Source organism: Achromobacter sp. HZ34, assembly GCF_002209485.1.
In the GTDB taxonomy this organism is placed as follows: Bacteria; Pseudomonadota; Gammaproteobacteria; order Burkholderiales; family Burkholderiaceae_B; genus Bordetella_C.
This window is the reverse complement of the sequence record NZ_NJIX01000003.1, coordinates 1-226,387: the sequence shown is the minus strand read 5'-3', so window position 1 is coordinate 226,387 and position 226,387 is coordinate 1. Positions and strand designations below refer to the sequence as shown.

201 protein-coding genes and 3 tRNA genes (1 of these 204 cut by a window edge) are annotated in these 226,387 nt (G+C 65.2%); 103 read left to right on the top strand and 101 right to left on the bottom strand.

Annotated elements, in window-relative coordinates:
- Together CEY05_RS13175 and nadC are read right to left on the bottom strand one after the other, a co-directional pair.
- On the bottom strand, positions 1-9 hold the 5' portion of the coding sequence (locus CEY05_RS13175) for a tripartite tricarboxylate transporter substrate binding protein (protein WP_088598788.1). 1,146 nt of this gene lie to the left of the window's left edge; the window shows 9 of its 1,155 coding nt (coding positions 1-9); the start codon lies at positions 7-9; the stop codon falls past the left edge of the window.
- Between the two features lie 10 nt (positions 10-19).
- Positions 20-904, bottom strand: coding sequence for a carboxylating nicotinate-nucleotide diphosphorylase (nadC, locus tag CEY05_RS13170; protein WP_088598787.1), 885 nt, complete (start codon positions 902-904; stop codon positions 20-22).
- A gap of 463 nt (positions 905-1,367) precedes the next feature.
- Between nadC and CEY05_RS13165 the strand changes: the two genes are divergently transcribed.
- Positions 1,368-2,111 carry a hypothetical protein gene (locus tag CEY05_RS13165; protein ID WP_088598786.1) on the top strand — a complete coding sequence of 248 codons (744 nt, stop codon included), beginning with the start codon at positions 1,368-1,370 and terminating at the stop codon, positions 2,109-2,111.
- 45 nt (positions 2,112-2,156) lie between these two features.
- Here the strand turns inward: CEY05_RS13165 and CEY05_RS31720 are convergent, their stop codons facing one another.
- Complete coding sequence (locus tag CEY05_RS31720) at positions 2,157-2,408, bottom strand: hypothetical protein (protein WP_088598785.1); 252 nt, start codon at positions 2,406-2,408, stop codon at positions 2,157-2,159.
- A 156-nt stretch (positions 2,409-2,564) separates the two neighbouring features.
- On the opposite strand from CEY05_RS31720, the gene CEY05_RS13155 reads away from it, so the two are divergent.
- A complete protein-coding gene (locus CEY05_RS13155; RefSeq protein ID WP_088598784.1) occupies positions 2,565-3,587 on the top strand; it encodes an LLM class flavin-dependent oxidoreductase in 1,023 nt (340 codons plus the stop codon).
- A 47-nt stretch (positions 3,588-3,634) separates the two neighbouring features.
- On the opposite strand, the gene CEY05_RS13150 is transcribed toward CEY05_RS13155, so the two are convergent.
- Together CEY05_RS13150 and CEY05_RS13145 are read right to left on the bottom strand one after the other, a co-directional pair.
- Positions 3,635-5,017, bottom strand: a complete 1,383-nt coding sequence (locus CEY05_RS13150; RefSeq protein ID WP_088598783.1) for an MmgE/PrpD family protein — start codon at positions 5,015-5,017, stop codon at positions 3,635-3,637.
- A gap of 22 nt (positions 5,018-5,039) precedes the next feature.
- Positions 5,040-6,059 carry a tripartite tricarboxylate transporter substrate binding protein gene (locus CEY05_RS13145; RefSeq protein ID WP_158219332.1) on the bottom strand — a complete coding sequence of 340 codons (1,020 nt, stop codon included), beginning with the start codon at positions 6,057-6,059 and terminating at the stop codon, positions 5,040-5,042.
- Positions 6,060-6,312: 253 nt separating this feature from the next.
- On the opposite strand from CEY05_RS13145, the gene CEY05_RS13140 reads away from it, so the two are divergent.
- From CEY05_RS13140 to CEY05_RS13125, 4 genes are all read left to right on the top strand, one after another.
- Positions 6,313-6,828, top strand: a complete 516-nt coding sequence (locus tag CEY05_RS13140; protein WP_198952773.1) for a nucleotidyltransferase family protein — start codon at positions 6,313-6,315, stop codon at positions 6,826-6,828.
- A 302-nt stretch (positions 6,829-7,130) separates the two neighbouring features.
- Positions 7,131-7,364, top strand: a complete 234-nt coding sequence (locus CEY05_RS13135; RefSeq protein ID WP_088599202.1) for a DNA-binding protein — start codon at positions 7,131-7,133, stop codon at positions 7,362-7,364.
- The gene (locus CEY05_RS13130; protein WP_088598781.1) at positions 7,351-7,770 is read left to right on the top strand and encodes a type II toxin-antitoxin system VapC family toxin; all 420 of its coding nucleotides are present in this window, start codon (positions 7,351-7,353) and stop codon (positions 7,768-7,770) included. The genes CEY05_RS13135 and CEY05_RS13130 overlap by 14 nt, the downstream gene beginning before the upstream one ends.
- Positions 7,771-7,873: 103 nt before the next feature.
- Positions 7,874-8,566 carry a DUF1345 domain-containing protein gene (locus tag CEY05_RS13125; RefSeq protein ID WP_088598780.1) on the top strand — a complete coding sequence of 231 codons (693 nt, stop codon included), beginning with the start codon at positions 7,874-7,876 and terminating at the stop codon, positions 8,564-8,566.
- Positions 8,567-8,589: 23 nt separating this feature from the next.
- Here the strand turns inward: CEY05_RS13125 and CEY05_RS13120 are convergent, their stop codons facing one another.
- Positions 8,590-9,585, bottom strand: a complete 996-nt coding sequence (locus CEY05_RS13120) for a tripartite tricarboxylate transporter substrate binding protein (RefSeq protein WP_088598779.1) — start codon at positions 9,583-9,585, stop codon at positions 8,590-8,592.
- Between the two features lie 133 nt (positions 9,586-9,718).
- Between CEY05_RS13120 and CEY05_RS13115 the strand changes: the two genes are divergently transcribed.
- Together CEY05_RS13115 and CEY05_RS13110 are read left to right on the top strand one after the other, a co-directional pair.
- A complete protein-coding gene (locus CEY05_RS13115) occupies positions 9,719-10,531 on the top strand; it encodes a hypothetical protein (RefSeq protein ID WP_233161507.1) in 813 nt (270 codons plus the stop codon).
- A 250-nt stretch (positions 10,532-10,781) separates the two neighbouring features.
- Entirely contained in the window at positions 10,782-11,540 is a 759-nt protein-coding gene (locus tag CEY05_RS13110; protein ID WP_088598778.1) for an SDR family oxidoreductase, read from the top strand.
- Positions 11,541-11,644: 104 nt separating this feature from the next.
- Here the strand turns inward: CEY05_RS13110 and CEY05_RS13105 are convergent, their stop codons facing one another.
- The 4 genes from CEY05_RS13105 to CEY05_RS13090 form a co-directional block, all read right to left on the bottom strand.
- The gene (locus tag CEY05_RS13105) at positions 11,645-12,556 is read right to left on the bottom strand and encodes an amidohydrolase (RefSeq protein ID WP_088598777.1); all 912 of its coding nucleotides are present in this window, start codon (positions 12,554-12,556) and stop codon (positions 11,645-11,647) included.
- 97 nt (positions 12,557-12,653) lie between these two features.
- Entirely contained in the window at positions 12,654-13,445 is a 792-nt protein-coding gene (locus tag CEY05_RS13100; RefSeq protein WP_088598776.1) for a hydroxypyruvate isomerase family protein, read from the bottom strand.
- A gap of 16 nt (positions 13,446-13,461) precedes the next feature.
- Entirely contained in the window at positions 13,462-14,421 is a 960-nt protein-coding gene (locus CEY05_RS13095; RefSeq protein ID WP_088598775.1) for a tripartite tricarboxylate transporter substrate binding protein, read from the bottom strand.
- Between the two features lie 142 nt (positions 14,422-14,563).
- Complete coding sequence (locus tag CEY05_RS13090; RefSeq protein WP_088598774.1) at positions 14,564-15,400, bottom strand: alpha/beta fold hydrolase; 837 nt, start codon at positions 15,398-15,400, stop codon at positions 14,564-14,566.
- A gap of 113 nt (positions 15,401-15,513) precedes the next feature.
- Between CEY05_RS13090 and CEY05_RS13085 the strand changes: the two genes are divergently transcribed.
- On the top strand, positions 15,514-16,434 hold the full coding sequence (locus CEY05_RS13085) for a LysR family transcriptional regulator (RefSeq protein ID WP_088598773.1): 921 nt from the start codon (positions 15,514-15,516) through the stop codon (positions 16,432-16,434).
- Here CEY05_RS13085 and CEY05_RS13080 read toward each other — a convergent pair.
- From CEY05_RS13080 to CEY05_RS13070, 3 genes are all read right to left on the bottom strand, one after another.
- Entirely contained in the window at positions 16,418-18,841 is a 2,424-nt protein-coding gene (locus CEY05_RS13080; RefSeq protein ID WP_088598772.1) for a TonB-dependent receptor, read from the bottom strand. The two genes, CEY05_RS13085 and CEY05_RS13080, sit on opposite strands and share 17 nt — an antisense overlap.
- Before the next feature lie 233 nt (positions 18,842-19,074).
- Positions 19,075-20,082, bottom strand: coding sequence for a FecR domain-containing protein (locus tag CEY05_RS13075; protein WP_088598771.1), 1,008 nt, complete (start codon positions 20,080-20,082; stop codon positions 19,075-19,077).
- A 6-nt stretch (positions 20,083-20,088) separates the two neighbouring features.
- Complete coding sequence (locus CEY05_RS13070) at positions 20,089-20,622, bottom strand: sigma-70 family RNA polymerase sigma factor (protein WP_088599200.1); 534 nt, start codon at positions 20,620-20,622, stop codon at positions 20,089-20,091.
- Between the two features lie 410 nt (positions 20,623-21,032).
- Between CEY05_RS13070 and CEY05_RS13065 the strand changes: the two genes are divergently transcribed.
- Positions 21,033-23,264: an NADP-dependent isocitrate dehydrogenase gene (locus CEY05_RS13065; RefSeq protein WP_088598770.1), complete on the top strand. Its 2,232-nt coding sequence runs from the start codon at positions 21,033-21,035 to the stop codon at positions 23,262-23,264.
- A gap of 119 nt (positions 23,265-23,383) precedes the next feature.
- Here CEY05_RS13065 and CEY05_RS13060 read toward each other — a convergent pair whose 3' ends face one another.
- From CEY05_RS13060 to CEY05_RS13050, 3 genes are all read right to left on the bottom strand, one after another.
- Entirely contained in the window at positions 23,384-25,018 is a 1,635-nt protein-coding gene (locus tag CEY05_RS13060) for a hypothetical protein (protein ID WP_143220425.1), read from the bottom strand.
- 365 nt (positions 25,019-25,383) lie between these two features.
- Complete coding sequence (locus tag CEY05_RS13055) at positions 25,384-26,844, bottom strand: amidohydrolase family protein (protein ID WP_088598768.1); 1,461 nt, start codon at positions 26,842-26,844, stop codon at positions 25,384-25,386.
- Between the two features lie 66 nt (positions 26,845-26,910).
- Positions 26,911-28,635, bottom strand: coding sequence for a hypothetical protein (locus CEY05_RS13050; RefSeq protein ID WP_143220422.1), 1,725 nt, complete (start codon positions 28,633-28,635; stop codon positions 26,911-26,913).
- A gap of 342 nt (positions 28,636-28,977) precedes the next feature.
- Between CEY05_RS13050 and CEY05_RS13045 the strand changes: the two genes are divergently transcribed.
- The 8 genes from CEY05_RS13045 (at position 28,978) to CEY05_RS13010 (ending at position 38,497) form a co-directional block, all read left to right on the top strand.
- A complete protein-coding gene (locus CEY05_RS13045; protein WP_088598766.1) occupies positions 28,978-30,417 on the top strand; it encodes a M81 family metallopeptidase in 1,440 nt (479 codons plus the stop codon).
- 114 nt (positions 30,418-30,531) lie between these two features.
- Positions 30,532-32,109 carry an ABC transporter substrate-binding protein gene (locus CEY05_RS13040; RefSeq protein ID WP_088598765.1) on the top strand — a complete coding sequence of 526 codons (1,578 nt, stop codon included), beginning with the start codon at positions 30,532-30,534 and terminating at the stop codon, positions 32,107-32,109.
- Between the two features lie 13 nt (positions 32,110-32,122).
- The gene (locus CEY05_RS13035) at positions 32,123-33,058 is read left to right on the top strand and encodes an ABC transporter permease (RefSeq protein ID WP_088598764.1); all 936 of its coding nucleotides are present in this window, start codon (positions 32,123-32,125) and stop codon (positions 33,056-33,058) included.
- A gap of 23 nt (positions 33,059-33,081) precedes the next feature.
- Positions 33,082-33,990, top strand: a complete 909-nt coding sequence (locus CEY05_RS13030) for an ABC transporter permease (protein WP_088598763.1) — start codon at positions 33,082-33,084, stop codon at positions 33,988-33,990.
- A 9-nt stretch (positions 33,991-33,999) separates the two neighbouring features.
- Positions 34,000-35,019, top strand: coding sequence for an ABC transporter ATP-binding protein (locus tag CEY05_RS13025; protein ID WP_088598762.1), 1,020 nt, complete (start codon positions 34,000-34,002; stop codon positions 35,017-35,019).
- Complete coding sequence (locus CEY05_RS13020; protein ID WP_088598761.1) at positions 35,016-36,032, top strand: ABC transporter ATP-binding protein; 1,017 nt, start codon at positions 35,016-35,018, stop codon at positions 36,030-36,032. Before CEY05_RS13025 ends, CEY05_RS13020 begins: the two co-directional genes overlap by 4 nt.
- A 195-nt stretch (positions 36,033-36,227) precedes the next feature.
- Complete coding sequence (locus CEY05_RS13015) at positions 36,228-37,784, top strand: amidase (protein ID WP_233161506.1); 1,557 nt, start codon at positions 36,228-36,230, stop codon at positions 37,782-37,784.
- A gap of 44 nt (positions 37,785-37,828) precedes the next feature.
- Complete coding sequence (locus CEY05_RS13010; RefSeq protein ID WP_088598760.1) at positions 37,829-38,497, top strand: GntR family transcriptional regulator; 669 nt, start codon at positions 37,829-37,831, stop codon at positions 38,495-38,497.
- A gap of 262 nt (positions 38,498-38,759) precedes the next feature.
- Here CEY05_RS13010 and CEY05_RS13005 read toward each other — a convergent pair whose 3' ends face one another.
- The 10 genes from CEY05_RS13005 to CEY05_RS12960 form a co-directional block, all read right to left on the bottom strand.
- On the bottom strand, positions 38,760-39,431 hold the full coding sequence (locus CEY05_RS13005; protein WP_088598759.1) for an RraA family protein: 672 nt from the start codon (positions 39,429-39,431) through the stop codon (positions 38,760-38,762).
- Between the two features lie 116 nt (positions 39,432-39,547).
- The gene (locus CEY05_RS13000; RefSeq protein ID WP_088598758.1) at positions 39,548-40,525 is read right to left on the bottom strand and encodes a tripartite tricarboxylate transporter substrate binding protein; all 978 of its coding nucleotides are present in this window, start codon (positions 40,523-40,525) and stop codon (positions 39,548-39,550) included.
- A 198-nt stretch (positions 40,526-40,723) separates the two neighbouring features.
- Positions 40,724-41,623 (bottom strand): NAD(P)-dependent oxidoreductase, encoded by a 900-nt coding sequence (locus CEY05_RS12995; protein ID WP_088598757.1) that lies wholly within the window; start codon positions 41,621-41,623, stop codon positions 40,724-40,726.
- A gap of 271 nt (positions 41,624-41,894) precedes the next feature.
- Positions 41,895-42,725, bottom strand: a complete 831-nt coding sequence (locus tag CEY05_RS12990) for an amidohydrolase family protein (protein WP_088598756.1) — start codon at positions 42,723-42,725, stop codon at positions 41,895-41,897.
- A 24-nt stretch (positions 42,726-42,749) separates the two neighbouring features.
- Positions 42,750-43,745, bottom strand: a complete 996-nt coding sequence (locus tag CEY05_RS12985; RefSeq protein ID WP_088598755.1) for an NAD(P)-dependent oxidoreductase — start codon at positions 43,743-43,745, stop codon at positions 42,750-42,752.
- On the bottom strand, positions 43,742-44,827 hold the full coding sequence (locus CEY05_RS12980; protein WP_088598754.1) for a LacI family DNA-binding transcriptional regulator: 1,086 nt from the start codon (positions 44,825-44,827) through the stop codon (positions 43,742-43,744). The genes CEY05_RS12985 and CEY05_RS12980 overlap by 4 nt, the downstream gene beginning before the upstream one ends.
- Positions 44,828-44,899: 72 nt before the next feature.
- A complete protein-coding gene (locus CEY05_RS12975) occupies positions 44,900-46,738 on the bottom strand; it encodes a TRAP transporter large permease subunit (protein ID WP_088599198.1) in 1,839 nt (612 codons plus the stop codon).
- A gap of 133 nt (positions 46,739-46,871) precedes the next feature.
- Entirely contained in the window at positions 46,872-47,912 is a 1,041-nt protein-coding gene (locus CEY05_RS12970; RefSeq protein WP_088598753.1) for a TRAP transporter substrate-binding protein, read from the bottom strand.
- A 202-nt stretch (positions 47,913-48,114) separates the two neighbouring features.
- Positions 48,115-49,362 (bottom strand): O-antigen ligase, encoded by a 1,248-nt coding sequence (locus CEY05_RS12965; protein WP_088599197.1) that lies wholly within the window; start codon positions 49,360-49,362, stop codon positions 48,115-48,117.
- Positions 49,363-49,368: 6 nt separating this feature from the next.
- On the bottom strand, positions 49,369-50,394 hold the full coding sequence (locus tag CEY05_RS12960) for a glycosyltransferase family 9 protein (protein WP_088598752.1): 1,026 nt from the start codon (positions 50,392-50,394) through the stop codon (positions 49,369-49,371).
- Between the two features lie 381 nt (positions 50,395-50,775).
- On the opposite strand from CEY05_RS12960, the gene CEY05_RS12955 reads away from it, so the two are divergent.
- On the top strand, positions 50,776-51,765 hold the full coding sequence (locus tag CEY05_RS12955; protein ID WP_233161551.1) for a glycosyltransferase family 2 protein: 990 nt from the start codon (positions 50,776-50,778) through the stop codon (positions 51,763-51,765).
- Positions 51,762-53,417, top strand: coding sequence for a glycosyltransferase family 39 protein (locus CEY05_RS12950; protein ID WP_088598750.1), 1,656 nt, complete (start codon positions 51,762-51,764; stop codon positions 53,415-53,417). The genes CEY05_RS12955 and CEY05_RS12950 overlap by 4 nt, the downstream gene beginning before the upstream one ends.
- On the opposite strand, the gene CEY05_RS12945 is transcribed toward CEY05_RS12950, so the two are convergent.
- Positions 53,377-53,772: a GtrA family protein gene (locus tag CEY05_RS12945; RefSeq protein WP_088599196.1), complete on the bottom strand. Its 396-nt coding sequence runs from the start codon at positions 53,770-53,772 to the stop codon at positions 53,377-53,379. The two genes, CEY05_RS12950 and CEY05_RS12945, sit on opposite strands and share 41 nt — an antisense overlap.
- Before the next feature lie 90 nt (positions 53,773-53,862).
- On the opposite strand from CEY05_RS12945, the gene CEY05_RS12940 reads away from it, so the two are divergent.
- Positions 53,863-54,672 carry a ChbG/HpnK family deacetylase gene (locus tag CEY05_RS12940; RefSeq protein WP_233161505.1) on the top strand — a complete coding sequence of 270 codons (810 nt, stop codon included), beginning with the start codon at positions 53,863-53,865 and terminating at the stop codon, positions 54,670-54,672.
- On the opposite strand, the gene CEY05_RS12935 is transcribed toward CEY05_RS12940, so the two are convergent.
- The 4 genes from CEY05_RS12935 to CEY05_RS12920 form a co-directional block, all read right to left on the bottom strand.
- Positions 54,633-55,280, bottom strand: a complete 648-nt coding sequence (locus CEY05_RS12935) for a GntR family transcriptional regulator (RefSeq protein WP_088598749.1) — start codon at positions 55,278-55,280, stop codon at positions 54,633-54,635. The genes CEY05_RS12940 and CEY05_RS12935 overlap by 40 nt on opposite strands.
- Positions 55,277-56,293 (bottom strand): alpha/beta hydrolase, encoded by a 1,017-nt coding sequence (locus tag CEY05_RS12930; RefSeq protein WP_088598748.1) that lies wholly within the window; start codon positions 56,291-56,293, stop codon positions 55,277-55,279. The genes CEY05_RS12935 and CEY05_RS12930 overlap by 4 nt, the downstream gene beginning before the upstream one ends.
- Before the next feature lie 186 nt (positions 56,294-56,479).
- Complete coding sequence (locus tag CEY05_RS12925) at positions 56,480-57,133, bottom strand: LysE family translocator (RefSeq protein WP_088598747.1); 654 nt, start codon at positions 57,131-57,133, stop codon at positions 56,480-56,482.
- Positions 57,130-57,939, bottom strand: coding sequence for a DMT family transporter (locus CEY05_RS12920; protein ID WP_233161550.1), 810 nt, complete (start codon positions 57,937-57,939; stop codon positions 57,130-57,132). Before CEY05_RS12920 ends, CEY05_RS12925 begins: the two co-directional genes overlap by 4 nt.
- Positions 57,940-58,350: 411 nt before the next feature.
- Between CEY05_RS12920 and CEY05_RS12915 the strand changes: the two genes are divergently transcribed.
- Positions 58,351-59,757, top strand: coding sequence for a PLP-dependent aminotransferase family protein (locus CEY05_RS12915; RefSeq protein ID WP_198952798.1), 1,407 nt, complete (start codon positions 58,351-58,353; stop codon positions 59,755-59,757).
- Positions 59,758-59,848: 91 nt separating this feature from the next.
- Here the strand turns inward: CEY05_RS12915 and CEY05_RS12910 are convergent, their stop codons facing one another.
- The gene (locus CEY05_RS12910; RefSeq protein ID WP_088598744.1) at positions 59,849-60,874 is read right to left on the bottom strand and encodes a GlxA family transcriptional regulator; all 1,026 of its coding nucleotides are present in this window, start codon (positions 60,872-60,874) and stop codon (positions 59,849-59,851) included.
- A gap of 116 nt (positions 60,875-60,990) precedes the next feature.
- Here CEY05_RS12910 and CEY05_RS12905 point away from each other — a divergent pair, with 116 nt between their 5' ends.
- From CEY05_RS12905 to CEY05_RS12875, 7 genes are all read left to right on the top strand, one after another.
- On the top strand, positions 60,991-62,037 hold the full coding sequence (locus CEY05_RS12905; protein WP_088598743.1) for an ABC transporter substrate-binding protein: 1,047 nt from the start codon (positions 60,991-60,993) through the stop codon (positions 62,035-62,037).
- Positions 62,038-62,079: 42 nt separating this feature from the next.
- Positions 62,080-63,150 (top strand): ABC transporter ATP-binding protein, encoded by a 1,071-nt coding sequence (locus CEY05_RS12900; RefSeq protein ID WP_088598742.1) that lies wholly within the window; start codon positions 62,080-62,082, stop codon positions 63,148-63,150.
- On the top strand, positions 63,147-63,992 hold the full coding sequence (locus CEY05_RS12895; RefSeq protein ID WP_088598741.1) for an ABC transporter permease: 846 nt from the start codon (positions 63,147-63,149) through the stop codon (positions 63,990-63,992). Before CEY05_RS12900 ends, CEY05_RS12895 begins: the two co-directional genes overlap by 4 nt.
- On the top strand, positions 63,989-64,777 hold the full coding sequence (locus tag CEY05_RS12890) for an ABC transporter permease (protein WP_088598740.1): 789 nt from the start codon (positions 63,989-63,991) through the stop codon (positions 64,775-64,777). The genes CEY05_RS12895 and CEY05_RS12890 overlap by 4 nt, the downstream gene beginning before the upstream one ends.
- A 93-nt stretch (positions 64,778-64,870) precedes the next feature.
- On the top strand, positions 64,871-65,884 hold the full coding sequence (locus tag CEY05_RS12885) for a proline racemase family protein (protein ID WP_088598739.1): 1,014 nt from the start codon (positions 64,871-64,873) through the stop codon (positions 65,882-65,884).
- A 207-nt stretch (positions 65,885-66,091) separates the two neighbouring features.
- The gene (locus tag CEY05_RS12880; RefSeq protein WP_088599194.1) at positions 66,092-66,430 is read left to right on the top strand and encodes a TIGR01244 family sulfur transferase; all 339 of its coding nucleotides are present in this window, start codon (positions 66,092-66,094) and stop codon (positions 66,428-66,430) included.
- 200 nt (positions 66,431-66,630) lie between these two features.
- The gene (locus tag CEY05_RS12875; protein ID WP_088598738.1) at positions 66,631-67,098 is read left to right on the top strand and encodes a universal stress protein; all 468 of its coding nucleotides are present in this window, start codon (positions 66,631-66,633) and stop codon (positions 67,096-67,098) included.
- 225 nt (positions 67,099-67,323) lie between these two features.
- Here CEY05_RS12875 and CEY05_RS12870 read toward each other — a convergent pair whose 3' ends face one another.
- Positions 67,324-68,526 (bottom strand): MFS transporter, encoded by a 1,203-nt coding sequence (locus tag CEY05_RS12870; RefSeq protein ID WP_088598737.1) that lies wholly within the window; start codon positions 68,524-68,526, stop codon positions 67,324-67,326.
- A gap of 124 nt (positions 68,527-68,650) precedes the next feature.
- Between CEY05_RS12870 and CEY05_RS12865 the strand changes: the two genes are divergently transcribed.
- Positions 68,651-69,487 carry a helix-turn-helix transcriptional regulator gene (locus tag CEY05_RS12865; RefSeq protein ID WP_369825938.1) on the top strand — a complete coding sequence of 279 codons (837 nt, stop codon included), beginning with the start codon at positions 68,651-68,653 and terminating at the stop codon, positions 69,485-69,487.
- A gap of 15 nt (positions 69,488-69,502) precedes the next feature.
- Here the strand turns inward: CEY05_RS12865 and fdhD are convergent, their stop codons facing one another.
- Entirely contained in the window at positions 69,503-70,333 is an 831-nt protein-coding gene (fdhD, locus tag CEY05_RS12860) for a formate dehydrogenase accessory sulfurtransferase FdhD (protein WP_088598735.1), read from the bottom strand.
- A gap of 171 nt (positions 70,334-70,504) precedes the next feature.
- Positions 70,505-70,831 carry an NAD(P)H-dependent oxidoreductase subunit E gene (locus CEY05_RS12855; RefSeq protein ID WP_088598734.1) on the bottom strand — a complete coding sequence of 109 codons (327 nt, stop codon included), beginning with the start codon at positions 70,829-70,831 and terminating at the stop codon, positions 70,505-70,507.
- A gap of 121 nt (positions 70,832-70,952) precedes the next feature.
- On the opposite strand from CEY05_RS12855, the gene moaA reads away from it, so the two are divergent.
- Together moaA and mobA are read left to right on the top strand one after the other, a co-directional pair.
- Positions 70,953-72,068 (top strand): GTP 3',8-cyclase MoaA, encoded by a 1,116-nt coding sequence (gene moaA, locus CEY05_RS12850; protein WP_088598733.1) that lies wholly within the window; start codon positions 70,953-70,955, stop codon positions 72,066-72,068.
- Positions 72,069-72,261: 193 nt separating this feature from the next.
- Positions 72,262-72,909, top strand: a complete 648-nt coding sequence (gene mobA, locus CEY05_RS12845; protein ID WP_088599193.1) for a molybdenum cofactor guanylyltransferase MobA — start codon at positions 72,262-72,264, stop codon at positions 72,907-72,909.
- A gap of 119 nt (positions 72,910-73,028) precedes the next feature.
- Here mobA and glp read toward each other — a convergent pair whose 3' ends face one another.
- The 5 genes from glp to moaC all read right to left on the bottom strand — a co-directional run bounded on the left by glp (position 73,029) and on the right by moaC (position 76,164).
- Positions 73,029-74,267, bottom strand: a complete 1,239-nt coding sequence (gene glp, locus CEY05_RS12840; RefSeq protein ID WP_088598732.1) for a gephyrin-like molybdotransferase Glp — start codon at positions 74,265-74,267, stop codon at positions 73,029-73,031.
- 75 nt (positions 74,268-74,342) lie between these two features.
- A complete protein-coding gene (gene moaB / locus CEY05_RS12835; RefSeq protein WP_088598731.1) occupies positions 74,343-74,861 on the bottom strand; it encodes a molybdenum cofactor biosynthesis protein B in 519 nt (172 codons plus the stop codon).
- Entirely contained in the window at positions 74,858-75,334 is a 477-nt protein-coding gene (locus tag CEY05_RS12830) for a molybdenum cofactor biosynthesis protein MoaE (RefSeq protein ID WP_088598730.1), read from the bottom strand. The genes moaB and CEY05_RS12830 overlap by 4 nt, the downstream gene beginning before the upstream one ends.
- A 4-nt stretch (positions 75,335-75,338) precedes the next feature.
- A complete protein-coding gene (locus tag CEY05_RS12825; protein ID WP_088598729.1) occupies positions 75,339-75,614 on the bottom strand; it encodes a MoaD/ThiS family protein in 276 nt (91 codons plus the stop codon).
- Between the two features lie 55 nt (positions 75,615-75,669).
- Positions 75,670-76,164: a cyclic pyranopterin monophosphate synthase MoaC gene (gene moaC, locus CEY05_RS12820; protein WP_088598728.1), complete on the bottom strand. Its 495-nt coding sequence runs from the start codon at positions 76,162-76,164 to the stop codon at positions 75,670-75,672.
- A 243-nt stretch (positions 76,165-76,407) separates the two neighbouring features.
- Here moaC and CEY05_RS12815 point away from each other — a divergent pair, with 243 nt between their 5' ends.
- The 4 genes from CEY05_RS12815 to CEY05_RS12800 all read left to right on the top strand — a co-directional run bounded on the left by CEY05_RS12815 (position 76,408) and on the right by CEY05_RS12800 (position 83,085).
- Positions 76,408-79,935, top strand: coding sequence for a DUF748 domain-containing protein (locus CEY05_RS12815; RefSeq protein WP_088598727.1), 3,528 nt, complete (start codon positions 76,408-76,410; stop codon positions 79,933-79,935).
- A 156-nt stretch (positions 79,936-80,091) separates the two neighbouring features.
- Entirely contained in the window at positions 80,092-80,910 is an 819-nt protein-coding gene (locus tag CEY05_RS12810; protein WP_088599192.1) for a dienelactone hydrolase family protein, read from the top strand.
- A 111-nt stretch (positions 80,911-81,021) separates the two neighbouring features.
- The gene (locus tag CEY05_RS12805; protein WP_088598726.1) at positions 81,022-81,525 is read left to right on the top strand and encodes a peroxiredoxin; all 504 of its coding nucleotides are present in this window, start codon (positions 81,022-81,024) and stop codon (positions 81,523-81,525) included.
- 87 nt (positions 81,526-81,612) lie between these two features.
- The gene (locus CEY05_RS12800; protein ID WP_088598725.1) at positions 81,613-83,085 is read left to right on the top strand and encodes an MFS transporter; all 1,473 of its coding nucleotides are present in this window, start codon (positions 81,613-81,615) and stop codon (positions 83,083-83,085) included.
- A 21-nt stretch (positions 83,086-83,106) separates the two neighbouring features.
- On the opposite strand, the gene bioB is transcribed toward CEY05_RS12800, so the two are convergent.
- Positions 83,107-84,177 carry a biotin synthase BioB gene (bioB, locus tag CEY05_RS12795; protein WP_088598724.1) on the bottom strand — a complete coding sequence of 357 codons (1,071 nt, stop codon included), beginning with the start codon at positions 84,175-84,177 and terminating at the stop codon, positions 83,107-83,109.
- A gap of 509 nt (positions 84,178-84,686) precedes the next feature.
- Between bioB and CEY05_RS12790 the strand changes: the two genes are divergently transcribed.
- The 3 genes from CEY05_RS12790 (at position 84,687) to CEY05_RS12780 (ending at position 88,741) form a co-directional block, all read left to right on the top strand.
- Positions 84,687-85,718, top strand: coding sequence for a tripartite tricarboxylate transporter substrate binding protein (locus CEY05_RS12790; protein ID WP_088598723.1), 1,032 nt, complete (start codon positions 84,687-84,689; stop codon positions 85,716-85,718).
- A gap of 125 nt (positions 85,719-85,843) precedes the next feature.
- Positions 85,844-87,202: an MmgE/PrpD family protein gene (locus CEY05_RS12785; RefSeq protein ID WP_088598722.1), complete on the top strand. Its 1,359-nt coding sequence runs from the start codon at positions 85,844-85,846 to the stop codon at positions 87,200-87,202.
- 135 nt (positions 87,203-87,337) lie between these two features.
- Positions 87,338-88,741 (top strand): MmgE/PrpD family protein, encoded by a 1,404-nt coding sequence (locus CEY05_RS12780; RefSeq protein ID WP_158219331.1) that lies wholly within the window; start codon positions 87,338-87,340, stop codon positions 88,739-88,741.
- A 145-nt stretch (positions 88,742-88,886) separates the two neighbouring features.
- Here the strand turns inward: CEY05_RS12780 and CEY05_RS12775 are convergent, their stop codons facing one another.
- Positions 88,887-89,783, bottom strand: a complete 897-nt coding sequence (locus CEY05_RS12775; RefSeq protein WP_088598720.1) for a nickel/cobalt efflux protein RcnA — start codon at positions 89,781-89,783, stop codon at positions 88,887-88,889.
- A 209-nt stretch (positions 89,784-89,992) separates the two neighbouring features.
- On the opposite strand from CEY05_RS12775, the gene CEY05_RS12770 reads away from it, so the two are divergent.
- The 3 genes from CEY05_RS12770 (at position 89,993) to CEY05_RS12760 (ending at position 91,050) form a co-directional block, all read left to right on the top strand.
- Complete coding sequence (locus tag CEY05_RS12770; RefSeq protein WP_088598719.1) at positions 89,993-90,262, top strand: metal/formaldehyde-sensitive transcriptional repressor; 270 nt, start codon at positions 89,993-89,995, stop codon at positions 90,260-90,262.
- Positions 90,263-90,518: 256 nt separating this feature from the next.
- Positions 90,519-90,800, top strand: coding sequence for a BrnT family toxin (locus tag CEY05_RS12765; protein ID WP_088598718.1), 282 nt, complete (start codon positions 90,519-90,521; stop codon positions 90,798-90,800).
- A complete protein-coding gene (locus CEY05_RS12760) occupies positions 90,772-91,050 on the top strand; it encodes a BrnA antitoxin family protein (RefSeq protein WP_088598717.1) in 279 nt (92 codons plus the stop codon). Before CEY05_RS12765 ends, CEY05_RS12760 begins: the two co-directional genes overlap by 29 nt.
- A gap of 975 nt (positions 91,051-92,025) precedes the next feature.
- On the opposite strand, the gene CEY05_RS12755 is transcribed toward CEY05_RS12760, so the two are convergent.
- The 3 genes from CEY05_RS12755 to CEY05_RS12745 form a co-directional block, all read right to left on the bottom strand.
- A tRNA-Asp gene (locus CEY05_RS12755) sits at positions 92,026-92,102 on the bottom strand.
- 38 nt (positions 92,103-92,140) lie between these two features.
- Positions 92,141-92,216: transfer RNA gene (locus CEY05_RS12750), tRNA-Glu, on the bottom strand.
- A gap of 55 nt (positions 92,217-92,271) precedes the next feature.
- Positions 92,272-92,347, bottom strand: a tRNA-Ala gene (locus CEY05_RS12745).
- Between the two features lie 367 nt (positions 92,348-92,714).
- On the opposite strand from CEY05_RS12745, the gene CEY05_RS12740 reads away from it, so the two are divergent.
- A complete protein-coding gene (locus CEY05_RS12740) occupies positions 92,715-93,755 on the top strand; it encodes an aldo/keto reductase (protein WP_198952797.1) in 1,041 nt (346 codons plus the stop codon).
- A gap of 115 nt (positions 93,756-93,870) precedes the next feature.
- Here the strand turns inward: CEY05_RS12740 and lnt are convergent, their stop codons facing one another.
- The 5 genes from lnt to miaB form a co-directional block, all read right to left on the bottom strand.
- Entirely contained in the window at positions 93,871-95,505 is a 1,635-nt protein-coding gene (lnt, locus tag CEY05_RS12735; protein WP_233161504.1) for an apolipoprotein N-acyltransferase, read from the bottom strand.
- Positions 95,502-96,377, bottom strand: coding sequence for an HlyC/CorC family transporter (locus CEY05_RS12730; RefSeq protein ID WP_088598714.1), 876 nt, complete (start codon positions 96,375-96,377; stop codon positions 95,502-95,504). Before CEY05_RS12730 ends, lnt begins: the two co-directional genes overlap by 4 nt.
- Positions 96,378-96,462: 85 nt before the next feature.
- Positions 96,463-96,960 (bottom strand): rRNA maturation RNase YbeY, encoded by a 498-nt coding sequence (gene ybeY, locus CEY05_RS12725; protein ID WP_088598713.1) that lies wholly within the window; start codon positions 96,958-96,960, stop codon positions 96,463-96,465.
- 43 nt (positions 96,961-97,003) lie between these two features.
- The gene (locus tag CEY05_RS12720; protein ID WP_088598712.1) at positions 97,004-98,050 is read right to left on the bottom strand and encodes a PhoH family protein; all 1,047 of its coding nucleotides are present in this window, start codon (positions 98,048-98,050) and stop codon (positions 97,004-97,006) included.
- A complete protein-coding gene (miaB, locus tag CEY05_RS12715) occupies positions 98,047-99,522 on the bottom strand; it encodes a tRNA (N6-isopentenyl adenosine(37)-C2)-methylthiotransferase MiaB (protein ID WP_088598711.1) in 1,476 nt (491 codons plus the stop codon). Before miaB ends, CEY05_RS12720 begins: the two co-directional genes overlap by 4 nt.
- Positions 99,523-99,725: 203 nt before the next feature.
- Here miaB and CEY05_RS12710 point away from each other — a divergent pair, with 203 nt between their 5' ends.
- Positions 99,726-100,469: a phosphatase PAP2 family protein gene (locus CEY05_RS12710; protein ID WP_088598710.1), complete on the top strand. Its 744-nt coding sequence runs from the start codon at positions 99,726-99,728 to the stop codon at positions 100,467-100,469.
- A 27-nt stretch (positions 100,470-100,496) separates the two neighbouring features.
- Here CEY05_RS12710 and CEY05_RS12705 read toward each other — a convergent pair whose 3' ends face one another.
- The 6 genes from CEY05_RS12705 to queA all read right to left on the bottom strand — a co-directional run bounded on the left by CEY05_RS12705 (position 100,497) and on the right by queA (position 106,866).
- The gene (locus CEY05_RS12705; protein ID WP_088598709.1) at positions 100,497-100,760 is read right to left on the bottom strand and encodes a hypothetical protein; all 264 of its coding nucleotides are present in this window, start codon (positions 100,758-100,760) and stop codon (positions 100,497-100,499) included.
- 284 nt (positions 100,761-101,044) lie between these two features.
- The gene (secF, locus tag CEY05_RS12700; protein WP_088598708.1) at positions 101,045-101,977 is read right to left on the bottom strand and encodes a protein translocase subunit SecF; all 933 of its coding nucleotides are present in this window, start codon (positions 101,975-101,977) and stop codon (positions 101,045-101,047) included.
- A gap of 69 nt (positions 101,978-102,046) precedes the next feature.
- A complete protein-coding gene (secD, locus tag CEY05_RS12695) occupies positions 102,047-103,927 on the bottom strand; it encodes a protein translocase subunit SecD (protein ID WP_088598707.1) in 1,881 nt (626 codons plus the stop codon).
- 129 nt (positions 103,928-104,056) lie between these two features.
- Positions 104,057-104,401 carry a preprotein translocase subunit YajC gene (yajC, locus tag CEY05_RS12690; protein WP_088598706.1) on the bottom strand — a complete coding sequence of 115 codons (345 nt, stop codon included), beginning with the start codon at positions 104,399-104,401 and terminating at the stop codon, positions 104,057-104,059.
- A gap of 207 nt (positions 104,402-104,608) precedes the next feature.
- Positions 104,609-105,745: a tRNA guanosine(34) transglycosylase Tgt gene (tgt, locus tag CEY05_RS12685; protein WP_088598705.1), complete on the bottom strand. Its 1,137-nt coding sequence runs from the start codon at positions 105,743-105,745 to the stop codon at positions 104,609-104,611.
- The gene (gene queA, locus CEY05_RS12680) at positions 105,742-106,866 is read right to left on the bottom strand and encodes a tRNA preQ1(34) S-adenosylmethionine ribosyltransferase-isomerase QueA (protein ID WP_088598704.1); all 1,125 of its coding nucleotides are present in this window, start codon (positions 106,864-106,866) and stop codon (positions 105,742-105,744) included. Before queA ends, tgt begins: the two co-directional genes overlap by 4 nt.
- A gap of 189 nt (positions 106,867-107,055) precedes the next feature.
- Between queA and dacB the strand changes: the two genes are divergently transcribed.
- Together dacB and upp are read left to right on the top strand one after the other, a co-directional pair.
- Positions 107,056-108,591 carry a D-alanyl-D-alanine carboxypeptidase/D-alanyl-D-alanine-endopeptidase gene (gene dacB / locus CEY05_RS12675; protein WP_233161503.1) on the top strand — a complete coding sequence of 512 codons (1,536 nt, stop codon included), beginning with the start codon at positions 107,056-107,058 and terminating at the stop codon, positions 108,589-108,591.
- A 45-nt stretch (positions 108,592-108,636) separates the two neighbouring features.
- The gene (gene upp / locus CEY05_RS12670; protein WP_088598703.1) at positions 108,637-109,275 is read left to right on the top strand and encodes a uracil phosphoribosyltransferase; all 639 of its coding nucleotides are present in this window, start codon (positions 108,637-108,639) and stop codon (positions 109,273-109,275) included.
- A 240-nt stretch (positions 109,276-109,515) separates the two neighbouring features.
- On the opposite strand, the gene cysG is transcribed toward upp, so the two are convergent.
- The gene (cysG, locus tag CEY05_RS12665; protein WP_088598702.1) at positions 109,516-110,928 is read right to left on the bottom strand and encodes a siroheme synthase CysG; all 1,413 of its coding nucleotides are present in this window, start codon (positions 110,926-110,928) and stop codon (positions 109,516-109,518) included.
- A 312-nt stretch (positions 110,929-111,240) separates the two neighbouring features.
- Here cysG and CEY05_RS12660 point away from each other — a divergent pair, with 312 nt between their 5' ends.
- The 4 genes from CEY05_RS12660 to CEY05_RS12645 all read left to right on the top strand — a co-directional run bounded on the left by CEY05_RS12660 (position 111,241) and on the right by CEY05_RS12645 (position 113,321).
- Complete coding sequence (locus CEY05_RS12660; protein WP_088599190.1) at positions 111,241-111,927, top strand: hypothetical protein; 687 nt, start codon at positions 111,241-111,243, stop codon at positions 111,925-111,927.
- A gap of 131 nt (positions 111,928-112,058) precedes the next feature.
- Positions 112,059-112,376: a YqjD family protein gene (locus tag CEY05_RS12655; RefSeq protein WP_088598701.1), complete on the top strand. Its 318-nt coding sequence runs from the start codon at positions 112,059-112,061 to the stop codon at positions 112,374-112,376.
- 95 nt (positions 112,377-112,471) lie between these two features.
- Positions 112,472-112,912: a phage holin family protein gene (locus CEY05_RS12650; protein ID WP_088598700.1), complete on the top strand. Its 441-nt coding sequence runs from the start codon at positions 112,472-112,474 to the stop codon at positions 112,910-112,912.
- A gap of 13 nt (positions 112,913-112,925) precedes the next feature.
- Complete coding sequence (locus CEY05_RS12645; RefSeq protein WP_088598699.1) at positions 112,926-113,321, top strand: hypothetical protein; 396 nt, start codon at positions 112,926-112,928, stop codon at positions 113,319-113,321.
- Positions 113,322-113,502: 181 nt separating this feature from the next.
- Here CEY05_RS12645 and ubiD read toward each other — a convergent pair whose 3' ends face one another.
- The gene (gene ubiD / locus CEY05_RS12640; RefSeq protein ID WP_088598698.1) at positions 113,503-115,047 is read right to left on the bottom strand and encodes a 4-hydroxy-3-polyprenylbenzoate decarboxylase; all 1,545 of its coding nucleotides are present in this window, start codon (positions 115,045-115,047) and stop codon (positions 113,503-113,505) included.
- A 132-nt stretch (positions 115,048-115,179) separates the two neighbouring features.
- Here ubiD and CEY05_RS12635 point away from each other — a divergent pair, with 132 nt between their 5' ends.
- Positions 115,180-116,022 carry a lytic transglycosylase domain-containing protein gene (locus tag CEY05_RS12635; RefSeq protein ID WP_088598697.1) on the top strand — a complete coding sequence of 281 codons (843 nt, stop codon included), beginning with the start codon at positions 115,180-115,182 and terminating at the stop codon, positions 116,020-116,022.
- 65 nt (positions 116,023-116,087) lie between these two features.
- On the opposite strand, the gene CEY05_RS12630 is transcribed toward CEY05_RS12635, so the two are convergent.
- Together CEY05_RS12630 and CEY05_RS31715 are read right to left on the bottom strand one after the other, a co-directional pair.
- Complete coding sequence (locus CEY05_RS12630; RefSeq protein WP_088598696.1) at positions 116,088-117,266, bottom strand: pyridoxal phosphate-dependent aminotransferase; 1,179 nt, start codon at positions 117,264-117,266, stop codon at positions 116,088-116,090.
- A 304-nt stretch (positions 117,267-117,570) separates the two neighbouring features.
- Positions 117,571-117,978 (bottom strand): hypothetical protein, encoded by a 408-nt coding sequence (locus CEY05_RS31715; protein ID WP_233161502.1) that lies wholly within the window; start codon positions 117,976-117,978, stop codon positions 117,571-117,573.
- Between the two features lies 1 nt (position 117,979).
- Here CEY05_RS31715 and CEY05_RS12620 point away from each other — a divergent pair, with 1 nt between their 5' ends.
- The 3 genes from CEY05_RS12620 (at position 117,980) to CEY05_RS12610 (ending at position 121,773) form a co-directional block, all read left to right on the top strand.
- Entirely contained in the window at positions 117,980-118,543 is a 564-nt protein-coding gene (locus tag CEY05_RS12620) for a hypothetical protein (protein WP_233161501.1), read from the top strand.
- A 159-nt stretch (positions 118,544-118,702) separates the two neighbouring features.
- On the top strand, positions 118,703-121,003 hold the full coding sequence (locus CEY05_RS12615) for an NADP-dependent malic enzyme (protein ID WP_088598695.1): 2,301 nt from the start codon (positions 118,703-118,705) through the stop codon (positions 121,001-121,003).
- Between the two features lie 302 nt (positions 121,004-121,305).
- Positions 121,306-121,773: a barstar family protein gene (locus CEY05_RS12610; protein ID WP_088598694.1), complete on the top strand. Its 468-nt coding sequence runs from the start codon at positions 121,306-121,308 to the stop codon at positions 121,771-121,773.
- Between the two features lie 110 nt (positions 121,774-121,883).
- Here CEY05_RS12610 and CEY05_RS12605 read toward each other — a convergent pair whose 3' ends face one another.
- The gene (locus CEY05_RS12605) at positions 121,884-122,732 is read right to left on the bottom strand and encodes a 16S rRNA (uracil(1498)-N(3))-methyltransferase (RefSeq protein WP_088598693.1); all 849 of its coding nucleotides are present in this window, start codon (positions 122,730-122,732) and stop codon (positions 121,884-121,886) included.
- 210 nt (positions 122,733-122,942) lie between these two features.
- Here CEY05_RS12605 and tkt point away from each other — a divergent pair, with 210 nt between their 5' ends.
- The 3 genes from tkt (at position 122,943) to CEY05_RS12590 (ending at position 127,323) form a co-directional block, all read left to right on the top strand.
- The gene (gene tkt, locus CEY05_RS12600; RefSeq protein WP_088598692.1) at positions 122,943-124,988 is read left to right on the top strand and encodes a transketolase; all 2,046 of its coding nucleotides are present in this window, start codon (positions 122,943-122,945) and stop codon (positions 124,986-124,988) included.
- A 14-nt stretch (positions 124,989-125,002) separates the two neighbouring features.
- Complete coding sequence (gene gap, locus CEY05_RS12595; RefSeq protein WP_088598691.1) at positions 125,003-126,013, top strand: type I glyceraldehyde-3-phosphate dehydrogenase; 1,011 nt, start codon at positions 125,003-125,005, stop codon at positions 126,011-126,013.
- Positions 126,014-126,126: 113 nt separating this feature from the next.
- Positions 126,127-127,323 (top strand): phosphoglycerate kinase, encoded by a 1,197-nt coding sequence (locus CEY05_RS12590; RefSeq protein ID WP_088598690.1) that lies wholly within the window; start codon positions 126,127-126,129, stop codon positions 127,321-127,323.
- Here CEY05_RS12590 and yfcF read toward each other — a convergent pair.
- Both yfcF and CEY05_RS12580 read right to left on the bottom strand, forming a co-directional pair.
- Positions 127,320-127,952: a glutathione transferase gene (gene yfcF / locus CEY05_RS12585; protein WP_088598689.1), complete on the bottom strand. Its 633-nt coding sequence runs from the start codon at positions 127,950-127,952 to the stop codon at positions 127,320-127,322. The two genes, CEY05_RS12590 and yfcF, sit on opposite strands and share 4 nt — an antisense overlap.
- A 71-nt stretch (positions 127,953-128,023) precedes the next feature.
- Entirely contained in the window at positions 128,024-129,688 is a 1,665-nt protein-coding gene (locus CEY05_RS12580) for a sensor domain-containing diguanylate cyclase (RefSeq protein WP_143220420.1), read from the bottom strand.
- 280 nt (positions 129,689-129,968) lie between these two features.
- Between CEY05_RS12580 and CEY05_RS12575 the strand changes: the two genes are divergently transcribed.
- The 3 genes from CEY05_RS12575 (at position 129,969) to CEY05_RS12565 (ending at position 132,139) form a co-directional block, all read left to right on the top strand.
- The gene (locus CEY05_RS12575; RefSeq protein WP_088598687.1) at positions 129,969-130,952 is read left to right on the top strand and encodes a DnaJ C-terminal domain-containing protein; all 984 of its coding nucleotides are present in this window, start codon (positions 129,969-129,971) and stop codon (positions 130,950-130,952) included.
- Between the two features lie 78 nt (positions 130,953-131,030).
- Positions 131,031-131,699 carry a molybdopterin adenylyltransferase gene (gene mog / locus CEY05_RS12570; protein ID WP_088598686.1) on the top strand — a complete coding sequence of 223 codons (669 nt, stop codon included), beginning with the start codon at positions 131,031-131,033 and terminating at the stop codon, positions 131,697-131,699.
- Between the two features lie 101 nt (positions 131,700-131,800).
- Positions 131,801-132,139 carry a hypothetical protein gene (locus CEY05_RS12565; RefSeq protein ID WP_088598685.1) on the top strand — a complete coding sequence of 113 codons (339 nt, stop codon included), beginning with the start codon at positions 131,801-131,803 and terminating at the stop codon, positions 132,137-132,139.
- A gap of 217 nt (positions 132,140-132,356) precedes the next feature.
- Here CEY05_RS12565 and CEY05_RS12560 read toward each other — a convergent pair whose 3' ends face one another.
- Both CEY05_RS12560 and infA read right to left on the bottom strand, forming a co-directional pair.
- The gene (locus CEY05_RS12560) at positions 132,357-132,677 is read right to left on the bottom strand and encodes a hypothetical protein (protein WP_088598684.1); all 321 of its coding nucleotides are present in this window, start codon (positions 132,675-132,677) and stop codon (positions 132,357-132,359) included.
- 137 nt (positions 132,678-132,814) lie between these two features.
- The gene (gene infA / locus CEY05_RS12555; protein WP_088598683.1) at positions 132,815-133,087 is read right to left on the bottom strand and encodes a translation initiation factor IF-1; all 273 of its coding nucleotides are present in this window, start codon (positions 133,085-133,087) and stop codon (positions 132,815-132,817) included.
- Between the two features lie 622 nt (positions 133,088-133,709).
- On the opposite strand from infA, the gene CEY05_RS12550 reads away from it, so the two are divergent.
- Positions 133,710-133,889 carry a DUF3311 domain-containing protein gene (locus CEY05_RS12550; RefSeq protein WP_088598682.1) on the top strand — a complete coding sequence of 60 codons (180 nt, stop codon included), beginning with the start codon at positions 133,710-133,712 and terminating at the stop codon, positions 133,887-133,889.
- Positions 133,889-135,397 carry a monocarboxylate uptake permease MctP gene (gene mctP, locus CEY05_RS12545; RefSeq protein ID WP_088598681.1) on the top strand — a complete coding sequence of 503 codons (1,509 nt, stop codon included), beginning with the start codon at positions 133,889-133,891 and terminating at the stop codon, positions 135,395-135,397. The genes CEY05_RS12550 and mctP overlap by 1 nt, the downstream gene beginning before the upstream one ends.
- Here the strand turns inward: mctP and CEY05_RS12540 are convergent.
- Positions 135,365-136,465 (bottom strand): acyltransferase, encoded by a 1,101-nt coding sequence (locus CEY05_RS12540; protein ID WP_088598680.1) that lies wholly within the window; start codon positions 136,463-136,465, stop codon positions 135,365-135,367. The genes mctP and CEY05_RS12540 overlap by 33 nt on opposite strands.
- Positions 136,466-136,819: 354 nt before the next feature.
- Here CEY05_RS12540 and phnC point away from each other — a divergent pair, with 354 nt between their 5' ends.
- From phnC to CEY05_RS12520, 4 genes are all read left to right on the top strand, one after another.
- Complete coding sequence (gene phnC, locus CEY05_RS12535; protein ID WP_088598679.1) at positions 136,820-137,668, top strand: phosphonate ABC transporter ATP-binding protein; 849 nt, start codon at positions 136,820-136,822, stop codon at positions 137,666-137,668.
- A gap of 43 nt (positions 137,669-137,711) precedes the next feature.
- Positions 137,712-138,686: a phosphonate ABC transporter substrate-binding protein gene (gene phnD, locus CEY05_RS12530; RefSeq protein ID WP_088598678.1), complete on the top strand. Its 975-nt coding sequence runs from the start codon at positions 137,712-137,714 to the stop codon at positions 138,684-138,686.
- Between the two features lie 13 nt (positions 138,687-138,699).
- Positions 138,700-139,497 carry a phosphonate ABC transporter, permease protein PhnE gene (phnE, locus tag CEY05_RS12525; RefSeq protein ID WP_088598677.1) on the top strand — a complete coding sequence of 266 codons (798 nt, stop codon included), beginning with the start codon at positions 138,700-138,702 and terminating at the stop codon, positions 139,495-139,497.
- Between the two features lie 99 nt (positions 139,498-139,596).
- Positions 139,597-140,166 (top strand): phosphonate degradation HD-domain oxygenase, encoded by a 570-nt coding sequence (locus tag CEY05_RS12520; RefSeq protein ID WP_088598676.1) that lies wholly within the window; start codon positions 139,597-139,599, stop codon positions 140,164-140,166.
- A 91-nt stretch (positions 140,167-140,257) separates the two neighbouring features.
- Here the strand turns inward: CEY05_RS12520 and phnN are convergent, their stop codons facing one another.
- From phnN to phnF, 4 genes are all read right to left on the bottom strand, one after another.
- On the bottom strand, positions 140,258-140,941 hold the full coding sequence (gene phnN / locus CEY05_RS12515) for a phosphonate metabolism protein/1,5-bisphosphokinase (PRPP-forming) PhnN (RefSeq protein WP_088598675.1): 684 nt from the start codon (positions 140,939-140,941) through the stop codon (positions 140,258-140,260).
- Positions 140,938-141,798 carry a DUF1045 domain-containing protein gene (locus CEY05_RS12510; protein ID WP_088599188.1) on the bottom strand — a complete coding sequence of 287 codons (861 nt, stop codon included), beginning with the start codon at positions 141,796-141,798 and terminating at the stop codon, positions 140,938-140,940. Before CEY05_RS12510 ends, phnN begins: the two co-directional genes overlap by 4 nt.
- Before the next feature lie 58 nt (positions 141,799-141,856).
- Positions 141,857-143,047 carry an alpha-D-ribose 1-methylphosphonate 5-triphosphate diphosphatase gene (locus tag CEY05_RS12505; protein WP_088598674.1) on the bottom strand — a complete coding sequence of 397 codons (1,191 nt, stop codon included), beginning with the start codon at positions 143,045-143,047 and terminating at the stop codon, positions 141,857-141,859.
- Positions 143,048-143,269: 222 nt separating this feature from the next.
- The gene (gene phnF, locus CEY05_RS12500; RefSeq protein WP_088598673.1) at positions 143,270-143,992 is read right to left on the bottom strand and encodes a phosphonate metabolism transcriptional regulator PhnF; all 723 of its coding nucleotides are present in this window, start codon (positions 143,990-143,992) and stop codon (positions 143,270-143,272) included.
- Between the two features lie 192 nt (positions 143,993-144,184).
- Here phnF and phnG point away from each other — a divergent pair, with 192 nt between their 5' ends.
- From phnG to CEY05_RS12465, 7 genes are read left to right on the top strand one after another with little or no spacing between them, the layout of a single operon-like run.
- Complete coding sequence (phnG, locus tag CEY05_RS12495; protein ID WP_088598672.1) at positions 144,185-144,652, top strand: phosphonate C-P lyase system protein PhnG; 468 nt, start codon at positions 144,185-144,187, stop codon at positions 144,650-144,652.
- Between the two features lies 1 nt (position 144,653).
- Positions 144,654-145,304 (top strand): phosphonate C-P lyase system protein PhnH, encoded by a 651-nt coding sequence (gene phnH, locus CEY05_RS12490; RefSeq protein ID WP_088598671.1) that lies wholly within the window; start codon positions 144,654-144,656, stop codon positions 145,302-145,304.
- A 1-nt stretch (position 145,305) separates the two neighbouring features.
- The gene (locus tag CEY05_RS12485; RefSeq protein WP_088598670.1) at positions 145,306-146,475 is read left to right on the top strand and encodes a carbon-phosphorus lyase complex subunit PhnI; all 1,170 of its coding nucleotides are present in this window, start codon (positions 145,306-145,308) and stop codon (positions 146,473-146,475) included.
- Positions 146,476-146,507: 32 nt separating this feature from the next.
- A complete protein-coding gene (locus CEY05_RS12480) occupies positions 146,508-147,383 on the top strand; it encodes an alpha-D-ribose 1-methylphosphonate 5-phosphate C-P-lyase PhnJ (protein WP_088599187.1) in 876 nt (291 codons plus the stop codon).
- Positions 147,380-148,183, top strand: coding sequence for a phosphonate C-P lyase system protein PhnK (phnK, locus tag CEY05_RS12475; RefSeq protein WP_088598669.1), 804 nt, complete (start codon positions 147,380-147,382; stop codon positions 148,181-148,183). The genes CEY05_RS12480 and phnK overlap by 4 nt, the downstream gene beginning before the upstream one ends.
- Positions 148,184-148,185: 2 nt before the next feature.
- A complete protein-coding gene (phnL, locus tag CEY05_RS12470; RefSeq protein WP_088598668.1) occupies positions 148,186-148,935 on the top strand; it encodes a phosphonate C-P lyase system protein PhnL in 750 nt (249 codons plus the stop codon).
- 3 nt (positions 148,936-148,938) lie between these two features.
- On the top strand, positions 148,939-150,141 hold the full coding sequence (locus CEY05_RS12465; RefSeq protein ID WP_088598667.1) for an alpha-D-ribose 1-methylphosphonate 5-triphosphate diphosphatase: 1,203 nt from the start codon (positions 148,939-148,941) through the stop codon (positions 150,139-150,141).
- 127 nt (positions 150,142-150,268) lie between these two features.
- Here the strand turns inward: CEY05_RS12465 and CEY05_RS12460 are convergent, their stop codons facing one another.
- From CEY05_RS12460 to CEY05_RS12450, 3 genes are read right to left on the bottom strand one after another with little or no spacing between them, the layout of a single operon-like run.
- Positions 150,269-150,772: an OmpA family protein gene (locus tag CEY05_RS12460; RefSeq protein WP_233161500.1), complete on the bottom strand. Its 504-nt coding sequence runs from the start codon at positions 150,770-150,772 to the stop codon at positions 150,269-150,271.
- The gene (locus tag CEY05_RS12455) at positions 150,769-152,049 is read right to left on the bottom strand and encodes a diguanylate cyclase domain-containing protein (RefSeq protein WP_088598666.1); all 1,281 of its coding nucleotides are present in this window, start codon (positions 152,047-152,049) and stop codon (positions 150,769-150,771) included. The genes CEY05_RS12460 and CEY05_RS12455 overlap by 4 nt, the downstream gene beginning before the upstream one ends.
- Positions 152,046-152,504 (bottom strand): YfiR family protein, encoded by a 459-nt coding sequence (locus CEY05_RS12450; protein ID WP_198952771.1) that lies wholly within the window; start codon positions 152,502-152,504, stop codon positions 152,046-152,048. Before CEY05_RS12450 ends, CEY05_RS12455 begins: the two co-directional genes overlap by 4 nt.
- A gap of 380 nt (positions 152,505-152,884) precedes the next feature.
- On the opposite strand from CEY05_RS12450, the gene CEY05_RS12445 reads away from it, so the two are divergent.
- On the top strand, positions 152,885-153,319 hold the full coding sequence (locus CEY05_RS12445; RefSeq protein WP_088598665.1) for a hypothetical protein: 435 nt from the start codon (positions 152,885-152,887) through the stop codon (positions 153,317-153,319).
- Here the strand turns inward: CEY05_RS12445 and CEY05_RS12440 are convergent, their stop codons facing one another.
- Positions 153,320-153,850, bottom strand: a complete 531-nt coding sequence (locus CEY05_RS12440; protein ID WP_088598664.1) for a hypothetical protein — start codon at positions 153,848-153,850, stop codon at positions 153,320-153,322.
- 73 nt (positions 153,851-153,923) lie between these two features.
- Positions 153,924-154,289, bottom strand: coding sequence for a hypothetical protein (locus tag CEY05_RS12435; RefSeq protein WP_088598663.1), 366 nt, complete (start codon positions 154,287-154,289; stop codon positions 153,924-153,926).
- Between the two features lie 260 nt (positions 154,290-154,549).
- Here CEY05_RS12435 and fba point away from each other — a divergent pair, with 260 nt between their 5' ends.
- From fba to CEY05_RS12390, 10 genes are all read left to right on the top strand, one after another.
- The gene (gene fba, locus CEY05_RS12430; RefSeq protein ID WP_088598662.1) at positions 154,550-155,614 is read left to right on the top strand and encodes a class II fructose-bisphosphate aldolase; all 1,065 of its coding nucleotides are present in this window, start codon (positions 154,550-154,552) and stop codon (positions 155,612-155,614) included.
- Between the two features lie 13 nt (positions 155,615-155,627).
- Positions 155,628-156,509, top strand: a complete 882-nt coding sequence (locus CEY05_RS12425; protein ID WP_088598661.1) for a phosphoribosylaminoimidazolesuccinocarboxamide synthase — start codon at positions 155,628-155,630, stop codon at positions 156,507-156,509.
- Between the two features lie 245 nt (positions 156,510-156,754).
- The gene (locus CEY05_RS31430; RefSeq protein ID WP_198952770.1) at positions 156,755-156,919 is read left to right on the top strand and encodes a DUF5993 family protein; all 165 of its coding nucleotides are present in this window, start codon (positions 156,755-156,757) and stop codon (positions 156,917-156,919) included.
- 67 nt (positions 156,920-156,986) lie between these two features.
- Positions 156,987-157,658, top strand: a complete 672-nt coding sequence (locus CEY05_RS12420) for a disulfide bond formation protein DsbB (RefSeq protein ID WP_088598660.1) — start codon at positions 156,987-156,989, stop codon at positions 157,656-157,658.
- Positions 157,659-157,921: 263 nt separating this feature from the next.
- Positions 157,922-158,452 carry a 5-(carboxyamino)imidazole ribonucleotide mutase gene (purE, locus tag CEY05_RS12415; RefSeq protein WP_088598659.1) on the top strand — a complete coding sequence of 177 codons (531 nt, stop codon included), beginning with the start codon at positions 157,922-157,924 and terminating at the stop codon, positions 158,450-158,452.
- On the top strand, positions 158,449-159,711 hold the full coding sequence (locus CEY05_RS12410) for a 5-(carboxyamino)imidazole ribonucleotide synthase (protein ID WP_088598658.1): 1,263 nt from the start codon (positions 158,449-158,451) through the stop codon (positions 159,709-159,711). The genes purE and CEY05_RS12410 overlap by 4 nt, the downstream gene beginning before the upstream one ends.
- A gap of 18 nt (positions 159,712-159,729) precedes the next feature.
- On the top strand, positions 159,730-160,845 hold the full coding sequence (locus tag CEY05_RS12405) for an L-threonylcarbamoyladenylate synthase (protein ID WP_088598657.1): 1,116 nt from the start codon (positions 159,730-159,732) through the stop codon (positions 160,843-160,845).
- A 185-nt stretch (positions 160,846-161,030) separates the two neighbouring features.
- Positions 161,031-162,053 (top strand): amino acid ABC transporter substrate-binding protein, encoded by a 1,023-nt coding sequence (locus CEY05_RS12400; RefSeq protein ID WP_088598656.1) that lies wholly within the window; start codon positions 161,031-161,033, stop codon positions 162,051-162,053.
- A gap of 290 nt (positions 162,054-162,343) precedes the next feature.
- The gene (locus CEY05_RS12395) at positions 162,344-162,793 is read left to right on the top strand and encodes a MaoC family dehydratase (RefSeq protein ID WP_088598655.1); all 450 of its coding nucleotides are present in this window, start codon (positions 162,344-162,346) and stop codon (positions 162,791-162,793) included.
- A 41-nt stretch (positions 162,794-162,834) separates the two neighbouring features.
- Positions 162,835-163,752, top strand: coding sequence for a hypothetical protein (locus CEY05_RS12390; protein ID WP_143220418.1), 918 nt, complete (start codon positions 162,835-162,837; stop codon positions 163,750-163,752).
- A 12-nt stretch (positions 163,753-163,764) separates the two neighbouring features.
- On the opposite strand, the gene CEY05_RS12385 is transcribed toward CEY05_RS12390, so the two are convergent.
- The 8 genes from CEY05_RS12385 to CEY05_RS12350 all read right to left on the bottom strand — a co-directional run bounded on the left by CEY05_RS12385 (position 163,765) and on the right by CEY05_RS12350 (position 183,441).
- Complete coding sequence (locus tag CEY05_RS12385; protein WP_088598653.1) at positions 163,765-167,175, bottom strand: autotransporter outer membrane beta-barrel domain-containing protein; 3,411 nt, start codon at positions 167,173-167,175, stop codon at positions 163,765-163,767.
- A 158-nt stretch (positions 167,176-167,333) separates the two neighbouring features.
- Positions 167,334-170,675 (bottom strand): autotransporter outer membrane beta-barrel domain-containing protein, encoded by a 3,342-nt coding sequence (locus CEY05_RS12380; RefSeq protein WP_143220416.1) that lies wholly within the window; start codon positions 170,673-170,675, stop codon positions 167,334-167,336.
- Between the two features lie 164 nt (positions 170,676-170,839).
- Positions 170,840-173,857 (bottom strand): autotransporter outer membrane beta-barrel domain-containing protein, encoded by a 3,018-nt coding sequence (locus tag CEY05_RS12375; RefSeq protein WP_158219330.1) that lies wholly within the window; start codon positions 173,855-173,857, stop codon positions 170,840-170,842.
- Positions 173,858-174,331: 474 nt separating this feature from the next.
- Positions 174,332-177,439 carry an autotransporter outer membrane beta-barrel domain-containing protein gene (locus CEY05_RS12370; RefSeq protein WP_143220414.1) on the bottom strand — a complete coding sequence of 1,036 codons (3,108 nt, stop codon included), beginning with the start codon at positions 177,437-177,439 and terminating at the stop codon, positions 174,332-174,334.
- A gap of 222 nt (positions 177,440-177,661) precedes the next feature.
- Positions 177,662-178,438, bottom strand: a complete 777-nt coding sequence (locus tag CEY05_RS12365) for a hypothetical protein (protein WP_088598649.1) — start codon at positions 178,436-178,438, stop codon at positions 177,662-177,664.
- Between the two features lie 64 nt (positions 178,439-178,502).
- Positions 178,503-180,065 carry a hypothetical protein gene (locus CEY05_RS12360; RefSeq protein WP_088598648.1) on the bottom strand — a complete coding sequence of 521 codons (1,563 nt, stop codon included), beginning with the start codon at positions 180,063-180,065 and terminating at the stop codon, positions 178,503-178,505.
- 266 nt (positions 180,066-180,331) lie between these two features.
- A complete protein-coding gene (locus tag CEY05_RS12355; RefSeq protein ID WP_088598647.1) occupies positions 180,332-181,525 on the bottom strand; it encodes an acyl-CoA dehydrogenase in 1,194 nt (397 codons plus the stop codon).
- Between the two features lie 230 nt (positions 181,526-181,755).
- Positions 181,756-183,441: a thiamine pyrophosphate-binding protein gene (locus CEY05_RS12350; RefSeq protein WP_088598646.1), complete on the bottom strand. Its 1,686-nt coding sequence runs from the start codon at positions 183,439-183,441 to the stop codon at positions 181,756-181,758.
- Positions 183,442-183,597: 156 nt separating this feature from the next.
- Here CEY05_RS12350 and CEY05_RS12345 point away from each other — a divergent pair, with 156 nt between their 5' ends.
- From CEY05_RS12345 to CEY05_RS12320, 6 genes are all read left to right on the top strand, one after another.
- Complete coding sequence (locus CEY05_RS12345) at positions 183,598-184,500, top strand: LysR substrate-binding domain-containing protein (protein ID WP_088598645.1); 903 nt, start codon at positions 183,598-183,600, stop codon at positions 184,498-184,500.
- 286 nt (positions 184,501-184,786) lie between these two features.
- Positions 184,787-185,686: an amino acid ABC transporter substrate-binding protein gene (locus CEY05_RS12340; protein ID WP_088598644.1), complete on the top strand. Its 900-nt coding sequence runs from the start codon at positions 184,787-184,789 to the stop codon at positions 185,684-185,686.
- A 108-nt stretch (positions 185,687-185,794) separates the two neighbouring features.
- Positions 185,795-186,550: an amino acid ABC transporter permease gene (locus CEY05_RS12335; protein WP_088598643.1), complete on the top strand. Its 756-nt coding sequence runs from the start codon at positions 185,795-185,797 to the stop codon at positions 186,548-186,550.
- Between the two features lie 9 nt (positions 186,551-186,559).
- Positions 186,560-187,252 carry an amino acid ABC transporter permease gene (locus CEY05_RS12330; RefSeq protein ID WP_088598642.1) on the top strand — a complete coding sequence of 231 codons (693 nt, stop codon included), beginning with the start codon at positions 186,560-186,562 and terminating at the stop codon, positions 187,250-187,252.
- 26 nt (positions 187,253-187,278) lie between these two features.
- Positions 187,279-188,016 carry an amino acid ABC transporter ATP-binding protein gene (locus tag CEY05_RS12325; protein ID WP_088598641.1) on the top strand — a complete coding sequence of 246 codons (738 nt, stop codon included), beginning with the start codon at positions 187,279-187,281 and terminating at the stop codon, positions 188,014-188,016.
- 270 nt (positions 188,017-188,286) lie between these two features.
- Positions 188,287-188,613, top strand: a complete 327-nt coding sequence (locus tag CEY05_RS12320; protein ID WP_088598640.1) for a DUF4148 domain-containing protein — start codon at positions 188,287-188,289, stop codon at positions 188,611-188,613.
- A gap of 224 nt (positions 188,614-188,837) precedes the next feature.
- Here CEY05_RS12320 and purU read toward each other — a convergent pair whose 3' ends face one another.
- The 5 genes from purU to CEY05_RS12295 all read right to left on the bottom strand — a co-directional run bounded on the left by purU (position 188,838) and on the right by CEY05_RS12295 (position 192,955).
- Positions 188,838-189,692 (bottom strand): formyltetrahydrofolate deformylase, encoded by an 855-nt coding sequence (gene purU, locus CEY05_RS12315; RefSeq protein ID WP_088598639.1) that lies wholly within the window; start codon positions 189,690-189,692, stop codon positions 188,838-188,840.
- Between the two features lie 17 nt (positions 189,693-189,709).
- A complete protein-coding gene (locus tag CEY05_RS12310) occupies positions 189,710-190,222 on the bottom strand; it encodes a flavin reductase family protein (RefSeq protein ID WP_088598638.1) in 513 nt (170 codons plus the stop codon).
- 37 nt (positions 190,223-190,259) lie between these two features.
- Complete coding sequence (pdxH, locus tag CEY05_RS12305; protein ID WP_088599184.1) at positions 190,260-190,889, bottom strand: pyridoxamine 5'-phosphate oxidase; 630 nt, start codon at positions 190,887-190,889, stop codon at positions 190,260-190,262.
- 96 nt (positions 190,890-190,985) lie between these two features.
- On the bottom strand, positions 190,986-191,630 hold the full coding sequence (locus tag CEY05_RS12300; RefSeq protein ID WP_088598637.1) for a gamma-glutamylcyclotransferase: 645 nt from the start codon (positions 191,628-191,630) through the stop codon (positions 190,986-190,988).
- 128 nt (positions 191,631-191,758) lie between these two features.
- Entirely contained in the window at positions 191,759-192,955 is a 1,197-nt protein-coding gene (locus tag CEY05_RS12295) for an MFS transporter (RefSeq protein ID WP_369825937.1), read from the bottom strand.
- Positions 192,956-193,267: 312 nt separating this feature from the next.
- On the opposite strand from CEY05_RS12295, the gene CEY05_RS12290 reads away from it, so the two are divergent.
- From CEY05_RS12290 to CEY05_RS12270, 5 genes are all read left to right on the top strand, one after another.
- Complete coding sequence (locus CEY05_RS12290) at positions 193,268-194,863, top strand: ATP-binding protein (RefSeq protein WP_088598635.1); 1,596 nt, start codon at positions 193,268-193,270, stop codon at positions 194,861-194,863.
- On the top strand, positions 194,860-195,528 hold the full coding sequence (locus CEY05_RS12285) for a response regulator (protein ID WP_088598634.1): 669 nt from the start codon (positions 194,860-194,862) through the stop codon (positions 195,526-195,528). Before CEY05_RS12290 ends, CEY05_RS12285 begins: the two co-directional genes overlap by 4 nt.
- Before the next feature lie 30 nt (positions 195,529-195,558).
- Entirely contained in the window at positions 195,559-196,404 is an 846-nt protein-coding gene (locus CEY05_RS12280; protein WP_088598633.1) for a ThiF family adenylyltransferase, read from the top strand.
- A gap of 136 nt (positions 196,405-196,540) precedes the next feature.
- On the top strand, positions 196,541-197,845 hold the full coding sequence (locus tag CEY05_RS12275; protein WP_088598632.1) for a UDP-N-acetylglucosamine 1-carboxyvinyltransferase: 1,305 nt from the start codon (positions 196,541-196,543) through the stop codon (positions 197,843-197,845).
- A gap of 56 nt (positions 197,846-197,901) precedes the next feature.
- On the top strand, positions 197,902-198,558 hold the full coding sequence (locus CEY05_RS12270; RefSeq protein ID WP_088598631.1) for a thiopurine S-methyltransferase: 657 nt from the start codon (positions 197,902-197,904) through the stop codon (positions 198,556-198,558).
- Here CEY05_RS12270 and CEY05_RS12265 read toward each other — a convergent pair.
- From CEY05_RS12265 to uvrA, 3 genes are all read right to left on the bottom strand, one after another.
- Positions 198,555-199,256, bottom strand: a complete 702-nt coding sequence (locus CEY05_RS12265; RefSeq protein WP_088598630.1) for an aminotransferase class IV family protein — start codon at positions 199,254-199,256, stop codon at positions 198,555-198,557. The two genes, CEY05_RS12270 and CEY05_RS12265, sit on opposite strands and share 4 nt — an antisense overlap.
- Positions 199,257-199,326: 70 nt before the next feature.
- Complete coding sequence (gene pabB / locus CEY05_RS12260; RefSeq protein ID WP_233161499.1) at positions 199,327-200,607, bottom strand: aminodeoxychorismate synthase component I; 1,281 nt, start codon at positions 200,605-200,607, stop codon at positions 199,327-199,329.
- 82 nt (positions 200,608-200,689) lie between these two features.
- Positions 200,690-206,422: an excinuclease ABC subunit UvrA gene (gene uvrA, locus CEY05_RS12255; protein ID WP_088598629.1), complete on the bottom strand. Its 5,733-nt coding sequence runs from the start codon at positions 206,420-206,422 to the stop codon at positions 200,690-200,692.
- Positions 206,423-206,669: 247 nt separating this feature from the next.
- Between uvrA and CEY05_RS12250 the strand changes: the two genes are divergently transcribed.
- The 4 genes from CEY05_RS12250 to CEY05_RS31920 all read left to right on the top strand — a co-directional run bounded on the left by CEY05_RS12250 (position 206,670) and on the right by CEY05_RS31920 (position 209,376).
- Entirely contained in the window at positions 206,670-207,422 is a 753-nt protein-coding gene (locus CEY05_RS12250; protein WP_088599182.1) for an IclR family transcriptional regulator, read from the top strand.
- An 81-nt stretch (positions 207,423-207,503) separates the two neighbouring features.
- The gene (locus CEY05_RS12245) at positions 207,504-208,157 is read left to right on the top strand and encodes a bifunctional 4-hydroxy-2-oxoglutarate aldolase/2-dehydro-3-deoxy-phosphogluconate aldolase (RefSeq protein WP_088598628.1); all 654 of its coding nucleotides are present in this window, start codon (positions 207,504-207,506) and stop codon (positions 208,155-208,157) included.
- Positions 208,150-209,076, top strand: coding sequence for a sugar kinase (locus CEY05_RS12240; protein ID WP_088598627.1), 927 nt, complete (start codon positions 208,150-208,152; stop codon positions 209,074-209,076). The genes CEY05_RS12245 and CEY05_RS12240 overlap by 8 nt, the downstream gene beginning before the upstream one ends.
- Before the next feature lie 171 nt (positions 209,077-209,247).
- Entirely contained in the window at positions 209,248-209,376 is a 129-nt protein-coding gene (locus tag CEY05_RS31920; protein ID WP_255361982.1) for a hypothetical protein, read from the top strand.
- Positions 209,377-209,583: 207 nt separating this feature from the next.
- Here the strand turns inward: CEY05_RS31920 and CEY05_RS12235 are convergent, their stop codons facing one another.
- From CEY05_RS12235 to CEY05_RS12220, 4 genes are all read right to left on the bottom strand, one after another.
- On the bottom strand, positions 209,584-210,516 hold the full coding sequence (locus CEY05_RS12235; protein WP_088598626.1) for a LysR family transcriptional regulator: 933 nt from the start codon (positions 210,514-210,516) through the stop codon (positions 209,584-209,586).
- A gap of 216 nt (positions 210,517-210,732) precedes the next feature.
- Positions 210,733-212,595, bottom strand: coding sequence for an ATP-binding cassette domain-containing protein (locus tag CEY05_RS12230; RefSeq protein WP_233161498.1), 1,863 nt, complete (start codon positions 212,593-212,595; stop codon positions 210,733-210,735).
- The gene (locus CEY05_RS12225; RefSeq protein ID WP_088598625.1) at positions 212,592-213,737 is read right to left on the bottom strand and encodes an ABC transporter substrate-binding protein; all 1,146 of its coding nucleotides are present in this window, start codon (positions 213,735-213,737) and stop codon (positions 212,592-212,594) included. Before CEY05_RS12225 ends, CEY05_RS12230 begins: the two co-directional genes overlap by 4 nt.
- A gap of 66 nt (positions 213,738-213,803) precedes the next feature.
- Positions 213,804-214,322 (bottom strand): hypothetical protein, encoded by a 519-nt coding sequence (locus CEY05_RS12220; protein WP_088598624.1) that lies wholly within the window; start codon positions 214,320-214,322, stop codon positions 213,804-213,806.
- A gap of 196 nt (positions 214,323-214,518) precedes the next feature.
- Here CEY05_RS12220 and ettA point away from each other — a divergent pair, with 196 nt between their 5' ends.
- A complete protein-coding gene (gene ettA / locus CEY05_RS12215; RefSeq protein ID WP_088598623.1) occupies positions 214,519-216,192 on the top strand; it encodes an energy-dependent translational throttle protein EttA in 1,674 nt (557 codons plus the stop codon).
- 54 nt (positions 216,193-216,246) lie between these two features.
- Here ettA and minE read toward each other — a convergent pair whose 3' ends face one another.
- The 3 genes from minE to minC form a co-directional block, all read right to left on the bottom strand.
- A complete protein-coding gene (minE, locus tag CEY05_RS12210; protein WP_088598622.1) occupies positions 216,247-216,504 on the bottom strand; it encodes a cell division topological specificity factor MinE in 258 nt (85 codons plus the stop codon).
- A gap of 3 nt (positions 216,505-216,507) precedes the next feature.
- On the bottom strand, positions 216,508-217,323 hold the full coding sequence (gene minD, locus CEY05_RS12205) for a septum site-determining protein MinD (RefSeq protein ID WP_088598621.1): 816 nt from the start codon (positions 217,321-217,323) through the stop codon (positions 216,508-216,510).
- A 145-nt stretch (positions 217,324-217,468) separates the two neighbouring features.
- Complete coding sequence (minC, locus tag CEY05_RS12200) at positions 217,469-218,572, bottom strand: septum site-determining protein MinC (RefSeq protein WP_088598620.1); 1,104 nt, start codon at positions 218,570-218,572, stop codon at positions 217,469-217,471.
- Positions 218,573-218,793: 221 nt separating this feature from the next.
- Here minC and CEY05_RS12195 point away from each other — a divergent pair, with 221 nt between their 5' ends.
- Entirely contained in the window at positions 218,794-219,060 is a 267-nt protein-coding gene (locus CEY05_RS12195) for a hypothetical protein (protein WP_088598619.1), read from the top strand.
- A gap of 134 nt (positions 219,061-219,194) precedes the next feature.
- Here CEY05_RS12195 and CEY05_RS12190 read toward each other — a convergent pair whose 3' ends face one another.
- Positions 219,195-220,961, bottom strand: coding sequence for a glutamine--tRNA ligase/YqeY domain fusion protein (locus CEY05_RS12190; protein WP_088598618.1), 1,767 nt, complete (start codon positions 220,959-220,961; stop codon positions 219,195-219,197).
- Positions 220,962-221,088: 127 nt separating this feature from the next.
- Here CEY05_RS12190 and CEY05_RS12185 point away from each other — a divergent pair, with 127 nt between their 5' ends.
- Both CEY05_RS12185 and CEY05_RS12180 read left to right on the top strand, forming a co-directional pair.
- Positions 221,089-222,432: a cytochrome ubiquinol oxidase subunit I gene (locus CEY05_RS12185; protein ID WP_088598617.1), complete on the top strand. Its 1,344-nt coding sequence runs from the start codon at positions 221,089-221,091 to the stop codon at positions 222,430-222,432.
- Positions 222,429-223,493, top strand: a complete 1,065-nt coding sequence (locus tag CEY05_RS12180; RefSeq protein ID WP_088598616.1) for a cytochrome d ubiquinol oxidase subunit II — start codon at positions 222,429-222,431, stop codon at positions 223,491-223,493. Before CEY05_RS12185 ends, CEY05_RS12180 begins: the two co-directional genes overlap by 4 nt.
- A 73-nt stretch (positions 223,494-223,566) precedes the next feature.
- On the opposite strand, the gene CEY05_RS12175 is transcribed toward CEY05_RS12180, so the two are convergent.
- Positions 223,567-225,306 (bottom strand): HAMP domain-containing sensor histidine kinase, encoded by a 1,740-nt coding sequence (locus tag CEY05_RS12175; protein ID WP_233161497.1) that lies wholly within the window; start codon positions 225,304-225,306, stop codon positions 223,567-223,569.
- 93 nt (positions 225,307-225,399) lie between these two features.
- Positions 225,400-226,107, bottom strand: coding sequence for a response regulator (locus tag CEY05_RS12170; RefSeq protein ID WP_057656245.1), 708 nt, complete (start codon positions 226,105-226,107; stop codon positions 225,400-225,402).
- Positions 226,108-226,387: the final 280 nt, after the last annotated feature.

The window sequence follows — 226,387 nt, the reverse complement described above, 5'->3', positions numbered from 1 at the left end:
GACGGACATGATGTTCCCCTCAGGCGTCCAGGCCGATATCCAGCACGCGGGCGCTGTGCGTGATCCAGCCCACGGCGATCAGGTCTACACCGGTGGCGGCGACGTCCCGCGCGGTCTCCGGCGTGATGCGGCCGGATGCCTCGGTTACCGCGCGGCCACGGCACATCTCGCTGGCCTGGCGCAATTGGTCCAGGCTCATGTTGTCCAGCAACACCACTTCCACGCCCAGCGCCAGGGCTTCTTCCAGCTGTGCCAGGGTGTCCACCTCCAGTTCGATGCGCACCATGTGGCCGACCGCGGCGCGGGCACGCTCGATGGCATTGCGGACACCACCGGCCAGGGCGACGTGGTTGTCCTTGATCAGGACGGCGTCATCCAGGCCATGGCGATGATTGCTGCCGCCGCCCACCCGCACGGCATACTTCTGCACCGCACGCAGGCCGGGCATGGTCTTGCGGGTGCAGGTCACGCGCGTGCCGTACGCACGGATGGCGTCGGCGATGCCGGCGGTCGCCGTGGCCACGCCGCTCAGGTGGCACAGGAAGTTCAAGGCGGTGCGCTCGGCGGTGAGGATGCCACGCGCGGGTCCTCGCAGCGTAGCGATATGGCTGCCGGCCCGCAGGCGCGCGCCGTCGTGCAGGACGGGTTGGAAGTCGATGCGGGCGTCGGTCAGGCGCAGGGCCAGGCGCACCAGGTCCAGCCCGGCCAGCACGCCTTCCTGGCGCGCCATCAAGCGCAGGCTGGCCTGGGCGTCGGGCGGCACGATGGCGTCGGTAGTGATGTCGCCGGCGCGACCCAGGTCTTCCAGCAAGGTGGCGCGGACCAGGGGTTCCAGCATGACGTCGGGCAAGGGCGGGACAGTGCGCGGGAAAGCAGCGGTATCCAGGACGGAGGCAGCGGTCATGATATTTATGCTCTTAATGAGTATTAATAAACCGAAAAAATCACGTGACGGTGTCTTCAACCAGGATCACGGATTTATGCTGGCTTTGAGCATAAGTCTGGCGGAATCGTTTTGTCAACGACGATCTGGGAGCCACCGCGTGAATTTCCTGTAATCGGGGCGCGCGGCGGGGAGGGTGCCGGGGGGCGCCGCCCGCCTCCTGCAAGTAGTGGCTGCCGCTGGCTCCTCGCGCCGTTTTTTCCCTTCTGGCGATGTCGAGGGTTGCGCATCGGGCAGATTTAAGCCAAAGTCCTTTGGGCGCAATAGCTGGTGAGCCTCAGGGCAGAAGCGCTGACTGCCGTGTGAGCGGTTCCGCCAAAAGCGGAGGCAACGGACTTCCAGACTACGGGGCCCCCTTCGGGGCCCTTCGCTTTGAGTCGTCATGTTCCCATCGAACCCCCCCACGCCGTGCCGACCTTGATCCATGAGCTACAAACCGAGTTTTCGTGATTGGGTATTCGCCGGGATCTCGCTGGCATTCGTCCTTATCGGACTCATCATCCTGCCCTCGAATCGCAATGTCGGGATCACCACCCTCGCGTTCTTCGGCGCTTGTGCGGTCGTTGCCGTAGCCCAGCTACGGCGCAAGCTGCGACATGGGCGCATGAATATCGTGTCGGTCGACGTCGTCGAAGGCTTTCGCCTTGAGCGATCGAAACGCAAGATCGCGGTATTGGGTGCCGGCCTTGCGGCACTTGGCGTGGTCCTGCTGGTCTTCTCGCCAGACGCCCCGCTGTACGTGGGCGTGTGCTATTGGGTGATCGCCGTTGCGGGCGCGCTGGTCCTGGCGATGCTGGTGTCGGGAAGACTCCCTGCTCAAGCCCTTGAGTTCCAGTCCGAAGGATTGATCTTCGAAAATGGGAAGTGGTCGGTTCTACTCCCCTGGAATCAGATAACGGAAGTCGCGGCAGGTGAAATGCAAAGCAACCCCGCCCTGCTGATGTCGTTCGATTTCGCGGAGGTGCCGCGCGTCTCCCCTCCGGAGATGCAGGAAAAATTCCTGAAGTACATGGCGCAATGCCAGAAATGGGCCGGTGCCGATTTCTCCATGCTTACCACCCACTACCACGTGGATCTACCCGTTCTCGTTGCCGCGATAAACCAATTCCGAATGAATCAGGGATCGCCTGGCGGGAATGATCGCGTCTCGATCGGCGCGAAGCTGTAGCGATACCAGACGTGCCCATCTTGAACGCGTTGCAGCACCCCGGCCTCATTTATTGTTGATCGAATCCTGGACGTCCCGGACGAACCAGGGAACATTCAGCTTTTCACCCTCGCCGGACTGGATGCTCAAGCCTTCACCCGAGTAACCCGGGGGGCTGGTCGCGCTTTGAGTCGCGGGAATCGGCCGGCTTCGATAATCCATTTCGGTTTGCCGGGGCGCACTGTCCGCGCAGGCGGCAATCGACGCGCAAGCAAGCGTGGCAAGGACTGGCCGGAGTACAAATCGAAGGGTCGTCATGATCTTCTGGTTCCCGCTGGTGGCAATCAGGCGGAGTGCTGAACAAGGCCTGTATTTGCTACGTTACTCGCAATCCATCGTTGCCGTCAGCGGTGTATCAGGGAAACCGCGAATCGGGCAAGATACTGTCATCTCCCCCGTGCACGCAAGATAGACATGAAAAAGATTGGTTTTCTCTCGTTTGGCCATTGGAACGCTTCGCGCGATTCGCAGGCGCGTTCGGCGTCCGACGTTCTGCTGCAATCCATTGAACTCGCCGTCGCGGCCGAAGAAATTGGCGCGGATGGCGCCTATTTTCGCGTGCATCATTTCGCGCGCCAGCTGGCGTCGCCGTTTCCTCTGCTGGCCGCTGTCGGCGCCAAAACCAGCCGCATTGAAATCGGCACCGCTGTTATCGACATGCGTTATGAAAACCCGCTCTACATGGCGGAGGACGCCGGTGCGGCCGACCTCATCGCGGGTGGACGCCTGCAACTGGGCATCAGCCGGGGTTCAGGCGAACAGGTGATCGATGGGTGGCGTTACTTCGGCTATGCACCTGGCGAAGGCGAGACGCATGCCGATCTGGCGCGGCACCACACCGAGGTTTTCTACGAGGTGCTGCGTGGCGAAGGCTTCGCGCAACCCAATCCGCGGCCGATGTTCAGCAACCCGCCCGGACTGCTGCGAGTCGAGCCGCATTCCGCGGGGCTGCGTGACCGGATCTGGTGGGGGTCGGGCTCGGATGCGACGGCGGTATGGGCGGCTCAAATGGGCATGAACCTGCAGTGTTCGACGCTGAAGAACGACGAATCCGGCCGCCCGCTGCACATCCAGCAGGCCGAACAGATTCGAGCCTACCGCCAGGCGTGGAAGGAAGCCGGGCATGCCCGCGAACCGCGTGTATCGGTCAGCCGCAGTATTTTCGCGCTGATGAACGAGAGGGACCGGATGTATTTCGGCGGCAATGCCGGCAGCGACGATACTATCGGCATGCTCGACGAGAATATCCGGGCAATCTTTGGGCGCAGTTACGCGGCCGATCCTGAGACGCTCGTAAATGAATTGGCCAAGGACGAAGCGATCGCTGAAGCCGACACGCTACTGCTGACCGTCCCGAATCAATTGGGCGTGGACTACTGCGCGCACGTTATCGAATCGATACTCAAGCACGTCGCTCCCGCGCTGGGCTGGCGTTAACGACGGCCGGCGCGGAGCGTGCGCGCTCCCATAATGTAGAGACCCCGCTATCCTTCCTTCACGGTCAGCTTGAGCAAGCCACTCAAATCCGTCTCCGACTCAAGCTTGCGCAGGCGATCGAGAAGCTGGGTGACCTGCGTCTGCGGCAGCGCCGCGCCTTCTTGGGCAAGGTCCCTGAACTTGGCCTCCTGCTGCGCGTCCGTCATCAGGCGGGTGTAGTGCCCCAGATGATGCGACACGCGCGTGACCAGATCGCGGCCGTTATCCAGCTCGATGCGCAGTACGTTCAGCGGAACGGCCGGCCATGCTTTCACTGACTCTTCGCCGACCGAGACGGCGATCTTCGCCATGACAGCGCGCACGTCCTCGTCCTTGAAACGCCCCTCATCGTAGTGACGCTCCTTGAGGCATCCGTCGATCAGGGCCATGGCCATGACAAAGGGCAGGGAGTGATCGGCGCTTTCCCGGGTTTCCGGACGCCAGCGCGACTCGTCAGAACCCATGATGCGATGACCTGATGGGAAAGTCTCCAGGTGAATCTTCCGGACATGGGCGACATCCGGTATCTGCGGACGCAATTCCAGCACTGCCTCGATCGCGCTCTGTGAAAAATAGCCGGCCGGGAAAGGTTTGACACGGGCAGACATGATGCGAAATTCGTTGCCGGCGCCGCCAAACGGCAGCATTTCGAAATTGATTCCCGTTGCCTGGAAAAAACCATGTTTGCCATCGAAGATGTGGCCCGGCCCCGTCATGCCCTGGGCAGCCAACTGCGCGCAGAAAATTCCGTTGCGAGCAGCATTCGCTAATGCGCAACCTTTCCAATGCGAAATCTGGCCATGGCGGATCTGGATCAAGGACATGTGCGAAGAAATCGCCAAGCTGACAGCATGCGCCGTCTGGTCCTGCGCCAGCCCCATGAGCCGGGCCGCTACTGCCGCGGCGGCGATCACGCCATAGGTGGCCTGGTCCCACTCTGACGCTTCGCCATTACGCTGCATCGCACCGTTATCTGCCAGGTTGCAAAGCACTTCATACCCGAGCACGGTGCCTAGTATGAGCGCGCGGCCGTCGCCTCCCGCACATTCAGCCGCGGCAAGCGCCGCCGCGAACATATCGCTGGGATGAACCGTTCCGCGGCCGGTATAGGTGTCGTTGTAATCGAGGTACCGGACCAGTGTGCCATTGGCAAAGGCTGCCAGGTCGGGTGTGGTGCGCATGCCGGTGATCATTACGGTGGCAGGCGTCTTCGCCTGCACGGCGCCGGCCATCGCCGTAGCGATACGGGCCGGCAGGCTGCCTGCCGCGCCCAGTGCGCAGCCGACAGTGTCTAAGATCAGGTGCTTGGTGCGCTCGACGACGGCGTCGGGCAAAGCGTCATAAGTCAGGTGTGCCGCATAGCCAGCGATGGCGTCTACAACGATATCCATGATGCTCCTCGGGCTTGTCTGTTCAGTTCAATTTGATCTGCGCGGCCTTGACCACTTCCCGCCACTGGTGGATCTCCTTGTCCAGCCGCTGCCTGGCCTGTTCCGGGGTATCTCCCAGGGTCTCCATGCCCTGCTCGCGCAGGAATCGCTTCATGGACGGGTCTTGCAGTGCAGCGTTGATTTCCTTGTTCAGCGTGTCGACCACCGGTTTGGGCGTCTTGCCCGGGGCATACAAGGCGTACCACAGGCTGGCATCGAAATCTGCCAGGCCCCGCACGCCGCTTTCCGCGACCGTGGGCAGTTCCGGCCAGGCTTCGCTGCGCTTGGGACTCGCCACCGCGAGGGCGCGCAATTGGCCGGATTTTCCATACTGGAGTGCCGTGGGCATAGGGTTGAACAACAGCTGGATGTCATTGGAGAGCATGCCGACGACGGTTTCGCTGGCGCCCTTGTAGGGTACATGCGTCATCTTTGTGCCAGTGTCGAGCATGAACAGCTCGGTCGACATATGCAGCGATGTACCGACTCCGCCGGATCCGTAATTCAATCTTCCCGGATGTTCTTTCGCATACGCGACCAGACCGGCAATGTCGTGCACTGGCAGCTTGGGATTGATCAACACCACCAGCGGACTGATCATCGCCGTGACAATAGGCGTCAAGTCCTTCTGCACGTCATAGGGCAGGGATGGGCGCAGAACGGGATCGATGGCGATGGTAGAGGTCGTCCACAGGATGGTACTGCCATCGGGTTCGGCGCGTGAGACGAAACTTGCGGCGATCGAGCCGCCGCCGCCTGCCTTGTTATCGACAATGACAGACCGATGCATGCGCGCCCCGAGTTGCTCTCCGAGCTTGCGCGCCATCAGGTCCGACGGGCCGCCTGGGGCGAAGGGCACGACCAAATGTAGTGGTGCGCTGGCGGAGTCTTCCGCATGCGCCTGAGGCATGAGGATCGTAAGCAGGCAAAAAATGGACGCCAGAAGCTGGCAACGTATAGCCGTCATGGTGGTTTGTCTCCTGTTATAGGTATTTCGCGTCAAGAAGCTAGCCCTGCGCGGCATTTTTGGGCAATGTACCGGGTGGCAACTTGGCTACCATTGCCATTTTGGAAAGGCTGCGTTCTCTTTTCCGATTACTCGTCGCGACTCGTTCAGTGTGGATTCAGCTATCAGCGCTGTGACGATCTTGGACGCGTGTCAGACCCAAGAACAATTTTGAGTTTCGGCCTTGGTAAACACTCAAGTCGCGTATATCAATCGACTATGCGAGCTGGTTGGATCCTCCGACCAGCTGATGGCCGCGTTGCGTGCCGTTCGCTCGCTTGGGTTGTCGTCGTGGTGCATCGGGGCGGGCGTCATCCGGTCTTTGGTATGGGATAGTCTGCATGGCTTTCAGGAACCGTCGCCTGTTGCTGACATCGATGTCGCGTATTTCGATGCCGGCGCGTCCCTGGAACTGGATGCTCGGCTTGGGAACCAACTGTCTTCTCTGCTTGGCGGGCTCGATTGGGAAGTGACGAATCAAGCGAGAGTCCACGAGTGGTTGGTCAACGCATCAGGGCAAGCTTTTCCGCCTTTGATTTCGTTGGAAGATGGGCTGGCCACGTGGCCGGAGTTCGCCACTTGCGTGGGCGTCTATCTGGACGCTTACGATTCGCTCAAGGTGATTGCGCCGTATGGTCTGGATGACTTGTTCGAATTGCGCATTCGTCACAATCCGCGCCGCGTCAGTGTCGCCACGTTCATGGATCGGGTTCGATCCAAACGCTTCGACAAGCGTTGGCCCGGCGTGACCATCTGCTCACCATGATTCAATCGACGCCTGGAGGACGTATGGTCGCGAGCGCCCTGATAGTGAGAGTGCCGGAAGCAGAGCCCGTGGTGTCTGAACTTCGCACTCGCTTTGATCTGCCGCAAATCAAGCCGCGATCTCTGATTTGACGCCTCACCGTCCGACCCTGATTTCTCCGCTCTGCGGTCGAAAGGGCAACATCAGGGCGCCACGTCCAGGTGGAGATGTGGGTGAGCCGTGGGCGCGTCTTGGTGATAGCAATGCTTGCAATTTTTGACTTTGGCGCTATCATTGATAGCATTCACGGCGTGGAGACTATCATGGCAAATCTTCTGGTTCGAAATGTGGACGATGCAATTGTCCAAAGCCTGCGGGAGCAGGCCGCTTCGCATGGCCGGAGTGCCGAGGCGGAGCACCGCGAAATTTTGGCGAAGGCGCTTAGACGGCCTCAACGAAAGACCTTCGCAGAGGTCCTCATGAGCATCCCTAACGTCGGGGAGGATGCCGATTTCGCGCGAGTGGATGACGGTGAGGCTGTGAATGTATTTAGTTGACACCAACGTTATCAGTGAGGCTCGGAAGCGAGATCGAGCGGATAGAGGCGTCTTGGCCTTTTTCCGCAAAGCGGCGAGCGAAGACGCCGACATATACCTTTCGGTTGTCACAATCGGCGAATTGCGGCGGGGGGTAGAGATTATTCGCCACAGGGGCGACCGGTCGCAGGCAACGCGTCTTGAAAACTGGCTCAGTGGCGTCCTCAGCGAACATGGCCGGAACATCCTGCCGGTGGACGACGGAATCGGCCAACTGTGGGGGCGTCTCCGCGTCCCTCACCACGAACATGCATTGGACAAGTTAATTGCCGCAACAGCGCTGATTCACGGATTGACCGTCGTGACGCGAAACACCGCCGATTTTGCCGGCACGGGCGTTCAGCTTTTGAACCCGTTCAAGGATTAGCGGACCGATCTGGCGCGGTTGCAGTTTCCTGTGTGCACAGTGCCGTCAAATTGACAAATCCGCGATAGCCTGGCGCTACGCTATTCAATTCACGCTCCCCGCCATGACGAAATCCATTCCTGACAAACAGCACAACGAAGGTCCTGCAGCGTCCGTCGATAGCCTGCCTTTTTTCCACGCGCACAGGCGGTTGATGCTTTGTGGAGTATTGGCGCTGGTGGCGGGAGGGGGCGCTTACGTCCTCAAGGCCCCGCTCAGTCTTGCGTTGCTGTCCGGCTTCGATGTCGGGGCGCTGGTTTTCCTGCTGGTGACCGCTCGTGCATTCGCGAAGAGCGATCCGGCTTCCATGCGGGTGCGAGCAAAGCAGCAGGATGTAGGACGCTTTGGCGTGCTGTGGAGCAGTGTGGCGCTGTCCTGTGTGGTGATGGTCGCGCTGTGGCTGGAGTTGCGTGGCCAGAAGGGGGTAGGCGGGGTGCTGGACATGCTGGCCGCCGCCGTTACCATCGTCATGTCCTGGCTTTACATGAACATGATCTTCGCGCTGCATTACGCCCATACCTATTACGGTCATCGCTCCAGCACGCAAAAGGGCCTGGACTTTCCGGGTGACGAAGATCCCGACTACTGGGACTTCGCGTATTTCGCCTTGGTCCTGGGCATGACTTTCCAAGTCTCGGACGTGGAAATAACCAACCGCCGCGTCCGCCGCCTTGCCTTGATGCATAGCGTCATCGCCTTCTTCTTCAACGTCTTCATCATCGCCATCAGCGTCAACGTGGCGGCAGGCAAGGCGTGAATGCGGATGCCTGCGGCAAGAGCCTACTGGAGCCCGGGGATTTGCTGCGCTTCCAGGAGCGACGTCCACTTTTCAGTTTCATCGTCCAGGAAGGTTTCAAGCACGTCCGGTGTGTTGATCGACGGCGGCATTACATAGCCAAGACCGACCAGTTGCGTCCGTATTTTCTTGCTTGAAAGCGCCTTGTTGATGGATCGATTCAAGCGCTCGATCGCGTACGACGGAGTTCCCCTGGGCGCCATGACGGCAAACCATCCCTGCGCATCGGCGCCGCGAAATCCATATTCGGCGATCGTGGGTACCCCGGGAATCAATGCAACCCGGTCAGGCGCAAACACAGCCATGGCACGCACGGTGCCTGCCGCAATGAAAGGCAATACGGATGGAGCCGTAACAATGCAAAAGTCGGAGCGGCCGCCGATCACATCCATCAGGGCGGGTGAGTCTCCGGTATAAGGAACATGCATCCAGGGTAAGCCTGCACTTTCGCGCACCATCTCACAGAGGAGATGCGTCGTTGAACCTATGCCCCCCGAACCGCAAGTCAGCTTCTCGGGGTTCGACTTGCCGTACGCGATTGCATCCAGCAACGACGTTGCGGCAACGTGATTTCCCATCACCAGGACATAGGGAAAGCGCGCAGCCATGCCAACGGGAACGAAGTCCCTGGAGAAATCGTACTTGATGTCCCTGTACATCTTCTTGTGAAGAATCACGGGTCTGGCGGCCAGAAAGAATAGGTAGCCGTCCGCATTGTCCTGGGACACGGCCGCGGCGGCGATGTTGCCGGCGGCACCAGGCCGATTCTCGATGACTATCTTCTGTCCAAGATCTTCTGACATCGCTGCCGCCAGGTGACGCGCGATGATGTCCGCGCCGTCTCCGGGTGGTTGGCCAACGACTAGCCTTACAGGACGAATTGGATACACTTCAACCACCTTGTCTGTAGCAACTGAAATCAGCGGGATGGCAGTTCCCGCAACGATCAATAAACCGGCTTGTACTTTGCTCAGGCGCATCTCCACTCTCCTGCGTGTTGGAAGCAGCAACGAACATCGCCTACGGCACGCGACGGCTATCGTCTGAGTGCTGGACAGGGCGGATCGGTTCCGAGGTGGTCGGGCAGGGTGAGCAAAAAATAGACGTTCGACAATGGCGTCGATTTCGTCGAAGATTGCGCACCCCGAGCATGCGACGGTCCGTGAACATGGACCGGGACCGTCGATAAAGCCCTCAGAAAAAATGGCGACCGTATCTCATCCTTTCATTCCAGCGCATCCCGCACACAGCTTGGTCATCGTCGAGGGCATCATGGGTTCGGGGAAATCCACGACGATGCGCTTCGTTGCCAAGCGCCTGGAAGCTTGCGGGTTCGTGGCGTTGCCTATACACGAAAGGACCGACCCTCATCCCGTACGCGCGACCGACGAGCTTGAGAACTGGTTCGAGCCTTGGAAAGACGCCACGCCGCAGCACCTTGCCACCCGCGCACTGGCCCGATGGGCCGCCTTTGTCGAGGCGACCAGGAACGGTTCCGCCATTCCGATCCTGGACGGGCAGCTGTTCCATGGTGACCTGACCCACCTGCTTCTGATGGAAGCAGGCTCCGCGCTGCTTTCCGATTATGTGAAAGCGTTGGCCGCGATCATGGCACCGCTGGATCCGCTCGTGATTTACCTTTGGCAGGAAGATATCGAAAAAGCGGTTCGAACAGTCTGTACGGAACGCGGCGCCGAGTGGATCGAATATCAAGTGAACTGGAAGCTCAAAGGACCGTATTGCATCCGAAGAGGGTACCAAGGCCTGCATGGACTAATCGCGTTGTACCGCGATTACCGGGGCGCAACCGACGATCTTTTTGACCAGTTGCCGCTGGCCAAGCTCGCCATCGAGAATTCCGCTGGAGATTGGCCAGCTTACGAAAGCCGTATCCTGGCCGCCTTGAGCTTGCCGGCTGGACCTTGATCGTTCTCAAAAAATCCCCCATTGACCACATTCCAGCTTCGCGGCTAGACTTTCACCCGCGGCTTATCTACAAGCTGCCGTAGGCGTTACCGTCATCCAACGCGTCCAATTCGGGAGGAACCCAGCAGGGTAGTTCCCGATGTTTCACGACGCCGTTCGATGACCGCATATTCTCCCGTGCCGGGCTCATGCCTGCCTGGAACATGCGCATATCGGTTTCGTGGCCATTCAAGCCAACCGAGCCAACCCTATGAAACTCACCGGAAACACCATACTCATCACCGGCGGCACCAGCGGTATCGGCCGCGCGCTGGCCGAAGCCTTTCACGATCGCGGTAATCGCGTCATCGTGACCGGACGCCGCCAGGCCTTGCTCGATCAGATCAGCGCCGCCCGGCCTGGCCTGACCGCACTGCGGTTCGACCTGGACGATGCCTCCGCCACGCCGCACTTCGCCACCCAACTGCGCGAAGACTTCCCCGAACTCAATGTGCTCATTGCCAATGCCGGCATCTCGCGCACGGAAGACATGCGCGCCGATAGTTGGAACACGGAGGCTGCCGAAGCCATCGTGCAGACCAATATCCTCGGTGTGCTGCGCACGGCAGCGGCGCTACTGCCGTTGATCAAGGGCAAGACCGACGCCGCTTTCCTGGCGACAAGCTCGGCCCTGGCGTTCGTGCCGCGCGCGGACTTCCCCACCTACTGCGCCAGCAAGGCCTTCCTGCACTCGTGGCTGCAGTCGCTGCGCCATCAACTGCGGCACGTCCCGGTGGAGGTGCTGGAACTCTCTCCGCCCTACGTCCGGACCGGGCTCACTGGCGCCGACCAGCTCGACGACCCCCGCGCGATGCCGCTGGACGATTACGTCGCGGAAGTGTTTCGCCTGCTCAAGGCAGGCGACACCCCGCGCGGTGAAATCCTGCTGCACCGGGACCTGGCACGCCGCTGGGCCGAACGCGATGGCAACTACGACAACCTCTTCGACGCCATGAACCCAGCCGGATAATGCCCCGGCTCCTGACGCGCACGGCCTTACCCTCCTGGCCGTTGCGGCAGCCAGGAGCACCGGCCGCGTGCCACAGGCGGGGGACAGGGTAAGACGTGCTGCCGCTAGAAGCCGTAGAGCCGCGCCGGATTGTCCACCAGCACCTTGTGCCGCGCGCCCTCGTCGGGGATCCACGTAGCCAGCAGGTTGCGCAGGACCCCCGCATCCGGCATGGGCCTGGTCGCCACGTGCGGCCAGTCGCTGCCGTACACGAGGCGGTCGGGCGCGGCGTCGACCAGCGCCTGGGCCCATTCGGTGACCCTGGCGCCATGGACGCCGTGATCCTCTTTGCCCTGGCCGTGCGCGTCATGGCTGCTCACCCGATAAGCCCCCGACAGCTTGGCCCACCAGCCGTGGTTCACCATCAGGTGCTTCATCGCCTTGAAAGCAGCGTGCTCCGTGCCCAATTCCACGGGCATATGACCCATATGGTCCACCACCACCGGCAGCGTCAACTTCGTCAAGCGCGGCATCAGGTCCACGAACTGCCTGGCGTCGACCAGAAGCTGCAGATGCCAACCCATCTGCTCGATCTTCGCCGCCAGCGTCTCCATGGCGTCGAAGCCGACACCGCCGCCGAATAATACGTTCAGACGCAAGCCCCGCACGCCGGCATCGTGCAATGCCGTGAGTTCTTGCTCGGAGACGTCGGGCGCCACCACGGCGACGCCACGCAGCCGCGCGGGATGGCGGCGCAATACTTCGACCATGTAGCGGTTGTCGGTCCCGTAGACGCTGATCTGGACCAGCACGCCCCGCGCCATGCCCGTGGCATCGAGCATCGCCAGATAATCGCTCTCCGGCGTGGGCACCGGCGTATAGCTGCGATTCGCCACCACTGGATAAGCCTGCGAGTCGGCCGATACAACATGCGCGTGCGCATCGCAAGCCAGCGCCGGCACGCGAAACGAAGCACGCGTGAAGCTGTCGCCCGGTACCAGGCACAAGGGCGCCGCTTCAGTGGCAATGTAGGTCATCTTCGCACTCCTGGCAGCGGAACAAGCCGAATCAACGGGCCAGAATCAACGGGCCAAATCAACAGGTCAATCAACAGACTGGGGACCACAAGACGCATCACCGTTGCGGCAACAGGCCCCACTCACGCGCCCACCGCAACCCGTCCAGCGTGTCGCCCTGGGGCACATATTCACAGCCCACCCAGCCCTGGAAACCGCGCCGCGCCAGCAGATCCAGCAGATAGGCGTAGTTGATCTCGCCTACGGTGGGCTCATGCCGTCCCGGCACGCCGGCGATCTGAATGTAATCGATATGCGCCGCGTAGCGCTCGATCAATGCCGCCAGGTTCCCTTGTTCCATCTGCGTGTGATACAGGTCCAGTTGCAGGCGCAGGGACGGCGACCCGATGTCCTCGATCAAGGCGATGGCGTCTTCCACGCGGGGCAGGGAATAGCGCGGCAGCATCTGCAGGCTCAGGGGTTCGAGCAGCACGATGATGCCATGTGGCTCGAAGAACCTGACGGCCCGTTCGATGTTGCGTACGAGCAAGCCGCGCACGTCCTGCAAGGTCATCGAATCGGGCAGGTTGCCGGTAAGCAGGTGCACCCGCTCGCACCCCAATCCCTGGGCGTATTCCAGCCCCAGTTCCAGGGACGCCTCGAAATCCCGTTCCCGCCCCGGCAGCGCGGCCAGGCCTTTCTCAGCCGCCGTGGCATTGCCCGGCGGCAGGTTGATCACCGACTGCGTCAGGCCATGGGCGCGCAATTCACGCGCCATGTCCTCGACGCGCTGGTCATAGGGATACATGGCTTCGACGGCCGCGAAGCCCGCGCGGGCCGCGGCTTCGTATCGTGCGAGGAACGGCAGTTCGCCAAAGAGCAGCGAGATATTGGCGGATAACTTCAGCACCGGCTCGTTCCGTATCCTAGTTGCTCAGCTTGACGTGGGCGGAGTCCGCAATGCCTTTCCACTTGCGCAGTTCGCTGGCCGTGAAGGCTTGCGATTGCGCCAGGGACATATTGTCGATGTCCGCGCCGATCTGCTTGATCTTCTCCTGCGTATCCTGCTTGGACAAGCCCTTGCTGACGGCATCGTGCAGCTTTTGCAGCGTCTCGGCAGGCGTACCCGCCGGCGCGATCAGCGCCCACCACGAGGTGGTGGAGAAGCTGGGATAGCCCTGTTCGGCCATGGTGGGCACGTCGGGCATCTGCGGCCAGCGCTTTTCGGAGGTGACGGCCAGCACCTTGAGCTGCTTGCTCTGGATGAAGGACATCGAGGACAGCGGCTGGTCGACCATGAAGTCGACCCGGCCGGAGATCAGGTCGGGATAGACCGCCGCGCTGCCCTTGTAGTTCACGCCGGCCATCTTGGTGCCGGACAGGGCCTCCAGCCACTTGGAGTTGAGCAGGTGCATCGTGGCGCCGGTGCCATAGAACACGCCCTCGGGCTTGGCACGGGCCGCGTCGATCAGATCCTTGATGGAGTTGTACTTGGAATTGGCCGGTGCCAGGAACACATTGGGCGAAGACGCCATGACGCTGACCGTCGCGAAGTCCTTGCCCGAGTCATAGGGCGTCTTTTCGAAGATGGCCTGGTTGATGGCATAGACGCTGGTGGTCACCAGCATCACCGTATTGCCGTCGGGCTTGGCCACCTTCAACTGGCGGGCCGCGATGAAGCCTTCCGCGCCGGGCTTGTTCTCGACCACCACGGAGGTGTCCAGTGCCTCGCCCATATCCTTGGCGATCACGCGCGCCAGGATGTCGGTGGAGCCGCCGGCCGAGAATGGCACGTACATGGTGATGGGGGTGTTCGCCGCCAGTGCCGGCGTGGCGCAGGCGAGCGCCAGTGCCGTCGCGCCGACGGCCAGTTTGAAGGTACGCATTGTTGTGTCTCCCGCGGGTATTGAATGTTTTTGTAGATGTCATTCGGATGGGTGCCGAATCGCACCCATCCGGTCAAGGATGCCGCCCGTGCACGTAAGGCCGGGCTGAGGATCGTGCTGCGGATCGTGCGGCGGATCGTACTCAGGCCTGCGCCGGGCTGTGCCGCTCGATATGCGCCAGCACCAGGGCCACGCATTCCTCCGGCACGATGTGCTGGATCATGTGGAAGGTGGTACCGACCTGGCGCAGGTCCAGGTCGCGCACCAGGGTCTTCAAGGCATTCTGCTGTTCGTCGTTGGCGATGGCGCCTTTCTGCGGATACAGGCACAGCACGGGTGCGGTGATCTTGGGCAGGTAGGGGCGCGCGTCCGCATCCAGGGCGAATTGCGCCAGGCAGGCCAGTACCTCGGTGCCGGACTTTTCGCACGTGTCGGTGTACCAGCCGAGGAAACCGGGCGAGAAATCGGGCGGGAAGCGGGTGCTGGCGTTGGTGCGGTCCAGCCAGGTGCGCGGTCCCAGCACGCGGATGGCTTCGGCCCACGACGCTTCGCCCAGGGCGTAACCCTTGCGGGCGCCTTCGGAGATGAAGACCGGGCCGGAAACGTTGATCAGGGTGCGCACGCGGTCGGGATAGCGCCCGGCCACGGCCAGGCCCGTCAGGCCGCCGATGGATTCCCCGCAGTAGTGGAACGTGTCGGCACCCAGGTCATCGGCGATGGCGATCACGTCGTCGCTGAGCGTTTCCAGCGTGTAGCCCGTCTTCAGGTCGAAGTCCGGCGACGACTGTCCCATGCCGCGCATGTCAGGGCAGACGATCTTGAAATGGCGGCTCAGCAGCGGCACCCACTGGTACCAGAATTGCCCACGGCGGCCGTAGCCATGCTGCAGGAACAGGTACGGGGCATCGGTCCAGGGATCGGTGAAATCGGTGACCGTGTAGTGCAGGCTGGGTCCGTTGTCACGCTTCAGGATGGGCATGGCGAGGCGTCTCGTGTAGTCGTTATTCGTATGGGTCTGATTCAGGCGAGATCGTAGGTGGGCGGGTAGAATCTGTCCAATATATGGAAAAAACCCTGTAAGACGTTTTCGATATGGAACTGCGTCACCTCAAATATTTCGTCGCCGTGGCGACTGAACTGCATTTCACGCGGGCGGCGGAGCGGCTGGGCATAGGGCAGCCGCCGCTGAGCCAGCAGATTCGGCAACTGGAGCGGGAGATCGGTGCGCAACTGTTTGTGCGCGACCGCCGTGGCGTGGCCTTAACCGAGGCCGGGCAGGCCTTCCTGGTCGAAGCCAGGCTGGTCCTGGAAGGGGCGGAGCGCGCCCGGGAATCCGCGCGGCGTATCGCCAGTGGCGAGCTGGGCGCCTTGTCCATCGGGTTCACGGTGTCAGCCAGTATCCATCCCTTCGTGCCCCGCTTGATCCGCACCTTTCGGGCCCGTTATCCGGGCGTGGATGTCTCCCTGGTGGAGAACTCGACGCTGGAGCTCATGCAGCGCGTACACAAGGGGTCGGTCGATCTTGCCTTCGTGCGCGGACCCACCGCGGAACCGCCCGGCGTGCGGGTGGAAACCTTGCTGTCCGAGCCCATGCTGGCGGTGGTGCCCGCCACGCACGAGCTGGCGCGCCGCAAGGCGATCGACCTGCGCGAGCTGGCCGACGAGATGTTCATCTTTTATCCCCGCAAAGTGGGCATCGGCCTGTACAACGCCGTCGTGCAGGCTTGCGAGGCGGCCGGGTTCACGCCGGCCGAAGGCATAGAAGTGCCTCAGATGACGTCCGTCGTGACCTTCGTGGCGGCAGGCATGGGGGTGTCCGTCATCCCGGCCACCATGAGCCAGCTGCAAGCAGAAGGCGTCCGCTATCTGCCGCTCAAGGGCCAGCCGCCCGTCGCCAACCTGGCTATCGCCTATCGTCCCAAGGCGCCGTCCAGCGCCCTGGGATTTGCCATCGAACTGACGCGCGAGAGCGCGCGCGCAAGCCTGGCCGGCAGCGCTACAGATCCACGCTGACCGACAGCATGTAGGTACGCGGCCGGCCCTGCATGAGATAGCCCTGGCCGCCTATCCAATAACTTTTGTTGGCGATGTTCTCGACGTTGAAGCGAAAGGCGGTCTGGCGGCCCGCGATCACGGTCTGGTAGCGCAAGCCGGCGTCGTAGCGGATCCAGCTGGGTATGGACTGCTGGTTACCCCCGTCGACGTATTGCGGACCGGTGTAGATGCCCCTGCCGCTGACGGTCAGGCCCGGCAGGATGCCCGGATCCCATTCCGCGCCCAGGTTGACCTGTACGTCCGACGCACCACTCACCTTGTTGCCGTCATTGGCGCCGTTGGTGGTCTTGACCTGCCGCGCGTCGATCAGGGCCACGCCGCCCAGCACGCGGATGTCGCGCGTGACTTCGCCATAGAGATTCAGCTCCAGGCCCTTGGTCCTTTGCTTGCCGTCCGAGGTGTAGTCCAGGCCATTCGGCTGGGCGTTCGGCGTGCTGATCTGGTAGGCGCTCAACGTCGCCAACAGGCCACCAAAGTCGTACTTCGCGCCCACCTCGTATTGCTTCGAGACGAAGGGCCGCAATACCGCGCCGCTGTTGTTGTAGCCGGCCGGCACCGTGCCGCCCTGTTGCAGGCCTTCGATGTAGTTCGTGTACAGCGACAGGTTCCGCGTCGGCCGCACATTCAACCCCGCCGCGTAGGTGACGGCGCTCTTGTCGTAATGCGTGAGCCGATCGCCGGTGGTCTCGGAGAAGGATTTGGCGTCCACGTTCTGCTGCCGCGCACCCAGGGTCAGCTGTACCTTGTCGTCGAGGAAGGACAGCGTATCGGCCATCGCCACGCCGGACAGCGAGGTTTCCCCCGTCTTGGGCACACCGCCGGCGTCGGCCATGCCGGCAATGCTGGGCTTGGGAATGAAGGCCGGATCGTAGATATTGGAATAGGTCGTCGACAGGACGTTCTGGGCAATGCCGTTGCTGACATGCATCCCGGACGCCGCGACCGACCAATCATGCTTCACGCTGCCCGTGTGCAGGGTGCCGCGCACGCCAGCCTCGGCGGACACGCTGTCGCGGTACAGGGGCCAATACACCGTGCGCTGGGCGATATTGCCCTGGCCGTCCAGCAGGAAGGTGTTGGCGAACAGCTCTTCTTCCGTCATGCGCGAGCCGCCCACCGCGGCGTAGGCGGTAACGTCCGGCGCGATGTCGATCTCGCCGCGCGCCGTGGCGAATTTCGTCTTGGTATTGTCGTAGGACCAGTCGTTCTGCCAGTTCTCGCGCGGGTCCTTGGGCGGCGCTGGAATGTGGAAGGTGTTGGACAGCAGGTAAGTGGTACGCGCCGGTGATTGGGTGTCGTTTTCCCGATAGCCGAAGTTGGTGGACAGGCGCACGTTTTCGCCGCGCCAGTCCAGCGCCAGGGTGGCGGTGCCCACTTTCTGCGACTGATGATCGCCCGCGGTGTCGCCATCGCGATACGCGCCGGTCAGGCGTATGCCGAAATGGTCGTCCGGACCGAAGCGGCGGCTGAGGTCGATGGTGGTGCCGAACTGGCCGGTGGACACATAGCCGAATGACACCCGGTTCAGCGGCGTTTCCAGGGCCTTCTTGGGCACCTGGTTGATCATGCCGCCCACGCCGCCGATGGGCCCCAGGCCATTGAGCAAGGCGTTGGCGCCTATCAGCACATCGATGCGCTCGATCGATTCGATGCCGGGCGTGCCGATGCCATACAGGCCGTCGTAGGCGATATCCAGCTGCGAGACCTTGTTGCCGCGGATGAAGAAGTCGGTCGACCCATCGTTATCGGGATAGAAGATGCGCACCGAAGGGTTGTTCGCCAGGACGTCCGACACCGACTTGGCTTGCTGGTCGCGGATCAGGGTGGCGGTATAGGTGACGGCATTGAAGGGCGTGTCCATCACGTCCTTGATGCCGAGCATGCCCAGCCGGCCGCCGGTGGCGATCTGCCCGCCCGCATAGGCAGGCGGCAGCGCGGCATCCTGGCCGGCGCTGACGCGGACGGGGTCCAGGGTGGTCACCGCGCCTGTGCCGGCGGGCGCGGGCCGCAGTCCGTAGCTGCCATCGGCTTGGCGCCAGGCCTGCAGCCCGGTGCCCGCCAACAAGGCGGCGAAACCCGCGCTGGTGGTGTATCTGCCCTGCAATCCCGGACTGATCTTGCCTTGTGCCTGTTCGCTGGCGCCGACCAGGTAGACGCCGGCGTCCGCCGAGAACCGCAGCAATGCGTCGCGCAGGGAGCCGGCCGGGATGTCGTAGTTCCTGGCGCTATCGCCCTGGTCGCCAGGGGCAGGCAGGACGGGCGCCTGGGCGTGGACAGTGGCCGTCCAGCCGGTGCATGCCACGATGCTGGCGCATACGGCCAGTCGTGCGGTCCAGGCCCGGGCGCGGGGGGAGAAGCGGGACATAAAGCGGTTCCTTCAACGGATTGGTCAGGGGGCGGAAGGAGGCCGTCTCGTCAAACGCGCTGTCCCTGCGACCGCCGGGACGCCTGCCTGTCGAATTCCCTTCCTGATGGCTTAAACCGTCGAGGGCCCGAAACCCGGACAGGATTTTTCCGGATTTCTTCGCCGCTACGCTGCAAGGTCATGATTCTTCGAGGGATATTTTTTTGCCCGAGCCAGGGCGGGCGGCCCGCGCCTTATGAACGCGGTTCGATGCTGATCCACCAGGGCAGGGTACGGCGCACCTGGATGGGCAGTGCCGTGGCCAGCATGGCAAGCGCATGATCGGTGTCGCGCACCGGGAAGTTGCCGTACACCTTGAGACCGGCGATGCCGTCAGCCAGGCCGATGTGCCCGTTGCGGTAACGGCGCAGTTCCGCCACCACGTCACGCAGGGCCAGGTCGCGCGCCACCAGCAGTCCGCTGGTCCAGGCCTCGCGGGCGGGATCGGCCGCCGCTGTCTGCGTAATGCCATCGCGGGTGAACACGGCCTGGCGGCCGGCTTCGATGACGGCCACGGTATTGCTGGATCGGATCCGGATCTCGACGGCCCCTTCATACACGGCCATGCGGGTCTGGTCCTGGCCCTGCAGCACGTTGAAGCGGGTGCCCAGTGCGCGCAGGCGGCCTTGGTCCGTGTCCACCAGGAACGGCCGTGCCGCATCGGCGGCCGTGGCGATGAAGATCTCCCCGTCCACCAGGGTGACCAGGCGCTGGCTGGTGTCATAGGCCACGTTGATGGCGCTGGCCGTGTTCAGCCAGATGCGCGAGCCGTCCTCCAGCACGATGTCCCGTTGCGCACCCACGCCGGTGCGATAGTCGGCGGCCCAGGCCAGCACCGCGCCGGGCAGCAGCGCATTGCGCCAGGCCAGCCACCCCAGCATACCGGCGCCGGCGCTGGCCACGATGCCGGCCAGTGCGCGGCGGCGGCGGCGCAAGCGGGCGTTGGCGCGCGCCAGCGTCGCGGCCGCCATGCGTGGATCGACCGATTCGTAGAGCGAGGCAAAGCGTCCGCTGATCTCTTCCACGTATTGCCAGGCGGTGCGATGCTCGGCGGCGGCTTGCAGCCATTCATGCCAGCGTGACTTGTCGTCATCGGTGGCCTGGTGCGAGCAAAGCAGGGCGTACCAGTCGGCGGCCTGTTCCAACACCGCGTTGGAGGGCTCGGCCGCGTGGGATGGGGGCAGCAGCGTGTGGGCGACCATGCCGGCTCAGCCCCGTCCGTCCTGGCGCAGTTCAGCGACGGTCTGGCGCGCGCGCAGCTTCAGGCACGCCAGCATCGCGTGCGCGACATAGCGCCGCACGCTGCGGTCGGACACCTGCAGTTCGGCGGCGACTTCCAGGTCGGTCATCTGGCAGGCCACCGTCAGGACGAAGGCCTGGGCGGTCTTCTCCGGCAGCGCGCTGAGCATGGCGCCGATTTCATGGAGCGCCTGCAGCACGATGGCCTGGCGTTCGGCGCAAGGGTAGCTGGCTTCGGGCTGGGCCGCCAGGGTCTCCAGCCACGCGCGCTCGATTTCTTGCCGATGCCACAGGTTGACGCACAGGTTGTGGGCCGTCGTACGCAGATAGCTGCGCGCTTCGGCGGCGCTGGCGAAGCGGACGGGCGCGGATCTGGCCATCAGCCTGACGAAGGCGTCGTGCGCCAGGTCGGCGGCATCCGCCGCGCTGCCCAGGCGGCGACGCAGCCATCCCTGGAGCCAGCCGTGATGATCGAGATAGAGCGAGCGCAGATCCTTCTGCATGGAGAGTTCGGCCGGCATGGCGTGTGGTGGAACTGGCGGGCAGTTGGCGAAAAGTTTGTTAAGAATGATTTCTATTTATAGTTTATTTGCACCGCCCGGGCAATCAGGGCGATGCAGGCCGGCCTGTCGTTCAACTGAAAAGCAGGGGGCGGTTTTGCGGGCGAAAATGCCCTGCGAGGCGCGCCGGGAGTCGGTGATACACTCTTACACCGCTGTGAGAGTCCAGGTTCGACCGTAGCGAACAGACCCGCCTTGGCGGCCGCGGAAACGATTTCCCGTCTCCGTATCCCTCCGTGGCAGGCATTCGCAGGCCTGCCCCCCGCGTCCGATTTCCATCGATGCGATCCGCCGACTCTCCCGTCACGCAAGAATTCAGGCAATCCCTTAATCGAGTCAGGGCTACGAGAAAAATGTCTACTACGTCGAAGATCATTTACACCCTCACTGATGAAGCGCCCGCGCTGGCAACGTATTCGTTGTTGCCCATCGTCCAGGCCTTCACCCGTCCCTCCGGTGTCGTGCTGGAAACGCGCGACATTTCGCTGGCGGGCCGCATCATCGCCGTTTTCCCCGAATCCCTGACCGACGCGCAAAAGCAGTCGGACGCCCTGGCCGAACTGGGCCAGCTGGCTACCAAGCCGGAAGCCAACATCATCAAGCTGCCCAACATCAGCGCCTCGATCCCGCAGCTGAAGGCCGCGATCAAGGAACTGCAGGAACAGGGCTACAAGCTGCCGAACTACCCGGACGAGGTCAAGAGCGACGCCGACAAGGACGTCAAGGCCCGCTACGACAAGGTCAAGGGCAGCGCCGTCAACCCCGTGCTGCGCGAAGGCAACTCCGATCGCCGCGCGCCGCTGTCGGTGAAGAACTACGCCCGCAAGCATCCCCACAAGATGGGTGCCTGGACCGCCGATTCGAAGTCGCACGTCGCCCACATGGACGGCGGTGATTTCTTCGGCAGCGAAAAGTCGGCCCTGATCGCCGACGCCGGCAACGTCAAGATCGAACTGGTCGGCAAGGACGGCACCACCACGGTGCTGAAGGAAAAGACCGCGGTCAAGGCCGGCGAAATCATCGACGCCGCCGTGCTGAGCAAGAAGGCCCTGCGCAGCTTCCTGGAAAAGCAGGTCGACGACGCCAAGGCCAAGGGCGTGCTGTTCTCGGTGCACCTGAAGGCCACCATGATGAAGGTCTCCGACCCCATCATCTTCGGCCACGCCGTCTCCGTGTTCTACAAGGACGTGCTGACCAAGCACGCCGACGCGCTCAAGCAGGCGGGTTTCGATCCCAACAACGGCATTGGCGACCTGTACGCCAAGCTGAAGGATCTGCCGGCCGCCAAGCAGGCTGAAATCGAAGCCGACATGAAGACGCTGTACGCCAATCATCCGCAGTTGGCCATGGTCAACTCGGACAAGGGCATCACCAGCCTGCACGTGCCCAGCGACGTGATCGTCGACGCGTCCATGCCTGCCATGATCCGTGATTCCGGCCGCATGTGGGGCCCGGACGGCCAACTGCACGACACCAAGGCCGTGATTCCGGACCGCAGCTATGCCGGCATCTACCAGGCCGTCATCGAGGATTGCAAGAAGAACGGTCCCTTCGACCCGGTCACCATGGGCAGCGTGCCCAACGTCGGCCTGATGGCGCAAGCCGCCGAAGAATACGGTTCGCACGACAAGACCTTCCAGATCGCCGCTGACGGCGTGGTGCGCGTCACCGACGGCGCCGGCAAGGTGCTGGTGGAACAGCCGGTGGAAACGGGCGACATCTTCCGCATGTGCCAGACCAAGGACGCGCCGGTGCAGGACTGGGTCAAGCTGGCCGTTTCGCGTGCCCGCGCCACTGGCGCGCCGGCCGTGTTCTGGCTGGACAAGCAACGTGCCCACGATGCCCAGATCATCGCCAAGGTCGAGCGTTACCTGAAGGACCACGACACCAATGGCCTGGACCTGCGCATTCTGTCGCCGGTCGAAGCCACCAAGTTCTCGGTGGAACGCATCCGCGCCGGCAAGGACACGATCTCGGTGACCGGCAACGTGCTGCGTGACTACCTGACCGACCTGTTCCCCATCATGGAACTGGGCACCAGCGCCAAGATGCTGTCCATCGTTCCGCTGATGGCGGGCGGCGGCCTGTTCGAGACCGGTGCCGGCGGTTCGGCACCGAAGCACGTGCAGCAGTTCGTCGAGGAAGGTTTCCTGCGTTGGGATTCGCTGGGCGAGTTCATGGCCCTGGCCGCTTCGCTGGAGCACCTGGGCAACGCCTACAAGAACGCCAAGGCCTCCGTGCTGGCCAAGACCCTGGACGCCGCTACCGGCAAGTTCCTGGACACCGACAAGTCGCCCGCCCGCAAGGTCGGCGGCCTGGACAACCGCGGCAGCCACTTCTACCTGGCACTGTACTGGGCCCAGGCCCTGGCCGAGCAGACCGAGGACAAGGACCTGCAGGCCAAGTTCGCCCCGGTGGCCAAGACCTTGACCGAGAACGAAGCCAAGATCGTCCAGGAACTGGGCGCGACGCAGGGCAAGCCGGTTGACATCGGCGGTTACTACCGTCCGAACGCCGACAAGACCAGCAAAGCCATGCGTCCCAGCGCCACGCTGAACGCTGCGCTGGATTCCATCGGCGCGTAAGGGATCGCGGTCGCAGGCATCGCAATCCTGGTGCCTCGATTGCCTGATCGGGCCAACGGGCCGGAGAGAAATCTCCGGCCCGTTTCGTTTTGGGTGCTGCTGGATCGCGTCCGCTTTCCTCAGTTGCCACTCACCTTGCGGCCTTGCTCGCTGCCGAACAATTCGTTCAGCGCGGCGTGCTCGTTGCGTTGGCTCAACACACTGTGCACCCATTGCCTGTGCAGTTGCAGGCTGATGCCGGGTTGCGGCACGGCCCGCAGTTTTTGCTGCAACTCGGCATGCGCACCTGGATCGAGCCGCTTCAAGGTCTCGTGGAAGGGCGGCCAGTCGAGCAACAGGAAGGCGAGCAGCGGGCCGGGGTGGTGGGCGAACTCGCGATGATGCAATCCCTTCAGTCGCCGCAAGACATCGTCGGGATCGACCGCTGCGTGCGGCGCACGGACGCCCGCGGCAACCTCGGTGTCGATTTCATTACGGAGGTCGGTGAGGACGCTTGCGACAGAGGCCACACTGCCGGGTTGGCACAATGCAACATACATGTCGTGCAGCTGCCTTTCCTGCTGAGCGCAATGGAAGGCGGCTTTGCCGATGGCGATCAATTCGGACAGGGCGTTGTCGTACCGGCCTGCCTGCGCGCGCTGCGTGTCGAGCGTCTGGTTGACCGCCAGGAAGACCCCCATCGTCCGGATGGGGATGTCGTGCGCCCGCGACTTGACGACGCGCAGGATCTCATCGACCACGTTCTCGTTCACGACAAAGGTGGCAAGCGCGGCGGGCACGGTGGCATCGAGCTCCCATTCCGGATACGCGTCCTTGCACTGATGAAGTTTGCGCAGGAAGTCGGCGAATTCGTGCGCACCATCCCGCTCGGCATATTTCAGCCATTGGGAAGACTGCGCGTCGGCATTATGGGAATACCAGATCTCGATCGCGGTATCGAGTTCGCTCGATCCCGTCGCGGTCCGCGGGGGCACCGCCGCGGCGAAACCGGCGGAATATCCCAAGGCTGCATTGAGCTGGCCCAGCAATTCATCCAGGTCCGTGATGATTGCCTCGACCGGGGCATGGACGGACGTTGCTGCCGTCGTGGCTGTCCTTGCCGTCGCCGCCGCTGCGGCACCCTTGCCCAGCAAGGCATCGATCAGTTCTGCTTCTGTCTCGCAGAAGATCGGTCGGGTGTCGCGTGGTCTTGCTGGATCGGTCAAGGCATTGCGCAGGTTGATGACCCGATTGCGATGCTTCTCCAGCCTCAGCGTGATGGAGGGCGGCAAATCCAGGGCGGCGTCACCGAGAGGCGTGTCATGCAGGATGCCGTGGAGCTGGCACCATGGTTCCGCGAAAGCGCTGGAGCGTGGTTGCCTCTCCCATGTGGTGGCCAGTTCCAGCAGTTCGTTCGCGGCGGTCTCACAGGCTGCGCGTTCCTGGGGTCTTGCAAGCGCGACGCCGATCCGCGGCGCCATGCAGCCTGCGTCCTTGATGAAGTTGCGATGCCCATCGCCCGGTTGTTCTCCCCACGGGGCCAACTGCGCCAGGAAAAAGCCGGGCTCATGGGGAAATCCGAACCCCTGGGGCAGCGCGCCTAGCGTCCACTCCATGGTTTCCCTGGGCACCTGTCCCGGCTGCGCTTCCTCCTGGAGAAAATTCCTCAGGGCCAGGCCGACGCCCACGCCAAGATGGTGCTGGTGCGGTGGCCGATCCAGGTAATTGGCCACCTCATCGAAAAGGCGGCCGTCACCGTCGGCGTAGCGTTGCATGTTGCCAGTGACGTATAGCGTTGCCATGGCGCTGAGGACGCGCTGGGCCAGGCACGTCCGCTTGAGGTCGTCATGGGGGCCAAGATAATCGGCTACCGCGTTGCGCAGGAACACGCCGGGCGAAAAGTCCTGCTGTCCGGCATCGGATTCGAGGGACGTGAGGGAAGAGAGGGATGAGGGAGATGGGGAAGCGGGTCCCGGGATATTGTTTCGGATGTCCATGGCCGTGCCTATGCTGCCGTTGAGAAACAGGCATAGGTGTCACATGGCGTGAAATAAGTTTCATCGCCATGGCGCCGGGGGGCGGCGTTACTTGATATCGGTTCTGGAGAGAGGCCCGATGGGCGCCGCCCTGCGCGTTCGGATCAGCTTGCCTGTCCCACCCGTTCCGCGATGAAGCTGCCTGGCCTTGCCTCGGTTGGCGCACCCTCCATCCAGGTCGCCACGCCGCCGACGAACACATGCCGCATGCCCTCGCAGGGCGTTTCAGGTTCGTCGAAGGTGGCGCGGTCGATGATGGTCTCCGGGTCGAAGACGGCCAGGTCGGCGTGGAAGCCCTGCGCCACCTGCCCGCGTTCGCGCAAACCGAAGCGCAGTGCCGTCAGGCCGCTCATGCGGAAGACGGCTTCTTCCAGGGAGAACACGCCCAGCGTGCGCGCGTAATGGCCCAGCACGCGGGGAAAGGTGCCCCACAGGCGCGGGTGGGGGCGGGCGTCGGCGGCCAGGCCGTCGGACCCTATCATGGTGTCCTGATAGGCCAGGATGCGGCGCACGTCCTGGTCGTCCATGATGAAGTAGACCGCGCCGCCGGGCAGCAGGCGTTCGGCGGCGTCACGGCGCGAACAGCCCCATTCTTCCGCCAGGTCTTCCAGATAGCGTCCGCTGGCCTCGGGATGCGGCTTGGACCACGTGATCATGATGCGGTCGCAGATCTCCACCCGCTCCGGCCGCAACATGGTGGACGACGCATCGTAGGGATAGCAGTCCATGCACACGGCCTGGCGTGCCGCCGCCGCGCGCACATGGGCCAGGGTCTGTGCCGAACGCCCGTGATTCTGCGTCCCCACCAGCTTGTGGTGCGAGATGACGATGGGTACGTTCAGTGCCGCGCCGATGCGCAGGCTTTCGTCGATGGCCTCCATGACCTGGTTGCCCTCGTCGCGCATATGGGTCGCATAGACGCCACCCAGGCGCGACAGCGGTTCACAGACGGCGATGACTTCCGCTTCGGTGGCGGCGGCGGCCGGCGGATAGAACGTGCCGGTGGATACGCCCAGCGCGCCGTCGCGCAACGCCTGCTCGACGTCGGCACGCATGGCGGCGATCTGTGCCGCATCGGCCGGTACGTCCAGGTTCTGCATATGGCGCACCCGCAAGGTGGAGTGTCCGACCATGGCGGCCACGTTCACCGCGGGTGGCTGCGCCGCAATGGCGTCGCGATACTCGGCGAAGCTGCCGAAGCGGTAGCCGCCGCCCAGCAGGTTCAAGGGCGGCGGCGGCAGTGCTTCCGATCGCAGCGGTGCCAGGCTGATGCCGCAGTTGCCGTTGATGACGGTGGTCACGCCCTGCGAGACCTTGGGCGTCATGGCGGGCATCTCCAGGACGGCCCAGTCGTCATGCGAATGGCAATCGATGAAGCCGGGGGCGATGACCAGTCCGCTGACGTCCATCCTGCCGCCCGGCGCCGTCGGCGCCGAGGCCAGGTCGCCAATGGCGGCAATGCGGCCGGCGCGCAAGCCGACATCGGCGCGGCGGCGCGGAGCGCCGGTGCCGTCGACGACGTCGCCACCTTGCAGTATCAGGTCATAGGCTTGCTGGGCGTCCATGCTGGAGATCCTTGAAGAGGAGCGGAATCCGGCATTGTGCGTCCACCTGGCGAATCTGGCCAATGCCTAAGGCGTTGTCTCCCATAACCTGCGGGCCAGGTCCATGGACATGCCTTGGCTCAGCAGACCGCCCACGACGCCCTGATGGGAAAGATGCTTCTCGACCATCCGGTGCACGAAAGTGCTGAAGAGGGTGGACTCCCTCCATACATACGACGGGAAATCCGCGGGCAGGTCCTGGGCGCCACGGGCTTGTGTCTCGACCTGGCCGGCGGCCGTTGTCGATCTTTCCCTTTGGACGTTGCGGAAGTCCTCTTCCACGATATCCATGAGACGCCGCGGCGGTCGTGGGCGATAGCCGCTCGTGTTTGCCTGGATATCGTAGACGCCTTTGCCGATCTCGAATTCATCGATGCATTGCCGTAGGCGGATCCAGGCCTGCACGGGCGTGTTCGGATCGCACACTTCCGTCGCTTTCTTGAAGACCTGCTCGCGCAGTTCCCGGTTGCCAGGCAGCTTGGGCAGGGCCTCGAAAACCGGTGAACACAGCGATGCGAAGCATTCGGTTGGCTTCTTCGCCAACTCGACCAGGATGCGCGTGAATTGGGCGGCGCCGGGTTCCCACCGAAACACGTTCCATCTGGCGGGAGGATTGTCGTCAGTCTTCCAGAGGCTGACCGCGCATTCGATGCCGTGGACACCGCTCCAGGTTCGCGGCTTCGGCGGCATGGTAAGGCCGTTGCCCAACAGCCTGCTGTACAGGGTGTAGACCTCGGGCCTCTGGCTGTTGAGCAGGCTTTCCAATGACTGCAGGCTCTTGCGCGCATTAGCACGATGCCCGTTCTGCAGATTGGCCAATACGCGGTCGAACTGTACTAAATAGGGTGGAGGAAGGACCTGCCTGATCAGGCCCCGCAGGCTCTTCATTCTCTCTGCCGCGGCGATCTCCAATCTTGGCGTCTCGGCGGCGAGCACCCGGCAAATCACGTCCAGCACGTAGTGGTAGCGCTCAAGGAAACACATGATGGCGGGCGGCATATCGAGCAGAAGATCCGTCGGCTCGGCGGACAGGACAGGCTGCAAATCTTCCTCTAGAAGTTTCACCACATTCGAGCAGCTCGTCCGTGGTGCAGGGTTGACCTGCCAGGACGGCAGAAAGCTTTCAGGGCCATCTACCGATTCAAGGATGAGTTCGCTTGGTATTCGCCTGGCCGCATTGCGCACGCTGTTTGCCTTGGCCGCGATGCTGTCCCGGCGATCCGGTCCATCCAGCAATCCAGTGGCAGTGAGCGTGCGTTCGTAGCTTGCTCCCATCAGGTCCAGGCCCGCGTGCCGCCGGGCGCCGGCATCGTCGCTTGCCTCTCCTTCATCCGCGCCATCGTGAACCACGCGAAGCAATGCCGTGGCGTCATCGCAGCTACCGTGGCGTTCAAGCACGACCGCGGCCGTTGCGACGCGATGTTCCCTGGTCATCAGGAAATCGACCAGCGTCGGTACCAATGCCGGCTCATCCTGGAAGGGAGGGCGTGTCAGGAACTGGATCGCCATGGTTTTCGCATCGGGTTCAGCCTGGGCTTTGTCCTCGAATTCATAGGCGCACAGGGCCAGCAGCCGTGCATCCGCCAAGGCGAAGCTGGAGAACTGCCCCATGGACCGCAGGTAGCGATCCACCCATTGCGCGGCAATGTCGTGCAGGACGTTGCCTGGACCTGCATCGACCGTCGGAGGTGGTGCGCTGGCCGCAGGAAACGCGGTGGCGTGACTGAAGGCGGGGGTTGCGTGAACAGGCATGGTGGTTGGTCCAGAGGTAGAAGCCGCAAGCGGAGGAACACTTACGTGCCGATCCCCCATGTCCGCGTTCCTTGCAAGCCCCGGCTCCGCCGCGCACGTTTGATGTTCTCTTTGCGCGGGGCGCCAGCTTTACCGCCATAACCTTTAGGGCATGGTAAACCCTCGTTCCACAGCATCGAACGGCAGGGTTCCCTAAAATTTATTATCGTTAACCCTAGTTTTAGCGCATGCGGATAACCATGGGTTATGGTCCCTGCCGCAATTGCTATTTGTACGGCGTCCGACCCGAACGGCATGATTCCCTTCCTGAATCCCAGTCGCGGAATTCCAAGGACATCTGCCATGCGTATCTTCAGCGCCGGTCTCGGCACCGAGACCAATACCTTCGCTCCCTTGCCGACCAGCCTCGATTCGTTTCGCGGCAAGGAATATTTTCCGGCCGGCCAGCATCCCGATACGCCCACCGCGCAGGGCGCGCCCCTGTGGGTGGCGCGCAAACGCGGCGCGCCGCTGGGATGGACGTTGAAGGAAGGCCTGGTGGCGTCGGCGCAGCCCAGCGGCACCACCACCCGCGATGCCTATGAAACGCTGCGCGAGGAAATCCTGGCGGACCTGCGCGCGGCCTTGCCCGTGGACATCGTGCTGCTGGGCCTGCATGGCGCCATGGTGGCCGATGGTTATGACGACTGCGAAGGCGACCTGCTGCAACGGGCCCGCGCGATCGTGGGCCCGGATGTCGTCATCGGCACGGAGCTGGACCCGCACGCGCATCTCAGCCCGCTGATCGTGGCCAGCGCCGACGTGGTGGTGCTGTACAAGGAATATCCCCATACCGACATCGTGCATTGCGCCGAACAGCTGCTCGACCTGTGCCTGGACAAGGCGCAGGGCAAGACGCGGCCGGTAGCGGCGCTGGTGGATTGCGAGATGGTCGTGCCCATGCACACCTCGCGCGATCCGGCCAAGGGCTTCGTCGATCGCCTGCGCGCCATGGAAGGCAAGGACGGCGTGCTGTCGCTGTCCTTCTCCATGGGATTCGCCACTGGCGACGTGCCGGAGATGGGCGCCAAGGTGCTGGTCTATACCGACGGTGACGAGGCGCAGGCACGCAGCCTGGCGCGCAAGCTGGCCGATGAACTCATCAGCCAGCGCGACAACCTGATGGTGAAGTACCGCACGGTAGACGAGGGCATCGATGAAGCGCTGGCCTTCGACGGCGCCCCGGTGGTGCTGGCCGATCGCGCGGACAATCCCGGCAGCGGCGCGCCCGGCGATTCCACCTACGTGCTGCGCCGCCTGCTCGAACGCCGCATCACCGATGCCGCGCTGGGCCCATTGTGGGACCCCATTGCCGTGCGCATCGCTTTCGATGCGGGCGAGGGTGCCACGCTGCCCATGCGCCTGGGCGGCAAGGTAGGACCCCTGTCCGGCGATCCGGTGGACGTCACCTGTACCGTACGCGCCCTGTATCGCGACATGAAGATGACCAGCCTGACGGGCAGCCCCGCGCCCATGGGTGACTGCGCATTGGTGCACGCGCAGGGTGTAGACATTGTTCTGGTCTCGAATCGAAATCAGGCAATCAACACGGATCTGTTCTCGCAATTGGGCTGTGACCTTGCCGCGCACAAGATCGTAGTGGTGAAATCGGCCCAGCACTTCCATGCTTCGTACTCGAAGATTGCCAAGCATGTGGTCTACGTAGGCGCGCCAGGCGTGGCCACGCCGGACTGGAAGACGCTGGTCTACAAGAAGATCCGCATGCCGAAATGGCCGCTGTAGTTGGGCGCCGTAGCTGGCAGCCGTAGTTTGCCCCTGCGCTTGGCCGCCATAATCCGACCCGCTTTACGCACGATTCCTGTTATTTCCCCGACCCCGAACCTACGGAGCCGTCCCATGAAACGCCGCTTATTCTCCGCGCTTGCCGCCCTGTCCATGGCCGCCGCCTGCTTCTCCGGCGCCCCCGCCCAGGCCGAGGGCAAGACCCTGCGGCTGGTGCCTTACGCCGACCTCAAGGTGCTGGATCCCTTCTTCACCACGGCCTACATCACCCGCAATTTCGGCTTCATGGTGTACGACACCTTGTTCGCGCCCGATGCCAAGGGCAATCCGCAGCCGCAGATGGTGGCCAATTACAAGGCCTCGGAAGACGGCAAGTCCTGGACCTTCACGCTGCGTGACGGCTTGAAGTTCAGCGACGGCAACGCCGTCAAGTCCGCCGACGTGGTGGCGTCGCTGGAGCGCTGGGAAAAACGCGACAACATCGGCCGCGCCATGGTGGCGGCCGGCGGCAAGTGGGCCGCGATCGACGACAAGACCTTTACGCTGACCTTGGACCAGCCTTTCGGGCCGGTGCTGGACGGCCTGGCCAAGGTCGCCAGCTATCCCGCCTTCATCATCCCCGAGCGCCTGGCGAAGATGCCCGATACCGCGCCGCTGAACGAGGTGGTCGGCTCCGGTCCCTACACGTTCAAGCGCGACGAATGGGTGCCCGGCAGCAAGCTGGTGTTCCTGCGCAACCCCGCCTATGTGGGGCGCACTGAAGCCCCTTCGGGCCTGGCCGGCAACCGCACCTCGCACGTGGACCGCGTCGAGTGGGCCATCCTGCCGGATGCCAACAGCGCCATCGCCGCCCTGAAGAACGGCGAGGTCGACATGATCGAAGAAGTCACGCCCGACTACATCAAGGCCCTGCGCGGCGACAGCGACGTGCATACGGGGGTGACCGGCAAGTCGCAAGCCTATCTGATCATGAACCATGCCAACCCGCCCTTCGACAAGGTGCAGGCACGCCAGGCTCTGCGCCACGCCATCGACCAGGAGAAGTTCGTGGCGGCCATGGGCTACCCCGAAGACCTGCGCATGAACTACTGCGCGTCCTTCTTCATCTGCGGCAGCCCCAACGAAACCAGCGCCGGCGCCGAGCCTTATCGCAAGGTTGACATGGCGCTGGCCAAGAAGCTGCTGGCCGAATCCGGCTACAAGGGCGAGAAGATCGCTGTGATGCTGCCCACGGACGTGGCCTATCTGAATTCCGCCACCCTGGTGGCGATCCAGGCCATGCAGGACCTGGGCATGAATGTGGATATCCAGTCCATGGACTGGGCCACGGAAACGGCCCGCCGCGCCAGCAAGAACCCGGTGGAGAAGGGCGGCTGGAGCGTCTACCTGTCCTCGGCCGCCGACTACAACGTCAACTCGCCGCTGAACAACACCTACCTGGGCGCCGCTTGCGGCAACAGCCTGCCCGGCTGGCCTTGCGACAAGCAGCTCGATGAACTGCGCACGCAGTGGATAGGCGCCACCGACCCGGCCAAGCGCAAGGCGCTGCTCGACCAGTTCCAGGCGCGCGCCTACGAGGTGTTCCCGTACATCGCGGTCGGCCAGTTCGATCGTGTGCACGCGGTGCGCACGGCGGTCAAGCACAGCGACCTGCTGTGGGGCCTGCCCAACGTCTGGGTGCTGGACAAGTAAGCGCGGAGTTCGCATGGCTTATGTCATTCGGCGCATCCTTGCCACGCTGCCGGTCATGGCGGTGGTGGCGGTGATCGTCTTCCTGCTCATACATCTGTCGCCTGGCGACCCGGCGGCCCTGATCGCCGGTGACCTGGCCACCGCCGAGGATATCCAGCGCCTGCATACGGCGCTGGGCCTGGACCAGCCGCTGTGGCAGCAGTTCTTCCTGTGGGCGGGCCGGCTGCTGCAAGGCGACCTGGGTACGTCCCTGTTCACCCAGGTGCCCGTTTCCCGGCTGCTGGCGCAGCGGCTGGAGCCCACCTTGTCGATCGCGCTGCTGACCATGGGCGTGTCCATCCTGGTGGCCATCCCCATGGGCGTGCTGGCGGCGTACAAGGCGGGCAGCTGGATCGATCGCCTGGTGATGATCTTCGCGGTGCTGGCGTTTTCGGTGCCGGTGTTCCTGGTCGGCTATCTGTTGATCTACGGCTTCGCCGTACAGCTGCACTGGCTGCCGGTACAGGGCTATACGCGCCTGTCCAGCGGACTGTGGCCGTGGCTGCGCAACCTGATCCTGCCCTGTGTGAACCTGGCGCTGGTGTATATCGCGCTGATCACGCGCATGACGCGCGCCACCGTGCTGGAAGTGCTGCATGAGGACTACATCCGTACCGCCCGCGCCAAGGGCCTGGCGGTGCTGCCGGTGCTGGGCCATGCGCTGCGCAATGCGGCGATACCCATCGCCACCACGGTCGGCGTGGGCATTGCCTTGCTGATCGGCGGCGTGGTGGTGACGGAAACCGTGTTCGCCATACCCGGTATCGGCCGGCTGGTGATCGATTCGGTGCAGCACCACGACTACCCGGTCATCCAGAGCGTGCTGCTGCTGTCGGCCGCCACCTATGTACTGATCAACCTGCTGATCGACCTGAGCTACCGCCTGTTCGATCCACGCATCCGCTATTGATGCGGCCCCAGGGGGAAATCGAAATGCCTGAAACTTCTGCCGGCAACACCGCGGCGGGTGCCGTGGACGTTGGCGCCGGCGCCGCGCTGGAGGCGCCGCCCTCCCTGCGCTGGCGCTGGCTGCGCAAGCACCCGACCCTGATCCTCGGTCTGGTGCTGCTCGTCGCCATCGCGGTGCTGGCCCTGGCGGCGCCGTGGATCGCCACCCACAATCCCACCTCCATCAATCCCTTGCAGCGCCTGAAGCCACCGTCGGCCGAGCATTATTTCGGCACCGACGCGCTGGGCCGCGATGTGTTCAGTCGCGCCGTGTGGGGCGGCCGCGTGTCGCTGGTGGTGGCGATCTCGGTGGCGCTGCTGGCCACCGCGCTGGGCGTGGCGCTGGGGCTGGCGGCCGGCTTCGTGCGCTGGGCCGATTCCTTGATCATGCGCATCATGGACGGCTTGATGGCGATTCCGGACATCCTGCTGGCCATCGCGCTGATGGCGGTGATCCGTGCCAGCCTGTCGACCGTCATCCTGGCCATCACCATTCCGCAGGTGCCGCGTGTGGTGCGGCTGGTGCGCTCGCTGGCACTGACCCTGCGCGAACAGCTGTTCGTCGAGGCGGCCCATGCCATCGGCACGCGCCTGCCGGTAATTCTGGTACGGCATATCCTGCCCAATATCGTCACGCCGCTGATCGTGCAGGCCACTTTCATCGCCGCTACCGCGGTGCTGACCGAAGCGGTGCTGTCCTTCCTGGGCGTGGGCGTGCCGGCCCAGGTGCCGAGCTGGGGCAATATGATGGCCGACGGCCGCAACTTCGTGGCGGTGGCCTTCACGGTCATCCTGTTCCCGGGCATGCTGCTGGCCTTGACCGTGCTGGCGATCAATATGATCGGCGACGGCCTGCGCGATGCGCTCGATCCGCGCCTGGCCAATCAACTGTAAGGGGGGGACATGACTGCAGATCTGTCGTCCGCGCCGGTCCTGCTGGAAGTGGACAATCTGTCGACCTGGTTCGATACCGTGGCCGGCACGGTGAAATCCGTCAATGGCGTGTCCTACCAGGTGCGCGCCGGCGAGACCCTGGGCGTGGTGGGCGAATCGGGCTGTGGCAAGAGCGTCACCGCGCTGTCCATCATGCGCCTGCTGGCCATGCCGCCGGCGCGCTTCGCCAGCGGCGAGGTGCGCTACCGCGGCAGCAACCTGCTGGCGCTGACCGAGAAGCAGATGCGCGCCATTCGCGGCAACCGCATCTCCATGATCTTCCAGGAGCCGATGACTTCGCTGAATCCGGTGTTGACCGTGGGCCGGCAGATCGCCGAGACGGTCATGGTGCATCAGAAGGTGGGCAAGCGCGAAGCCATGGCGCGCGCCACGGAAATGCTGCGCCTGGTGCAGATTGCCGAACCGCAGCGCCGCGTCCTGGAGTATCCGCACCAGCTGTCCGGCGGCATGCGCCAACGCGTGATGATCGCGCTGGCGCTGGCCTGCAATCCGGAGGTGCTGATCGCCGACGAGCCGACCACCGCGCTGGATGTGACCATCCAGGCCCAGATCCTGGACTTGCTGCGCGGCCTGCAGGAGAAGCTGGGGATGGGCATCGTCATGATTACGCATGATCTGGGCGTGGTCGCCGAGTCCTGCCAGCGCGTGGTGGTGATGTATGCCGGGCGCAAGGTGGAGGAAGCGGCCGTGGCGGATCTGTTCGATCGTCCGCTGCATCCGTATACCCGCGCGCTGATGGCATCGATGCCGTCGATGAACAGCGCGGGACGGTTGACGGAGATTCCCGGCATGGTGCCGCCGTTGACGCAGCTGGGCGCGGGTTGCAGTTTCGCGCCGCGCTGTACCTACGCCACCGAGCGCTGCCGCCGCGAGACGCCGGCTTTGCGCGGCTTGGGCGGCGATCACGTGGTGGCGTGTTTCGAGGCGGAACGGGTGGGTGCGGACAGCATCGAAGGGGTGACGGCATGAGTGGAGTTCCTTTGCTGCAGGTGCGCGACCTGGTCAAGCATTACGCGGGGGCGTCCAGCTGGTTGGGCCGCAAGCGCCCCACCATACAGGCGGTGGATGGCGTGTCCTTCGACGTCGAGCGGGGCGAAACCCTGGCCCTGGTGGGAGAGTCCGGTTGCGGCAAGACCACCACCGGCAAGTCGATCTTGCGCCTGATAGAGCCGACCTCGGGATCGGTAAAGCTGGACGGCGAAGACATCGCCAAGCTGGATGGCGCGGCGATGCGCGAGCGTCGGCGCGACATGCAGATCATCTTCCAGGATCCCTACGCTTCGCTCAATCCGCGCATGACCGCCGGGGCCATCGTGGCCGAGCCCATGCGCAATTTCAGCGGGGGGCAAGGACAAGGACAAAGCGCGCGGGAACGCGCCGAACGGGTGGCCTGGCTGTTCTCCAAGGTGGGCTTGCGGCCGGAGGCCATGAAGAAATTCCCGCACGAATTCTCGGGCGGGCAGCGCCAGCGGCTGGGCATTGCGCGCGCCCTGGCGCTGCAGCCCAAGCTGATCGTGTGCGACGAGCCGGTGTCGGCCCTGGATGTGTCGGTGCAGGCGCAGGTGATCAATCTGCTGACCGATCTGCAGCAGGAATTCGGCATCGCCTATCTGTTCGTGGCGCACGACCTGGCGGTGGTGCGCCACATCAGCCATCGCGTGGCGGTGATGTACCTGGGCCAGGTGGTCGAACTGGCGGATCGCCAGACGCTGTTCGCGCAGCCGCGCCATCCGTATACGGAAATCCTGCTGTCGGCGGTGCCGGTGCCGAATCCGCATGTGCGCAGCCAGCGCATACTGCTGCGGGGCGATCCGCCCAGCCCGGCCAATCCGCCCAGCGGCTGCCGCTTCCACACGCGCTGCCCGCTGGCGCAGGACATCTGCAAACGGGAGCGGCCGGTGCTGTCGCCACGGTCTGGCAGCGCGGCGGCTGACGGCGCAGGCACGGGCGCAAACCAGTGGGTGGCGTGCCATTTTCGATAACGGTGCGGAACAGTGGATGGGCGTAAAGGACGGGGAGGGATGGTGGAATTCAACGATGCGCTGCGCCGTACCAGGCACATGAACGTTGCTCTGCCGTGAAAATATCGTGTCCATTGCGTTAATTGCCTTGATCCCGTGCCGTTAAGCAATGCAGCGCGCTGTCTGTCGACACGCGCGCGCATTCAAGGAGACGCCGTGCACGACCCGCTGAGCCAGAACATTTTTGAATTGGGCGCCGCCCTGGGCCGCGGCGAGATTACGTCTCAGCAACTGGTCGAAGCCTGCCTGCGGCGTATTGCCGCGCACGACAAGCAGGGGGCCGCGATCAATGCCATGACCTGGCTGCTCGACGGCGCGCTGGCGCAGGCCCGCCAGCTGGACCAGGAACGGGCCAATGGCCTGGTGCGCGGGCCCTTGCACGGCATCCCTATCGTCGTGAAGGACAACATCGATCTGGCCGGGCTGCCGACCACGGCGGGTTCGGCGCTATTGCGCGAACACCAGCCGGCGCGCGATGCGCGGGTGGTGCGACGCCTGCGCCAGGCCGGCGTCGTCGTGCTGGGCAAGACCAATATGTCGGAATTCGCCTGCTCCAATGGGCGCTACGGCTATGGCTCGCTGGCGGGGCTGACGCTCAATCCCTACAACCGCGCGCGCAATGCCGCCGGTTCCAGCAGCGGCAGCGGCGCGGCCGTGGCGGCGGGATTCGCGGCCGCGGCCCTGGGCACCGACACCTTCGGATCGGTGCGCGCGCCAGCCTGCGTGGCGGGGCTGGTGGGCTTGCGGCCCACCCTGGGCCTGGTTCCGGTCGATGGCATCTTGCCGCTGGCCTTGTCCTTCGACACGGTGGGGCCGCTGGCGCGTTGCGTGCACGACGCGGCCTTGCTGTTGCGGGGGATGGTGTGCGCGGTGCCGGGCGGTGAGCGCGATGAGTATCTGCGTGCCTTGGATGTAGAGGCCTTGCAGGGCCAGCGCATCGGGGTGGTCACGGACTTCCAGGGCGAGGATGCCGAGGTCCGGGCGGTGCTGCGGCAGGCCCTGGACCGCTTGCGTGACCTGGGCGCCACGCTGGTGCCGGTGCGCCTGCCCGCGCCCGCGACCACGCTGCATCCCGTTTTGCTGGCGCCGGTGGCGGAGGCTGAATGGCCCGCGCAGCTGGATGATTATCTGAAGAAGAGCATAGGCGCGGCGCCGGCCAACATGGCGCAATTGCTCGATGCCGGGACGGCGTGGTCGGCGGCCTGCCCCACGCACACGGTGAATCCGCGCACGCTGGCGGGCATGGAGCGGGCCTTGCAAGCCGCGCGTGAGCAGACGGCGGCGCAGCGGGCGCAGGCGCAGGCGTCACTGGCGGGGTTTCGTTCGGCGCTGACGCATCGGATGCGGCAGGACGATCTGGCGGCCCTGGTGTTTCCCACGCTGTCGTGCCCGGCGTCGCCGCGCCATGACCGGCCCGATCCGACGTATGTGGAGCATCCCGGCAATCCGTATGCGGCCTTGTATGTCGCCAGCGCGGCCGGCTTGCCGGAGATCAGTGTGCCGGCGGGCAGGGCGCGGGCGGGCGTACCCATCGGCGTGTCCTTCATGGGCGCGCCGCATGACGAAGCGCGCCTGCTTGGGCTGGCGTATGCCTTCGAGCAGTCGATGGGGGCTCGGTTCGAGCCTGTGCTGGATGGCCCGGATGCCGACGATGCGGCGTCGATGCCCGTTGAAGGCCAGGCCGACCTTCGCGCCAGTGGCCCATCCGAATAGAAAGGGTATAGTCGGCTGCTCTGCAACGCCTTCCTCTATCAACGATGCCCAGCGCCCGTGACCTGGTTTATGGGGAGTTACGCCGCCGCCTGATGGCCGGCGCTTTCCTGCCCGGCGAAAAGCTGCGCGAAGAACGTATCGCGCAGGAACTGGATGTCAGCCGCACCCCCGTGCGCCAGGCCATCGAACGCCTGGAGGCCGACGGCCTGGTCAAGCGCGACGGCCGGCGCGGGACGGTAGTGCTGGGCTGGCTGGACCGCGACATCGACGAGGCATTCGAGCTGAGATTGCTGCTGGAACCTTACGCCGCGCGGGTAGCCGCGCAACGCGCGACACCGGCGCAGATCGACGAGCTGGAAGTCATCAACCAAGGGATGAAGGACGCCGCCGAGTCGGATGACGCCGACCATGTCGACCAGGTGCAGAAGCTCAACAACCGCTTCCATCATGCCTTGCTGGCGGCCGCGCAATCGGCGCGCGTGCGTTCGCTGGTGGACAGTCTGCTGGACCTGCCCATCATCATCGGTTCTTTCTATTTCTACAGCCGCGAGGACATGCTGCGCAGCGTGGAGCATCATCGCGACATCATCGCCGCCTTGCGGGCCGGCGATGCAGCGCATGCCGAAACCGCCATGCGCTTCCACCTGTCCGCGACCCATCTGCTGTTTCGCGGACAACGCAAGGTGAACCGGCAGGTTGACGAAGCGGGCTGAGACGGCGGACGCCGGCGAGCCTGGCCTTCGCTCAAACAGAGGATTTTTTTAATATTGGGGGAGCCCCCCATCGCCCCCCTTTTCGGCTATCGCCCTTGCAGCCACGCCTGGATTCATCGTGGCGGTCGGCGCGGGCTGCGTTCGGGGGCAGGATCCGGAAAGAAAAAAGGGGAGAAATTTTTTCTCCCCTTTTCCCTCTGGACTTTGTCCATGGCTTCGCCCTGCGGCAGCCGCAAAGGCCTGTAGCCGCGATCATTCCGGCTTACTTCAACTTGCACCCCTGCGCGGCCAGGCGGGCGTCGATCCAGGATGTGTCGAGCTTGCCGGCCGCTATCTGCGCCAGCATTTCCAGTTCCGCCTTGTGCTTGGCGCTGGATGCCTGGTAAAGCGCTTCCACCTGGTCGTAAGGCACGCACAGCAGGCCATCGTCATCGCCCAGGATCAGGTCGCCCGGTTCGATGGTCATGCCGTCCAGCGCGATAGTGCCGTTGATGACGCCGGGGCCATCCTTGTAAGGCCCCCGGTGCGTGACACCAGCCGCATAGACCGGCAACGATCCCTGCCGCAGCGTTCCGGCATCACGGATGGCGCCGTTGATCACGATGCCCGCCACGCCGCGCGTTTCCGCATAGGCCGCCATGATCTCGCCGATGATGGCATTGGTCAGGTCGCCGCCGGCATCGACCACGATGACGTCGCCGGGCGCGGCCAGGTCCAGCGCCTTGTGCACCAGCAGGTTGTCACCGGGCCGGCAGCGCACCGTCAACGCCGGCCCGGCCATGGGCGCGCCATTGTGCATGGGACGCAAGCGCGCGCCGCCGGCGCTCATGCGCGACATGCAGTCGCTGACGTTGGCAACGGGAATGGCGCGAAAGCGCTCGACGGCGTCGGCGCTGACGGCGCGTTGGCGTGGATTGATGGCGAATCCGATCATGATGAAGCTCCGTATGGTCTGGGAACACCGTGCCTGGCCATGCCGGCCCTGCACGGGCTTGCGAAAGGTGCCTGCCGTTCGGGGATACCTGCCCTGCGCGGCCCTGCGGATGATGTCTATTGCTTGGGAATCCCGGCGTCCTGCACGGCCTTGCCGAAGACGTCATGGTCGGCGCGCAACTGTTTGGCCAGGTCGTCGGGCGAGCCCTTCATCACGCTATAGCCGGCTTCTTCCAGTTTCTGCACCAGCTCCGGCTGCGTCAGCGCCCGGTTCAATTCGGTGTTCAGCGTGGCGACCACATCGTCGGATGTCTTGCCCGGCGCGAACAAGCCCCACCAGATCGTCTGGTCGATCGTCTTGAAGCCGCTCTCCGCGAAGGTGGGTACATCCGGCAGGGCGGGCGAGCGGGTATTCGCCACCACAGCCAGCGCTCGCACCTTGCCGCCGCGGATCTGCGGCAGGAGGGTGGCGACCGAACCGGTGTAGACGGCGATGCGGCCGCTCATCAGGTCCGGGAAGGCCTGGCCCCAGCCGCGATAAGGCACGTGCATCAGTTTCATGCCGGCGGCCTTGCCCCACAGGTGGCCGATCAGGTCGCCGCTGCCGCCTATGCCCGGGATGCCCAGCGAGATCTCGCCGGGCTTGGTCTTGGCATCCTTCACCACGTCGGCGATGGTCTTGTAGGGCGACTCAGGCAGCACCACGAACACGCTGGGCGAGGACGCGGCCAGGCCGACCGGGCGGAAGTCCTTGAATACGTCATAGGTCAGCTTGGTATAGAGCCAGGGATTGAGCACGATGTTGTCGGTCTGCGCCATGACCAGGGTTCGGCCGTCCGGCCGCGCCCGCGCGGTCGCGTCCAGGGCCAGGTTGCCGCCGGCCCCGGGCTTGTTCTCCACCACGATGTTCCAGTGGGTGTGCTGGCCGATGGCATTGCTGACCATGCGGGTCAGCATGTCGGTGCCGCCGCCGGGCGGGAACGGGGAGATGAAGGTGATGGGCGGGCCGGACAGGTCCGCGGCCTGGGCGGTCAGCGCGGGCAGCGCGCAAAGGCTCAGCGCCGTCGCGGCGGCCAGTTTCTTCAGAAATTGCATTGTCTTCCTCTCAAGTGCTTTGTTTTCGTGATCACATCGGGGGCGCGATCTGTCTTGCATCCCGTCAGAGGCGGGGCCGGTGTCGCCGGCCTGCCCTTCCGGGGTATTGCCAGTGCCGCCACTCTGCAGCATGGGCTTTGCCGCATGCTATCGCGGTTGCCATTACTGCTGCGGTTACAGTTACTGCCGCGGTTGCTATTACTGCTGCTGGCGCGCCAGCGTGGTCAGCCAGGCCAGGCGCGCGGGCACGGTGTCGGGGATGTCCAGGGGCTTGCCGCCGGCCGCGGCTTGCGCGGCCGCGATGCCTTGGGAGGTGCGTGCGAACAGGCTTTCGACCCCATTGAGCACCAGCGGCTGCAGGCCGGCGTCGGTCAACTGGTCGCGCGCTTCCTGCACTTCCGCCAGGCGGCGTTGCGCGTGCAGCACGTGCGAGCGCAGGAAGGAATCCATGAAGGCTGTCAGCGGGGTGCGGTCGACATCGGACAGCACTTCGTAGAGGGCATCGCGCAAGCCCATGCTTTCCGCCGCGACCAGGCATTCGACGGTAAGGCTTTCCATGCCTTTGGTCATGATGCTGCGCAGCAGCTTCAGGCGCACGGCGTCGCCGGCCTGGCCGGGGATGGCACGCGCCGGGGCGCCACTGTCGCACGCGAAGCGCGCCACGGCTTCGGCGCCAGTGCCCGCGCACAGCAAGGGCGTGCGCGCGCCCAGCAGGATGATGGCGCCCATGATGGCGACGTCGGTGAACGGGATCCCGTGACGCGCCGCGACCTCGGCCGCCGCCCGCATGTCACCCGCGCTGGCGGTGGTGAAGTCAGCGTATTGTGCCGCGTGTTGTGCATCCGCGCGCAGATGCGGCAGGGCTTGCTCAGCGACGTGCAGGGCGGCGTGGCCGAACACGGCGGAGACGACCAGGTCGACATCGGCCAGCCAGGGGCCGGGGGTGGAGTACAGGGTGGCGCCATAGGACTGGACACGCGCCTGCATGTCCGCGTCCTGACGCAGCTCGCAAACCGCGCTGATGTCATGTCCCGCAGCCATCCAGGCCTGCGCGTAACAATGCCCGACCTCACCGCAACCCAGAATCGCAATCTTCATCACATCGCCTTGTAGATATACATAAAAAGTACAAGACGATTTATACCTGATGGTGATAACGCTGAATTCCTAGGGTATTCCCGTAAATGGCGCCGGAGGATTACTCTCAGATGTACAAAATATGTACATTTTTTGGCCTACAACGTGGATCGCTTAAGCTGCACTTCCTGCGGAGCAGGTGTCCCCGGGGCGACACCTTGCCTTTGGCCTGCCTTTTTTGCCGCGCTTCTTTTTTGAAAAGAAGAAAAGGACTCTCCCGCCTGCCCCAAATTCAAAACCCGTACAAATGAGCCGGGTTGTCCGTGAGGACCTTGCGGCGGTCTACCTCCGATGGCACCCAGTGAGCCAGCAGGTCCAGCATCGCTGCGTTATCCGGCTGATCCGTGCGCCCGGGATGCGGGTAATTGCTGGCCCACAGGCAGCGGTCCGGATTCGCTGCCGCCAATGCGCTGGCCAGGGCGCTGACGTCGTCGTAATGCGGCGGGCCGGAGCGCGATGTCTCGTATGGAGCCGACAGCTTGACCCACACGTGCCCCCGCTCCAGCAGGTTCAATAGCGAACGGAAACTGGCATCGGTGGGCGCCACCGGCGTCAGGTATTTGCCATTGTGATCGAGGCTGACCTGGCAGGGCAGGGCCGCCAGGCGTTTTTCGTACTCGGGCAGTTCCCGCCCGTCCAGCTGCAGGTTGATGACCCAACCCAGTTCGGCGATCCGCGCCGCCATGGGCTCCAGATCCTCCCACTGCATCACGCCACCGCTATTGGGGATCATCATGAAGCGCACCCCGCGCACGCCCGCCTCATGCAGCGCACGCAGTTCAGTGAGCGGCGTATCCGCACGCAGCGTGGCGATCATGCGCGCCGTCCCCTGCGACAGGGCCAGGGCCTCCAGCGCGCAACGGTTGTCGAAGCCGTAGCCGGTGGCCTGCACGATGACCGCGCGTTCGAGGCCCAGCGCCTGGCGCACTTGCAGGTAGTCGTTCCACGATGCCTGCGGCGGCCCGAACGTGGCGGTCGACGCCAGCGGATAACGCTGCAGTTCATAGATATGGATATGGCAATCGCAGGCGCCGACGGGCGCCGTGAGTTCGGGCTTTTTCATGAGAGCTTCCTGGCTGAGCGTAATTCATGCCGCCTGCAAGCGCTGCAGGCGTGTCGCGCTATCGAAATTCACCGAATGCGGCGGCGCGTCGCCGCGCAGGATGGCGCCGACCTGCGTCACGGTATCCATCGCCTGGTGCAAGGACGCGGCAGGCGTCAGACCCCCGATGTGCGGCGTGGCGATCACCCGCGGATGACCGGCCAGCGCGGCGGTCGGCATCTGGTCCTGCGCCCGCCCCACATCCATGGCGCAGCCGGCGATCCACCCTTCGTCCAGCGCCACCCGCAAGGCCTCTTCATCGACCAGCTCGCCGCGCGAAGCATTGATGAAAATGGCATCGCGCTTCATGCGGCGCAGCGCATCAGCGTCGATCAGGTTGGCGGTCTGCGGATTGGCCGGCGCCAGGCACACTACATAGTCCGATTCAAGCAGCAACTGTTCCAGTTCCAGGCGCGGCAAGTCTCCCGGATCCTGTTCCGGCTTGGGATCGGCGATCACCACCCGCATGCCCAGGGCACGTGCCAGCGGCGCCAGATAGCCGCCGATATGGCCATGCCCGATGATGCCCAGCGTGGCGCCGCGCAACTCGCGGCCCATGGCGATGGCAGGCATCTCGCCCCGCCAGTAGGCGGCGGCGGACCGGCTGATGCCGCGCGCGGCATCGATCATGACGCCGACTATCCATTCCGCCACCGACGCGGCGAAGCCGGGCGTGGCATGCGTCACCAGCACTCCATGGCGGCTGGCGGCGGCGACGTCGATGTTGCGGATGTCCACCGCCACGCGGCAGAAGGCAACCAGATCGGGCAAGGCGTCGAACACCTGCGCCGGCGCCGCGGCCAGGCGGCTGGACACGATGATCTGACAGCCCTGCGCCATGCGGATCAGGTCGGCGGGATCGGCCGGGTCCGCGCCCGGGTTCAGGCGTACTTCGCCCAGGCCGCGCAGGGCCTGCAGCGCGGGTTCGCCGTAGTAGTTTTCGCGCGCCAAGGGCGAATGCGTCAACAAGATGGTGGTCATGCCTTCTTCTTCCTGGTGATACGGGGGGCGGCGCCTGCGGCGCCAGCCGGCGGCGGCGCCACCGAAGCGCGTCGCACCAGCGTGGGTTGGAACAGCACCTCGCGCGCCGGGGCATCCGGCTGCGCCAGGCGCTGCATCAGCATGTCGACCATGCAGCGCGCCATGTCGGCGCTGGGCATGTCGACCGAAGTCAGCGGCGGATTGACGTAGGCGCACATGACCAGGTTGTCCATGCCGATGACGGAGATGTCCTTGGGCACCGACAGGCCCGCTGCCTGCAGGCCGGCCATCAGGCCCAGCGCCATCATGTCGTTGATGGTGATGATGGCGGTCGGCCGTGGCGCCATGGCGGCGATGCGCTCGGCCAGGTGATAGCCGACATCCGCCAGATGCGAGTCGCCGAAGTCGGGACTGGTCGCGCCTTCGATGACCTGGGCTTGCTCCGCCAGGCCGGCCGCCTGCACCGCGTCGAGAAAGCCCGCGCGCTTGAGCGTCCGGCTGATGGTCTTGACGTCGGGCGTGACCAGGGCCAGCCGCTGGTGGCCCTGTTCGACCAGGTGCTCCACCGCCAGGCGGGCCGCCTTCATGTTGTCGGGCGAGACGTGATCGATGCGCGAGTCCGGTTCACCGCTGCCGCCGCGGTCATAACTGACCACGGCCAGGCCGCGTTCGATGGCGCTGTTCAAGTGGCCTTCATCGGTGCGCGAGGACGCCAGGATGACGCCGCGCACGCCCTGCGACAGCAGGTCTTCGAACATGCGCGATTCCTGCTGCTGGTCGCGATGCGTGTTGCCAAGCAGCACGCGGTAGCCATGCTGGTCGCTGGCGGCCTTCTCCACGTGCACCGCCAGTTCCCCGAACATGGGGTTGGCCGTGGAGGGCACCAGCAGCCCCAGCAAGGGAGCATTGCCGGTCTTGAGCTGGCGCGCCACCAGGTTGGGCCGGTAGTTCAACTGGCGGATGGCTTCTTCCACCCGCCGATAGGTTTCGCGGCCCAGCCTTTCGGTGCGGCCATTGAGCACGTTGGACACCGAACTCACCGAAACGCCGGCCAGCGCTGCTACATCCTGGATAGTCGTCATAAGCTGGTAAGGGTTGTGTCGCGCTTGCCGCGGGGATTCATAGGAACGGGGATGCCGGCATGCTCACCAGACTCAGGCCATGTTGAACAGGCGCGGCAGCCACAGTGAGATAGCCGGCACGAAGATCAGCACCACCAGCATGATCGCCAGCAGTACCAGGTATTTGATCATGGGCCGGGCGACTTGCTCGACGCGCGTGCCGGTCATGGCGCAGGTGGCGAACAGGCCCAGGCCGAAGGGCGGCGCGAACAGGCCCAGGCCCATGGCGATCACCACCACCGTGCCGAAATGCAGCGGGTTGACGCCGACCTGCTGCGCGATGGGCGTCAGCAGGGGGCCGAAGATGATCAAGGCCGGCGCACCTTCCAGGATGGCACCGAAGACAACCATCAGCGCTGCGGACACCAGCACGAAGGCGACGCTGCCGTAGTCATGGGCCAGCGTGGTCATGGTTTCGGAAAGGAACATCGGCAGTTGCTGCACCGTCAGGGCAAAGGCCACGCTGGATGCCGCGGCGATGATGAACAGGATGCCGCCGGCCATGGACGCCGATTTCACGAACAGGCGGACGATGGAGCCCAGGGTCAGTTCGCGGAAAGCGATGCCGCCGGCCAGCAACGCATACACCACGGCGAAGGCGGACACTTCCGTGGAAGTGGCGATGCCCGACGTCACGCCCTTGCCTATCATGCCCACCATGATCAAGGCGATCAGCGCGCCGCCCAGCAGCTTGGGCAAGGCCATGCGCTGCGGAAAGGCCTGGTGCGGATCGATCTTGCGGCCGAAGATGATGGCCAGCGCGCACAGCCCGGCGGCCAGCACGGCCGCGGGCACCAGGCCCGCCAGGAACAGGCCGCCGATGGAGATGTTGGCGACGAAGCCCATGATGATCAGGTTGACGCAGGGCGGAATGGTTTCCGCCATCACCGCCGACGCCGCCAGCACGGCGGCGGTTTCATTGGGATCCTGTTTGGTCCGGCGCACGGCCGGCACCACGATGCCGCCCACCGCGGCGATGTCGGCCAGCTTGGAGCCGGATACGCCGGAGAAGAACGCGGTGGCCAGGATGGAGATCAGGTTCATCGAGCCACGCACGCGGCCGAACATGCGCACCAGCAATTCGATCAGCCGCGACGACATGCCGTTGGCTTCCATGATCAGGCCGGCCAGCACGAAGAAGGGAATGGCCAGCAGCACGAAGTGATCCATGCCTGCCATCACCTGCTGCGAGTAGATGATCATGGGCAGGCTGGGTTCCGCCAGGAAGTAGACCAGCGAAGACAGCGCCAGCACGAAAGCGATGGGGATGCCCATGACCAGGCTGGCCAGGAAGGCCACGGTCAACAGCAGCCACGGCTGGATGGCCCAGGCTTCCGGGCCGAAGCTGTTCCAGCCCCAGACGGCCAGGCACAGGGCGACCGCGCCGGCCAGCGTGGCCCAGGTGGTACGGGTGGCGCCGCTGACGGCGTTGGCGATACCGGCCACGGTCATGAACAGCGCGCCGACGCAGACCGGCAAGACGTTGAGCCATTGCGGCGTGCCGATGGGGGTGGTGACGTTGACCGAATCTTCCAGCAGCAACGCGGACGAATACAGCAGGGCCGCCGCCACCCCCGCCACGGTCCAGCCGCCCAACTGGATAGCCGGCTCGCGCCAGGCACGCGGGAGCAGGCCGCGGAAGACTTCGATGCCCACGTGCTGGCGGCGCGTGAGCACGGTGGCACCGCCCAGGAAGACCAGCGTTGCCATCAGGCTGCGGGCGATTTCCTCGGCCCAGTCCACCGGGCTGTGCAGGAAGTAGCGCAGGATGACGGACACGAACACCACCGCCACATCGGCGGCCAGCACCGCCGCACAGAAGTATTCGATCACCGTGCACAGGCGTCCCAGCAAGGGATACGCCGCCGGCATCGCCGCGCCATGGGGGGCCCCGTGCGCGGAGGCTTCGATCGGGGCCGCCGCCGCCGGGGCCTCGGCCCCGGCGGTGCTTTGCAGAACCTGTGAACTCATGTCTCCATCTCCTTGCCGGGGCGCGGCGGGTGCTTTACCCGCGCTGGGCGTTGATGATGTCCAGCATGGGCTTGGTCACCGGATACTGCGCGGTCACCGTGGGCCACAGCTTGCTTTCCATGGTGTGGCGGATGCTCTGGCGCTCGGCGGGGTCCATGGGATGGAAAGCGATGCCGGCTTTTTCCAGGGCTGCCAGGGCGTCCTTGCCCTTGGTGCCCGAGGCCTGGCGCTGGAAGTTGTCGGCGTCCTTGGCGGCCTGGTGGAAAGCCGGCAGCAGGTCCTTCGGTACCTTGGCCAGGCCACGCTTGCCGATGGCGGTGATGGAGGGGCTGAACAGGTGATTGGTCAGCCAGCAGTTGCTGACCACCTCGTTGAACTTGCTGGAGAGCACGGTGGCGGCATCATGCTCGAAGCCATCGACCACGCCGGTCTGCACCGCGGTGTAGAGTTCGTTGACCGGAATGGGCGTGGGGATGGCGCCCATCAGCTTGAACGTCTCGACGAAGATGGGCGTGGGCAGCACCCGCAGCTTGACGTTCTTCAAGTCGGCTTCGCGCAGCACCGGTTTCTTGGTGTACACGCTGCGGGCATTGAAATGGTTGCCCCAGCCCAGGAACGTGCAGCCCGTGCGTTCCTGCAGCAGTTTGTCGAACTGCGCGCCGACGCCCGCATCGACGGACTTGTTGACGTGGTCCCAGCTGTCGAACAGGAAGCCCATGTCCAGCAAGGCCAGTTCCGGCAGGGCGGTGGCCCAGATGGAGCTGCCGGTGATCATCATGTCGACCGAGCCCAGGCGCACCTGCTGCACCACGTCGGCTTCCTTGCCCAACTGGCCGTTGGGGAAGAAGTCGACGCGGATGCGATCGCCGACCGCCTGCTTCAGGTTGGCGGCGAAACGGTCGTACCAGATGAATTGCGCGGCACTCTGGTCGGCGGGCTGCGAGGACGAGCAACGCAGTGCCACGGCGGCGGGTGCCGCCATGATGTTGGGCGCCGCGAGGGCGGCCGCGCCGGCGGCGGCAGTCTGCAAGAAAGCGCGACGCGACGGGCGCGCCGGGGGCGGGGTCAGCCTCATGGCTTTGTCTCCTGAATGTTGTCGTTATCTTTTTCCGGTCCTTGATGGCCGGTATTACGCGATTCAGCGCCGTCAGGCCTGGAAGATGGGCCTGCAAGAGCAAGTCTTGTAAATCGGTTTACTAAATCGGTTTACGAATCCTACGGATTCGTCCGCCGTTTAGCAATACGCGAGAAGTAGGGGAAAACCTGTAGGGTGCGCGTCAGCTTATCCGCGCCGGTCGCGGATACGCCAGGGCGTACAGGACCACCAGCGTGACACCGTAGATAGGCACGCTGCGCATATTGCGGAACATCATTTCCGTCAGGCTGAAACAGGCGTAGCCCAAGGTGAAGAGCAGGCCGATGCGCGCCGCCGTACGGACCGACTCGTCCGGGTGGCGCAGCCGTCGCAGGAACAGCCAGGCCGGTATGAAGTAAAGCGCGCAGACCGTCAACAAGCCCAGCAGGCCGTAGCCCGCCAGGGCGTTGAGGAAGTCATTGTGCGGTTCGCCGTAGCCTTCGACGACGGTGGGCGTGACGACCCCGCGCTGTTCCAGCCGCACCAGTTCCGCACGGAAATTGCTCGGATACACCCCAAGCAGGGGGCTCTGCTTGAACATCAGCCATGATGCGTGCCACAGCTGCAGGCGGATGCCTACCGAGGTGTCGCGATCCTGGTGTTCAAAGCGCTGTACATCGGACCACGCGGCGCTCATGCGGCTGCTGGCCGAATACCAGGATATGGCCATGCCGGTCATCACGACGGCCAGCGCCACTACTGTGAAACCTGCCTTCGCGCGCCGGCTCCAGTGGCTGTTGCCCAGGAAGATGACCAGCGCCAACACGCCTACCAGCACCCAGCTGCTGCGAGTCTGCGACAGCCACACCGCGTAAATGGCAATGGGACTGGCGGCGGCTTTCAAGGCATTTTCCAGGCGCGGCCAGGGCGAGCTGCTCCACGGCATCGTCATGGTCGCCGCGAAGCCGAAGAACAGCGTCAGGTCGGCGAATGCCACGGCGTTATAGCGGCCGCCGTATTCCGATACCGCCATCCGGCCCAGTTCGTTGGTCGACACGATGACGATCAACATCAGCGAGCCGGCATAGGCGCTGAACAGGAAGGCCCATTGGATGTAGCGCAACCAGCGCCGTTCGGCGCGCAGCAACAACCAGGCGACGGGTAGCGCCAAGGCAAAGCGTGACAGCTTCTCGAACTCCGACGCGCTCCACTGGCCATGCACCACGCTGCTTGCCAGCATCACGGCCAAGGGGGCGCACATGGCCACCACCAGGGGCGTGCCGACCTGGAAGGACTCCCGTCCGCTGCGCACATTGATGGCCATGGCGATAAGGCCCAGCAACGCGGTCAGATAGAGCAGCACGGGACCGGCGGCTGCGCTGACCAGGGCCGCGGCGCAAACCAGGAGGGCCAGCACGGTGGCACAGAGCAAATAATGTCGGGTGGGCATGTTCATTCATTCAAGGCGGCCGCGATCGGTGGGCCGAAGCATCCGGAAGGCAGGCGGTTGCACGGGCTGGGTGTCGCCCGCGCAGTCCCGCATCAGGCGCTTGAAGGCATATAGCACATGACCCGGAAACAGCCACTCGCGCCAGTACTGGTCGCGCCAGCGCCCGCCGATGATATACCCCGGATAGACGATGCGTGATCTGGCCCAGGCCGGCTGCCATGCGCGTGTGCGGGTGGGCCGTCCTGTCACCGTCAGGGTAGGCACGCCGACATTGGACGCGAGGTGGCCGATGCCGGATTCATTGCCGATGAACCAGCCTGACTCGTGGATGAACGCCGCCACGTCCGCCAGCCGCGCCGCGTGCAGTAGTGCCAGGCCGTTTTCGGCCAGGCAGTTCCAGCGATCGCGCTCAGCGGGCGCCAGGATGAAATAGGGGTCATAACCCTCGCGCTGCAGCCGCAAGCCCAGTTCAACGAAGTGGCGGGGCGCCCAGCAGCGCTGCGCGCTGGTCGACGTGGGATGTATCGCTATCCGGCGCATGTACTTGCGCGTCTGCAGTTTCGGCGGCACCCGCAGGCCATTGTCGACACCGGGACAAGCCAGCCCGATGTCGTCCTGGCAAAAGTCGCGGATCTGCTCCAGCTTGATGAAGTCCTTGCCGGTGATCGTGACGTGGCCGTCGTAGTAGCAGTAGGCAGGCGCGTAGGGATGCAGGGAATAGGGCCAACCCTTATGCATCTGCACGGCGCAGTCGAAGCCGGCGCTGTTGTCACTCGACAACATTGCGCCAGCCTGGGCTTCGGGCAGCGACGGCCGCACGTCCATGCCGGGAAACCATTCCCGCAGTGCATGAATGTAGTCGCCGAACACCGTCACCTCGCGGCCGTGGGTCGTCAGGTTATATGCCATGTTCATCATCAGCAGGCTGTCGCCCAGGCGGGGCGCCATGAGCACGGCGATACGCCGTGCGTGCCTGAGATGGTTCAAAGCGCTGGGGGCGTCGTAGGGCGCCGCATCGGATGTGGGTTCCATAGTGCCGGATCGATAGGTAAGCCTGAGAAAAAGCCATCTGGTTCCCGCGCGATGTCTTGTGCGTTGCGGGAAAAATGGCCAACGGCTGTAGGTGTCGTCCGGAGTGAAATCCCTCCGCCTGCCCGCCACATGGGGCGGTAGGGGATTTCACGGGTTCGGAGAGGTATTGAAACGATGTGCAGGCAGTAGTAACGCCACCCGTAGCATCTGGATACAGTGTGTCGCGTTTAGGGGCTTGCAGATTGAACTGTGTAGAAAATGCCGTTGTTTAAGCGTTTGATGAAAATTCAACGGGGTTGCACAGATACTGCCGACCTGCAGTCATTTACCTTGCGGTGAACCATGCATATCGAATCCCGAACCAGCGCCCTACTGCCCAGCATGTTGCCGGATGTGACGCCGCGGTCTGAAAACCTCGACGACATCCGTATTTCATGTGTCGTCCCCTGCCTGAATGAAAGCGCCAACCTGCGCGTGTTGCTGCCTGCGCTCATCACGATGCTCAGCCGTCTCTGCACGTCCTGGGAAGTGGTGGTGACCGACGACGGCAGCACCGACGGCACGCCCGAAATGATGCGCGAGTGGACCGCCGTGGACGGCATCCGCTACGTGCAGCTTTCGCGCAACTTCGGCAAGGAAGCCGCGCTCAGCGCCGGGCTGGAAGCAGCCTCCGGGGACGTCGTGATCTGCCTGGATGCGGATATGCAACACCCGCCCGCGCTGATCCCTGAAATGCTGGAACGCTGGCGTGCCGGCGCCGATATGGTCTATGCCGTGCGCGAAAACCGCGACGACGAGCCATGGGCCAAGCGGGTGGGCGCGAAGATGTTCTACCGGCTGCTCAGCAATGGCCGCCGTGTGCAGGTGCCGGCCCATGCGGGCGACTTCCGCCTGATGGACCGCCGCGTGGTGCAGGCGCTGAACGCGCTGCCCGAACGTACGCGTTTCATGAAAGGCCTGTACGCCTGGGTCGGTTTCAAGACCGAGGCGTTGCCTTACACCCCCGCCGACCGCGCGCATGGCGCCAGCAATTTCAACGGGCGGCAGCTGTTCAAGCTGGCGTTCGCCGGCCTGACCGCGTTCACCACCTGGCCGCTGCGCGTAGTCAGTATGATAGGCATGTTGTTCGCGCTGCTCTCGTTCACGTACGGTTGCTACCTGGTGGCGGATTTCCTGCTGTATGGAAATCCCTTGTCCGGTTGGACGACCATCGTGGCTGCCCTGATGTTCTTTGCCGGGATCAATATGTTGTCGCTGGGTGTGGTGGGTGAGTACGTCGGCCGCATATTCGACGAAGTGAAGGGACGGCCGCTATATGTCGTGCGTGAGCAGCGCGGTAAGGTCTTCACCGAGAAACCAACTGCCAAATGACAAGTACTGGTACAGGCGCCTGGCGGCGCCTGCTGACCGCGCCACCTCGCGCGGTGATTTTCTTTGGCTCGGGCGCATGGCTGCTCTGGCTGTCCTGGCTGCGTCCGCTCACCCTGCCCGATGAGGGGCGTTATGGGGGTGTCGCCTGGGAAATGCTGAGCCGCGGCGCGCACGTCGTGCCCACCTTGAACGGCATGCCGTTCTTCCACAAACCCCCGCTCTATTACTGGTTGGCCGAAGCCGCTTATAGCGTGTTCGGCCCCAGCGTGTGGGCGGCGCGCCTGCCTTCCCTGCTGGCGGCCTGGGGCGTGGCGATGGCTTTGTATTTCTTCCTGCGCCGCTGGCGTGGCGAAGGCACCGCCCTGATCGGCCTGCTGGCCCTGCTGACGCAGCCGTTCTTCTATGGCAGCGCGCAGTACGCCAATCTGGACATGCTGGTGGCCGCCTTGATCGGCATGACCATACTCGCCGGTGCCACGGCGGTGCTGCGCGCCGACGCCGGCCAGCCGTATCACACGCTGTCGGTGTCGGCCGGCCTGCTGGCGGGTCTTGCGGTGCTGGCCAAGGGCCTGATCGGCGTGGTGCTGCCGGGCGCCGTGCTGGTCCTGTGGATCATCCTGCGGCGCCGCTGGCGCGGCCTGGCCGTGTTGTTGTGGCCGCCCGTCATCGTGGTGTTCCTGGCGGTGGCGCTGCCCTGGTTCTGGGTGATGCAGCAGCGCTTCCCGGATTTCCTGCATTATTTCTTCGTCTACCAGCAGTTCGAGCGTTTCACCGAGACGGGCTTCAACAATATGCAGCCTTTCTGGTTCTACGTACCGGTGATGCTGGGGCTGGCGCTGCCCTGGACGCTGTGGCTGGGCGGTGCCTTGCGCAAGGCGTTCTGGGGCAATCCCGTTGCCGCGCGCACCGCGGCGGACGACAACTCGCAGGCCGCCAACCCGCAAGCGGTCCGGGCCGCGGATGTGCGCTGGCTGATGCTGTGCTGGCTGCTTGTGATCCTGGTGTTTTTCTCGATCCCCGCATCCAAGCTGGTAGGGTATATCCAGCCGGTGTTGCCAGCCTTGGCGGCGCTGGTGGCCGAAGTCATCGTGGTGGCCATGATGCGCGCCGACAAGCGTTCCGATCGCCGCACCCGCGCCTTTGCCCTGACCTTGTCCAGCGCGGCAGTGATGTGCGTCGTGGCCAACCTGCTGGCCACGCACTACGCCAAGCCGAACAACGTGGGCATCGGGCTGCAGGCTCGGCCTGAGTTCCGGCCTGGCGACACCCTGATCGCGCTGCGCTACTTTCCGTACGACCTGCCCATGACGCTACGCAGCCGCAACGCGGTGTGGGTGGTGGAGGATTGGAATCGCCCCGATATCGCCAAACGGGACAACTGGCGCAAGGAACTGTATGACGCGGGTCAGTTCGACCAGGCCGCCATGCGCGAGGCCCTGATATCCGAAGCGGAAATGCAGCGGCGGATGTGCGCGGCGCCTGACGGCCAGGGCTTCTGGATCTGGGCCGATCCCAGCGAAAGCAGTGACCGGGATAAGATATTGCAGGGCCAGACGCCGCGTTATGCGGCGCGCAAAGGGGCGCTGTGGTACGTCGAAATCGGCGACACCTTCAAGCGGCAGCACTGCGCCGGAACGCCCACAAACGGCTGACCAGGAAAGTGAGTACGGCGATGCCTACCAGGACGGCCCCCAGCAGGATGTCGTATCGCACCTCGGTATGGTGCAATAACCAGGCGTAGGAAAGTTCGTTGATGACGAAGCCGCCTGCCGATACGAAGAAGAAGCGGCGCGCCGCTTCATGCCAGGCACCGGCTTGATGCCGGAAGGTAAGCAGGAAATGACCGCTGAACGACACTACGAAGGCGACGGCCCAACCCGCGACATTGGCCCACAGCGGTTGCAGGCCCAGGCCGCGCACGCAGCCTACCGCTACCAGCCAATGGGTAGCGGCCGCCGCGCAGCCAACGATGATGAACCAGCTCAGTTGTCGGATCAGGACGCGCATGTGAAAAAAATCTCCGGCCGCGATGATAGTGGCAATGGCAACGGCGCAAGCGGCACGCGTCGAATTATCGTCTGTGCCGACGATTTTGGCATGAACGAAGCGATCAACGAGGGCGTACTCGTGCTGGCCCGCAAGCGCCGGCTGAGCGCCGTCGGTTGCATGACGCATGCGCCCGCCTTTCAGCAGCACGCGCGCGGCCTGGCGGAACTGGACGTGGATGCCGGCCTGCATTTGAATTTCACCGAAGCCCTGGGCCAGCCGGGCTTGTACCTGCCGCTGTCGCAGTTGATCGCGCGCAGCTATGCCCGCACCCTGGATGTGCCGCGCGTGACGCGCCAGATCGAGCGTCAGCTGGACGCCTTCGAAGCTGCCATGGGACGCCGTCCGGATTTCGTCGACGGCCATCAGCACGTGCACCAGTTGCCGCAGATACGCGACGCCCTGCTGGCGACCATCGCGCGCCGCTATGGCGCGGCGGCGCCGTGGGTGCGCTGTTCGGCGCCTGGCAGGCAGACGGGCCTGCCTGCCGCGTTGCGCTGGAAGGCCCACGTCATTGGCGTGCTGGGCGCGTATCGCTTCAGCCGTGCGGCCGCGGCCGCCGGCCTGCGCAGCAATCATCGCTTGCTGGGGGTCTATGACTTCCAGGGCGGCAGTGACGCCTATGCGGCGTTGTTGCCCTTGTGGCTGCAAAACATGCGCGATGGCGATCTGCTGATGTGCCATCCCGCCATGCCTCATCCGGGCGATACGGCAATGGCGGCGCAACGCGGCGCCGAATTCCAGGTGCTGAACGATGCGGGTTTCGCCGAGACCCTGTTGCGCGAAGGGCTGCGCATCACGCGGCAGCCGCCGGGCGGTGATCAGGCGTCGATGACCTTGCGCGTGAACGCTTCCAGGTAATCCATCAGCAAATCGGCACCGGCGATCGCGGCTGCGGTATCACCGGCCGCGATGCCCGCGGCCATGGCCATGTGGCGGCGGGCCCCTTCGACGATATCGCCTTCGTGCTGGTAGGCGTACCAGAAGCGGCGGCACTGGATGATCAAAGGCTCCACCGCGTTGACCGCCGAGGCATTGCGGCAGGCGTCGTGGCAGACATGGTCCAGCCGCTGGTCGGCCTGCATGTAGTCGTCCAGGTTGCCGCCTTCCGCGGCGTGGATCATGCCCGTGGCACAGGCCAGGATCTGTTCCCGTTGCGGTGGCGTGGCACGCCGTGCCGCCGCCGCGGCGATCAACTGTTCCAGGGCGCGGCGGGTCTGGATCAGGTCCAGGTGGTCCGCCAGTTGCACATCCGACACACGCAGGCCGCGGCGCGGTTCCTGGCGGATCAGGCCGGCGGCCACCATGCGCAGCAACGCTTCGCGCAGGGGCGTGCGGCCCAGGCCCGTGCGCTGCACCAGGTCGGCCTCGACCACGGCGCTGCCGGGCTGCAATTCCAGCGTGGCAAGCATGCTTTCGATGGCATCGTAGGCAATGTCGGCGGCGCGGCGTTTGGGAGGGGCGGTCATGCGGGGGGAGGGAAGTTGGGCGTGGATCCACCGGTGGGCGTGGGTTTTGCCGTGGGTATCGCGGCGGGTATCGTACCCCAGGCCTGGGGACCGGCCTGGGTCGCCTGCCGCGGCGTCCCATACGCCGCGCGGGCCGCGCGTATGAAGGATTCCACGGCGTGGTCATAGACCTCGCCGCTGCGCACGGCGCCTGAGTGCGTGGCGCCTTCTATCTTCACCAGGCGTTTCAGCGGCGGCGCCACATTGCGCACGGCGGCATAAAGCTGGTCGCTCATGGTGTGCGGGATGACGGAATCCGCGGTGCCATGCATGAACAGCACGGGCGTGCGCAACGCCGCCACTTTATCGATGGAATCGAAAGGCTGCGTGACCAGCAGCCCGGCGCCGGGGACCCAGCCATACTTCAGCGTACCCAGCATGGCGCTGATGCTGGTGAAGGTGGATTCGACGATGAGCCCGGCGTAAGGCGGGGCGTCCTTGCGCGTCGCCAGGTCGATGGCGATGGCGCCGCCCAGGCTGTGGCCGTAGATGAAACGGCGCGCGGGATCGGGTTGGCGTCGCGCCAGTTCGCGCAGGCCCGCGGCGGCGTCGGCGCCAGCCGTGCTTTCCGAAGGCAGCAGCGGCGTGGACTCGCCGAAACCGCGATAGTCGATCGCCAGCACCGAATAGCCCATTTCCGTCCAGCGCGTCATGCGGAAGGCGCTGCCGTTCAGGTTCCAGCGTGCGCCATGCAGATACAGCACGGTGGCCGCCTGCGGATTGGGACTCTTGTAATACCAGGCATGGACTTTCTGGCCCGGCGCCACGTCCAGGTCGAAGACTTCGGTGCCGGCCGGCGGGTCGCGAAACCAGGGCCGGTCGCCGGTGGCGGAGGCGAAAATCGCCTGGCGCTGCCAGGCATCCAGCTTGATCCAGCCGAACGTGCAGGCGCCGGCCAGCAGGGCCAGCGCCAGGAGGGCGCGGAAGGGAACGCGGGGGAACCGGCGAGGGTGCGGGCGTGTTTGCGGGCGCATATCAAGGTAGACCGTTGCGCGGCGCCCAGGTTCCCGGGCCGGCGCCAGCGGTCAGCCATCATAAGCGCTGGCGCGCACGGGCAGGTATCTACCCGTGTCTACCCGTTTCTGGCGCGGTCTATCCGTATACCGTCCGCACTGCGCGGGATGCATGGCCTGCTTGCATGCCTGATTCGGGTCTGCGCTTCAGTTTCCGCCCGCCACGGCATGCGCCAGGTCCAGCGCCACTGGATACAGGGACCCGACCAGCAGCATCGCCATGCCGCCATTGAAGATGCGCACGGCGGCCGGCTGGCGCAGCAAACCGCGCAGCGAGCTGCCGAACATCACCCATACTCCGATGCTGGGCAGGTTGATGATGCCGCAGACCAGTGTGCCGATCAGCAGGTTCGCATAGAAGCCGTTGGCGGGAATGTAGGCCGCCGCCACCCCCACCGCCATGACCCACGCCTTGGGATTGACCCATTGGAATGCGGCCGCCTGCAGGAAGGTCATGGGCCGGGCGCGGCCGCCGCCTTCGCCCAGTTCGCCCGCCCGGGCGATCTTCCAGGCCAGGTACAGCAGATAGGCCGCGCCGGCATACTTCAGCACGGTGTACAGCACCGGCGCGCTCTGGAAGACCGCCCCCAGGCCGGCGCCCACCAGCAGGATCATCAGCGAGAAGCCGATGCACACGCCCAGCAAGTGCGGCAAGGTGCGGCGGAAGCCGAAATTCAGGCCGGAAGCGGCCAGCATGACGTTGTTCGGTCCCGGCGTGATGGAGCTGACCAGCGCGAACAGCGCCAGGGGGCCCAGCAGTCCGCCGGAAAGCAGCGGGATGGTCGTGGCGAAGTGGTTCATGGACGCGCTCCCCGCACGGCGGCGCGGCGGCCGGCGGCGATGACGGCGATCACGGCCAGCGCGCATATCAAGGTGCTGGGCGGCACCGCTTCCTGGAAGAAGAGGGCCGCGGCCACGACCGTCAGGAAGGGTTGCAGCAGCTGCACCTGCCCGACCTTGGCGATACCGCCTTGCGCCAGGCCGCGATACCAGGCGAAAAAACCGATGAACATCGAGAAGAACGCCAGATAGCCCAGGGCCAGCCAGGCCATCGGGGTAGGCGCGGCCGGCGCCTGCCAGGCCAGCCAGCCCACCGGCACGGCGATGAAGGGCGCGCTGATGGCCAGTGCCCAGCAGATGGTGCGCCAGCCGCCCAGCGTGCGGGCCGCTTGGGCGCCCTGCGCATAGCCCATGCCGCCCAGCAGTACCGCCAGCAGCAGCCACAGGTCGCCGGGTTGCGGGGTGCCGCCGCCTTCGCGCAGTGCAAAGCCCACCACCAACGCGGCGCCCGCCAGTGCCCACAGCCAGAAGCGGCCGGAGGGGCGTTCGCCCGTGCCCAGGGCGGCGAACGCGGCGGTGCACAGCGGCAGCAGGCCGTTGATGACCGCGCCGTGGGCCGATGGCACCGTGCGCATGGCCAGCGTCGAGGCCAGCGGCCAGCCCAGCACCACGCCCAGCGCCGCCAGGATGACCGCGCGCCATTCCTTGCGGGTGGGGCGGCGGCTGCGGGTCAGCCACAGCATGAGGATGGCCGGCACCGCCGCGGCCAGCGCGCGGCCCAGCCCGACCAGCAGGGGATGCAGCTCGGCCACGGCGATGCGCGACATGGGCAGGGTGAGGCTGAAGATCAGGACGCCGATGAGGCCGTAGCCGTAGCCTTCCCAGCGGGACGGGGCAAGACTGGCGATGGCTGCGCCAACGGCGGCTCTGGTGGCAGGCCCGGTGGCTGAGGCGACGGCTAAGGTATTTGGCCCGGCGGGCAGGGATGAAGTGGGGGATGGCATGCGTGTCTCCGGCATCAGGGCGAATCCGGATTGCCGGTTCGCCTGTATACCTGACACTCTACGTAAGGTGTGCGGTACAGTACCGGTACACTTTCTCAGATAACTCTGAGAACTGGCCTGGTCGTTTACCCATGACAGTTGCGTCCGGCTCCTGAGGGGCTGGCGCTTGCGGCGACGCGGGCGGACGTTTTTCTTACCCTGACAACCATGAACACTTCTCTCTCCTGGCAGCCGGTGCGCGGCGCCGATGCGACGTTGGCGACGCAGCTGGCGGCCGACCTGGCGCGGCGCATCGAGGACGATGTCTTGCGTCCCGGTGCGCGCCTGCCCTCCATACGCACCATGGCCGGCCAGGCCGGCGTGAGCCGCTTCACCGTGGTCGAGGCCTACGAGAAACTGGCCGCCCGCGGCCTGGTCAACTCGCGCCGTGGCGCCGGGTTCTTCGTGGCCCCGCGCGCCTTGCCGCCGCAACCGCTTCCCGTCCCGCAAGCGCCGCACGCCCCGGCGCGCATCGACATCGCTTGGCTGCTGCGCAGCATGTTCCGCGAATCGGCCACCCCGGGCATGCCGGGCGGCGCCGGCCTGCTGCCGCCCGAATGGCTGGACCCGGAAATGGTGGCCGGCGCGGTACGCGCGGTCGGGCGCAGCGTGCGCGGCAACCTCGTGAGCTACGGCCATCCGCAAGGCCTGCCGGCCCTGCGCCAGCAGCTGGCGGCGCAACTGCAAGGCATGGACATCCCCGCGCACCCCGACGAAAACCTGCTGACCACCGCCGGTGTCACCGAAGGCCTGGACCTGATCGCACGCTTGCTGGTGCAACCCGGCGACACGGTGCTGGTCGAGGATCCCGCCTGGTTCCTGGTCTTCGGCCGCCTGGCCGCGTTCGGCGCGCGGGTGGTGGGTGTGCCGCGCACGCGGGACGGCTACGACATCGCCGCCCTGGAGCGCTTGGCCGCGCAACACAAGCCCAAGCTGTTCATCGTCAATAGCGCCGTGCACAATCCAACCGGCCATAGCCTGCCGGCCGGCGCCGTCTACGACGTGCTGCGCATTGCCGAGAAGCATGACTTCATGGTCGTCGAGGACGACACCTATGCCGAGCTGCATCCCGGCAAGGCCATGCGCCTGGCGACGCTGGACCGCCTGCAGCGCGTGATCTTCGTCGGCGGTTTTTCCAAGATGATGGCGGCCAGCCTGCGCGTCGGCTATGTGGCGGCGGCGCCGGCCATCCAGCAGCAGCTGACCGACCTGAAGATGCTGTCCGGCCTGACCTCGTCGGAATTGGGCGAGAGAGTGGTGCACCGCATCCTGGCGGAGGGACAGTACCGCCTGCACATGGAGCGCGTGCGCAATCGGGTGGACGAGGCGCGCGAGCGCTGCATGCGGCAGCTGTTGCGGCTGGGCTTCCAGATTCCGCACGCCCCGCAGGCGGGCATGTTCGTGTGGGCCGACTGCGGACGCGATTCGGAATCGCTGGCGCGCACGGCGGCCGAACAAGGCTTGCTGCTGGCGCCCGGCACGCTGTTCTCGCCGACCCAGGCACCGTCGACGTATATGCGCTTCACGGTCAGCATGGCGGACAACCAGACGGTGTGGAAGCAGGTGGCGGCGTTGATGGGACCGCGTGGCGAGCAGGCCTGAGGCGTGCGCTTCGTGTGGGCCTGTCGCGAACGCCTTGCGGACCCCTTGCCGCCCGCCGGGGGGCCTTGCGTGGCCGTGCTCGCCGCCGTTCTCAGGACGCCATGCGCGTCCGTTTGTATTGCCGTGGCGTGACACCGAAACGGCCGCGGAATTCGCGGGCGAAGTGCGCGCCGTCGGCGAAGCCGCAATCCAGCGCTACCTGGGTCACGGGTAGCCCGCTTTGTTCCAGCAGCCAGCGCCCGTACTGCAGGCGCAGATCGCGCCGGAACGCGATGGGGCTGACGCCAAGCGCCTGTTGAAAGGCGCGTTCGAGTTGGCGCCGGCCCACGCCCACGTAGCGAGCGATGGCATCCAGCGAGGGCGGGTCGTCCACACGTTGTTCGATGAAGTGCGCGGCCTGGCGCACGCGCAGATCCTGGATCGCGGAGACATCGGTGTAGAAATGCGCCTGCGGCATGCGCGCCGGACGCACACCCTGCAGCATCATGTGGCGCACCGCTTGCTGCGCCTTGTCGCGGCCGCAGTGGCGTTCCACCAGATACAGCGCCAAGTCTATCGCCGCGGTGGAACCGGCGCAGGTGATCAGGTCGCCTTCATCGATGAACAACTGGTCCACCGTCGCGCGCACGGCTGGAAAGCGCGCGCGGAATGCATCCAGCACGTTCCAATGGACGCACACCGAACGCGAGCCCAGCAAGCCGGCCTGCGCCAGCGCGAACGTGGCGGTGCAAATGCCGAGCAGGCGCACGCGGCGTTCGACGGCCAGGTGCAGCCAGTCCCGCAAAGGCGCGGGCAGGTGCATGTTCGGATAATCGTTGCCGCCGCAGATGGCGATGTAGTCGAACTCGGCCGGGTCGGCCGCCAGGGCGCCGTCCACCGCCAGGGTCAGGCCGGCGCTGGAAGTCCTGGGCAGGCCATCCCAGCTCATCACCCGCCAGGTCGCATGGATGCGGCGGCTCAGCCCGCCATGGTCGCCCGCCAGGCGCAGCGCATCGACAAAGCCCGAAAAGGCCGCCAACGTGAACTGGTCGAGCAGCAGTATGCCGACAGATAACTCGGGTTTTCCCGAGGGTTTGGTCTGTGGGTCTTTAGTGGCGGACGTCGGGCGGTCGATCATGTCGCAATTATTCAAGTTTTTGACCACCGTCTTCTATCCCGGTTTGCCCGGGGGGGCGCACTATGTTCTCGCGGGTCCGTCCGAGGCCCGTGCTACAGCACAAGGGGAATCTCGCCATGGCCTTATCCATCCGTCTCGCCGTGTCCGCTGCCGCGGTCGCCGCCACGCTGTTCGCACCGCTCGCCGCCGCCGAGCGCATCACGGTCGCCTGGTATGGCGGCAACTGGGGCGACGCCTTCAAGGCTTGCGTCGCCGATCCGTTCACCAAGGCTACCGGCATCACGGTGACGCCGGAGGTCGGTACCTCGACCACGACGCTGGCCAAGCTGCAGCAGCAGAAGGGTGCCCCGACCATCGACGTCGCCTGGATGGACGGTGGCATCAGCGAACTGGCGCAGGCCGCCGGCGTGCTCGACTCCCTGGATCCCGCCCGGATTCCGAACCTGGCGCATGCCTTGCCGCAGGCCGTCTACCGCCAGGCCGCGCAGGTGTACGCGGTGGGTACGGGCTATTACTCGCTGGGCCTGACCTACAGCACCAAGGAAGTGAAGTCGCCGCCCAAGAGCTGGAAGGACCTGTGGAAGCCTGAATATGCCGGCGCCATTGCGATACCGTCGCCGGCAAATTCCGCGGGCGTGCCCTTCGTGTTCTTCATGGCGAAGGTGTGGGGCGTCGACCTGAAAAACCTGGATCCGCTTTACGAGCGGCTGGCCAGGCTGGACACGGCGCTGTTTTTCGACAGTTCGGGCGCCGCGACCAATGCCTTCCAGTCGGGCGAAGCGGTGATCGGCGCGCACTTCAACGTCGGCGCCTGGGACCTCATCGACAAAGGCCTGCCGATCGGCTTCACGGTGCCGCAAGAGGGCGTGTGGGCGACCGATGCGCGCCTGCATCTGGTCAAGGGCGCGCCCAACAAGGCTGCCGCGCAGAAATTTATCGATACCGCGCTGACGCCGGCGGCCTCCAGTTGCCTGGCCACCAAGCTCTACCTGGGACCGTCGGTGCAAGGGGTGACGGTGGCCCCGGAGACGGCGCGCAAGTTGCCGTGGGGCGAGAAAGGCTCGGTGGCTGACCTGAGGCTGCTGGACTGGAACGAGGTCAACGCGCGCCGCGCGGAAATCACCGATGCGTGGAACCGCAAGGTCGCGGCCGCCAAGCGTTGATCCAGGCTGAACCTGCCACGTTGCCATCAGGAGCGGTAGAACATGTCGGTGTTATTGGACGTCCAGGGCGTGAGCAAGCGCTACGGCACGCATCAGGCGCTGGATGCCGTCGATCTGCAGGTGAGCCAGGGCGAATTCGTCGCGCTGCTGGGGCCTAGCGGCTGCGGCAAGACCTCGCTGTTGCGCGCCATCGCGGGATTCCTGCCTGTCGACGGGGGGCGCATCGCCATCGACGGCGAGGACGTGGGTCGCCTGCCTGCGCACCGCAGGCCATTGAACACGGTGTTCCAGAACTACGCCTTGTTCCCGCACATGACCGTCGAGCAGAACGTGGCATATGGTCCGCGCCGCCAGGGTGCCACCCGCGCCGATGCACGGCGGCGTGCGCTGGACGCATTGGCGATGGTGGGCCTGGAAAGCATGGGTGCGCGCTACCCGCGTGACATGTCGGGCGGGCAGCAGCAGCGCGTGGCGCTGGCGCGCGCCATCGTCAATGCGCCGAAGCTGCTGTTGCTGGACGAACCCTTGTCGGCGCTCGACCTCAAGCTGCGCCGCCGCATGCAGTTCGAACTGAAACATCTGCAGGAGCGCCTGGGTATCGCTTTTGTGTTCGTGACGCATGACCAGGAAGAGGCCATGACCATGGCGGACCGCATCGTGGTCATGAACGGTGGCCGCATCGAACAGGTGGGAACGGGTCCGCAAATCTATCGTGCGCCCGCGTCGCGCTTCGTCGCCGAATTCATCGGCGAGGCGAACCTGCTGCCTTTCGTGCGGCAGGGCGAGCTGCTGCGCATGACCGGATTGGCCGGGCTGGACGTGCCCGTGGCGTCACTGCCTGCGAGCGGCGCGGTGCCCATGCGCGGCACGGCGGTGCTCCGGCCCGAGGATCTCATTCCGATGCCGGGAGACAGCATGGCGCGCGCGCCGCGTCTCGCCGCGCGTGTCACCGACGTGGTACGCGCCGGCAGCCACACGGTGGTGCTTGCGCAATCGGCGGGTGTGCCGCTGCAGGCCAGGATGCCGGGCGACGATTGCGGACTGACGGTGGGCACTACCGTTGCGCTGGCCTTCGATCCCGCGCGCCTGCACTTGATCGGGAATGCGTCATGACCAGCGCCCGCCGCTATGCGCCGGTCCTGCTGCTGGGGCTGCCCATGGCTTTCTTCACGGCCTTTTTCCTGGCGCCGCTGTGCGTGGTGGCGCTGGCCAGCGTGATGGCGCGCGACGGCCGCCGCTTTACGTTGGCCAACTACACGGGCATCCTGCTTGACGGCTACCACTGGGAAGTGATCGCCACCACGTTTCGCATCGGCCTGGGCACCACTCTGGTGTGCACCCTGCTGGGCTATCCCCTGGCGTGGTACCTGGTCCGCATCGTGCGCTGGAGCGCCTGGCGTCGCGCGTGCATCATCATCCTGGTGGTGCCGCTATTCACCAGCAACATCGTGCGCTCCTTCGGCTGGATGGTCATGCTGGGCCGCAACGGCCTGGTCAACGACGCGCTGCAGGGCATGGGCCTGCTGGACCGGCCCATGCGCTTCCTGGGCACGGAGCTGGGAATACTCATCGGCATGGTCTACGTGTTGCTGCCTTTTGTCGTGCTGGCGGTGGGCAACACATTGGCGCGGGTCGATCCCGCGCTCGAACAGGCCTCGTCCGACCTGGGCGCCGCGCCTTGGCAGACCTTTCTGCACGTCACGCTGCCGCTGACGCTGCCCGGGGTGATCAGCGGCGCCATCATGGTGCTGACGCTGGCGGTCAGCGCCTACGTGACGCCGGCCTTGCTGTCCGGCGGCCGGGTGACGGTGCTCGCCGTGCTGATCTTCCAGCAGTACGCCAGCGTGTTCGACCAGTATCACGGCGGCGCATTGAGCATCGTGCTGCTGGTGCTCACCTTGATCCTGGTGGCCGCGGCGAATCGCCTGGGCCAGGCGGGCGGGAGGACGGCATGATCGCCCGCATGCTCGTGCGCCTGGTGGCGTGGCTTGCGCTGATCTACCTGGCATTGCCCCTGGTGGTCATCCTGGGTGCGTCGGTCACCACGACGTCTTTCCTGGCTTTCCCGCCACAGGGCTGGACGCTGGACTGGTACCGCAAGTTCCTGGCCGATCCCTCGTACGTGTCGGCATTCCTGACCAGCGCCGCGCTGGCCGGCGTGGCTACGTTGGCGGCCGTGCTGCTTTCGATGCCCGCCGCCCTGGCATTGAGCCGTAGCCGCTTTCCCGGCAGGGGCGCCATCTCGGCGCTGCTGCTGTCGCCGCTGGTGTTGCCTTATATCGTGCTGGGCGCGGCCTTGCTGCAATTCGGCGGGCTGTTCGGGCTGACGCGCAGCTTCCTGTCGCTGGCCATCGGCCACACGGTGATCGTCGCGCCTTTCGTGCTGCGTAGCGTGCTGGCCATGTTGACGCCGGAGCAGCGCGCGCTGGAAGAAGCGTCAGCGGACTTGGGCGCGGGACCGTGGCAGACCTTCTTCCTGGTCGTGCTGCCGCGGATCCGGCCCGGGCTGGTGACGGGTGCCATCCTGGCCTACATCACGTCTTTCATCAACGTCGAACTGTCGATCTTCAATACGACCGCCGACTTGAACACGATACCCGTCAAGCTCTTCAACTATGTGCAGTACACGATAGATCCGACCATCGCCGCCGTCTCCGGCGCGACCATCATTGCCGCGGTGCTGATCATCGTCATCCTCGACCTCACGGTGGGACTGGACATGCTGTCAGAAAAACGCTGAACCCACGCGTGTATCCACGCTGAACCCAGGCGGACCCCGCGCCGCCTTTTCCTTTTCCTTTCTTCATCCCTTTTTCTTCCGGGAGTATTGGTCATGCGCAAGCAAGACGTGTTCGATGTCATCTATACCCACACCGAAGGTGAACCGCTGTGCATCATCCATAGCGGCATTCCTTATCCCGCCGGCTCGGATATCCTGGCCAAGCGTGCCTTTCTCGAAGCCAACTACGATTGGCTGCGCCTGGCGCTGATGCGCGAGCCGCGCGGGCATCGCGACATGTTCGGCGTGTTCCTGACGCCGCCGTCCAGTCCCGACTATGACGCCGGCCTCATCTACATCGACGGCACCGAGTATTCGCATATGTGCGGCCACGGCACCATCGCGGTGGCCATGGCCATGGTGGCCCTGGGGCTGGTGCAGCGCGGCGCCGAAGGGCTGACCCGCATCCGCTTCGAGACCACCGCGGGCCTGGTCGTGGCCGAAGTAATGTCGGAAGGCGACAAGGTGCTGTGGACCCGCTTCGAGAACGTGCCCGCCTACGTGGCAGTGCAGGATCTGCCCGTCACGTTGCCGGGCTATGGCGACCTGAAGGCGGACATCGTCTGGGGCGGCAACTATTTCGGCATCATCGACCTGACGAACTGCGCCCTGCGCATTTCGCCCGAGAACGGCAGCGAGTTGTCGCGCCTGGGCCTGCTGGCGCGCGACCAGCTCAATGCGCAGTACAAAGTGCAGCATCCCACGCGCAAGCACATCAACAACCTGAATTACGTCACCTTCTGGCATCCGGCGACCATCGAGGGGGCCTTCTACAAGAACGTGCACGTCTTCAGCCATGGCTTGCTGGACCGTTCTCCTGGCGGCACCGGCACCAGCGCCATGATGGCGATGTTCGAGGCGCGCGGCCGCATGGGCATGAACCAGCCCATCCTGTCGGAGGGCCTGCTGGGCAGCGGTACTTTCGAAGGCTGCCTGCTGGGCGAGGTGGACCTGGGCGGGACGCGCGGCGTGCGTCCCACCGTCAAGGGCACGGCCAGCATCCTGGGCACGGCGCGCTGGACCATCGATCGCGATGACCCGGTGGGCGCGGGGTTCCTGGTCAAGTAAACCGCTGCGGCATGGCGGACGCGGCCGACCCGCCGCGCCGCCGGCGCCGCTGGCGCCGCTGCCGCCGCTGCCGCGTGGGCATCGCATCCTGGCGCGGTGGCCGCGCGGCCGGCTGCGCGTGGCGATTTCCTGCATATACTGTCGGATTGAATGTTTGCCGCCGTAGCATGGCGCGGCACGTGCTTTCGACTCTTCAAGGAATTCATCATGTCCCTTCCCGTCCGCGTGCTGACCGACGATTTCTCGGTCGCTCCCCAGCTCTCGCCCGATGACATGCCCGCCGTGGCTGCCGCCGGCTACAAGAGCGTGATCATCAATCGGCCGGACTACGAAGGCGGCCAGGACCAGCCCACCGCCGCGCAAGTGTCGGAAGCCGCGCTGAACGCCGGCCTGCGGGTGGAATACCAGCCCGTGGTCAGCGGCGCCATGACGGCCGAGGACGTGGCTCACTTCGGCGAGTTGCTGCGCACCTTGCCCACGCCGGTGCTGGCCTACTGCCGTTCGGGCACGCGCTGCACCAACCTGTTCCTGGCTGCGCAGGGCTGATATTCAGGGTATCCGTTGCAGGCGGCGCCGGCCTGGCAGGCGCGCGGCGCCCTGGCGCTTCGCGGTCCGCGGCCGGCGCTGCGGTTACCGGCTGCAGCGTCCGTGGCGCCAGCCCCTGGGGTTGTCCCGGGGTGGGTGCTCATCCACGTGTTGCTGTTTTCCTGTAAATTGAAATTTCCAAGTTCCCAGGAGCAGGCACCATGTTTAAAAAAATCCTGATTCCCACTGACGGTTCGCCGCTGTCTGCCCAAGCCGCCAACGCCGGCGTCTGCTTTGCCCGTTCGGTGGGCGCTGAAGTGGTCGCGCTGTATGTGACCCAGCCCTTTGCCGCGACCATCGGCTTCGATGGCATGGCTGCTGCCTATGCCATCACCGACGAGGACTATGAAAAAGCCTCGGCCGAGCAGTCGAGCCGATATCTGAAATCCGTCCTGGACCGCGCCGAAACGGCGGGGGTGAAGGCGACTTCGCGGGCGGTCTCGAATTTCAATGTTGCCGACGGCATCGTGCAGGCGGCCGAAGAAACGGGCTGCGACCTGATCTTCATCGGCAGCCACGGCCGCAGCGGTCTGTCGCGCCTGCTGTTGGGCAGCGTGACGGCCAAGGTGCTGTCGCTGGCCCACACCGGCGTGCTGGTGTACCGCGTCAAGGAAGACAAGGAAAAGTAAGGCGTTGCCGGCGGCGTCTGCCGCCGATGCCGTCCGCGACGCGGCGGACACTTCCGGTGCCGCCGTGTCCGGATCCATGTGGCCACGTGCAGCAAGCGCAGCGCCCCATGCTGCCATACGTGCTGCACGTGTCATGGATGATAGGCCCCACCCTTCGATGAAGGGTGGGGCTTTGTTTTGCCTGCTTGCTTTGGTGACGGTTTCAGCGCTGCGTTGTGCTTAGTTTTACGCCCGCGCGGGCCGTTCCACACCCACCGTGGCGGACACGGCGCGATTGCGCATGCGCAGCGACAGCGCGGCCGACACCGCCAGCACCACCAGGATGCACGTCAGCGTATAGCGGATGCCACGCGCGTCCGCCAGCAGGCCGAACAGGGGCGACACCATGCCGCCGATCGACATGGCCAGACCCAGCGTGATGCCGCTGGCGGTGGCGGGATTGCGCGGCAGATAGTCCTGCGCCAACGTCACCTGGGCCGAGAATGGCAGGAACATGGCCACGCCCAGCGCGCCGGTGCAGCACCATGCCCACACGGCATCGGGCGCCAGCGCCAGGCCACCCAGGGCCGGCAGCGCCAGCATATAGCCCAGCCGGATGGCCGGCATGCGCCCCCAGCGGTCCGCCAGCCAACCGCCCAGCAAAGTGCCGACCGCGCCGGCGGCGGTGAAGGTGGTCAGCGCCGCCGCGCCCATGTAAGGCGCGCCGCCCAGTTCGCGGGTGACATACAGCGACAGCATGGACAGCACGGTGACATAGGGAACCGACCAGCCGACGATCACGCCGCACAACAAGGCGAATGCGCGCCAGTCATTGGCCGCATGGCCGGCGATCTTGCGGGCCTTGGCGTGGGTGTTGCCGTGCTTGCGCCTGCCCGCGTTGGCGGCTACCCACAGCAGCGCCATCAGCACGGCCGGCAAGGCCAGCAGCCAGCTGCGATTCAAAGCCCCGCCACCGACCACCGTGCTGGCCAGGAAGGGCGCGAACGACGCGCCTATGGTGCCGCCCACCGCGAATACGCTCATGGCCCGTTGCGAGCCGCCGCCCGCGGCGCGCGCCGCCACGGTGGCGGGAGGGTGGTAGGCGGCGATGCCCAGGCCGCACAGCGCCGCGGCCAGCCAGGTGGCGATATAGCTGTCGCCGCTCATGCCGGCCAGCACCAGTCCCAGCGCCGCGACCAGGAAGCCCAGCGGCACCAGCCAGCCCCGCGGCGCCTTGTCGGCATACAGGCCGAACAGGGGCTGCACCACGCTGGACAGGCCGGTGGCGGCCAGCATCAGGCCGCTGACCGCGGTGTAGTTGTAGCCGCGCTCCAGGACCATCAGGGGCAGCAGGGCGGGCACCAGCCCTTGGTACAGGTCGTTGACGGCGTGGGTGCCGGTCAGGAGTCCGAGGCGGACACGGTCCGGGGAAGGGTGATGCGTTGTCATGGGATGCCTTTCACTTGCGTTATTTCGCTTGGGTTGAGGAAAGGACATGCTAAAAAGGCGAGGCGTGGAAATCTCTCTACGGATTCACTTTTATCGTCGTGAAATGGACAAATCGGAATCTGCCGTGGTCGATGACAGCCAGGACTGGCTGGACATCGGCGCGGGCGATCGCGCGCTGGTGCACGGCGAGCGCACGGCGCAACCGGTGGTGGCCTATGCCATGGACCCCGCCGATGGGGCTGTCATCCCCATGCACGCCCACAGGCGCGGGCAGATGCTGTACGCCATCTCCGGTGTGATGCTGGTGCGGGCGGCCAGCGGCAGCTGGGTCGTGCCGCCTGGCCGCGCAGTCTGGGTGCCGCCGCGGACCCGGCACGAAATCGTCATGGCCGGCGACGTGGCGATGCGCACGGTATTCGTCGAGCCCGGTTTACGGGCCGGCTTATGGGAAAGCTGCCAGGTGTTCGAGGTCGGTCCGCTGTTGCGTGAGCTGGTGATCGCGGCGGTCGGCTTGCCGCGCGACTACGTGACCGGTGGGCGGGACGAGCACTTGATGACCCTGGTGCTGGATGAGATCGAACGGGCCCAGCCTTTGTCCTTGCACGTGCCCATGCCGGCGCATGCGGGCCTGGCGGCGCTATGCCGTGACCTGGTGCGGGACCCGGCGGAGCAGGTCAGCCTGGCGGGCTGGGCGCGGGTGCTGCATATGCATCCGCGTTCCCTGGCACGCCTGTTCCTGCGCGAGACCGGCATGAACCTGGGCGTGTGGTGCCGGGAAGCCAGGCTGTTGCTCAGCCTGCCGCGCCTGGTGGCGGGGGCTTCGGTGCTGGAGGTGGCGCTGGAGCATGGCTATAACAGTCCCAGCGCGTTCACGGCGGCGTTTCGGCGCAGCTTCGGGGCGGCGCCCAGTGACTATTTGCGATCCACCGGGCCTGCCGGACGCGCCGCGGCCCGGCGGTAGGGCATTCGGCGGACCTCAGCCGGCGATGCGTTCGGGGCAGGCGTAGAGCGTGGCATCGTCGCCGCGCATGAAGCCCATCAGGCCGACGCCCAGGCGCCGCGACAGGCGCTGCGCCAGCGCGGTCGGGGCAGACACGGCGGCGAGCATGCCCACGCCCGCGGCGGCGGTTTTTTGCACCATTTCGAAACTGGCCCGGCTGGAAACCACGATCAGGCTGCCGGCGCGCTGCGCGGCATCGACATCCGCACGGGCAAGCGCGCCCACCAGCTTGTCCAGCGCATTATGCCGGCCGACGTCTTCGCGCACGTAGCGCAACTGCCCATCAACGTCCGCCCAGGCCGCGGCATGCGTGGCGCCGGTGGCGTTATGCAGGGGCTGGCGCTCGCGCAGGGCTTGCATGGCTGCCAGGACCGCGGCCAGGGGCAGGGCAGCAGCCGCGGCCACGGGGGCGACGTCGCGTACCACTTCAGGCAGGGTTTCCACGCCGCACAAGCCACAGCCAGTGCGCCCCGACATGGCGCGGCGCCGTTCCTTCAGGCGCGCGGCGCAGGCGCTGGAGATTTCCACTTCGACGACGATGCCATCGCATTCTTCGCGCAACTCGATGCCGCGGACGTCGTGCGCGCTTGCCACGATGCCCTCGGTCAAGGAAAAACCCAGGGCGAAGTCTTCCAGGTCGGCGGGCGTCGCCAGCATGGTGGCGTGGCTGATGCCATTGAACTCCAGCGCGATGGGCGTTTCCTCCGCCAACCGGTCGGATTGCGGTGCCGGCTGCAGCCGGCCGCCACGCACGCGCAGGACTTGCGCGGAATGCCACGTCGGATGCGCTTGGGAATCGATATCCATGATGTCGCGGAAAGAGGCTGCAGGCTGCTCGTCTGGCCAGCCAGCAGCTTCATGCTGGGGATGGAAATGGCTATATAACACGCCGTGGCCGGGGCGCGTCCGGCCTGCTTGTTCCTCGTGTTTATCATGGCCGCCCTTGGTTCCGGCCGCGGCGCCTGGTATCGGCCGGGTCTAGGACGCCGCCTTCCGGATGTAGTCCAGGATCTTGTCGAAGCGGCGGGGCGTCAGCTGGGCGTAGGGGATGCCATCGATCAGCATGCCGGGCGAGCGTGCGCACAGCCCGAGACAATCCACCGGCTCCAGGGCAAAGACCCCGTCACAGCTGTGGGAATGGAACTCACAGCCCAATTTCTTGCGCACGTGATTCGCCAACCGGTCGCCGCCCATGGCCTGGCATGAGGAGTCACGGCACAGCTCGATGCGGTGGCGGGCACCGGGGGCACCGTCGCCCTGGGGCTCATCCGCGTTCCGAGAAAGGCCTGCTGCTGGTGTGGTCATAAGGCTAGCGAGTGGGGCAAAGCGGGGCAAAAGCGCAACAAGGGGGATACAAGCGCGAAACAAAAGGCGAGCCAGAAAAGTCCGGCGGCGCGGGCAAGCCGTAAAAAGCTATGATTCTCCTATGTCCAGAGTGATTTTTCTCACCGATCATCGCCAGGCGCCGGGTATTGCGCCAGCGCCGGCGTATCTGCCCCTGCCTGGCGAGCCCCTGCTCGACACCCGCGGGCGGCCTTTGCGCGACCTGCGGATATCGGTCACGGACCGCTGCAACTTCCGTTGCACCTACTGTATGCCGCGCGATGTGTTCGACAAGCACCACGAATTCCTGCCCCATCGCGACCTGCTGACCTTCGAGGAAATCGCCGCCGCGGCGCGTGTGTTCGTTGCCATGGGCGTGCGCAAGATCCGCCTGACGGGGGGTGAGCCGCTGCTGCGCAGGAATATCGAGACGCTGGTGGCGCTGCTGGCCGAGTTGCGTACGCCCGAAGGCGACAAGCCCGAGCTGACGCTGACCACCAACGGCAGCCTGCTGGCGCGCAAGGCGCAGGCGTTGAAGGCCGCGGGCCTGGACCGGGTGACCGTCAGCCTGGACGCCCTGGATCCCGGCGTGTTCGCGCGCATGAGCGACAGTGATTTCGATGTGGCCCAGGTGCTGGAGGGCATCGAGGCCGCGGCCGCCGCCGGCCTGGCGCCGGTGAAGATCAATATGGTGGTGCGCAAGGGCGCCAACGACGACCAGATCGTGCCCATGGCGCGGCACTTTCGTGGTTCGGGCCATATCCTGCGTTTCATCGAATACATGGACGTGGGCAGCACCAACGGCTGGAACATGGCCGAGGTGGTGCCCAGCGCCGACGTGGTGGCGCGACTGAACGAGGCCTGGCCCATGCGCGCGGTGGTGGACGACGCCATGGGCCGCGTGGCCGAGCGCTGGGCTTACGCCGACGGCGCCGGCGAGGTGGGCGTGATCTCCAGCGTGACGCACGCTTTCTGCGGCGGCTGTACGCGCGCCAGGCTGTCGCCCGAAGGGCGGCTGTTCCTGTGCCTGTTCGCGACGCAAGGCCATGATCTGCGCGCGGTGATACGGGGTGCCGGCGACGAGACGCGTCTGGCACGGGCCCTGGCCGGCATCTGGCAAGGGCGCGCCGACAACTATTCAGAACACCGTTCGCAAGCGGCGCCGGATGCCGCGGCGGCCAGCGAACACAAAATCGAAATGAGCTACATCGGTGGCTGACGAGGCGCCGCGCACGCAGGCAGGCAATTCCGGGCCACGAGCGGCTGCGGCGGCAACCAAGGCCACATCTCCGGCCCCATCTCCGGCCACATCCTCGGCCACATCCTCGGCCACATCCTCGGCCACATCCTCGGGCACGACCCCAGCCACATCCCCGGTCCCGGCCGCGGGCGCGGGAGGCAATATCGCCGGCCTGATCCTGGCCGGTGGCCGCGGTGCGCGCATGGGCGAGATCGACAAGGGACTGGTACGGTTGCGCGGCAGGCCGCTGGTCGATCATGTTGCCGCTACGCTGGCGCCGCAGGTGGCGCACCTGCTGGTCAGCGCCAACCGTAATGCGGACAGCTACGCCCGCTATGCGCCGGTGCTGGCCGACGATCCCGCGCATGGTGCCTGGCAAGGACCGCTGGCCGGTATCGCGGCCGGTTTGGCGGGCAGTCCCTTGCCCTGGGTGGTGACCGCGCCTTGCGATACGCCCTTTCTACCCCAGGACCTGGTCGCGCGCCTGGCGGCGGCGCTACGCGCGGACAGCGTCACGGATGCGGCGGTGGCGGGCTGCGCCACTGATCGCGCCACGGCCGGGGCCCATGGAGGCGCGCCGCGCATCGCCGTCGCGCATGCCGGCGGTCGTCGGCAATCGGTCTGCATGCTGTTGCCGGTCGACCTGCTGCCTGCGCTGCGTGCTTATCTGGATGCAGGCGAACGCAAGGTGGATCGTTGGCAGGATGCGCACGGCTGCATCGAAGTGGATTGCGGCGATGCCGCCGCGTTCATGAACCTGAACACGGCGGACGAATTGGCCCAGGCGGAGAAGATCACGGCCGGCGTTGCCAAGCCGTAATCGTCGCTGTAGCCGGGCCTTGGCGATCCTCTCGGATCGGCATGGCTCCAAGGCCCTGAGCCTCTGAGATCCCAAGACCCTGAAACGCTAAGACCCTAAGACCCTGTGCCTCCAGGTCCCTAGGCCTGCCAATGGCGGAAGTCGTAGTACGCGACTTTCTCGCCGTCGTAGACAGGCACGCCCGCCGGAATGCGGGCCAACCCGGTGGCCCAGGGCAGGGAACTCATCACCCCCGAACTCTGGCGATCGAACACCGCCAATTCGCCGACGCTGCCCGCGTTGACCACGCGCTGCACGCGCAAGAATTCCTCGCGCGCGTCGTGGCGCGGCTTGGGCGTGCGCAGGGTCAGGTAGCTGACCTGCGGGAACAGTTCCTTGCGTCCCTGCATGCGGCGCAGCAAGGGCGTGACCAGCACGGTGAATACCGCGTAGGCCGACACCGGATTGCCAGGCAGGCAGACCACGGGCTTGCCTGCCACGTGCGCCATGGCCACCGGCTTGCCGGGTTTCATGCGCACCTTCCACAGCGCCAGCGTGGCGCCCAGGCTCTCCAGGGCCGGCTTCACCAGGTCCTTGTCGCCCACCGAAACGCCGCCGACGCTGAGCACCAGGTCGCATTCATCCGTCAGCGTCTGCAACGCTGCCTGCAGGCTGGCTTCATCGTCGCGCGCATGCAGCACGTGCGTGGCGCGCGCGCCCATGCCATTGACCAGGGCGGCCAGCATGACACCGTTGGAGTTGTAGATCTGATGGCCGGTGCGCGGCGTGCCCGGCGTCACCAGTTCATCGCCGGTGGTCAGGATGCCCACCCGCACCGCCGGATGCACGGTCACTTCGGCCAGCCCTTGCGAGGCCAGCAGGGCGATGTGCGCCGCGTCCAGCCGCGTGCCGGCAGCGAGCAAAGGCTGGCCGGCCGCCACGTCTTCGCCGCGCCGGCGCACGTGCTGGCCCGGCTTGGGTTCGGCCAGGATTTCGATGCGGCCAGCGCCTGCGCTGTCCGCGCTCTCGGCGGCCCGGGTGTCTTCCTGCATGATCACGGTGTCGGCGCCCACCGGCATGATGCTGCCCGTGAACAGGCGCGTCAGCTGGCCCGCTGCCTGAGGGGCCGGCGCCTGGCCGGCATAGACGATCTGCTGGACCGGCAAGGCGGGCGGCACGGCGCCGGCGGCGGCATAGTCCTCGTAGCGCAGGGCGTAGCCGTCCATGGCGCTGTTGTCGGCCGGCGGCAGGTCCAGGGTGGCCGTGATATCGGTGGCCAGCACCAGGCCGGCGGCCTCGTGCAGCGGCACGACCAGGGTCCGGGTGGGAGCGGGCGCGCCCTGCGCCAGTTGTCGTTGGGCGTCGTCGAATTCCAGCATGTGGCGGCGTTCCGTGTGCGGGACGGCTCGGGCAGGCGGGCGTCCTCCGAGGGGAAGGCGCCCGCCGCCTTGGAGTCATCGTTTTTTGAAATGCGAGGCGAAGTTGCACGGCTTGTGACGGCTGTCCAACTGCTCGCGCAGAATGTGGTCCCAGGCGGCTTCGCAGGCACTGGTCGAACCCGGCAGGCAGAAGATGACCGTGTCGTTGGCGATGCCCGCGACGGCGCGCGACTGGATCGTGGAGGTGCCGATGTCGGCGTGGGAAATCTGGCGGAACAGTTCGCCAAAGCCGGGGATCTCGATATCGAACAGCGGCGTGACGGCGGCGGGCACCGCATCGCGGTGCGAGAAGCCGGTAGCGCCGTTGGTGATGATCACCTGCACGGCGGAGTCGTAGATCCAGTCGCTGATGATGCGGCGGATCGCGTAGATGTCATCCTTGACCAGGTCGCGCCGCACGCAGTCGTGGCCGTCGCGCGCCAGCGTCTCGGCCAGCCAGTTGCCCGAGGTATCGTTGCCTGCGGTGCGCGAGTCGCTGACGGTCAGCACAGCGCAGGCGAGCGACAGTTTTTTATCGTTTTTCTGGTCGTTCATGATGCTTCCTTCGAGGGATGACCGTCCCAGGAACGGGTGCGGTCGGTATCGCTTTGCTTTTGCTCGACCCAGAAGCTGCGGCCGCTGGCCAGGGTCTCGCGTTTCCAGAACGGCGCCCGCGTCTTGAGCGCGTCCATGATGTACTCACAGGCGTGGAAGGCGTCGCCCCGGTGCGCGCTGGCAGCCGCCACGAAAACGATCTGGGCATTGCGCGGCAGCACGCCGACCCGATGCACGATGACGTAATCCACCACGCGCCACCGTTCGCAGGCCTGGCGCGCGATGTCTTCGAGTTCGCGCTCGCACATGCCGGGATAGTGTTCCAGCGTCAAGGTCTGGGTGGCGTCGTCGGACGAAAAGTCGCGCACATAGCCGGTGAAGGTCACCAGCGCGCCCGCCGCGCCGGCGCAGCGTTCGCGCAGGGCCGACTGCAAGGCGCCGGTGTCGAAGTCGGCTTCCTGGACGACGATCATGGCATCAACCTCCGGTGACGGGCTCGAAGACGGCGACTTCGTCGCCGGCATGGATCACCACGCTGGGCTTGGCATGGGTCTGGTTGACCGCCAGGCGCAGGCGGCTGGCGCCGGCCAGGTCGGGATGGCGCTGGCCCAGTTGCGCCAGCAGGTCGCTGCCGGTGACCGATGCGCCTTGCGGCAGGGCATAGGTTTCCGCACGGCAGCCGGTGAGCTCCGCCACGCGGGCGAAGTAGAGCAGCTGGATGGTGGGCGAACTGGGGTCGGTTGTCGTGTTCATTGCGCTGTTCACTGCGCACCTCCGGGCCCAGGCGGGCAGAAATCCACCGGGGATTCTACTCCGTCGGTGCCCGCCATTCGCCGCTTTTACCCCCCGCCTTGTATTCCAGGCGGACCTGCTCGATGACGATGCCTTTGTCGGCCGCCTTGCACATGTCATAGATCGTCAGGGCGGCCACGCTGCAGGCGGTCATGGCTTCCATTTCCACGCCTGTTTTGAAATCCGTCCGGCAGGTGGCGCGCACCTCGACCGTATGGCTGTCATCGTCCAGCGCGAAATCCACGCCGACGAAGGACAGGGGCAGGCTGTGGCACAGGGGAATCAGGTCGGCGCAGCGCTTGGCGGCCAGCATGCCGGCCACCCGGGCGGTGTTCAGCACTTCACCCTTGCCGCGCCCGGGCTGGGTGAGCAGGCCGTAGGCCGTGGCGTTCAGGCGCACGCGGGCCGCCGCGATGGCGACGCGCGCGGTGCTGGATTTGTCACCGACGTCGACCATGCGGACCTGGCCGGATTCGTCGAGGTGGCTCAATGTGGGCGGAGTGGCTGGCATGGGGGGCGTGGTCAAGGTTTGAAACGAATTGCCCGGGTATAAAGACGGACGGGGACACGGAATTCGGACACTATTCGGGTTCGCCGTCCGCTGCTGCCGACGGCGCGCGGACCGGCGTAAAACACCGCTCCGCCTGGAACCCGTGACGCCGTGAACCCTTGCGGCGGCGCGGCTGTCATCATAATGGACGCGCACCTGCGTCGGGGGTGATAATTGCCCCGTAGCCCATAGGAGAGATCATCAATGTCTTTGCGGATGCCCAGGATACGACTGTCGCGGCGGCTCGGCCACATCGTTCTGGGTATCGTCGGATTCGTGCTCCTGGTCTTCGCCCTGGCGGCGTGGCAGGTGCCGAATTTCACCCGCAAGGCGTTGACGGGGCAGGTTGCCGAAATGCTGGGCCGTGAGGTGCAGGTCGGCAAGATTTCCTTCAATCCTTTTACGCTGTCGCTGCGCGTGCACGACCTGAAGGTCGTGCAGCCCGGCTCGGAGACGCCGCTGCTGGCGGTGAACGAGGCCTACGCCAGCGTCGCCTGGCGGTCGCTGGTCTGGTTCGCACCGGTGGTCGATCACCTGGAACTGCACCAGCCCAAAGTGGCCCTGGTGCGCGAGGGCCCGACCCGCTTCAATTTCTCCGACGTCCAGCAGAAGGTGGCCGACATGGCCGCGGCCCAGCCGCCCACGCCGGAGGAAGACAAGGACAAGCCGCTGCCGCGGTTCTCGCTCAACAACATGTTGCTGAAGGGTGGCAGCATCACGCTGGATGACAAGGTCACGGGGCGTAAGCAGGTCATCGACGAGATCACCTTGGGCCTGCCTTTCATTTCGAACTTCGGCTATGCCACGGATATCGACGTGCTGCCGCGTTTTCACGCGCGCATCAATGGCAGCCCTTTCGATCTGCACGGGACGGCGCGGCCCTTCGACAAGGTGCCGGGGTCCACGCTGGACGTGGTGTTCACGGGACTGGCGCTGGACCAGTGGGCCGACGCCTGGCCTGAGCCGCTGCCGGTCAAGCTCAAGCATGGCTTGCTGGATTCGGATCTGCACATCGTGTTCGAGCAGCCGCATGACGCGCCGACCAAGCTGCACATCACCGGCGGGCTGGGCGTGCGCGAGTTCGACCTGCGCGAGAGTTCCGATGACAGCCTGGTGGCCTGGCGCAGCCTGAGCGTGCGGCAGGTGGAGCTGGACGTCATCGGGCGTACCGCGACGGTGGGTGAAGTGGAGTTGCTCGACCCGCGCATCCAGACCCGGCGCGATGCCAACCAGCGGGTCAACTGGCTGGACATCATCGACAAGCTCCAGCGCCTGAGCGCCGGCGACAAGACCGAAGGACCGGCCAAGGTGTCCACCGTGAAGACGGTGGTGCCTGCGTCCGCGGCCCCAGACAAGGCTGCCGCGGACAAGGCTGCAGCGGTCGGTGGGCCAGCTGTCGCCAACGGTGCCGCCAACGCGCCTGCCAACGCAGCGGCTGGCGCGAATCCAGCGCCCGCGCCAGCCACGTCGCCGCCGCCGACGACGGCGGCCCCCTGGCAACTGACCATCGGCGCCGTCAATATCGGCAATGGCAATCTGCATCTGCGCGATGCCGCGACCAAGGTCGATTACGCCCTGGACAAGCTGGACGTCACGGTTCAGCAAGTACGCCTGCCGCAGCCCAAGGACCAACCCATCGGCCTGTGGCTGACCATGGACAACCCCGACGGCGCCAAGCTGCGCGGCGTCGGCAAGCTGATCCTGCAGCCGCTCGCCCTGGACCTGGACGTGCGCGCCGCCAGCCTGCCGCTGGCGCCCTTCGCGCAGGCCGTGCGCAACGCCACGCCGGTGCTGCTGCAAAGCGGTACGGTAGGCGTGTCGGCGCAGGTCAATGTGGCCGACCGCAATAACGTGCTGGCGGTCAATGCCAGCGGCATCAAGGTCGACGCGGCCGATATCGCCGCGCGCGACGAAAGCATGACTCCCGCCGTCGATGTCAGCCTGAAACGCCTGGCGCTGAACGTCGATAAATGGACTCTGGGTTCCGGTTCATCGAACTTCGACCTGAAGGCCGACGGCCTGCTGGGCCAGGGCGCGCTGGCCACGCAAGGCAGCTTCACCCTGCAACCCCTGCAGGTCAACGCCAAGGTGGATCTGTCCAAGCTGGACCTGGCGCGCTTCGCGCCCTACGCCGCTTCCAGCCTGAACGCCACCGTGCGCTCCATTTCGGTGGGCGCCAAGGGCGAGGCCAAATTCGCGGCGGCGGCGGGCGGCAAGCCCATGCAGGCCAGCTGGACCGGCGCCGTCAACGTCGACGACCTGAATCTGCTGGACCGCGTCAATCGCGCCGACTTCCTGGCCTGGAAGACATTGGGCTTCACCAATATGGCCATCCAGGTCGTGGGCGACAAGCCGCGCCTGGACCTGGGCGATATCGTGCTCGACGACTTCTACGGCAATGTGTTGCTCAATGGCGAAGGCCGTCTGAACGTGCTGGACCTGGTGGCGGAACCCGGCAAGGCGGGCGGCTCCATCACCCAGGATACGCAGACCCGCTCCGCGCCGCGGCCGGCGCCTGCGGCCAAATCCAGCGGCGGTGGCCTGCCGGACATCACGGTGCGTAGCGTGACGCTGAAGAATGGCCGCGCCACCTTCAACGACCGCTTCGTCAAACCCAACTACACGGCGGAATTGTCCAGTGTCGCCGGCTCGGTCTCGACCTTGTCATCGACGAATCCCCAGCCTGCCAAGGTCAGCGTCAATGGCCGTGTGTATCGTACGGCGCCGCTTTCCATCAGCGGCGTGGTCAATCCTTTCGCCAAGTTCCTGACGCTGGATCTCAAGGTTACGGCGCGTGGTGTCGACCTGCCGCGCTTCACCACCTATTCCTCCAAGTACGTCGGCTACCCGATCAAGCGCGGCAAACTGTCGGTGGACCTGGAATACAAGATCAAGGACCGCGCCTTGTCGGCCAGCAACCATGTGCTGCTGAACCAGCTGACCTTCGGCGAGAAGTCCAACAGCAAGGACGCCACGACCCTGCCGGTGATGCTGGCGGTGGCCCTGCTGAAGGATCGCAACGGCAACATCGACATCGACCTGCCGGTGTCGGGGTCGCTGGACGATCCCAGCTTCTCGGTCGGCCGCATCATCCTTGGCGTGGTCGGTAACCTGGTGGTCAAGGCCGTGACGTCGCCCTTCAGCCTGCTGGCATCCGCCTTCGGTGGCGGCGGCGAAGAACTGTCCTACGTGACGTTCGCGCCCGGCAGCGACAAGCTGGACGACACGGCGCGCGAACGCCTGAAGAAGCTGGCCACGGCCCTGGCCGATCGTCCTTCGCTGCAGATGGACATCACCGGCCGCGCCGATCCGGTCACGGACGAAGCGGGGCTGCGTAAAGCCTATGTGGACCAGCGCATCCGCACTGCCGCGGCGCGCGCCAGCGGCAAGAGCGCGCGCCTGGGCGATGCGCCCCTGTCGGCGGCCGAGCGCAACAAGTATCTGGAAACGGTCTACGGCAATACCAAGCTGGACGACAAGCCGCGCAACTTCATTGGCATGGCCAAGTCCTTGCCGCCCGAGCAGATGGAAGACATGCTGCGCAAGGCTGCTCCGGTGAGCGACGAGCAATTGCGCCGGCTGGCGGACGCACGGGCGCAGGCGGTCTACGAAGCCCTGCAGGCGCAGGGGGCGCCCGCGGACCGCGTGTTCGTGGTCGCGCCGGAACTGTCGGCCGAAGGCATCAAGGACAAGGACGCCCCCAGCCGCGTCGAGTTTTCCCTCAAACGTTGATCCTGGTGCAGGAAAAAAGCCGTATGCTGCCTGCGCATTCGGCATGGTCATCAGCACCGGGATCGGTATCCCTAACGAACAGGAGCGTGTTCAGTGAGCGACGACAAGCATTTGGATAGCCTTCTTCCCCCGCTGCGGCTGAACCGGCGCGGCTTCATGGCCACCGCCATCGCCAGCGGTTTCGCCGCGGCGGCGGGGCCGGTGAACGCCCAGTCCGTGATCAAGACCAGTGCCGAAGGCCTGACGGCCGGCCCGGTCGAAATTCCCGTGAAGGACGGCAAGATGTGGGCGTACAGTGCCGCGCCCAAGGACAAGAAGCACCTGGCCACCGTCCTGGTGGTGTCGGAAATCTTCGGCGTGCACGAATACATCCAGGACATCTGCCGGCGCCTGGCGCATCAGGGCTACCTGGCCATCGCCCCGAACCTCTTCGCGCGCGAAGGCGACCCGTCCAAGTACACCGAGATCGCCAAGCTGCAGGCCGAGGTCGTGCAGAAGGTGCCGGACGCCGACGTGATGTCGGACCTGGACGCGACCGCCCAATGGGCGGCCAGCCATGGCGGCGACGGCAGCAAGCTGGGCATCATCGGTTTCTGCTGGGGTGGCCGTTTCGTCTGGCTGTACTCGGCCCACAACCCCAAGCTGAAAGTGGGCGCGGCGTTCTACGGCCCCCTGCGCGGCAAGACCGATCCGCAATTGCGTCCGCACTTCCCGGTCGATCTGGCGGGCAAGCTGCATGCGCCCATCCGCGGCGCCTACGGCGGCAAGGACACCGGCATTACGCAGGACGACGTGGCGGCGATGCGCGCCGCGCTGGAGAAGGGCGACAAGGCCGCGCGCGCGTCGGTGATCGACGTGTATCCGAACTCGGGCCATGCTTTCCACGCGGACTATCGGCCCAGCTACGTCAAGGAAGATGCCGAGCAGGCCTGGCAGCGTGCGCTGGACTGGTTCAAGGAACATAAATTCAAGTGAGCCGCGGTTTGGGCACGGTTGCCTTCGACGGCGGGGGCGCGCAGGCGCTACCATGTAGGGAAAATTTCGAACGCGGACAAACCCGTCCGCGTTTCACTTCTGGAGATAGTCATGACCATCAAAGTCGGCGACAAGGTGCCGGACGGCACCCTGACCGAATTCATCGAAACCGCGACCGACAGCTGCGCGCTGGGGCCCAATGCTTTCCAGGTCGCCGACTTGGTCAAGGGCAAGAAGATCGCCGTGTTCGCCGTGCCGGGCGCTTTCACGCCCACCTGCTCGGCCAAGCATCTGCCTGGCTATGTCGAGAGCGCCGATGCGCTCAAGGCCAAGGGCGTGGATGAGATCTGGTGCGTGGCGGTCAACGATGCGTTCGTCATGGGCGCCTGGGGCCGCGAGCAGCACACCGGCGGCAAGGTGCGCATGCTGGCTGACGGCTCGGCCATCTGGACCAAGGCTCTGGGCCTGGAGCTGGACCTGAATGCGCGCGGCATGGGCGTGCGTTCGCAGCGTTATTCCCTGCTGCTGGAAGACGGCGTGGTGAAGAAGCTGAACGTCGAAGCCGCCGGCAAGTTCGAGGTCAGCGACGCCGCCACGATGCTCGGCCAGGCCTGATCGGTTTCATCCCGGGCCGAACGCGGTGGCGCGGTCGGCCCGATCCGTTCCGCGCCGGTGCTTTGCGCAGGCGCGGCTCACAGGCAAATGTACTCGACACTCAACTCGTTTTCCTCGCTCTATGCCGCCGCCTTGCTGATGCTTTGCGGGTCCGGCCTGTTCAATACCTTCATGGGCCTGCGCCTGACCGCGCAGTCCGTCAGCGCCTTCTGGGTAGGCCTGCTCATCGCGGGCTACTACTTCGGCCTGGTCTGCGGTGCCCGCCTGGGCCACAAGCTGCTGATACGCGTGGGGCACATCCGCGCATTCGTGGCCTGTGCGGCGATATCCGCCACCATGGTGCTGGCCCAGGCCTCGTTCGAGGTGCTGCCGTTGTGGCTGGTGCTGCGCCTGATCGCCGGCATCGCCATGGTGACGCAATTCATGGTGCTGGAAAGCTGGCTCAATGAGCAGACGGAAAACCGGCTGCGCGGCCGGGTGTTTTCGGTCTACATGCTGGTGTCCGGCCTGGGCACGGTGCTGGGGCAGCTGTCCTTGACGCTGTACGGCACCCTGGACCTGCGGCCGCTGACGCTGGTGGCCATCTTCCAGGTGCTGTGCCTGGTGCCCATCGCCCTGACCGCGCGTACCCACCCGGCCACGCCGGTGCCCGCGCCGCTGGACATCAAATTCTTCGCCAAACGCGTGCCCTTGTCGCTGACGGTCCTGTTCATGGCCGGCAACCTGTCGGGCGCCTTCTATGGCCTGGTGCCGGTCTACGCCGCCCGGCATGGCATGAGCACGTCGCAGGTGGCCGTGTACGTGGCGGCGTCGGTGACGGCGGGCCTGCTGTCGCAATTCCCCATGGGTTGGCTGTCCGACCGTATCAACCGCGCGCGCCTGATACGCTGCAACGCACTCATCCTGGCGGTGTTCACGTTGGTGATGTGGGGATGGGTCGACCTGCCTTACTGGCTGATGCTGATCCTGTCGTGCATGTTCGGCGTGCTGCAGTTCACTTTCTATCCCCTGGGCGCGGCCTTCGCCAACGACCACGTCGAGGCGGAGAAGCGCGTGGGCCTCAGCGCCATCCTGTTGATGGCCTACGGTATCGGCGCCTGTGTCGGCCCCTTGATCGCCGGCGCCTTGATGTCCTGGGCCGGGCCGAACATGTACTACGTGTTCGTTACGGCCTGTGCCGTCATCCTGGTGTGGCGCGTGCGTCCTGCCCGCGTCACCGGTGAGCACCAGGTGGACGCCGCGCCGGTGCATTTCGTGCCCATGCCCGACACCTTGCAGAGTTCGCCGGCGGCGGTTGCCACGCTGGACCCGCGCGTGGATCCCGCGGTCGACGAGAACCTGGAGATGGTGGAGCCGGATGCCGCCGCCGCGACGCAACCGGCCCGTACGGAAGGGGCTGTCGATGGCGCGGCGGACGGCATCGTGGAAGGTGTGAGTGGTCCCGCCACGTCCACCGCCGCGGATGCGACGGCCGCGGGGCCGGAAGCGGGTGTCGTCACCGGGACGGCGGAAGCGCCGGACCCGGCGGCCGGCAAGGGCGCGCGGCCGCCGTCGCTGTAGTTGCCGGCGGCGTGCCCACGGCTACCTACGCGCCGTTTGCACGTCTGCTGCCGGCGTAGCAGCCGTTTGTATGGCTGACGTTTGCATACCCGCTGCCTGCGCGCCCGCCGCGCGCATGCCCAGGCGCGCCAGCAGTTCGCGGTCGTGCTGCAGGCGCGGATTGCCCGTCGTCAGCAATTTCTCCCCATAGAACATCGAATTCGCCCCGGCCAGGAAGCACAGCGCCTGCGTGGCATCGTCCATGGTCTCGCGCCCGGCCGACAGGCGCACCACGGCGCGCGGCATGGTGACGCGCGCCACCGCGATGGTGCGGACGAACTCGAAGGCATCCAGCGGGGGAGCGTCCGCGAGCGGCGTGCCGGCAATGGGCATCAGGTGATTGATCGGCACGGACTCCGGATACGGATCCAGGTTGGCCAGTTGCGCAATCAATCCCGCCCGCACCGTCCTGCTTTCCCCCATCCCGATGATGCCGCCGCAGCACACCTTCACACCTGTGGCCCGGACGTTTTCCAGCGTATCCAGGCGGTCCTGGTAAGTGCGGGTGCTGATGATGCTGCCGTAGAACTCGGGCGACGTGTCCAGGTTGTGGTTGTAGTAATCGAGGCCGGCATCGGCCAGTTGCCGCGCCTGTCCGTCGTCCAGCATGCCCAGCGTGACGCAGGTCTCCATGCCCAGGTCCTTGACCGCGCTGATCATGCGCGCCACCGCCTCCATCTGCTTCGGCTTGGGTGAGCGCCAGGCCGCGCCCATGCAGAAGCGCTGCGCGCCCTGGTCACGCGCCGCCCGCGCGGCGGCCACGACTTCCTCCAGCGGCATCAAGGGCTGGCCCTTGACGCCCGCATCGTGGGCAGAGGACTGCGAGCAATAGCCGCAATCCTCCGGACAGCCGCCCGTCTTGATCGACAGCAGGCTGGAAAGCTGCAGTTCCGCGGGGTCGAAATGCTGCCGGTGCACGGTCTGGGCGCGATGCAGCAGGTCGGCGAAGGAGAGTTCGTAGAGCGCCAGGATGTCCTTGACCAGCCACTTGCGGGCAGCAGCGCCGGCGGACGGATTCAGTGGCGGATCGTTCAGTGGCGGATCGTTCAGCATCGGGTTCATCGGGGCTCCGTCATCAGGCCGGGAGTGGCCAGGCGGGCCGATCGTAGAAATAAAAAATCCTTCAAGGCAAAGGGCTGGAAAGCCATTTTTTGGGTATCCATTGCGCGATGAAATCGGCGATAACGCGAAGATGGCGTAGCCGATGCGCTAACGCGTCGCCAATGCGCGGCATTTTTTCCTGCCCTTTAATTGTTTCTTTTCGTATCTGCGAGGCGTCGGGATTGGGCAGTTAGAAGGAAGCCGTCGCGGGGACGCGAATTCCTGCATCCCCTTTGCAAGGATGCGGAGCGGAGCGCCGCGCACCCCTGTGGCGTACTATGGAATACCATAAACGGCATACCATAATTCTGCGAGTAAAGGTATTCTTACCGTCAATTGAATGGACTTGGCCGGCAAAGTCGTCACAAATCGTGAACACCTATTCTGCATCACAGCATTTCCGGCAAGACAAGACGCCCCCATAATCCCGCCGATCATTACAGTCATCATCGGAGATAGCTATGTACCCCGCGCCGACCGGCAGCCTTGTCGCCCAATCCTGTCCCTCACCCCGCCGCACTCGTCGCCTGATTGCTCCCGCCACGCTGTTCGCGCTGGCCTGTTCGATGCTGGGCCTGGCCGCCGCGCCGGCCCATGCTGCGTATCCCGACCATGCCCTGCGCCTGATCGTCCCGTTCGCGCCCGGCGGCGCGGTGGATGGCGCCGCCCGTCCGGCTGCCTTGGAACTGGGCAAGGCCCTGGGTCAATCGGTAGTGGTGGATAACCGGCCTGGCGCCGGGGGCACCATCGGCATCCAGTTCGCCGAACACGCCCCGGCGGATGGCTACACGTTGCTCCTGGGCAATATCGCGCTGGCATCGGCACCCGCGCTGTACCCGCAGTCGAATATCAATCCCAAGGACTTCGCGCCCGTCGCGCTGGTCGGCACCACGCCTTATGTGTTGTTGGTGCGCGCCGATTCGCCCATCAAGACGGTGGCCGAGTTGATCGCCAATGCCAAGTCCCATCCGGGCAAGATGAACTATTCGTCCGCGGGTACCGGATCGGCCATCCACCTGGCCGGTGAGCTGTTCAAGACCAAGGCTGGCGTGGACATCGTTCATGTGCCTTACAAGGGTGCATCGCCGGCGATGACGGCCCTGCTTGGCGGTGAAGTCGACCTCATGTTCTCGTCGACGATGGAAGCCAAGCCCATGTTGAGCAGTGGCAAGGTGCGCGCACTGGCTGTCACCAGCGCCGACCGCGCCAGCCAGTTGCCTGACGTGCCGACGCTGACCGAAGCGGGTCTGCCGGGCTACCAGGTGACCGGCTGGTACGGTGTCTATGTGCAGGCCAACGTGCCGCCCGATGTGCTGAAGACGCTGCAGCAGAAGGCCCAGCAGGGCATGCGTTCGGACGACATGCGCAAGCAGCTGGCCAACTATGGCCTGGAAGCGGCCAAGGGCGATGCCGCCGAGGCGCAGAAGATGCTGGACGATGAAACCGCGCGCTGGTCCGAAGTGATCAAGAACGCGAACATCAAGGCGAATTGAATTCGCGCGACGGATTTGCCGGACCTGGATTTGCAAGGCCCCGTTCTTGCGGGGCCATTGCTCCTCAAGTCAGCAATCCGCGCAGGCGTAATCCGCAAGACTGAAATTCTAAAGAGATCGACACGATGGGCATGCATATCCGCAGCGGCGATGGTCCCGCCTACACCCAGGACCTGGCCGCCTTCCTGGCGCGTTTCACCTACGACGAACTGCCGGCCAATGTGGTGCAGGCGGCGCGACGCGGCATCCTCGACTGGCTGGGTTGCGCGTTCGCCGCTTACCGCCATCCCACGCTGGACAAGCTGCTGGCGGCGCTGACGGAGAACGGCAGCGCGGAGAAGGCCGACGTGCTGGCGCGCGGCACCCGCCTGTCGCACACCGACGCGGCCTTGATGAATGGCCAGATGGGGCATCTGCTGGACTACGACGACACGCACATGGCGGGCGTCATCCTGCACGCCAGCTCGCCTGTGCTGGCGGCGCTGTTCTCGGCGGCGCAACTGCATCCGGTCGATGGGCGCACGTTCATCGCGGCGTATGTGGCGGGCTTCGAGGCCGGCGTGCGTATCGGCCAGGCGGCACCGGAGCATCATCCCGGTGGCTGGCACCTGACCGGCACGCTGGGTACCTTCGCGGCGGCCGCGGCGGTGGGCAAGCTGCTGGGCCTGGACGCGCAGCGCATGACGCATGCGCTGGGCATCGCCGGCACGCAGGCGGCCGGGATGCAGCAGAATCGCGGCACCATGTGCAAGTCCTTCCACGCCGGCAAGGCTGCCGCCAATGGCCTGTTGGCGGCATTGCTGGCGCAGAAGGGTTTCGACAGCACCGAGGAAATCGTCGAGGGCAAGCGCGGCTTCGCGCGCATCTACAGCAAGACCTCGGCGCTGGAACGCATGACGGCCGGCCTGGGCCAGGAATGGATGATCGCCACCAACGGGCACAAGCCTTACGCCTGCGGCGTGGTGCTGCATCCCGCCATCGACGCCATGATCCAGCTGCGCGCCAAACTGGGCGGTCGCCTCGATGGCATCGATGCGGTCGAGTTGAAGGTCAATCCCGCTGTCGTGACGATTACCGGCACGGTGGCACCGACGACCGGCCTGCATTCGAAGTTCAGCATTTATCACAGCGCTGCCGTGGCGATGATCGATGGTGCGGCGGGCATTGCCCAATACACCGACGCGCGCGCTACCGATGAAACGGTCGCGGCCTTGCGCGGCAAGATCACCATCGGTGTCGACGAGAACCTGCGGCGCGACCAGGCCTGGGGCAGCGTCAAGCGCGGGGCCGAGGTGGTCGAGACCTTGGTCGAGCATGCCACCGGTACGACGGACAACCCCATGTCGGATGCCGCCATCGAGGCCAAGTTCCTTGCCAATGCGGATGGCGCGCGCGATGCCGCGCAGGCGGCCGCCATTGCCAAGGCCACGTGGGAATTCGAGAAACTGTCCGACGTGCGCGAATTCGTTGCGCTGCTGGCGTAAGCGCCGGAGCCTGCCGAGAGATGCACGAGTGCGACGCAGACGCGTTGCGCTCGTGCGCAAGAGATGACTCGTACGGGTGCGTGCCGATGGCGTGTTGCGCCGGTACGCACCCTTCGCATTTGCAAGGATGCAGGAATGACCAAGAGCCATAGCAAGAAAGCCGATCCCGTCCAGGACGCCCTGACCCCCATGCCCGAGCTGGCTGCCTATCTGGCACGCGCGCTCAAGCAGCCGCTGCCGGCGGAAGTGGTCGACAAGGCCAAGGCGCACATGCTGGATACCATCGCGTCCATGGTGTCGGGCGCGCAGATGAAGGCGGGCAGCGCGGCGATCGCCTACATCAAGGCGCTGGGTGAAACCGGCACGCGGTCGGCGGTGGCCGGCACGCGCCTGTACACGTCGCCGGTGCATGCGGCGCTGGCCAACGGCATGTTCGCGCATGCCGACGAGACCGATGACTCCCACGCGGCGTCATTGACCCATCCTGGTTGCGGCATCGTGCCGGCGGTGCTGGCCGCGGCCGAGTTCTTCGGCCGCAGCGGGCAGGACATGTTGCGCGCCATGGTGCTGGGCTACGACATCTGCGCGCGCCTGACGCTGTCGCTGCATTCGTATGCCTTCCGGGTGGCGGGGCATTCGACCCACACCTTCGGCCCCAATTTCGGTGCTGCCGCGGCGGCGGGCGCCTTGGCCGGCCTGGATGAAACGCAATGCCGCCACGTCATGTCCTATGCGGCGCAACAGGCGTCCGGGGTGGCGTGCTGGATGCGCGACAAGGACCATATCGAAAAGTCCTTCGACTTCGGCGGCATGGCCGCGCGCAATGGGGTGAGCGCCGCCATCATGGTGGCCAGCGGGTGCACGGGTGTCGATGATGTGTTTTCCGGCGAGCGCAATTTCTATCATGCGTTCGGGGACGATCCCGATCGCCTGGCCCTGGGGCGCGAGTTGGGCAGCCGTTATGAAATCCTCGGCACCAGCATCAAGCGCTGGACGGTGGGTTCGCCTATCCAGGCGCCGCTGGATTCGACGCATACGCTGGTGCATCGCCACCAGTTGCAGCCGGACGCCATCAAGGCGGTGCGTGTGCGCATTCCGCATGAGTCGCTGACCATCGTGAACAACCGCGACATGCCGGAGATATGCCTGCAGCATCTGGTGGCGACCATGCTGATCGACGGCAATATCGATTTCCATTCGGCGCATGATCGGGCCCGCATGCAGGATCCGCGCGTGCTGGCATTGCGGGCCCTGATCACGCTGGAGGGCGATGACGAGTTGTCCAAGGCCATGCCCAGCCGCCAGGGCATCGTCGAGATCACGCTGAATGACGGCAGCACCGTCATCGAGCACACGAAGGCGGTGCGCGGCACGCCGTTGAACCCCATGACCCAGGAAGAAGTCCAGACCAAAGCCATGGGCCTGCTCACGCCGGTCCTGGGCGAAGCCCAGTCCCGCACGTTGTGCGACACCGTCTGGTCCCTGGAAAAGTCCCACGACGCCCGCGCGTTCACGGCGTTGATGCAACCGGCAGCGTAGCTTGGCGGCCGGGAGCGGCCATGGCTCGATCGCTCGGCTACAAGCGAAGGGGGGCCACTAACTTGTCGTTAGTGGCCCCCCTTGTCTGTTCTGCTTTCCACTGTTGCCTTCCTGCTTGGCGAGGCATCCGAAAGGCCCACGCACCTCAAGCCAATGCTGTCGCGCCCTGGTAGATCACGTAGACGCCCACCAGGGTGATGACGATGCCGGAGAAGTAGGGGGCTTTGCGGGCGAATTCGCCGAAGCCGCTCCAGCGGCGGGCAGCGTGGCGCAGGCTGAGGGCGGCCAGGGCGCCGGAAGCGACCAGGGTAAGGGCCAGGCCTATGCTGAAGCCGAGCACCAGCGTGGCGCCTAGTGCGACCTTCTTGAGATGCAGGCACAGCAGCAGCACGGTGATGGAGGCGGGGCAGGGGATCAGGCCGCCCGTCAGGCCGAAGAGAATCACCTGGCCGGTCGTGACTTCACGGTTGGCGAAGCGGCGGCGGATGTCGTCCGCATGCGCTTTTTCATGCGGATCCTGATAGGCGGGGGCAGTGGCCTCCCATTCGCCCAAGGCCGCGGCGCTGCTGGCAGGCTTGCCGGCATCCTGGCTGCGACCATGCTGATGGTCCGCGGAATGCGCATGCTCGTGATCATGGCTGTGTTCATGATCGTGGCCATGATGGCTATGTCCATGATGATGATCATGGCTGTCGGCCAGTCGCTGGTTGCGCCACGTCCGCCACAGCATCCATGCCGCGACACCGATGATCAACACGCCCGAGACAATCTGGAAATAGGGCTCGCTGGCCTGCGCGTCCCAGTTGCGGCCGAAGTACAGGCCAGCCATCGCCACGGCCCACACCACCGCCGTATGCGACAGCGTCGCGGACAGGCCCAGCAGCACGGCCTGCGTCATCGTGCCGCGTATGGCCACGATGAACGCTGCCATCATCGTCTTGGAATGCCCTGGCTCCAGCCCATGGAGCGCGCCGAGCACGATGGCACTGGGCAGGAAGAGCCAGGCATTGCCTTGCTGCAGGAGTATCGAGAAATCAGCCATGGAAATAGGGCAGGCGTCCTGCGGGTAGGGAATGGGAATCGGGGCCGGCGCACAGGCGCTGGCACATCGACGTCAATGCGTTGCTGCCAAGGCGTCATTGCCGCGCCTTCAGAAACGACACCTGGAATATACTCCCCCCTAGTATAGTGCGTGCTAATTTCCACGCTCTTGATGCGGCATTTCAGCCGTTTATCTTCCGAGGCGACCCCATGCACACCATTCGCGACAAAGCCAAGCTGCTCGCGCGCGTCCGGCGCATCAAGGGGCAGGTAGCGGCCTTGGAGAGTCAGCTCGATCAGGAAGAAGATTGCGGCGCCATCCTGCAGCAGGCGGCCGCGGTGCGCGGTGCGGTCAATGGCTTCATGAGCACCATCATCGAAGGCCACCTGCACGACCACGTCGTCCACGAGCCTGACGTGAACCAGCGCCAACACGACCTGGACATCGTCATGCAGGCGATCAAGTCGTATCTCAAATAGTCCGGGAGGGGGCACGGCGGTGTCCGCAGCGGTCCGTTTGCGTCAAAGATAGCCGTCGAGCCCTCCCCGGAGGGCTCATTTCATTGCGGCGAGATGTCCTGGCGTAGATGTCCGGTGTCACTGGCACGCCGAGAGCTTGGAGCTGTTTTTGTTACGTAGAAATCCTGACCACCAATGCCCGGATTGGGGCCGGTGGAGGGGAGCTGACTCCAAAACGGGGCTGCTTGACTATGGATCAATTTGTACGTACGATTTGATGGCCATTACCTATGACTTCGCGAAAAGCGTTAAGAACGTCGATCAACGAGGGTTGTCTTTTGGGCTTGTTCATCGTTTTGATTGGGATAGCGCACTTATCCTGGTGGACAACAGGCGCGAATATAACGAGGCGCGGTATCAAGCACTTGGGACCATCGAAAATCGTCTGCACATGCTGGTCTTCACGATGCGTGGTGATGACATACGAGTAATCAGCTTACGCAAGGCAAATGGCAGGGAGAAAGCGCGCTATGAAGAAGCCCGACCCAGAATTGATTGACCACGAAAATCCCGAATGGACGGAAGCGGAGTTCAAGCGAGCGCGTCCGGCGTCAGAGGTGTTGCCTGAAGCGGTGCAGGCAAAGCTTGGTATGCGCCGGCGTGGGCCTCAAAAAGCCCCGACGAAGCGAACCGTCACGATCCGACTCTCACCAGATGTATTGGATGCTTTTCGAGCCACCGGCACAGGCTGGCAAGCCCGTGTCGACCTGGCGCTTCGTGAGTGGCTGAGCACGCATCGGGTCGCTTGAGTTCGTGAAGGTTCCGTAATCGGCCGACCGCCATCGCAGCATGCGATCGACGCATGGGAATGATTTAGTACAAGCGTCGGATAGGCGACGGGCAAGAATTGCCCCCCGTCCGCTGTGTACTGGAACGCTAAGCAGCCAAGGCGATAAAGATGTTGTAAGGCTACGCAAACATCTTCGCTAGGTAGGAAGGAAGCAGTGGGACTGCCAGTATCTTGTATCGCGCCATGCGGCAACTTCGCGGTGACCACGCCGCCGCCTGGGCCGTGAAAAGGGAAAGCGTAAATCTTCTCTAGCAAGGTGGCCTCTAGCGGATTGAGCTGTTCCAAGGTGTGTATGTACGCGCGCTGGGCGTCAACGCCACTTGCTTCGTAAGCGACGTTCAACAAGAGATTGATCCACCTGTCTTGGAGGCTGTCATCATCCTCAAGGGAGGGCCCCTGGAAGAATGGTATGGCGAATTTCAGCGGCAAGGGCCGCGTGGGTTCCCCCCAAAGCCGTTCGCCGCTACTACTTCTGCTGCACGGCGCATGAGCCGGACTTGACGCTCCCAACGCATGTACTTCAGCTTGTCTTCGAAGATTCCCATGCCCTGATCAAGTGAACCCCCGATGTATTTAGCGATGAATCTGCCAGCATCCCGGCCGGCATCAATCACCTTACCTGTTGTCTCTGCGGTGGCCTTCGTTGCCTTGGCTATTTCTCTTACGGTTTCGGGATCGGGGACCATAGACAGTCGGGCGGCAAGTAGGATGCGGAATTTATACCATCACCTGTCCGGAGTGCTGCGCGGTGAACACGGGCACAATCTGGGCACACTGCCAAGGTAGAATTCGAGGCCTTGGGGCGCTGCTGCCTGCCCCAGGGAACTCAGAGTTGACTGGCGTTCATAACGCTCCAAACGCAAAAAAGCCCTGAGCGATTAAGCATCAGGGCTTTCTGCGTGATCGCTGTTGTCACAACAACGATCTAAAATTCTGGCGGAGCGGACGGGGCTCGAACCCGCGACCCCCGGCGTGACAGGCCGGTATTCTAACCAACTGAACTACCGCTCCGCAGCGGTATGTATTACTACAACCTAGCCAGAGTAAACTGGCGTCCCCTAGGGGATTCGAACCCCTGTACTCACCGTGAAAGGGTGATGTCCTAGGCCTCTAGACGAAGGGGACCTGGAACTGCAAACAACAAGCTACTACTTTACTGCAACTTCGCGTCCGGCTGGAGTGGTGGAGGTAAGCGGGATCGAACCGCTGACCTCTTGCATGCCATGCAAGCGCTCTCCCAGCTGAGCTATACCCCCTGGTCCGGACAACTTCAACAAATCCTGCCGTAAAAAACCGGTTCACTTACTACTACCGAACCGCTCTTTTACTGCTGTCTTTGCTGACTTCGTTTTGTTCCGTCGGCGAAGAAACGAGATTATGCATGAACTTTTTGGCTTGTGCAAGCCGAGGCAAAAAATATTTGAGAAAACGCGAATTTTTTTTCGAGTGTGGCACTTGCGCCCGCAGGCAAGGTCAGACGAAGGTGTCATTGAAGGTCTCGGCCTGGACCTCGTCGCAGGTCTCACCACTGCGAACACGCAGACCGTCGCAGCGCATCACCAGACTCAGGAGCACGGTATGAGCAACACCTCTTTTCCCACGCGCCCATTGGGCCGTACCGATATGGCCATCACACGCGTCGGCTTCGGTGCATGGGCCGTGGGCGGCGCGGATTGGGCCGCCGGCTGGGGCGCGCAGGACGACACGCTGTCCATCGCAGCCATTCGCCACGCGGTCGAACGCGGCATCAACTGGATCGATACGGCAGCGGTGTACGGCCTCGGGCATTCCGAGGAAATCGTGCGCGCGGCATTGAAGGGTCTCGCGCCCAGCCAACGCCCATACGTGTTCACCAAGTGCGGCCTGGTCTGGGACGAACACGACAGGAAGGCCGCGCCGCGCCGCGTGGGCGCCGCGGCCAGCATACGGCGCGAAGCGGAAGCCTCGCTGCAACGGCTGGGCGTCGAACGCATCGACCTATATCAAATGCACTGGCCGTCGGGTGACGGCGCATCCCTGAATGAATACTGGCAAGCCTTGCTCGATCTGAAGCAGGCCGGCAAGGTGCGCGCCATCGGCCTGTCCAACCACAACGCGGCACAGCTGGCCGGCGCCGAGCGCCTGGGCCACGTCGATACGCTGCAACCGCCTTTTTCCGCCATTCGCCGCGATGCCGCGGCGGACCTGCTGCCATGGTGCGCGGCTCACGGCACGGGCGTCATCGTCTACAGTCCCATGCAATCCGGTCTGCTGTCAGGCCACTTCGATGAAAGTCGCGCCACGCAGCTGGCCGCCGATGACTGGCGCTCGCATGACGCCGAGTTCCAGGGCGCCAACCTTGCGCGCAACCTGGCGCTGGCAGAGGCCTTCAAGCCCGTGGCCGAAAGGCATGGCTCGACTGTCGCGGCGACCGCGGTAGCCTGGACGCTGGCATGGCAAGGTGTCAGCGGGGCCATCGTCGGCGCCCGCGCGCCAGCGCAAGTGGATGGCTGGCTGGGCGCCGCCACCCTGGAACTGGATGACGATGACATGGCGGAGATCGCCGCGGTCATCGAGACCGATGGGGTCGGCACGGGGCCCGCATCGCCGGCGCGCCAGGCCGGCGCCGCGCTGCCCCTGGTGGACGAGCGCAACAGCGGCTTGAGTAAATTGAATTTGCCTTGATCGTATAGGTCAGTCGTGGCGACGCCCGCTTCATCACCCGGGTCGCCACGTCCGCCGCCGCAGCGACCCGCGCGCGATCAAGCGCATGGCCGCGCCATAGGCACCGCCAGCCTTGTCACCCGCGTCGCCGCTCCCGCAGCCGCAACCCCAACAACGCGCCCAGGCCGATGGCCAGCAGCACTTCCGCCGGCAGGTTGCCGGTGCGCGCATAGGGCGTCAGCCCGCTCGTCCCTTGTACCTGCGTCGCCAGCTCGGCCCGCGTCATCGACGGCAGTGACGCTTGTACCCGGCCCCGCGGATCGATGGCGACCGTCATGCCGGTATTGGTCGCGGCCAGCATCGGCCGCGCGGTTTCCAGCGTACGCATGCGGCCGATCTGCAGATGCTGGCGCAGCGCCCAAGAATCGCCGAACCACCCCAGATTGCTGATGTTCAACAGGATGCTGGCGCCCGCTTCGCCATTGGGTCCCGGCCGGATCGCCGGCAACAGTTCCTCGCCGAACAGATCTTCATAGCAGATGTTCAGCGCGATACGCTGGTCGGCCACCGGGAAAGGCGCCTGCCACCGCGCCCCATTGTCGAAGTCGCCCAAGGGAATATTCAGCAGGTCGACGAACCAGCGGAAGCCCGGGGGCACGAACTCGCCCCATGGCACCAGATGCTGCTTGTCGTAGCGCGTGGCGATCTCCCCGCTGCGCATGTCCTCGACCGAACTGTTGGCGTCGAAGCCGATGGCGCTATTGGTCCAGCGGTCCTTGCCGTCGACCACGCGATGCAGCGGCACGCCCATGATGATGGCGGCCTGGCGTTCAGCGGCGATCCGCTTCCAGATCCCCCACACTTCGGGCGGCAACTGATCCTGGAACACGGGCAACACGGTCTCCGGCAGCACGATCAGCTGCGGCGCCGGGGTGCCGGCAGGCGGCGGCATCGAGGCCTGGTTCATGTGCTGGATCAGACCCTGTTCCATCAACGCAGGATCGAATTTCTCGGACTGGCCGACATTGCCCTGGATCAGGCGCACCTGCAGCGGCGCGCCCGCGGGTTGCGACCAGGTGCGCAGGCCCAGCGCCCAGCCGCCCAAGGCCAGCAGCAACGCCAGCAAGGCGGGCAGGGCGCGGCGCGCGTCCATGCCGGACTCCTTGCCCGGCTGCCACAGCACGGCCAGCGCCGCGGCGACGAAGGCCGCGATCAGGACGATGCCATACAGCCCCAGCACCGGCGCCCAGCCCGCCAACGGGCTGTCGACGTGGGCATAGCCGATATTCAGCCACGGAAAACCGGTCCACAAATTGCCGCGCACCCATTCCAGCGCACCCCAGGCCACCCCGAACGCCAGCGCCGCGCGCAAGCGCGCTCGCCAACTGCCGCCGTCCGGTGGCAGCGGGGCCAGCCAGCGCGCCAGGGCGCACGCCGCCGCGGGGAACAGGGCCAGGAAGGCCGCCAGGGCAAATACGCCCGCCGCGGCCAGGGGCACGGCGAGATCGCCATAGCGATGCATGCTGATATACAGCCAGTACAGCCCCACCGTATAGCAGGCGGTATTGAACAGCCAGCCGTACCAGAACGCGCGACGCGGGCGCACGGCGGTCAGGACATGCCACGCCAGCACCGCCAGCATCAGCAGTTGCAAGGGCGCCAGCACGCCATCGGGCAAGGGACCGGGCGCGAAGGTCAGCGCCTGCACGGCGCCGACCGCCAGCATGGCGGCCGTGCGCGCCAGGCGCGGGAAGCGGGACGTCGGCATCATTCCTGCTGCGGGGCGGGCGGCAGGCGCTTGACGCGCAGCCACAGCGGACGGCGCGCGTCGGCACGGACCACTTCGATACGCAGGCCTTCGTGCTCGACGAACTCACCGCGACGGGGAATGCGTCCCAATTGGGCGCTGACCCAGCCGCCGACCGTGTCGTAGTCGTCATCCGGCAAGGCGCTGCCGAAACTCTCGTTGAATCGGCTGATCTCGGTGGTGGCCTGCACGCGCCACAGGTTGTCACCCTCGGCGAAGATGGTGGTTTCCTCGTCCTCGTCGAATTCGTCCTCGATATCGCCGACGATCTGCTCCAGCACGTCTTCCATGCTGACCAGCCCGGAAATGCCGCCGTGTTCGTCGATGACGATGGCCAGGTGATTGCGGCTGGCGCGGAACTCGTGCAGCAGAACGTTCAGGCGCTTGGTCTCTGGAATGAAGACAGCAGGCCGGACCAGCGAGCGCACTTCGATGCCGGGCTCCAGCATGCAGCGCAGCAGATCCTTGGCCAGCAGGATGCCCACGATGTTGTCGCGGTCGTCCTCGTACACGGGGAAGCGCGAGTGCGCCGCCTCGATGACGGTAGACAGCAGGTAGGGCAGGGGCTGGGCGATATCCAGCAGGTCCATGCGCGAGCGCGGCACCATGATGTCGCCGACGGTGCGCTCCGATACCGCCAGGGCGCCCTTGATCATGGCGTAGGACTCGGCGTCGAGCAATTGGCGCTCGTGCGCCGCCTCCAGCACCGCCTTGATGCCTTCGCGGTCTTCGGGCTCACGCCGGACCAGGGACAGGATGCGGTCGAGCAGGGATTTGTTGGAGGATTTGGCCGGGCGGCTCGCGTCGGCCTCGTTGGCAGGGTAAGGGTCGGGCATCGTCCAGAGGACAAGTTACAGAATCGGCCAGCATAACCGATGTTGCCGGCCGGTTCTGTAACCCGGACATCGTAATTACCCGCCCCTATATAGGGGCATAAGGGTCGGCGATGCGCAGGGCCGCCAGCAGTGCGGTTTCCAGGGCCTCCATGCGGCGCGCGTCGCGCGCTTTCAAATGGTCGTAGCCCATGGAGTGCAGGACACCGTGGATCGTCAAATGGGCCGCATGGGCCAGCAGTGTCTTGCGCTGTTCGCGCGCTTCGCGCAACAGCACCGGGACACACAGCACGATGTCGCCCCGGGCGGTGCCGAGCGGATCGACGCCGTATTCGAAGGTGAGCACGTTGGTGGCATAGTCGCGGCCGCGGAATTCGCGGTTCAGGCGCCGGCCCTCGGCCTGGCCCACCAGGCGCAGGCTGATTTCCGCGGCCTGGAAGTCCAGCAGCCCATCGGCCAGTGCACCGGCCAGCGCATGGGCCACCCAGCGGCGCAGGCGCCAGCGTGGCAGGCGCGCTTCGGCCACGGCGTACTGCACCGAAAGGGATAGCGCGGGCGCTGCCGCGGCCTTCACATCAGCTTTCATATCGGCTTACGCATTACGCTCAGGCGCGGCCCGAGCACCACACTCATGATTCATTCTCTTGCGCCAGGTCATACGCATCGACGATGCGGGCGACCAGCGGATGGCGCACCACGTCACGGCTGGTGAAGCGGGTGGTGGCAATCCCCTGCACGTCCTTGAGCACGCCCACCGCGTGCGCCAGCCCGCTCTGCTGGCCGCGCGGCAGGTCGACCTGGGACGGGTCGCCGGTGATCACCGCCTTGCTGCCGAAGCCGATGCGCGTGAGGAACATCTTCATCTGTTCGGGCGTCGTGTTCTGCGCCTCGTCCAGGATGACGAAGGCGTGGTTCAGCGTGCGGCCGCGCATATAGGCCAGCGGGGCGATCTCGATGGTCTGCTTTTCGAACAGGCGCTGCACGCGTTCGAAGCCCATCAGGTCGTACAGCGCGTCATAGAGCGGCCGCAGATAGGGATCGACCTTCTGCGCCAGGTCGCCCGGCAGGAAGCCCAGGCGTTCACCGGCCTCCACCGCGGGCCGCGTCAGCACCAGCCGTTGCACCGTGTCGCGTTCCAGGGCGTCGATGGCGCACGCCACCGCCAGCCAAGTCTTGCCGGTGCCGGCGGGACCGACGCCGAAGGTGATGTCGTGCTTGAGGATGTTGTTCAGGTAGTCGCGCTGGCGCGGCGTGCGCGGGCGCAGGTCGCTGCGGCGGGTACGCAGGGAGATGGCGTTGCTTTCGTCATCCAGCTCCGGCAAGGCTTGCGGATCGAGCGCGCGCGGGTCGGCAGGGGGGTCGGCAGGGGCATCGGCGCGCGTTCGCGACACGCCGATCTCCACCAGGCCCAGCTGGATATCATCCACCGACAGCGGCTTGTGCACGGCCTGCTCGTGAAAGCGGCGCAGGGCGCGCGCCGCCATGTCGGCCTGCTCGCCTTCCAGGACGACGCGATTGCCACGGCGTTGCAGCTTGATGCCCAGGCCGTCGGCCAGTTGGCGCAGGTTCTCGTCCAGCGGGCCGCACAGATTGGCCAGATGGGTGTTGTCGCCGTCCAGCGTGACGGTGACGGGCAGGGCGCGGCGGGCGCCGCGGCTGCGGGGGGCGCTGCTCATCCTTGTTGTGCTCCTGCGGCGACGGCGCGCGCTTGCTCGATGCCCGCCACTTCGGCGCGCAGGGAATTGGTATAGGCCTGGGTGATGACCACGTCCACCATCTGCCCGATCAGGCGCGCCGATGCGGGGAAGTTGACGATGCGGTTGTTCTCGGTACGGCCCATCATTTCATTGGGATCGCGGCGCGACGGGCCTTCGACCAGTACGCGCTGCGTGGTACCGACCATGCCCTGGCTGATCGCCGCGGCCTGGTCGTTGATCAGGGCCTGCAGGCGTTGCAGCCGCTTCAGCTTCAGTTCCTGCGGCACGTCGTCCTGCAGGTCGGCGGCCGGGGTGCCCGGACGGCGCGAATAGACGAAGGAGAACGAGGTGTCGAAGCCGACGTCCTGGATCAGCTTCATGGTTTTCTCGAAATCGCTTTCCTCTTCGCCGGGGAAGCCGACAATGAAGTCGGACGACAGGGTCAGGCCGGGACGGGCTTCACGCAGGCGGCGCACGATGGACTTGAATTCCAGCGTGGTGTAGCCGCGCTTCATGGCGGCCAGCACGCGGTCGCTGCCGGCCTGCACCGGCAGATGCAGGAAGGACACCAGCTTGGGCAGGCGCCCATGGGCCTCGATCAGGCGCGCCGTCATTTCCTTCGGGTGCGAGGTGGTGTAGCGGATGCGCTCGATGCCGGGGATTTCGTGCACGTAGTCCAGCAACATGGCGAAATCGGCGATCTCGCCGCTGTCGCCCATGGCGCCCCGGTACGCGTTGACGTTCTGCCCCAGCAGGGTCACTTCCTTGACGCCCTGGTCGGCCAGGTCGGCGATCTCGACCAGCACGTCGTCGAACGGCCGCGAGACCTCTTCGCCCCGGGTGTAGGGCACCACACAGAAGCTGCAGTACTTGCTACAGCCTTCCATGATGGAGACGAAGGCGGTGGCGCCTTCGACACGGGGCGGCGGCAGGGCGTCGAACTTCTCGATGTCGGGAAAGCTGATGTCTACCTGGGACACGCCCACGGCCTGGCGCTGGCGGATCAGTTCCGGCAGGCGGTGCAGGGTCTGCGGGCCGAACACCACGTCCACATAGGGCGCGCGCTTGACGATGGCCTCGCCTTCCTGGCTGGCGACACAGCCACCCACGCCGATGACCAAGCCGGGCTTGGTCTTTTTCAGGTGCTGGACGCGGCCGAGGTCGGAAAAGACCTTCTCCTGGGCCTTTTCCCGCACCGAACAGGTGTTGAACAGGATGACGTCGGCGTCTTCGGGATTGTCGGTGAGTTCCAGGCCCTGGTCGGCGCGCAATACGTCGGCCATCTTCTCCGAGTCGTACTCGTTCATCTGGCAGCCGAAGGTGCGGATGAAGAGCTTGCGGGATTGCTGGGGATCCAGGGAGGGAGTCGAAGTGGTGGCCAGCGCTGCCGTAGCGGCAGTGGACGGCGCGGCGGCGGGTTCGCCCGCGCGCTTGAGGGAGATTTCTTGCATGATTCGAGGCCGTGACGGGTGTAGATCCCGGGGGCGCGGTAGGAGGAAAACACAGGATTTTACCTTGTGGCGCCACTTGTCTCCTGATTGTCGTGCGCCAGCGGGACGATTGCGGGCTATTATTCGCCGGGTCCGTCGGGTTATCGGTCGTAAGGTTGCCCGGGCCGCTCCGTATCCTGTCCTAGCCCTGGGTCTACTTCCCGATGAGCGAATTGCCTTCTTCGCCCACCAGTGTCGCTGCCACGCGCCGCGGTGCCGCCAGATTCGTGCCACCTGCCCGCTGGGTCGCCGTGCTGCTCGCGGGCGCCGTGGTGCTGGCCCTGCTGGCCACCTTCGTGGACCTGCCGCTGGCCATCTACATCCACAACAACATCTCCGCCGGCGTCGACGGTGCCTTCAATATGGTCGGCCAGTTGGGCGAGCGGGGCGAGAATTACGCCCTGGGTGCCTTGCTGGTCTATGCGTTCACGCTGTACGCCACGCGGCGCGGCTGGTCGGAACCCTGGCAGGGCGCCTATGACCGCCTGGGGCGCGGCGGCCTGCTGATGGTGGCCGTGCTGGCGGTGGGCGGTATCGTCACCGGCCTGCTGAAGCATCTGGTGGCGCGGGCCCGTCCCGAAATGTATTTCGAGCATGGCATCTACGGGCTGGGGCGGATGTTCGGCGGCAAGCATTACACGTCCTTTCCGTCCAGCCATACCTTGACCGCCTTCGGGGTTGCCGTCACGGTAGCCATGGTGTTTCCGCGCTGCCGTTGGCCCGCGCTGGCGCTGGCCACGCTGATCGCGGTCAGCCGCCTGGCCAATCTGGACCACTATGCGTCCGACGTCACCGGCGCCGCGCTCATCGCGTTGGTGACCGTGGTTTTCCTGGCGCCGTATTTCCTCGATCCCGCCCGCCAGTGGCCCAGGCGCCTGCCCTGGCACTGGTTCAATAAGCCGGCGTAGTCTTCGGCCGGATCATCCCGTGCCGGTTCATGGCGCCCGGCCAGGGGCGCCGTCGTGGGCCGGCGGGGCGGTCTTGAATACGCCGCGGATATTGGTCATTGCCAAGCCCAGCTGCAATGCGATGAGCGCGAAGGCGTCGTCATGCCAGCCCCAGGCGATCCATAGCGCGTTGCTCAGCAGAAATACCCAGAAGCCGACGTTGCGGGGGGCCTTCTTGCTGGACGCGACCAGCCAAGCCGCCGCCAGCGATGCGGCCATGGCGGGCCATTGCAGCAACTCCAGGATATCCATCGAGCCCTCTCCGTTTGCCCGCCGCGCGGTGTCGCCCGCAGTAGGCAAGCCGTGTTCCGGGGTGACGGTGGCCGACGTGCATGCGCTGGTGAGTGGCAAAGAACTGCTGCGCCATGTTGCTGGCTTCAGTCGTGCTCCTTGCTGAAGGAAGGACGTACAAGAAGAAGCCCGCAACAAATTCATTTGTTGCGGGCTGATTTCTTGAATGAAACGCCAGCTCGACAGGCTGGCGTTTTATTTGGGACGTAGGCCCGGCGATGGCCCGCTGCGGCGCTCGACCCGCGTCAGGCCACTTCGGCGTCGCCTTCCTTCTTGACCGGCTTGACCAGGTCTTCCCGCTTGACGCCGAACCACATGGCCAGCGCCGCGGCCACGAACACGGACGAGTAGATGCCGAACCAGATGCCGATGGTCAGCGCCATGGCAAAGTAGTGCAGGGTGGGGCCGCCGAAGAACAGCATGGACAGCACCATCATCTGGGTCGACCCGTGGGTGATGATGGTCCGCGAGATGGTCTGCGTGATGGCGCCGTTGATCACTTCCGACACGCTGGCCTTGCGCTGCTTGCGGAAGTTTTCACGGATCCGGTCCATGATCACGACGGATTCGTTCACCGAGTAGCCCAGCACCGCCAGCACGCCCGCCAGCACCGACAGCGAGAATTCCCACTGGAAGATGGCGAAGAAGCCCAGGATGATGACCACGTCGTGCAGGTTGGCGATGACGCCGGCCAGCGCGAACTTCCATTCGAAGCGTATGCCCAGGTAGATGACGATGCCCAGCACCACGAACAGCAGCGCCATCAGGCCGTTGTGGACCAGTTCCTGGCCGACCTGCGGCCCGACGAATTCGACCCGGCGCAGTTGCACCGACGCATCGGCTGCCTTCAGGGCGGACAGCACCGAATCGCTTTGCGCCGCTGAAGTCTGTCCCTGCGCCAGCGGCAGGCGGATCAGCACATCGCGCGACGTGCCGAAGTTCTGCACCTGGAAGTCGGCGTAGCCCAGCTTGCCGACGGCGCTGCGCACTTCGTCCAGCTTGGCGGTCTGGGCGTAATTGACTTCCATCACCGTGCCGCCGGTGAATTCGATGGACAGGTGGAAGCCGCGCGTGGCGATGAAAAACACCGCGGCCAGGAAGGTCACCAGACTGATGAGGTTCAGCACCAGGGCATGGCGCATGAACGGTATGGTGCGGTGGATCCGGAAAAATTCCATGATGAGCCTAGCGTTTGTTGTCTAGCTGTTAGGGTGCGGCGGTTGTCGAGCGGGATGAGGCCGGACGCCTCATTCGCTCTTCGGCTTCCAGACCTGGCCGATGGAGAGGCTGGCCAGCTTCTTCTTGCGGCCGTACCACAGGTTGGCCAGGGCGCGCACGCCCACCACCGACGAGAACATCGACGTCACGATGCCCAGGCAGTGCACCACCGCGAACCCGCGGATCGGGCCCGAACCGAAGGCCAGCAGTGCCAGGCCGACGATCAGCGTGGTCAGGTTGGAGTCCAGGATGGTGCCCCACGCGCGCTCGAAACCATGGTGTATGGCCTGTTGCGGCGAGGCGCCGTTACGCAGTTCTTCCCGTATCCGTTCGTTGATCAGCACGTTGGAGTCGATGGCCATGCCCAGCGTCAGCGCGATGGCCGCGATACCCGGCAGGGTCAGCGTGGCCTGCAGCATGGACAGCACCGCCAGCAGCAGCAGCACGTTCACGGCCAGGCCGATGGTGGAGAACACACCGAACAAGCGGTAGTACAGGATGATGAAGACGGCGATCGCGATGAAGCCCCACAGGGTGGAGTGGAAGCCCTTGGCGATATTGTCGGCGCCCAGGCTGGGACCGACGGTACGTTCTTCGATGATGGACATGGGCGCGGCCAGCGCGCCCGCGCGCAGCAGCAGGGCGGTGTCGGCGGCTTCCTCGGCGGACATGCTGCCGGAGATCTGCACCTGGCCACCGGCGATTTCACCGCGGATGACCGGCGCGGTGACCACTTCGCCCTTGCCGTTTTCAAACAGCAGGATGGCCATGCGCTTGCCGATGTTGTCGCGGGTGACGTCGCGGAAGATGCGTGCGCCCTTGCTGTCCAGCGTCAGGTGCACGGCGGCCTGCTGGGTCTGCTGGTCGCGGCCCGGTTGGGCGTCCTGCAGGTTTTCGCCGGTCAGGATGACCTGGCGGCGCACCAGCACGGGACGGCCGTCGCGTTCGTTATAGCGTTCCAGGCCGAAGGGCACGGTATTGGCGGCCAGCGCCGACTGCGAAGCCGGCGAGTCGTCCACCATGCGGATTTCCAGCGTGGCGGTACGGCCCAGCAGTTCTTTGGCCTTGGCCACGTCCTGCACGCCCGGCAACTGCACGACGATGCGGTCGGCGCCTTGCTGCTGGATCACCGGCTCGGACACGCCCAGTTCGTTGATCCGGTTATGCAGGGTGTTGATGTTCTGGCTGAGGGCGTTTTCCTGCACTCGCGTGATCGAGGCGGGGCTCAGCACGCCGCTCAACTGCGCCTTGCCGGCATCGTTGGCGTCGGTGAATTGCAGGTCCGGCAGGCGCTGGCGCAGCACGGGCACGGCCTTGTCGCGCGCATCGGCGCTGGCGAAGCTGACCAGCACCGACTGGCCGCTGCGTTCGACGTTGCCGACCGGCACGTTCTGGTCGCGCAGCGTGGTGCGCACGTCGCCCGCCAGCGAATCGTAGCGCGCGGTCAGCGCGCCCTGCATGTCGATCTGCAGCAGGAAATAAACGCCGCCACGCAGATCCAGGCCCAGGTACATGGGCTTGGGTTCGAAAAAGCCCAGGCCGTGCAACCAGGGCGGCGACGCGGGCAGCAGGTTCAGCGCCACGGTGTAGTGGGGATCGCCGGCGACGGTGTTCAGGCTCTTGTCGAGCAGGTCACGCGCCTGCAATTGCTGGTCGGTGTTCTGAAAACGGGCGCGGATGGTGCCCAGCGTGCCGTTCTGCTCGTAGAAGACGCCCTCGACCGGGATATTGGCGGAGGACAGGGTGCGTTCGACCGTGTCCAGCAGCGCCTGGTCGACCTTGACGGTGGCCTTGGCGGCGGAAATCTGCACCGCGGGCGATTCGCCGTAGAAATTCGGAAGCGTGTAGAGCAGGCCGATGACGACCGCGATCAGGACCGTCAGGTACTTCCAAAGGGGATAGCGGTTCATGGCCGTAACTCTGAGTCTGGACAAAAATTGCCGGGAAGATATGAAAGAAAGCCGCGCACGCGCTCCCGGCGCCGCGCGGCATGCCGGCCCATGCTCATCCATGCGAGCGGGCCGGCCTGGGTCTGACGCTTACAGGGCCTTGATGGTTCCCTTGGGCAGCACGGTCGAGACGGCGGTCTTCTGCACCACCACTTCCACCGGCTTGTCGGCCAGTTCGGCCACTTCCACCGTGATGTAGCTGTCGGTCACCTTGGAAACCTTGCCGAGCAAGCCGCCGGAGGTCACCACTTCGTCACCCTTGGCCAGGGCGGAAACCAGGTTGCGGTGTTCCTTCTGGCGCTTCATCTGAGGACGGATCATCAGGAAGTAGAGGACCACGAACATCAGGATGATGGGGGCCATGCCCAGCAGGGCGCCGCCTTCGGCGGGAGCGGCCTGGGCCACGACGACGCCGAGGTTATCGATGAGGGACATAAGATTCTCCTTGGTTGAGTCCGAACCGAATCCGGATCTGAGCAGGTTTTCGATCCAGATTTGCGGATCTTGGTATGTTTTTAGCCACCGTTGAGCGCGAGCCTGTTACAGGGCAGCCCGCTATTGTAGCGATGTTGTACGGCGCGGCCAGTCAAGCGTGTCCGGCGGGTCCGCCCGCGCTGGCGGGAAGCGCGGCGGCGACAGCCTCTAATCCACCCCGCGAGCCCGATCGGCGGCGAATTTTTCGCGCCAGGCCTGGAAGGTGCCGGCGGCGATGGCATCGCGCATTTCTTCCATCAGGTTCAGGTAGAAATGCAGGTTGTGCAGGGTATTCAGGCGCGCGCCGGTGATTTCCTTGGCGCGCTGCAGGTGGTGCAGGTAGGCGCGCGAGAACAGGCCGCAGGTATGGCAGCCGCAGGTCGGATCCAGCGGCCGGGTGTCGTCTCGATAGCGCGAATTGCGGATCTTGACGTCGCCGAAGCGGGTGAACAGCCAGCCGTTGCGGGCATTGCGCGTCGGCATGACGCAGTCGAACATGTCGATGCCGCGCGCCACCCCGTCCACCAGGTCTTCCGGCGTACCCACGCCCATCAGGTAGCGCGGCGCATCGACCGGCAGGCGCGGCGCCACGTGGGTGAGGATGCGCAGCATGTCCTCCTTGGGCTCGCCCACCGACAGGCCGCCGATGGCGTAGCCATGGAAACCGATGTCGACCAGGCCGGCCAGGGACTCGTCACGCAGGTTCTCGTACATGCCGCCCTGCACGATGCCGAACAGCGCGTTGGGATTTTCCAGCTTGTCGAAGGCATCGCGCGATCGGCGCGCCCAGCGCAGCGACATGCGCATGGACTTGGCCGCCTCTTCCTGGGTGGCGGCGCGGCCGTCGATTTCATAGGGCGTGCATTCGTCGAACACCATGGCGATGTCGGAGTTCAGCGCGCGCTGGATGGCCATCGATTCCTCGGGCGTCAGGAACAGCCGCGCGCCGTCGATCGGCGAGGCGAACTTGACGCCTTCCTCCGTGATCTTGCGCATGCCTTGCAGGCTGAACACCTGGAAGCCGCCCGAGTCCGTCAGGATGGGTTTGTCCCAGCCCATGAAGCCATGCAGGCCGCCATGCTTGCGCATGATGTCGTTGCCGGGGCGCAGCCACAGGTGGAAGGTATTGCCCAGCACGATCTGCGCACCGATTTCCTTCAGTTCGTGGGGCAGCATGGCCTTGACGCTGCCATAGGTGCCCACGGGCATGAAGATGGGGGTCTCGACCACACCGTGGTTCAAGGTGACGCGGCCACGGCGGGCCGCGCCGTCGGTGGCGAGAAGTTCGAAATTCAGTCCGTTCATGCTGCGGGGCCGGAGACGGCCGTATCAGGAGGCGCTGACGGGGCAGGCGCGGATAGGAAAGCCGCCAGGGGCGACTCGATGAGCATGGCGTCGCCGTAGCTGAAGAAGCGGTAGCGCTCGGCCACCGCATGGGCGTAGGCGCGGCGGATGGGCTCCATGCCGGCCAGCGCCGATATCATCATCAGGAGGGTCGACTGGGGCAGGTGGAAATTGGTGACCAGGCCGTCCAGCACCTGGAAACGGTAGCCGGGCGTGATGAACAGCTGGGTGTCGCCCTGCGCCGCGCGCAGCGGCTGGCGCGGGGTCTGCCCCTGCGCCTGGGCCTGGGCCGCGGCCGACTCCAGCGCGCGGGCACTGGTGGTGCCCACCGCGATGACCCGGCCGCCAGCGGCACGCGCCCGCGCCACGGCATCGGCGGTGGCCTGCGGCACCGTGTACCACTCGGCATGCATGACGTGATCGGACAGCTGTTCCACCTGCACCGGCTTGAAGGTGCCGGCGCCCACGTGCAGGGTGACGAAGGCGCGCGCCACGCCGGCGTCTTCCAGGCGCTGCATCATGGCGGTGTCGAAGTGCAGGCCGGCCGTGGGCGCGGCGACGGCGCCGGGCGCGCGGGCGTAGACCGTCTGGTAGCGTTCGTCGTCCTCGGTCTCGGCGGCGTGGGTGATGTAGGGCGGCAGCGGCGTCGCGCCATGCGCCTGCAGCAAGTCCAGCACGTCGCCGGGAAAACGCAGGTCGAACAGGGCGCCCTCGCGGCCCAGCACGGTGACGTCGAAACGGTCGGCCAGACGCAGCACGGTGCCGGGGCCGGGCGATTTGCTGGCCCGCACGTGCGCCAGGGCACGATCGGCTTCGACGATGCGCTCGACCAGCACTTCCACCTTGCCGCCGCTGGCCTTGTGGCCGGTCAGGCGCGCCTTGATGACGCGCGTGTCGTTGAAGACCAGCAGGTCGTGCGGACGCAGCATGGTGGCCAGGTCGGCGAACACGCGGTCGTGCAGGCGGCCCTGGGCATCCAGATGCAGCAGGCGGCTGCCGCCGCGCTCGGGGCTGGGGTGCTGGGCAATCAGCTCCGGCGGCAGGGCATAGTCGAAATCGGCGACGGTAAGGGGGGGCGACACTGCGTGATGGCGTAAATTTTTTGGAATCCGGTATTGTACGGCGCTGGCCGTGGAGCACCCGCCGGCCCGGCGCGGACGGGGCCGGCGTTCCCTGTATGCTCACGGTTTTACCGGAACAGGCCGAGGGCCTGTCGACACTGGAGAGCCTCGCCCTGGCGTCATTGCGAGCGGGCGAGCGAAGGTCAGGGCATGATCGAAACGATGGGCAAGCGCATTCGAACCTGGGGCGGACCGGTTCGGGTCGCAGGGAAAGCGGCGGCAGGTTTACTCACGCGGACGGTGAGGGCGGGGGCGGGCGCGGGTTTCAGCCTGCTGCTGGCCGGCGCCTCGATAACCGACGTCCACGCCCAGGGCCTGGCGCCAGCTTCGCAAAACGTGCTGCCGCGCGAGCTGGCCCAGACGTGGCGCGCCAGCAAGCTGCCGGATTCCTCCCTGTCGCTGGTGGTGCAGGAAATCGGCGGGCCGCGCCTGATCTCGATCAATGCCAAGGAACCGCGCAACCCGGCGTCGGTCATGAAGCTGGTCACCACCTGGGCCGGCCTGTCCGACCTGGGCCCCAACTACACCTGGCACACCGATCTGCTGGCCGAGCCGGGCGCCCGCATCGGGCCCGACGGTGTGCTGCCCGGTGCGCTGTATCTGCGCGGCGGCGGCGATCCTCTGTTGCTGATGCAGGACCTGTGGAGCCTGCTGCGCGACCTGCGCCTGCATGGCGTGCGGCAGATCAACGACCTGGTGATAGACCGGACTTTGTTCGGCAACGTGGCGGTGGATCCTGGCGCCTTCGACAGCGCCCCCGACCGTCCTTACAACGCCAATCCCGACGCCCTGATGGTGGGCTTCGGCGCCGTGCGCCTGCTGTTCACGCCCGATCCGGCGGCGCGCAAATGGAATGTCGTCATGGATCCGCCCCTGCCGGGGGTGAAGATCGCCGGCCAGCTGGAATGGAGCGATATCCGCTGCCCCGGCTCGCCGGAAATCAGCACGGACCCCGTCATTACCCAGCAGGGCGTGTCGCTGCGCATCGGCGGCAAGGTGGCGGGCTCCTGTGGCGAATTCGATGTCTATCGCCTGGCGTTGAGCCAACCGGAATTCGCCACGGAAGTCTTGCGCGTGCTGTGGCGCGAACTGGGCGGCACGTTCAGCGGCCGGGTGCGGGCGGGCATGGTGCCGCCCGACGCGGTGCCTTTGGCCACCCATGAGTCGCCTTCGCTCGGCGACATCATTCGCAAGATCAACAAGCGCAGCAACAACGTCATGGCCCGCACGCTGCTGCTGACCGTGGGCGCCGAAGGGGGCCGCCGTCCGTCCACCGTGGAAAGCAGCGGCGAAGTGGTCAAGCGCATCCTGGCCAGCCAGGGCCTGAACATGCCTGAACTGGTGGTGGACAACGGCGCCGGCCTGTCGCGCGTGGCGCGCGTGTCGGCCGACAGCCTGGCGTCGATGATGACGGTGGCTTGGAATTCGCCCTTCATGCCGGAATATATGTCTTCGCTGGCCATCGCCGGACTGGATGGCACCGTGCGGCGGCGCATGCGCGGCAAGGGCACGCAGGGCATGGCGCATCTGAAGACGGGCACCCTGAATGGCGTGCGGTCCATCGCGGGCTATGTGCTGGGGGCCAGCGGCAAACGCTATATCGTGGTGAGTCTGGTCAACCATCCCCAGGCCGAGTCGGTGCGCGCCTTCGACGATGCGCTGATCGCCTGGCTGGCGGATCGTTGACGAACCGTCTACGATGCGCCTGCCGCATCAATACCGGAGACCGCCATGCCCGTGCATGAAATACGCCACCCACTGATCCGCCACAAGCTGGGCATCATGCGCCGCGCCGACCTGAGCACCAAGAGCTTTCGGGAACTGGCGCAGGAAGTCGGGGCCTTGCTCACCTACGAGGCCTCCAAGGACCTGCCGCTGGAACCCTGCACGGTGCAGGGCTGGAACGGTCCCATCCAGGTGGAAAAGCTGGCCGGCAAGAAGATTACGGTGGTGCCCATCCTGCGCGCCGGCATCGGCATGCTGGATGGCGTACTCAGCCTGGTGCCGGGCGCCAAGGTAAGCGTGGTGGGCATTGCCCGCAACGAGGAGACCTTGCAGGCGCATACCTATCTGGAGCGGCTGGTGGGTGAGCTGGACCAGCGCACCGCCCTGATCATCGATCCCATGCTGGCCACCGGCGGCTCCATGGCGGCGACCATCGACCTGCTCAAGCAGGCCGGCTGTCGCGACATCCGCGCGCTGGTGCTGGTGGCGGCGCCCGCCGGCATCGCGCACATCGAAAAACTGCATCCCGACGTGCGTATCTACACTGCCGCCATCGACGAGCGGCTGAATGAGGATGGCTACATCATCCCCGGCCTGGGCGATGCCGGCGACCGCATCTTCGGCACCAAGCAGAAAGAAGAATAGGACCAGGCGGCAGGCACCTGCTCGATGGGCGCCAGGCCGTCGATGCCGTCGGCGCGCTGTCCGGCGCCGCGGCGTCACTTGCCATATCAATGATTGCCAAAGAAGAAGAGGGAAAATCCCCTGGGGATTTTCCCTCTTTCTGTATTTGCAGCCTGCCAGCCAGCTGCGGGCGAGGCGCGAGCGTTCCTGCAGCCGCTGCGCTTGCAACGAGGCTGCGGGCGGGGCTGCAGCCGTCCGACCTCAAGCCGTCGCGTCGGCGCTCGCCGACAGGTGCTGCCCGAACCAGTGCAGCTCGTCGCCCAGCCGCGCCACTTCTCCCACGAACAGCATGGCCGGCGCATGGACGCCATGCGCGCGCGCCAGGCGCGGCAGGTCTGCCAGCTGACCGGTCAGCACGCGTTGTTGCGGGCGGCTGCCGTTTTCCACCAGGGCGAAGGGCGTGAGCGGATCGCGGCCGTGCTGGATCAGCCGGCGCGCCAGGGCATCCAGCTGCCCCACGCCCATGTAGAAAGCCAGCGTCTGGGTGGCACCCGCCAGGGCCGGCCAATCCAGGGTATCGGCCTCGGTGCTGGAATGCGCCGTCACCAGGTGCACCGACTGCGCGTGGGCCCGATGCGTCAGGGGAATGCCGGCGTGGGCCGCACAGGCCAGCGCCGCGGTGATGCCGGGCACCACTTCATAGCGGATGTTGCGCGCCCGCAGGAATTGCAGTTCTTCACCACCCCGGCCGAAGATGAAAGCGTCGCCGCCTTTCAGCCGCACCACACGCCGGCCCAGCCGCGCGTTGTCCGCCATCAGCGCGTGGATGCGCGACTGCGTGGCATGGTGGTCTTCACCCTGGTGCTTGCCCACGTCGACCCGTTCGGCATCGCGGCGCGCCATGGCCAGGACTTCAGGGCTGACCAGGCGGTCGTGCAGGATGACGTCGGCCTCGTTCAGCGCACGCAGCGCGCGCAGCGTCAGCAGGCCGGGATCACCCGGGCCGGCGCCCACCAGCACCACGCTGCCGGCAGGCACGTGCTGCGGGGTGTCCAGTTCGGCCGTCAGCGCGGCTTCGGCGTCGGCGGGGCGGGCCTGGCGCAACAGCGCCGCCACCGGGCCGTCCAGCAGCCAGTCGTAGAAACGGCGCCGCGCGCCCAGGTCCGGCCGCGCGGCGCGGATGGCGGCGCGCTGGCGCGCGGCCAGTTGCGCCAGCGGGGCCAGGGCATGGTCGAACAGCGATTCGATGCGTTCGCGCAGCCGCCGCGCCAGCACGGGCGCCACGCCGGAAGACGAGATCGCCACGATGATGGGCGAGCGGTCGACGATGGACGGGACCTGGAAGGAGGACAACTCCGGATCGTCGACCACGTTACAGAACATCCGGCGTGCTTCGGCGCAGCGCGAAACGTCGGCGTTGACCGCGCGGTCGTCGGTGGCGGCCACCACCAGCCACACCGCTTCCAGCCATTGCTCCTGGAATTCCCCCGCCAGGTGCGCGATGCGGCCGCTATCGGCCAGCGCGGCCAGGTCCGCGGTCAGGCGCGGCGCGCCCACGCTGACCTGGGCGCCCGCTTCCAGCAGGGCCTGGGTCTTGCGGGCGGCAACGGCGCCGCCACCGACCACCAGGACCGGTCGCTGATTCAGGTCGGCGAATAGCGGGAACAGCTTCATGAGGGATTTCCGAGGGGGGGATTGCGATGCGGAATCGACGCGCGAATCGACGCCAGACCCGCAATTCTAGATTTGCCGCCCGCCGAGGCGAACGAACCAGGTGGAATTTCAATATTATTGAAATGTATAAAAAGCGCAAAAAATATAGGTGGAAGGAATAAAACTTCCGGCGGCCCACGCCGGTCAGAGGAAAAGCCGGACGGTGTAGTATCGGCCATTGATTGCCGCTCCATGAGGCAGCGGCGCACAGCATATAGCGGGGTTCCCACGGTGTTTTCTGATTCCAAGATTCTGGCGGCCGCCGCCCTGGCAATGTCCCTGGGCGCCGGCGCGGCGCAGGCGGGTGTGTGCGATGCGCCCTTCATGCACGACGGCGGCGTGGTCCAGCTGACCGGCAAGGGCAACCTGGCTCTGGGGGCGGACCTGGCGTTCAGCGAAGTCAGCAAGACCAATGGCGACAATTGCCGCGCCCGCGTCAATGGCGTAGCCACGTTTTCCTATGCCGGCCTGCCGCCGGGCAAGTCCAAGCTGGACTATTTGATGACGGTCAAGGCGGGCCAGGCAACCTTCGTCAAATATGAGAGCGCTGGCGAGAAGCCCAATAGCGAAGGCCAGTTCGACCTGCGCATGCTGGGGCTGTTCGCCTACGACGGCAAGCTTGCCGCGGGCCAGAAGCTGCCCGGTTCCAGCTTCCGCCTGCGCATCGGCAAGGAAGCGCCGGTGGGCGGCTCGCCCTCCACCACGGTGCATATCGGCCAGAAGACGGTAGGCAACAAGCAGGCGCTGGACACCGCGCTGGGCAAGGACACCTGCTTTCCGGTCAGCTACCAGCGCAATTCCGATCCCACCATGGCCACGTTCAAGAGCCTGACCATACCCATCCCCGGCATCAATTCCACGGTCACCGATTGGTATTGCCCGGCGAAGAACATGGTGATGAAGCAGGACATCGACCAGCAGGGCATCAAGTCGACAGTAGAGATCACCAAATTGAATTAGGTGAATCAGGGCAGGCGGGTGCTGCGGTTGCAGTCAGTAGCAAAAGCATCATGCTACGGACAGACAAGGCGATTCCCGCTGGTATCATCGTTTGGTCTTGGAAACGTAACACGCAACGTAAGGAGCGAACCATGAACGCAAGAAAATCGCCGGATGCCGTCAAGGAAACCCTGATCGATAACGTCAAGACCAGCCTGAATGACGCCGAAGACCTGCTGCGCGAAGCGGCGTCCACCACTGGCGACAAGGCCGCCGAGCTGCGCGAACGTGCGTTGGCGACCTTGAAGCGCACTCGCGAAACGCTGTACGACGTGCAGGATGCCGTGCTGGAACGCAGCCGCAAGGCGGCCCGCGCCACCGACGACTATGTGCATGACAATCCCTGGCAGGCCATCGGCATCGCCGGCGGCGTCGGCCTGCTGATTGGCATGTTGATCAGCCGTCGTTGATCGTTCCGCTGTCTGCTTTCCACCCTGCGGTCAGAAGGGGCGGCACGGCGCTTGCAGCGTCGGCCGCGTCTTCTTCCGCTCCAAACTGATCCTCCATGGCTATTCGAAAATCCTTGCTGGGCGTCGCTTCCAGTTTGGTCGAGCTGGGCCGCACGCGTTTCGAGCTGCTGACGCTTGAAGCCCGTGCCGAACAGGGTCGGCTATTGAGCCTGCTGGGCATGTCCTTCGCGGCCCTGCTGTTCCTGACGCTGGCCGTGCTGGTATTTTCCATATTGGTCGCCGTGTATTTCTGGCCGACGGACTCGCGTTACATGGCGCTGGGTGTGCTCGCGGGCGGCTATGCCGTGCTGGGGCTGATCCTGCTGGCGGTGGTATGGCGCCATCTGCTGCATGGGCCGGCGCCTTTTGCCGCCACGCTGGAAGAACTGGGCCGTGACGTGCAGCTGCTGGACCGCGTGCGCGCGGCGGCGGCGGCCGAGGAAGCCGCCGAAGAAGCCGCGGCGCAAGCACGCCGGGCACGGCGCGACCGCATTTGAATTGGGGGCCGAAATGAGCAAGAAACTGTCGCCCGCCATCGATCGCGCCGTTCGCATGGAACTGCTGCGCGCCAAGGCGGCCGTCGAACGCGAAGCGCTGTTGCATAACCTGGCCGAAGCCGGGGTGGCCTTGTCACCGTCGCACATGGTGCGCAGCATTCTGCCCAGCAGCCTGCAAGGGCTGGTTGGCGGGGGCGGTGGCCTGGGTGGTGTAAACAGCAGCAAGATCGCCATGCAGGCTTTCACGCTGCTGCGGCGTTACCCCATGGTGCTGTCCAGCGCGTCCGCGTTGCTGTTGAAGGGCAGCAAGAAATCCAAGCTGTTGAAGCTGGGGGCCGGGGCGTTGATCGGCTGGCAGGCCTTGCGTATCTGGCGTCAAAAGCAGGACGGCGACGGCCACGTCGGCTGATCTGCCGCCAGGTGGCCCGTCGCGCCGCCGCGTCACGTTGCTCGCGGGGCTTTGACGCTATCGCGAGACGCATACATGGACGTTTTTTTGGGGGATCCCCCCAAACTCCTACCGCTTTGGGCCACACCCGTCTGGGGACGCCTGTTTCGGTCCGACCCACCGCGTCGTCGTGCCGGAGAATCTACAGCCCCAACTCCCCCCAGATCTGATCCACCCGGTCCTTGACCGCCTTGTCCATGACGATGGGCGTGCCCCATTCTCGTTGGGTCTCGCCCGGCCACTTGTTGGTGGCGTCCAGGCCCATCTTGCCGCCCAGGCCGGACACCGGCGAAGCGAAGTCCAAGTAGTCGATGGGCGTGTGCTCCACCAGGGTGGTGTCGCGCACGGGGTCCATGCGGGTGGTCATCGCCCACACCACTTCCTTCCAGTCGCGCGGATCGATGTCCTCATCCACCACCACGATGAACTTGGTGTACATGAACTGCCGCAAGATGCTCCATAGCCCGAACATCACCCGCTTGGCATGGCCCGGGTACTGCTTGCGGATGGATACCACCGCCAGCCGGTAGCTGCAGCCTTCCGGCGGCAGGTAGAAATCGACGATCTCCGGCAACTGGCGCCGCAGCAGCGGCACGAAGACTTCATTCAGCGCCACGCCCAGCACGGCCGGTTCATCGGGCGGCTTGCCGGTGTAGGTCGAGTGGTAGACGGGATTTCGCCGCATGGTAATGCGGTCGATGGTAAACACCGGAAACCAGTCGCGCTCGTTGTAGTAACCGGTGTGGTCGCCATAGGGACCTTCCAGCGCCATTTCATAGCCGGTATCCGGTGGCGGATTGACGCCCTCGGGCACCACCGGCGCCACCGCGCGCGGATCGGTGGACGGCAACAGATGGCCTTCCAGCACGATCTCGGCATAGGCCGGCACGGACAGCTTGCTGCCCAAGGCCTGGGTAACCTCCGTGCGCGAACCGCGCAGCAGGCCGGCGAATTGGTATTCGGACAGCGTGTCCGGCACCGGTGTCACCGCGCCCAGGATGGTGGCGGGGTCGGCGCCCAGCGCCACCGCGACGGGGAAGGGCTGGCCGGGATACGCCTGCGCATGGTCGCGGAAATCCAGCGCGCCGCCGCGGTGCGACAGCCAGCGCATGATCAGCTTGTTGCGCCCGATGGGCTGCTGGCGGTAGATGCCCAAATTCTGGCGTTTGGCATTGGGGCCGCGCGTGATCACCAGGCCCCAGGTCAGCAGCGGCGCCACGTCGCCGGGCCAGCAGGCCTGCAGCGGAAGGCGCGCCAGATCGACGTCGTCGCCCTCCAGCACGATTTCCTGGCAAGCGGCGCCGCGCACGTTCTTCGGACTCATGTCCCATAGCGCCGACTTCAGCATGGATACCTTGGCGAAGGCGTCGCGCAATCCCTTGGGCGCTTCCGGCTCGCGCAGGGACGCCAGCAGTTCACCAACCTCGCGCAAGGCCGCGACGTTGGCCGCGCCCATGCCCCAGGCCACGCGTTGCGGGGTACCGAACAGATTGGTCAGCACCGGCATGGCGGCCGGCTTGCCGTCATGCTGGGCGTTTTCGAACAACAGCGCGGGACCGCCCGCACGCAGCACGCGGTCGCCGATTTCAGTCATTTCCAGGCGCGTCGAGACCGCCGTCTGGATACGTTTCAGGTCGCCCCGTGCTTCGAGTTGAGCGATGAAGTCTCTAAGGTCTCGGTATTTCACTGCAATCCAGGGAAGATGAAGGAGAGTTAGCTTAAATTGCGCAAAGTTGCAAACCTATTAGAGGCTTGGTTACATACGCAGCTGGCGATAAAGGTTAACATCCCTCCCTTTCCAATCACGCAGGAGGTCACCATGCCCGATGCGTCAGCTGCCAGTGTCGTGCTTCGACACCTGGCCCAAGGAGTGCATCGCTATCTTGCCGAATGGCTGCGGATTTGCTCGGTTTACCTGGGTATCGCGGTCATTGTGACGGTAAGCATGGGATTTGCCTTGCCCGGTCTGCGCGACCAGGCCTTGCAGGTGCACAAAGCCTTGCTGACGGCGCTTGCGCCAAGTTCCATTCCGCCCAGTGCGTCTTCCGACCAGGACGGCCTGTTGCCCGGAGACCTGGATACCGATCCCGGGGCCGCGGTGGCCTTGGCGGTGCCCGATACCACCGGCAGCAATGCCACGGGATATCTGACGCCGATGCCGCATCCGCCGGCACCCGCGCGGGCGCGTCCGGAGATTACGGCCAACAGCGCACAGGTCGAAGCCCTGCGCAATTACATTTCGCGCAAGTACAAGGTGGCTTATGACGCCACCGGCGTGCTGGTCAATACCTCGTACCGGGTAGGGCGGGAATTGAAGGTCGATCCCCTGCTGCTGCTGGCGGTCATCGCCATCGAGTCGCGCTACAACCCGTTCGCGGAAAGCAGCGTCGGGGCGCAGGGCCTGATGCAGGTCATGACCAGCGTGCACCGGTCCAAGTTCGATACCCTGGGCAGCAAGAATGGCGCGCTGGACCCGGTGGCGAACATTCGTGTCGGCGCCGGCATCCTCAAGGACTGCATCGACCGGCGCGGTTCCGTGTCGGGTGGCCTGGCCTGCTACGTGGGGGCCAGCGGCCCCAACGACGGCGGCTATGGTGACAAGGTGCTGGCCGAGCGCCGCCGCCTGGCGGTGTCGTCCGGCATCCCGCTGGCACGCGACTGAGCCGTCCCTGGCCCGGCTGGGTCAGCAAGGCGGGCGGCACGGTCTCGCTACCAGGCGGGACCGGTTCAACGTACCGGGTCGCGCAGCGTTTCCAGGAAGGTTCCGATGCGCGTGGCTGCCTCCTCCAGGCGGTCCAGGCCGGTGGTATACGCGAAGCGCATGGTGTGATGCCCGTGAGCGGGGCCGAAGTCCAGCCCCGGCACGGCCGCCACGCCGGTTTCGTGCAGCAGCCGGTGCGAGAACGTCGCACTGTCCAGGCCCTGGTCGGCCAGATCCGCATAGATGTAGAAGGCGCCGTCCGGCTTGACCGGCACCGACAGCCCCATGCCGGCGAAGGCCTGCAGCAGGAAGTCGCGGCGTTGGCGGAAGGCTTCGCGACGCTGCTGGTAGATCTTCAGCGTATCGGGCAGGAAGCAGGCCAGCGCCGCATGCTGGGCCAGGGTCGGCGCGCAGATGTGCAGGCTGGCGGCCATTTTTTCCACGACGCTCACCATGTTCTGCGGCACCACCAGCCAGCCCAGGCGCCAACCCGTCATGGTGAAGTACTTGGAGAAGCTGTTGATGACGATGACGTCGTCATCCAGCGTCAGCGCCGAGCGGGGCGCCTGTTCGTAGGACAGGCCCAGGTAGATCTCGTCCATCAGGGTAAAACCGTCGCGCTCGCGCACTTCACGCAGCAGTTCCGCCAATTCTTCGGGCGCCACCGAGGTGCCGGTGGGATTGCTGGGCGAGGCGATCAGCACGCCCTGGGTATGTGCCGCCCAATTCTCGCGCACGTCCTGCGCCGACAGCTGGTAGCGCTTGGCCGCCGTGCTGGGTACCAGTTGTGGCCGTCCGCCGCTGGCCAGGACGAAATTGCTGTTGGCCGGGTAGGAGGGGTCGGGCATCATCACCCCGGCGCCGGGGTTGACCAGCGCAGCGCAGGCCAGGGCCAGGGCGCCCGAGGCGCCATTGGTCACGATGACGCGCGAAGGATCGACGCGGGCGCCGAATTCCGTTTCGTAATAGTGGGCGATGGCTTCGCGCAGGGCGGCTACGCCGGCCGGTGCGGTGTAGCCGCTGAGGCCGGCGCGGGCGGCGCGTTCCAGCGCTTCCACCACCTGGGGCGGCGCGGTAAAGTCCGGTTCGCCGATGCCCAGGCTGATGATGTCGCGACCCGCCGCCTGCAGCGCCTGCGCCTGCTTGAAGAGTTCGACCACCTGGAAAGTCAGGAAGTCCTGGGTGCGGGAGGCAAGGCGGGGCATGATGATCTCAGTGAGGGGATGCGGCTGGGGCGGAAGCGGCTATGCGTCGTGGACGCGCGGGAATGGAAAATCAATATTCCACGCTGCAGTAAAAAAATCGTCTAAGCCTAAGCCAAAAGAGGAATTGTAGTCATATGGAGACCACTCGCCGCGCATTTCTCTTGGGTCGACGGCCACCGGAGACGCCCTGGGCGGCTTTTTTACGACGGTTACGCCGTGGCTGCGAGGGGGAATTGCAGGTGCTGGACCCTGCGGCCAGGGACATTGCGCCGCAGGGATCCCGTCCGTCCCAGGCATCGCAGGATCATTGGGGGCTCCAGGCGCCCCAATCGGGCCCGTCCGCCCCATCCGCCGCATCCGCCGCATCCTCCACATCCGCCGCATCCTCCACATCCGCCCCATCCGCCGCATCCTCCACATCCTCCACATCCGCCCCGTCCTCCACATCCGCCACATACGCGCCGTCGGCCCCCTCCGCCTCATCCGCACCGTCGGTCCAGGCGTCGTGGACGCCGCTGTCGACCGTCGACGTCCGCCTGGCACGCGAGCTATGCGCCGAGTACGGCGTGGCAATGGCCCTGGCGGGGACGCGCGGCGAAGCGCCGGGGCGGCCGTGCCTGTGGGTGGATCCGCGCTCGTTGAATACCTTGCGCTGCCTGGACGAGGGCCAGTCTTCGACGCCATCGCGGTGGCGCGCGGCCCCGGGCGTCACGATGGCGATGTTGGCGCAGGCAGGGCTGGCGCAGTTCGCGGGGCTGCCGGCGGATCTGACGGTGGCCGCCTGGCTGGCCAGCCGCGCGCATGCGGCTGCAAGTCCGGGCCGCGCATGTCCTCCCGGCCTGGTCAGCGCGGACGTGATGCTGGCGGACGGCGCGCTGGAGACGCTGGGACCCTTCGGCGCCAGCGGTGGCGTCCCCTTGCGTAGCGGCACGGGGCAGGCCCTCGTCCCGGCCCTGTACACGCTGTCCACGCGCGCCGGTGCGGCATGGTGCCGTGCACAGGCAGCGTGGCCCGCCCGATACCGCCTGGATGCATTGGCGCCCCCGCCACCGGCCGAAGCCAACCTCGCCGGTTTGCTGGCGGGCCACGAAGGCGCCCTGGCCTGGGTAGACAGCGTGGTGCTCCAAGCCATCACGCCGCCCGTCAGCGGCAGCGGCAACGCGGCTGGCGTGGGCGCCGCCCCCCCGGCCTATCCCGCCGAGGCGCGGGCCCTGGATGCGTATATCAAGGATGCGTTCGATCCCGCCGGGTTATACCCGGACGCGCCGCTGCCGTAAGGCGATTTCGTTCGCTTCCTGGACCCCGGGGTCCACGCGGTATGCGTTATGCATGCGTCCCGCTCACACCCCGCCGCACGCTGCATTTGACACACTTTGAGTCGAATTCCAACGGCAGGGAGTAACATTGCTGCCAGTTTTTCCACACTGAAAGCGATCATGGACGCCAATCTACGCAAGGCCGCGCTCGAATATCACGAGCAGGGCCGCCCCGGCAAAATTTCGGTAACGCCCACCAAACAACTGACCAACCAGCGCGACCTGGCACTGGCCTACACGCCCGGCGTGGCGGCAGCCTGTGAAGAGATCGTCGCGGACCCAGTCAATGCCGTGCGCTACACCAGCCGCGGCAACCTGGTCGGCGTCATCACCAACGGCACGGCCGTGCTGGGGCTGGGCAATATCGGCGCGCTGGCCTCCAAGCCGGTGATGGAAGGCAAGGCGGTACTGTTCAAGAAGTTCGCCGGCATCGACGTCTTCGACATCGAGATCAACGAAACCGATCCCGACAAGCTGGTCACCATCATCGCCGGCCTGGAAGCCACCTTCGGTGGCATCAACCTGGAAGACATCAAGGCGCCCGAGTGCTTCACCGTCGAGCGCAAGTTGCGCGAACGCATGAAGATCCCGGTCTTCCACGATGACCAGCATGGCACCGCCATCACCGTCAGCGCCGCCTTTATCAACGGCTTGAAAGTGGTAGGCAAGGACATCAAGCACGTCAAGGTCGTGGCCTCCGGCGCCGGCGCCGCCGCGCTGGCCTGCCTGGACCTGATGGTGGACCTGGGCCTGCCGCTGGAAAACATCTGGGTCACCGACATCGAAGGCGTGGTCTACGAAGGCCGCGTCGAGCTGATGGACCCGGACAAGGAGCGCTTCGCGCGCAAGACCGACCTGCGCAAGCTGACGGAAGTCATCGAAGGCGCCGACGTGTTCCTGGGCCTGTCGGCCGGCGGCGTGCTGAAAGCCGAGATGGTTGCCAAGATGGCGCCCCGGCCGCTGATCCTGGCCCTGGCCAACCCGACCCCGGAAGTGTTGCCCGAAGTGGTCAAGAGCGTGCGCGACGACGCCGTCATGGCTACCGGCCGTTCGGACTATCCGAACCAGGTCAACAACGTCCTGTGCTTCCCCTACATCTTCCGTGGCGCGCTGGACGTGGGCGCCACGACCATCACCCGCGGCATGGAGAAGGCAGCGGTGTACGCCATTGCCGCGTTGGCGCAGGAAGAACAGAGCGAAGTCGTGGCTGCCGCCTACGGTACATACGATCTGTGCTTCGGCGCCGAGTACTTCATTCCCAAGCCCTTCGATCCGCGCCTGATCGTGCGCATCGCGCCGGCCGTGGCCAAGGCTGCCATGGAAGAAGGCGTGGCCACCCGCCCGCTGACCGACATGGACGCCTACGTCGCCCAGTTGCAGCAGTTCGTGTACCACTCCGGCGCCTTCATGAAGCCGCAGTTCGCCGCTGCCAAGCAATACGTGCGTGACGGCGGCAAGGTTCGCATCGTCTTCACCGAAGGCGAGGACGAACGCGTGCTGCGCGCGGTGCAGGTGGTGGTCGACGAAGGCCTGGCGCGCCCCATTCTGGTGGGCCGTCCGGCCGTGCTGGCCGCGCGTATCGAAAAGCTGGGCCTGCGCCTGCGCCTGGGCCAGGATGTGGAAGTTACCAACCCTGAATACGACGAGCGCTTCCACCGCTACTGGACCACGTACTGGGACCTGATGAACCGGCGCGGCATCACCAAGGAAATGGCGCGCGTGGAAATGCGCCGGCGCCTGACGCTGATTGGCGCCATGATGGTCCACCTGGGCGATGCCGACGGCATGATCTGCGGTACGGTGGGCGCCTATGCCGACCATTTGCGTTTCGTCGACGAGGTCATCGGCAAGAAGCCGGGCGCCAGGACCTATGCGGCCATGAGCATCCTGTTGCTGGCCGAGCGCACCGTGGTGCTGGTGGATACGCACATCAACGACGAACCGAGCGCCGAACAGATCGCCGAATACACCATCGCCGCCGCCGCCGAGATGGATCGCATGAGCCTGGCGCCCAAGGTGGCGCTGCTGTCGCGTTCGAATTTCGGCTCGGGTAGTTCTTCGTCCGGTGAGAAGATGCGCGAAGCGTTGCGCCTGATCCGCGAGCAGGCGCCGGACCTGGAAGTCGACGGCGAAATGCACGGCGATTGCGCGCTGGATGAAGAACTGCGCATGCGCATCCTGCCGTCGTCCACGCTCAAGGGCATTGCCAATCTGTTGGTATGCCCCAACGTCGATTCCGGCAACATCGCCTACAACCTGCTCAAGACCACCGCCGGCGGCAACGTCGCGGTGGGTCCCTTCCTGCTGGGAGGCAATGCGGCCGTACACATCCTGACGTCCAGTTCCACCGTGCGCCGTATCGTCAATATGACGGCGTTGACGGTGGTGGATGCCAATAACCGCGCGCCCAGGGCGGCCTGAGCGAAGCAGGGAAGGGGTCGGTATCCGGGGCCCTTTCGTAAGCAGCTGCAGGGTCTCCGAGCGGTGTCGCGGAGGCCGGGCCGCCTTTGCGCCTGCCGTGGCACGTAATGTCACCATTCGATGACAAGGCCTCCAGGTTTTTTTGCCTGACTCAGCGTATTTCAGTGTATTGTCCGATGCGTGTTGCGCAGTGCTGATCCGTGGTGTTTTTGCGCGGATCGCACACATTGCGCGAACCATTGATTGAGCCGGCATATGCCGATACGATGCAGCGTGAAATAGCATTAGCAGGAGGTCCCCGCATGGCCAATTCCGGTCAGTCCGCCTTGCAGCGGCAGTTGCAGCGCGGTGGCGCTCTGGATCCCGCATCGTTGGACCAGCCCGTGCTGGCCGATGCCGCCCGCGATTTGGGAGCCGCCGTATTCCTCGCCGATTGTGATCGGGCCCGCAGCCGCTCCGCGGTCTTGCGTGCCATCGCCAAGGCGGTCGACTTTCCCATGTATTTCGGCGGCAATTTCGACGCGCTCTACGATTGCCTGTGCGACACCGTGCTCGATCAGAAGGTCGGCGTGGTCTTGTACCTGCAAAAATTGCATTCGGGCGATCCGGTGCTGGAAGAGGATGCCGGCCGCATCGAGACCGTGTGTGCCGACGCGGCGGATTTCGCCCGCGAAAATGGCCGGCTGTTCGCGTATGTGATCGAACATGCGGGTGCGCACCCGATGGCCGAGCCTGGCGTCGCCGCCGCGCCCTACGGCGAGAGCGACTGAGCGAGAGCAAGCAGGCGCCAGCAGCCTGGCGTCCGCAACCGGCAGTCCGCAACCGGCCGTCCGCAACCGGCCGTCCGCAACCGGCCGGCAGCGACCCGCCGCCAAGCGCTTTATACCCAGCCCAGAATCGCCGCCGCGGCGGCCGTCAGCGCCAGGCCGGCGGTTTCCGTGCGCAGGATGCGGGGGCCGAATGTGACGGCCTGCGCCCCGGCCCGGCGGGCCGCCGCCAGTTCCGTGTCGTCCCAGCCGCCTTCCGGTCCCACCAGCAACTCCAGTTCACGCAGGCCTGCCGCCGCGCCCTGGGCCTGCGCCAGGACCTGGGTATAAGGCTGGCCGCCTTCCGGATGGCACAGCACGCGCAGGCTTGCCGCGGCAGCGGTGCCGATCATCGCCGCATTCGGTATGCCATTTACCGCGACATTCCCGGCCGCATCCGTTGCCCCATTTATTGCGGCATTCGCTGCCTGGCTTCTTTCCGCCGCCAGCCACTGTTCCAGCGTGACCGGCTCCGCCACCTGCAGCAGGCGGTTGCGGCCGCACTGTTCGCTGGCCGACAGGGCGATGCGGCGCCAATGGGTCAGCCGCTTGTCCTGGCGCGCGCCGCTCAATTGCAGCACGCTGCGCCTGGCGGCGATCGGCACGACCGTGTGCACGCCAAGCTCGACCGCCTTTTCCAGAATCCAATCCATTTTGTCGCCGGAGGGCAGACCCTGCACCAGGGTGATGGCGCCGCCCAGTTCGGCTTCACGCGGGTCGAAAGCGCCTAGTTCGACCGCGGCGGCGCGGCCATCGACGTGCAGGACCCCGGCATATTCACCGCCCTGGCCATTGAACAGGCACAGGGGGGCGCCGTCGCGCAGGCGCAGCACGCGCACGGCATGATGGGCGGCGGCTTCGGGTAGCGCGATGCGGCTGTGGGCCGCCAGGGGCAGATCGACGAAAAAGCGCGGTATAGGCATGATGGCGGATCGACTGATACGGAGCAAACGCGCTATTTTGACCGCATTCCGGCCGCGGCATGTGCCCGGCCTCGATCCTGTCCATGGTCACATCGTCCATGTGGCGGACCCACCGGTCCCGGCCGGGTAATCCCGCGGTGCTAAAATCTTGAGCTTTTGCAACCCTACCGGCTCGTTGTTACGTTGCAGCCGGCGAGAGAGCCCTCACGAATGAGCAATCCGACAGCCCGTCAACCTTCTTTGGCGGATGCGATCCGCGCTTTGGCGATGGACGCCGTGCAACAGGCCAATTCCGGCCACCCGGGGGCTCCGATGGGGATGGCGGAAATCGCCCAAGCCCTGTGGACCGGCCACCTGCGCCACAATCCCGCCGATCCGGCCTGGGCTGACCGTGACCGCTTCGTGCTGTCCAACGGCCACGGCTCCATGCTGCTGTATGCCTTGCTGCACCTCAGCGGCTACGACCTGCCGATCGAAGAACTGAAGAATTTCCGCCAGCTGCATTCGAAGACGCCGGGCCACCCCGAAGTCGGCATCACCCCGGGCGTGGAAACCACCACGGGCCCCCTGGGCCAGGGCGTGACCAACGCCGTGGGCATGGCGCTGGCCGAAGCGCTGCTGGCGGCGGAATTCAACCGCCCCGGCCATTCCATCGTCGACCACTACACGTATGCCTTCGTCGGCGACGGTTGCCTGATGGAAGGCATCTCGCACGAAGCCTGCTCGCTGGCCGGCACGCTCAAGCTGTCCAAGCTGATCGTGTTCTACGACGCCAACGGCATCTCCATCGACGGCCATGTGGACGCCTGGTTCGGCGATGACACCGCCAAGCGCTTCGAGGGTTACGGCTGGAACGTCGTCGGCGGCATCGACGGCCACGACGCCAGCGCGGTCGACGCCGCCATCCGCCAGGCGCATGGCCACGCGGCCAGCCACGGCGGCCCGACGCTGATCATCTGCCGCACCGTCATCGGCAAGGGCGCCCCCACCATGCAGGGCACCCACAACGTGCACGGTGCGCCGCTGGGCAAGGACGAAATCGCCGCTACCCGCGCCGCCCTGAACTGGAACTACCCGCCTTTCGAAGTGCCGGCCGACGTCTACGCCGGGTGGGATGGCCGTCCGCGCGGCGCCAAGGCGCAAGCCGAATGGCAGCAGCGCTTCGACACCTATGCCGCCCAGTTCCCGGCCGAAGCCAAGGAATTCAAGCGCCGCATGAAGGGCGACCTGCCGGCCGATTTCGCCGAGAAGGCGCAGGCCTATCTGGCCGCCACCCAGGAAAAGGCCGAGACGGTCGCCACGCGCAAGGCCTCGCAATACGCGATCGCCGCGCTGGCGCAGGCCTTGCCGGAACTGCTGGGCGGTTCGGCCGACCTGACCGGTTCCAACTACACCGACTGGAAGGGCGTGGCGCCGGTGCGCGCCGGCGAGAAGGGCATCCAGTTCGGCCGCCACATCAACTACGGCGTGCGTGAATTCGGCATGGCCGCCATCATGAACGGCGTGGCGCTGCACGGCGGCTACCTGCCTTTCGGCGGCACTTTCCTGACGTTCTCCGACTACTCGCGCAACGGCATCCGCATGGCGTCGCTGATGAAGCAGCGCGTGGTGCACGTGTTCACGCACGACTCCATCGGCCTGGGCGAAGACGGCCCCACCCACCAGTCGATCGAGCACGCGAACAGCCTGCGCCTGATCCCCAACCTGTCGGTCTGGCGTCCTTGCGACACCACCGAAACCGCGGTGGCCTGGATCGAGTCGGTGTCGCGTCCCACCAGCATCGGCATGGACGTGCATGACGGCGGCCCCAGCGCGCTGCTGCTGTCGCGCCAGAACCTGCCTTTCGTGCAGCGTGACGCGGCCACCACCGCGGCCATCGCGCGCGGCGGCTATGTGCTGCGCGACGCGCCCGAGGCGCGCGCCATCATCATCGCCACCGGCTCCGAAGTGGGCCTGGCGCTGGCCGCGCAGGAAGCGCTGGCCAAGGACGGCGTGGCGGTGCGCGTGGTCTCCATGCCCAACACCAACGTCTTCGACAAGCAGGACGCCGAATGGCGCGCCAGCGTGCTGCCCAAGGGCCTGCCGCGCGTCGCCGTCGAGGCCGGCACCACCGGCCTGTGGCACAAGTATGTCGGCCTGGAAGGCGCCGTGGTCGGCATCGATCGTTATGGCGAATCGGCCCCGGCCGGCGAACTGTTCAAATATTTCGGACTGACCCCGGAGAAGGTGGCCGAGGCCGTCAAACAGGTTTTGTAAAAGGAGATCCAGACATGACCATCCGTGTTGCCATCAATGGCTATGGCCGTATCGGCCGCAACGTCCTGCGTGCTCACTACGAAAGCGGCAAGAAGCACGATATCGAAATCGTTGCCATCAACGATTTGGGCGATCCCAAGACCAACGCCCACCTGACCCGCTACGACACTGCCCACGGCAAGTTCCCCGGCAAGGTCGAGGTCGATGGCGAATACATGGTGGTCAATGGCGATCGCATCCGCGTGCTGGCAAACCGCAACCCGGCCGAACTGCCCTGGGGTGACCTGAAAGTCGACGTGGTGATGGAATGCACCGGCTTCTTCACCACCAAGGAAAAGGCCAGCGCCCACCTGAAGGGCGGCGCCAAGAAGGTCATCATCTCCGCGCCTGGCGGCAAGGACGTCGATGCCACCATCGTCTTCGGCGTCAACCACAATGTGCTGAAGGCCAGCGACACGGTCATCTCCAACGCATCGTGCACCACCAACTGCCTGGCCCCCCTGGTCAAGCCGCTGCACGATGAGCTGGGCGTGGTCTCGGGCCTGATGACCACGATCCACTCGTACACCAACGACCAGGTGCTGACCGACGTCTACCACGAAGACCTGCGTCGCGCCCGTTCGGCCACCATGAACATGATCCCCGCCAAGACCGGCGCCGCCGCCGCGGTGGGCCTGGTGCTGCCCGATCTGAACGGCAAGCTGGACGGCTTCGCCATCCGCGTGCCGACCATCAACGTGTCGCTGGTCGACCTGTCCTTCATCGCCAAGCGCGAAACCTCCGTCGAGGAAGTCAACGCCATCCTGAAGAAGGCGTCCGAAGGCTCGCTCAAAGGCATCCTGGACTACAACACCGAGCCCCTGGTGTCGAGCGACTTCAACCACAACGCGGCCTCCAGCACGTTCGACGCCACGCTGACCAAGGTCTCGGGCACGCTGGTCAAGGTGACGTCCTGGTACGACAACGAGTGGGGCTTCAGCAACCGCATGCTGGACACCACCGTGGCACTGATGGCCGCCAAGTAAAAGCGGCATCGGCGTACCGGTGGGGACCGGGCGCCGGTTGAATAGAAATGAACGAAGGGGACGCACTGTCCCCTTCGTCTTGTGGGGCGCTGGCGCCCTGAGGAGAAGCATCCATGTCCAAGGTGAATACGCTGTCCGCGCTGGCCCAGTCCGGCGCGCTCAAAGGCAAGCGCGTCTTTATCCGCGCAGATCTGAACGTTCCTTTCGACGACAACGGCAACATCAGCGAAGACACGCGCATCCGTGCCTCGGTGCCGGGCATCAAGCTGGCCCTGCAGGCCGGCGCGGCCGTCATGGTCACCTCGCACCTGGGCCGTCCGAAAGAGGGCGTGCTGACGCCGGAAGACACGTTGGCGCCGGTGGGCAAGCGGCTGGCCGAACTGCTGGGGCAGGACGTACCGCTGGTGCAGAACTGGGTCGAGAATGGCGTGGATGTCGCGCCCGGCCAGGTGGTGCTGCTGGAGAACTGCCGCGTCAATGCCGGCGAGAAGAAGAATGACGAAGCGCTGTCGCGCAAGATGGCGGCGCTGTGCGATGTGTACGTGAACGACGCGTTCGGCACCGCGCATCGCGCCGAAGCCACCACGCATGGCATCGCCAGGTTCGCGGCGGTGGCCTGCGCCGGTCCGCTGCTGGCCGCCGAACTGGAGGCCCTGGGCCGTGCCCTGCACGAACCCAAGCGCCCGCTGGTGGCCATCGTGGGCGGTTCCAAGGTGTCGACCAAGCTGAGCATCCTGCAGTCGCTGGCGTCCAAGGTGGATCAGCTGGTGGTGGGGGGCGGCATCGCCAACACTTTCCTGCTGGCGGCCGGCAAGTCCATCGGCAAGTCGCTGGCTGAACCTGACCAGGTGCAGCAGGCCGTGGCGGTGATCGACGCCATGCGCGAGCGGGGCGCCGCGGTGCCCATTCCTGTCGACGTGGTGTGCGCCAAGGCCTTCGGCGCCGATGCCGAGGCCACCGTCAAGGCGGCTGATGCGGTGGCTGACGATGACATGGTGCTGGATATCGGACCGCAAAGCGCGCAGGCGCTGGCCGAGATCCTGAAGAAGGCGGGCACCATCGTCTGGAACGGCCCGGTGGGCGTGTTCGAGTTCGACCAGTTCGCCCATGGCACGGAAACGGTTGCCCGCGCCATTGCCGATTCGTCCGGGTTCTCCATTGCCGGCGGCGGCGACACCCTGGCCGCCATCGCCAAGTTCGGCATCACGGACAAGGTGGATTACATCTCCACCGGTGGCGGTGCGTTCCTGGAGTTCCTGGAAGGCAAGACCCTGCCGGCGGTGGAAGTGCTGCAGCAGCGGGCTGGCTAAGCGCCGCGGCTGTCGCGCCAACGGCGCAGGGAAGGGCGTTCCCATTGTTCGGCGGCGTAGTCACGCAGCCGGGCGGGGACTTCCTCGCGCGACAGGATCAGGCGATTAAGCATCAGGGCCAGGTCGGCATCGGCGATGCACCAGTCATCGAACAGATGCTTCTGGCCCTCTTGCAGCAGGCAGCCGGCCACGCGCACCAGGCGGGTGGCGTCAGCCTGGCCTTCGTCCGACAGCGGCACCCGCTGCATGCCTTCGAAGACCACTTCGGTAGGCCGTTCGCGCCGTAGCGCGGCCAGGTCGCTGCGCAGCCAGGCTTGCACCTGGCGCATGCGCGCACGTGCCCGCGTGTCGGCCGGAATCACCGCCGCATACTCCGGCGCCGGAAACGCTTCTTCCAGGTATTCGACGATGGCGCTCGATTCGCTCAGGTAGAAATCATGGTGCGCCAGCACCGGCACCTTGCCGGCCGGCGACCGGCAGAGAAACGGCGCCATGCGCTGTTCCCCCTGGTCCAGATCGACCAGGCGCAACTCGAAGTCCAGGTTCTTTTCCACCAGCGCGACATAGGCGGACATGGCCCAGGGACTGAGCAGGCGATTGTCGATGTAGAGGGTGAGCGGTACTGCCACGATAGGCTCCGGATCTTCAGGAAAAAGGGGAAAACGGCTTCCCTGGTTTGGCATAGCTTAGCAGGCGCGCGTCAGGCGGACAGCACGGCGCGGTTGCGGCCCCGCTGTTTGGCCCGATACAGGGCCCGGTCGGCACCTTCGATGATGCTCTGGATGTCATGGTCTTCCACGCCGGCAATCGCCACCCCCAGGCTGATGGTGATGCGGATGGTCGAAGAGCCATGCACGATGGGGGTCTCCTGCACGGACTGGCGCATGCGTTCGGCCAGCGCCAGCACCGCGCCCGGCGGCGTGCCGGCCAGCAGGATGACGAATTCCTCGCCGCCGAAGCGCGCGACCAGGTCGGTTTCCCGCACACAGGACGTGAGTATTTCGCCCACCTTGCGGATGGTGGCGTCACCGGCGCTGTGGCCGTGGTTGTCGTTGACCTGCTTGAAGAAATCGATGTCCGCCATGATCACGGTCAGGTGGCGCACGCCAAGGTCGGCCAGCATGACGTCGGCCGCGTAGAGGAAGGAACGGCGGTTGAGCAGTCCGGACAGGGGATCGATGCCCGCCGCGCGGCGCAGCTCGCTGATCTCCTGGGCATAGCGGCGTTCTTCCTGCTGGGCCTGGCGCTGGACCAGGTCGGCGCGTTCCTGCTCCACGCCCAGGCGCCGCATCAGGGACCGCAGTGCGGCCGACAGGTCGACGATTTCGCGCGCCCCGGCCAGGCGGGGCAGCATGGTGACGGAATGGTCGCGGCCCAGATCGCGCGCCGCCGCCGTCAGCGCCAGCAAGGGCGAGGCAATGCGGCGGGCGATGAACCAGGTCAAGGTGACGCCGGCCACCGCGACCAGGATGCTGAGGATCAGCGCGCTCCACTCCAGCCGGCGTACCGCCGCATAGGCGTCGCGGGCCGGCTGCTGGGCGATGATCAGCCAGTTGCGGCCGGGATAGTCGCGGTAGCCGGACGCCATGGCATAGCCGGTCAGCATGACGCCGTTGTCGCTGTCGGCTTCGAAAACGCCGCGGCGGCTTTGCAGCATCTGCGCGATCTGAGCGTCGCTGAAGGGCTTGCTGCCCAGGTGCGGGCCCAGCAGCATGGTGCCGTCCGAGGAAAGGATCCACAGGTCGCGGATGCCCCCGGTGGTGTCGTTTTCCAGCATGGCGCGGCGCGCTTCGGCGGCCCAGGTCCAGCTGAGGTGGGCACCGATGACACCCACCGTCTTGCCGGCGATGACGATGGGGGCAGCGATCTCGACGAAGCGGAAAGCGTGGCGCCGGTCGCGGCCCAGCAGTTCACCCAGCAACCTGGATTCGCGCACGTCGCCGATATAAGGGCTGAGCAAGCCCCGTTGGAACCAGAGCCGGTCCGCCACCGACTTGCCTTCCAGCTGCCCCTGGGTGGACACCAGCACCTCGCCCGTCGGATCGGCGACACCCACCCAGGCATAGTCCATCATGGAGCTTTGCCGGCCGTTGAGCAGCGCGCGCAGCGGACCGGGCTCCATGCCGCGCACCGTGGGTGCCTCCGCCAGGATGCGTACTTCGCGGAATCGCTCGTACATATCGCGGTCCAGCGTGTGCGCCATGGCGGCGGCGATATTGGTGACGTGGGCTTCGATCAGTTCCCGCGTCTGGCGCTTGCCCATGTATGCCGCGCCACCGGCCGCCGCCGCCACCAGTGCCAGGCACAGTGTCCCTGCCAGCAATGTGATCTGCTGCTGAATGGTGAGGGTGCGACGACGGTGCAAGCGAATTACCCGACGAATTTGGAATGGGCCCAATTCTGTCGCAATCCCAAAATTGGGTCCACTTATTCGGCCGCATTGTTGGAAAAACACAGGCTGCGACCTTCAAAACAAGGGCTGTCCGCTTTTCTTGTTGATTTTTGCCGAACGTCTGATTCAGTCGTCCGAAAGGTGGATCGCCTGTTTGCAAAAGCGGGTGTAGTTTTTCGGTTGCGGCGAATACTGACTTGGTCGTCATCTTCCGGTGCATGACGCGGTTACTCCACCCCACCAGTGAGCGAGTATGGAGTTCAAGGACTATTACGACACGCTGGGTGTCGAGCGTGCGGTTTCCGAAGAGGATCTGCGGCGCGCCTATCGCAAGCTGGCACGTAAATACCATCCGGACGTCAGCAAGGAAGCGGACGCCGAAGCGCGCATGCGCGATATCAACGAGGCGTACGACGTGTTGCGCGATGCGGCCAAACGCGCCGCCTACGACAACCTGGCCGCGGGTGTGGGGGCCGGTGCTGCCAGGGGGGCCGGGAGCGGCACCGCTTATCGCCCTTCGCCTGGCTGGGAGCAAGGCTTCGAAAGGCCGGGCAAGGCGACCGCCAAGGACCCGCGCGAGGAGGCCGAGTTCAGCGAATTCTTCTCTTCGCTATTCGGTTCCGCCCAGAAGCGCCGTGGCAGCGCCGCGCGGGAATCGCACCCGACGCACGCGCGCGGCGAGGACTATCACGCCATGATCGAGGTGGAGCTGGAAGACATCCTGCATGGCGCGACCCGCGAGATCAGCCTGCGGTCCATGAAGATGGACGCCAACGGCCGGCCCCAGTTGCAGGAGCGCAAGCTCAGCGTGCTGGTCCCCGCGGGGGTGCGCGAGGGGCAGCGCATACGCCTGGCGGGGCAGGGCATGGTCGGCTATGCGGGCGGGCAGCCTGGCGACCTGTACCTGGAGGTACGCGTCAAGCCGCATCGGCTTTACCGCGTCGAGGGACGCGACCTGGTCATGACGCTGCCGGTCACGCCCTGGGAAGCCGCGCTGGGCGGCAAGGTGCGCGTGCCCACGCCGGGGGGCTCGGTGGAAGTGGTCATCCCGCCCGGGTCGCGGCCTGGCAACAAGTTGCGCCTGAAAGGCCAGGGCTTGCCGGGTGCTCATCCGGGCGATCTCTACCTGACCCTGGACGTGGTCTGGCCGCCGGCCGACAGCGAGACCGCGCGCGAGGCGTATCGGCGGATGGCGCGCGACATCGCCTTCAATCCCCGTGCGGGTTTGGGGAAATGAAGCGTCCGCCACTGCCGGCCAGTGCGCCCTCGCCATGGCGCCGGCCGTGGCGACGCCCTGCTTGGGTATAGTGGCGGCATGAATACCGCCACCGATCCTGCGTCCAGCCCCGCCGCTGCGCCTGCCGTCCGCCTGCAACGCCGCCATCCCGACGAGCTGATCGTCGGCCTGGTCTCGATTTCCGACCGTGCTTCGTCCGGGGCCTATCAGGACCAGGGCCTGCCGGCCTTGCGGGAGTGGCTGGACAGCGCGCTGTCCACCCCCTGGCAAGGCGCTGAGAGGCTGATTCCCGATGAAGCAGCCGGCATTTCCGCCACGCTGGCCGAACTGGTCGATACGGTGGGTTGCGACCTGGTATTGACCACCGGCGGCACCGGCCCCGCGCGGCGCGATGTCACGCCGGAAGCGACCCTGGCCGTGGCCACCCGGGAAATGCCCGGTTTCGGCGAACAGATGCGGCAGATCAGCCTGAAATTCGTCCCTACGGCGATCCTGTCGCGCCAGGTGGCGGTGATACGCGAAACGGCGGACCACGCCGCCCTGATCATCAATCTGCCGGGCCAGCCCAAGGCCATCCGCGAGACCCTGGAAGGCTTGCGCGACGCCGACGGCGCCACGCTGGTACCGGGGATTTTCGCGGCGGTGCCTTACTGCATCGACCTGATCGGCGGTCCCTACACAGAGACGCGGCCCGAGGTGGTCAAGGCATTCCGGCCGAAATCGGCGATACGAGCGCCCAAGGCATGAGGGGCAACGGGGCGGCGGCTGCGCCCTGGCGCCTTGCGCTCAGCTGGGCTTTAGTGGCGGGGCGTTATAGTCCTGTTTCGTCTTATCGTTCGAGCAGAAAAATGAAACAGCGCTATCTGGCCATCGCCGCCCTGACTTTCCTGGCGGGTTGCACGACGTCCACCGACATGCTGAAAAAGGACCCGGTCTTTTACGGCCACACCACGCACTCGCCGGAAACGTACGCGGCCTGCGTGGCCGATTCCTGGCGCCGTCAGGGCCTGGACGTCAAGGTCACGAATATCGACGGGGGAGCGGATGTGACGACCAGCAGCGTCACCGGCATCAGTTCGGCCCTGCGTGTGCAGCAGTGGGCCAATGGCAGCGTGCAGATCCGCATGTCGGCCCGCTCGTCCTGGAGTTCCCAGGAACAGGTGCAGGCCGCGAATCTCTGCATGTAACTTCGATCCGAGGGATGGCAGCAACCCGCTGGTTCTGCCACGTTCCTGGCGCCGTTTGCCCTGAGCAATCGGCATGGATCCGTGCGTATTAATCTTTCTGGTCCAGGTCCCACCTTTTGATGGCCTCTACCCGAGCGCCTTCCATAGACCCATATGGATACAGCATAGATCTCATATATAGATTTTATAAATAAAATCTATATATTCCTCGTTCGGCTCAGGCGGCGCGCGCCTGGGTGCTGCCGGCACTATCCGTCAGATCCAGGTAGTCGCGCTGGGCCGCCTCGACTTCGTGCGCCAGGCGGATGCGCAGGCGGCGCTGTTCTTCGACGAAGTCATCGAATTTGCTCTGGGCGTGCGCGTAGGACAGCCCGGTGCGGCACAGGCTGTTGATGAAGGTCGCGCGCGAAGTATCCAGGCTGTTCCAGACCCTCTCGGCCCGTGCCTGCATTTTCTCGGATCGGGTAATGCGATCCATCGCCTTGCGCAGTTGATCGTCCGTCGACATCGCGTACAGATAAAAAATGCTCTGCGGCAAAAAAAAACCGCCTATGAATGAACGTAAATTAAACCTCGATTTTACGTTTTTCAAACGGCGGAATTGATGGCGGGTTTCAGCCCCCAGGGTGCGTTTCCGCACGCCGTGGGGGGACGCACCGCGTAGTTACGACTGGTTCAGCGGCGTGCGCCGTACTGCTGCCGTTGCGGACGCGGCGCCTGCGGGCGTTCGTCCTTATGGCGGAAATTGATGCGACCCTTGGTCAGGTCGTAGGGCGACATTTCCAGGGTGACGCGATCGCCAGCCAGGATACGGATACGGTTCTTGCGGATACGGCCGGAGGCGTAGGCGCCAACTTCGATGCCATTGTCGAGTTTGACGCGATAGCGGCTGTCGGGCAGCACTTCGTCGACGATGCCATCCAGCTCGATGAGTTCTTCTTTAGCCATGCGTATATCTCCTAATAGGCCCTGAATCCGGCACGTGGCGACACGCGGCGGTCGGGGGCGCCCGCAAAAATCGAGGCGGGCAAAACACAGAATGCGGGGCGGCGCAGGCTGCCAGCCAGGCGCAAGCGACGCGTGAATCAAGCGCGGCAGTGCCGGTGCCGCCGGTAACTAATGACCAAGGCGGCGTACGGTCGCCGAGGCGTGAGTGGGAGCGAGGGGAGCGGCGGCGTCCAGACGGACGGGGCCGGATATCCGGTTCCCAAGATACCGCGCAACGGCGAACCGTCTACGGCATGGACTCGCCCGGACCAAAGCATCGCGGGCGGGAATGAGGTGCGTGATATTTGCTGAGCTCGATGGCGTGCCCTGCTTCAGCACTGCGTAAGCCACCTGTCGATCAGATACTGAGTCCAAATTATCAGGTGTCTATCGAGCTTTTACGAATGATAGTTTAACAGCGCATTAGTTAATGGAAAACCCCTAATGTTGCAGCTTTGCCTATTTGCGGGGTGGACGATGGGCGAGTATTCTGCGCCGGTCGCTCGCGCACCGGCCTACATGCCCGCGTGGGAGCGACCTGACAATTCGAGACACAATCCCTTCTTATAAGAGTCATGGCCCCATGAGGTTCCTTCTGCTATTGCCGTTCTTCGGCCTGTTGTGGATCCCTTTCTACAACCAGGCACTGCCTGAACTGTTCGGCTTCCCCTTCTTCTATTGGTATCAACTGCTCTGGGTGCCGGTGACCGCCGCGCTGACCTGGTTCGTCTTCCGCGCCACGCGTAATGAGGGGGACGAATAATGGGTACCGCTCCGCACATCAACTGGACCGCGCTCAGCGTCTTCATTTTCTTCTTCGCCCTGGTAACCGTCATGGGCTTCCTGGCGTCGCGCTGGCAGCGCGGTTCGGGCGAAGCTCACCTGGATGAATGGGGCCTGGGCGGCCGCCGTTTCGGCACCTGGATCACCTGGTTCCTGGTGGGTGGTGATTTCTACACCGCTTACACCGTGATCGCCGTGCCGGCCCTGGTCTACGCGGTGGGGGCCTATGGCTTCTTCGCGCTGCCCTATACCATCCTGGTCTACCCGATCGTTTTCTGCATCATGCCGCGGCTGTGGCGTGTGGCCCACAAGGCCGGACACGTGACGGCCGCCGATGTGGTCTATGCGCGCTTCAAATCGCGTCCCCTGGAACTGGCCATCGCCGCCACGGGTGTGCTGGCCACCATGCCTTATATCGCCCTGCAACTGGTCGGCATGGAAGTGGTGATCAAGGCCCTGGGCCTGACTGGCGAACTGCCGCTCACGGCCGCCTTCGTCATCCTGGCGCTTTACACCTACTCGGCGGGCCTGCGCGCGCCGGCGCTGATTGCCTTCGTCAAGGACCTGATGATCTATATCGTGGTCCTGGTGGCGGTGGTGCTGGTGCCCTTGAAGCTGGGCGGCTACGGGATGGTGTTCGCCAAGGCGGGTGCGGCATTCGAAGCCAAGGGTGGCGCCACGGGCCTGCTGCTCAAGCCTTCGCAATACCTGCCCTATGCCACGCTGGCGCTGGGATCGGCCCTGGCCGCGTTCATGTATCCGCACACGCTGACCGGCATCTTCGCCGCCAACGGCGCGAATACCATCCGCAAGAACGCCATCTACCTGCCGGCCTACACGCTGCTGCTGGGCTTGATCGCCTTGCTGGGCTATATGGCCTGGGCCGCGGGCATCCATCCGCAAACGCCCAACGACACCGTGCCGGCGCTGTTCAACGCCTTGTTCCCCAGCTGGTTCACCGGTTTCGCTTTCTCGGCCATCGCCATCGGCGCGCTGGTGCCCGCGGCGGTGATGTCGATCGGCGCGGCCAACCTGTTCACGCGCAACTTCTGGAAGGCCTACGTCAATCCCCAGGTGTCGCCGCAAGGCGAGGCCAAGGTTGCCAAGGTCGTGTCGCTGGTGGTGAAGTTCGGCGCGCTGGTGTTCATCATCTTCGTGCCGACGCAATACGCGCTGGATCTGCAGCTGCTGGGCGGCCTGTGGATTCTGCAGACCTTCCCGTCGGTGGTCTTCGGCCTGTTCTTCAACTGGTTCCGCGGCACGGCGCTGCTGATCGGCTGGATCGCGGGCCTGGGTATCGGCTCGTGGATGGCGATCGCCGACGGCGTCAAGCCGGTGCACACCTTCATGATCGGCGGCGATCCCTATGCCATGTACACCGGCCTGTTCGCGCTCGGCGTGAACATCGTGGTGGCCGTCGTGGTGCAACTGATCCTGGGGATGTTCAAGCCCGGCTCAAACGCGCACAGCGCCGGCAGCCGCGCCTGAGCCCGCTGGCGTTTCCGTCTTGACGCGTTGCCGAACGCGTTCGATGCGGCGGTCGATGGCCTGATACAACAGCCACGCCGCCGCGATCGAGAACAGGGCGTTCAAGCCGGAAATCGCCAGCGCGTCGGTGATGCCAAGTGTGGCGGCCATATGGCTCACCAGCAGCATCACCACCGCATGGCAGATATAGATCGGGTAGCTCAGCTGCCCGATTTTTTTGTCCAGCCGATAGCGCGACTGGAAAATAAAGGTCAGCGGCAGGAACGCGGCGAAGGCCATCAGCACCAGCGCATCGCGGACGTTGTGGTTCAGCGTCACCGAAAAATGAAACAGTGTGTACAGCACGAACAGCCCGGTCACGGCTTCCGGCAGGTAATGGAAGCGTTTGCTCAGCCTTTCGAAGAAAGGCAGCAGCAAGCGATGTGACAGCGCGCCGGCCAGGAACAAAGCCAGCTCCAGCGGGAAGAAGCGGTAAGACCAGGGGTCGCTCTGCGCCAGGCCCATCTGCAGCAGCATGACGCGCAAGCCCAGCGATGCGATGAACAGGATCAGCACCGCGCGCAAGGAACGCAGGACGAAGGGCGCGATCAGGTAGAAGCTGAGCTCGACGCCCAGGGTCCACGCCTGCGGCACCAGCAGGCCGTCGTACAGCGGCACTTCGCTGTTCATGAACGAGCCGGTCCAGGTCAGCACACCGTTCCTGATGCCGGCGAACATGATCCAGTCCTGGCCGAAGATGAACATGTTCGCCAGCATCAGACAGAGGTCGGCCAGGGGCGGCACGCGGTCGTAGACATCGGTGAAAGCAGGATTGGCGACCAGGTTGACGACCAACGCGATGGCCGCCACCGCGAAATACGTCGGATAGAGGCGCAGCGCGCGATTCGCATAGAAACGCGTCGTGCTGCGATACGTGTCGTTGACGTTGAGGATGTAGGAGATCAGGAAACCCGAGATCACATAGAAGAGCTGCACGGCCAGGCGTCCGCCGACCAGCACATTGCCCTGGTTCCAAGGGGAGTGATCGAGTACGACGGAAAGCGCGAACAGGGTTCTGAGCAAGCCCATGGGTATATATCTCCTCTTATGCGGCCCCGGTGATACAGAATGTCTGGGGCTGCACGCATTCTGCGCGTCCTCTCACATCGGCGCGTCCACCAGACGGCCCGCTATCCCTAAGGTTTAGGACGATAGGGCATTGAAAAATGCCGTCGCGGCCGCGCTATTCGCAAGCTTGCGATCATGGGATTCGCGCCAGCTTTTCGTAAGGCTGCTTCGATCGCGGCACCGCACAATATTTCAGCGGCATGACATCGCCGTGTTTCTGCACGTAAATCTCGCTCCGGCGCCCATTTCCGCGTCATCAGGCTGTCATCGCGCTTGCACACACTACCGCCCAGTTTGAATGAACAGGGAACGCGCATGACCTATGCGATCGAAGTCAAAGGGCTCAGCAAATCCTTCCGTGCCGCCGACAAGGCGCTGGACGATGTGAGCCTGCAAGTGGCACCCGGCGAGATGGTGGCACTGCTGGGCGCATCGGGCTCCGGCAAGTCGACGCTGCTGCGCCACATGGCCGGTTTCGTGGCGGGCGACTGCGGCGAGATCGTGGTCAATGGCGCGGTGATCCAGAGCCAGGGCCGCATCAGCAAGCGCGTGCGCGGAGCGCGTGCCGGCATCGGCTTCGTCTTCCAGCAATTCAATCTGGTGGGACGCCTGCCTGTCATCACCAATGTGCTGGCCGGCATGCTGCCGCGCGTGCCCATGTACCGCAGCCTGCTGCGCTGGTTCCGCCGCGACGAGGTTGAAGTCGGCCTGCAGGCTTTGGCCCAAGTTGGTATAGACGGCTACGCGTTTCAACGCGCTTCGACGCTGTCCGGCGGCCAGCAGCAGCGCGCCGCCATCGCCCGCACGCTGGTGCAGAACGCCCGCACCATCCTGGCCGACGAGCCGATCGCGTCGCTCGATCCCGAATCCTCGCGCCGCGTTATGGACACGCTGGCGCAGATCAATCGCAGCCGCGGCGTGGCGGTGGTGGTGTCGCTGCACCAGGTCGATGTGGCCATGCGCTATTGCCCCCGCGTGGTGGCCCTGCGGCGCGGCAAGGTGGTGTACGACGGCCCGTCGGCCGAGCTGACCGCCGCGATGTTGCGCGACCTGTATGGCGCCGAACTGAATGAATTGATGCCTGGCGCCGACGTCGCGAACGACGCCGACGCCGTTGCCATGGGCGGCCGTGGCGCCGTGGCGCCGCAGCTGGCCGCCGCCTGATTTCCCTGCTGTTCCCCTTTACCTGTTTGCTCCCGGAGCTACCATGCTACGCAGAACGTTTCTCGCCCTGATCGCCACCGCGGCCCTGTCCACCACGGCCCACGCGCAGGACGGAAAGACCTTGAATTTCGGCATCATCTCGACCGAATCCTCGACCAACCTGAAGTCCGCCTGGCAGCCCGTCATCGACGACTTGAGCAAGGCGCTCGGCGTCGAGGTCAAGCCTTTCTTCGCGTCGGACTATGCCGGCATCATCGAAGGCATGCGCTTCAACAAGGTGCAGATGGCCTGGTACGGCAACCTGTCGGCCATCGAAGCCGTGGACCGCGCCCAGGGTGAAGTGTTCGCCCACGTGATCGCCAAGGACGGCAGCCCGGGCTACTGGTCGGTGCTGGTTACGGCCAAGGACGGTCCGGTCAAGTCGGTCGACGACGTGCTGAAGAACGGCAAGACCATGAGCTATGGCGCGGGCGATCCCAACTCCACGTCGGGCACCGCCGTGCCGGGTTACTACCTGTGGGGCGCCAACAAGGTCGATCCCAAGACCTTCTTCAAGAACTTCCGCGTCGCCAATCACGAAACCAACCTGATGTCGGCGATGAACAAGCAGGTGGACGTGGCGATCACCAACACCGAAGCGATCGACCGTTATCGCATCGCCACCGGCAAGAATCCGGAAGACCAGATCCGCATCCTGTGGAAGTCGCCCCTGATCCCGGCCGATCCCATCGTTTATCGCAAGGATCTGCCCGCCGATATGAAGGCCAAGATCCAGAACTTCTTCGTGAACTACGGCAAGACCGACGACGAGTCCAAGAAGCTGGCGGCCCTGACGTACAAGGGTTTCACCAAGTCCGATAACGGTCAGCTGGTCCCGATCCGCCAGATCAACCTGGCCGGCCAGCGTGCCAAGGTCGAAAGCGACACCACGCTGAGCGCCGCGGAAAAGCAGAAGAAGACCGCCGAAATCGACGCCAAGCTGGCTGATCTGGCCAAGCAAGTGGCCTCGGCCAAGTAAGCAGGACGGCATCATGAGCGTGACCCTCTCGACCTCTCCCGCCACCGTGCGTCCGCCGCGGACCTCGCTGCCCATGCTGATCATGTGGGCAGTGATCCTGGCCTTGCTGGTTGCTTCCTGGAAGGGCGCGGACATGCGTCCGATGGACCTGCTGCGGGATTCCGGCAACATGGCCGAATTCGCGAAAGATTTCTTTCCGCCGAACTTCCGCGACTGGCGCATGTACCTGGACGAGATGCTGGTCACGGTTCAGATCGCCATCTGGGGTACTTTCCTGGCCATTGTCATGGCGGTGCCCTTCAGCCTGCTCTGCTCGTCGAACATCGTGCCGGCCTGGGTCTACCAGCCGGTGCGGCGACTGATGGATGCCTGCCGCGCGATCAACGAGATGGTGTTCGCCATGTTGTTCATCGTGGCGGTGGGGCTGGGTCCGTTCGCCGGCGTGCTGGCGCTGTGGGTGCATACGCTGGGTGTGCTGGCCAAGCTGTTCTCGGAGGCCGTCGAGGCTATCGATCCGCGCCCGGTGGAAGGCGTTCGTGCCACCGGCGCCAATGCCATCGAGGAGATCGTCTTTGGCGTGATCCCGCAGGTGTTGCCATTGTGGATCTCCTATTCGCTGTATCGCTTCGAGTCCAACGTGCGTTCCGCTTCGGTGGTGGGCATCGTCGGCGCGGGCGGTATCGGCATGGTGCTGTGGGACATCATCCGCAGTTTCCAATATGCGCAGACTTGCGCGGTGATGATCATCATCATCGTGTTCGTCGTCGCCATCGACATGCTGTCGGCGCGGGTGCGTCGAGTGTTGATTTAAAAAATAGGGTGCAGCAGGTGGGCACCCTTTTGTTTGACTTGGGCTAGGGCGCATCCCGCTGGCGATGCGCCCTTTGCCTTTCAACGCAGAGAATGCCAAATGAGCGAACTATCCTGTAAGACTGAAGCGCCGGTGCTGGACGCGGCGCGCCTTGAAGCGCTGTTTTCCGGCTATGGGTCGGACTTCTATGGCGGCGAAGCCATCACCCAGACGGAACATGCGCTGCAATGCGCCGCGTTGGCGGAAGCGGCGGGCGAGACGCCGGCCGTCATCGTCGCCAGCCTGCTGCATGACGTGGGCCATCTGGTGATGGCCGAGAGCGCCAGCGAGGACCGGCGCCACCAGGACGTGGGCGCCCGCGCGCTTGAAGGCGTCTTCGGTGAGGACGTGCTGGCGCCGATCCGCTTGCACGTGCCGGCCAAGCGTTATCTGTGCGCCGTGGATGCGGCGTACTACGAGACGCTGTCGCAGGCTTCGCGGGACAGCCTGGCCCTGCAGGGCGGGCCTTTCACGCCGGAGCAGCGGGACGAGTTCGAAAGCCTGCCGCACTTCGCCGCGGCCGTGCGCTTGCGCCGCTATGACGATCTGGCCAAGGTCGTCGGCGCGTCGACACCGGACCTCGCGCATTACCTGCGCATCTGCGCAAGTGTGATGCGGGAACACGCGTAGGGACGCAACTCCCGCCCATCCTCATTGAATTTGTCATTGCGTCAGGGGGGCGGCGGAGCGCGCCATGCGTGTGGGTAATGGCCTTGCCGCTTCAGGCGTGGCAGCGGCGGCGGGCGATGGCCAGTAGTTCGGCTGCCGCGTCGTCGGCGGCGCCGTTGTTGTCCAAGGCGACCATTTCGCAATCGGCCGGAACGTCGAAGCTGGCGTCGGCGCGCGCCAGGCGGGCGGCGATGTCCTCGGCGCTTTCACGGCCGCGGTTGGCCAGGCGCCGTTGCAGGGTCTCCGTGTTCACCCGGATGGTGACGGCGCACAGGCCGGGGTAACGGGCGCAGGCCTGCGGCAGATAGGCGCGCGAGCCGTTCACCAGCACGGTGATGCCGGCGGCCATCCAGGCGTCGATCTCCACGCCGATGCCGTAGGCCAGTTTGTGGCTGGCCCAGTGCAGGGCGAAGCAGCCCAAGGCGGCGCGGCGCGCATGCTCGGCGGGGTCCAGAAAGATGGAAGCTTCATCCGCACCGGCGGGACGCGTGATGTAACGGTGCGCGACCAGGACACGGTCCGCCCCATCGAGCCGGGTACGGGCCAGGCGCAACAGCGTGTCCTTGCCGCTGCCCGACGCACCCATGACATAGACCAGGCGGCTGCCATCGCGGGGCGAACCGATGTGCCGCTCTTCGTCACGGAGATGGCTCTTCGCCTGCCGATCGCGGTCGGCATCGCGACGCGAGCCCTGGGGCTGCCCATCACGGGCGGCATCGAAATCGGGCGCGGTCATTTAGTGCCTTTCGCCATCGGTAGATAGTTCGCGCCGGCGCCATCGCGGGTAGTGCCGTCGAAGCCATAATGGCGCGCCACCACGAAGGGCGCGGCGGGCGTCGGCTGTACGTAAACGGTCACGGCATCCACGGGCATCGGACGATCCAGCCGGCCCGCGCTGAGCGATTCCAGCTGCGTGCGTGCCGCGCTCAGATCTTCGCCGGCCAGGTTGCCCGTCAGCGTGATGTGGAACTTGAAGGTGTCCAGCACATAGGGGTAGCCCCAGGTCTGCAGCATGGCGCGTTGCGCCGGATCCAGGTCGGCGCGCAGGCGGCGCGCCAGTTCCTCCGGCGCCGGAGGCGCGCGCCACGGGTCGAGGTGGCGCACGGCATCGTCGGCCAGGACCCGCAGCGCGGCGCGGCCGGCGGCGACGTCGCCGTGGTTCGTGGCCCAGGCTGGTTCGTTCTCCACCAGGCACCACGCCAGGAAGCCCCGCAGCGAGCGCAGTTCCAGCGCGATGCCGAAGGGCTGCTGGGCACGGGCCAAGGCGCGCACGGCCTGGTCCAGGCCGGCGGCATCGGTGCCGGGGGCCAGGCGGAACGGCGGCTTCAGCGTGGCATGCAGGCCGTAGTGGCGCGGCGCCTCGGTCCACGCATCCAGGCGCGCATCGTCGGAGGCCGCGCGCGCTATCGCGGCGCCGCTGTCCTCGTCGCGGCCCAGCCACCGCTTGCCGATGTCACGCCAATTGCCCACGGGCGCCAGATAGATCGCATAGCGATAGGCTTCCTGGAAGCACGTAGCCGACGTCGAGGGGCGTTCCGCGGCAGGCGATGCTGACGTCGCCGCCTGGGGGCTTGTGGCGGAAGGCGAAGCCATGGACGTAGCCGGTGCCTGCATGGATCGCGGATCTTGGCTCATGGGTTGCGCTTGTGATTCAGGCGGCTTGGGCCTGTTGCAGCTGTTCCGTGTCGAACTGCTGCGCGGCATAGCGCAGGCGTCCGCCGACGATGGCGGCGCAGACGCGCGGCACGCCAGGGACACTGTCGTCGACCACGATGGCGTCGGCCAGCATGCCGGCATCCAGCGTGCCCTGGTCGCGCAGGCCGGCCGCGCGGGCCGGATTACGCGATACCAGCGCCCAGGCCTGGGACAGCGGCAGCACGCCGTCGGCCACCAGCTTCATCACGGCCGCCAGCGGCGCGGGATAGTAGTAATCGGACGTCAGGATGTCGCACAGGCCGGCCCGGATCATCTCGGTGGCGTTGGGCGCATTGGTGTGGCTGCGTCCGCGCACGACATTGGGGCCGCCGAAGACCGTGAAGTCGTCCAGCTCGCGCGCGACGTGGGCCACTTCGGTGGTCAGCGGAAACTCGGCGATGCGGCAACCCAGCTGGTGATAGTAGCGGCGCGTGGCGGAATCGGGGTCGTCATGCGAAGCGACTTCCAGCCCTGCCTGTTTGGCGCTTTCGGTCAGTTCGCGCATGGCGTTGGCCACTTCGTCGGCGCAGGCCATGGCGGCGCGGATGCGATCCTGGAAAGTATCCAGGTCGCACTCCGCGCGTTCCGCGTACTGCAGCAGCTTGCGGTCGTTGCCCAGGCGCTTGGCCATGCTGGGCAGGTGATCGTTCAAGGCCAGGAACTGGACCTTGCCCGCCTGTATCCATTCGCGCGCGATATCGACGCCGCCCACATGGTGGGTCTCGAAGCGCAGGTGCACGTTGTGGCGCGCGCCCAGGGTGGCGCGCATGCGGTCGAGGGCGTCGAACATGCGCATCGCGTAGGGCTCGCCGCGCAGGCCGCCTTCCCAGGACAGGGTGACGCCATGGAATTCGGTGGTGATGCCGTTGGCCAGAAGCTGGCGGTCGACGTCATGCAAGGCGCTGTCATACGGAAACGTCACACCCGGACGCGGCATGATGGCGCGTTCGAACGCATCGCCATGCAGGTCGATGATGCCGGGCAGCACCAGCAGGTCGCCGGCATCCAGCAGGGGCGTGGCGCCCGCGCCAGGGGCCACGCGGTCGCCGTTGAAACCCAGGCGCGCGGGGCGCAGGCCGTCGGATGTCAGTACGCGGCGGCCGGCGATTCCGGGCAGGGCGGAAAGGGAAGATACGGACGTTTTCATATGCGGCAGCCTTGCTGGGAAGACCGGATGGGTGGCGAGAAACGGAGACTATATGCTCGCTTGATTACGAACAGATGTCTAGACGTTTGGGGCGCAAGTTCCTGAGAGGGTTTTGCTTCGAGGGGGCCCCTCTCCACACCCCTGGGGGAAGATGAGGGGCTCCGCCCCTCATCGCTCTCTAAAACGAAGAAGGGCGGCGGTCGACGAGGCTCCGCCTCTTCACTAATCATCCCCCGTGATCATCAATTGCACCCAATCCCCGGCGAAGCGCGTGATGCCGTATTGCAGCGGACGCCCATCGGCGTCGACGTTGAGCGCTTCGATCTGGATGATGGGGCGCGTCTTGGGCTGGTTCAGCAGGCGTGCAATGTTCTCGTCCGGCATGGTCGCCGTGATGCGCGACCACTTGCGGGTGTAGTCCTGGATGCCGAACTGCTTGTACACCTTGGAGATCGACTTCGCTTCCTTCAACTTGTCGGCAAAGCCCGGGAAGCGCTTTTCTTCGAAATAATGATCCGACACATTGATGGTGCGATTCTCGGCCTTGCCGATCAACTGCACGCGCAACAGCGTGGTCGAGCGCGGCAACCCCAATTGCACGGCGATATCGGAAGCCCGCTCGGCCTGGCTGCCCAGCACCTCGACGTGCCCCAGCAAGCCCTGGCTGCGCAGGTTCTCGGAGAACCGCGTGCGCTTGCCGATGGCGTAGTCGATGGCGTGTTCCTGCACGAACGTACCGCGCCCCTGCTCGATCCGCACCAGGCCGATCTGCTCCAGCTCGCCCATGGCGCGCCGGATGGTGTGGCGATTGACGGCGAACTTGGCTGCCAGTTCCGGCTCGGGCGGCAATTGCTCGCCCGGGTTGTAAAGCTTGTTGCGTATATCCATCGCCAGCGCTTCACCGATCTGCCGCCAGACCGCGATCCCCGATCGTCGTTCGAACATTGTTGACTTCCCGTTGAACGCGCATCGCAGGGCGCGTCTATGAATATATGAATATGGAATGCGGGATTTTGCCCCAGCCGGGCGATCCTCGCGAGTCACAACTGTCATCAAAAATTCATCGCGACTGTGTTGAACTGCTTTGCGCCTGGGTTCATACTACCATCTATTCGTATAGACGTTTAGAGGAAACGGATGGATACGCACACTCCCGAAACCGGGTCCCAGGCCGCCCGCTCCGCATGGATGCGCGTCCTGGCCCTTGCTGACGGCACCGCGCTGGACCAGGCCTACCAGGCCCTGGGACCCTTGCCGGCTTTCCGCCCGCTGCGCGCCCCTGAAGTCGGCATGACGATGGTGCGCGGCCGTGCCGGTGGCACCGGGGAGCAGTTCAACCTGGGCGAGATGTCAGTGACGCGTTGCGCTGTTGCCTTCGAACAAGGTGTGGTCGGTACCGCCTATGTGCAGGGCCGTTCGCTGCGCCATGCCGAACAGGCCGCCGTCCTGGACGGCCTGTTGCAGATGGATGACTGGTACGAGGCGGTGCAGACCCTGGTCGTCGCCCCCCTGGCGCGGGTCCACGAGGAACGCCGCGCGCGCCGCGCCGCCGCAGCCGCCCAGACCCGAGTCGAGTTTTTCACCATGGTGCGTGGAGAGAATTGAGATGACCCCCGCCGCTTCACAAGCACAAGCGCTGTCGCTGGCGCAAGCCACCCGCGCCGCCGCGCCAATGATCAACCTGCTGCCCGGCTTCGCCGATCCGGGCGTGCAAGCCCAGGCCGTGTTCCGCGTGGCGCTGCAGGCCATGGCCGAGCCCGGCCAGCCGCAAGCCCTGCCGGCCGACTGCGGCGTACCCAAGGGCCTGTCGCCCGCGCTGGCCGCGCTGTTGCTGACCCTGGCCGACGTCGATACGCCGGTCTGGCTGCCGGCCGGCATGGACGGCGCGGCTGCCGCTTTCCTGCGCTTTCACTGCGGCTGCCCGCTGGTGGACACGCCCGCTGAAGCGGCTTTCGTCGTCGTGCCGGCCGGCTATGCCGCACCCGGCCTGGCTGATTGCAACGGCGGCGACCCCGCCTATCCGGACCGCTCCACCACCTTGCTGATCGAGGTGGCGGACTGGCAAGGGGGCGCCGCGCTGCGCCTGACCGGCCCCGGCATCGCCACGGAGCGTGCCTTGGCGCCCGCCGGGCTGCCGGCCGATTTCTGGCGGCAATGGGCCGTCAATCACCGTCGTTTCCCGCAAGGCGTGGACGTGCTGCTGACGCACGGCAGCGCGGTCTGCGGTCTGCCGCGCACGACGCGGGTGGAGGTCTGACATGTACGTTGCCGTGAAGGGAGGCGAGCGCGCCATCCTGAATTCCTACCGCATGCTGGACAGCTTCCGGCGCGGTGACCCCGCCGTACCGACGCTGACCCTGGCGCAGATCCGCGCGCAAATGCCCCTGGCCGTGGATCGCGTGATGGCCGAAGGGTCGCTGTACGACCCGCATCTGGCGGCGCTGGCCTTGAAGCAGGCCGCCGGCGACATCACCGAAGCGGTGTTCCTGCTGCGTGCGTATCGCACCACGCTGCCGCGTTTCGGCTACAGCGTGCCGCTGGAAACCACCCGCATGAGCCTGCAGCGGCGCATTTCCGCGACGTTCAAGGACTTGCCGGGCGGCCAGGTGCTGGGGCCGACGTATGACTACACGCAACGCCTGCTGGACTTCTCGCTGGAAGACGACACGGCGCCCGCGCCCACGCCCCTGCCGCCGGCGGCCGAGCCCCTGGCGGCCACCATGCCGCGCGTCACCGAACTGCTGGAGCGCGAGTCCTTGATGGAGGCCGAGGCCATTCCCGCGGGCGACCCCGCGCCCTTCGACCTGACGCGCGAGCCCATGGCCTTTCCCGCCACCCGCGCCGCGCGCCTGCAGAACCTGGCGCGCGCCGACGAAGGTTTCCTGTTGTCGATGGGATATTCGACGCAGCGCGGCTACGGTAACTCCCATCCCTTCGTGGCGGAAATCCGCTACGGCTCGGTGGACGTGGAGCTGTACGTGGAAGAGCTGGGCTTCACCGTGACCATAGGCGAGATCGACGTCACCGAGTGCCAGATGGTCAGCCAGTTCACCGGCAAGGCGCACCAGGAGCCGACCTTCACCCGCGGCTATGGCCTGGTGTTCGGCTACGGCGAACGCAAGGCCATGTCGATGTCCCTGATGGACCGGTCGCTGCGCGCGCGCGAGCTGGGCGAGGCGGCCACGTCGCCCGCCCAGGACCACGAGTTCGTGCTGTATCACAGCGACAACGTCGAGGCTTCCGGTTTCACGCAGCATTTGAAACTCCCGCACTACGTGGACTTCCAGTCCAGCCTGGCGCTGTTGCGCCGCATCCAGGCGGAACGGGCCCAAGGTACCGGCAGCGCGGCCGGCACCAAGGCCAAGGCGGACGCCACCCCGGATGCGGAGGCAGCCCCCGTCGCGGCCGCCGAAACTCAGCAGGCATGACCTTCAACGAACACGAGGCTCGCAGGATTCCCATGGATACTCCCGTTGCGCAGGACGCCGCCACCGTGGCACGCGATCCGCATTACAACTTCGCCTACCTGGACGAGTCGACCAAGCGCATGCTGCGCCGCGCCCTGCTCAAGGCCGTCGCCATCCCTGGCTACCAGGTGCCTTTCGGCAGCCGTGAAATGCCCTTGCCCTATGGGTGGGGCACTGGCGGCATCCAGGTGACCGCCGCCATCATCGGCGCCGACGACACGCTCAAGGTCATCGACCAGGGTTCGGACGACACCACCAACGCCGTCAACATCCGCCGCTTCTTCGGCCGGGTGACGGGCGTCAGCACCACCGACACGACCACCGCCGCCAGCATCATCCAGACGCGCCACCGCATTCCGGAAACGCCGTTGCGCGCGGGCCAGATCATCGTGTTCCAGGTGCCCATTCCCGAGCCGTTGCGCTGGCTGGAGCCGAGCGAAGTGGAAACCCGGACCATGCATGCCCTGGCCGAGTACGGCGGCATGCACGTCAAGCTGTACGAAGACATCGCGCATCACGGCCACATCGCCACCACCTACGATTACCCGGTGCTGGTGAACGACCGCTACATGATGCGGCCGTCGCCCATCCCCAAGTTCGACAATCCCAAGATGAACTTCAGCCCGGCGCTGATGCTGTTCGGCGCGGGCCGTGAAAAGCGCGTGTATGCCGTCCCGCCCTACACCAAAGTGAAGAGCCTGGACTTCGACGACCATCTGTTCACCATCGAACGCTGGTCGCAGCACTGCAGCCTGTGCGGATCGCACGAAAGCTTTCTCGATGAAATCATTCTGGACGACGAAGGCAACCGCAGCTTCGTCTGCTCCGACACGGAATATTGCGCCACGCGGCGCGAGGAACAGGCATGAACGGGATAGACATCCAGGTCGGCGACAACCAACAGCCGCTGCTGTCGGTGCGCGACCTGACCCACACCTGGGACGGCGTGCACGGCTGCCGGGAAATCAATTTCGACCTCTACCCGGGCGAAGTGCTTTGCATCGTCGGTGAGTCGGGCTCGGGCAAGAGCACCCTGCTGCAGGCCGTGTCCTGCCAGGTCGAGGCCCAACATGGCAGCGTGCGCTATGACTTGCGCGAACAGGGGCCCACCGACCTGGCGAGCCTGTCGGGCGCGCAACGGCGCCTGCTGGCCCGCACCGATTGGGGCTACGTGCGCCAGCACGCACGGGACGGCCTGCGCATGCAGGTCAGCGCCGGCGCCAATATCGCCGAGCGCCTGATGGCCATCGGCGAACGCCATTACGGCGATTTGCGTGAAGTGGCCGGCAACTGGCTGCACAAGATGGAGATCGACGTCGGCCGCCTGGACGATGCCCCGGCCTCGTTCTCCGGCGGCATGCAGCAGCGCCTGCAGATCGCCCGCAACCTGGTGACGCATCCGCGCCTGGTCTTCATGGACGAGCCGACCGCGTCGCTTGACGTGTCGGTGCAGGCGCGCCTGCTGGACCTGCTGCGCCAGTTGGTGGCGGACCTGGGCCTGGCCGCCATCGTGGTCACCCACGACCTGGCCGTGGCGCGCCTGCTGGCGCACCGCACGCTGGTGATGCGGGGCGGCTATGTGGTGGAAAGCGGTCTGACCGACCAGATCCTGGACGACCCCCAGCATCCCTACACCCAGCTGCTCGTTTCTTCCATCCTGCAGAGCTGACCATGACACAAGCACAGACGATGATAGAAGTCCGCGGGGTCGGCAAGATTTTCACCCTGCACAACCAGGGCGGCGTGAACCTGCCCGTGTTCGACAACGTCGATTTCGATGCCGCGCGCGGCGAGTGCCTGGTGTTGTCGGGCCCGTCCGGCACCGGCAAGAGCACGCTGCTGCGCTGCCTCTACGGCAATTACCTGACCACCGCCGGCACCATCCGCGTGCGCGACGGCGAACAATGGGTGACGCTGACCGGCGCGCCCGAGCAGCGTATCCTGCGCCTGCGCCGCGACGTCATCGGCTACGTCAGCCAGTTCCTGCGCGCGATTCCGCGGGTGGGCGCCCTGGACGTGGTGGCTGAACCGCTGCGCCAGCGTGGTGTTGCCATCGACGAGTCGCGTGACCGCGCGGCCGTGTTGCTGGCACGCCTGCGGCTGCCGGAACGCCTGTGGCGTCTGCCCCCGGCCACGTTTTCAGGCGGCGAGCAGCAACGCGTCAACATCGCGCGCGGCTTGATCGGCGGCCATCCCGTTTTGCTGCTGGACGAGCCTACCGCATCGCTGGACGCGGAGAACCGCGCCGTGGTGGTGGAACTGATACGCGAGGCGATGGCCGAAGGCCGCTGCCTGGTGGGCATCTTCCATGACGAAGCCGTGCGCGACGCGGTGGCCAGCCGGGTGCTGGGCTTGAAGCCAGCCTCGCAAAATGGCTTGAGAGACGCTTCCCTGGCCAACGCGGCCGCCTTGACGGAGTAGACCATGATCGCCACGTTATTGACGCACGCCCGCGTCGTGCTGCCCGACACCGTATTGGAAAACAGCGCCGTACTGATCGAGGACGGCCATATCGCCGCCATCGATCCGGTGGGCGCGCGCGCCGCGCAGGAAGTGAACCTGCACGGGCAGATCCTCATGCCCGGCTTGATCGACCTGCATTGCGACGCCATCGAAAAGGAAGCGGAGCCGCGTTCGCGCGTGCTGTTTCCCTTCGATTTCGCGGTGGCGCAAGTAGACCGTCGCAATGCCGCGGCCGGCATCAGTACCCCTTATCACGCACTGTCCTTCGCCAATCGCGAATGGGGCGTGCGTAACAACGAAACCGCCGGTGAGCTGATCCGCGCGGTGCATGCTTTCCGCCAGCATGGCCTGGTCGACAACCGCATCCACTGCCGCTACGAAATCAGCGACGAAACGGCGCTGCCCTATCTGCAGGACCTGATCGCGGAGGGCATGGTGGACCTGCTGTCCGTCATGGATCATTCGCCGGGGCAGGGGCAGTTCAAGACGCTGGAGTCGTATCTCGACTACGTCATGGGCAATCACGGCTTCAGCCGCGAACAGGCCGAAGAAGCGGCGCGGTCGAAACTGGCGGGCATGGAAGGTTCGGCGCAGCGGGTCGAACTGCTGCTGGAACGGGCGCGTGCCGCCGGCGTGCCCACGGCCAGCCATGACGATGATTCGGTGCATCGCATCGCCGCCATGCGCAATCTGGGGGTGTCGATGAGCGAATTCCCCATCAATCTGGATACCGCCAAGGCAGCGGTGTCTTGCGGCCTGCCCACCATCCTGGGCGCGCCCAATGTGTTGCGCGGCCAGAGCCAGAGCGGTTCGATGCGCGCCATCGACGCGATACGCGCCGGTGTCGCCAGCTGCCTGTGCTCGGATTACCAGCCGTCCACCCTGATCGCGGCTGCCTTTGCTGCCGCGGATCAGGCCGGGCTGACCTTGTCCCAGGCCAGCGCGCTGGTGGCGGGCAATCCGGCGCAGGCTTGCGGGCTGAGCGATCGCGGCCATATCCGCGTTGGCTTGCGGGCCGACCTGATTGCCGTCCACCTGGTACAGGGCCAGCCGCTGGTCAGCCACACCTGGAGCGGCGGCCGCCTGGCCTTCTCCGCCCATTACCCCATGGCGGGCGCGGCCGCGCGCGCCACCCCGCCGCGCGTGCAGGCCGTGGCCGCTTGATGGACCAAGGGCCGGCGATGCCGGCCCTTTCCGCTGCTGACGGCGATGCTCGCCCTTTCCGCTGCTGACGGCGATACCGGCTCTTTCCACCGTGTGACGCACGGCCGCCAGGGCTCCTGGCTTGGCCCTAGGGCGTGACGATGACCACCGCGACGCGGCGGTTTTCGGCCCTGCCGGCCGCGCTGCCGTTGTCGGCCACCGGATGCGTGGCGCCCTGGCCGCGTACCTCGACATGCGCGGCCGGCATGCCGGCGGCGATGACGATGTCCGCGACCGCCTGCGCCCGGCGCAGCGACAATTGCTGGTTGTGCGCATCGCTGCCGCGGTTGTCGGTATGTCCGTCCAGCCGCATGCGATCCAGGCCCACACCTAGCAACCGGCCCGCCAGGCGCTTGATGTTGTCCACGCTGGCCGGCTTGACCACGGCCTGGTCCGTGTCGAACAGCACCTTGTCCGATATGCCGAATTCCCAGCCTTCATCGGTCTGGGTAAAGCCTTCGTCCTTCAACACCGCGATCTGCGCCGGCGTCAGTCCTTGCGGCACCGCCTGGCACGCGGCCAGCAACACGACGCTCAGTGCGATGACCAAGCTGCCGGCCATGCGGGCGAGGAAGGGGGGCGTGACTTTCACGATGACATCTCCTTGGAATGGGGATCAGAAGCGTCCGGCACCGCCGAGGCCTGGCTGTCGCCGCCCAGCCGCTTGGCGCGATACATGGCGGCGTCGGCGGCATCGAACAGGCTGTTCACGTCCGTGGCATGTTCGGGGTAGACGGCGATGCCTATGCTCAGCGAACTCACCGTTTCCGTTCCGCCAGGCAGGCGGATGGGCTTGCGCATGCTCGCCAGGATCTTCTCGGCCAGCCGGCGCGCCGTGTCGCCATCGCGCAGCGGCGCCAGCATGACGGCGAACTCATCCCCTCCCAGCCGCGCCACCAGGTCGCTCTCGCGCAGCAGATTGCGCACGCGCGCGGCGGTGTGTATCAACACCGCATCGCCCGAGGCATGCCCCTGCTGGTCGTTGATTTCCTTGAAGCGGTCACTGTCGATGAACAGCACGGCCACGCGCTGGTTCAGCACGCTGGCGTCGCGAATGGCCTGCTCCAGCCTTTCCTCGAAGTGGACGCGGTTGGGCAGGCCGGTCAGGCTGTCGTGCGCCGCCTTGTGCGCCAGCTTGGCGTTCTCGTGCTGCAGCTGGTTCTGCCAGGCCTGCAACTGGTCCAGCAGGGCGTTGAAGTCTTCGCCCAGCGCATTCAGTTCGGCGATCGCCGCCTTCGGCATGCGCACGCCGAAGGCGCGTTCATTGCGTACGGCGTGCGCCACGCGCGCCAGGTTGCGCAAAGGCTCGACGATGCCCTCGAAGGTACGCCGCGCGATGGCCCGCGCCAGCATGGCGCTGGCCATCAGGCAGGCCAGCACCCCGGCCACGCCCTTGAGCAGGAAGGCCAGCATGCTGCCGGGATGGCCGGTCACCAGCAGCGTGCCGACGGTGTGGCCCCGATGCACGATGGGCGTGACGATGGGCGGCGGCGTGAAGACCCGCTCGAAGGGCTGCTGTATCCACGCCAGGCTGGCGTCGGGCGGGCGGCTCCACTGGGCCAGCACCAGGCCATCGCTGTCGAACACCACGGCCGTGCCCACGCCTTCGGCGTTGGCGATCAGGGCCAGGGCGTCGCGCGCCGCGGGGCCGTCATGGAATACCACCGAGGCTTCCACGGTATAGAGCATGGATCGCGCGATCAGCCCGGTGTTGTGCTCCGCATACGCGCGCAGGGCGACCAGGCCCATGATGGTCAGCACCAGGCCGACCAGCCCGACGGCGAAGACGGTCACGGATACCTGGGCACGGCGCAAGGCGTCGCGCAGCGTGGGAAGGCGGGAACCGGGCGAATTCGGTGTGGATGTCATGGCTGGGGCCTGCGGCGGGCCAGTTGCAGCACGCTCGGATGGATACGCACACCGCTACGGGCGATGATGTCCAGGTTGATCAGGAAGCCGACCTGGGCACCCTGGGCGTTCAGGCAGAACATGCCGCCGCCGCAGTCGGCGTCATGTTCCAGGATGGTGACCACCGGCCTGCCGGTGACGTTTTGCAGCATGCGCTTCGACACGGGAGCCGGCAGGTCGCCCACATAAAGCGCATCGCACATCTGTACCAGGACGTCGTCGGGTGCCACCCGGCGTGCGCGCACGGTCGACATGGCCTCGCCGCCGGCCAGCAAGGCGGCGGCGTAGGGCGTACTTCCGGTGACGCACAGCAACGGCGGTTCGGGGCTCGGCGGCGTGGGCCAGCGTGCATACCCAAGGATGCCGGTCACCACTTGCACCACCTGCGCCACCGTACGCGTTTCGGCAGCGGCCACTGGCGGCGCCGGCGGGTCGTCCTGGCTCGGCGCGCCAACTGCTCGGGCGGGAGGCCAGGCGCACAGCAGGCCCAGGCTCAATCCCCAGCAGGCGACACGCGACACGGCACGACAGGGAAGGCGTTTGGTTGCTACCTGTGACAAGTGAGTGTTGAAATTCGTTGTTTTTTGTTGATCAGGTGTAGTTATTATCTAAAGACTTTGCGCACTGGATTGCCGGAAAAGCTGCCGATAATAGGAATATAGTTACGCTTCTTGGGCTGTTTGGCGGTAAAGATTACACGCTACGATGGAGCCTGTAACGCTGCCTGTTCCGTTTCGTTTTGAAATTTTCCAAAATGAGCATGCGGAATATATTTTTGTCTTTAGGAGGCTACGCCATGGTTGATCCCCATTTTGTCCAGGATCATGAAGAGCCGGAATTGTGGGCGGCCGAATTAGTGTCGTACGCCGCCGGGCGGCCGCCTATCCACGTCATGATGCAGACCGCCGGCGAAGCGCCTACCGCGTACGGCCTGCGCAATTTGAAGACTTTGCTGGGCGTGCTGGATCAGCGCATCGAAGCGGCCGCCGAGCTCCTGCTGGAAAATTATTCCCGCCAGGACTGGCTGGAAGAGGGCGTACCGCCCGAGGAGTTGCCGCCTGGCGACTCAGTGTCCGCCATGGTCAGCAGCGCGACGTTGCGTGCGCTGTGGTTGTTCGATGAAGACGCCGAGGACTACGAGCTGTGGTTCACCCTGCCTTGGGATGACGAGCATACGTATGACGTGGAGTTCCAGGGCGGCCAGCCGGTCACCTGCACGGTGAACGACTAGTCAAGGCGTGGCGGGATCCCGGGGCGCCGGGGCGGCAACCGCATCGGCCGCCGGCGCGCGATCACGCAGGTATTCGACAGCGACCCCAGGCGGGATCTTCTCGATGCGGTCACGCTGGATCTTGGAGCGTACGAAGCCGACGCTCTTGGTATTGGTGGCCGCGCCCTGCAGCAGGACGGAAAGGATGGCGCCCTTGTCCTGGATCCACTGGTTCTTGCCCCGCAGCAACTTCACCGCCTCGGTCGGCGGTCCCAGCTTGAAGGTGGCGCCGCCCAGCGTGATGCTTTTGCGCGCGGCGAAATCCGCCTCGGTGTGATGGGTGATGGAGACCGCGTCCAGGTTATTGCTGAAGGTGTCGATGCGGTAGACGAAGTTGATGCGGGTGTGCGGATCTTGCACTACGAGCAACTTTTCCGACCCGGAGAAATCGGAAAACTGGCCGATGACCACGGACTCGACCAGTTGATTGCCGCGTTTTTCCTCGGTGTAGAGGAAGATCGTCGGCGGGGCGGAGCTGGAATTCTCAGTCATGACAGGGGCGGGCGCGGCTTACGCGAATAAGTAACTTGATGCGTCGGGCGAGAAGTTTAACCCTTGTCGGCGCCTATTCCCCGCGCGCGCGCCGCGCGTTGAGGTCTTGCAGGCACTGCCCCACCGCTTCGCGCATCTTGGCCGACGACGTCGAGGCCCGATCGGCTTCGTCCCGGCACTCGGTGTAGCGGCGCAGGCTGTCCGGCGTGTCGCGTACCGGCGGCGGCGCGGCCTGGGTGGCTTCGGGCGTGACGGTCATGCGCAGCGTGGAGGGGGGCGAGTAGCTGCCGGGTTGCGAGGGGAAGCTCAGTTCCTGCACGCCACCCGGCGCGGCCGTCCCGCCCGTCGGCGGCGCGTTCTGCGCCGATATCGGCACCTGGGCCTGGGCGCCAGCGCCGATGGCCAGCAGCAGCAAAGCAGTGGAGATCTTGATTTTCATGAGCTTTCCTCGAAAACGCGGCCCGCCGGGCTGCCGGCCGCTTTGCTACTGACCGCCGGGAAGGGCATGAGGTTCAGTGTAGCGAGCCTTTCCCTGCGGCCAATTCGGCAACTTTAAGGGATGTTCGCCGATATACGCCGAAACAATCCGCTGGAAGACGTAAATCCATGGTTGCAAGAACTTTCTCGCGCTCCCCGGTAAAATCGCGCCAACCCTTGTTTCCCACCAATTTTCAATAAGTATTCCGGAGGACTTTTTTCATGGCCCTAGTTTCGATGCGCCAGCTGCTCGACCATGCCGCCGAGCATGGTTACGGCATTCCTGCTTTCAACGTGAATAATCTGGAACAGGTCCAGGCCATCATGGAAGCTGCCGCGGAAACGGACAGCCCGGTCATCATGCAGGCGTCGGCCGGCGCCCGCAAATACGCTGGCGAAGGCTTCCTGAAGTATCTGATCCAGGCCGCCGTCGAATCCTACCCCCATATCCCCGTCGTGATGCACCAGGATCACGGCCAATCGCCCGCCGTGTGCCAGGGCGCCATCAACCTGGGCTTCTCCAGCGTGATGATGGACGGTTCGCTGAAGGAAGACGGCAAGACCATCGCCGACTTCGACTACAACGTCGATGTCACCCGCAAGGTCGTGGAAATGGCGCACAAGGTCGGCGTGACGGTGGAAGGCGAACTGGGCTGTCTGGGCTCGCTGGAAACCATGCAGGGCGACAAGGAAGACGGCCACGGCGCCGACGGCAAGCTGAGCATGGAGCAGTTGCTGACCGACCCCGAGCAAGCCGCCGACTTCGTGCGCGCGACCGACCTGGACGCGCTGGCCATCGCCATCGGCACCAGCCACGGCGCCTACAAGTTCTCGCGCAAGCCCACCGGTGACATCCTGTCGATTTCCCGCATCAAGGAAATCCACAACCGCCTGCCCAATACCCACCTGGTGATGCACGGCAGCTCCAGCGTGCCGCAGGAATTGCTGGCCGAGATCCGCGAATTCGGTGGCAATATGAAGGAAACCTACGGCGTGCCCGTCGAGGAAATCCAGGAAGCCATCAAGTTCGGCGTGCGCAAGATCAATATCGATACCGACATCCGTCTGGCCATGACCGGCGCCATTCGTCGCTTCTTCGCTGAAAATCCGGAGAAGTTCGATCCGCGTGAATACCTGAAGCCGGCGCGCGCCGCGGCCAAGGCAATCTGTGTCAAACGCTATACGGAATTCGGCACCGCCGGCAACGCCAGCAAGATCAAGGCGGCGCCGCTGACCGACATCGCCCAGGCCTATGCCAGCGGTAAGCTGACCCAGGTCGTGAAGTAAGGAAACGAAGCCCGTGACTACCGCTCTGCATCAATCCAGCATCAAGTCCTTGCCCCTGCTTGCACGCGGCAAGGTCCGCGACATGTACGCAGTGGGCGACGACAAGTTGCTCATCGTGGCCACCGACCGCATCTCCGCGTTCGATGTCATCCTGGATGACCCCGTGCCCGGCAAGGGCCAGGTGCTGACCGAGCTGACCGAGTTCTGGCTGAACAAGCTGGGCCATATCCTGCCGACGCACTCCACCGGTGTGCGGCCTGAGGATGTGGTCGCGCCTGATGAAGTCGACCAGGTGCGCGGCCGCGCGGTCGTGGTCAAGCGCCTGAAGCCCATCCTGGTTGAAGCGGTGGCGCGCGGGTATCTGATCGGTTCCGGCTGGAAGGATTACCAGGCCACCGGCGCGGTGTGCGGCATTGCGCTGCCGCCTGGCCTGCAGCAGGCCAGCCAGCTGCCCCAGCCCATCTTCACGCCGGCCGCCAAGGCGGAGTTCGGCACGCATGACGAGAACGTCGATTTCGCCCATGTGGTCAAGGAAGTTGGCCAGGAGATGGCTGAACGCATCCGCGACGTGACCCTGAAGTTGTACGGCGAGGCGGCCAGTTTCGCCCTGACCAAGGGCATCATCATCGCCGACACCAAGTTCGAGTTCGGCCTGGACGACAAGGGTACGCTGCACTTGATGGACGAAGTGCTGACGCCGGATTCGTCGCGCTTCTGGCCCGCCGATGGCTACAAGGTGGGCACCAGCCCACCGTCTTTCGACAAGCAATTCGTGCGTGACTATCTTGAAACGCAGCCGTGGGACAAGACCCCGCCGGCGCCGCGCCTGCCGGCCGACGTGCTGGCCAAGACCGGAGCGAAGTACCGCGAAGCGCTGGATCGGCTGATGGCGTGATGATGGCCTGACCGGCAGCGCTGGTCGGCCTGAGTCCTGCGTAAGCCTCTGACGGCCACCCACCGAGGGTGGCCGTCGGTTTTTGTGCCGCGGGCGTCCGTCCGGTGGCCGCTCGGCGGACCACCCTGAGCTCCTTTCATCCTGAGCTCCTTGCGATATTCGCGCTGAAGTCGTCTTTTGCCCGGGCTTCATTTATAGTGCGGCGCATTCGCTCGCATGGGAGGGCGCACAGGGGAGACATACTGATGATCATGCTGCTGCCGTTTCTGTTCGGCACGCTGGCGATCTGGCTCGGATTGCGCGGGCGCCGCGGCGCGAGTTTCGCGTTCTGGATCCTGGCCTTGATCCTTTTCGCGATAAGCGTCACCGGCCAATGGAATCTTGCACCCGTGACGGGCCTGCGGCTTTGATCATGACTCCTTTGCCGCGCCTGGCCTCACCCCTCGCCGACCTTTGCCGCACGATGAGCGCCGCTCCATGATGAACTTTGCCATGCGGCCACCGCGGCCGGCTTCGATTGCGTTCAACGCACTGGCCTTGCTGGCCATCTGTGCCGTCCTGTGCACCTCGCTGGTGTGGGAGTTCGGCCATGGCTATCCGCCGGATGCGGCCGTCCAGTTGCAGCGCCTGGCTTATCTGATGGCCGGTGCCGGTGTGCTGCTGAATCTGCGTTTCGGCCCGTCGCCGGCGCATTACGCCATGACGCTGGCGGCGGCGCTGGGTGGCATCGCGGCCAGCGGTCTGCACGTGCTGCCGCGCCTGGTTGCCAGCGTGGTCCCTGCCGGGGGTGTGGCGGCCATGGCTTCCATCCCCGCAGCCGCCGACTCGGTGACGTTGCTCGGCCTGCATCCCGCAACCTGGTCGCTGGCTGGCTTTACGGCCCTGCTGGCCTGGTGCACCTTCATGCTGGTGGTCGACCGCAGGGCCACCGACAGCGCCATGCCGCGCCGCGTCGGCTGGCTGACGGCCTTGCCCATGTGGCTGTTCTTTTTCGCGGCGCTGGCGTTGGCCGCGGCCACCGCCCTGCAATGCGGCGTCTCCACCTGCCCGGCGCCGGGCCACGGCTACACCTGGCTGCCCCCCGAATGGCAACCCACGCCCCCAGTCCCCGACCCGCTACCGGCCCCGCCCGCCGCCACCCCGCAATAGGGCGGGAAGGGGCGGCAAGATCCCGCCATGCCGGACCACGTCATCCGCCCGCGAGCCGAGCAGGGCCGTGCGGACCGGCGACTACCGAGTTGCCGTCGCGCCCCGCATGAAGGGGGCCTGTGGGGGCGCAGCCCCCACCCCCCTTTCAGGGCAGGTCCCGGCGGGCTGGCCCGACGGGACCGCCGCCGACCGCGTCCAGCGTCACATTTCCCCGCCCCGGTTAAAATGCCAGGTTTTATACGACTGCGACTGCGCTCCGGCTTATGACTGCCTCTACGACCATCTCGTCCCCGACCGCGCCGCGGGTCGGCGTCATCATGGGTTCTTCCAGCGACTGGGAGGTCATGAAGCATGCCGTCGCCATGCTGGAGGACTTCGGCGTGCCCTGCGAGACGCAGGTGATCTCCGCCCACCGCATGCCGCAAGACATGGCCGAATACGGCGCCCAGGCCCGCGCCCGCGGCCTGCGCGCCATCATCGCCGGTGCCGGCGGTGCCGCGCACCTGCCGGGCATGATGGCCGCGCTCACGGAAGTGCCGGTCTTCGGCGTGCCGGTGCCGTCCAGATACCTGCGCGGCGAAGACTCGCTGCTGTCCATCGTGCAGATGCCCAAAGGCGTGCCGGTAGCCACCTTCGCCATCGGCGAGGCCGGCGCCGCCAACGCCGCGCTGCATGCCATCGCCAACCTGGCGACCACCGACGATGCCCTGCACGCCAAGCTGGTCGGATTCCGCGCGCGCCAGACCGAAGTGGCGCGCAATATGAAAGTCCCGCCCGAGGGAGCATCGGCATGAGCGGCCCGGACACGAGCAATCCCGTCATCAAGTCCACGGAGGCCACGTCGGCTTCCGGCGCAGCCACGGCCACCGCTGGTGCCGCGTTCAAGACCATCGCCCCCGGCGACTGGCTGGGCCTGCTGGGCGGCGGCCAGTTGGGCCGCATGTTCTGCCATGCCGCGCAAAGCCTGGGCTACAAGGTCGCGGTGCTGGACCCCGCCGTCGACGGCCCGGCCGCCATGGTGGCCGACAAGCACATCCACGCGGCCTACGACGACGAGCAAGGCCTGGCCGAACTGGCCCGCCTGTGCCGCGCCGTCACCACCGAATTCGAGAACGTGCCCGCGCAGAGCCTGCGCAGCCTGGCGGACCATTGCCGCGTCAGCCCGGCCGCCGACGCCGTGGCCGTCGTGCAGGACCGCATCGCCGAGAAAGCCTTCATCGCCGCGCAAGGCATCGCCGTGGCCCCGCATGCCGCGGTGCGCGCGCGCGCCGACCTGGAGCAGGCCGACGAGGCCTTGTTTCCCGGCATTCTGAAAGTGGCGCGCATGGGCTACGACGGCAAGGGCCAGGCCCGTGTCGCCACCCGCGCCGAGGCCCTGGCCGCGTTTGACGAATTCGGCGGCGTGCCCTGCGTGCTGGAAGCGCTGTTGGCGCTGGACCATGAAATTTCCGTCGTCATCGCCCGTGGCTTCGACGGCGCCACCGTGATGTTCCCGGTGTCGCGCAACGTGCATCGCGACGGCATCCTGGCTGTATCGACGGTGGCCCTGGCGGCCTTGTCCGGCCCCGACGCGCAACTGGAGCAACAGGCGAGCGCCGCCGCGCTGGCCATCGCCCAGGGCCTGGATTACCACGGCGTGCTGTGCGTGGAATTCTTCGTCCTGCGTGACGGCCGTCTGCTGGTCAATGAAATCGCGCCGCGCCCGCACAACAGCGGCCACTACAGCATGGACGCCTGTGTCACCAGCCAATTCGAACAGCAGGCGCGCGCGATGGCGGGCCTGCCGCTGGGCAGTACCAATCTGCTGGCGCCGTCCATCATGCTGAACATCCTGGGCGACATCTGGTACCCGGACGACAGCGATGCGCAGCGCGAGCCCGACTGGGCCGCCGCGCTGGCCGTGCCCAGCGCCAAGCTGCACCTGTATGGCAAGCGCGAGGCGCGGCGGGGCCGCAAGATGGGCCATGTGACCATCATCGCCGCCACCATGGGGCAAGCGCGCGCCGACGCCATCAAGGTGGCAGCGGCTTTGGGATTGCCGGCGCCGCATTGAGCGGTGGAGAAGCACAACATGAGCCAGGCCAGCAACGCCGCTGCTACGGGTAACGCCGCTGCAACCGCGCCATTCTCTCCATCGGACCTCGCGGCCTCCGCGGGCATCGCGGCCACTGCCGCCACGGACCAGGACATCGACCACGCCGCCCGCGTCCTGCTGGAGGGCGGCTTGGTCGCCTTTCCCAGCGAGACCGTCTACGGCCTGGGGGCCGATGCGGAAGACGCCGCGGCAGTGGCGCGTATCTACGCCGCCAAGGGCCGGCCGTCCAATCACCCCGTCATCGTGCACGTGGCGCCGGACGCCGACCTGGGCTACTGGGCGAGCGATATTCCGCAACAGGCCCGCGCCCTGATCGATGCCTTCTGGCCAGGACCGCTGACACTGATCCTCAAGCGCGCGCCGCATATCGATGCGGCGGTCAGCGGCGGACAGGACAGCGTGGGCGTCCGTTGCCCCTCGCATCCCGTCGCGCAACGCCTGCTGCGCGCTTTCGCCGCCCTCAAGGGCGGCCATGGCGGCGTGGCGGGCCCGTCGGCCAACCGCTTCGGCCACGTGTCGCCGACGCGCGCCGAACACGTGCTGGCGGAGTTCCCCGAGCAAGTGGCGGCCGGCATGCCCGTGTTGCAGGGCGGTCCGGCGGATGTAGGGATCGAATCCACGATCATCGACCTGTCGCGCCTGGGCGAAGGCGTGGGGCCGGTGTTGTTGCGGCCCGGCCATATCAGCCCGCAGGACATCGCGCGCGTGCTGGGCGAATTGCCCGCTGCGCCCGATGCCGCCGCGCCGCGTGCCTCCGGTACGTTGAAGGCGCACTACGCGCCGCAGACGCCGCTGGAGCTGGTGGACAGGGCCATCCTGGAAGCACTGGTGGTGGGGGTCGGGCTGCCCGCCGGCCGCAGCGTCATCATCGGCTATACGCCGCGTCCCTTGGAAATGGACGCGGCGCTGACCTGGCAACCGGTTTCGGCGGATCCGTCGCAATACGCCCATGCGATCTATTCGCTGCTGCGCGAACTGGACGGCCGTGGTTACGCCAAGATCCTGGTCGAGGCGCCGCCCCGCACGCCCGAATGGGATGCCGTCAACGACCGCATCGGTCGCGCCGCCGCTGCCTTCCACCCCGGCAACTGAGGCTGCTTGTCCTGCTCCTAGTGTTCTACCTAATTGCCCCCGTGGCTGGGGCGGCATAAGTTCTCCTGTTGGCCGGCGCGGATCAAGTCGCCGCCGCGCCTGCCGTCATCGTCCGAGCCATCCGCTCGTGACGGTCTGTTTGAACCATCCGTTTGAACAATGCACGCCAACCCGGGAGACTCATCATGAAAAAGCACTTGTCCGTTCTGGCCGCCGCTGTCGCGCTGGCCTGCGCCAGCGCCGGCGCCACTGCCGGCACCGTATTCGACGCGGTCAAGAAGAAAGGGTATGTGCAATGCGGCCTGAGCGACGGCGTGTCCGGCTTCAGCGCCACCAATAGCAAGGGCGAGTGGGAAGGCATGGACGTCGACATCTGCCGCGCGGTCGCGGCGACGATGTTCGGTGACGCTTCCAAGTACAAGGGCACCGCGCTGTCGACGCAGCAGCGTTTCACCGCGCTGCAATCGGGCGAGGTCGACGTGCTGATGCGCACCGTCACGCTGACGCAGACGCGCGATACGTCCCTGGGCCTGGCGGCCGTGGCGGCCAGCTTCTATGACGGCCAGGGCATCCTGGTGCGCAAGTCGTCGAATGTGAAGAGCGCCAAGGAACTGGACGGCGCCACGGTTTGCGTGCAACCGGGCACCACGACGGAATTGAACCTGGCCGATTGGTTCCGCACCAATGGCATCAAGTTCACGCCGGTGGTCATCGACAAGGTGACCGAAGTGGTGCGTGCCTTCGAATCAGGCCGTTGCGATGCCTTCACGGACGACGCGTCGCAATTGGCCGCCGTGCGGGCGACGCAGCTGGCCAAGCCGGATGACTATGAGATCCTGCCTGAACGCTTTTCCAAGGAGCCGCTGGGCCTGATGGTGCGGCAGGGCGACGACCAATGGCTGGGCGTGGTGCGCTGGACGCTGTTCGCGCTGATGGAAGCCGAGGAATACGGCATCACGCAGAAGAACGTCGATGAAATGCTCAAGAGCCCCAATCCCAACATCCAGCGCATCCTGGGTGTTACGCCGGGCGCCGGCAAGAACATGGGGGTGGACGAGAAATGGGCCTATAACGCCATCAAGGCGGTAGGCAATTACAGCGAGATCTTCGAGCGCAACGTCGGCAAGCAAAGCAAGCTGGGCCTGGCGCGCGGCACCAATGCCCTGTGGAGCCAGGGCGGCGCGATGTATCCCTGGCCGATACGATAGCCTTCCAGGGACGGGTGCTGGGTTCCTGACCGCTGGATGACAGGTCTCGGGTAACGGCATCGGTATTTTTAGTTCAAGGGTCCACGCGGAGCGTGGACCTTGTTCTGTCCAGGGTGTTCCAGCGGGCTGCGTCTTGCTGGGGGGCCCATTTGTCTCATCCTTCGTCGAAACACTCATCCGCCGAGTTTGAACTATCCTAAAGGCCGACCGCATTACGGCGTCGCGCAGGTTGACGCCTTGACGCGGGGGGCGGCGTGCCTGCCGCCAGTGGACCAAGAGGATGTTGCGATATGAAGTTCGCCGAGTTCAAGCAGGGCATGGTGATCAAGGGTGGCCCGGTTACCGTCACGGAAGCCGAGATCCTGGCCTACGCCCGGCAGTTCGACCCGCAATGGTTTCATACGGACCCGGCGCGTGCCGCCGAAGGACGTTGGGGCGGCCTGATCGCCAGCGGCTGGCACACCTGCGCCCTGGCCATGCGCATGGCCGTGGACGCGGCACTGCACGATTCGGAAAGTTTCGGCTCGCCCGGCCTGGGCGAAGTGCGTTGGCGCGTGCCCGTGCGGCCCGGCGACGAATTACGCCTGGAGGCGCGCGTGCAGGCCGTGCGGACGTCATCCTCGCGGCCGGACCTCGGCATTACGTCATGGACGTGGGTAGTACTGAACCAGCATGATGAAAGCGTGCTGGAACTGGACGCGACCATCCTGTTCGATCTCAGCGAAGATAAATCCGGCTGATGGACGCCGGCGCCATGCGTTGTCGTAGTTCGACCCGCGTCATGAGCTGCGTACCTGCGCGCCTGGCCCGCAGCGCGATCCTTGCCATCGCCATGGCGGCCACCGCGCTGCACGCGCCTTCCACGCGGGCCGCCGAGCGCTTGCTCGACACCGATATGGTCTTGCCAAGCCCTGAGTCGGCTGCAATGAACGCGGCGGTGCTGGCATCGACAGCCCCCGCCAACAACTACGTCTTGAACCAGGCCATCACCGGCCTGGATATGCTGGACAAGGTGGCGGACGTGTGCCCGCGCTTCGGGCGCGAAGACACGCGCGCGACGCAGCTGGAGACCATCGCGCGGGCGCGCTTGAAAGTGTCGGCGCGCGCCATCTGGCGGGCACAGGCGGTACAACAGCCTCCCGTCTTCATGACGCCCACCCAGGCGCGGCGCATCGTGACCAATGCCGGCGGCTGCGAGAGCCCGGCGTTGGCGCAATGGCGCGCGGGCGCCATGTGGTTGGCCGATACGTCGGCCCAGGTGCTGGCAGGCGAGGCCCCCGCCGATCTGGTGTGGCCGCGCCAGGCAGCACTGGAGCGGCCCGTGCGCGTTACCGTCCTGGGCTGGCAGCTGAATCTGGACCGTATCGCCGTCCAGGTGCTGGTGAGCAATGAAGGCAGCACGCCGGTACGCGCGGCCTTCCTGGCGGCGCAATCGTTCGCGGGCCTGTGCACGCGGCTTGAAGCGCTGAACGTTCCCATGGCCGCGGGCTTTCTACCGGCGCAATGGGCCGATGTGCCGCCACGCGGCAGCGTACCTGCCTTGTGGCTGCTGGACCCGTCCTGCAAGTCCGAGCCGCGCATGAACGTCGGCGGCGCCATCGTCATCGACCAAGGCAAAGGGCCGGTCTACCGCCGCTTCCTGCTACGCGGTGTAGGACCGGCTCCGGTACAAAAATCCTCTGCCCGGCCTCCAGGTTGACAGGCGCTTTCCTCAGAACGCGTATCGCAGGCCGAGGTCGCCAGAGATGCTGTGGCTTACCGGGCCGCCGCTGGTGTAGTCGACGTCGGCATAGATCTGCAGGCTTTGCTTCAGTTGCGCCTGCATGCCCAGGCCCACCAGGGCGCGGTTGCCGCTGAGGTTGTCCGAGATGGTCGTGCCGTTGAGCGCCACATGGTTGCTGTTGACGAACTCGCGCAACACGGCGGCCTTCATGTACGGTTGGACCATATAGCCCGCGCCGGCTTCGAACGTAGTGCCGGCCTGGAAGCCCAGCTGCCCCCGTACCGACCGTGTGGGATCGTCGTGGATGTGGAAGCCGTTACCCAGCGTCTTGTCGACGCTGCTACCGCGGAAGGCGGCGATCTGCGAGTAGGGTTCGATGAAGCCGTCATCGGGCAGGTTGAAGTGCTTGCCTGCCTCGATCGAACCGCCGAAGCCGGAATTGTCGTACTTGCCGCGCGTACGGCTGCCATCGCTACCGACCACGCGCAATTCGTTGCCGAAGCTGTTGGCCTTGATGGTGCCGTCGACATACCAGCCGCCCTGTGACATCCAGGTGGCATAGGCGCCGGTGCCGGCACTGTTGGTCCGCCCGGTGGAACCGCCGTCGATATCGGAGGAGTTGTAGCTGTAGCTGCCGAAGCCGCCGACATAGACATCGCCACCGGAAGACAGGACGAAGCGCTTGTCCGCACCGAAGGCGCCCCCGTACTGGTCCAGGTCGTAGGCCGGCGCCGCCGACTGCGCCATCTTGTTGGAGGTGGCGAAGCTGCGCACCCACAGGCCGCTGCCGGCCTTGTTCAGGCGCAGGTCGCCTTCACGCTGGCGCAGGGTATCGAGTTCACCGTAGAAGGCGTAGGGCAGGGAAGCCGCCACGCTCAGGGCCGTCTTGGCGGCAGGCGACAGATCCTTGGGCTTGGGAACGGGATTGCCGGTCGGTTGGGCGGGATTCGCCGGGTCCGATGGCTTGTCCGGATTCGTCGGATTCGTGGGATCCGAGGGATTGTTGGTCGGCAAGGTCCCCGACTGCACCAGTTCCCACTGATCGCCATCATGCTTGACGTCATAGACATAGATGCCGGCGTCCGTCTTGCCGTCGCCCACCAGGTTGAAGCTGCCATTGCCGCTGCTGCTTTGAACCAGGGTGATGTCATTGCGGGGATGCTCCACGCCCTGGCCGGAATTCACCTGCAAGCCATGCGTGCCGTCGACGGTCGCGACCTGCAGTTTGTCGTTGCCGCCGCCGGGATTGAAATCCACGTTCATGGCCAGGATGCCGCCTGACCCGCTCAACGACGTCGCGCTCAGCGTCTTGTAGTTGCCATTGCTGGAATTGAAGTCGACGACACCGCCGTCCATGGCCAGCGTGTCCAGCGATTCCGTGGGGGCGTTGCCCAGCTTCCAGGTGCCGCTGTCGGCCAGCGTCAGCGAATCTACATCCAGGTTGCCGTTCAAGGTGGCGTCATCTTCCACGGTGACGGCGGGACCGACCACATTGCCGTTGAGCACCGCATTGTCCATCAAGATCACGCTTCCCTTGGTCGCGGACACGTTGCCGTCGAGCTGCGTGCTGCCTTCCAGGCTCAGATCCAGCGTGCCGCCGGTGGCCGTCATATTGCCAGCCAGCGCGGCATCGGACAGCCACACCTTCGCGCTGCCGTTGTTGGTGACGTTCACGAGCGCGCCGTCCTGGCCTTGCAGACGGGCATTGTCGTAGACATCGACCTCGGCGTCGCTGTTGTCCACACTGACCGCGGCGCCGTCGGCACGCGAGAGCAGTGAACCAGCGCCGCCAACGACCACGAGGCCGGTGGATTGGTTTTTCAAGGACACACCGCCATCGGCATGGGCGCCGCCTCGCACCGTCAGGTCGGCAGTACTGGCATCGGCGGCGATCGCGCCATGCAGCTGCGCGCCGCTGTCGGCGCTTACGTCCAGGGCGGCGCCGGTGGTGGCGTTGAACGTGCCGGTCATGGACGCCTGGTTCCGCGCGAGGAGGTCGAGCTCGGTGTCCTTGCCGTCGGCCACGGTGTTGCCGGCCAGGGTGACGTCATCGGCCGTGACTTCCGCTTTACCGCCACCATCGGCCTGGATGATGGTGCCGCTTTGGTTGGCAGCCAGTGTCGAACCCGATTCGATCGAGATATGGGCGACCGCGTCGGCGTTGCCATTGCTGTTGATGACATGCAGGGCCGTGCCGCTGCCGGCGCTGACGTTCGTGCCATTGGCAAGGGTCAGCGTGGTGCCGTCGCCGGCCGCTTGCGTGTCCAGCACGATGCCGTCTTCCAGGCCCGTGACCGTCGATCCGCTCAATGCCACGCTACCGTTGCCGCTGGCGAAGATGCCCACGCCCGCCCCGGCAACGGTGCCGTTGGTCATGGTGTTGTTGGATGCGAACGTGCTGCCGCTATCGTTCAGGCTGGTGCCCGCGTCCTGGGTCGACAGCACCAGGCCGGTCGAGCCGGTGAAGGTGCTGCCCGCCGTGGTGATGGCAACCGGGTGCGCGCCGCTGGCGACCGTGACCTGCATGCCCGCGCCGCTGGCGGTGTTGATGTTCTGCTGCGCCGTGAAGGTCGAGTCCGCGATATCGATGGTGTAGTTGCCGTCCGGTGCGCCGCCGTCGCGCGTGATGGTCAGCGGATCGAGGGCCGTGACGACGGTGTGATCGTTGATGGTGACGTCGAGGTTGGCGGCGGCGCCGCTGAAATTGTTGTCGCCGTGGATCTTGATCCCTTCGACGCCCGCTTGCTCCAGGTCGCTATCGGAGGCGTTGACCGTGACTTTGCTCAGGGTCGTGTTGCCGCCATTGATTTCGACGGCGGCATCGTATTCCTGCCCCGGCGTGCCCAGGCCATAGCCCTTGGGATTGATGGTGCCGCCGGTGATGTTGGTGGTCCCCGCGGATTTGACCCAGCCAATATCGGCGCCGTTCGCGATCAGAGTCGAGCCGTCGCCGATGAGAACGCCGCCGGTGGTCGAACCGGAAGCCAGGTTGACGGTGCCGATGCCGCCATACTGGCGCGACATCCCGTCCTTCGCTTCCATGTAGTTGCCGGCGGTGACGACACCGTTGACGGTGCCGCCGTTCTGCACATTCACCACGCCGCTGCTCTGGACGATGACGTTACCCGTGCTGCCATTGTTTTGCACGTTGATCGTGCCGTTGGTCGCCATATAGGTCGCGCACTCGTCGTTGGTGCTGACATTCCGAGTGGGCGTCAGCGTGTTCGTCTTGTTGCCGTTGTTGACCTTGGCGGGATCGAGCGCGTCGGCGGAGAACTGATCGTTCAGTCCTGGACATTCCATGACCGTCGATGCGTGGGCCACGGGGGCCGCCAGGACATAGCCGGTTCCCAGCAGGGTGATCAGCAACGAGAGGTTCGTTCTCTTGAAGAGCTTCATACGTAGCGCCTTTTGTATTCGGATTGAGGACGCGGTGTGACCAACGGAGGCGTTGGTGTCGAGGCCGCAGCTGTTATGGGGCGATACTTTAGATTTGCTAAACAGCCTTTAGAATGGGAAAAATCCGAGGCTGTAGCGCGAAAATTTCCGGGTAGCGTTCAGAACACGTAGCGCACGCCGATGTTCACGTCGGTGGTGTGTTTGATGGGACCACCGGCGGTGTAGTCGATATCGACGTGGGCTTGCAGGTTCTGCTTCAGCTGCACGGCCACGCCGGCGCCGACCAGCACATGGTTGCCGGACATGTCGTCGTTGATGCGTGTACCGTTGAGTGTCACGTTGTTGTCGTTGACGAACTCACGCACCACTGCGGTCTTCAGGTATGGCTGCACCTCATAGCCTTTGCCCAGATCGAAGTTGCTGCCGCCCACTATGCCGATCTCGCCTTGCGTGGATCTGGTCGCGCCGTTGTGGATCCTGAAACCGCTGTCCAGCTTCTCGTTGGCGCTGCGTGCCACGAAGCCCTGCACTTCGCCGTAGGGTTCGACGAAGCTCTTGCTGCCGATGTTGATATGCTTGCCCACTTCCACCGAGCCGCCATAGCCGGGCGTGTTGTAGTGGCCATGGGCAGGGGTGCCGTTGCTGCCGACCACGCGCAGATCGCTTTCAAAGCTGTCGGCCTTGAGGATGCTGTCCATATACCAACCGTCGCTGCGCAGCCACGTCGCATAGCCACCCAGGCCGTAGCTGTTCGTTCGGCCTGAGGAGCCGCCGTCCACGCCCACCGTGTTGTAGCTGTACGAACCGAAGCCGCCGACGTAGAGATCGCCGGAAGACAGCTCAAAGCGCTTGTCCGCCCCGAAGGCGCCGCCGTATTGGTTCAGGCTGTAGCCCGGCGCCGCAGCCTGGCCGATCTCATTGAAGTTGCTGAAGCTGCGCACCCATGCGCCGTTGTCGGTCTTGTTCAGGCGCAGGTCGCCCTGGCGCTTGCGCAGGGTATCCATTTCCCCATAGAACTCGAAAGGCATGGCGCTGGCGACATTGAGTGCTGTCTTGGCCGCGGGCGACAAGTGCCTGGCGTCGGGTATGGGCTTGGCCGGGTTCTTGTCAGGGTCGCCCGGGTTGACAGGATTGTCTGGGTTGTTCGGGTTGTTGGGATTCGTCGGATTGTCCGGGTTATCCGGGTTGGTCGGATCCGTGGGATCGGTCGGCCCGTTGCTGGGGATCGTCCCGGTTTGCACCAATTCCCAGTCATTGCCGGCGCGCTCCAGGCTGTAGACGTAAATGCCTGCGTCGACCTGTTCACCTTCCATCAGCGCGAACTGCCCGTTGCCTCCTCCCGTTTCCACCATCGTGATGTGATTGCGTGGATCCGACACACCTTGGTCCCTTGCGTCGATGTGCAGACGGTTATCGTTCTCCACCTTGCCGGCGACTTGTAGAAGATCGTTGCCAGCACCGGCGTTGAAGTCGACGCCCATGTTGAACCGCCCACCTGTGCCGTCCAGCGCGGGCGTGCCGAACGTCTTGAAGGGACCGTTGCCGGCATTGAAGTCCACGATGCCGCTATTGAGCGTCAGGCCACCGATGGCCGTGGCCTGCGGGTTGTCCAGCAACCACGTTGAGCCGCTGCTCACCGTCATGGTGTTGGCCTTGACGTTGCCGGTGTACTGCGTATCGTTCCGCAGCGTTACGTTCAAGGTACTGTCGGCGGCGCGCATCATGTCGCCGGCTTGTACCGTATTGTCCAGCGTGATGTCGGCCTGGCCGGCATTCCTGACATCGACCAGCAGCTTGTCCTTGCCGGCCAGCGTCGCGCCATTGTTCAACGCGATCGTGGCGGTGCTGTCGTTGACGCTGATCGCGGCACCATCGCCATTGGTCAGCGCCGAACGGCTTCCGTCAAGCGCGATCTGCCCGGTAGATCCGTCGCTCAGGGAAACCCCGCCGGCGATTCGGGCGCCATTGCTCAGGCCTACGTTCGCAGTGGACGCGGCTGCCGTAATGGCTCCGTTCAAGCGGGAGGACATGGTGTCGCCAGTCACCGTGACGCCGCTGCCGGCCGTTGCGACGACGTTGCCATCGATGGTGGTATTCGTCTTCAGTCGGACATCCAGATCGGTGCCGGTACCGCTGGCCGCGATGTTGCCGAACAGATCCGCTGCGCCGCTGGCCCCCAATGCGTTGCCATCCACGACAAGACTTGCCTGTGCGCCGTTATCGATCACCAGCAGATTGCCGTCTCCGCCGGTCAATGCGGTGCCCGCGCCGATGGTGATGTTGGAATGCGTGACGGCGTCCTGGGCGCCGCGGGTGATATAGATGGCGGATCCGTTGGTGCCGGTGACCTGTGTATTCACCAACGCTACGGTCGGGCCACCCAGGGCGTTGCGGGCCGAGGTGATCTTCAAGCCATGGCTTGCACCTTCAAGCGTGCTGTCGGTAGCCGTCACGGTTGCGGTGCCTGTAAGCAGCATGGCGCTGCCGATATCGCCCGCGCCGGTGTTTGGCGCAAGCACACGCACGCCATTAGTAAGCGCGATGTCCACCGGTTTGTCGCCGAGCACGTAAGCCGAGATTCCCGCATTGCCACCGGTGTAGGTGCCGCCGCTGATAGCGACATTCATTGCGCCATGGCCGTCATTCGCGACGGGCGGGGCGGTTTGTCCGATATAAAGCGCGTTGGCCGGTGTGGACGTGGCGTCCGTATTCGTCAGGGTCAGGTTGTAATCGAGGTAAGCGCCATGGTCGATCAGCGCGATGGCGTCCGCATCCGGTACCTGCGTGATCTGGCTGTTGGTGATGCTCACCGTAGCGACAGGGTTCGCTTCGGTTCGTTGTCCCATGATGCGGATCGCGTTGCCGGCGCCGTTGCCGCCCCTGATCTCCGAGTCGTCGATGGTGACTTGCCCGCCGTCGATAGCCAGGGCGGCGGCGGCGGTGTAGGTGGCGAGATTGGGGTCCACCAAGGCATGGCTCAATGTGACCGTTCCCTCGGTCTCGATGCTGCCGACGCGAGCACGGTTATTGTCATCGGTTCCAATCGCGTTCAGCGTTGACTGCTGTCCGATGAGCGCTGTTCCAAGCTGGCCGCCGCCATGGACGTTGACCGTGCCTGGTCCTCCTTGCGCGCTGGGCCCGGCGTTGCCGCTGTCCGATGGACGATAGTAGCCCCCCGCTTCGGCGAAGCCCGTGACGGCTCCGCCGTCCTCCACGCTCAAGGTTCCTGTGTCCAGATAGGCATTACCGATACTGCCGCCAGACTGGATGTTCAGCGAGCCGCCGTTGCTGACAGACCATACTTCGCAGACGCTGGCGCTTTTCACGGTCTTGGGTGTGCCGTTCGCGAACGTGGTGGTCGAGCCGTTCATCTGCGCCTGTTTGTCCAAGGGCGCGCCAAGGCAGGGATCGGCGGCCGCGTACGAAGCGCTGCAGAGCAGCAAGGAAGAGGTGCCGAGCAGGCAGGCGCTGGCTTTCAGACGAAAAGATTTGGTAGGCATGGGGGATGGATTCAGCCCCATGCGCCGCTGCGACGCGTCATCAAATGACCCGGTCGTGCTCGATCTGTCGGCGGGTGAGGCGGTGATTGGAAGATGGAGGCCGAATTCTCATAGGTATTTACCCTTGGGAATATCGGAAAAATCTGACAACGCGGATCTACCGTTCAGAACACGTAGCGCACGCCGATATTCACGTCGGTGGTGTGCTTGATGGGACCGCCGGCGGTGTAGTCGACGTCGATGTGGGCTTGCAGGTTCTGCTTCAGCTGTACGACCACGCCGGCGCCGACCAGCACATGGTTGCCGGATATGTCGTCGTTGATGCGTGTACCGTTGAGTGTCACGTTGTTGTCGTTGACGAACTCACGTACCACGGCGGTCTTCAGGTATGGCTGCACCTCATAGCCTTTGCCCAGTTCGAAGTTGCTGCCGCCCACTATGCCGATCTCGCCTTGCGTGGATCTGGTCGCGCCGTTGTGGATCCTGAAGCCGCTGTCCAGCTTCTCGTTGGCGCTGCGTGCCACGAAGCCCTGCACTTCGCCGTAGGGTTCGACGAAGCTCTTCCTGCCGATGTTGATATGCTTGCCCACTTCCACCGAGCCGCCATAGCCGGGCGTGTTGTAGTGGCCACGAGCAGGGGTGCCGTTGCTGCCGACCACGCGCAGATCGCTTTCAAAGCTGTCGGCCTTGAGGATGCTGTCCATATACCAGCCGTCGCTGCGCAGCCACGTCGCATAGCCACCCAGGCCGTAGCTGTTCGTGCGCCCTGAGGAGCCGCCGTCCACGCCCACCGTGTTGTAGCTGTACGAACCGAAGCCGCCGACGTAGAGATCGCCGGCAGACAGTTCAAAGCGCTTGTCCGCCCCGAAGGCGCCGCCGTATTGGTTCAGGCTGTAGCCTGGTGCCGCGGCCTGGCCGATCTCGTTGAAGTTGCTGAAGCTGCGCACCCATGCGCCGTTGTCGGTCTTGTTCAGGCGCAGGTCGCCCTGGCGCTTGCGCAGCGTATCCATTTCCCCGTAGAACTCGAAGGGCAGTGCGCTGGCCACGTTGAGTGCCGTCTTGGCGGCGGGCGACAAGTGCATGGCGTCGGGAACGGGCCTTGGGGCGGGATCCGGGGCGGGATCCGGCTGCGGCGTTGGATCAGGATCGGGCTTGGGATCAGGATCCGGGTCGGGATCGGGCCCCGGCTTGGTCCCGGTTTGTACCAGCTCCCAGTTGTCGCCCGCGCGCGCCACGCCGTAGACATAGATGCCGGCGTCGACCTGTTCACCTTCCATGAGCGCGAACTGTCCGTTGCCGCCCCCCGTCTCCACCATGGTGATGTGATTGCGTGGATCCGATACGCTCTGGTCCTTGGCATCGATGTGCAGGCGATGGTCGCTCTGGACCTTGCCAGCGATCTGCAGCAGATCATTGCCCGCGCCGGGGTTGAAATCGACACCCATGTTGAAGCGTCCGCCCGTGCCGTCCAGCGTAGGAGTGCTGAACGTCTTGAAGGGCCCGTTGCCGGCATTGAAATCGACGATACCGCTATTGAGCGTCAGGCCACCGATAGCCGTGGCCTGCGGGTTGTCCAGCAACCAGGTGGAGCCGCTGCTCACCGTCATGGTGTCGGCGTTGACGTTGCCGGTGTACCGCGTATCGTTCTGCAGCGTCACGTTCAAGGCACCGTCGGCGGCGCGCTTCATGTCGCCGGTTTGTACCGTGTTGTCCAGCGTGACCTCTGCCTGGCCGGCATTCCTGACATCGACCAGCAGCTTGTCCTTGCCGGCCAGCGTCGCGCCGTTGTTCAACGCGATGGTGGCAGTGCTGCCATCGACACTGACCGCGGCACCATCGCCATTGGTCAGCGCGGAGCCGTTTCCGTCAAGCGCGATCTGCCCGGTCGATTGATTGCCCAAGGAAACCCCGCCGGTGATTTTGCCGCCATTGCTCAAGTTCACGCCTACCGTTGCCGCATCCGCGGTGACGGCGCCGTTCAGCCGGGATGAGGCGGTGTCGGCGGTCAGCGTGACAGTGCTGCCCGCCCCGGCGTTGACGTTGCCGGCGAGGGCGGCATTGGCATTCAGCGCTACGTTCAGGCCAGTGCCAGTGCCCGTCGCCTGGATGCCACCGGAAAGATTCACCGCGCCGTTGCGCCCGCCCGCGCTGCCGTCGACGGTGAAGTCGGCCAGGGCACCGTTGTCGATGGTAAGGATATTGCCGTCTCCGCCGCTGAGCGTGGTGCCGGCACCGATGGTGATGGCGTTGCGCCTGAGGGCATCTGTATTTGCGCGGGTGATGGCGATGGCGGAGCCATTGGCGCCCGCCACTTGTGTATTCACCAGTGTCACGGTGGCGCCGCCCTGGGCGCGCGGACCCGACACGAGCTTCAAACCATGGTCGGCACCCTGGATGAAGCTGTCCGTCGCGTTCACGGTGGACGCGCCCGCCAGCCGCAAGGCCGTACCGGCATCGAACTGGCCCAGGGTAGGCGCGAGCATGCGGGCCCCATTACTGATCGTGATGAGCAGCGGTTGGGTGCTCATGCCCTCGACGTTGATGGCATTGGAGCCGGAGTAAGTGCCACCGTTGATGGTCAGGGTTATGGCACCCCGGCCGGCACTCCCCGCGACGGGAGCACGTTGCCGAATGAATATGGCGTTGCCCGACGAGGTGGCAGTCGTATTGGTAAGAGTCATGTCGAAGTCGGCAAAACCCGATCCCAGCTCACTGATCGTGATGGCGGCGACATTGCCGACGTTGGTTACCTGGCTGTTGGTAACGGCCATCGCCATGGTCGTGTTCGCCAGTGCGCGCGGTGCCAGCATCAGCAGCCCACCGAGCGCGCCATTGTCGCCCCTGATCTCCGAATTATTGATGGTGACCGTGCCGCCCTCCTGCGCCAGGCTGGCTTGTACGAGGTATGTGGCCAGCGCGGGATCGATCAGTGCGTTGTCCAGCGTGACCGTGCCTTCGGTCTGTATCGCGCCGATTCGAGCGCGGTTGTTGTTTGCTCCCCTCGCCGTCAGCGATGAGTCCGGGCCTATGAGCGCCGTGCCCAGCTGCCCGCCGGCATTGACGGTGATGGCGCCTGGCCCGCCTTGCCGGACCGACGAGGCCGCATCAGCGGGCTTGTAGAAGCCGCCGGCCTCGGCGAAGCCGGTTACCGTACCGCCGACCACCAGGCTTCCGGAGTTCATGAACGCGTTGCCGATGCTACCGTTGGCCGCCACATTGAGCGTGCCGCTATTTTGCACGGTCCAGACGGCGCATCGGTTGGGCGTATTGACGGTACTCGTCCCTCCGCTCGCAAAATTCGCAGTGCCATTCGCGCCGCTCAGCGAAGCCGTGGTGTTCAGATTCGGCGTGCACGGATCCGTCGCTGCATGAGACATTGCGCAGAGCACCAAGGAAGATGTGCCCAGCAGGCAGGCGCCTGCTTTCCGGCGTAAGAGTTTGGTAGACATGGGGGATGGCACAGCCCCATGCGCCGCCGCGATCAGCCGTGGATAGACTTGACCGTGCTCAATGCTCTTGGTGGGCCAGGACGTGGGCGTGAGATAAAAACCGGATTGTCATCGGCATTTGTCCGCGCTCATATCGGATATATCTGATCCTGGAAAATGCGCCGTGGTCGCCGCGCGGCGGGACGGGAAGCCGCGCCCTGCAAGCGATCAGAAGGCGTAACGCACGCCCAGGTTCAGGTTTACCGAATTGTTCACCGGCCCGCCCGTCGTGTAGTCCACATCGAGGTGTACCTGCAGGTTCTGCTTGACCTGCGTGGCCACGCCGGCGCCCACCAGCATCCGGTTGCCGGAGAGATCGTCGATAATGCGCGTGCCGTTCAAGGTCACGCTGTTGTTGTTGATGAACTCGCGGATGAAGGCGCCCTTGATGTAGGGCTGCACCACATATCCCTTGCCGACTTCGATATTGGCGCCGGCCAGCATGCCGACCTGGGCCTGGATGGATTTGGTCGGCCCGCTGCGAATCTGGAAGCCGCTGTCGAGGTCCTTGCTGGCACTGCGCGCATGGAAGCCGGCCAGTTGCGCGTAGGGTTCGATGAAACCTTTGTTGCCGATGTCGATGTGCTTGCCCAGCTCCACCGACGCGCCGATGCCAGGCGTACTGTATTTACCACGGGCAGGCTGGCCATTGCTGCCGATCACGCGGGCTTCGTTTTCGAAGTTGTTGGTCTTGAGCACACTGTCGACGTACCAGCCGTCGGTGCGCACCCAGGTGGCATATGCGCCCAAACCGTAGCTATTCACCCGCCCGGTCGAGCCGCCCTGGATGCCCAGTGTGTTGTAGCTATAGCTGCCGAAGCCGCCGACGTAGAGGTCACCGGATTCCAGCACCATGCGTTTGTCGGCACCGATGGCGCCGCCATACTGGTCCAGGTCGTAGCCGGGGGCAGCGGATTGGGCGATCTGCGTACGGTTGTAGTAGCTGCGCGCCCATAGGCCGCTGTCCGCCTTGTTCAGGCGCAGGTCGCCCTGGCGTTGCCGCAGCGTGCCCATCTCGCCGTAGAAGACATAGGGCAGGGCGCTGGAAAGATTGAGCGCCGTTTTCGCTGCTGGTGAGAGGTCCTGGGGCTCGGGGGTATGGGTTGGGCCGCCGTTGGTGGGATTGCCGGGATCGGCGGGGTTGGTGGGATTGGTGGGATTCGTGGGATTCGTGGGATTGGTCGGATTCGTTGGGTTCGTGGGATTCGTCGGATCGGTAGGGTTTGTGGGGTCCGCGGGATTGGAAGGTGCCGTCGTGCCCTCGCGCACCAGCAGCCAGTCGTTGCCGACCGGCTTCAAGGAATAGACGTAGATCCCCGCGTCGACCTTGCCCGTGGCCGTCAACCCGAAGTGACCGGTTCCGCCCCCCGTCTGTACGACAGTAATGTTGTCGCGCGGATCATGAATGCCTTGGTCGCCATTGCCGATGGCCAGCAGGTTGGCGCCGTTGGCCAGGCCTTTGACCGCCAGCAGATCGTTGCCGGCGCCCGGGTTGAAATCCACACCCATGTTGAACGTGCCGCCGCCACCGGTCAGCGAGTTCACGGTGAGCATCTTGTAGGGGCCCTTGCCGGCGTTGAAATCGACGATGCCGCTGTTCATGGCCAGGGTGTCGACGGCCGAGGCGTACGGATTGGCCAGGAGCCACGTCGCACCGCTGTTCACGGTCATGGTGTCGGCCGTGACATTGCCTGTGTATCGCGCCGCGTTTTGCAGCGTAACGTTGAGCGTGCTGTCGGCGGACCGGGTCATGTCGCCGGTCTGTACGGTGTTGTCCATCGTCACATCGGCCTGGCCGGCGCTGGCGACATCGACCAGGACATTGTTGGCGCCCGCCAACGTGGCGCCGTTGGCAAGGTGGATAGTTACGTTGCTGTTGTCGATGCTGACCGCGGCACCGTTGCCGTTGGACAACATTGTTCCGCTGCCGGCGAGGGAAAGCGCTCCGTTGGACTGGTTTCTCAAGGCCAGGCCGCCGCTGATCCTGGCACCGTTGCTCAAGTAGGTGTTGAGATTCGTGCCCGCGCCATCGGCAACGATGTTGCCGGAAAGGTTGACGGCACCGTTGCCGCCGCCGGCGTTTCCATCGACGGTGAAATCGGCCATGGCGCCGTTGTCGATGGTAAGGATATTGCCGTCTCCGCCGCTGAGCGTGGTGCCGGCGCCGATGGTGACGGCGTTGAGCGTGACGGCATCTGTATTCGCGCGGGTGATGGCGATGGCGGAGCCGTTGGCGCCTGTCACTTGCGTATTCACCAGCGTCACGGTGGCGCCGCCCTGGGCGCGCGGACCCGATGTGAGCTTCAACCCATGATCGGCACCCTGGATGACGCTGTCCGTCGCGTTCACGGTGGACGCGCCGGCCAACAGCAGGGCAGTGCCGGTATCGAAGCTGCCCAGGGTGGGCGCCAGCAGTTGGGCTCCATTGCTGATCGTAATGAGCACTGGCTGGGAGCCCATGCCCTCGACGTTGATGGCATTGGAGCCGGAGTAGGCTCCGCCGTTGATGTCCAGCGTGATGGCGCCATGGCCGGCATAGCCTGCGCTGGGGGCACGTTGCCGAAGGAAGATGGCGTAGCCCAATGAGGTGGCAGTCGTGTTGACAAGGGTCATGGCATAGTCGACATAGCCTGATCCCAGCTCACTGACCGTGATGGCCGGGACATCATCGATGTGGGATAACTGGGTGTTGGTAACGGACATTTGCACGGCCGTATTCGCTTGGGCGCGCGGCGCCAACATCAGCAGCCCACCGAGCGCCCCATCGTTGCCCCTGATCTCTGAATTATTGACCGTGACCGTGCCGCCCTCCTGCACCAGGCTGGCTTGTACGAGGTATGTGGCCAGTGTGGGATCGATCAGCGCGTTGTCCAGCGTGACCGTGCCTTCGGTCTGTATCGCGCCGATCCGGGCGCGATTGCTGCTATTGGCGCCGGTCGCGGCTAGCGATGAGTCCGGGCCTATGAGCGCTGTGCCCAGCTGCCCGCCGGCATTGACGGTAATGGCGCCCTGGCCGCCTTGCCGCGCCGCTACCCGCGTGTCGTCCGGGACATAGACGCCGCCGGCCTCGGCGAAGCCCGTCACGGCACCGCTCACCACCAGGCTTCCGGCATCCAAATACGCATTGCCGATGCTCCCGTTGGCCGCTACATCGAGCGTGCCGCTATTTTGTACGGTCCAGACGGCGCACTGGTTGGCTGTGTTGACCCCCTTCGATCCCCCGCTCACGAAATTCGGAGTGCCGGTCGCGCCGTCCAGCGCAGCCGTGGTGTTCAATTTCGGCGTGCAGGGATCCGTCGCCGCGACTGACGCCCCGCAAAGCATTATCGAAGAAGTCCCCAGCAGGCAGGCGCTGGTTTTAAGGCGGAGGCGCTTGATAAGCATTTTCAGGAGTTCCATAGGCCACGTCTGTGGCGGTAGTCTGGAACAACTGGGCAGCCGGGGTGGGGTAATCTCTCGTGACTATGTATAACTGGCGTGGCCGCTGATGCCTGCTGATTACGCGGAGTGCGGAGGCACCACATCGAGCTGGAATACCGCGCGGTGGGATTCATCGTTCAGATAAAGAGAGCCCGGGTTGATCAGCTGATTTCGGACCGTGAAATAAACTCTTCCGATATTCTCGTCTACGCTGGCAAAGGTACCGGCTGGTACGGTGCACACGGCATAGCCCCTGGATGCATCGGTGGCGGAGATTTGAACGGGCATATCCATCAAGGGATAAAAAAACAGGGGATCCCGATCGGCGGTCGTCGCCCGCAGTTCGAATCGGACGGTGACGATATCCGTGGGATCCATATTGGCGTATGCGACAGTTACCTGCAGGGGGGCAGCGTTCAGGAATTGCTGCTGGCTGTATTTTGCCGGGGCGAGCGCGGGCGCGTTGATCGTGGATGCCGACGGATCATCGGGCGCGGGGTATTTTTTTCGCTGGACTTTATAGCGTTGGTAGTCCGTAAGCGATGGGTTTCGGGACGGATCGGTCAGCCTGAACCAAAGGTTGCTGAGCCCGGTGTAATCGAAGAACGAGGAATCCACCGTGAACGTCCCATAGGGATTCGTATGAATGACGGATTTGGGCACTTTTTCGAAGTGCAACATCGTGCCATTCCCCCATAGTTCGAACGTGTCACCGTCTTGGTAGTCAGAATAGAGGGGGTAATAAAAAGGAATCTTCCCGCCGCAGCTCTGGATAAACGCATCGTCGATCAAGCCATTGAAGTTTTGTATGGCAATTGCTGGAGCAGTGGGAGGGAGGGTGTCGTCTGGCGTCATGGCTCAACTCTTGTGTGACGAAGAACCGGACACGGTTTGCACCGTGTCCGGGAAGCGTTGATGCTTACTTCTTGCCTTTGTATTGCATCAACTGCGTGCGTACTTCAGCAAGGTCTGGCGGCGTGGGATTGGAGTAGGGATTGACCGTGTCCACGGACATCGGTTGGCCGGGAGACATCGAGACCTGGCCCAGCGTGGTGGTATAGGTATAGACCATGACGCCGTTGGAGCCGTCGATGCTCGCAAGCTGATCGTGGGTGATGGTGCGGCGTCCACTCGCCGCGTCGGGCCAGACCAGTTCCACCACACCGTTCGGCGGAATATCCCTGTCCTGGATGGTGTAAGGGGTCGGAACGCCCCGGTCATATACCCGGTTCAGATTGCCGCTAGTGCATCCGATCAGGTGCAACAAAGGCTGTACCTGATCCCCCTTCTTCGGCTTCGTTTTGCCATCGAAGGTAACCTTGATGAGCAGGTCCTCATTGTTGTCGAAATTCTTTCGGTTGTAGGGCTGCGGCTGCGCGTAAGGCGGGGTCAGGCTTTTATCGGGGTTGCTCAGATAGGGGTCCTGGCCCGTCAGCGCAACATTCAGAAGGAAGGTCGGCGACGTCGCCTGGTTGCCATCGGTGGTTTTCTTGTAGACATAAAAAATGTCGTATGCCCCGTTGATTATCAACGGCGGGGTTTCCACCGGCACCATTATTTGCAACAGCTGCCCGATCTCTTTGGTTTTGATTTGATGCTGGTTCAGCATATAGGGCGAGTTGACGTTCGGGTCATTGACCGAGTCGTACGCGTAGAGATATATGTAGTCGTCCTTCTGCATGGAATGGGTGACGGGAATGATCACCGGGTACCCATCCTTCTTGCAGGCCTGCTGGGTTTGATTGGTAATCAGGTTCTGGTCGAGGCCGAAGTACGGCGCCAGCAGGCCCAGCTCGATCGTGGATATGGGCGAATTGCCGCCCACCTTCATGCCATAGATCGGGTCGCCCAGCATCAAGCTGAATGTAATGACGTCATCGCCGTTCGAGGCCAGGGTATACGCGCCGATCGGTTTGGTATCCAGTTCGTAAACCGTCTGGGCAGCGACCGTCGCCGCGGGTTGGTTTACCGGGGGAGTCAGATCGCGGAGATATTTCGTCGAGTCTATCGCCCACGTCATGGGAATGCCTGCAGGTATGGCGCCGCCGGTCACGGGCGTCAGCGTAGCCGTGGCGGCAATCCGCGGCACTGGCTCCGTGATCAGCTCAGGCTTTACCTCCAATGCGGAGCCGGAAAAAACCGTGGTGGGCAAAATCAGTGCGTTGAAATCCCCGCTCGATGGATCGGTAATGACCAGATAAATGCTGTTGGTCGGCAAGGTGCCATCGAGAATGACTACCTCAAGCGGCTCGACGACGTCGCCGTTGCCCTTGGTGGAGCAAAGAGCCGGAGAAATCGTCGCGCGGTTGAAGGGGATCGGCACGGTGCCTTGCGCGTCCGAGGTAAGACTTACCTCGAGGCCGGCCAGCGAGCTGATGCTTGAGACGGGGCCGACGAGTTTGACGAGGACGCTGCTGCCGTTGACGGTGTCGCTATAAACATTGGTCGAACCTGATGATTGTTGTTCGATGGTAAAAGGCATTGCGGTTTCTCCTTGGAGTGGCGGCGCCGCGAATACGGCGCTCGCCGGATGTGCTACGGGGCAGGGATAGTCTGGCTTAAGACCATCTTTTTCTGTAGGCAACATCGTGTAAGGAGATCGTGCGTTTCCCAGGCAGGAGTAGGCGTTCGGATGTAATCCGCAGGTAATGCGCGGCGTTACAAAAAGCCCCCAGGCAATTAATGCCTGGGGGCTTTTTAAAACAGAGGCACGTTTGTGCATGCCTCCGCAAAATCAAGACGGAATAATCAGGAGAAAGCCTGGATCCCGGTCTGCGCGCGGCCCAGGATCAGGGCATGGACGTCGTGCGTACCTTCATAGGTATTCACCACTTCCAGGTTCACCAGGTGACGCGCGATACCGAACTCGTCGGAAATACCGTTGCCGCCCAACATATCCCGCGCCATGCGCGCGATGTCCAGCGACTTGCCGCAGGAATTGCGCTTCATGATGGACGTAATCTCCACCGCCGCCGTGCCTTCATCCTTCATGCGGCCCAGGCGCAGGCAACCTTGCAGGCCCAGGGTAATCTCGGTCTGCATGTCGGCCAACTTCTTCTGGATCAGCTGGTTGGCGGCCAGGGGGCGACCGAATTGCTTGCGGTCCAGGGTGTATTGGCGGGCGGTGTGCCAGCAGAATTCAGCGGCACCCAGGGCGCCCCAGGCGATGCCGTAGCGAGCCGAGTTCAAGCACGTGAACGGACCCTTCAGGCCGCTCACCTTGGGCAGCATCTGTTCTTCGCCCACTTCCACTTCGTCCATGACGATTTCGCCGGTGATCGACGCGCGCAGGCCCACCTTGCCGTGAATCGCGGGGGCCGACAGACCCTTCATGCCTTTCTCAAGAATGAAGCCGCGAATCTTGCCGTCGTGCTCGCCGCCAACCGCCTTGGCCCACACCACGAATACATCGGCGATGGGCGAGTTGGTGATCCACATCTTGTTGCCGGTCAGCTTGTAGCCATTGGCGGTCTTCACCGCGCGCGTGTCCATGTTGCCGGGGTCGGAACCGTGGTTGGGTTCGGTCAGGCCGAAGCAACCGATCCACTCGCCGGTAGCCAGCTTGGGCAGGTACTTCTGCTTCTGTTCTTCGCTGCCGAATTCGTTGATCGGCACCATCACCAGCGACGACTGCACGCTCATCATCGAGCGGTAGCCGGAATCGACACGCTCCACTTCACGCGCGATCAGGCCGTAGCAAACGTAGTTCAGGCCCGAGCCGCCGTATTCGGTGGGGATGGTCGGGCCCAGCAGGCCCAGTTCGCCCATCTCGCGGAAGATGGCGACGTCGGTCTGTTCATTGCGGAAGGCGTTCAGCACGCGCGAAGCCAGCTTGTCCTGCGAGTAAGCGGCGGCGGCGTCGCGCACCATGCGCTCTTCCTCGGTCAGTTGGGAATCGAGCAACAGGGGATCTTCCCAGTTGAAAGACGGCATCGAAGACATGGTGTCACCTCGGTAAGAAAGTCGTGTTTTGAATGTTCTTTGGTGTCGTTGCGGCCTCTGGGCATGATGCCGCGATGGGCGTCGACGTAAGCCCGGGGCCGTGCGAACGAGCCGGCGGCTGGGTTGGCGTCGTCAGGGGCGCCTGGCCTGCATGGTGCGACTGGTCCAGTCTCCAGTCGGCTCCCATCCTGGGGCCAGGCGATCCTGGTGGACGCCCGCCTTGCCGCCTTTTATTTCTTGGCCTGCAGCGCCGCGTCGCGGATCTTTTCCAGCGTGGTGGCCGGCGAGATCACCTCGGGGTCGATCAGGCAGTGCAGGATGGCCGGGCGGCCGCTGGCCACCGCGCGCTCGAAGGCGGGACCGAATTCCTCGGTGGTTTCCACGCGTTCGCCGTGGCCGCCGAACGCGCGCGCGTACGCGGCGAAGTCCGGGTTGTTCAGTTCCGTGGCGGAGATGCGGCCAGGATAGTGCTTTTCCTGGTGCATGCGGATGGTGCCGTACATGCCGTTGTCGATCACCAGCACGATGATGGGCAGGGCGTATTGCACGGCGGTGGCGAATTCCTGGCCATGCATCAGGAAGCAGCCGTCACCGGCGAAGCAGACCACCGTGCGGCTGGGATACACGCGCTTGGCACCCACCGCGCCCGGCAGGCCATAGCCCATCGAACCCGAGGTCGGCGCCAACTGCGTGCCGTATTGCTGGAAGCGGTGGAAGCGATGCAGCCAGGTGGCGTAGTTACCGGCGCCGTTGGTCATGATGGCGTCGGCCGGCAGGTGTTCTTCCAGGTATTGCATGACCTGGCCCATCTGCAGCGCGCCCGCGGTCTTGATGAGCGACGGATCGCTCCACTTCAAATAGGATGCGTGCATGGCTTCCGTGTCGACCGCCCACGGCGTGCGCGACGGCGCCTTCAGGTCCTTCAGCGAACGCGCGAAGGAGATGGGCGACGTGTTGATCGCCACGTTGGCGCGGTACACGCGGTTCAGTTCGCCGCTGTCCGGATGCACGTGCACCAGTTTCTGCTTGGGCACGGGGATGTCGAACAGGGTGTAGGACTGGCTGGGCATCTCCGACATGCGGCCGCCCACCAGCAGCACCAGGTCGGCTTCCGCCACGCGCTTGAGCAGGGCGGGGTTCAAGCCGATGCCAACGTCGCCGGCAAAGCAGGGGTGATCGGCGGGGAACAGCATCTGGCGGCGGAAGGACACGCCCACCGGCAGCTGGAAGCGTTCGGCGAAGGCAGCGAACTCGGTCACGGCCTTGGCGTCCCAACGGGTGCCGCCCAGGATGGCGATGGGCCGTTCGGCCGATGCCAGCAGGATTTCCAGCTCGGACAACTGGGCCGGCGTGGGGGCGCTTTCAACGACTTCGTAATGGGGCGCGTCCGCCACGGTGGCGGTTTCCACCAGCATGTCTTCGGGCAGGGCGATGACCACCGGGCCGGGACGGCCGGAGGTCGCCACATGGAAGGCGCGCGACACCAGTTCGGGAATACGTTCGACCTGGTCGATTTCCGTGACCCACTTGGCCTGCGTGCCGAACACGGCGCGGTAGTCCATTTCCTGGAAGGCTTCACGTTCGCGCATGCCGCGTTCGATCTGGCCGACGAACAGGATCATCGGCGTGGAATCCTGCAGGGCGATGTGCACGCCGGCCAACGCGTTGGACGCGCCGGGGCCACGCGTGACCATGCAGATGCCGGGCTGGCCGGTGAGCTTGCCATGGGCGTCGGCCATGATGGCGGCGCCGCCTTCCTGGCGGCACACCGTGACGTCGATGTTGGCGTCATGCAGGCCATCCAGGACGGCCAGGTAGCTTTCGCCAGGCACACAGAAGACGTGCTTCACGCCGTGAGCGACGAGTTGATCGACAAGGATATGCCCGCCCAGGCGGGGTTGTTGCGGATTCGACATGGCTGCGTGCAAAGGTCTAAACGGAGTCAGGGATAGTGGCGAGGATAATGTTCCTTGGCTGCACATTGCAATTGATAAAATTGCACAATCTAGTGCCGTGCACGCACGAGTTTGTAATGCTGCGATGCAGCACCCCTTCCATCTTCTTCTCTTTCCATGCGCTCCGGCATCCCCAACCTGACTGCCCTGCAGGCTTTCGAAGCCACCGCCCGCCTGGGTACGTTTTCGCGCGCGGCCGAGGAGTTGTCCCTGACCCATAGCGCGGTCTACCGCCAGGTGGCCAGCCTGGAACAGCGGCTGGGCGTACAACTGTTCACCCGGGTGCGCCGGCGCATCGTGCTGACCGAACCGGGCGCCGAATACGCGGGCCGCATCCGCCAGCATCTGGACCAGATCGAAAAAGACACCTTCGGGCTGGTCAGCCGCACCGGCATGGGTCGCAGTCTGCACATCGCGGTGGTGCCGACCCTGGCCACCACCTGGCTGATCCCGCGCCTGGCGGATTTCGCCCGGCGTCATCCGGACATTACCGTCAGCCTGTCCGTGCGCACCTTGCCTTTCCAGTTCAAGGACCAGCCCTTCGATGGCGCGCTGTATCACAGCGACCACGTCTGGCCCGGCACGCGGGGCGTGCTGTTGTTCCGGGAAAAGGAGCTGGTGCCGGTCTGCGCGCCTGCCCTGGCCGCCGCGCGCGGGGAGGGGGAGGGGCCACTGGGCGCCATGCCGCACCTGCACCTGTCATCGCGCCCGGATGCCTGGCGCGACTGGTACGGCCAGAATCGCCATGCCTTCGGCCCACATGCGGCGGGCGGCCCCCGCTACGAGTTGTTCACCATGGTCCTGGCGGCGGCGGAGGCCGGCCTGGGCGTGGGCCTGGTCCCGCGTTTCCTGGCGCAGGACGCGCTGGATGCCGGTCGCGTAACGCCCGCCTGCCCGGGCGTATTGCGCGTGCCGCACGGGTATTACTTCAGCCATCCTGAATCGGGCAGCCGTTTGGAAACCCTGAAGATTTTCCAGGCTTGGTTGCAGGCCGTAGCAGGTGGTGACCCGAATACCTGACCAAAGTATTCGAAGATGGATAACGATCATCGACGGATGGGCATCGGGTTTACCCTGGTGAGGACGAGGGCACTAATCCCCGATGTGCCGTTCAAATTACGTAAATGTCCGTTAAAACAGCCGAAGCTTTTTTGCGCCAAAATAGAACGTGCTTGCGCTCAGGCAGGTGGCAGTAGGAGAGGGCTATTACCGATTGTTTTAATGGCTCGATCTGAAACAATACCTTTCCATCCCCCATGCCGCTATCCGCGGACCAGGGGCTTTTCCAGACCATGGGATTTCTTACATGAAAAAAACGTTGCTCATCGCTGCTCTCGCTGCTGTCACCTCCCTGGCTTCGGTTGCTGCCCATGCAGACGGCCGTCTCGACCAGATCAAGTCCTCGGGAACCATTTCGCTCGGCTATCGCGATGCGTCGCTGCCGTTCTCCTACCTGGATGACGCGCAGAAGCCGATCGGCTACTCCATGGATATTTGCTACGGCATCGTCAAGGCCGTGGAAAAGAGCGTCGGCAAGACGCTGAAGGTGAACCTGGTTCCGGTGACGTCGTCCACGCGTATCCCGCTGGTCGCCAACGGCACGGTCGACCTGGAATGCGGTTCCACCACGAACAACCTGGAGCGCCAGAAGCAAGTCAGCTTCGCGCCCACCACCTTCGTCACGGCCAACCGCTACGTGGCCAAGAAGGCGTCCAACATCAATTCGCTGGCCGACCTGAAGGGCAAGACCGTCATCTCCACGGCCGGCACCAGCAACATCAAGTGGACCACCGAAGCCAATGCCGAACAGAAGCTGGGCATGAACATCATCCCGGCCAAGGATCACGCTGAAGCCTTCCTGACGGTGGAAAGCGGCCGCGCCACGGCGTTCTTCATGGATGACGTGCTGCTGGCCGGCCTGGTTGCCACGTCGCGCAATCCCGCCGAATGGGTCATCGGCAAGGAGGCCTACTCGGTCGAACCGTACGCCATGATCGAACCGAAGAACGATCCGGCCTTCAAGAAGGTGGTCGATGATGCGGTGGTCGCGATGATCAAGGACGGCACGGTCGCCAAGATGTACGACAAGTGGTTCATGAACCCGATTCCGCCGAAGAACGTCAACCTGAATCTGCCGATGAGCGAGCCGCTGAAGAAGGTGCTGGCCGCGCCGACGGACTCGGGCGATCCCGCCGCATATAAGTAACCCCCTACCGCGCGTAGCGCGGCCCTGGAAGAAGGCCGATTCCGCAAGGAACGGCCTTCTTTTCGGTGAGTCACCCCGTCCGGGGATAGCCGTTTTTTCTGGAAAACCATGCATTACAACTGGAACTGGTCCATCTTCTTCGAGATGGCACCCGACGGGTCGGGTTCCTACCTGGATACTTTGTGGCGTGGGTTGGGGTGGACTGTCTCCACCGCGCTGCTGGCTTGGTTGCTCGCCTTGACGCTGGGCGCCATCATCGGTGTGATGCGCACCACCGAGAGCAAAGTGTTGCAAAGCATCGGTACCTGCTATGTGGAGTTGTTCCGCAATATCCCCCTGCTGGTGCAGATGTTCCTCTGGTATTTCGTGCTGCCGGAATTGCTGCCGCGGGCCTTGGGCGACGAGATCAAGCAGATGGCACCGCCATGGGCCATGTTCTGGCCGGCCGTGTTCTGCCTGGGCTTCTTCACGTCATCGCGGGTGGCCGAACAGGTGCGCGCCGGCATCGGCGCCTTGCCGCGTGGCCAACGCATGGCCGGTACGGCGCTGGGCCTGCGCCCCGCGCAGGTCTATCGCTATGTCCTGCTGCCCATGGCGTTTCGCATCATCCTGCCGCCGCTGACGTCGGAGTTCCTGAACCTGATCAAGAACACGTCCATCGCGTTCACCATCGGACTGCTGGAGCTGACCGGTAGCGCGCGCTCGATGCAGGAATTCAGCTTCCAGGTTTTCGAAGCCTTCGCCGGCGCGACGATTCTGTATTTCTTCTTGAACATGATCGTGCAGGTACTGGCGCGATTGCTGGAACGTCGCGTGGCGGTGCCGGGATTCATGGGATCCCGCGTCAACACCGGCGGGCATTAAGGGGCGCACATGAATAACGGATTCGATTGGGATGTCATCGTCCGCACCGCGCCCTACCTGTTCCGCGACGGCATGGTGTTCACCTTGCAGTTGACGGTGCTGTCGGCGGTGGGCGGGCTGATACTCGGGACAATACTGGCGATGATGCGGCTGTCGTCCAACCGCGTGTTGAACGGTATCGGCACGGCGTACGTCACCGGCCTGCGCGCCTTGCCGCTGCTGCTGGTGATTTTCTGGTTCTACTTCCTGGTGCCGTATATCGGCGCGTGGGTGACCGGGGCCAGCCGTCCGCTGACGGTAGGCGGATTCACGTCGGCCTTGATCACTTTCACCTTGTTCGAAGCGGCTTACTATTGCGAGATCATGCGGGCAGGGATCCAGTCCATCTCGCGTGGGCAGGTGGCCGCCGGGCAGGCGCTGGGCCTGAATTACTTCCAGGTGATGGGCAATGTGATCCTGCCGCAAGCCTTCCGCAACATGATGCCGGTGCTGCTGACGCAGACGATCGTGCTGTTCCAGGATACGTCGCTGGTGTACGTGTTGTCCTTGACCGACTTCATGGGCGCGGCCGCCAAGGTGGCGCAGCGCGACGGCCGTCTGGTGGAGATGTACTTGTTCGCCGCGGCGGTGTATTTCGTAATCTGCTTCGTGGCGTCGCGCCTGGTGCGGCGCCTGCAGCATCGTATGGCCATCATCCGCTGAGGCGGGCGACCCCAAGGGTATAAGCAATGATAGAAATCAAGAATGTCAGCAAGTGGTACGGCGATTTCCAGGTGCTCAGTGACTGCACCACGTCGGTCGCCAAGGGCGAGGTGGTGGTGGTCTGCGGGCCGTCGGGGTCGGGCAAGTCGACGCTGATCAAGACGGTCAATGCGCTGGAGCCGTTCCAGAAAGGCGAGATCACCGTTGACGGCACCTCGGTGGGCGATCCCAAGACGAATCTGCCCAAGCTGCGTTCCCGCGTGGGGATGGTGTTCCAGCACTTCGAGCTGTTTCCCCACCTGACCGTGACGGAAAACCTGACGCTGGCCCAGATGAAGGTGCTGGGACGCGGCAAGGACGAGGCCCAGGCCCGTGCGCTGAAGCTGCTGGATCGCGTGGGCCTGGCCGCGCATAAGGACAAGTTCCCGGGGCAGTTGTCCGGCGGGCAGCAGCAGCGCGTGGCGATTGCGCGCGCGCTGGCGATGGACCCCATCGCCATGCTGTTCGATGAGCCGACTTCGGCCCTGGATCCGGAGATGGTCAACGAAGTGCTGGATGTGATGGTGGATCTGGCAAGGGAAGGCATGACGATGATGGTCGTCACCCACGAAATGGGCTTTGCCCGCAAGGTGGCGAATCGCGTCGTCTTCATGGACGTGGGCGGCCACATCGTGGAAGACTGCCCGAAGGAGGAATTCTTCGGCAACCTGGAAGCCCGTTCGCCGCGCGCCCAGCAATTCCTGTCCAAGATCCTCACGCACTGAACCTGGCGTCTTGAGCCGGAATCCGGCCCCCGCGCTGCCTCTGCAGTGCGGGGGCTTTTCTTTTGGGGCGTTTGCTCTTCGTTAGCGAGCGGCTATCAGGTATATAAGCAAATCGAATCGATTCCTTTGTCATATGGAATAGTGATTTCGAATCCCTAGGGTTTATCCCTAGGGTTCAAAAGCGCAGAATTCAGTCATCGGGAACAGCAACAGACCTCCCGGAATTACCCGGCCAGGTCTGCTCCCAACGTCAAGGACTGGAGAACTGCCATGAAGACCATCGCTACCTCACTGATTGTTTCGTTTGCCCTGATCGGTGCCGCCCAAGCCGGTACCCCCCGTGGTGACATCGATAACGTGCCTTTCCAAGGTACCTACGGCCAAGCCGATAGCTCGACCAGCCGCGCGCAGATTCAGGCTGAACTGCAACAGGCCAAGAATGAAGGCCTGGTCGCCTTCGGTGACGTGGATAACGTCCCGTTCGCTGCCCAAGCCGACTCGAATGTGTCGCGCGCCCAAGTCGCTGCCGATGTCGCGCAACAGCCTGGCGCCATTGCTTTCGGCGACAACGACAATGCGCCCTTCGAAGGTGTTTGAACTTTGATGGCGCGGCGCGCAGCCAGCGCCGCGTTACTGGTGAAGTAAGCGCGTGCCAGCCCCCCCGGCGCGCGTGGAGTACCGGGAAGTACGTAGTAAGTAGTATCTAGTACGTTGTACGAAGCCGTTGAAGCAAGCAGTACCGGCAAGTCCGCGGCAGTATCGCGGTTGTAGTACCGAGCCCCGCCTGAGCCCCCCTCACAGGCGGGGCTTTTCTTTTTGTCTTAGCGGAAGACGACCGTGCGGGCGCCATTGAGCAGAATGCGATGCTCGATGTGGCTGCGCACCGCGCGGGAAAGCACCAGGGATTCGACGTCGCTGCCTACCTGGGTCAGGTCTTGCGCGGTCATGGTGTGGTCCACGCGCTCGATGTCCTGCTCGATGATCGGCCCTTCATCCAGGTCGGCGGTGACGTAATGGGCCGTGGCGCCGATGATCTTCACGCCGCGCTGGTGTGCCTGGTGATAAGGCCGCGCGCCCTTGAAGCTGGGCAGGAAGCTGTGGTGGATATTGATGGCGCGGCCGGACAGCGCGCGGCACATGTCGCCGGACAGAATCTGCATGTAGCGGGCCAGCACGACCAGGTCGACGCCGGCGCGATCCACGATATCGAGGACCTGCCGCTCCTGTTCCGCCTTGTTGTCGCCACTGACCGGCAGGTGGTGAAAAGGCACGCCATACGACGCCGCCAGGCCGGCATAGTCGTTGTGATTGGACACGACGGCAGCGATTTCCGCATGCAGCTGGCCGCTCTTGACCCGGAACAGCAGGTCGTTCAAGCAATGGCCCTGCTTGCTCACCATGATCAGCAGGCGCTCCTTGCGGCGGGCGTCATGCAGCTGCATTTCCATGCCGAAGTCCGCCGCCAGGGCGTTGAAGCGCGCACGCAGGGCGTCGGCGCTGGTGGCCGGCGGCAGGTCGAAATGCACCCGCAGGAAGAAACGTCCGGTCTCGTCGTCGCCGAATTGCTGCGAATCCAGGATGTTGCAGCCCAGCTCGAACAACAGGCCACTGACGCGATAGACGATGCCGGTGCGGTCGGGGCAGGAGAGGGTCAGGATGTAGTCGTTATGCTGCATGGCGCTCAGGAGAAAAGTTACCGCATCGGCTCGGGCTGCGGGGTCAGGTCGAATCCGCCCGCATGATAGACCAGCGGCAGCGCGCCGCTATGGCCGCAATGTTCCACTTCGCCCACCATGATGACGTGGTCGCCTTCTTCATAGCGGCTGCGGTTGTGGCACTCGAACCAGGCCGCGCATTCGCTGCCCAGCATCAGGGTGCCGCCGGGCGCGCGCCGGGTGTGCACGCCCGCATAGCGATCAGGGGCGCTGCCGCTGGCAAAGCGCTTGGCCAGCGCCAACTGGTCGGCCGAAAGCACATTGATGACATAGCGCTGGCATTGCTGCAGCGCCGCCAGGGACGAGGAGGCGCGCGACAGGCTCCACAGCACCAACGGCGGGTTCAGCGAAACCGAGTTGAACGAACTGACGGTCATGCCTATGGGCTGACCCTCTTCGCTCATGGCCGTGACTACAGTCACGCCAGTGGCGAAACGGCCCAGGGCGGTGCGGAAAAACGGAGCGTCGAAATCAGGCGGGGTTGCGGGCATGCTGCGATAAGGCGCTCACGGGCGCGTGAATCCGGAATCAGGGCGAGATACGGCTGAGTAGCCATTGCTTGGCATTTAGTTCATAAACCAGGCGATCGTGCAGCCGCGAAGGCCGGCCTTGCCAGAACTCGAAGCGGGCCGGCACCACACGGTAACCGCCCCAGTGCGGCGGGCGCGGCGGCGTTTCGCCATAGCGCTGCTCGAAGTCACGGGTGGTGGCTTCCAGGGCTTCGCGCGTCACCGGCTGGCTCTGGTGCGAAGCCCAGGCGCCGATGCGCGAGCCCAGGGGGCGGCTGTTGTAATAGGCGTCCGATTCTTCGGCCGTTACTTTCTCGACGTGGCCTTCGATGCGGATCTGGCGCTCCAGCGGCTGCCAGAAGAACAGCAGGCTGGCGCGCTGGTTGTCGGCAAGGTCATGGCCCTTGCGCGACTCGTAATTGGTGTAGAACACAAAGCCCCGTTCGTCCGCGCCCTTGACCAGCACGATGCGCGCCGACGGCTGGCCCGTGGCATCCACGGTGGCCAGGGTCATGGCATTCGGTTCGGGGACTTCGGCCGCCAGGGCTTCGTCAAACCAGCTGGAGAACTGATCGAAGGGCGACGCGGCCGCCTGGGACTCCAGCAGCTCGTTCTTGTCGTAGATTTGGCGCAGATCGGCAAGGCTCATGATGGCGGACGCGGCGCCGGGTGTGCCGCGATGCAAAAGAAACGCATCCAGTGTACCGCCGTTGCCGCCCGGCGCGCTTTGAGCCTGCTCATACGGTCAGGCATCCGCCAGCGGATCCGCGTCGGCTTCCAGCAGCCGGGTCAGGCGCTGCAGCTTCAGGTCGTGGATGCCGGCGTCCTTCAGCGCGTGCGAGGTCTGCGTGACGTACTCGGTGCAAGGGCCGTATTTGCCGCTGGCGCGGCGCACGATGGCCAGTACCTCCGCATCCGGCAGGGCCGCGATATAGGCGGGGCTGGCGCGGTTCATGATGAATACCAGCGCGCGCACCGGGCCGTCGTCCGTGGCGCAGTTCAGCCAGCGCGGCAGATAGGATCCGGTGGACATTTCCCGCTGCCATAACGCGGTGAAGCGTTCGCGCACCGCGTGGCCATGCAGGCGGTAGACCATGCCCTGGCAGGAACCGCCGCGATCCAGGCCGAAAACCAGTCCCGGCGTCTCCGGCGTCCCGCGGTTGACCCGCGACCACAGGCACAGCGCGCGGTGGTGGCCGCGCAGGGTGGCTTTGCGCCTTTCCAGGAAATCGAACTCGGGCCGCCAGATCAGCGAGCCATAGCCGAAGACCCATACGTCTTCGCCTTCGCGCCAGTCGCGTAGCGCGGCGTCGAGCGAGGCTTGGCGCTCATCGGGCGTCCACAGACGGAAATCGGAGGGCAGGGGGCAGGACGGTATTGCAAGTTTCACGCGGGTTCACTTCACGCGGGTTGGAAAATGTGGGGCCGGCCGGCAACTGGCAACGGCCAGTGGACGGCAACCAGACGGGTCGCACTACCCGTGGCGTCTGCCCTGGCAGCAGCATGCAACGCTGCTGCTCAGCGTTCCGCCTCGGTGGGCGGATTGCGATTCAGCCAGCCGCCCGCCATCAAGGCCACGGCATAGGCCCAGAACAGCGGCGCAACCCCGATTACCGCACCCAGCGCGCCGAAGGTCAATGGGAGAGATACCTGGGAACCGTTGATCAGTGCCATGCGCAGGCCTACGGTTTCCGCCGCGCGCCCGGGCGGGGAGTGCTGATGCAACAGGGCCAGGATGCTGGGTTGGCTCACCCCCAACGCCAGCCCTAAGGCAAAAGACAGGCCGATCAGGAAGGCAACGTCCGTGAACAGCGGGTAAATCATGAAATCCGCCGCAGCGGTTCCCATCGCCATCCGGATCAGGGTCCAGGAAGTGACGCGACGCTGGATAAGGGGTAGAAGCAGGCGGATGAAGAAAGTTGCTGCGGCGAACGACGCCAATATGATGCCGATAGTGGTGCCGGACAGGCCGATCGAGACGCCGAAGATGGGCACGATGAACAGATGGCTGTCCCAGGCGCCCGACAGGATGGTGTTGACGAAAAGAATGCGACGAAGCGCGGGCAATGCGATCAGTTCGCGGATGTTGCGCTTGGCGGCGTCGCCGGCGGCGCTGGGTTTGACGCTGCGCAACTCGTGGCGCATGTAATAAAGGCCGGCCGCAGCGGTGATGGGACCCAGCGACAGCAGCGCAAAGGCCGCGTCGTTGCCCATGTGGTCGATGGCGATGCCACCGAACAGCGGTCCGCTGAAGCCGGAGGCCCCTAAAGCCAGCGACATCCAGGAAAAATTGCGCAGACGGGTGCGGTGAGGCGCCATGCCCAGGATGTTCTGCGTGGCAACCTGGTGCAGCATGAAGCCGATGCCGATACAGCTGGAAGCCAGCAGCAGGGTAATCTGGGTAGGCACCAGGGCCGGCGCCACCGTGCCGCAGATCAGCAGCGCAGTGCCGCAGGCCATGGGCTTGGCGATACCGACATGATCTACCCATCTTCCGACTTTTACGGAGAAAAGCATGGGAAGTATGGCGAAAACGGCGATAAGTGCGCCAACCTTGACGGTCGACATGCCCAAGTGCAAGGCACTTAGCGAAACCGTAACGCGACCCCCGGTGAGGGCCACGTGATTGAGCATATTGATGATGCACAGTAACGCCGCACCGGAAATGGCGGGCGTTGCGGTTTCATCAGAGGGGGGCAATGGAGTGGCTGACACGGCGTTATTTGTCGCTATTCTGTGCCGTACTCCCTGTTATGTCGAGTTGCAGCGCAGCAAAAACAGACACAATAATCGGACTTGTCAAGGCCTTTTCATGCTTTGTCGCTCAAGTTCGTCGAATCTTCACCGAGCTGACAGCAAATCCTCGTATCGCTTCGCTACGTCTTTATGGCGCATGTGAGCGAATTGAAAGCTAATGCGCAGATTTTATGAAACCCAACGCAAATTAACGCCATCGCTTGCCTGCGCTGGTTAACATGCCAGCGGCATTGGCCGATCCAGCCGCCGTCCGCGGCACCTCCACTCGCCATGAAACTAGGCATTACCTTCAAACTGTTCCTGGCCATCCTGGTCACCTGCCTGATCGTCACCCTGGCCATGGGGGCGGCTGTCCGGTGGAACTTCGAGCGGCATTTCTTCTCCTACGTCAAGGAGCGCGAAGGCCGCCGCATCGAACGTTTGCGCCAAACCCTGGCGGACATCTACCGCGATGACGGCGATTGGGATGCCTTGCGCGGCAACGATTCGCTGTGGAACCACCTGTTGACCCTGCCGCCGCCGGACGAAGGCATGGGGCAGCGCCCGTATCGCGGCCGCAGCCCGTTCGACTTGCCGCCGGACTTCGGCTCCTTCCTGTGGCCGTCGCCCGGATCGGGGCGCGGGCCGGGACCGCGGGGGCGTGGTCCCGACGGCCGGGGCGATCAGGCTGGCGGGGACTTTGGCGACAGCGGGCCCGACGAACCCGGCGGTGGGCCCGACGACCTCATGGGCCCGCCCTCGCGCGGGCACGATTTCCTGGCGCCGCCTTTCACCTTGCTGGATGCGCAATTACGCGTGGTGGCGGGCGGCAATCCCATTCCCAGTGCGCCGCGCCATGCGATCAGCGTGAACGGCATGACGGTGGGCTGGCTGGTCACCCCCTTTCCGGACCGTATGCCCAACGAGTCGGATCAACGCTTCCAGCGCGAGCAATCGGAAGCGACCTGGGTCATCGGCACGTTGTCGGCCTTACTGGCCGCGGTGGTGAGCATTCTGCTGGCGCGGGTCTTCCTGGCGCCGGTGCGGCGCCTGGCCCGTGCCACGCACAAGCTGTCGGCGGGCGATTACTCGACGCGCGTGAACGTCACCTCGGCCGACGAACTGGGCCGGCTGGGCCAGGACTTCAACCGGCTGGCCTTCGCGCTGGAACGCACGGAAGCCTTGCGGCGCGAAATGATGGCCGATATTTCGCACGAGTTGCGCACGCCCCTGGCGGTGTTGCGCGGCGAACTGGAAGCCTTGCAGGACGGCGTGCGCAAATTTTCGCCGGCGGCGCTGTCGTCCCTGCAGTCGGAAGTCGGTCTATTGAGCAAGCTGATCGACGACCTCTACGACCTGTCCCTGGCGGACGTGGGAGCGCTGTCCTATCGTATGGAGCCGGTGGACATGGGTGAGATCGCCGCCATGGCCGCCGACGCCTTCCATGACCGCATGCGGGCGCGCGGCCTGAGCATCGAAGCCACCGTGGCCGAGCCCGGGGCGACGATCGAAGGGGATCGCCAGCGCCTGATGCAGTTGATGAATAACTTGTTGGAAAATGCCCTGCGTTATACCGATCCTGGTGGCCGCGTCCAGGTCGATGTGCGCACCGAAGGGCATCAGTTGGTGGTCGAATGCCAGGACTCGGCGCCTGGCGTGCCGGCGCAGCACCTGCCGCGCCTGTTCGACCGGCTGTATCGCGTCGATGCTTCGCGCAGCCGTGAAAGCGGGGGCGCCGGGCTGGGCCTGGCAATCTGCCAACGCATCGTTGAATCGCACCGCGGCACCATCAAGGCCATGCCTTCGCCCTTGGGCGGGCTGGCTGTGCGTATCGAAATTCCCCTGGCCGAAGGGGCCAATCACATAGAACTCGCGGGAATACCATGATCCTGATCGTAGAAGACGAACCCAAGCTGGCCTCCCTGGTCACCGATTATCTGCAGGCCGCTCATTTCGAAACCGAGCACATCTCCGACGGCCGCGATGCCCTGGCCGCCATCCGTGCCAAGAAGCCCGAACTGGTGCTGCTGGACCTGATGCTGCCCGGCCGCGACGGCCTGGAAGTCTGCCGCGAACTGCGCACCTTCAGCGACGTTCCGGTCATCATGCTGACGGCACGCGTGGAAGAGATCGACCGCTTGATCGGCCTTGAAATGGGCGCCGACGACTACATCTGCAAACCTTTCAGTCCGCGTGAAATGGTGGCCCGCGTCAAGGCCATCCTGCGCCGGGCCACCGCCAAGAGCAATGGCCTGCCGGCGCAGTCGCTGCTGGAGATCCGCCCGGAGCATCATTCGGCCAAGCTCGACGGCCAGCTGCTGTCGCTGACGCCGGTGGAATTCCGCCTGCTGCAGGCCTTGTCCGCGGCCGACGGCAACATCCTGTCGCGCGAACACCTGCTGAATCACCTGTACGCCGATCATCGCGTGGTGACCGACCGCACGGTGGACAGCCACATCAAGAACCTGCGGCGCAAGTTCGACGCCGTGATGCCGGGGCATGACCTGATCCGCTCCATCTATGGCGTCGGCTACAAGCTCGAACTGAACTGAATCGGCGCGGCGTGAGAAAATCACGCCATCATGACGACCGCCCTGACTTCCTGCGATATCGACGCCGAACGGCGTTTCGGCGGCCTGGCCCGCCTTTATGGCCCCCAGGCGCCGCAACGGCTGCGCGCCGCCCACGTGGCGGTGGCCGGGCTGGGGGGCGTGGGCTCCTGGACCGCCGAGGCACTGGCGCGTTGCGGTGTCGGCGCGCTGACGCTGATCGACCTGGACCATATCGCCGAGTCCAACGTCAACCGCCAGATCCACGCGCTGACCGGCACGCTCGGCGCGGCCAAGATCCAGGCCATGGCCGACCGCATCGCTGGCATCAATCCGGAATGCGTCGTGCATTGCGTGGACGATTTCGTCACGCCTGACAATGTAGGTGAGGTGCTGGCCGGGCCCTATGCCATGATCATCGACTGTACCGACCAGGTCGCGGCCAAGATCGCCATGGTGTTGCAGGCCCGCAAGCTGGGCTGCCCGTTGCTGGTGTGCGGCGGGGCCGGCGGCAAGACCGACCCGCTGGCGCTGCGCGCTGGCGACCTGTCCACGTCGCTCAACGATGCCCTGCTGGCCAAGCTGCGCAACAAGCTGCGGCGCGAACACGGCTATCCCAAGGCCGCGGACCAGGCCGGCAAGGTGCGCAAGCGCGTGCCGAAGATGCAGGTCGAGGCCCTGTGGTTCGACCAGCCGCCGATATTGCCGGCCGCGTGGCTGCAAGCCGGGGAAGCCGAAGACGACATGGGCGCGCAGGTGGAGCCGGGCGCGGCGCCGCAGGGCTTGTCCTGTGCGGGCTATGGGTCGGTGGTGACGGTGACGGCGGCCATGGGCATGGCGGCGGCCGACCGCGCGCTGCGGCGCATCGTGACCCTGTGACGCCGCGTGTCAAAAGCCTCACTACCGCGTTCGCTGTAAGCCTGGGCGAGTAAACTGCTGCCACTCGCTTGTGCCCCGCGCCTGAACACCGGCGTGCGTGGGCCTTTCACCCGCACAGTTTCATTTAGACACGTACATGTCCAATCTCATCGTCCACGGCGGCACGCCCTTGCGCGGTCGCATCACGCCCTCGGCCAACAAGAACGCGGTACTGCCCATCCTCTGCGCCACGCTGCTGACCTCGGAGCCCCTGCGCCTGCATGGCGTGCCCGACATAACCGACGTACGCAAGATCCTGGAGATCTTCCGCACCCTGGGCAGCCAGGTGTCCCTCGATCCCGAAACGCGCACGCTGGACCTGTGCCATCGCGACACCGTGTTCGATCCGGCCCACCATCATCTGCCCGAGGAAATGCGCTCGTCCATCATGCTGGTGCCGCCGCTGCTGGCGCGCTTCGGCGTCGCGCGGCTGGAGGACAACGTCAAGGGCTGCACCCTGGGCGTGCGTGAAATCGATCCCCACGTGGACGTGTTCCAGCGTTTCGGCGGCACCATCGAGCGGCAGGATGGTTCGCTGCTGGTGCGGCGCGCGGGCAGCCTGCAGGCTACCGACCACTGGCTGGATTACGCGTCGGTCACCACCACCGAAAACTTCGTGCTGTGCGCGGTGGCGGCGGACGGCCTGTCCACCTTGAACAATGCCGCGTCGGAACCGCACGTGCAGGAGTTTTGCCGCTTCATGGCGATGATGGGCGCGCGGATCGAAGGGCTGGGTACTTCGCGCCTGTCGGTGCGCGGCGGCACGGTCCTGCGTGGCGGCGAATTCCATTTCGAGGAAGACTTCCACGAGATCACCACCTTCCTCGCGCTGGGCGCGATCACCGGTGGCGACGTGGTGGTGCGCAACAGCGTGCCGGGCAACTTCCCGCTGATCGACCGCACCTTCGCCAAGTTCGGGGTCAAGATCACGCACGAGGACGGTTGGTCGCACGCCTCGGTGCCGGGCCCCTTGAAGGTGCAGGTGCCTTTCACCAGCAACGTGCTGACGAAGGTGGAAGCCGCGCCCTGGCCTTACGTGCCGGTGGACCTGCTGCCTATCTTCATCGCGCTGGGCGTGCGCGCGCAGGGCAATGCCATGTTCTGGAACAAGGTCTATGACGGCGCGCTGGGCTGGACCACGGAATTGTCCAAGTTCGGCGCGCATGTGTTCCTGTCCGATCCGCATCGCCTGATCACCTTCGGCGGTGGTGCGCCCATGGGGCCGGCGGTGGTGGAAAGCCCGTACATCATTCGTGTCGCCATCGCGCTGTTCATGGTGGCGGCCAGCATCGAAGGCCGTTCGGAAATCCGCAACGCCACGCCCATCCGGCGCGCGCATCCGCGCTTCGTCGAGAACCTGCGCAGCCTGGGCGTGCAGGTGGAGTGGACGGCGGAAGAGTAGGGCGGCGCGCGCGGCTTACGAGCGACGCCAACTGCAGCATCCAGACAAGGATCTCCATGGAAGCGCAATTTTGGCTGGATCGGTGGCGCGAAGGCGTCACCGGGTTTCATCAGGAGCGGGTCACGCCGCTGTTGCCCAAGTATTGGCCGGGTCTGGAAGTGGCGCCGGGCGGGCGGGTGCTGGTGCCCTTGTGCGGCAAGACGCTGGACATGGTCTGGCTGGCGCAGCAGGGCCATCCGGTGCTGGGCGTGGAGTTGTCGCCGCTGGCGGTCGAGCAATTCTTCACCGGCAATGGCCTGGCGCCCAGCGTGCACAGTACCGAGGCGGGTGACGTCTATCGTGCCGGCAATATCGAGATCCTGTGCGGCGACATCTTCACGCTGGATGCCGCGACGCTGGCGGGATGCGCGGGCGTGTACGATCGCGCGGCCTTGATCGCCTTGCCGCCGGGCATGCGCGAACGCTACGTGCGGCACGTCTACGCCGGCCTGGCGCCCGGTACGCGCGGGCTGCTGATCACGCTGGACTATGAGCAGGACAAGATGCCCGGCCCGCCGTTTGCCGTGGGCGAGGACCAGGTACAGGCCTTGTACGCAGGCCATACCGCGTTGCGTCGCCTCGACCGGCGCGCCATGCTGGACAAGGAACCCAAGTTCGCCGCGCGCGGCCTGACCTGGCTGGATACGCTGGTCTACGCGCTGCAGCGGGGTTAGTCCTCGGCCTGCGGCGTGCGCACCCAGTCCACGTCGAACCACCCGCGCAGGGCATTGGACAAGCGGATGCCGCGTGCGCGGGGTAAGTCGTCTTCGTAGAGCAGGCGTTCTTCCACCAGGCCGCGTTCGAGCAGTTCGGCGCGTTGCACGCCAGGCAGGCAGCCGCAATCGATGGGCGGCGTGAACCATTTACCGCCCAGCTGCAGATAGACATTGCTGCGGCTGCCTTCGCACAACTCGCCTTTCTCATTGCTCAGCAGTGCATCGAAGAATGCCGGGTGCTCGGCCAGCCACGCCGTGGGCGCGTCGTACCAGTGCCGGCGCGTCGTCTTGTAGCGCAGCAACGGTTCACGGGAATCGAGACGGGCAGGCCATAGGCGCACGCCCGGCAAAGGCGGCAGGTCCGGCAGCGGCGTGGCCTGCACGGTCGCCTGGCCTTGTGCATCGACCAGCAGGCGCACCCGCTGCGGGCCCGGCGTGCGTGCCAGGCCGGCGGCGGTCAGCACCTGTTCGCGGATGGCATCGCCATGGAAGGGGCGCTCCAGCGCCGCACAGGAAAGCCGCAGGCGGCCCATATGGCGGTCCAGCAGCAGGATCCGGCCGTCGACTTCGACGCGCATGGTCTCGATCAGGGATGGCTGAGCGGAAGCGGGCTGGATGGAAGCGGGCTGGATGGAAGAGGGCTTAACTGCGGTCATCGCCAATAAATCCTTTTAACTCTGTTCGCCGGTCCCGCTGGCCGTGATCGTTGCCTTGCAGCGAAGTCCTTCAACTCGCCAGGATGCGCGTCTTCCACAGGCATTCCTGCCATTCCGATTCCGCATCCGAATCGAAAACGATGCCGCCGCCCGCACCATAAACGCCATGGCCTTCGGTATCCAGCACCAGCGTACGTATCGCCACGTTCAAGGAGAAATCGCCATCCGGCGCCAGCCAGCCTATGCTGCCGCAATATAGCCCGCGCGGCGTCGTCTCGGCGCGGCGGATCTGGCGCATGGCGGCGATCTTGGGCGCGCCGGTCACCGATCCGCAGGGGAACAAGGCGGCCAGCACTTCGCCCAACGTGGCATGCGGCGCCTGCGCGCTGATGGTCGACGTCATGGTCCAGACCGAAGGATAGCGCTCCAGCGTGAACAGCGCGTCAACCTTTACCGAGCCCGGCTCGGCCAGGCGGCCGAGGTCGTTGCGCAGCAGGTCGACGATCATCAGGTTCTCCGCACGATTCTTGGCGCTGGCATGCAGTTCACGACCCAGGGCTTCGTCGCGCACCGGATCCGCATCGCGCGGCGCCGTGCCTTTCATCGGCCGCGCCGTCAGCGTCGCGCCCTCGCGGGCCACGAACAGCTCGGGCGAGAACGACAGGATGCTCTGGGTGCCATCCTCGATATAGGCGGCGTGCGCCACCGGATTGGCGGCGGCGATGCGCGCATACAGCTCGCGCGGATCGCCCTGCACGCGCAGGTCCATCGGCTGGGTGTAGTTGACCTGGTAGTAGTCGCCACGGCCGATGCCTTCACGGATGGCTTCGACCTGGGCCAGGTAGTCGTCGTGCGGTGTGCGCGGCTGCACGTCCAGGATGCGGCTGCCGGCATCGTCCGGCACAGGCCAGGGCTGGCCCCGCACCACGCCCTCGAACACCAGCGCCCGCAAGCGCGGGCGTTTGCGCGATGGCGCCGGCTTGTCGTCGGCCCCGGGCAGGCTGCCCAATCCGCCGGCGACCCTAGATCCGGCTGCACCCGTGGATCCGCCGGCGGTAGCCGTCGCGCCGAGCCCGGCACCCGCAGCCTGCAAGCCCGCACTGGTGCCGCCGCAGCGCTGGGCGGCCCGGCCGATGGCACTGCGGCCAGGCGCGCCGATGACTTCGGGCAGCAACCATTCGCCCAACTCGAAGTCCAGCATCAGCGCCACCCAATGGCCTGCGCGCCGGGCCGCCTCGATGGCGGCCAGCGCTGCCGGCAGTTCCTGTGGCGCACGAGCTTCGATACGCCGGCAGAAACCCACCAGCTCCAGTGCATGCCCACGCAGGCGGTCTTCAAAACGGCAATACATTGCGAAGTCGGAGTCCCTTGTCGGCCGGACGGAAAGGAAACATGAACAGCCGGCCGAGGGCGCGGATCAGAGAGACGATCATCTATTGTCGCAGGAACTCCGCCAGCACCTGGCCGGTGTGTGACTTTTCGCGCAGGGCCATGACGTCTTCCGGCGTCCCCTGGGCCACCAGCTGACCACCACCGCTGCCGCCTTCCGGCCCCATATCGAGCAGCCAGTCGGCTTCGGCGATAACGTCCAGGTTGTGTTCGATCACCACCACGGTGTTGCCCGCCTCGACCAGGCGATGCAGCACGTGGATCAGCTTCTCGACATCGGCCATGGACAAGCCCACCGTCGGCTCATCCAGCACGTACAAGGTGTGCGGAATGCGCGACGCGCGCCCGGTGGTGATGACGCCATCGGTCAGCCTGGCCTTGGACAGCTCCGACACCAGCTTGATGCGCTGCGCTTCGCCACCGGACAGCGTGGGCGACGGCTGGCCCAGCGTCAGGTAGCCCAGGCCCACGTCCTGCATCAGCTGCAAGGGACGACGCACCTTGGGATGGGCCGCGAAGTACTCCAGCGCATCGTCCACTTCCATGGACAGCACTTCGCCGGCATGCTTGCCGCGCATCTGCACCGACAGCGTGTCGACGTTGAAGCGCGCGCCATTGCACGCATCGCAAGGTACCTTCACGTCCGGCAGAAAGTTCATCTCGATGGTGCGCATACCCTGGCCTTCGCAGATCGGGCAGCGGCCATCACCGGTATTGAACGAGAAACGCGCCGTCGACCAGCCGCGCATACGCGCTTCCTTGGTGTCGGCGAACTGCTTGCGCACGTCGTCCCAGAAACCGATATAGGTACCGGGGCAGGAACGCGGCGTCTTGCCGATGGGCGTCTGGTCCACTTCCAGCACCCGGTCCAGTGCCTCCCAGCCCTTGATGTCGGTGCAGCCGTGCCACTTGGGTGCCGCGCCTTGCGACACCGCCTGCAGCAGGTTGTCCAGCAGCACCTCGCGCGCCAGGGTGGATTTACCCGATCCCGACACCCCCGTGACCACGCTCAGGCGGCCGATGGGGAAGCGCGCATTGACGTTGTGCAGATTATGCAGATGGGCGTTGCGCACCTCCACGAAGGCGGTGTCCTTCTCGATGGCGCGGCGGCCTTGCAGCGGATGCCGCAACGGATTCTTCAGATAGCGCCCGGTCACCGAGCGCTCGTCCTTCATCAGGTCTTCCGCCGTACCCTGGGCCACCACCTGGCCGCCCCGCACGCCGGCACCCGGACCGATGTCGATGATGTGGGCGGCGCGCCGGATGGTGTCGTCGTCATGCTCGACCACCACCAGCGTGTTGCCATTGCCTTCCAGGCGGCCCAGCGCGTCCAGCAGGATGCGGTTGTCGCGCGGATGCAAACCGATGGTGGGCTCGTCCAGGATGTAGCACACGCCCTGCATATTGGAGCCCAGTTGCGCGGCCAGGCGGATGCGCTGTGCTTCGCCGCCCGACAGGGTCGGCGCCGCGCGATCCAGCTGCAGGTAATCCAGGCCCACTTCCTTCATGAAATTCAGGCGGCTGCGGATCTCCGCGAGAATGTCGCGCGCGATTTCCGCTTCGCGGCCCTTCACCACCAGCCCCGTGAAGAAGGTATGCGCGTCGTTCACCGACAGCGCGGCCAGTTCCGCGATGGAACGGTCGCGCCAGCGCACGTGCAGGGCCACGCGGTTCAGGCGCTGGCCGTGGCAGGTCGGGCACACCATGGCTTCGCCGGCATAGCGTTCGATCAGGCCCGCTTCCTCACCGGTCTGCTCTTCGTCCAGATCGGGCATCACCACGCCCGCGCCGAAGCAGGTCGGGCACCAGCCGTGCTTGGAGTTGTAGGAGAACATGCGCGGGTCCAGCTCGGGGAAGCTGACGCCGCTGATCGGGCAAGTACGCTTGGTGGAGAAGTGCGCCTGCTCCAGCACGGCATCCGGATCGCTGCGCAGGGTATCCAGCGGCCACAGCACGCTGAGCGCCCCCTGGCCGTAGTCCAGCGCACTGCGCACGGCTTCGCGCAGGGGCGCTTCGTTGGCGGGATCGACCAGCACATCGGCCACCGGCAGTTCGATGGTGTGTTCCTTGTAGCGGTCCAGGCGCGGCCACGGGCTGACCGGCGTGAAGACGCCGTCCACCCGCAGATGCGTGTGGCCTTTGCCGCCGGCCCATTTGGCCAGGTCGGTATAGAAGCCCTTGCGCGCGGTGACCAGGGGCGCCAGTACGCCGATGCGCTGGCCGGCGCGCTCGCGCAGGATGCGGGCGACGATCTGGTCAGGCGTTTGCGGTTCGACGGGGACGTTGTAGTCCGGCGAATACTGCACGCCCAGCTTCACGTACAGCAGGCGCAGGAAGTGATGGATCTCCGTCATCGTGGCGACGGTGGACTTGAGGCCGCCGCGGCTGGTGCGCTGGGCGATGGCCACCGTCGGCGGAATGCCGAAGATGGCATCGACGTCGGGCTTGCCGGCCGGCTGCACGATGGCGCGCGCGTAGGCGTTGAGCGATTCCAGATAGCGCCGCTGGCCTTCGTTGAACAGGATGTCGAACGCCAGGGTGGACTTGCCGGAGCCGGACACGCCGGTGATCACGGTGAACTTGTCGCGCGGAATTTCCACGCTGATGTTCTTCAGGTTGTGTTCGCGCGCGTTGCGGATCTCGATGGACATGGGCGCCTGGCGCCGCAGCGTGGCCGGCAGCGGCGTGCCGTTGACCTTGGCTTCGCCGTCGTCGTCATCCTGCGCGGCATGGCTGACCTGCACCGTTTGCGCGGGCAGGATGGCGTGTTCGTATTCACGCAGCGCGGCGCCCGTATGCGAAGCTGGATTGTCCATCAGGTCTTGCGGCGTGCCGTAGCCCACCAGCAGGCCGCCGGCGTCGCCGCCGTCGGGCCCGAGGTCCAGCAGCCAGTCGGCCGCGCGGATCACGTCCAGGTTGTGCTCGATGACCAGCAGCGTATGCCCCGCCGCCAGCAGCTTGCGGAACGCGCGCATCAGCCGCGCGACATCGTCGAAGTGCAGGCCGGTGGTCGGTTCGTCGAACAGGAACAGGCTGCCCTTCTTGGCGACCTTGGCCGTGGCGATGCCGCTGCGGGCTGCCTCGGCCAGGTGGCCGGCCAGCTTCAGGCGCTGCGCCTCGCCGCCCGACAAGGTTGGCACGGGTTGCCCCAGGCGCACGTATTCCAGGCCCACGTCGGCCAAGGGGGCCAGGCCGGTCTGGACGTCGCGCAGGCCCTTGAAGAACTCCAGCGCCTCGCTCACCGTCATTTCCAGCACTTCGTCGATGGACGCGCTCTTGCCCAGATGCTCGACGCGGACCTGCAGCACCTCCGGACGGAAACGCTTGCCGTCGCAGTCAGGGCAACGCAGGTACACGTCGGACAGGAACTGCATTTCCACGTGTTCGAAGCCGGTGCCGCCGCAGACCGGGCAGCGGCCCTCGCCGCTATTGAAGCTGAAGGTGCCCGCCGTGTACGCGCGCTCTTTCGACAGCGGCGCCTGCGAGAACAGCTTGCGGATCGCATCGAAGGCGCCGACATAACTAGCCGGATTGGAGCGCGCGGTCTTGCCGATCTGGGTCTGGTCCACCAGCACCACGTCGGCGATCTGCTCGGCGCCCAGCAGGCGCCCGAAAGCGCCCGGCGCTTCGGAAGGCTTGCCCTTGAGCTTGAGCAGGGCCGGATACAGCACGTCGGACACCAGCGTCGATTTGCCGGAGCCGGACACGCCGGTGACGCACACCAGGCGGCCCAGCGGAATTTCCACCGAAACGTTCTTCAGGTTGTGCGCATTGACGCCTTCCAGCAGCAGGCGGGGAGTATTGGCCGCCACCGGCATGGGCCGCGGCGCTTCCACGCGCAGGCGGCCACCCAGGTAATCGCCCGTCAGCGTGGGCGCGGCGCGCAGCTGCGCGGGCGTGCCGTCGAAGACGATGTTGCCGCCCCGTTCGCCGGGGCCGGGACCGATGTCCAGGACGCGGTCGGCGGCGATCATGACCTGCGGGTCGTGTTCGACCACGACCAGCGTATTGCCCGCATCGCGCAGGCGATGCATGACCTCCACCACGCGATGCATATCGCGTGGGTGCAGGCCGATGGAGGGTTCATCCAGGACGAACAGCGTGTTGACCAGGGAGGTGCCCAGCGCGGTCGTCAGGTTGATACGCTGCACTTCGCCACCGGACAGCGTGCGGCTCTGGCGGTCCAGCGTCAGGTAGCCGAGGCCGACGTCGCAGAGGAATTTCAGGCGTGCGCGCACCTCCGTCAACAGCAGATCGGTAGCGGCATCGAGTACGCCGTGGTAACGCAGGCTGTCGAAGTACGCACGCACGCGTTCGATGGGCAGCAGCATCACGTCATGGATGGACAGGCCGTCCAGCAGGTACAGCAACTCATCCGACCAGTTCGCCTGGACCGGTTTGAAACGGCGATAGTGGCCGTCTTCCGCCGGCATGACGGCGTCGGCCTCGTCCTTGGTGCCGACGCGCCACAGCAGCGCATCGGGCTTCAGGCGCGAGCCGCGGCAGGTGGGGCAAGGCGTATAGCTGCGGTACTTCGACAGCAGCACCCGCACGTGCATCTTGTAGGCCTTGGTTTCGAGCCAGGCGAAGAAGCGCTGCACGCCATACCACTGGTTTTTCCAGGCCTGGCTGCCCCCCTTGAAGTCGGGGTCGCCATGCAGCACCCATTCCTGCTGCTGCGGCGTCATGGTCTTCCAGGGCACGGACAGGGGCACGCCCGCGCGCGGCGCGTACTTCTGCAGATCGTCCTGGCATTCCTTGTAGCTGGCCGTCTGCCAGGGCTTGATGGCGCCTTCCAGCAGCGTCTTGTTCTCGTCCGGGATGACCAGGCCGAAGTCGATGCCGATGACGCGGCCGAAGCCACGGCACGATTCGCAGGCGCCCAGCGGCGAGTTGAAGGAGAAGGAACTGGGCAGCGGGTCGGCGTATTCGATGTCGCAGTCGGCGCAGTGCAGGCGGTCGCTGTACTTCCAGACCTGGGCGTCGCGGCCGTCGTCATCCAGCACATGCACGGCAAGGTGGCCGGCGCCCATGCGCAGCGCGGTGTCCAGGGCTTCCATGACGCGATCGGTCTCGGCGCTGGAAAAGCGGAAACGGTCCTGCACCACGTGCAGCACGCGCTGTTCCACCGGCGCGTCCTTGCTCTTTTTCGCGGCGCCTTTTTTCGCGGAGTCTTTCCGGGCTTCCGCGCCGGGATCGTTGACGGTCGCGGCGGCCTCGCCTTCCTGCCCATGGACGCGGGTATAGCCCTGCTGTTCCAGGAAGCCGCGCACTTCGTCTTCAGTGAAGTTCGCCGGCACCTTGATGGGGAAGGTCACGACCAGGCGCGGGTCGCTCGCTTCGACGCTGCGCTCGGCCAGCGACTGGCGAATCGAATCGGGCGTGTCGCGCCGCACCGGCCGGCCACAGCCGCGGCAGAACAGGTGCGCGCCACGCGCGAACAGCAGCTTCAGGTGGTCGTTCAGCTCCGTCATCGTGCCGACGGTGCTGCGCGAACTGCGCACGGGATTGGTCTGGTCGATGGCGATGGCGGGAAGTATGCCTTCGATCCGGTCGACCTGCGGTTTGTCCATGCGGTCGAGGAACTGACGCGCATAGGGAGAGAAGGTTTCGACGTAGCGCCGCTGCCCTTCGGCATACAGCGTGTCGAAAGCCAGGGAGCTTTTGCCCGAGCCCGAGACGCCGGTAACGACGACGAATTCGCCAGTGGCGAAAGTTACGTCCAGGTTCTTGAGATTGTTCTGGCGTGCGCCAACGATGCGAATTTCGGAAGTCATCCTGTAATCGTAGCCTGTGCGTCAATAGGGGGAGGCGGCGGCGGGGTCGCCGGCGTGGGTATTGGGGAAATCGTGCCTTGGGGCGGTGGGCATGGCTGTGGAATAATCGCGACTATATTGTGGAAACGATGACCATATTGTGGACAGCCACGACAAGTTGAACATTTCGGATAAGCCGGACATTGCGGCCGTGCCGGCCACAACGGACAAGCCCGGCGTGGCCGGCACGGCCGCCTTTGCAAAATTCATGACGGTGCTGCAGGTGGTGGCCGACGCCTCCGCGGCGCCCGCCATGGCCGACCTGGTGCGGCTCAGCGGCTATCCGCGTCCTACCGTCTACCGGATCGTCGCCGCCCTGGTCGAGCAGGGCATGCTGGCCGAAGCGCCGGTTGCAGCCGGCGTGCCTGGCCGCTACCGCCTGGGCCCACGCCTGATCCAGCTGGCCAGCCGCGCCTGGTCCCAGCTGGACCTGCGCAGCGCGCTGGCCGACGACCTGCGCGCACTGCGCGATGAAACCGGCGAAACCGTGCATCTTTCGGTACCTGCGGGCCACGAGATGATCTACATCGACAAGCTGGAAAGCCAGGGGCCGGTGCGCATGGCATCGCGGGTGGGCGGTCGCCTGGCCTTGCACTGCAGTGCCGCGGGCAAGGCGTATATGGCGGCGTTGCCGCTTTCCACAAGTGATTCATTGGTCGATGCCCTGGTCTTGACGCCTTGCATGCCCAACACCATCACCCGGCCGCCGGCGCTGCGCGAGGAACTGGCGCGCATACGTGAGCAAGGCTATTCGATCGACAACGAGGAAAACGAGCGCGGCATCGTCTGTTACGGCGTGGCCATTGCCGGGCCCGATGGCCGGCCGCTGGCTTGCGTCAGTGTCAGTACCTTGAGTTATCGGCAGCAGGGCGTGCCGGCCGCGCGCTATGTCGCGCCGCTGCTGCGCCTGCGCGACATGGCGCGGCGCCGGCTGGCGCTGCCCTTGCATGAGGCTTCTTGAATCCCTCATGGCTTTGAATATGCAGACAATCTGGCCGTCGCGACGGCTCCCATCCACTTCCATTGCCATCTCCGAGACCTTATGAGCGACGCTACCCTGGATATCCGCCAACGCAAACTCGCCACCCTGCTGGGTGCCCGCGTGGTGCCCGTGCTGCGCTATGGCGACGCCGCTACCGCGGCTTATGCGGCCGAGGTGGCGATCGCCGCCGGTTGCACCACGCTGGAACTGACCTGGACCATTCCCGATGTCATCGACCTGGTGCGCGCCCTGCGCGACAAGCACGGCGCCACATTGCTGCTGGGCCTGGGCACGGTACTGGAAGAAGACCAGGCGCGCGACGCGCTGGTGGCCGGCGTCGATTTCCTGGTGTCGCCTGCCGTGCTGCCGGAACTGGTGCCGCTGGCCCATGCCGCGGATGCGCTGTGCCTGGCCGGTGCCTTCACGCCCACCGAAGTCGTGCAGGCCCGCCGCGCCGGTGCCGACGTGGTCAAGGTGTTTCCCGCCGAGACGGGCGGGCCGGGCCACCTGGCGGCGTTGAAGTCGGTGTTTCCCGACAGCGTGTTCTGCCCCACGGGCGGCGTTACCGCACAGAACATGGGGGCGTATTTCAAGGCGGGCGCCAGCCTGGTCGGTATTGGCAGCAATCTGTACGACAAGGCCGCTTTCGAGGCGCGCGATACGGCCGCGCTGGTGGCGCAGATCCAGCGCACGCGCGAGGCCGCCCATGGCTGATTTCGACATCGTCGCGCTGGGCGAGCCCTTGCTGGAGTTCAACCAGACGCGCCCCGGTCAGCCGGAGTTCCTGCAGGGCTTCGGGGGCGATACCTCCAACGCGGTGATCGCCGCGGCGCGCCAGGGGGCGCGCTGCGCGTACCTGACGCGGGTCGGCGCCGATGCGTTTGGCGAGCAGTTGCTGGCGCTGTGGCGCGCGGAGCAGGTCGACACCAGCGGCGTCCTGGTCGATGCGCAGGCGCACACCGGCCTGTACTTCGTTCAGCACGGTCCGCAGGGGCATGTATTCAGCTATATGCGGCACGATTCGGCGGCCAGCCGCATGCAGCCGGCGGATCTGGCGCATGGACTGGTGCAGCGCGCGCGTTTCCTGCACGTCTCGGGGATCAGCCTGGCCATCAGCGCCAACGCCTGCGATACGGTGTTTGCCGCGATCGCGCAGGCCCGCGCGGCGGGCACGCAGGTCTGCCTGGACTCCAATCTGCGGCTGCGTCTGTGGCCGGTGGACCGGGCGCGCGCCATCCTGCGCGAAGCCATCGGCCTGGCCGATGTGTTCCTGCCCAGCATGGACGACATGATGCACCTGACCGGCCATGAGGATCCGTCACGTACGCTGGACTGGATCCGTGCGGCTGGCGCGCGGGGCGTGGTGGTGCTGAAGCTGGGCAAGTCTGGCGCGGTGCTGGACGATGGCGAGCAGCGCCGGCCCATCGTCGGCCTGCGGGTGGCGTCGGTGGATGCCACCGGTGCGGGCGACTGCTTCGCGGGCTGCCTGCTGGCACGCCGGGCCCAGGGCGATGAGTGGTCGGATGCGGTGCGCTACGCCAATGCGGCGGCGGCCTTGTCGACGCAGGGTTATGGCGCCGTGCAACCGGTGCCGCGGCCGGATGCGGTGCGGGCTTTGCTGGCGGGGGGCTAGTCCAGGAGGCTTCCAGGCAGCTTCTTCAAAATCCAGGTAGAATGCCGGGTTTTCCTAAGTTGCCGCCAGCCTGGGTTTCCTCCAGCCGTTGCGCGGGCTTTTTTCCGCACTTCATGTGCTCGCTACCCTTGATGTGTCCGTCAGTGGACCATCGCTGATCGGAGAATCATCATGGCTGAACGCAAACGCACCCGCCGTAACACCCTCGAACGCCGCTGCCTGGGCAAGGCCTTCAAGCGCCTGTTCGTCAACTCGCCCAAGGGCGTGTTCAAGATGCTGGAAAAGATCAAGCGCGTGTAATCCCGCCTGGTTTCATCCAAAAAAAGGCCCTCCGGGGCCTTTTTTGTTTTTGGCGCCTGCCTGAAGCACCACGCCATTCAAGCTTGAACCTTCACGAATCGGCACCCAACGACGGCAGCCAGGCTGGACGTCGTCCGTGAGTTCATACGGGTGACGGGCCTGAATAGTCTGCTGGGGTGCAGCCTGCTCCCGCCGTGGCGCGGAAGTTCAGTCCTGCTCTGCCGCCTGGCCGTTGGCGGCTTCCAGGCGCGGGAGGATGAAGTCCATGAAGGCGCGGGTCTTGGCCGGCATGATGCGCGACGGGAAAACGGCGTACAGGGGCATGGGGGCGGCCGACCATTCGGGCAGGACGCGGCGCAAGGAATGATCGCGCGAAATGCGGCCTTGGGTGGCGGCATAGACGGGCAGGGGGGCGATGCCCATGCCCAGGCTGACGAAGTCGCTCAGCATGCCCATGTTGTTGGCCGTGACGCGGCCTTCGACGACGATGCGTTCCTGCGTGCCGTCGCGCGTCAGCAGCCACGTAGAGGCGGTTTCATTGGCATAGCCACGCAGGCATTCATGCGCACGCAGGTCCGCCGGCGTTGCAGGTTCGCCGTGGCGTGCCACGTATTCGTCCGACGCGTACAGATGCCGCGTCAGCGAGATCAGTTCGCGCACCTCCATGCCGTTGTTGGGCGTGCTGGGTTCGCCCAGGCGCAACATCACATCGAAGGGCGCGGCATGCGGGTCGGCGGCGCGCAGGCTGAGGTCGAGTTCGCATTCCAGCTCGGGATACAGGTCGGTGAATTCCTGCAGCGAATCCGACAACAACAGCAAGGCCAGGCTGTCCGGCATGCTGACGATGAGCTTGCCCTGCGGCTGGCTGGAAATGGACACCAGTTGCTCATGCGCGAAGCGGGCTTCGTCCACCAGGCTCTGGCAGCGCTCGAAATACACCTGGCCTGCATCGGTCAGGTCCAGGCGCCGCGTATTGCGATTGAGCAGCCGCATGCCTACGGCCTTCTCCAGTTCGCTGATGCGGCGGGATAGCGTCGACGTGGGCATGTCGAGCGCGCGCGCGGCAAGGCTGAAGCTCTTGCGCCGGGCGACTTCGACGAACAAGGCGATGTCGTTCAGTTGAACGTGGGCGGCGTCCATGCTCGGTCCAGAAAATTGATCACGCATTCTACTGCGCAGCAGACGGGAGGGAGGATTGGTGACCGGGGAAGGTTTTTTTATGGGGGTGACCCCCATCGCCCCCTTCTTGGGCTATCGCTCCGTAGGCTGAGGCGGTGGGCGGCTCCAGCGTCCCTGTCAGTTCTATCGCACGCTGGGAGGCAGGGTGGTGGGGACGCTTGCTGCGTGCCGCTGTCGCTATGGCACCGTGCTGGTGTAGGCGGCCAGGAGCGCCGGGTGATGGCGTACCTCCGCGGGCGTGCCGCGGGCGGTGATGGCGCCGGCATCCATGACCAGGACCTGGTCGGCCAGCATCATGACGAATTCGCGGTCGTGGTCGGCCAGCAGTATGGACATGCCGTCGGCGCGCAGCTTGCCCAGCAATGCCGCCAGGCTTTGTTTCTCCTCGGCCCGCAGGCCCGCCGTCGGTTCGTCCAGCAGCAGCAGGTAGGGATCCGCCGCCAGGGCCCGGGCGATTTCGAGCAGGCGCTGGCGTCCGGGCGGCAAGCTGGCGGCGGGCAGGTGCAGGCAATCGCCCAGGCCCACCCTTTCCAGCTGGCGCGTGGTCTCGGCCAGCAGGCGGGCTTCCTCGCGCCGGTCGGCATGGCAGGCGCAGGCGGCGATGCCATGCGTGCCGCGCAGATGCGCGCCCAGCGCGGCGTTGTCCAGCACGCTGCGCTCGCCCAGCAGCATGGCTTGCTGGAAGCTGCGGCTCATCCCCTGCGCGGCAACCCGCCGGGCACCGCAGCCCGCCACCGAGTCGCCCATGAACACGATCGCGCCGGTGGTCGGTGCCTCGATGCCCGACAGCAGATCGAGCAACGTGCTCTTGCCCGCGCCGGGCGGACCGATCAGCGCCAAGATGCTGCCGGCTTCGATGGCAAGGTCGATCTGGCGATTGGCCAGCAACCCGCCAAACCGGCGCGTCACCCGCACGGCTTCCAAAATGATGTCGCCGCGCGGCGGCAAGGGGCGGCGCGGCAGCGGTTCCGCCGCCATATTCACCTTGCCGTCCTCGCGTAGCAGCGGCAAGCGGCGCACCAGCATGGGCCACAATCCGTCGCGCCAGCGCAGGAACACTACCAAGGCAACCAGGGCAAGCACGATGATTTCCAGGCCGCCGTAGCCGATATAGGCGCCGGAGCCGCCCCCCACGCCCTGCAGCCACGCCAGCTCCCGCAGGCGCGGCAGCATGTCATGCAGCCATAGTCCCGCCCCGGTAAAGATCCCCGCGCCCAGCAACGCCCCCCAGACATGGGCAGAGCCGCCAACGATGGTCATGATCAGGTATTCCAGGCCCGCGCGCAGGCTGAAGGGCGCGGGATCGACATGGCGCTGCAGATGCGCATACAGCCAGCCCGCGATGCAGGCCTGCGCGGCGGCGATGAGCAGGATCACGAAACGCAGCCAGCGGCTGTCCACGCCCATGGCCTCCGCCATGGGGCGCCCGCCGCGCAACGCCCGCATGGCGCGGCCCTGGCGTGAGTCGAGCAGATTGCGCTGGACCCACAGGCCCAGCAGCAGCACCAGCCAGATCAGGTAATACATGCGGCTGGCCGTATCCAGCGCCACGCCGGCGATGCGGATGGGCGGGATGCCCACGATGCCGTCCTGTCCGCCCAACATGCCGAAGGCATAGGGAAGCGCCACGCCCCACGCGATGCTGCACATGGCCAGGTAGGGGCTGGACAGGCACACCGTCAGCGAGCCCAGCAGGCCCGCCAGCAGCAGCGTCAGCAGCAAGCCGGCCAGCAGCGCCAGCCAGGGCGATCCGCCCAGCCACGCCAGCCCGCCGGGCAGCGCCCCCGCCTGTGCCGTCAGGATGGCCGTGACGTAGGCGCCCACTCCGACGAAGCCGGCGTGGGCCAGGCTGATCAGCCCGCCGATGCCGGTGAGCAGCACCACGCCCAACGCCACCAGCGCCGCCAGGCCGATATGGTCCAGCAGCAGCACATAGCGCGTCGGCACCAGCGCGGGCGCGATCGCCAGCAACGCCAGCGAAGCGAATAGCAGATAACGCGGCCTCACCGCCGATTTGTTGGCGGCGGCGAGGCCTTTCACGGCAGGCGTTTCCAGGTACCGTCGCGCACCACGATGAGTTCGCGGCCGCGCGTGTCGAAGCCGCTGTGATCCTGCGGCGTCATGTTGTACACGCCCTGGGTGCCGACCAGGTCATGGGTCTGCTCCAGGGCATCGCGCAGCGCGCCACGAAATGCCGGCGTCCCCGGCTTGCCCGCGCGTGCGGCCTGCGGCACCGCGTTCTGCAGCAGCAGGCCCGCATCGTAGACATTGGCGCCGAAGGTGGCGGGCAGGGTCTGGTAGCGCTGTTCGTAAGCCGCGATATAGCGCTGCGCCACGGCCTTGGAGGGATGCGTGGCGGGAATCTCCGGCAGTACCAGCATCAGGCTGGCCGCCAGCACCGTGCCTTCCACTTTCTTGCCGCCCAGCTTGAGAAAGTCGGGCAGGGCGGCGCCATGGGTCTGGTAGAACCGTCCCTTGTAGCCTTTGTCCACCAGGGTGACCTGGGGTAGCACCGCGGCTGCGCCGGTGGCCGCAACCAGGACGGCGTCGGGCCGCGCGGCAAGCACTTTCAGGGCCTGGCCAGTGACCGAGCTGTCGTTGCGTTGATAGCGTTCCTGCGCCACGATGCGCAGCCCGTGATCCGCCGCCAGCGCGCTGAACACCTTGTACCAGTTCTCGCCATAGGCATCGCCCAGGCCGATGAAGCCCACCGTCTTGACGCCGTTGGCCACCATGTGGCCGACCAGCGCCTGGGCAATCAGGTCATCGTTCTGCGTGGTCTTGAAGACCCATTTCTTCTGCGCATCCATGGGCTGGACCACGGCCGCCGACCCCACCGGCGCCAGCAAAGGCACGCCGGCCTCGGCGGCGAAGGGAATCATTGCCAGCGTATTGGGCGTGCCGGGCGGTCCGATGATGGCATCGACGTGTTGCTCATCGATCAGCTTGTGCACCGCCGCCACTGATTGCGCGGGGTCGCTGGCGTCATCCAGGATGACGTAATCCACCGTCAGGTCGCCCAGCTTCGCCGGCAACAGGGGAACGGTGTTTTTCTGCGGGATGCCCACCATGGCCGTGGGGCCGGTGGACGAGGTGATCACGCCCACTTTCATCTGGGCGTGCGCGGGGCTGGCGGTCAGCAGGGCGGCGGCCAACAGCGTGCCGACGGTTCTCAACAGCATGGGGGTGAGGCTCCGGGAATTGGACTGATAACGGCGTGTCGCGGCGGTCTTGATTCAGGCGATGCGTCAATGGCGGTGCGCGCCATCGCCGATCCTCTGGCCTGGCTCGCCCTCGTCGTCATCGTCATCATCCTCGTCGTCGTCATCGTCCAACGCGGAAAGGTCCTCGTCCGTCAGGTCAAAGGGCAGCACGTCGATCAAGACGTCGGACCAGGCGGCTTCCTCGCCATCCTGGTCCAGCTTCACGAAACGCTCACCTTCGGTCAAGGTGATCTGCACGGCCCACAGATACAGGCAATCGAACGTCTCCTCGTCAGTGTGATCGAGGCCGCCGCGATTGCCCAGCAGGCGCGAACCGGGGCCGCCCATCTGCACGCGCACGGGGTCTTCGCCATCGTGGGCCGCGCTTTCCTCCAAAGGGATGCCGAAGGTGACCCATTCCAGGCCTTCCTCAGTGGCGTCGACCTCAGCCAGTACGGGCTTGCCAAGATAAGCGCTGAGCGCATCGGCGGTCTTGGCCAGCATATCCAGCTCCGCGGTCTGGAAGCGGGACACGGATGCAGGGGGCGTGGCTGAAGCGGACATAGCAATGATTCCTGGTAAATCTGCGTGATGAAACCGCCCGTTTGGCGGAGTCATACGCTGGGGCACAAGCATAACGAAAGTAGCTTGCAAGCAATATCGTCTTATTGTCGTCCTCCCAGGGGAAGGAGCGCAATCGCCAGCATCGGGCGCAGGCTGGCTACAATCGGGGTTTGACTCTCATCTCGTCCCTACATCCATGGCCCAATACGTCTACACCATGAATCGCGTGGGCAAGATCGTGCCGCCCAAGCGGCAGATCCTGCGCGATATCTCGCTGTCGTTCTTCCCCGGCGCCAAAATCGGCGTGCTTGGCCTGAACGGGTCCGGTAAATCGACCCTGCTGAAGATCATGGCCGGCGTCGACAAGGAAATCGAAGGCGAGGCAGTTCCCATGCCCGGCCTGAACATCGGCTACCTGCCGCAGGAGCCGCAGCTCAATCCCGAGCACACCGTGCGCGAATCGGTCGAAGAGGGCCTGGGCGCGGTGGTCACCGCCCGCAAGCGCCTGGATGAGGTGTACGCGGCCTACGCCGAGCCGGATGCCGACTTCGACAAGCTGGCTGCCGAGCAGGCCGAGCTGGAAGCCATCATCGCGGCGGCCGCTTCCAGCGGCTCCGACGACATCGAGCACCAGATGGAAATCGCCGCCGATGCGCTGCGCCTGCCGCCCTGGGACGCCAAGGTCGACAAGCTGTCCGGCGGTGAAAAGCGCCGCGTGGCCCTGTGCCGCCTGCTGCTGTCCAAGCCCGACATGCTGCTGCTGGACGAGCCGACCAACCACCTGGATGCGGAAAGCGTCGAATGGCTGGAGCACTTCCTGCAGAAATTCCCCGGCACCGTGGTGGGCGTGACCCACGATCGCTACTTCCTCGACAATGCCGCCGAATGGATCCTGGAACTGGATCGCGGTTACGGCATTCCCTGGAAGGGCAACTACAGTTCCTGGCTGGAACAGAAGGAAGACCGCCTGAAGCAGGAAGAGTCGTCCGAATCGGCGCGCCAGAAGACCATCAAGAAAGAACTGGAGTGGGTACGCCAGAATCCCAAGGGACGCCAGGCCAAGGCCAAGGCGCGCATGGCGCGTTTCGAGGAACTGTCCTCCTACGAATACCAGAAGCGCAACGAGACCCAGGAAATCTTCATTCCCGTGGGCGAGCGCCTGGGCAATGAGGTCATCGAGTTCAAGAACGTCAGCAAGGCCTACGGCGATCGTTTGCTGATCGACAACCTCAGCTTCCGTGTGCCGCCCGGCGCCATCGTCGGCATCATCGGTCCCAACGGCGCTGGCAAGTCGACGCTGTTCCGCATGATTGCCGGCCGCGAGCAGCCGGATTCGGGCGAAGTGGCGATAGGCCAGACCGTCAAGCTGGCTTATGTCGACCAGTCGCGCGACGCGCTGGAAGACGGCAAGACCGTGTTCGACGCGGTGGCCGACGGCGCCGACATCCTGACGGTGGGCAAGTTCGAAATGGGCTCGCGCGCGTACCTGGGCCGTTTCAACTTCAAGGGCGGCGACCAGAACAAGGTGGTGGGCCAGCTGTCGGGCGGTGAACGCGGCCGTCTGCACATGGCCAAGACGCTGATTGCCGGCGGCAATGTGCTGCTGCTGGACGAACCGTCCAACGACCTCGACGTGGAAACCTTGCGCGCGCTGGAAGACGCGCTGCTCGAATTCCCGGGTTGCGTGCTGGTGATCAGCCACGATCGCTGGTTCCTGGATCGTATCGCCACGCACATCCTGGCCTTCGAGGGCGATTCGGAAGTGGTGTTCTTCGACGGCAACTACCAGGAGTACGAAGAGGACAAGAAGCGCCGCCTGGGCGAAGAAGGCGCCAAGCCCAAGCGTCTGCGCTACAAGGCCTTGAAATAAGGCTTGCAGGCAAACAAAAGGCCCCGTGAGGGGCCTTTTGTTTCGAGGTCCCCGTCAGGGCTGGGGCATCTCGATCTTCACTTCCAGGATCTCCAGGGTGTCCTGGCGCTCCAGGTTCACCTTGATGTCGTCCGGATTGATCTTCACGTACTTGGAAATAACAGCGATCAGCTCCTTCTGCAATTGCGGAAGGTAGTCGGGCGATGAGCCATCGCGGCCGGAGCGCTCGTGGGCCAGGATGATCTGCAAGCGTTCCTTGGCAACGCTTGCCGTGTTTTTCTTTTGACCGAGCAGAAACGACAACAGGGACATTGCTTACTTTCCTCCGAAAATGCGCTTGAGGAAGCCCGGCTTGCTGTATTCGGTGAAACGCAGCTCTTTTTCTTCGCCCAAGTACCGCGCCACGACGTCCTTGTAGGCTTCGGACACGTCGGTGGCATTCAAGTGAATGGCGGGCAGGCCCTGGTTGGACGCCTGCAGCACCGATTCCGATTCGGGGATGACGCCGATCAGCTTTATGCGCAGGATATCTTCGATATCGCGCAGCGAAAGCATTTCGCCATCGGAAACCCGCTTGGGGTTGTAGCGGGTCAGCAGCAGATATTCCTTGACCGGCTCGTCACCTTGCACCGCGCGGCGCGATTTGGCGGCCAGAATGCCAAGGATGCGGTCGGAGTCGCGTACCGACGACACTTCCGGGTTGGTCACCACCAGGGCGTCGTCGGCGTAATAGGCAGCCAGCAGCGCGCCGGTCTCGATGCCGGCGGGCGAGTCGCAGACCACGTAGTCGAAACCCATTTCCTTCAGGTCGTCGATCACCTTACCCACGCCTTCCTGCGTCAGCGCATCCTTGTCGCGCGTTTGCGAGGCGGGTAGCACGAACAGGTTGTCGAGTTGCTTGTCCTTGATCAAGGCCTGCTTCAGCGTGGCTTCGCCCTGGATGACGTTGACGAAGTCATAGACCACGCGGCGTTCGCAGCCCATGATCAGGTCCAGGTTACGTAGGCCGACGTCGAAGTCGATCACCGCGGTTTTGTGCCCGCGCATGGCAAGCCCCGATGAAAAGCTGGCGCTGGTGGTCGTCTTGCCTACCCCGCCCTTGCCGGAAGTGACCACAACTATACGCGTCATGACTCAATAGCCCTTATGTTCGGAACAAATCGCAGTATCGTAATGCAAAAAAGCCGACGACCTTGCGGGTAGTGCATGCTTCTTACAAGTTATATGGATCGGTTATTTGATCAGTAGTGATCGGTTATTCGAATTGCTGCGTGCACTAGGATTTCAAGGCTTCCAGCCGCAGGGTGTCCCCTTCCAGCCTGACCAGCGCCGGCTTGCCGTGCAGCGTGGCGTCCAGCTTGTCTTCGATGACGCGATAGACGCCGGCCACGGCCAGCAGTTCGGCATCCAGGTGCGTCGTGAAAATGCGTGCCGTCGTATCACCGCGCGCGCCCGCCATGGCCTTGCCACGCAGGGGGCCGTAGACGTGTACATTGCCATCGGCGATCACTTCGGCACCCTGGCTGACCATGCCGATCACCACCAGGTCCGAATGGCGCGCGTAGACGCGCTGGCCGGAACGCAGCGGCCGCGTGATGACCAGCGCCGACGACGATTGCGGATCGGTGGCGGTCGGCGCGGCGGCCGACGTGGTGCTGCGCGCGGCGCGTTCCGGAATGGGCTGGCGGGCGGGCGCGGCGGGCAGGCCGGCGGCATTGCCACCATTGCCGTTCCTCGCGCCGGCACCTTCGGCAGGCTTGCCGTTGCGCTGGCCGGCATTGGCGCCGCCGTTGCCACCGTTTTTGCCACCATTTTTGTCACCAGCGCCGGTTCCGGCCCCGTTCGTCTTGGCTGCGTCTTCCTTGGCCACCTCGGCCTTGCCGTCGGCAGCGCTGGAAATGGGCGCGGCGCCGGCGGCCGCCGTCCCGGTGCCGCTGATCACCTTGGCGGCGGTCTCGGCTTCGGCGGGCGTGGCGGTGGGCTCGGGCGCGGCCACCAGGTCGGCCGCGGGCTGGGTGGGCATGGGGGGCGGTGCGCCGCCCGCGTCGGCCTGCTGCGGCGCACGGGGCGGCGGCGTGGACAGTTCGACGGCCGCCAGGCCCGCGGCGAGCGCGGCGCGCAGGTTGTCGCCTTCGGCCACGACGCCGATGGGAGGCAGCTTGTGGCCGCGCAGGGCGGTCACCAGGGCGGCCCAGTCCACGGGGGTTTCCACGCGGCTGGCGTCGATGACGACGGGCTCGTTTTCGAAGAAGCTGCCGGCGTCGGCCATGCGCTTGTCCAGCGCGGCGGTCAGTTGCGCCAGGTCGGCATTGTGCAGGACGACGCGCACGGCATACAGCGTGGCGCTCTTGAAATCTAGGGCTAGGGTTGCGCTATTCATTTGGTTGGAGCCCGGACTAGGGGACTCCGGTTGCGGAATAGCGAGGAATGATAACCGAGGCCCCCCTCGGTCATCGAATAGTTTGCGCATTTCGGCGCGCTTGGATCGCGGTGTAAGGAGGAGCTACGTATTGCGAGGAGCTACGTAATCCGCGAATGGGGCGGGTTCCGTTCGTTTATTGTTGGAATTGGTTCACCAGCACTCACCGCGAGGAGTCCTCCATGTCTCACCCCAACCCACCGCAACGCCCGACCGGCCTCAGCGGCCAGGAAGAAGAAGATCTGCGCGCTCGCGAAAAAGGCTATGACGATGAAGCCAGCGCCTTGCCCGAACCGGATCCCGACGCGCACGCGCGGTCCGACCCGCCTGCGCCCTCATTGGAGCGCCACCGGCCTTTGGCGGATGCGGAAAAGGGCGGCATGTTGCCGCGCCGCGGCACGGCAGCGCCGCCCCTGGATGATCCGGACGACGACGATCCGGCGCCTTGATATGCCCGGCTCGGGCCTGTCCCCGCGTTTGCCACTGGGCGTCAGGGCTGGAACAGGTTAGCCCTGCCCTTGCTGACGCGAAAGGTGGCTTGCGATAGGGCCAGCCGCCGGCCATCGGCCGGCGCAGTGTCCTCTTAGCCCTGGCCCCACGAATCCTTCAACGTCACCACGCGATTGAGCACGGGGGCTTGCGGCGTGGACGTGCGGCTGTCCGCGACGAAATAGCCCAGGCGTTCGAACTGCCACGTGGCGCCGGAGGCCAGGTCCGTATTCGGCTCGATCCAGGCTTGCACCGTACGGCGCGAGTCGGGATTCAGCGCGGCCAGGAAGTCCTTGTCGCCGCCATCCGGATGCGGATCGGCGAACAGGCGGTCGTACAGATGGATCTGCGCGGAAACGGCATGCGCCGCGCTGATCCAGGTGATGTTGCCCTTGACCTTGACGCTGTCCGCGCCCGGCGTGCCGCTGCGCGTTTCCGGCAGGTATTCGGCATGCACTTCCACCACATTGCCGTCGGCATCCTTGACGCAGCCCGTACAGCGCACGACGTAGCCGTACTTCAGGCGCACCAGGTTGCCGGGGAACAGGCGGAAGTATTTCTTCGGCGGCTCTTCACGGAAGTCGTCCTGCTCGATCCACAATTCGCGCGACAGGGGGAATTCGCGCAAGCCTTGCGACGGATCGTGCGGATTGCGCGGCGCCGTGCAGGTCTCGACCTGGGCTTCGGGGTAATTGGTGATGACCAGCTTGAGCGGCTGCAGCACGGCCACCGAGCGGGGCGCCACGGGATCCAGTTCGTCGCGCACTGCCGCTTCCAGCAGGCTGTAGTCGATACGCGAATCGGATTTCGACACGCCCGTGCGGTCGCAGAACAGCCGGATGGCCGAGGCGGGATAGCCGCGCCGGCGCATGCCGAACAGCGTGGGCATGCGCGGGTCGTCCCAGCCGTCCACATAGCCTTCGCGCACCAGTTGCAGCAGCTTGCGCTTGCTGGTGACGATGTAGCTGATGTTCAGGCGGGCGAATTCATATTGGTGCGGCAGCGGCTGCGCCAGCTTGCCCAGTTCGGCCAGGCGTGTCAGCGTCCAGTCGTAGAAGGGGCGCTGATCCTCGAATTCCAGCGTGCAGATGCTGTGGGTGATGCCTTCCAGCGCGTCTTCAACCGGATGGGCCCAGCTGTACATGGGATAGATGCACCACTTGTCGCCGGTGCGGTGATGGATGGCGTGGCGCACGCGGTACAGGACGGGATCGCGCAGGTTGATGTTGGGCGAGGCCATGTCGATGCGGGCGCGCAGCACCAGGCTGCCATCCGGATGCTTGCCGTCGCGCATTTCCGCCAGCAGGTCCAGCGACTCCTGCGCGGGGCGGTCGCGCCAGCGCGAATTGGTGCCGGGTTCCGTGAGCGTGCCGCGGTTGGCGCGGATTTCCTCGGCGCTCTGCTGGTCGACGTACGCATGGCCGGCCTTGATCAGGGCCTGGGCGAAGTCGTACATGTAGTCGAAGTAGTCGCTGGCGAAATACAGCTGCTCGGCGCCCTCGGCGCTTTTCCAGTCGAAACCCAGCCAGTGCACCGCGTCGATGATGGCGTCGACGTACTCCTGGTCCTCCTTTTCCGGATTGGTGTCGTCGAAGCGCAGGTGGCAGGTGCCGCCGTAGTCGCGCGCCAGGCCGAAATTCAGGCAGATGCTCTTGGCATGGCCGATGTGCAGATAGCCGTTGGGTTCGGGCGGGAAGCGGGTGCGGATGCGGGCCGGATCCGGCTGGCCGCCGGCCTGCACGCTGGCCGGGCCGGGCACGCCGGCCCAGCGCTTGGCCTGGAAACGGTCCGCCTTGAGGTCGGCTTCAATGATGTGGCGCAGGAAATTCGGAGCGGCGGGAGTCGTCGGAGCGGTCGTCATGCTGTTACGTCGGGGCAGCGGTAAAGGGACGATTTTGCCACGTCCGCGCCGGCAAGGTCTGTGAAACGGGTAGAAACCGGTACTTTACGCACCGAATACGGCAAGTCGCTCTACACTAGCGCGCATCATGATCCTTCCCCCTTTACTTCTGGGCCGGGTGCAATTCACCGTCTGCCTTGGTTTCCTGGCGTTTTTCGTGGCGCTGGGCCTGGCCCTTTCGTGGCTGTTGCTGTATTTCAAGCTGAAAGCCCGCTTCAGCGGCAATGCCGGTTGGACCGCCGCCTACCGGTTCTGGGTGCGCATCTTCGCCCTGGCTTTCGTGTTGACCCTGGCCGCCGCCGTGCCGGTGCTGGTGCAGCTTGGCACCATCTGGTCCGGCCTGATGGACCGCATCGGCAATGTCGCCGGCCCTTTGCTGGGTTTCGCGGTGCTGTCGGTATTCGCGCTGAAGTCCTGCTTTCTTGGCGTCATGCTGTTCGGCCAGCGCCGCGTGCCCGAGTGGGTCCACACCCTGGCGGTGTTCATGGTCGCCCTGGGGCAACTGGTGGCCGTCTTCTTCGTGCTGGCGCTGGTGTCCTGGATGCAGACCCCCGATGGCGCCGTGGCGCTGGACGGGCGCTATCAGGTGTTCGACTGGATGGCGGTGTTGATCAATCCCTCACTGAAATTGACAGTGGGCATCAACCTGCTGCTCGCGGCGCTGACCGTCTGTTTCATGATCATGGGCATCACCGCCTGGCAGGCCTTGCGCCGGCCGCTGGATGACGGTGAACGCCTGGGCTTTCGCGCGGCGCTGGTGATCGCGTGCCTGGCCATCGTCGCCCTGGCGCCGGCCGGCCTGAAGGCGGGCCAGATGATTGCCCATTACCAGCCCGCCAAGGCCGCTGCCGCGGCCGCTTTCTGGCACGACGGCGACAGCCCCGACCTGGTCCTGTTCGCCTGGCCCGATGCCGAAACCGGCAGCAATCTGGCCAGCGTGTCGATCACGGGTGCCGCGCAACGCTGGCTGGGCCGCAACGTCAACGGCAAGCTGCTGGCACTGGAGAATTTTTCCGGCATGCAGCCGCCGGTGGCGATCACTTTCTGGTCCTTGCGCATCATGGTGGTCATGTGGGCGCTGATGTTCGTGGCTGCCTGGGTCACCTTGCTGCGCCTGCGCAAGCGCGGGCTCGATCCCGCCGTGCTGTCGCGCGGGTGGTTGCGCGTGCTCAGCGCGCTGACGTTTTCCGGCGGCATTGTGCTGCTCGCGGGGTGGGTACTGACGCTGGCCGGCCTGCAGCCCTTCATCGTCAACGGCGCCGTCACGCAGACCGAAGTCCTGGGGGCAGCCACCGGGCGCGGCCTCATGTACGGCACCGTGGGTTATATCCTGCTTTATGGCCTGCTGCTGTGGGCCTTCGTCGGCATGTTGTTCCACGCCGCGCGCTACGGCGTGGTGCCCGTGCGCAAATTCGCCAGGGCCGCCGCATGATCGCCGCTTTTACTTCGCTTGCCGCTTCGCTGGGGCTGAGTCCGGACGACCCCGGCTTCTGGATGCCCCTGGCCTTCATGGCCATGCTTTTCGTCCTGGTCGTGGCCGGTACCGTGCTCGATGGCTTCGACCTGGGCGTGGGCATCCTGCTGCAGTTGGCGCCGGCGTCGGAGCGCGGCCGCATGATGACGCTGCTCAGTCCCTGGCGCGATGCCAACGAGTTCTGGATGTTGCTGGGCGTCGGGCTGTTCGCCGCCGCCTTTCCCTTTGCCTGGGGCGTGGTGTTGGGGCAACTCTATACGCCCTTGACCCTGTTGCTGCTGGGTGCGGTGCTGCGCAGCGTGTCATTTGAATTCCGCTTCCGCGCCCGCAACGAGCACAAGCCGCGCTGGCTGTTCGCCTTCTGGATAGGTTCCCTGATGACGGCGTTCGGCCAGGGCATGGTGCTGGGGCGCATCGCCACCAATTACCAGGGCCTGCCGGGCTATACCTTCTTTTCCGTGTTCGTCGGGCTGTGCGCGGTGGCGGGTTATGTGTTGCTGGGGTCGACCTGGCTGGTGATGCGGGTCGAAGGCGATTTGCAGCGCCGCGCCGTGAACTGGGCGCGCCACGCCATCCGCTGGACGGCCGCGGGCATGGTCGCGATCGCGGTCACGCTGGGGCTGGCCAACGCCGGCATCTTCTATAAATGGAGCAATCTGGCGCACCTGGGGCCCGCTGTCACCACCTGGGGCGCCATGCTGCTGGGATTCGTGATGACGGAGATGGTCCTGGCGCGCCTGCCGACGCGGGCAGAGCGCTTCAGCTGGGTGCCCTTCGTGCTGTGCGTGGGCCTGTTCCTGCTGATGATGGGCGGCCTGGCCTACAGCCTGTTTCCCTATCTGATCCTGGACGATATGACGATCTGGGACGGCGCCGCCGCGCCCGGCTCCTTGCGCCTGGTGCTGGCGGGCGCCGTGGTGGCAATTCCGCTGATCCTGGTGTTCAACATCCTGGCGTACCGCTCGGTGTTCGGCAAGGAGAAGCCGCCACGGCTGGCCTTGCCGGGCGGCGACCGGTAGCGGTCAACCTGGTGGGCAGGGCCCCGGCCCCGTCCCAGACAATAATCAGCCCGGTTCTAGCGGCAGGAGACGGTCAACCTGCCTGCAGGGGCAGGGCGATTTCAACGCTCAGGCCACCCCAGGGGGCCGCGCCCAGCGTCAGCGTGCCGCCGTGCGCGCGCGTGATGGCATCGGCCAGTGCCAGGCCCAGACCCACATTGCCGGAGCGCGTGCGGGCATCGTCCAGCCGGGCGAAGGGACGCAAGGCTTCCGCCCGCCGCTCCGCCGGGATGCCCGGGCCGTGGTCGGCGACGGTCAGGATGGCCTGGCCCGCGCGTGCCGCCAAGGTCACTTCCACCGGCGGCGCGCCGTGATGCAGGGCATTGCTGATCAGGTTGTCCAGCAGCCGCGCCAGCGCTACGGCATCGCCTTGCAGCGTCATGACAGTGTCCGGCGCCATGGTCAGATGCACCGGTGAACCGGCGCCTTCCCAGTTATGCACTCGCTCGACCACCCATTCCGCGAAGGGGATGGGCGCGTAGCGGTAGCCGGCCGGATCCGTACCGCGCACGAAGCCGATGAACTGGTCGACCATGTGCTGCATATCCTGCAGGTCCTTGCGCAGCCCGTCCTTCAGCACGGGATCGTCGGCCATTTCGATGCGCAGCCACATGCGGGACAAGGGCCCTTTCAGGTCGTGCGGCAGGCCGGCCAGCAGGGTGCGGCGTACCGATTCCGATTCGGCCAGGGCGTCCAGCATGGCGTTGAAGCGTTCGCCCAGCACGCGGGTCTCATGCGGCCCGGACGGCGTCACGCGTTGCGGCTGCCCCGCTGCCAATTGATCCGCGGCATGGGCCAGGCGGGTGATGGGGCGGGTGATGGTCCAGGAAAAACCGGCCGCCAGCAGCAGCACCACGCCCAGGCCGCCCAGCCAGGCGACGATCAAGGGCGTGGGGGCGGGAGGATCCAGGCGATCGACGGGGATGACCAGCCATTCGCGCAGGCGCGGCGCATCTTCGCTGCTGGGATTGTTGGCCAGGGAGATGAAGACTTCGGGTGTGGGGCCGCGCGACAGGGCCACGCGGGTGCCGTCGTTCAAGCGCCGGTTGAGCTGGCGCACGAGTTCGCGCAGGTCCTTGCGGGTGTCGTCTTCGGGGCCGCCGCGGCGGTCGTAGAAGCGGTCGCGGCCGCCGCCTCGTTCGTCCGCGCCAGGGCGTGAACCTTGGCTGCCGCTGGGGCCGTTGGGACCTCCCGGACCGCCCAGGCTACCGCTGCGTCCGGGACCATTTGCATCGCCTGGGCCACCGCTGCGTCCGGGACCATTCGTATCGACCGGGCCGCCGTTGCGGCCAGAGCCAGTAGTGGCGCCCGGGCTTCCGGGGCGTCCAAGGTTTGTGCTGTCGCTGGGTCCGCCGGGGCCGCCGCGTCCGGGCCCGTTGCCGCTGCCGGTGCCGGGCAGGCCGTTGGCGTTCGGCATGTTCTGCGGATTGGCCATCGGGGGAGGGGACGGCGGCGGTGGGGGCAGTCCGCCCCAGTTGAAGCGTTGAATCTGCGCTTCGGCTGGCAGGGTACGGGCCCACAGATGCCATTGGCCTTGCGAGGCATCGCGCACGAAGTCCGAGCGGTCTTCAGCCGGAATCTCCGAGAGCGCCGCGCGCAGGGTACGGATGGTGGTGGCGATGTAGTCCAGCGCGACGTCTTCGAGATAGCGGTCGCGATAATGGGCGCCGATGACCAGGGTGGAGGCCTGCGCCAGCAGCACGCAGCCGAGCACCAGCAGCACCAGGCGCGCGCGCAGGGAGCGGGGCAACAGCTTGCGGAACGAAAAGGACATTTATCGGGTCGGGTTGGCGGATTTGGCAGTCGTGGACCACGCCGGCCAGGGCGAAAATGCCTGCGCTGGCCGGGGCGAGAGGGCCTGTGCTGGTCAGGGCGAGAAACGATAACCTATGCCCCAGACCGTCTGGATCCAGCGGGGCTGTTTGGGGTCGTCCTCGATGGCGCGGCGCAGGCGCAGGATGGCGATATCGATGGCGCGGTCGTTGCGTTCGCCGGCATCGTCGTCGCGCGCCAGGGCCAGCAGGCGTTCGCGCGACAGGGGCTTGCCGGCATTGCGCACCAGGGCTTCCAGCAGATTGATTTCGCCGCCGGTCAGCTTGACCACGGTTTCCTCCCGCAGCAGTTGGCGGGTGGACGGGTCGAAGGTGAAGGGGCCGAAGGTCACCGGCGCGTCACGCGTCAGGGCCGAGGGGCCGCGCTTGCGGCGCAGCACGGCTTCGATGCGCGCCAGCAGTTCGCGGGGGTCGAAGGGCTTGCCCAGGTAGTCGTCGGCACCGGCTTCCAGGCCGATGATGCGATCCACCGCTTCGTCGCGGGCGGTCAGCAGGATCACCGGGATGTCTTCGCCCTGTTCGCGCAGGCGGCGACAGGCATCGGCGCCATCGCCGCCGGGCATCATGCGGTCCAGCACCAGCAGGTCGGGCGCGTAGCGCGCGATCCGCGCGGCCAGGTCGCTGGCATCCGGCGCCAGCAGGGTGTCGTAACCGTGCCGGTTCAGATAATCCGCCAGCAATTGGCGCAGGGCAGGGTCGTCGTCGACGACCAGCAGCTTGGTGTGGGGGGTAGACGTATCCATGGCGCTCATATTGTTATGGTCCTGCCGCGCACGCAAGGGGCAGGAAATCGATTGAAATATACGCCGGCCGGAGCGGGATCAACCTCGCTTAGACGCCACCCCGTGCGGTCCGCCATTTTGCCCCGGCCTTCGCCTGCCGGCCCTGACCCGGCCCAGCCTCGGCCCAGCCTCGGCCCCGACCCGGCCCGGCCCGGCCTCGGCCCCGGCCCGGCTCAGCCCCGGCCCGGCTCAGCCCCCGGCCCGGCTCAGCCCCCGGCCCCGGCCCCGGCCCCCGGCCCCG

Bases quoted from the DNA above. Each gene is read 5' to 3' on its own strand.
- pdxH (WP_088599184.1), bottom strand. From the start codon at position 190,889: ATGAGCCTTGCCGATCTGCGCCAAATCTACGACAAGAACGAGCTGCTG.
- CEY05_RS12395 (WP_088598655.1), top strand. From the start codon at position 162,344: ATGAAGTTCGCCGAGTTCAAGCAGGGCATGGTGATCAAGGGTGGCCCG.
- CEY05_RS12635 (WP_088598697.1), top strand. From the start codon at position 115,180: ATGCCCGATGCGTCAGCTGCCAGTGTCGTGCTTCGACACCTGGCCCAA.
- CEY05_RS12190 (WP_088598618.1), bottom strand. From the start codon at position 220,961: ATGACGACCGCTCCGACGACTCCCGCCGCTCCGAATTTCCTGCGCCAC.
- CEY05_RS31920 (WP_255361982.1), top strand. From the start codon at position 209,248: ATGGCTGAACGCAAACGCACCCGCCGTAACACCCTCGAACGCCGCTGC.
- CEY05_RS12540 (WP_088598680.1), bottom strand. From the start codon at position 136,465: ATGGGCTTGCTCAGAACCCTGTTCGCGCTTTCCGTCGTACTCGATCAC.
- CEY05_RS13030 (WP_088598763.1), top strand. From the start codon at position 33,082: ATGCCTGAAACTTCTGCCGGCAACACCGCGGCGGGTGCCGTGGACGTT.
- CEY05_RS12385 (WP_088598653.1), bottom strand. From the start codon at position 167,175: ATGAAGCTCTTCAAGAGAACGAACCTCTCGTTGCTGATCACCCTGCTG.
- CEY05_RS12325 (WP_088598641.1), top strand. From the start codon at position 187,279: ATGATAGAAATCAAGAATGTCAGCAAGTGGTACGGCGATTTCCAGGTG.
- ybeY (WP_088598713.1), bottom strand. From the start codon at position 96,960: ATGAAAGCTGATGTGAAGGCCGCGGCAGCGCCCGCGCTATCCCTTTCG.
- CEY05_RS13025 (WP_088598762.1), top strand. From the start codon at position 34,000: ATGACTGCAGATCTGTCGTCCGCGCCGGTCCTGCTGGAAGTGGACAAT.
- CEY05_RS12855 (WP_088598734.1), bottom strand. From the start codon at position 70,831: ATGACCACACCAGCAGCAGGCCTTTCTCGGAACGCGGATGAGCCCCAG.
- CEY05_RS12895 (WP_088598741.1), top strand. From the start codon at position 63,147: ATGACCAGCGCCCGCCGCTATGCGCCGGTCCTGCTGCTGGGGCTGCCC.
- CEY05_RS12810 (WP_088599192.1), top strand. From the start codon at position 80,092: ATGGCCACCGCCATCGCCAGCGGTTTCGCCGCGGCGGCGGGGCCGGTG.
- CEY05_RS12365 (WP_088598649.1), bottom strand. From the start codon at position 178,438: ATGACGCCAGACGACACCCTCCCTCCCACTGCTCCAGCAATTGCCATA.
- CEY05_RS12380 (WP_143220416.1), bottom strand. From the start codon at position 170,675: ATGCCTACCAAATCTTTTCGTCTGAAAGCCAGCGCCTGCCTGCTCGGC.
- pabB (WP_233161499.1), bottom strand. From the start codon at position 200,607: ATGTATTGCCGTTTTGAAGACCGCCTGCGTGGGCATGCACTGGAGCTG.
- CEY05_RS12360 (WP_088598648.1), bottom strand. From the start codon at position 180,065: ATGCCTTTTACCATCGAACAACAATCATCAGGTTCGACCAATGTTTAT.
- purU (WP_088598639.1), bottom strand. From the start codon at position 189,692: ATGCAGCATAACGACTACATCCTGACCCTCTCCTGCCCCGACCGCACC.
- secF (WP_088598708.1), bottom strand. From the start codon at position 101,977: ATGGAATTTTTCCGGATCCACCGCACCATACCGTTCATGCGCCATGCC.
- CEY05_RS12785 (WP_088598722.1), top strand. From the start codon at position 85,844: ATGGGCATGCATATCCGCAGCGGCGATGGTCCCGCCTACACCCAGGAC.
- tgt (WP_088598705.1), bottom strand. From the start codon at position 105,745: ATGAACGGACTGAATTTCGAACTTCTCGCCACCGACGGCGCGGCCCGC.
- CEY05_RS13020 (WP_088598761.1), top strand. From the start codon at position 35,016: ATGAGTGGAGTTCCTTTGCTGCAGGTGCGCGACCTGGTCAAGCATTAC.
- CEY05_RS12410 (WP_088598658.1), top strand. From the start codon at position 158,449: ATGAGCGGCCCGGACACGAGCAATCCCGTCATCAAGTCCACGGAGGCC.
- phnN (WP_088598675.1), bottom strand. From the start codon at position 140,941: ATGACCGCGCCCGATTTCGATGCCGCCCGTGATGGGCAGCCCCAGGGC.
- CEY05_RS12605 (WP_088598693.1), bottom strand. From the start codon at position 122,732: ATGCCTATACCGCGCTTTTTCGTCGATCTGCCCCTGGCGGCCCACAGC.
- yajC (WP_088598706.1), bottom strand. From the start codon at position 104,401: ATGTCCCTCATCGATAACCTCGGCGTCGTCGTGGCCCAGGCCGCTCCC.
- CEY05_RS12790 (WP_088598723.1), top strand. From the start codon at position 84,687: ATGTACCCCGCGCCGACCGGCAGCCTTGTCGCCCAATCCTGTCCCTCA.
- CEY05_RS12660 (WP_088599190.1), top strand. From the start codon at position 111,241: ATGTCCCTGGGCGCCGGCGCGGCGCAGGCGGGTGTGTGCGATGCGCCC.
- CEY05_RS12225 (WP_088598625.1), bottom strand. From the start codon at position 213,737: ATGCTGTTGAGAACCGTCGGCACGCTGTTGGCCGCCGCCCTGCTGACC.
- CEY05_RS12780 (WP_158219331.1), top strand. From the start codon at position 87,338: ATGACCAAGAGCCATAGCAAGAAAGCCGATCCCGTCCAGGACGCCCTG.
- CEY05_RS12765 (WP_088598718.1), top strand. From the start codon at position 90,519: ATGGCCATTACCTATGACTTCGCGAAAAGCGTTAAGAACGTCGATCAA.
- CEY05_RS12965 (WP_088599197.1), bottom strand. From the start codon at position 49,362: ATGCCCACCCGACATTATTTGCTCTGTGCCACCGTGCTGGCCCTCCTG.
- CEY05_RS12270 (WP_088598631.1), top strand. From the start codon at position 197,902: ATGGAAGCGCAATTTTGGCTGGATCGGTGGCGCGAAGGCGTCACCGGG.
- CEY05_RS12940 (WP_233161505.1), top strand. From the start codon at position 53,863: ATGAACGAAGCGATCAACGAGGGCGTACTCGTGCTGGCCCGCAAGCGC.
- CEY05_RS12970 (WP_088598753.1), bottom strand. From the start codon at position 47,912: ATGAGGCTGACCCCGCCCCCGGCGCGCCCGTCGCGTCGCGCTTTCTTG.
- dacB (WP_233161503.1), top strand. From the start codon at position 107,056: ATGATCGAAACGATGGGCAAGCGCATTCGAACCTGGGGCGGACCGGTT.
- CEY05_RS12445 (WP_088598665.1), top strand. From the start codon at position 152,885: ATGGTTGATCCCCATTTTGTCCAGGATCATGAAGAGCCGGAATTGTGG.
- nadC (WP_088598787.1), bottom strand. From the start codon at position 904: ATGACCGCTGCCTCCGTCCTGGATACCGCTGCTTTCCCGCGCACTGTC.
- CEY05_RS12220 (WP_088598624.1), bottom strand. From the start codon at position 214,322: ATGTCCGCTTCAGCCACGCCCCCTGCATCCGTGTCCCGCTTCCAGACC.
- CEY05_RS12245 (WP_088598628.1), top strand. From the start codon at position 207,504: ATGAGCGACGCTACCCTGGATATCCGCCAACGCAAACTCGCCACCCTG.
- CEY05_RS12615 (WP_088598695.1), top strand. From the start codon at position 118,703: ATGGACGCCAATCTACGCAAGGCCGCGCTCGAATATCACGAGCAGGGC.
- moaB (WP_088598731.1), bottom strand. From the start codon at position 74,861: ATGAACGACCAGAAAAACGATAAAAAACTGTCGCTCGCCTGCGCTGTG.
- CEY05_RS13135 (WP_088599202.1), top strand. From the start codon at position 7,131: ATGGCAAATCTTCTGGTTCGAAATGTGGACGATGCAATTGTCCAAAGC.
- CEY05_RS12730 (WP_088598714.1), bottom strand. From the start codon at position 96,377: ATGCCCGACCCTTACCCTGCCAACGAGGCCGACGCGAGCCGCCCGGCC.
- CEY05_RS12610 (WP_088598694.1), top strand. From the start codon at position 121,306: ATGGCCAATTCCGGTCAGTCCGCCTTGCAGCGGCAGTTGCAGCGCGGT.
- CEY05_RS13065 (WP_088598770.1), top strand. From the start codon at position 21,033: ATGTCTACTACGTCGAAGATCATTTACACCCTCACTGATGAAGCGCCC.
- CEY05_RS12250 (WP_088599182.1), top strand. From the start codon at position 206,670: ATGACGGTGCTGCAGGTGGTGGCCGACGCCTCCGCGGCGCCCGCCATG.
- phnE (WP_088598677.1), top strand. From the start codon at position 138,700: ATGAGCGTGACCCTCTCGACCTCTCCCGCCACCGTGCGTCCGCCGCGG.
- CEY05_RS12505 (WP_088598674.1), bottom strand. From the start codon at position 143,047: ATGAAAACGTCCGTATCTTCCCTTTCCGCCCTGCCCGGAATCGCCGGC.
- CEY05_RS13045 (WP_088598766.1), top strand. From the start codon at position 28,978: ATGCGTATCTTCAGCGCCGGTCTCGGCACCGAGACCAATACCTTCGCT.
- CEY05_RS13075 (WP_088598771.1), bottom strand. From the start codon at position 20,082: ATGGTCGCCCACACGCTGCTGCCCCCATCCCACGCGGCCGAGCCCTCC.
- CEY05_RS12345 (WP_088598645.1), top strand. From the start codon at position 183,598: ATGCGCTCCGGCATCCCCAACCTGACTGCCCTGCAGGCTTTCGAAGCC.
- CEY05_RS12720 (WP_088598712.1), bottom strand. From the start codon at position 98,050: ATGAGCAGCGCCCCCCGCAGCCGCGGCGCCCGCCGCGCCCTGCCCGTC.
- CEY05_RS12195 (WP_088598619.1), top strand. From the start codon at position 218,794: ATGTCTCACCCCAACCCACCGCAACGCCCGACCGGCCTCAGCGGCCAG.
- CEY05_RS12655 (WP_088598701.1), top strand. From the start codon at position 112,059: ATGAACGCAAGAAAATCGCCGGATGCCGTCAAGGAAACCCTGATCGAT.
- CEY05_RS12330 (WP_088598642.1), top strand. From the start codon at position 186,560: ATGAATAACGGATTCGATTGGGATGTCATCGTCCGCACCGCGCCCTAC.
- CEY05_RS13155 (WP_088598784.1), top strand. From the start codon at position 2,565: ATGAAAAAGATTGGTTTTCTCTCGTTTGGCCATTGGAACGCTTCGCGC.
- CEY05_RS12930 (WP_088598748.1), bottom strand. From the start codon at position 56,293: ATGCGCCCGCAAACACGCCCGCACCCTCGCCGGTTCCCCCGCGTTCCC.
- CEY05_RS12290 (WP_088598635.1), top strand. From the start codon at position 193,268: ATGAAACTAGGCATTACCTTCAAACTGTTCCTGGCCATCCTGGTCACC.
- CEY05_RS13010 (WP_088598760.1), top strand. From the start codon at position 37,829: ATGCCCAGCGCCCGTGACCTGGTTTATGGGGAGTTACGCCGCCGCCTG.
- CEY05_RS13055 (WP_088598768.1), bottom strand. From the start codon at position 26,844: ATGGACGCCCAGCAAGCCTATGACCTGATACTGCAAGGTGGCGACGTC.
- tkt (WP_088598692.1), top strand. From the start codon at position 122,943: ATGAGCAATCCGACAGCCCGTCAACCTTCTTTGGCGGATGCGATCCGC.
- CEY05_RS13040 (WP_088598765.1), top strand. From the start codon at position 30,532: ATGAAACGCCGCTTATTCTCCGCGCTTGCCGCCCTGTCCATGGCCGCC.
- phnC (WP_088598679.1), top strand. From the start codon at position 136,820: ATGACCTATGCGATCGAAGTCAAAGGGCTCAGCAAATCCTTCCGTGCC.
- CEY05_RS12485 (WP_088598670.1), top strand. From the start codon at position 145,306: ATGTACGTTGCCGTGAAGGGAGGCGAGCGCGCCATCCTGAATTCCTAC.
- CEY05_RS12435 (WP_088598663.1), bottom strand. From the start codon at position 154,289: ATGAAAATCAAGATCTCCACTGCTTTGCTGCTGCTGGCCATCGGCGCT.
- CEY05_RS12650 (WP_088598700.1), top strand. From the start codon at position 112,472: ATGGCTATTCGAAAATCCTTGCTGGGCGTCGCTTCCAGTTTGGTCGAG.
- CEY05_RS12265 (WP_088598630.1), bottom strand. From the start codon at position 199,256: ATGACCGCAGTTAAGCCCTCTTCCATCCAGCCCGCTTCCATCCAGCCC.
- CEY05_RS12880 (WP_088599194.1), top strand. From the start codon at position 66,092: ATGTCCCTTCCCGTCCGCGTGCTGACCGACGATTTCTCGGTCGCTCCC.
- infA (WP_088598683.1), bottom strand. From the start codon at position 133,087: ATGGCTAAAGAAGAACTCATCGAGCTGGATGGCATCGTCGACGAAGTG.
- CEY05_RS12830 (WP_088598730.1), bottom strand. From the start codon at position 75,334: ATGATCGTCGTCCAGGAAGCCGACTTCGACACCGGCGCCTTGCAGTCG.
- CEY05_RS12920 (WP_233161550.1), bottom strand. From the start codon at position 57,939: ATGTCGCGCATCGCCGTGGCCGAGCTGCATCCCCTGCTGGTCGGGCTG.
- CEY05_RS12710 (WP_088598710.1), top strand. From the start codon at position 99,726: ATGAGCGAATTGCCTTCTTCGCCCACCAGTGTCGCTGCCACGCGCCGC.
- CEY05_RS13080 (WP_088598772.1), bottom strand. From the start codon at position 18,841: ATGTCCCGCTTCTCCCCCCGCGCCCGGGCCTGGACCGCACGACTGGCC.
- CEY05_RS12800 (WP_088598725.1), top strand. From the start codon at position 81,613: ATGTACTCGACACTCAACTCGTTTTCCTCGCTCTATGCCGCCGCCTTG.
- CEY05_RS12235 (WP_088598626.1), bottom strand. From the start codon at position 210,516: ATGGACGCCGCCCACGTTCAACTGAACGACATCGCCTTGTTCGTCGAA.
- CEY05_RS12340 (WP_088598644.1), top strand. From the start codon at position 184,787: ATGAAAAAAACGTTGCTCATCGCTGCTCTCGCTGCTGTCACCTCCCTG.
- CEY05_RS12770 (WP_088598719.1), top strand. From the start codon at position 89,993: ATGCACACCATTCGCGACAAAGCCAAGCTGCTCGCGCGCGTCCGGCGC.
- upp (WP_088598703.1), top strand. From the start codon at position 108,637: ATGCCCGTGCATGAAATACGCCACCCACTGATCCGCCACAAGCTGGGC.
- CEY05_RS12995 (WP_088598757.1), bottom strand. From the start codon at position 41,623: ATGAAGATTGCGATTCTGGGTTGCGGTGAGGTCGGGCATTGTTACGCG.
- CEY05_RS31430 (WP_198952770.1), top strand. From the start codon at position 156,755: ATGATCATGCTGCTGCCGTTTCTGTTCGGCACGCTGGCGATCTGGCTC.
- CEY05_RS12335 (WP_088598643.1), top strand. From the start codon at position 185,795: ATGCATTACAACTGGAACTGGTCCATCTTCTTCGAGATGGCACCCGAC.
- CEY05_RS12310 (WP_088598638.1), bottom strand. From the start codon at position 190,222: ATGCCCGCAACCCCGCCTGATTTCGACGCTCCGTTTTTCCGCACCGCC.
- CEY05_RS12375 (WP_158219330.1), bottom strand. From the start codon at position 173,857: ATGAACTCCGGAAGCCTGGTGGTCGGCGGTACGGTAACCGGCTTCGCC.
- CEY05_RS12455 (WP_088598666.1), bottom strand. From the start codon at position 152,049: ATGACATCCACACCGAATTCGCCCGGTTCCCGCCTTCCCACGCTGCGC.
- CEY05_RS12590 (WP_088598690.1), top strand. From the start codon at position 126,127: ATGTCCAAGGTGAATACGCTGTCCGCGCTGGCCCAGTCCGGCGCGCTC.
- phnF (WP_088598673.1), bottom strand. From the start codon at position 143,992: ATGTTCGAACGACGATCGGGGATCGCGGTCTGGCGGCAGATCGGTGAA.
- CEY05_RS12550 (WP_088598682.1), top strand. From the start codon at position 133,710: ATGAGGTTCCTTCTGCTATTGCCGTTCTTCGGCCTGTTGTGGATCCCT.
- CEY05_RS13125 (WP_088598780.1), top strand. From the start codon at position 7,874: ATGACGAAATCCATTCCTGACAAACAGCACAACGAAGGTCCTGCAGCG.
- CEY05_RS12990 (WP_088598756.1), bottom strand. From the start codon at position 42,725: ATGAAAAAGCCCGAACTCACGGCGCCCGTCGGCGCCTGCGATTGCCAT.
- CEY05_RS12815 (WP_088598727.1), top strand. From the start codon at position 76,408: ATGTCTTTGCGGATGCCCAGGATACGACTGTCGCGGCGGCTCGGCCAC.
- CEY05_RS12510 (WP_088599188.1), bottom strand. From the start codon at position 141,798: ATGGCTTCGCCTTCCGCCACAAGCCCCCAGGCGGCGACGTCAGCATCG.
- CEY05_RS13090 (WP_088598774.1), bottom strand. From the start codon at position 15,400: ATGCCCATCCTGAAGCGTGACAACGGACCCAGCCTGCACTACACGGTC.
- fdhD (WP_088598735.1), bottom strand. From the start codon at position 70,333: ATGGATATCGATTCCCAAGCGCATCCGACGTGGCATTCCGCGCAAGTC.
- CEY05_RS12520 (WP_088598676.1), top strand. From the start codon at position 139,597: ATGAGCGAACTATCCTGTAAGACTGAAGCGCCGGTGCTGGACGCGGCG.
- CEY05_RS12900 (WP_088598742.1), top strand. From the start codon at position 62,080: ATGTCGGTGTTATTGGACGTCCAGGGCGTGAGCAAGCGCTACGGCACG.
- bioB (WP_088598724.1), bottom strand. From the start codon at position 84,177: ATGCTGAACGATCCGCCACTGAACGATCCGCCACTGAATCCGTCCGCC.
- cysG (WP_088598702.1), bottom strand. From the start codon at position 110,928: ATGAAGCTGTTCCCGCTATTCGCCGACCTGAATCAGCGACCGGTCCTG.
- CEY05_RS13005 (WP_088598759.1), bottom strand. From the start codon at position 39,431: ATGATCGGATTCGCCATCAATCCACGCCAACGCGCCGTCAGCGCCGAC.
- CEY05_RS12420 (WP_088598660.1), top strand. From the start codon at position 156,987: ATGATGAACTTTGCCATGCGGCCACCGCGGCCGGCTTCGATTGCGTTC.
- CEY05_RS13105 (WP_088598777.1), bottom strand. From the start codon at position 12,556: ATGACCTACATTGCCACTGAAGCGGCGCCCTTGTGCCTGGTACCGGGC.
- phnL (WP_088598668.1), top strand. From the start codon at position 148,186: ATGACACAAGCACAGACGATGATAGAAGTCCGCGGGGTCGGCAAGATT.
- moaA (WP_088598733.1), top strand. From the start codon at position 70,953: ATGTCCAGAGTGATTTTTCTCACCGATCATCGCCAGGCGCCGGGTATT.
- CEY05_RS12740 (WP_198952797.1), top strand. From the start codon at position 92,715: ATGGCCATCACACGCGTCGGCTTCGGTGCATGGGCCGTGGGCGGCGCG.
- phnD (WP_088598678.1), top strand. From the start codon at position 137,712: ATGCTACGCAGAACGTTTCTCGCCCTGATCGCCACCGCGGCCCTGTCC.
- lnt (WP_233161504.1), bottom strand. From the start codon at position 95,505: ATGATGCCGACGTCCCGCTTCCCGCGCCTGGCGCGCACGGCCGCCATG.
- mctP (WP_088598681.1), top strand. From the start codon at position 133,889: ATGGGTACCGCTCCGCACATCAACTGGACCGCGCTCAGCGTCTTCATT.
- CEY05_RS12705 (WP_088598709.1), bottom strand. From the start codon at position 100,760: ATGGATATCCTGGAGTTGCTGCAATGGCCCGCCATGGCCGCATCGCTG.
- CEY05_RS12440 (WP_088598664.1), bottom strand. From the start codon at position 153,850: ATGACTGAGAATTCCAGCTCCGCCCCGCCGACGATCTTCCTCTACACC.
- CEY05_RS12805 (WP_088598726.1), top strand. From the start codon at position 81,022: ATGACCATCAAAGTCGGCGACAAGGTGCCGGACGGCACCCTGACCGAA.
- CEY05_RS12400 (WP_088598656.1), top strand. From the start codon at position 161,031: ATGAAAAAGCACTTGTCCGTTCTGGCCGCCGCTGTCGCGCTGGCCTGC.
- gap (WP_088598691.1), top strand. From the start codon at position 125,003: ATGACCATCCGTGTTGCCATCAATGGCTATGGCCGTATCGGCCGCAAC.
- CEY05_RS12775 (WP_088598720.1), bottom strand. From the start codon at position 89,783: ATGGCTGATTTCTCGATACTCCTGCAGCAAGGCAATGCCTGGCTCTTC.
- CEY05_RS12960 (WP_088598752.1), bottom strand. From the start codon at position 50,394: ATGGAACCCACATCCGATGCGGCGCCCTACGACGCCCCCAGCGCTTTG.
- moaC (WP_088598728.1), bottom strand. From the start codon at position 76,164: ATGCCAGCCACTCCGCCCACATTGAGCCACCTCGACGAATCCGGCCAG.
- CEY05_RS12180 (WP_088598616.1), top strand. From the start codon at position 222,429: ATGATCGCCGCTTTTACTTCGCTTGCCGCTTCGCTGGGGCTGAGTCCG.
- purE (WP_088598659.1), top strand. From the start codon at position 157,922: ATGACTGCCTCTACGACCATCTCGTCCCCGACCGCGCCGCGGGTCGGC.
- CEY05_RS12320 (WP_088598640.1), top strand. From the start codon at position 188,287: ATGAAGACCATCGCTACCTCACTGATTGTTTCGTTTGCCCTGATCGGT.
- CEY05_RS12275 (WP_088598632.1), top strand. From the start codon at position 196,541: ATGTCCAATCTCATCGTCCACGGCGGCACGCCCTTGCGCGGTCGCATC.
- CEY05_RS12980 (WP_088598754.1), bottom strand. From the start codon at position 44,827: ATGACGACTATCCAGGATGTAGCAGCGCTGGCCGGCGTTTCGGTGAGT.
- CEY05_RS12240 (WP_088598627.1), top strand. From the start codon at position 208,150: ATGGCTGATTTCGACATCGTCGCGCTGGGCGAGCCCTTGCTGGAGTTC.
- CEY05_RS12890 (WP_088598740.1), top strand. From the start codon at position 63,989: ATGATCGCCCGCATGCTCGTGCGCCTGGTGGCGTGGCTTGCGCTGATC.
- CEY05_RS13095 (WP_088598775.1), bottom strand. From the start codon at position 14,421: ATGCGTACCTTCAAACTGGCCGTCGGCGCGACGGCACTGGCGCTCGCC.
- CEY05_RS12950 (WP_088598750.1), top strand. From the start codon at position 51,762: ATGACAAGTACTGGTACAGGCGCCTGGCGGCGCCTGCTGACCGCGCCA.
- CEY05_RS12885 (WP_088598739.1), top strand. From the start codon at position 64,871: ATGCGCAAGCAAGACGTGTTCGATGTCATCTATACCCACACCGAAGGT.
- CEY05_RS13000 (WP_088598758.1), bottom strand. From the start codon at position 40,525: ATGCAATTTCTGAAGAAACTGGCCGCCGCGACGGCGCTGAGCCTTTGC.
- CEY05_RS12405 (WP_088598657.1), top strand. From the start codon at position 159,730: ATGAGCCAGGCCAGCAACGCCGCTGCTACGGGTAACGCCGCTGCAACC.
- minD (WP_088598621.1), bottom strand. From the start codon at position 217,323: ATGACGCGTATAGTTGTGGTCACTTCCGGCAAGGGCGGGGTAGGCAAG.
- miaB (WP_088598711.1), bottom strand. From the start codon at position 99,522: ATGCAAGAAATCTCCCTCAAGCGCGCGGGCGAACCCGCCGCCGCGCCG.
- CEY05_RS13035 (WP_088598764.1), top strand. From the start codon at position 32,123: ATGGCTTATGTCATTCGGCGCATCCTTGCCACGCTGCCGGTCATGGCG.
- CEY05_RS12280 (WP_088598633.1), top strand. From the start codon at position 195,559: ATGACGACCGCCCTGACTTCCTGCGATATCGACGCCGAACGGCGTTTC.
- ettA (WP_088598623.1), top strand. From the start codon at position 214,519: ATGGCCCAATACGTCTACACCATGAATCGCGTGGGCAAGATCGTGCCG.
- CEY05_RS12910 (WP_088598744.1), bottom strand. From the start codon at position 60,874: ATGATCGACCGCCCGACGTCCGCCACTAAAGACCCACAGACCAAACCC.
- CEY05_RS12935 (WP_088598749.1), bottom strand. From the start codon at position 55,280: ATGACCGCCCCTCCCAAACGCCGCGCCGCCGACATTGCCTACGATGCC.
- CEY05_RS13140 (WP_198952773.1), top strand. From the start codon at position 6,313: ATGGCCGCGTTGCGTGCCGTTCGCTCGCTTGGGTTGTCGTCGTGGTGC.
- CEY05_RS12620 (WP_233161501.1), top strand. From the start codon at position 117,980: ATGGCGATGTTGGCGCAGGCAGGGCTGGCGCAGTTCGCGGGGCTGCCG.
- CEY05_RS12760 (WP_088598717.1), top strand. From the start codon at position 90,772: ATGAAGAAGCCCGACCCAGAATTGATTGACCACGAAAATCCCGAATGG.
- CEY05_RS13115 (WP_233161507.1), top strand. From the start codon at position 9,719: ATGGCGTCGATTTCGTCGAAGATTGCGCACCCCGAGCATGCGACGGTC.
- CEY05_RS13060 (WP_143220425.1), bottom strand. From the start codon at position 25,018: ATGCAACGCTACGCCGACGGTGACGGCCGCCTTTTCGATGAGGTGGCC.
- CEY05_RS12285 (WP_088598634.1), top strand. From the start codon at position 194,860: ATGATCCTGATCGTAGAAGACGAACCCAAGCTGGCCTCCCTGGTCACC.
- phnG (WP_088598672.1), top strand. From the start codon at position 144,185: ATGGATACGCACACTCCCGAAACCGGGTCCCAGGCCGCCCGCTCCGCA.
- CEY05_RS12985 (WP_088598755.1), bottom strand. From the start codon at position 43,745: ATGACCACCATCTTGTTGACGCATTCGCCCTTGGCGCGCGAAAACTAC.
- CEY05_RS31720 (WP_088598785.1), bottom strand. From the start codon at position 2,408: ATGACGACCCTTCGATTTGTACTCCGGCCAGTCCTTGCCACGCTTGCT.
- CEY05_RS12905 (WP_088598743.1), top strand. From the start codon at position 60,991: ATGGCCTTATCCATCCGTCTCGCCGTGTCCGCTGCCGCGGTCGCCGCC.
- CEY05_RS12480 (WP_088599187.1), top strand. From the start codon at position 146,508: ATGGATACTCCCGTTGCGCAGGACGCCGCCACCGTGGCACGCGATCCG.
- glp (WP_088598732.1), bottom strand. From the start codon at position 74,267: ATGCTGGAATTCGACGACGCCCAACGACAACTGGCGCAGGGCGCGCCC.
- CEY05_RS13130 (WP_088598781.1), top strand. From the start codon at position 7,351: ATGTATTTAGTTGACACCAACGTTATCAGTGAGGCTCGGAAGCGAGAT.
- secD (WP_088598707.1), bottom strand. From the start codon at position 103,927: ATGAACCGCTATCCCCTTTGGAAGTACCTGACGGTCCTGATCGCGGTC.
- CEY05_RS13070 (WP_088599200.1), bottom strand. From the start codon at position 20,622: ATGCAGAAGGATCTGCGCTCGCTCTATCTCGATCATCACGGCTGGCTC.
- CEY05_RS12355 (WP_088598647.1), bottom strand. From the start codon at position 181,525: ATGTCTTCGATGCCGTCTTTCAACTGGGAAGATCCCCTGTTGCTCGAT.
- mog (WP_088598686.1), top strand. From the start codon at position 131,031: ATGAATACCGCCACCGATCCTGCGTCCAGCCCCGCCGCTGCGCCTGCC.
- CEY05_RS12565 (WP_088598685.1), top strand. From the start codon at position 131,801: ATGAAACAGCGCTATCTGGCCATCGCCGCCCTGACTTTCCTGGCGGGT.
- CEY05_RS12870 (WP_088598737.1), bottom strand. From the start codon at position 68,526: ATGACAACGCATCACCCTTCCCCGGACCGTGTCCGCCTCGGACTCCTG.
- CEY05_RS13165 (WP_088598786.1), top strand. From the start codon at position 1,368: ATGAGCTACAAACCGAGTTTTCGTGATTGGGTATTCGCCGGGATCTCG.
- phnK (WP_088598669.1), top strand. From the start codon at position 147,380: ATGAACGGGATAGACATCCAGGTCGGCGACAACCAACAGCCGCTGCTG.
- CEY05_RS12575 (WP_088598687.1), top strand. From the start codon at position 129,969: ATGGAGTTCAAGGACTATTACGACACGCTGGGTGTCGAGCGTGCGGTT.
- fba (WP_088598662.1), top strand. From the start codon at position 154,550: ATGGCCCTAGTTTCGATGCGCCAGCTGCTCGACCATGCCGCCGAGCAT.
- CEY05_RS13085 (WP_088598773.1), top strand. From the start codon at position 15,514: ATGGAACTGCGTCACCTCAAATATTTCGTCGCCGTGGCGACTGAACTG.
- CEY05_RS12630 (WP_088598696.1), bottom strand. From the start codon at position 117,266: ATGCCCCGCCTTGCCTCCCGCACCCAGGACTTCCTGACTTTCCAGGTG.
- CEY05_RS13150 (WP_088598783.1), bottom strand. From the start codon at position 5,017: ATGGATATCGTTGTAGACGCCATCGCTGGCTATGCGGCACACCTGACT.
- CEY05_RS12875 (WP_088598738.1), top strand. From the start codon at position 66,631: ATGTTTAAAAAAATCCTGATTCCCACTGACGGTTCGCCGCTGTCTGCC.
- minC (WP_088598620.1), bottom strand. From the start codon at position 218,572: ATGAATAGCGCAACCCTAGCCCTAGATTTCAAGAGCGCCACGCTGTAT.
- CEY05_RS13110 (WP_088598778.1), top strand. From the start codon at position 10,782: ATGAAACTCACCGGAAACACCATACTCATCACCGGCGGCACCAGCGGT.
- CEY05_RS12350 (WP_088598646.1), bottom strand. From the start codon at position 183,441: ATGTCGAATCCGCAACAACCCCGCCTGGGCGGGCATATCCTTGTCGAT.
- CEY05_RS12925 (WP_088598747.1), bottom strand. From the start codon at position 57,133: ATGAACCACTTCGCCACGACCATCCCGCTGCTTTCCGGCGGACTGCTG.
- minE (WP_088598622.1), bottom strand. From the start codon at position 216,504: ATGTCCCTGTTGTCGTTTCTGCTCGGTCAAAAGAAAAACACGGCAAGC.
- CEY05_RS13120 (WP_088598779.1), bottom strand. From the start codon at position 9,585: ATGCGCCTGAGCAAAGTACAAGCCGGTTTATTGATCGTTGCGGGAACT.
- CEY05_RS12170 (WP_057656245.1), bottom strand. From the start codon at position 226,107: ATGGATACGTCTACCCCCCACACCAAGCTGCTGGTCGTCGACGACGAC.
- CEY05_RS12955 (WP_233161551.1), top strand. From the start codon at position 50,776: ATGTTGCCGGATGTGACGCCGCGGTCTGAAAACCTCGACGACATCCGT.
- phnH (WP_088598671.1), top strand. From the start codon at position 144,654: ATGACCCCCGCCGCTTCACAAGCACAAGCGCTGTCGCTGGCGCAAGCC.
- CEY05_RS12975 (WP_088599198.1), bottom strand. From the start codon at position 46,738: ATGCCGGCGGCGTATCCCTTGCTGGGACGCCTGTGCACGGTGATCGAA.
- CEY05_RS12390 (WP_143220418.1), top strand. From the start codon at position 162,835: ATGAGCTGCGTACCTGCGCGCCTGGCCCGCAGCGCGATCCTTGCCATC.
- CEY05_RS12825 (WP_088598729.1), bottom strand. From the start codon at position 75,614: ATGAACACGACAACCGACCCCAGTTCGCCCACCATCCAGCTGCTCTAC.
- uvrA (WP_088598629.1), bottom strand. From the start codon at position 206,422: ATGACTTCCGAAATTCGCATCGTTGGCGCACGCCAGAACAATCTCAAG.
- CEY05_RS12175 (WP_233161497.1), bottom strand. From the start codon at position 225,306: ATGTCCTTTTCGTTCCGCAAGCTGTTGCCCCGCTCCCTGCGCGCGCGC.
- CEY05_RS12945 (WP_088599196.1), bottom strand. From the start codon at position 53,772: ATGCGCGTCCTGATCCGACAACTGAGCTGGTTCATCATCGTTGGCTGC.
- CEY05_RS12185 (WP_088598617.1), top strand. From the start codon at position 221,089: ATGATCCTTCCCCCTTTACTTCTGGGCCGGGTGCAATTCACCGTCTGC.
- CEY05_RS12465 (WP_088598667.1), top strand. From the start codon at position 148,939: ATGATCGCCACGTTATTGACGCACGCCCGCGTCGTGCTGCCCGACACC.
- CEY05_RS12645 (WP_088598699.1), top strand. From the start codon at position 112,926: ATGAGCAAGAAACTGTCGCCCGCCATCGATCGCGCCGTTCGCATGGAA.
- CEY05_RS13050 (WP_143220422.1), bottom strand. From the start codon at position 28,635: ATGCCTGTTCACGCAACCCCCGCCTTCAGTCACGCCACCGCGTTTCCT.